This window comes from Mesocryomonas fontinalis (assembly GCF_055730125.2).
This window is the reverse complement of the sequence record NZ_JBUZWG020000001.1, coordinates 281,517-508,134: the sequence shown is the minus strand read 5'-3', so window position 1 is coordinate 508,134 and position 226,618 is coordinate 281,517. Positions and strand designations below refer to the sequence as shown.

The 226,618-nt window shown below is 66.4% G+C and carries 202 protein-coding genes, 2 tRNA genes and 1 riboswitch (2 of these 205 only partly in view); of the genes, 101 read left to right on the top strand and 103 right to left on the bottom strand.

Annotation, left to right across the window (positions count from 1 at the left end; translation table 11 throughout):
* Positions 1–1,058 carry the 3' portion of an efflux RND transporter permease subunit gene (locus ACZL02_RS02320; RefSeq protein ID WP_472939090.1) on the top strand. The gene continues 2,122 nt to the left of window position 1, outside the view, so only the last 1,058 of its 3,180 coding nucleotides appear in the window; the start codon falls outside the window, past its left edge; it ends in the stop codon at positions 1,056–1,058.
* A 66-nt stretch (positions 1,059–1,124) separates the two neighbouring features.
* On the opposite strand, the gene ACZL02_RS02315 is transcribed toward ACZL02_RS02320, so the two are convergent.
* The gene (locus tag ACZL02_RS02315) at positions 1,125–2,204 is read right to left on the bottom strand and encodes a 2'-deoxycytidine 5'-triphosphate deaminase (protein WP_472938577.1); all 1,080 of its coding nucleotides are present in this window, start codon (positions 2,202–2,204) and stop codon (positions 1,125–1,127) included.
* A 104-nt stretch (positions 2,205–2,308) separates the two neighbouring features.
* Positions 2,309–2,386: riboswitch (SAM riboswitch) on the top strand.
* 94 nt (positions 2,387–2,480) lie between these two features.
* On the opposite strand from ACZL02_RS02315, the gene ACZL02_RS02310 reads away from it, so the two are divergent.
* Positions 2,481–3,671, top strand: coding sequence for an O-succinylhomoserine sulfhydrylase (locus ACZL02_RS02310; RefSeq protein ID WP_472938576.1), 1,191 nt, complete (start codon positions 2,481–2,483; stop codon positions 3,669–3,671).
* Here ACZL02_RS02310 and ACZL02_RS02305 read toward each other — a convergent pair.
* Entirely contained in the window at positions 3,664–4,269 is a 606-nt protein-coding gene (locus ACZL02_RS02305; RefSeq protein ID WP_472938575.1) for a CDP-alcohol phosphatidyltransferase family protein, read from the bottom strand. The two genes, ACZL02_RS02310 and ACZL02_RS02305, sit on opposite strands and share 8 nt — an antisense overlap.
* A 95-nt stretch (positions 4,270–4,364) precedes the next feature.
* Here ACZL02_RS02305 and apaG point away from each other — a divergent pair, with 95 nt between their 5' ends.
* Positions 4,365–4,757 carry a Co2+/Mg2+ efflux facilitator ApaG/CorD gene (gene apaG / locus ACZL02_RS02300; RefSeq protein ID WP_472939089.1) on the top strand — a complete coding sequence of 131 codons (393 nt, stop codon included), beginning with the start codon at positions 4,365–4,367 and terminating at the stop codon, positions 4,755–4,757.
* Positions 4,758–4,804: 47 nt separating this feature from the next.
* Here apaG and ACZL02_RS02295 read toward each other — a convergent pair whose 3' ends face one another.
* Genes ACZL02_RS02295 through ACZL02_RS02285 form a run of 3 tightly spaced genes read right to left on the bottom strand, consistent with a single transcriptional unit; the run spans position 4,805 to position 7,981 of the window.
* Positions 4,805–5,833 (bottom strand): Hsp33 family molecular chaperone, encoded by a 1,029-nt coding sequence (locus tag ACZL02_RS02295; protein ID WP_472938574.1) that lies wholly within the window; start codon positions 5,831–5,833, stop codon positions 4,805–4,807.
* Complete coding sequence (gene argF / locus ACZL02_RS02290) at positions 5,826–6,749, bottom strand: ornithine carbamoyltransferase (RefSeq protein WP_472938573.1); 924 nt, start codon at positions 6,747–6,749, stop codon at positions 5,826–5,828. Before argF ends, ACZL02_RS02295 begins: the two co-directional genes overlap by 8 nt.
* A 20-nt stretch (positions 6,750–6,769) precedes the next feature.
* Entirely contained in the window at positions 6,770–7,981 is a 1,212-nt protein-coding gene (locus ACZL02_RS02285) for an aspartate aminotransferase family protein (RefSeq protein ID WP_472938572.1), read from the bottom strand.
* A 454-nt stretch (positions 7,982–8,435) separates the two neighbouring features.
* Here ACZL02_RS02285 and ACZL02_RS02280 point away from each other — a divergent pair, with 454 nt between their 5' ends.
* Positions 8,436–9,029 carry a GcrA family cell cycle regulator gene (locus tag ACZL02_RS02280; RefSeq protein ID WP_472938571.1) on the top strand — a complete coding sequence of 198 codons (594 nt, stop codon included), beginning with the start codon at positions 8,436–8,438 and terminating at the stop codon, positions 9,027–9,029.
* Between the two features lie 140 nt (positions 9,030–9,169).
* On the opposite strand, the gene ACZL02_RS02275 is transcribed toward ACZL02_RS02280, so the two are convergent.
* Complete coding sequence (locus tag ACZL02_RS02275) at positions 9,170–10,459, bottom strand: ATP-binding protein (protein WP_472938570.1); 1,290 nt, start codon at positions 10,457–10,459, stop codon at positions 9,170–9,172.
* 111 nt (positions 10,460–10,570) lie between these two features.
* A complete protein-coding gene (locus tag ACZL02_RS02270) occupies positions 10,571–11,647 on the bottom strand; it encodes a hypothetical protein (RefSeq protein ID WP_472938569.1) in 1,077 nt (358 codons plus the stop codon).
* Between the two features lie 317 nt (positions 11,648–11,964).
* On the opposite strand from ACZL02_RS02270, the gene ACZL02_RS02265 reads away from it, so the two are divergent.
* Together ACZL02_RS02265 and ACZL02_RS02260 are read left to right on the top strand one after the other, a co-directional pair.
* The gene (locus ACZL02_RS02265) at positions 11,965–13,824 is read left to right on the top strand and encodes a glycoside hydrolase family 15 protein (RefSeq protein ID WP_472938568.1); all 1,860 of its coding nucleotides are present in this window, start codon (positions 11,965–11,967) and stop codon (positions 13,822–13,824) included.
* Complete coding sequence (locus ACZL02_RS02260; RefSeq protein ID WP_472938567.1) at positions 13,811–14,617, top strand: SDR family oxidoreductase; 807 nt, start codon at positions 13,811–13,813, stop codon at positions 14,615–14,617. The genes ACZL02_RS02265 and ACZL02_RS02260 overlap by 14 nt, the downstream gene beginning before the upstream one ends.
* A gap of 64 nt (positions 14,618–14,681) precedes the next feature.
* Here the strand turns inward: ACZL02_RS02260 and ACZL02_RS02255 are convergent, their stop codons facing one another.
* Both ACZL02_RS02255 and ACZL02_RS02250 read right to left on the bottom strand, forming a co-directional pair.
* Positions 14,682–15,380, bottom strand: a complete 699-nt coding sequence (locus tag ACZL02_RS02255) for a DUF1013 domain-containing protein (protein WP_472938566.1) — start codon at positions 15,378–15,380, stop codon at positions 14,682–14,684.
* Positions 15,381–15,570: 190 nt separating this feature from the next.
* The gene (locus ACZL02_RS02250) at positions 15,571–16,584 is read right to left on the bottom strand and encodes an NAD(P)H-quinone oxidoreductase (RefSeq protein WP_472938565.1); all 1,014 of its coding nucleotides are present in this window, start codon (positions 16,582–16,584) and stop codon (positions 15,571–15,573) included.
* 371 nt (positions 16,585–16,955) lie between these two features.
* Here ACZL02_RS02250 and rcdA point away from each other — a divergent pair, with 371 nt between their 5' ends.
* Positions 16,956–17,483 (top strand): protease adaptor protein RcdA, encoded by a 528-nt coding sequence (rcdA, locus tag ACZL02_RS02245; protein WP_472938564.1) that lies wholly within the window; start codon positions 16,956–16,958, stop codon positions 17,481–17,483.
* 87 nt (positions 17,484–17,570) lie between these two features.
* Here the strand turns inward: rcdA and ACZL02_RS02240 are convergent, their stop codons facing one another.
* On the bottom strand, positions 17,571–19,523 hold the full coding sequence (locus ACZL02_RS02240) for an acetoacetate--CoA ligase (protein WP_472938563.1): 1,953 nt from the start codon (positions 19,521–19,523) through the stop codon (positions 17,571–17,573).
* Positions 19,524–19,773: 250 nt separating this feature from the next.
* Between ACZL02_RS02240 and ACZL02_RS02235 the strand changes: the two genes are divergently transcribed.
* Positions 19,774–21,639, top strand: a complete 1,866-nt coding sequence (locus ACZL02_RS02235; RefSeq protein WP_472938562.1) for an AsmA family protein — start codon at positions 19,774–19,776, stop codon at positions 21,637–21,639.
* A gap of 57 nt (positions 21,640–21,696) precedes the next feature.
* Here ACZL02_RS02235 and ACZL02_RS02230 read toward each other — a convergent pair whose 3' ends face one another.
* From ACZL02_RS02230 to ACZL02_RS02200, 7 genes are all read right to left on the bottom strand, one after another.
* Complete coding sequence (locus ACZL02_RS02230; RefSeq protein ID WP_472938561.1) at positions 21,697–22,515, bottom strand: ABC transporter permease; 819 nt, start codon at positions 22,513–22,515, stop codon at positions 21,697–21,699.
* Positions 22,512–23,429 (bottom strand): ABC transporter permease subunit, encoded by a 918-nt coding sequence (locus ACZL02_RS02225; RefSeq protein WP_472938560.1) that lies wholly within the window; start codon positions 23,427–23,429, stop codon positions 22,512–22,514. The genes ACZL02_RS02230 and ACZL02_RS02225 overlap by 4 nt, the downstream gene beginning before the upstream one ends.
* A gap of 11 nt (positions 23,430–23,440) precedes the next feature.
* A complete protein-coding gene (locus ACZL02_RS02220) occupies positions 23,441–24,592 on the bottom strand; it encodes an ABC transporter ATP-binding protein (RefSeq protein ID WP_472938559.1) in 1,152 nt (383 codons plus the stop codon).
* Positions 24,593–24,653: 61 nt separating this feature from the next.
* The gene (locus ACZL02_RS02215; RefSeq protein WP_472938558.1) at positions 24,654–25,757 is read right to left on the bottom strand and encodes a polyamine ABC transporter substrate-binding protein; all 1,104 of its coding nucleotides are present in this window, start codon (positions 25,755–25,757) and stop codon (positions 24,654–24,656) included.
* A gap of 115 nt (positions 25,758–25,872) precedes the next feature.
* Positions 25,873–26,382, bottom strand: coding sequence for a GNAT family N-acetyltransferase (locus tag ACZL02_RS02210; protein WP_472938557.1), 510 nt, complete (start codon positions 26,380–26,382; stop codon positions 25,873–25,875).
* Between the two features lie 36 nt (positions 26,383–26,418).
* On the bottom strand, positions 26,419–27,210 hold the full coding sequence (locus ACZL02_RS02205) for an aspartyl/asparaginyl beta-hydroxylase domain-containing protein (protein WP_472938556.1): 792 nt from the start codon (positions 27,208–27,210) through the stop codon (positions 26,419–26,421).
* A gap of 128 nt (positions 27,211–27,338) precedes the next feature.
* Positions 27,339–28,760, bottom strand: coding sequence for a helix-turn-helix domain-containing protein (locus ACZL02_RS02200; RefSeq protein WP_472938555.1), 1,422 nt, complete (start codon positions 28,758–28,760; stop codon positions 27,339–27,341).
* A gap of 210 nt (positions 28,761–28,970) precedes the next feature.
* Between ACZL02_RS02200 and aceA the strand changes: the two genes are divergently transcribed.
* A complete protein-coding gene (gene aceA, locus ACZL02_RS02195) occupies positions 28,971–30,275 on the top strand; it encodes an isocitrate lyase (RefSeq protein ID WP_472938554.1) in 1,305 nt (434 codons plus the stop codon).
* Positions 30,276–30,331: 56 nt separating this feature from the next.
* Positions 30,332–30,592 (top strand): SMc00767 family acetate metabolism repressor, encoded by a 261-nt coding sequence (locus ACZL02_RS02190; protein ID WP_472933795.1) that lies wholly within the window; start codon positions 30,332–30,334, stop codon positions 30,590–30,592.
* A 147-nt stretch (positions 30,593–30,739) separates the two neighbouring features.
* On the opposite strand, the gene ACZL02_RS02185 is transcribed toward ACZL02_RS02190, so the two are convergent.
* Positions 30,740–31,000 carry a BrnA antitoxin family protein gene (locus tag ACZL02_RS02185; RefSeq protein WP_472938553.1) on the bottom strand — a complete coding sequence of 87 codons (261 nt, stop codon included), beginning with the start codon at positions 30,998–31,000 and terminating at the stop codon, positions 30,740–30,742.
* A complete protein-coding gene (locus ACZL02_RS02180; RefSeq protein WP_472938552.1) occupies positions 30,960–31,232 on the bottom strand; it encodes a BrnT family toxin in 273 nt (90 codons plus the stop codon). Before ACZL02_RS02180 ends, ACZL02_RS02185 begins: the two co-directional genes overlap by 41 nt.
* Before the next feature lie 150 nt (positions 31,233–31,382).
* On the opposite strand from ACZL02_RS02180, the gene ACZL02_RS02175 reads away from it, so the two are divergent.
* From ACZL02_RS02175 to ACZL02_RS02150, 6 genes are all read left to right on the top strand, one after another.
* On the top strand, positions 31,383–32,927 hold the full coding sequence (locus tag ACZL02_RS02175; RefSeq protein WP_472938551.1) for a glutamine synthetase family protein: 1,545 nt from the start codon (positions 31,383–31,385) through the stop codon (positions 32,925–32,927).
* On the top strand, positions 32,927–34,207 hold the full coding sequence (locus ACZL02_RS02170; protein WP_472938550.1) for an NAD(P)/FAD-dependent oxidoreductase: 1,281 nt from the start codon (positions 32,927–32,929) through the stop codon (positions 34,205–34,207). Before ACZL02_RS02175 ends, ACZL02_RS02170 begins: the two co-directional genes overlap by 1 nt.
* A gap of 167 nt (positions 34,208–34,374) precedes the next feature.
* Positions 34,375–35,853: a glucose-6-phosphate dehydrogenase gene (zwf, locus tag ACZL02_RS02165; RefSeq protein WP_472938549.1), complete on the top strand. Its 1,479-nt coding sequence runs from the start codon at positions 34,375–34,377 to the stop codon at positions 35,851–35,853.
* Positions 35,854–35,968: 115 nt separating this feature from the next.
* Complete coding sequence (gene pgl / locus ACZL02_RS02160; protein WP_472938548.1) at positions 35,969–36,679, top strand: 6-phosphogluconolactonase; 711 nt, start codon at positions 35,969–35,971, stop codon at positions 36,677–36,679.
* A gap of 5 nt (positions 36,680–36,684) precedes the next feature.
* On the top strand, positions 36,685–38,505 hold the full coding sequence (edd, locus tag ACZL02_RS02155) for a phosphogluconate dehydratase (RefSeq protein ID WP_472938547.1): 1,821 nt from the start codon (positions 36,685–36,687) through the stop codon (positions 38,503–38,505).
* A 168-nt stretch (positions 38,506–38,673) separates the two neighbouring features.
* Complete coding sequence (locus ACZL02_RS02150; protein WP_472938546.1) at positions 38,674–40,593, top strand: polysaccharide biosynthesis protein; 1,920 nt, start codon at positions 38,674–38,676, stop codon at positions 40,591–40,593.
* A gap of 216 nt (positions 40,594–40,809) precedes the next feature.
* On the opposite strand, the gene rpmE is transcribed toward ACZL02_RS02150, so the two are convergent.
* Positions 40,810–41,031, bottom strand: a complete 222-nt coding sequence (rpmE, locus tag ACZL02_RS02145) for a 50S ribosomal protein L31 (RefSeq protein WP_472933803.1) — start codon at positions 41,029–41,031, stop codon at positions 40,810–40,812.
* Between the two features lie 272 nt (positions 41,032–41,303).
* On the opposite strand from rpmE, the gene ACZL02_RS02140 reads away from it, so the two are divergent.
* Positions 41,304–43,100: an ABC transporter transmembrane domain-containing protein gene (locus tag ACZL02_RS02140; RefSeq protein WP_472939088.1), complete on the top strand. Its 1,797-nt coding sequence runs from the start codon at positions 41,304–41,306 to the stop codon at positions 43,098–43,100.
* 29 nt (positions 43,101–43,129) lie between these two features.
* Here ACZL02_RS02140 and ACZL02_RS02135 read toward each other — a convergent pair whose 3' ends face one another.
* The 10 genes from ACZL02_RS02135 to ACZL02_RS02090 form a co-directional block, all read right to left on the bottom strand.
* Positions 43,130–43,438 carry a c-type cytochrome gene (locus ACZL02_RS02135; protein ID WP_472938545.1) on the bottom strand — a complete coding sequence of 103 codons (309 nt, stop codon included), beginning with the start codon at positions 43,436–43,438 and terminating at the stop codon, positions 43,130–43,132.
* 107 nt (positions 43,439–43,545) lie between these two features.
* The gene (locus tag ACZL02_RS02130; protein ID WP_472938544.1) at positions 43,546–44,817 is read right to left on the bottom strand and encodes a PQQ-dependent sugar dehydrogenase; all 1,272 of its coding nucleotides are present in this window, start codon (positions 44,815–44,817) and stop codon (positions 43,546–43,548) included.
* 163 nt (positions 44,818–44,980) lie between these two features.
* Positions 44,981–47,899 (bottom strand): hypothetical protein, encoded by a 2,919-nt coding sequence (locus ACZL02_RS02125; RefSeq protein WP_472938543.1) that lies wholly within the window; start codon positions 47,897–47,899, stop codon positions 44,981–44,983.
* Positions 47,900–48,044: 145 nt separating this feature from the next.
* Positions 48,045–49,076, bottom strand: coding sequence for a peptidoglycan -binding protein (locus ACZL02_RS02120; protein ID WP_472938542.1), 1,032 nt, complete (start codon positions 49,074–49,076; stop codon positions 48,045–48,047).
* Positions 49,077–49,078: 2 nt separating this feature from the next.
* On the bottom strand, positions 49,079–50,125 hold the full coding sequence (locus tag ACZL02_RS02115) for a flagellar motor protein MotA (RefSeq protein ID WP_472938541.1): 1,047 nt from the start codon (positions 50,123–50,125) through the stop codon (positions 49,079–49,081).
* A 149-nt stretch (positions 50,126–50,274) separates the two neighbouring features.
* Positions 50,275–50,919 carry a LysE family translocator gene (locus ACZL02_RS02110; RefSeq protein ID WP_472938540.1) on the bottom strand — a complete coding sequence of 215 codons (645 nt, stop codon included), beginning with the start codon at positions 50,917–50,919 and terminating at the stop codon, positions 50,275–50,277.
* Between the two features lie 128 nt (positions 50,920–51,047).
* Positions 51,048–51,890, bottom strand: coding sequence for an inositol monophosphatase family protein (locus ACZL02_RS02105; protein ID WP_472933811.1), 843 nt, complete (start codon positions 51,888–51,890; stop codon positions 51,048–51,050).
* 167 nt (positions 51,891–52,057) lie between these two features.
* On the bottom strand, positions 52,058–52,621 hold the full coding sequence (gene efp, locus ACZL02_RS02100) for an elongation factor P (RefSeq protein ID WP_472938539.1): 564 nt from the start codon (positions 52,619–52,621) through the stop codon (positions 52,058–52,060).
* Positions 52,622–52,764: 143 nt separating this feature from the next.
* Positions 52,765–53,796: a tetratricopeptide repeat protein gene (locus ACZL02_RS02095; RefSeq protein WP_472938538.1), complete on the bottom strand. Its 1,032-nt coding sequence runs from the start codon at positions 53,794–53,796 to the stop codon at positions 52,765–52,767.
* On the bottom strand, positions 53,793–54,461 hold the full coding sequence (locus ACZL02_RS02090) for a thiamine phosphate synthase (RefSeq protein ID WP_472938537.1): 669 nt from the start codon (positions 54,459–54,461) through the stop codon (positions 53,793–53,795). The genes ACZL02_RS02095 and ACZL02_RS02090 overlap by 4 nt, the downstream gene beginning before the upstream one ends.
* A 276-nt stretch (positions 54,462–54,737) precedes the next feature.
* On the opposite strand from ACZL02_RS02090, the gene ACZL02_RS02085 reads away from it, so the two are divergent.
* Positions 54,738–55,496: a sulfite exporter TauE/SafE family protein gene (locus tag ACZL02_RS02085; protein WP_472938536.1), complete on the top strand. Its 759-nt coding sequence runs from the start codon at positions 54,738–54,740 to the stop codon at positions 55,494–55,496.
* A gap of 236 nt (positions 55,497–55,732) precedes the next feature.
* Here ACZL02_RS02085 and ACZL02_RS02080 read toward each other — a convergent pair whose 3' ends face one another.
* On the bottom strand, positions 55,733–55,900 hold the full coding sequence (locus tag ACZL02_RS02080) for a YdcH family protein (protein ID WP_472938535.1): 168 nt from the start codon (positions 55,898–55,900) through the stop codon (positions 55,733–55,735).
* Positions 55,901–56,118: 218 nt separating this feature from the next.
* On the opposite strand from ACZL02_RS02080, the gene ACZL02_RS02075 reads away from it, so the two are divergent.
* The 5 genes from ACZL02_RS02075 (at position 56,119) to ACZL02_RS02055 (ending at position 59,020) form a co-directional block, all read left to right on the top strand.
* Positions 56,119–56,322, top strand: coding sequence for a YdcH family protein (locus ACZL02_RS02075; protein WP_472938534.1), 204 nt, complete (start codon positions 56,119–56,121; stop codon positions 56,320–56,322).
* Entirely contained in the window at positions 56,319–56,816 is a 498-nt protein-coding gene (purE, locus tag ACZL02_RS02070; RefSeq protein WP_472938533.1) for a 5-(carboxyamino)imidazole ribonucleotide mutase, read from the top strand. The genes ACZL02_RS02075 and purE overlap by 4 nt, the downstream gene beginning before the upstream one ends.
* Positions 56,813–57,898 carry a 5-(carboxyamino)imidazole ribonucleotide synthase gene (locus tag ACZL02_RS02065; protein WP_472938532.1) on the top strand — a complete coding sequence of 362 codons (1,086 nt, stop codon included), beginning with the start codon at positions 56,813–56,815 and terminating at the stop codon, positions 57,896–57,898. Before purE ends, ACZL02_RS02065 begins: the two co-directional genes overlap by 4 nt.
* 166 nt (positions 57,899–58,064) lie before the next feature.
* Positions 58,065–58,190 (top strand): type B 50S ribosomal protein L36, encoded by a 126-nt coding sequence (ykgO, locus tag ACZL02_RS02060; RefSeq protein ID WP_472933820.1) that lies wholly within the window; start codon positions 58,065–58,067, stop codon positions 58,188–58,190.
* A 104-nt stretch (positions 58,191–58,294) separates the two neighbouring features.
* Entirely contained in the window at positions 58,295–59,020 is a 726-nt protein-coding gene (locus ACZL02_RS02055; RefSeq protein WP_472938531.1) for a tetratricopeptide repeat protein, read from the top strand.
* Positions 59,021–59,080: 60 nt separating this feature from the next.
* Here ACZL02_RS02055 and pyk read toward each other — a convergent pair whose 3' ends face one another.
* The 6 genes from pyk to ACZL02_RS02025 form a co-directional block, all read right to left on the bottom strand.
* Positions 59,081–60,520, bottom strand: a complete 1,440-nt coding sequence (pyk, locus tag ACZL02_RS02050) for a pyruvate kinase (RefSeq protein WP_472933822.1) — start codon at positions 60,518–60,520, stop codon at positions 59,081–59,083.
* Complete coding sequence (locus ACZL02_RS02045; RefSeq protein WP_472938530.1) at positions 60,517–60,975, bottom strand: DUF1036 domain-containing protein; 459 nt, start codon at positions 60,973–60,975, stop codon at positions 60,517–60,519. Before ACZL02_RS02045 ends, pyk begins: the two co-directional genes overlap by 4 nt.
* A 206-nt stretch (positions 60,976–61,181) precedes the next feature.
* Positions 61,182–62,243, bottom strand: a complete 1,062-nt coding sequence (gene hemH / locus ACZL02_RS02040; RefSeq protein WP_472938529.1) for a ferrochelatase — start codon at positions 62,241–62,243, stop codon at positions 61,182–61,184.
* 292 nt (positions 62,244–62,535) lie between these two features.
* Positions 62,536–62,916, bottom strand: a complete 381-nt coding sequence (locus ACZL02_RS02035) for an Omp10 family outer membrane lipoprotein (RefSeq protein WP_472938528.1) — start codon at positions 62,914–62,916, stop codon at positions 62,536–62,538.
* Positions 62,917–63,024: 108 nt separating this feature from the next.
* Positions 63,025–63,483, bottom strand: coding sequence for a nuclear transport factor 2 family protein (locus ACZL02_RS02030; protein WP_472938527.1), 459 nt, complete (start codon positions 63,481–63,483; stop codon positions 63,025–63,027).
* Between the two features lie 140 nt (positions 63,484–63,623).
* Positions 63,624–65,069, bottom strand: coding sequence for a homospermidine synthase (locus ACZL02_RS02025; protein ID WP_472938526.1), 1,446 nt, complete (start codon positions 65,067–65,069; stop codon positions 63,624–63,626).
* Between the two features lie 83 nt (positions 65,070–65,152).
* On the opposite strand from ACZL02_RS02025, the gene ACZL02_RS02020 reads away from it, so the two are divergent.
* Positions 65,153–65,299 carry a hypothetical protein gene (locus ACZL02_RS02020; RefSeq protein WP_472938525.1) on the top strand — a complete coding sequence of 49 codons (147 nt, stop codon included), beginning with the start codon at positions 65,153–65,155 and terminating at the stop codon, positions 65,297–65,299.
* Between the two features lie 55 nt (positions 65,300–65,354).
* On the opposite strand, the gene ACZL02_RS02015 is transcribed toward ACZL02_RS02020, so the two are convergent.
* Positions 65,355–67,181 (bottom strand): M3 family oligoendopeptidase, encoded by a 1,827-nt coding sequence (locus tag ACZL02_RS02015; protein WP_472938524.1) that lies wholly within the window; start codon positions 67,179–67,181, stop codon positions 65,355–65,357.
* Between the two features lie 131 nt (positions 67,182–67,312).
* Between ACZL02_RS02015 and ACZL02_RS02010 the strand changes: the two genes are divergently transcribed.
* The 4 genes from ACZL02_RS02010 to ACZL02_RS01995 all read left to right on the top strand — a co-directional run bounded on the left by ACZL02_RS02010 (position 67,313) and on the right by ACZL02_RS01995 (position 72,538).
* Positions 67,313–68,842, top strand: coding sequence for a sigma-54-dependent transcriptional regulator (locus tag ACZL02_RS02010; protein ID WP_472938523.1), 1,530 nt, complete (start codon positions 67,313–67,315; stop codon positions 68,840–68,842).
* Between the two features lie 171 nt (positions 68,843–69,013).
* A complete protein-coding gene (locus ACZL02_RS02005) occupies positions 69,014–70,852 on the top strand; it encodes a peptidoglycan L,D-endopeptidase MepK (RefSeq protein WP_472938522.1) in 1,839 nt (612 codons plus the stop codon).
* A gap of 510 nt (positions 70,853–71,362) precedes the next feature.
* Positions 71,363–71,800: a Ros/MucR family transcriptional regulator gene (locus ACZL02_RS02000; protein ID WP_472938521.1), complete on the top strand. Its 438-nt coding sequence runs from the start codon at positions 71,363–71,365 to the stop codon at positions 71,798–71,800.
* Positions 71,801–71,830: 30 nt separating this feature from the next.
* Positions 71,831–72,538, top strand: a complete 708-nt coding sequence (locus ACZL02_RS01995; RefSeq protein WP_472938520.1) for a fumarylacetoacetate hydrolase family protein — start codon at positions 71,831–71,833, stop codon at positions 72,536–72,538.
* 34 nt (positions 72,539–72,572) lie between these two features.
* Here ACZL02_RS01995 and ACZL02_RS01990 read toward each other — a convergent pair whose 3' ends face one another.
* Genes ACZL02_RS01990 through ACZL02_RS01975 form a run of 4 tightly spaced genes read right to left on the bottom strand, consistent with a single transcriptional unit; the run spans position 72,573 to position 76,136 of the window.
* Positions 72,573–73,454, bottom strand: coding sequence for an efflux RND transporter periplasmic adaptor subunit (locus ACZL02_RS01990; RefSeq protein ID WP_472938519.1), 882 nt, complete (start codon positions 73,452–73,454; stop codon positions 72,573–72,575).
* Positions 73,451–73,657 (bottom strand): DUF1656 domain-containing protein, encoded by a 207-nt coding sequence (locus tag ACZL02_RS01985; protein ID WP_472938518.1) that lies wholly within the window; start codon positions 73,655–73,657, stop codon positions 73,451–73,453. The genes ACZL02_RS01990 and ACZL02_RS01985 overlap by 4 nt, the downstream gene beginning before the upstream one ends.
* Positions 73,658–73,665: 8 nt before the next feature.
* Positions 73,666–75,738 carry an FUSC family protein gene (locus ACZL02_RS01980; protein WP_472938517.1) on the bottom strand — a complete coding sequence of 691 codons (2,073 nt, stop codon included), beginning with the start codon at positions 75,736–75,738 and terminating at the stop codon, positions 73,666–73,668.
* Positions 75,735–76,136: a MarR family winged helix-turn-helix transcriptional regulator gene (locus tag ACZL02_RS01975; protein ID WP_472938516.1), complete on the bottom strand. Its 402-nt coding sequence runs from the start codon at positions 76,134–76,136 to the stop codon at positions 75,735–75,737. Before ACZL02_RS01975 ends, ACZL02_RS01980 begins: the two co-directional genes overlap by 4 nt.
* Positions 76,137–76,410: 274 nt before the next feature.
* On the opposite strand from ACZL02_RS01975, the gene ACZL02_RS01970 reads away from it, so the two are divergent.
* On the top strand, positions 76,411–77,541 hold the full coding sequence (locus ACZL02_RS01970) for a fumarylacetoacetate hydrolase family protein (protein ID WP_472938515.1): 1,131 nt from the start codon (positions 76,411–76,413) through the stop codon (positions 77,539–77,541).
* Between the two features lie 109 nt (positions 77,542–77,650).
* Here the strand turns inward: ACZL02_RS01970 and ACZL02_RS01965 are convergent, their stop codons facing one another.
* The 3 genes from ACZL02_RS01965 to ACZL02_RS01955 all read right to left on the bottom strand — a co-directional run bounded on the left by ACZL02_RS01965 (position 77,651) and on the right by ACZL02_RS01955 (position 79,745).
* A complete protein-coding gene (locus ACZL02_RS01965) occupies positions 77,651–78,772 on the bottom strand; it encodes a zinc-binding dehydrogenase (protein ID WP_472938514.1) in 1,122 nt (373 codons plus the stop codon).
* Positions 78,773–78,995: 223 nt separating this feature from the next.
* Positions 78,996–79,253 carry a DUF2312 domain-containing protein gene (locus ACZL02_RS01960; RefSeq protein ID WP_472933838.1) on the bottom strand — a complete coding sequence of 86 codons (258 nt, stop codon included), beginning with the start codon at positions 79,251–79,253 and terminating at the stop codon, positions 78,996–78,998.
* Positions 79,254–79,439: 186 nt separating this feature from the next.
* Entirely contained in the window at positions 79,440–79,745 is a 306-nt protein-coding gene (locus tag ACZL02_RS01955; protein WP_472933839.1) for a DUF1244 domain-containing protein, read from the bottom strand.
* 173 nt (positions 79,746–79,918) lie between these two features.
* Here ACZL02_RS01955 and ACZL02_RS01950 point away from each other — a divergent pair, with 173 nt between their 5' ends.
* The 6 genes from ACZL02_RS01950 to ACZL02_RS01925 all read left to right on the top strand — a co-directional run bounded on the left by ACZL02_RS01950 (position 79,919) and on the right by ACZL02_RS01925 (position 87,178).
* The gene (locus tag ACZL02_RS01950; RefSeq protein ID WP_472938513.1) at positions 79,919–80,830 is read left to right on the top strand and encodes a DMT family transporter; all 912 of its coding nucleotides are present in this window, start codon (positions 79,919–79,921) and stop codon (positions 80,828–80,830) included.
* An 87-nt stretch (positions 80,831–80,917) separates the two neighbouring features.
* Complete coding sequence (locus ACZL02_RS01945) at positions 80,918–81,949, top strand: SPFH domain-containing protein (protein WP_472938512.1); 1,032 nt, start codon at positions 80,918–80,920, stop codon at positions 81,947–81,949.
* On the top strand, positions 81,946–82,401 hold the full coding sequence (locus ACZL02_RS01940) for an NfeD family protein (RefSeq protein WP_472938511.1): 456 nt from the start codon (positions 81,946–81,948) through the stop codon (positions 82,399–82,401). The genes ACZL02_RS01945 and ACZL02_RS01940 overlap by 4 nt, the downstream gene beginning before the upstream one ends.
* A 118-nt stretch (positions 82,402–82,519) precedes the next feature.
* A complete protein-coding gene (locus ACZL02_RS01935) occupies positions 82,520–84,358 on the top strand; it encodes an outer membrane beta-barrel protein (RefSeq protein ID WP_472938510.1) in 1,839 nt (612 codons plus the stop codon).
* Between the two features lie 265 nt (positions 84,359–84,623).
* Positions 84,624–85,841, top strand: a complete 1,218-nt coding sequence (locus ACZL02_RS01930; protein WP_472938509.1) for a lytic murein transglycosylase — start codon at positions 84,624–84,626, stop codon at positions 85,839–85,841.
* On the top strand, positions 85,841–87,178 hold the full coding sequence (locus ACZL02_RS01925; RefSeq protein ID WP_472938508.1) for an SGNH/GDSL hydrolase family protein: 1,338 nt from the start codon (positions 85,841–85,843) through the stop codon (positions 87,176–87,178). Before ACZL02_RS01930 ends, ACZL02_RS01925 begins: the two co-directional genes overlap by 1 nt.
* Positions 87,179–87,265: 87 nt before the next feature.
* On the opposite strand, the gene ACZL02_RS01920 is transcribed toward ACZL02_RS01925, so the two are convergent.
* From ACZL02_RS01920 to gltB, 4 genes are all read right to left on the bottom strand, one after another.
* Positions 87,266–88,720 (bottom strand): glutamate synthase subunit beta, encoded by a 1,455-nt coding sequence (locus tag ACZL02_RS01920; protein WP_472938507.1) that lies wholly within the window; start codon positions 88,718–88,720, stop codon positions 87,266–87,268.
* 125 nt (positions 88,721–88,845) lie between these two features.
* A complete protein-coding gene (locus tag ACZL02_RS01915; RefSeq protein ID WP_472938506.1) occupies positions 88,846–89,250 on the bottom strand; it encodes a PIN domain-containing protein in 405 nt (134 codons plus the stop codon).
* Positions 89,247–89,501: an antitoxin gene (locus tag ACZL02_RS01910; protein ID WP_472938505.1), complete on the bottom strand. Its 255-nt coding sequence runs from the start codon at positions 89,499–89,501 to the stop codon at positions 89,247–89,249. Before ACZL02_RS01910 ends, ACZL02_RS01915 begins: the two co-directional genes overlap by 4 nt.
* A gap of 69 nt (positions 89,502–89,570) precedes the next feature.
* A complete protein-coding gene (gltB, locus tag ACZL02_RS01905; RefSeq protein WP_472938504.1) occupies positions 89,571–94,283 on the bottom strand; it encodes a glutamate synthase large subunit in 4,713 nt (1,570 codons plus the stop codon).
* A 383-nt stretch (positions 94,284–94,666) separates the two neighbouring features.
* On the opposite strand from gltB, the gene ACZL02_RS01900 reads away from it, so the two are divergent.
* A complete protein-coding gene (locus ACZL02_RS01900; RefSeq protein ID WP_472938503.1) occupies positions 94,667–95,716 on the top strand; it encodes a threonine aldolase family protein in 1,050 nt (349 codons plus the stop codon).
* A gap of 490 nt (positions 95,717–96,206) precedes the next feature.
* Here ACZL02_RS01900 and ACZL02_RS01895 read toward each other — a convergent pair whose 3' ends face one another.
* Positions 96,207–96,671, bottom strand: a complete 465-nt coding sequence (locus ACZL02_RS01895; protein ID WP_472938502.1) for an Hsp20 family protein — start codon at positions 96,669–96,671, stop codon at positions 96,207–96,209.
* A 297-nt stretch (positions 96,672–96,968) separates the two neighbouring features.
* Between ACZL02_RS01895 and ACZL02_RS01890 the strand changes: the two genes are divergently transcribed.
* On the top strand, positions 96,969–97,472 hold the full coding sequence (locus ACZL02_RS01890; RefSeq protein WP_472938501.1) for a PepSY domain-containing protein: 504 nt from the start codon (positions 96,969–96,971) through the stop codon (positions 97,470–97,472).
* Positions 97,473–97,680: 208 nt separating this feature from the next.
* Positions 97,681–98,643, top strand: coding sequence for an alpha/beta fold hydrolase (locus ACZL02_RS01885; RefSeq protein ID WP_472938500.1), 963 nt, complete (start codon positions 97,681–97,683; stop codon positions 98,641–98,643).
* A gap of 3 nt (positions 98,644–98,646) precedes the next feature.
* Here the strand turns inward: ACZL02_RS01885 and ACZL02_RS01880 are convergent, their stop codons facing one another.
* Positions 98,647–99,540: an N-formylglutamate amidohydrolase gene (locus ACZL02_RS01880; protein ID WP_472938499.1), complete on the bottom strand. Its 894-nt coding sequence runs from the start codon at positions 99,538–99,540 to the stop codon at positions 98,647–98,649.
* 166 nt (positions 99,541–99,706) lie between these two features.
* Here ACZL02_RS01880 and cpdR point away from each other — a divergent pair, with 166 nt between their 5' ends.
* Both cpdR and ACZL02_RS01870 read left to right on the top strand, forming a co-directional pair.
* Positions 99,707–100,072: a cell cycle two-component system response regulator CpdR gene (gene cpdR, locus ACZL02_RS01875; protein WP_472933853.1), complete on the top strand. Its 366-nt coding sequence runs from the start codon at positions 99,707–99,709 to the stop codon at positions 100,070–100,072.
* Positions 100,073–100,152: 80 nt separating this feature from the next.
* Positions 100,153–100,227, top strand: a tRNA-Val gene (locus ACZL02_RS01870).
* A 248-nt stretch (positions 100,228–100,475) separates the two neighbouring features.
* Here ACZL02_RS01870 and ACZL02_RS01865 read toward each other — a convergent pair.
* Entirely contained in the window at positions 100,476–100,751 is a 276-nt protein-coding gene (locus ACZL02_RS01865) for a hypothetical protein (RefSeq protein WP_472938498.1), read from the bottom strand.
* Between the two features lie 138 nt (positions 100,752–100,889).
* Entirely contained in the window at positions 100,890–101,711 is an 822-nt protein-coding gene (locus ACZL02_RS01860; RefSeq protein WP_472938497.1) for a VOC family protein, read from the bottom strand.
* 401 nt (positions 101,712–102,112) lie between these two features.
* Here ACZL02_RS01860 and ACZL02_RS01855 point away from each other — a divergent pair, with 401 nt between their 5' ends.
* Entirely contained in the window at positions 102,113–102,721 is a 609-nt protein-coding gene (locus tag ACZL02_RS01855) for a cupin domain-containing protein (RefSeq protein ID WP_472938496.1), read from the top strand.
* A 48-nt stretch (positions 102,722–102,769) separates the two neighbouring features.
* Here ACZL02_RS01855 and ACZL02_RS01850 read toward each other — a convergent pair whose 3' ends face one another.
* From ACZL02_RS01850 to cysT, 4 genes are all read right to left on the bottom strand, one after another.
* Positions 102,770–103,555, bottom strand: coding sequence for an SDR family NAD(P)-dependent oxidoreductase (locus tag ACZL02_RS01850; protein WP_472938495.1), 786 nt, complete (start codon positions 103,553–103,555; stop codon positions 102,770–102,772).
* Between the two features lie 148 nt (positions 103,556–103,703).
* Complete coding sequence (locus tag ACZL02_RS01845) at positions 103,704–104,744, bottom strand: sulfate/molybdate ABC transporter ATP-binding protein (RefSeq protein WP_472938494.1); 1,041 nt, start codon at positions 104,742–104,744, stop codon at positions 103,704–103,706.
* 139 nt (positions 104,745–104,883) lie between these two features.
* Positions 104,884–105,762: a sulfate ABC transporter permease subunit CysW gene (cysW, locus tag ACZL02_RS01840; RefSeq protein WP_472938493.1), complete on the bottom strand. Its 879-nt coding sequence runs from the start codon at positions 105,760–105,762 to the stop codon at positions 104,884–104,886.
* 4 nt (positions 105,763–105,766) lie between these two features.
* Positions 105,767–106,621 carry a sulfate ABC transporter permease subunit CysT gene (gene cysT, locus ACZL02_RS01835; RefSeq protein ID WP_472938492.1) on the bottom strand — a complete coding sequence of 285 codons (855 nt, stop codon included), beginning with the start codon at positions 106,619–106,621 and terminating at the stop codon, positions 105,767–105,769.
* Between the two features lie 349 nt (positions 106,622–106,970).
* On the opposite strand from cysT, the gene ACZL02_RS01830 reads away from it, so the two are divergent.
* The 3 genes from ACZL02_RS01830 (at position 106,971) to ACZL02_RS01820 (ending at position 110,524) form a co-directional block, all read left to right on the top strand.
* Positions 106,971–107,339 carry a DUF6481 family protein gene (locus tag ACZL02_RS01830; protein ID WP_472938491.1) on the top strand — a complete coding sequence of 123 codons (369 nt, stop codon included), beginning with the start codon at positions 106,971–106,973 and terminating at the stop codon, positions 107,337–107,339.
* A gap of 217 nt (positions 107,340–107,556) precedes the next feature.
* Positions 107,557–109,347 carry a DEAD/DEAH box helicase gene (locus tag ACZL02_RS01825; protein ID WP_472938490.1) on the top strand — a complete coding sequence of 597 codons (1,791 nt, stop codon included), beginning with the start codon at positions 107,557–107,559 and terminating at the stop codon, positions 109,345–109,347.
* 166 nt (positions 109,348–109,513) lie between these two features.
* Positions 109,514–110,524: a sensor histidine kinase gene (locus tag ACZL02_RS01820; protein WP_472938489.1), complete on the top strand. Its 1,011-nt coding sequence runs from the start codon at positions 109,514–109,516 to the stop codon at positions 110,522–110,524.
* A gap of 30 nt (positions 110,525–110,554) precedes the next feature.
* Here the strand turns inward: ACZL02_RS01820 and ACZL02_RS01815 are convergent, their stop codons facing one another.
* The 6 genes from ACZL02_RS01815 to ACZL02_RS01790 all read right to left on the bottom strand — a co-directional run bounded on the left by ACZL02_RS01815 (position 110,555) and on the right by ACZL02_RS01790 (position 118,028).
* On the bottom strand, positions 110,555–112,183 hold the full coding sequence (locus ACZL02_RS01815) for a peptide chain release factor 3 (protein WP_472938488.1): 1,629 nt from the start codon (positions 112,181–112,183) through the stop codon (positions 110,555–110,557).
* 170 nt (positions 112,184–112,353) lie between these two features.
* Positions 112,354–113,865, bottom strand: a complete 1,512-nt coding sequence (locus ACZL02_RS01810; RefSeq protein ID WP_472938487.1) for an argininosuccinate lyase — start codon at positions 113,863–113,865, stop codon at positions 112,354–112,356.
* A gap of 114 nt (positions 113,866–113,979) precedes the next feature.
* Entirely contained in the window at positions 113,980–115,056 is a 1,077-nt protein-coding gene (locus tag ACZL02_RS01805) for an ABC transporter ATP-binding protein (protein WP_472938486.1), read from the bottom strand.
* Positions 115,057–115,084: 28 nt separating this feature from the next.
* Complete coding sequence (locus tag ACZL02_RS01800) at positions 115,085–115,867, bottom strand: ABC transporter permease (RefSeq protein ID WP_472938485.1); 783 nt, start codon at positions 115,865–115,867, stop codon at positions 115,085–115,087.
* Positions 115,864–116,742, bottom strand: coding sequence for an ABC transporter permease (locus ACZL02_RS01795; protein WP_472933913.1), 879 nt, complete (start codon positions 116,740–116,742; stop codon positions 115,864–115,866). The genes ACZL02_RS01800 and ACZL02_RS01795 overlap by 4 nt, the downstream gene beginning before the upstream one ends.
* A 233-nt stretch (positions 116,743–116,975) precedes the next feature.
* The gene (locus tag ACZL02_RS01790) at positions 116,976–118,028 is read right to left on the bottom strand and encodes an ABC transporter substrate-binding protein (RefSeq protein WP_472939087.1); all 1,053 of its coding nucleotides are present in this window, start codon (positions 118,026–118,028) and stop codon (positions 116,976–116,978) included.
* A gap of 515 nt (positions 118,029–118,543) precedes the next feature.
* Here ACZL02_RS01790 and ACZL02_RS01785 point away from each other — a divergent pair.
* The 3 genes from ACZL02_RS01785 to ACZL02_RS01775 are packed head-to-tail and all read left to right on the top strand — an operon-like array spanning position 118,544 to position 121,726.
* Entirely contained in the window at positions 118,544–118,978 is a 435-nt protein-coding gene (locus tag ACZL02_RS01785) for a MarR family transcriptional regulator (RefSeq protein WP_472938484.1), read from the top strand.
* A 56-nt stretch (positions 118,979–119,034) separates the two neighbouring features.
* The gene (locus ACZL02_RS01780; RefSeq protein ID WP_472938483.1) at positions 119,035–121,380 is read left to right on the top strand and encodes a sensor histidine kinase; all 2,346 of its coding nucleotides are present in this window, start codon (positions 119,035–119,037) and stop codon (positions 121,378–121,380) included.
* A gap of 4 nt (positions 121,381–121,384) precedes the next feature.
* On the top strand, positions 121,385–121,726 hold the full coding sequence (locus ACZL02_RS01775; protein WP_472938482.1) for a response regulator: 342 nt from the start codon (positions 121,385–121,387) through the stop codon (positions 121,724–121,726).
* A 3-nt stretch (positions 121,727–121,729) separates the two neighbouring features.
* Here ACZL02_RS01775 and ACZL02_RS01770 read toward each other — a convergent pair whose 3' ends face one another.
* From ACZL02_RS01770 to ACZL02_RS01760, 3 genes are all read right to left on the bottom strand, one after another.
* A complete protein-coding gene (locus tag ACZL02_RS01770) occupies positions 121,730–122,470 on the bottom strand; it encodes an endonuclease/exonuclease/phosphatase family protein (protein ID WP_472938481.1) in 741 nt (246 codons plus the stop codon).
* 7 nt (positions 122,471–122,477) lie between these two features.
* Complete coding sequence (locus ACZL02_RS01765; protein ID WP_472938480.1) at positions 122,478–123,794, bottom strand: NAD(P)H-dependent oxidoreductase; 1,317 nt, start codon at positions 123,792–123,794, stop codon at positions 122,478–122,480.
* 96 nt (positions 123,795–123,890) lie between these two features.
* Positions 123,891–124,445: a sugar transferase gene (locus ACZL02_RS01760; RefSeq protein ID WP_472938479.1), complete on the bottom strand. Its 555-nt coding sequence runs from the start codon at positions 124,443–124,445 to the stop codon at positions 123,891–123,893.
* 151 nt (positions 124,446–124,596) lie between these two features.
* Between ACZL02_RS01760 and ACZL02_RS01755 the strand changes: the two genes are divergently transcribed.
* Both ACZL02_RS01755 and ACZL02_RS01750 read left to right on the top strand, forming a co-directional pair.
* Positions 124,597–125,520: an NAD-dependent epimerase/dehydratase family protein gene (locus ACZL02_RS01755; protein ID WP_472938478.1), complete on the top strand. Its 924-nt coding sequence runs from the start codon at positions 124,597–124,599 to the stop codon at positions 125,518–125,520.
* Positions 125,517–125,681 carry a hypothetical protein gene (locus ACZL02_RS01750; protein WP_472938477.1) on the top strand — a complete coding sequence of 55 codons (165 nt, stop codon included), beginning with the start codon at positions 125,517–125,519 and terminating at the stop codon, positions 125,679–125,681. The genes ACZL02_RS01755 and ACZL02_RS01750 overlap by 4 nt, the downstream gene beginning before the upstream one ends.
* A 35-nt stretch (positions 125,682–125,716) precedes the next feature.
* Here ACZL02_RS01750 and galE read toward each other — a convergent pair whose 3' ends face one another.
* Positions 125,717–126,706, bottom strand: a complete 990-nt coding sequence (gene galE / locus ACZL02_RS01745) for a UDP-glucose 4-epimerase GalE (protein WP_472938476.1) — start codon at positions 126,704–126,706, stop codon at positions 125,717–125,719.
* Positions 126,707–126,852: 146 nt separating this feature from the next.
* Between galE and hemA the strand changes: the two genes are divergently transcribed.
* On the top strand, positions 126,853–128,130 hold the full coding sequence (gene hemA, locus ACZL02_RS01740) for a 5-aminolevulinate synthase (protein WP_472939086.1): 1,278 nt from the start codon (positions 126,853–126,855) through the stop codon (positions 128,128–128,130).
* A 30-nt stretch (positions 128,131–128,160) separates the two neighbouring features.
* On the opposite strand, the gene ACZL02_RS01735 is transcribed toward hemA, so the two are convergent.
* The 3 genes from ACZL02_RS01735 to mscL form a co-directional block, all read right to left on the bottom strand.
* Positions 128,161–129,246 (bottom strand): AbrB family transcriptional regulator, encoded by a 1,086-nt coding sequence (locus ACZL02_RS01735; protein ID WP_472938475.1) that lies wholly within the window; start codon positions 129,244–129,246, stop codon positions 128,161–128,163.
* 6 nt (positions 129,247–129,252) lie between these two features.
* Positions 129,253–130,422, bottom strand: coding sequence for a pyridoxal phosphate-dependent aminotransferase (locus ACZL02_RS01730; RefSeq protein ID WP_472938474.1), 1,170 nt, complete (start codon positions 130,420–130,422; stop codon positions 129,253–129,255).
* A 100-nt stretch (positions 130,423–130,522) separates the two neighbouring features.
* Positions 130,523–130,993 (bottom strand): large conductance mechanosensitive channel protein MscL, encoded by a 471-nt coding sequence (gene mscL / locus ACZL02_RS01725; protein WP_472938473.1) that lies wholly within the window; start codon positions 130,991–130,993, stop codon positions 130,523–130,525.
* A 100-nt stretch (positions 130,994–131,093) separates the two neighbouring features.
* Between mscL and ACZL02_RS01720 the strand changes: the two genes are divergently transcribed.
* The gene (locus tag ACZL02_RS01720) at positions 131,094–134,579 is read left to right on the top strand and encodes a hybrid sensor histidine kinase/response regulator (protein WP_472938472.1); all 3,486 of its coding nucleotides are present in this window, start codon (positions 131,094–131,096) and stop codon (positions 134,577–134,579) included.
* A gap of 51 nt (positions 134,580–134,630) precedes the next feature.
* Here the strand turns inward: ACZL02_RS01720 and ACZL02_RS01715 are convergent, their stop codons facing one another.
* Positions 134,631–135,287 carry a response regulator transcription factor gene (locus ACZL02_RS01715; protein WP_472938471.1) on the bottom strand — a complete coding sequence of 219 codons (657 nt, stop codon included), beginning with the start codon at positions 135,285–135,287 and terminating at the stop codon, positions 134,631–134,633.
* Positions 135,288–135,444: 157 nt separating this feature from the next.
* Positions 135,445–135,909, bottom strand: coding sequence for a secondary thiamine-phosphate synthase enzyme YjbQ (locus tag ACZL02_RS01710; RefSeq protein WP_472939085.1), 465 nt, complete (start codon positions 135,907–135,909; stop codon positions 135,445–135,447).
* Between the two features lie 221 nt (positions 135,910–136,130).
* Between ACZL02_RS01710 and ACZL02_RS01705 the strand changes: the two genes are divergently transcribed.
* From ACZL02_RS01705 to ACZL02_RS01690, 4 genes are all read left to right on the top strand, one after another.
* Positions 136,131–137,144, top strand: coding sequence for an alpha/beta hydrolase (locus ACZL02_RS01705; RefSeq protein WP_472939084.1), 1,014 nt, complete (start codon positions 136,131–136,133; stop codon positions 137,142–137,144).
* 177 nt (positions 137,145–137,321) lie between these two features.
* Complete coding sequence (locus tag ACZL02_RS01700; protein ID WP_472938470.1) at positions 137,322–138,131, top strand: hypothetical protein; 810 nt, start codon at positions 137,322–137,324, stop codon at positions 138,129–138,131.
* Between the two features lie 7 nt (positions 138,132–138,138).
* Positions 138,139–138,528, top strand: a complete 390-nt coding sequence (locus ACZL02_RS01695) for a hypothetical protein (RefSeq protein ID WP_472938469.1) — start codon at positions 138,139–138,141, stop codon at positions 138,526–138,528.
* Positions 138,525–139,490 (top strand): hypothetical protein, encoded by a 966-nt coding sequence (locus tag ACZL02_RS01690; protein ID WP_472938468.1) that lies wholly within the window; start codon positions 138,525–138,527, stop codon positions 139,488–139,490. The genes ACZL02_RS01695 and ACZL02_RS01690 overlap by 4 nt, the downstream gene beginning before the upstream one ends.
* 160 nt (positions 139,491–139,650) lie before the next feature.
* Here ACZL02_RS01690 and ACZL02_RS01685 read toward each other — a convergent pair whose 3' ends face one another.
* Complete coding sequence (locus tag ACZL02_RS01685) at positions 139,651–140,163, bottom strand: hypothetical protein (RefSeq protein ID WP_472938467.1); 513 nt, start codon at positions 140,161–140,163, stop codon at positions 139,651–139,653.
* A gap of 107 nt (positions 140,164–140,270) precedes the next feature.
* Between ACZL02_RS01685 and ACZL02_RS01680 the strand changes: the two genes are divergently transcribed.
* Complete coding sequence (locus ACZL02_RS01680) at positions 140,271–140,618, top strand: DUF952 domain-containing protein (RefSeq protein WP_472938466.1); 348 nt, start codon at positions 140,271–140,273, stop codon at positions 140,616–140,618.
* Complete coding sequence (locus ACZL02_RS01675) at positions 140,615–141,715, top strand: quinone-dependent dihydroorotate dehydrogenase (protein WP_472938465.1); 1,101 nt, start codon at positions 140,615–140,617, stop codon at positions 141,713–141,715. The genes ACZL02_RS01680 and ACZL02_RS01675 overlap by 4 nt, the downstream gene beginning before the upstream one ends.
* A gap of 8 nt (positions 141,716–141,723) precedes the next feature.
* Here ACZL02_RS01675 and ACZL02_RS01670 read toward each other — a convergent pair whose 3' ends face one another.
* Positions 141,724–143,067 carry an MATE family efflux transporter gene (locus ACZL02_RS01670; protein ID WP_472938464.1) on the bottom strand — a complete coding sequence of 448 codons (1,344 nt, stop codon included), beginning with the start codon at positions 143,065–143,067 and terminating at the stop codon, positions 141,724–141,726.
* 113 nt (positions 143,068–143,180) lie between these two features.
* On the opposite strand from ACZL02_RS01670, the gene ACZL02_RS01665 reads away from it, so the two are divergent.
* Together ACZL02_RS01665 and ACZL02_RS01660 are read left to right on the top strand one after the other, a co-directional pair.
* A complete protein-coding gene (locus tag ACZL02_RS01665) occupies positions 143,181–144,080 on the top strand; it encodes a histone deacetylase family protein (RefSeq protein WP_472938463.1) in 900 nt (299 codons plus the stop codon).
* Between the two features lie 82 nt (positions 144,081–144,162).
* Positions 144,163–144,828 (top strand): hypothetical protein, encoded by a 666-nt coding sequence (locus ACZL02_RS01660; protein ID WP_472938462.1) that lies wholly within the window; start codon positions 144,163–144,165, stop codon positions 144,826–144,828.
* Between the two features lie 6 nt (positions 144,829–144,834).
* Here ACZL02_RS01660 and ACZL02_RS01655 read toward each other — a convergent pair whose 3' ends face one another.
* From ACZL02_RS01655 to ACZL02_RS01640, 4 genes are all read right to left on the bottom strand, one after another.
* Positions 144,835–145,104, bottom strand: a complete 270-nt coding sequence (locus ACZL02_RS01655; RefSeq protein ID WP_472933886.1) for a DUF6460 domain-containing protein — start codon at positions 145,102–145,104, stop codon at positions 144,835–144,837.
* A gap of 77 nt (positions 145,105–145,181) precedes the next feature.
* Positions 145,182–146,810, bottom strand: a complete 1,629-nt coding sequence (locus ACZL02_RS01650) for a cisplatin damage response ATP-dependent DNA ligase (protein WP_472938461.1) — start codon at positions 146,808–146,810, stop codon at positions 145,182–145,184.
* 30 nt (positions 146,811–146,840) lie between these two features.
* Positions 146,841–147,647 carry an exonuclease domain-containing protein gene (locus ACZL02_RS01645; RefSeq protein ID WP_472938460.1) on the bottom strand — a complete coding sequence of 269 codons (807 nt, stop codon included), beginning with the start codon at positions 147,645–147,647 and terminating at the stop codon, positions 146,841–146,843.
* 70 nt (positions 147,648–147,717) lie between these two features.
* Positions 147,718–149,175: a hypothetical protein gene (locus tag ACZL02_RS01640; protein ID WP_472938459.1), complete on the bottom strand. Its 1,458-nt coding sequence runs from the start codon at positions 149,173–149,175 to the stop codon at positions 147,718–147,720.
* A gap of 147 nt (positions 149,176–149,322) precedes the next feature.
* Here ACZL02_RS01640 and ACZL02_RS01635 point away from each other — a divergent pair, with 147 nt between their 5' ends.
* The 3 genes from ACZL02_RS01635 to ACZL02_RS01625 all read left to right on the top strand — a co-directional run bounded on the left by ACZL02_RS01635 (position 149,323) and on the right by ACZL02_RS01625 (position 151,962).
* Positions 149,323–150,282, top strand: a complete 960-nt coding sequence (locus ACZL02_RS01635; RefSeq protein ID WP_472938458.1) for an NAD(P)H-dependent flavin oxidoreductase — start codon at positions 149,323–149,325, stop codon at positions 150,280–150,282.
* Between the two features lie 227 nt (positions 150,283–150,509).
* Positions 150,510–150,585 (top strand) — tRNA-Thr (locus tag ACZL02_RS01630).
* 324 nt (positions 150,586–150,909) lie between these two features.
* Positions 150,910–151,962, top strand: coding sequence for a methyltransferase domain-containing protein (locus ACZL02_RS01625; protein ID WP_472938457.1), 1,053 nt, complete (start codon positions 150,910–150,912; stop codon positions 151,960–151,962).
* A gap of 215 nt (positions 151,963–152,177) precedes the next feature.
* Here ACZL02_RS01625 and ACZL02_RS01620 read toward each other — a convergent pair whose 3' ends face one another.
* Positions 152,178–152,870 (bottom strand): MarR family winged helix-turn-helix transcriptional regulator, encoded by a 693-nt coding sequence (locus ACZL02_RS01620; RefSeq protein WP_472938456.1) that lies wholly within the window; start codon positions 152,868–152,870, stop codon positions 152,178–152,180.
* 1,115 nt (positions 152,871–153,985) lie between these two features.
* Between ACZL02_RS01620 and ACZL02_RS01615 the strand changes: the two genes are divergently transcribed.
* Positions 153,986–155,707 carry a right-handed parallel beta-helix repeat-containing protein gene (locus ACZL02_RS01615; protein WP_472938455.1) on the top strand — a complete coding sequence of 574 codons (1,722 nt, stop codon included), beginning with the start codon at positions 153,986–153,988 and terminating at the stop codon, positions 155,705–155,707.
* Positions 155,708–155,813: 106 nt separating this feature from the next.
* Here the strand turns inward: ACZL02_RS01615 and ACZL02_RS01610 are convergent, their stop codons facing one another.
* The 4 genes from ACZL02_RS01610 to ACZL02_RS01595 form a co-directional block, all read right to left on the bottom strand.
* Complete coding sequence (locus ACZL02_RS01610; RefSeq protein WP_472938454.1) at positions 155,814–157,271, bottom strand: phosphomannomutase; 1,458 nt, start codon at positions 157,269–157,271, stop codon at positions 155,814–155,816.
* Between the two features lie 596 nt (positions 157,272–157,867).
* Positions 157,868–158,665, bottom strand: coding sequence for a helix-turn-helix domain-containing protein (locus tag ACZL02_RS01605; protein WP_472938453.1), 798 nt, complete (start codon positions 158,663–158,665; stop codon positions 157,868–157,870).
* Positions 158,666–159,054: 389 nt separating this feature from the next.
* Positions 159,055–159,777, bottom strand: coding sequence for a WecB/TagA/CpsF family glycosyltransferase (locus ACZL02_RS01600; RefSeq protein WP_496258390.1), 723 nt, complete (start codon positions 159,775–159,777; stop codon positions 159,055–159,057).
* Positions 159,778–159,898: 121 nt separating this feature from the next.
* Positions 159,899–160,873, bottom strand: a complete 975-nt coding sequence (locus ACZL02_RS01595) for a UDP-glucuronic acid decarboxylase family protein (protein WP_472938451.1) — start codon at positions 160,871–160,873, stop codon at positions 159,899–159,901.
* 364 nt (positions 160,874–161,237) lie between these two features.
* On the opposite strand from ACZL02_RS01595, the gene ACZL02_RS01590 reads away from it, so the two are divergent.
* The 3 genes from ACZL02_RS01590 to ACZL02_RS01580 all read left to right on the top strand — a co-directional run bounded on the left by ACZL02_RS01590 (position 161,238) and on the right by ACZL02_RS01580 (position 164,594).
* Complete coding sequence (locus ACZL02_RS01590) at positions 161,238–162,254, top strand: NAD-dependent epimerase/dehydratase family protein (protein ID WP_472938450.1); 1,017 nt, start codon at positions 161,238–161,240, stop codon at positions 162,252–162,254.
* 118 nt (positions 162,255–162,372) lie between these two features.
* Positions 162,373–163,140: a sugar transferase gene (locus ACZL02_RS01585; protein WP_472938449.1), complete on the top strand. Its 768-nt coding sequence runs from the start codon at positions 162,373–162,375 to the stop codon at positions 163,138–163,140.
* A 68-nt stretch (positions 163,141–163,208) separates the two neighbouring features.
* Positions 163,209–164,594 (top strand): UDP-glucose dehydrogenase family protein, encoded by a 1,386-nt coding sequence (locus tag ACZL02_RS01580; protein WP_472938448.1) that lies wholly within the window; start codon positions 163,209–163,211, stop codon positions 164,592–164,594.
* 165 nt (positions 164,595–164,759) lie between these two features.
* On the opposite strand, the gene ACZL02_RS01575 is transcribed toward ACZL02_RS01580, so the two are convergent.
* Together ACZL02_RS01575 and ACZL02_RS01570 are read right to left on the bottom strand one after the other, a co-directional pair.
* Positions 164,760–166,055 (bottom strand): GNAT family N-acetyltransferase, encoded by a 1,296-nt coding sequence (locus ACZL02_RS01575; RefSeq protein WP_472938447.1) that lies wholly within the window; start codon positions 166,053–166,055, stop codon positions 164,760–164,762.
* Positions 166,052–167,581, bottom strand: coding sequence for a GNAT family N-acetyltransferase (locus ACZL02_RS01570; protein ID WP_472938446.1), 1,530 nt, complete (start codon positions 167,579–167,581; stop codon positions 166,052–166,054). Before ACZL02_RS01570 ends, ACZL02_RS01575 begins: the two co-directional genes overlap by 4 nt.
* 87 nt (positions 167,582–167,668) lie before the next feature.
* On the opposite strand from ACZL02_RS01570, the gene ACZL02_RS01565 reads away from it, so the two are divergent.
* The 4 genes from ACZL02_RS01565 (at position 167,669) to ACZL02_RS01550 (ending at position 173,947) form a co-directional block, all read left to right on the top strand.
* Complete coding sequence (locus tag ACZL02_RS01565) at positions 167,669–169,162, top strand: polysaccharide biosynthesis/export family protein (protein WP_472938445.1); 1,494 nt, start codon at positions 167,669–167,671, stop codon at positions 169,160–169,162.
* 46 nt (positions 169,163–169,208) lie between these two features.
* Positions 169,209–170,645, top strand: coding sequence for a mannose-1-phosphate guanylyltransferase/mannose-6-phosphate isomerase (locus tag ACZL02_RS01560; RefSeq protein ID WP_472938444.1), 1,437 nt, complete (start codon positions 169,209–169,211; stop codon positions 170,643–170,645).
* Between the two features lie 200 nt (positions 170,646–170,845).
* Positions 170,846–172,540, top strand: a complete 1,695-nt coding sequence (locus tag ACZL02_RS01555; RefSeq protein ID WP_472938443.1) for a type I secretion system permease/ATPase — start codon at positions 170,846–170,848, stop codon at positions 172,538–172,540.
* A gap of 90 nt (positions 172,541–172,630) precedes the next feature.
* Positions 172,631–173,947, top strand: coding sequence for an HlyD family type I secretion periplasmic adaptor subunit (locus tag ACZL02_RS01550; protein ID WP_472938442.1), 1,317 nt, complete (start codon positions 172,631–172,633; stop codon positions 173,945–173,947).
* A 67-nt stretch (positions 173,948–174,014) separates the two neighbouring features.
* Here ACZL02_RS01550 and ACZL02_RS01545 read toward each other — a convergent pair whose 3' ends face one another.
* A complete protein-coding gene (locus ACZL02_RS01545; protein WP_472938441.1) occupies positions 174,015–175,241 on the bottom strand; it encodes a GNAT family N-acetyltransferase in 1,227 nt (408 codons plus the stop codon).
* A gap of 882 nt (positions 175,242–176,123) precedes the next feature.
* On the opposite strand from ACZL02_RS01545, the gene ACZL02_RS01540 reads away from it, so the two are divergent.
* The 5 genes from ACZL02_RS01540 to ACZL02_RS01520 are packed head-to-tail and all read left to right on the top strand — an operon-like array spanning position 176,124 to position 182,844.
* A complete protein-coding gene (locus ACZL02_RS01540) occupies positions 176,124–178,370 on the top strand; it encodes a GumC family protein (protein WP_472938440.1) in 2,247 nt (748 codons plus the stop codon).
* A gap of 60 nt (positions 178,371–178,430) precedes the next feature.
* On the top strand, positions 178,431–179,387 hold the full coding sequence (locus ACZL02_RS01535; protein WP_472938439.1) for an NAD-dependent epimerase/dehydratase family protein: 957 nt from the start codon (positions 178,431–178,433) through the stop codon (positions 179,385–179,387).
* Positions 179,384–180,661 (top strand): glycosyltransferase family 4 protein, encoded by a 1,278-nt coding sequence (locus ACZL02_RS01530; protein ID WP_472938438.1) that lies wholly within the window; start codon positions 179,384–179,386, stop codon positions 180,659–180,661. The genes ACZL02_RS01535 and ACZL02_RS01530 overlap by 4 nt, the downstream gene beginning before the upstream one ends.
* On the top strand, positions 180,658–181,986 hold the full coding sequence (locus ACZL02_RS01525; protein WP_472938437.1) for an oligosaccharide flippase family protein: 1,329 nt from the start codon (positions 180,658–180,660) through the stop codon (positions 181,984–181,986). The genes ACZL02_RS01530 and ACZL02_RS01525 overlap by 4 nt, the downstream gene beginning before the upstream one ends.
* 39 nt (positions 181,987–182,025) lie before the next feature.
* Positions 182,026–182,844: a glycosyltransferase family 2 protein gene (locus ACZL02_RS01520; protein ID WP_472938436.1), complete on the top strand. Its 819-nt coding sequence runs from the start codon at positions 182,026–182,028 to the stop codon at positions 182,842–182,844.
* 110 nt (positions 182,845–182,954) lie between these two features.
* Here the strand turns inward: ACZL02_RS01520 and ACZL02_RS01515 are convergent, their stop codons facing one another.
* Positions 182,955–184,334, bottom strand: a complete 1,380-nt coding sequence (locus ACZL02_RS01515; protein ID WP_472938435.1) for a glycosyltransferase family 4 protein — start codon at positions 184,332–184,334, stop codon at positions 182,955–182,957.
* 375 nt (positions 184,335–184,709) lie between these two features.
* Here ACZL02_RS01515 and ACZL02_RS01510 point away from each other — a divergent pair, with 375 nt between their 5' ends.
* A complete protein-coding gene (locus ACZL02_RS01510; RefSeq protein ID WP_472938434.1) occupies positions 184,710–186,137 on the top strand; it encodes a right-handed parallel beta-helix repeat-containing protein in 1,428 nt (475 codons plus the stop codon).
* A gap of 30 nt (positions 186,138–186,167) precedes the next feature.
* Here the strand turns inward: ACZL02_RS01510 and ACZL02_RS01505 are convergent, their stop codons facing one another.
* Positions 186,168–187,547 carry an O-antigen ligase family protein gene (locus ACZL02_RS01505; protein ID WP_472938433.1) on the bottom strand — a complete coding sequence of 460 codons (1,380 nt, stop codon included), beginning with the start codon at positions 187,545–187,547 and terminating at the stop codon, positions 186,168–186,170.
* Positions 187,548–187,991: 444 nt separating this feature from the next.
* Here ACZL02_RS01505 and ACZL02_RS01500 point away from each other — a divergent pair, with 444 nt between their 5' ends.
* Positions 187,992–189,047 (top strand): acyltransferase family protein, encoded by a 1,056-nt coding sequence (locus ACZL02_RS01500; protein WP_472938432.1) that lies wholly within the window; start codon positions 187,992–187,994, stop codon positions 189,045–189,047.
* A gap of 121 nt (positions 189,048–189,168) precedes the next feature.
* On the opposite strand, the gene ACZL02_RS01495 is transcribed toward ACZL02_RS01500, so the two are convergent.
* Positions 189,169–189,384, bottom strand: coding sequence for a hypothetical protein (locus ACZL02_RS01495; RefSeq protein WP_472938431.1), 216 nt, complete (start codon positions 189,382–189,384; stop codon positions 189,169–189,171).
* A gap of 298 nt (positions 189,385–189,682) precedes the next feature.
* On the opposite strand from ACZL02_RS01495, the gene ACZL02_RS01490 reads away from it, so the two are divergent.
* From ACZL02_RS01490 to ACZL02_RS01470, 5 genes are all read left to right on the top strand, one after another.
* Positions 189,683–190,183 (top strand): hypothetical protein, encoded by a 501-nt coding sequence (locus ACZL02_RS01490; protein WP_472938430.1) that lies wholly within the window; start codon positions 189,683–189,685, stop codon positions 190,181–190,183.
* 162 nt (positions 190,184–190,345) lie between these two features.
* Positions 190,346–191,065, top strand: coding sequence for a class I SAM-dependent methyltransferase (locus ACZL02_RS01485; protein ID WP_472938429.1), 720 nt, complete (start codon positions 190,346–190,348; stop codon positions 191,063–191,065).
* 102 nt (positions 191,066–191,167) lie between these two features.
* The gene (locus ACZL02_RS01480) at positions 191,168–193,867 is read left to right on the top strand and encodes a rhamnosyltransferase WsaF family glycosyltransferase (protein ID WP_472938428.1); all 2,700 of its coding nucleotides are present in this window, start codon (positions 191,168–191,170) and stop codon (positions 193,865–193,867) included.
* Positions 193,857–195,032: a glycosyltransferase gene (locus ACZL02_RS01475; RefSeq protein ID WP_472938427.1), complete on the top strand. Its 1,176-nt coding sequence runs from the start codon at positions 193,857–193,859 to the stop codon at positions 195,030–195,032. Before ACZL02_RS01480 ends, ACZL02_RS01475 begins: the two co-directional genes overlap by 11 nt.
* A 569-nt stretch (positions 195,033–195,601) precedes the next feature.
* On the top strand, positions 195,602–196,672 hold the full coding sequence (locus ACZL02_RS01470) for a glycosyltransferase family 2 protein (protein ID WP_472938426.1): 1,071 nt from the start codon (positions 195,602–195,604) through the stop codon (positions 196,670–196,672).
* Between the two features lie 124 nt (positions 196,673–196,796).
* Here the strand turns inward: ACZL02_RS01470 and ACZL02_RS01465 are convergent, their stop codons facing one another.
* On the bottom strand, positions 196,797–197,558 hold the full coding sequence (locus tag ACZL02_RS01465; RefSeq protein WP_472938425.1) for an ABC transporter ATP-binding protein: 762 nt from the start codon (positions 197,556–197,558) through the stop codon (positions 196,797–196,799).
* Between the two features lie 2 nt (positions 197,559–197,560).
* Positions 197,561–198,412, bottom strand: coding sequence for an ABC transporter permease (locus ACZL02_RS01460; RefSeq protein ID WP_472938424.1), 852 nt, complete (start codon positions 198,410–198,412; stop codon positions 197,561–197,563).
* A gap of 360 nt (positions 198,413–198,772) precedes the next feature.
* Here ACZL02_RS01460 and ACZL02_RS01455 point away from each other — a divergent pair, with 360 nt between their 5' ends.
* Entirely contained in the window at positions 198,773–199,924 is a 1,152-nt protein-coding gene (locus ACZL02_RS01455; protein WP_472938423.1) for a methyltransferase domain-containing protein, read from the top strand.
* An 18-nt stretch (positions 199,925–199,942) separates the two neighbouring features.
* Here the strand turns inward: ACZL02_RS01455 and ACZL02_RS01450 are convergent, their stop codons facing one another.
* Positions 199,943–200,680: a GntR family transcriptional regulator gene (locus ACZL02_RS01450; protein ID WP_472938422.1), complete on the bottom strand. Its 738-nt coding sequence runs from the start codon at positions 200,678–200,680 to the stop codon at positions 199,943–199,945.
* 221 nt (positions 200,681–200,901) lie between these two features.
* Between ACZL02_RS01450 and ACZL02_RS01445 the strand changes: the two genes are divergently transcribed.
* Together ACZL02_RS01445 and ACZL02_RS01440 are read left to right on the top strand one after the other, a co-directional pair.
* Positions 200,902–202,149 carry an enolase C-terminal domain-like protein gene (locus ACZL02_RS01445; protein ID WP_472938421.1) on the top strand — a complete coding sequence of 416 codons (1,248 nt, stop codon included), beginning with the start codon at positions 200,902–200,904 and terminating at the stop codon, positions 202,147–202,149.
* A gap of 187 nt (positions 202,150–202,336) precedes the next feature.
* A complete protein-coding gene (locus tag ACZL02_RS01440; RefSeq protein WP_472938420.1) occupies positions 202,337–202,561 on the top strand; it encodes a hypothetical protein in 225 nt (74 codons plus the stop codon).
* A 111-nt stretch (positions 202,562–202,672) separates the two neighbouring features.
* Here the strand turns inward: ACZL02_RS01440 and ACZL02_RS01435 are convergent, their stop codons facing one another.
* Positions 202,673–202,960 (bottom strand): hypothetical protein, encoded by a 288-nt coding sequence (locus ACZL02_RS01435; protein ID WP_472938419.1) that lies wholly within the window; start codon positions 202,958–202,960, stop codon positions 202,673–202,675.
* Between the two features lie 459 nt (positions 202,961–203,419).
* On the opposite strand from ACZL02_RS01435, the gene ACZL02_RS01430 reads away from it, so the two are divergent.
* A complete protein-coding gene (locus ACZL02_RS01430) occupies positions 203,420–204,613 on the top strand; it encodes a DUF2778 domain-containing protein (RefSeq protein ID WP_472938418.1) in 1,194 nt (397 codons plus the stop codon).
* A gap of 34 nt (positions 204,614–204,647) precedes the next feature.
* Here ACZL02_RS01430 and ACZL02_RS01425 read toward each other — a convergent pair whose 3' ends face one another.
* Complete coding sequence (locus ACZL02_RS01425; protein ID WP_472938417.1) at positions 204,648–205,988, bottom strand: Nramp family divalent metal transporter; 1,341 nt, start codon at positions 205,986–205,988, stop codon at positions 204,648–204,650.
* Positions 205,989–206,193: 205 nt separating this feature from the next.
* On the opposite strand from ACZL02_RS01425, the gene mntR reads away from it, so the two are divergent.
* Entirely contained in the window at positions 206,194–206,631 is a 438-nt protein-coding gene (gene mntR, locus ACZL02_RS01420) for a manganese-binding transcriptional regulator MntR (protein WP_472938416.1), read from the top strand.
* A gap of 95 nt (positions 206,632–206,726) precedes the next feature.
* Here the strand turns inward: mntR and ACZL02_RS01415 are convergent, their stop codons facing one another.
* Positions 206,727–207,449: a TetR/AcrR family transcriptional regulator gene (locus ACZL02_RS01415; RefSeq protein ID WP_472938415.1), complete on the bottom strand. Its 723-nt coding sequence runs from the start codon at positions 207,447–207,449 to the stop codon at positions 206,727–206,729.
* A 126-nt stretch (positions 207,450–207,575) separates the two neighbouring features.
* Between ACZL02_RS01415 and ACZL02_RS01410 the strand changes: the two genes are divergently transcribed.
* Together ACZL02_RS01410 and ACZL02_RS01405 are read left to right on the top strand one after the other, a co-directional pair.
* Positions 207,576–208,394 (top strand): SDR family oxidoreductase, encoded by an 819-nt coding sequence (locus tag ACZL02_RS01410; RefSeq protein WP_472938414.1) that lies wholly within the window; start codon positions 207,576–207,578, stop codon positions 208,392–208,394.
* Between the two features lie 2 nt (positions 208,395–208,396).
* On the top strand, positions 208,397–208,912 hold the full coding sequence (locus tag ACZL02_RS01405) for a MaoC family dehydratase (RefSeq protein WP_472938413.1): 516 nt from the start codon (positions 208,397–208,399) through the stop codon (positions 208,910–208,912).
* A gap of 30 nt (positions 208,913–208,942) precedes the next feature.
* Here the strand turns inward: ACZL02_RS01405 and ACZL02_RS01400 are convergent, their stop codons facing one another.
* Positions 208,943–209,779: a transglutaminase-like domain-containing protein gene (locus ACZL02_RS01400; protein WP_472938412.1), complete on the bottom strand. Its 837-nt coding sequence runs from the start codon at positions 209,777–209,779 to the stop codon at positions 208,943–208,945.
* 171 nt (positions 209,780–209,950) lie between these two features.
* Between ACZL02_RS01400 and gph the strand changes: the two genes are divergently transcribed.
* The 7 genes from gph (at position 209,951) to ACZL02_RS01365 (ending at position 214,247) form a co-directional block, all read left to right on the top strand.
* The gene (gph, locus tag ACZL02_RS01395) at positions 209,951–210,658 is read left to right on the top strand and encodes a phosphoglycolate phosphatase (protein WP_472938411.1); all 708 of its coding nucleotides are present in this window, start codon (positions 209,951–209,953) and stop codon (positions 210,656–210,658) included.
* Positions 210,655–211,359 (top strand): HAD-IA family hydrolase, encoded by a 705-nt coding sequence (locus ACZL02_RS01390; RefSeq protein WP_472938410.1) that lies wholly within the window; start codon positions 210,655–210,657, stop codon positions 211,357–211,359. The genes gph and ACZL02_RS01390 overlap by 4 nt, the downstream gene beginning before the upstream one ends.
* A gap of 119 nt (positions 211,360–211,478) precedes the next feature.
* Entirely contained in the window at positions 211,479–211,721 is a 243-nt protein-coding gene (locus ACZL02_RS01385) for a DUF2188 domain-containing protein (RefSeq protein WP_472938409.1), read from the top strand.
* A 277-nt stretch (positions 211,722–211,998) separates the two neighbouring features.
* Positions 211,999–212,721, top strand: a complete 723-nt coding sequence (locus ACZL02_RS01380) for a helix-turn-helix transcriptional regulator (protein WP_472938408.1) — start codon at positions 211,999–212,001, stop codon at positions 212,719–212,721.
* Between the two features lie 295 nt (positions 212,722–213,016).
* The gene (locus ACZL02_RS01375; RefSeq protein ID WP_472938407.1) at positions 213,017–213,718 is read left to right on the top strand and encodes an acyl-homoserine-lactone synthase; all 702 of its coding nucleotides are present in this window, start codon (positions 213,017–213,019) and stop codon (positions 213,716–213,718) included.
* On the top strand, positions 213,715–213,903 hold the full coding sequence (locus tag ACZL02_RS01370) for a hypothetical protein (protein ID WP_472938406.1): 189 nt from the start codon (positions 213,715–213,717) through the stop codon (positions 213,901–213,903). The genes ACZL02_RS01375 and ACZL02_RS01370 overlap by 4 nt, the downstream gene beginning before the upstream one ends.
* 92 nt (positions 213,904–213,995) lie before the next feature.
* Entirely contained in the window at positions 213,996–214,247 is a 252-nt protein-coding gene (locus tag ACZL02_RS01365; protein WP_472938405.1) for a helix-turn-helix domain-containing protein, read from the top strand.
* Positions 214,248–214,449: 202 nt separating this feature from the next.
* Here the strand turns inward: ACZL02_RS01365 and ACZL02_RS01360 are convergent, their stop codons facing one another.
* The 6 genes from ACZL02_RS01360 to ACZL02_RS01335 all read right to left on the bottom strand — a co-directional run bounded on the left by ACZL02_RS01360 (position 214,450) and on the right by ACZL02_RS01335 (position 221,431).
* Positions 214,450–214,695: a formate dehydrogenase subunit delta gene (locus tag ACZL02_RS01360; RefSeq protein WP_472938404.1), complete on the bottom strand. Its 246-nt coding sequence runs from the start codon at positions 214,693–214,695 to the stop codon at positions 214,450–214,452.
* Positions 214,685–215,530, bottom strand: a complete 846-nt coding sequence (fdhD, locus tag ACZL02_RS01355) for a formate dehydrogenase accessory sulfurtransferase FdhD (protein ID WP_472938403.1) — start codon at positions 215,528–215,530, stop codon at positions 214,685–214,687. Before fdhD ends, ACZL02_RS01360 begins: the two co-directional genes overlap by 11 nt.
* Position 215,531: 1 nt before the next feature.
* Positions 215,532–218,378, bottom strand: coding sequence for a formate dehydrogenase subunit alpha (fdhF, locus tag ACZL02_RS01350; RefSeq protein WP_472938402.1), 2,847 nt, complete (start codon positions 218,376–218,378; stop codon positions 215,532–215,534).
* A 49-nt stretch (positions 218,379–218,427) separates the two neighbouring features.
* Entirely contained in the window at positions 218,428–219,981 is a 1,554-nt protein-coding gene (locus ACZL02_RS01345; protein ID WP_472938401.1) for a formate dehydrogenase beta subunit, read from the bottom strand.
* The gene (locus tag ACZL02_RS01340) at positions 219,978–220,451 is read right to left on the bottom strand and encodes a formate dehydrogenase subunit gamma (RefSeq protein ID WP_472938400.1); all 474 of its coding nucleotides are present in this window, start codon (positions 220,449–220,451) and stop codon (positions 219,978–219,980) included. The genes ACZL02_RS01345 and ACZL02_RS01340 overlap by 4 nt, the downstream gene beginning before the upstream one ends.
* A 98-nt stretch (positions 220,452–220,549) precedes the next feature.
* Entirely contained in the window at positions 220,550–221,431 is an 882-nt protein-coding gene (locus ACZL02_RS01335; protein WP_472938399.1) for a LysR family transcriptional regulator, read from the bottom strand.
* A gap of 191 nt (positions 221,432–221,622) precedes the next feature.
* Between ACZL02_RS01335 and ACZL02_RS01330 the strand changes: the two genes are divergently transcribed.
* The 5 genes from ACZL02_RS01330 to ACZL02_RS01310 all read left to right on the top strand — a co-directional run bounded on the left by ACZL02_RS01330 (position 221,623) and on the right by ACZL02_RS01310 (position 225,580).
* The gene (locus tag ACZL02_RS01330; RefSeq protein ID WP_472938398.1) at positions 221,623–222,258 is read left to right on the top strand and encodes a TerC family protein; all 636 of its coding nucleotides are present in this window, start codon (positions 221,623–221,625) and stop codon (positions 222,256–222,258) included.
* A gap of 67 nt (positions 222,259–222,325) precedes the next feature.
* The gene (gene queF / locus ACZL02_RS01325) at positions 222,326–222,775 is read left to right on the top strand and encodes a preQ(1) synthase (RefSeq protein ID WP_472938396.1); all 450 of its coding nucleotides are present in this window, start codon (positions 222,326–222,328) and stop codon (positions 222,773–222,775) included.
* Between the two features lie 93 nt (positions 222,776–222,868).
* Positions 222,869–223,996: a 3,4-dihydroxy-2-butanone-4-phosphate synthase gene (ribB, locus tag ACZL02_RS01320; RefSeq protein WP_472938395.1), complete on the top strand. Its 1,128-nt coding sequence runs from the start codon at positions 222,869–222,871 to the stop codon at positions 223,994–223,996.
* An 88-nt stretch (positions 223,997–224,084) separates the two neighbouring features.
* The gene (locus ACZL02_RS01315) at positions 224,085–225,143 is read left to right on the top strand and encodes an NAD(P)-dependent alcohol dehydrogenase (protein WP_472938394.1); all 1,059 of its coding nucleotides are present in this window, start codon (positions 224,085–224,087) and stop codon (positions 225,141–225,143) included.
* Between the two features lie 5 nt (positions 225,144–225,148).
* Positions 225,149–225,580 (top strand): GNAT family N-acetyltransferase, encoded by a 432-nt coding sequence (locus ACZL02_RS01310; RefSeq protein ID WP_472938393.1) that lies wholly within the window; start codon positions 225,149–225,151, stop codon positions 225,578–225,580.
* A 96-nt stretch (positions 225,581–225,676) separates the two neighbouring features.
* Here the strand turns inward: ACZL02_RS01310 and secD are convergent, their stop codons facing one another.
* A protein-coding gene (gene secD, locus ACZL02_RS01305) for a protein translocase subunit SecD (RefSeq protein ID WP_472938392.1) crosses the window boundary here: on the bottom strand, positions 225,677–226,618 show its final stretch. The gene runs 1,593 nt beyond the window's last position; the window shows 942 of its 2,535 coding nt (coding positions 1,594–2,535); its start codon lies off the right edge, out of view; the stop codon is at positions 225,677–225,679.

Sequence of the window (226,618 nt, the reverse complement as noted above, 5' to 3'; positions counted from 1 at the left end):
TTCTGGCTGCCGCGGCCGGCGACACGTCGCTGGCGCGGGTTCGTCCGAGCGGGCTCGAGGATGTGCCGACCGTGCAGATCAAGATCGACGACGAGAAGGTCGGCGCGCTCGGCATCAGCCAGGCGGACGTCGACCAGACGCTCAGCACGGCCTGGGGCGGCTCCTACGTCAACGACTTCGTCGACCGCGGCCGCGTCAAGCGGGTCTACGTCCAGGGCGATGCCAGCTCGCGGGGAGCGGTCGAGAGCCTCGATGGCTGGTATGTGCGGACCGCGAGCGGCCTGATGGCGCCGTTCTCGTCCTTCGCCTCGGTCAGCTGGGCGCAGGCGCCGACGACCCTGACACGCTTCAGCGGCTTGCCGTCCTATGAGATCCAGGGCCAGCCGGGTCCCGGCTTCAGCTCGGGGCAGGCCATGGAGAAGATGGCGCAACTGGCGGCGGACCTGCCGGGCGTCTCCGTCGCCTGGAGCGGCCTTTCCTACCAGGAGCGGCTGTCGGCGGGACAGGCGCCGCTGCTCTACGGCCTATCGCTGCTGGTGATCTTCCTCTGCCTTGCCGCGCTGTACGAAAGCTGGTCGATCCCGTTCTCGGTGATGCTGGTCATCCCGCTTGGCCTGATCGGCGCGGTGGCCGCCGTCACTTTGCGGGGACTGGAGAACGACGTCTACTTCCAGATCGGCCTTCTGACGACGATGGGCCTTTCGGCGAAGAACGCGATCCTGATCGTCGAATTCGCCGAACTGGCCGAACGGCAGGGCAAGAAGCCCTTCGATGCCGCGGTCGAGGCGGCACGGCTGCGGCTGCGGCCGATCCTGATGACCAGCCTTGCCTTCATCTTCGGCGTTTTGCCGCTCGCCATCTCGTCGGGCGCCGGCGCGCAGAGCCGGATCGCCATCGGGACCGCCGTTATCGGCGGCATGCTGACGGCGACGGTGCTGGCGATCTTCTTCGTGCCGCTGTTCTTCGTGCTGGTGCGCTGGCTGTTCCGCTGGAAGCACGATGGCTCGCTGGAGACGGTCGATCCGGCAGCGGGCGCAGCGCCCTCGCCGGCTGAGTAAGCAGCAAGACGCAGCGTCTTGACCTGACCGCTCTACCCGGCGCCATCTTCGGCGCCGAGACCATCGTCAGGCGAAGTGCTTGGAAAGCTTCAGGCCCTGCGCCTGGTAGTTGGAGGCGAGGTCCCGGCCGTAAAGCCGCTCGGGCAACGCCGCCATATGCTCGTAGACCAGCCGGCCGACGACCTGGCCATGTTCCAGGATGAACGGCACCTCGTGACTGCGTACTTCGAGCACCGCGCGGCTGCCCGTGCCGCCCGCCCCCGAATGGCCGAAACCGGGGTCGAAGAAGCCGGCGTAGTGGACGCGGAACTCGCCGACCAGCGGATCGTACGGCGTCATCTCGGCGGCGTAGGCCGGCGGCACATGCACCGCCTCGCTGGAGGCGAGGATGTAGAACTCGTCGGGGTCGAGCACGAGTTCGCCGGCATCCGAGCGGTGGATCGGCTCCCAGAACTCGCGCAGCGGATAGCCGCGGCGGTCGACGTCGATGACGCCGGTATGGCGCTTGCCGCGGTAGCCGACGAGACCCTCGGCATCGCCGACGAGGTCGATCGACAGCGCAATGCCGCCGTTCGAGATGTTCGGCTCCTGCGAGGTCACCAGCCGCTCGGCGGCGTGGAGATCGGCGAGTTCGGCTTCGCCGAGCGCCAGTCCGCCGGCGCGGAAGCGGATCTGGCTGAGGCGCGAGCCCGGCCGCACGACGATCGGAAACGTGCGCGGCGAGATCTCGACGAACAGCGGGCCTTCATATCCCTCCGTCACCTTGTCGAACTCCTGCGCGCCATCGGTGATGACGCGGGTGAAGATGTCGAGCCGGCCGGTGGAGGATTTGGGATTGGCCGCCGCGGTCATACCGGCCGGCAGCTTCAGGCTCTCCATCAGCGGCACGAGGTAGACGCAGCCGGTCTCCAGCACGGCGCCGGGCGTCAGGTCGATCTCGTGCAGCGAGAAGCGCTCGAGCTTCTCCGAAACCGTCCTGCCGCGGCCGGGCAGGAAGCTGGCGCGCGCGCGGTAGGCCTTGGTGCCGAGGCGCAGGTCGAGGCTGGCTGGCTGGATCTGGTCGGCGTCGCGCGGACGCGCCGTCTGGATCGCCCCGCTGTCGAAGAGCGCCGCGATCGCCCGATCCGGCAAAATTCCGCCTGTCATACCACTATCCCGTTCCGCCGCAGACGCGCGGCACCCGGCCGCAGGCCGCTGAAATGGCCATAGCAGAGAATTGACCTCTTTCCACCCGGGGCCTATTCTTCGCCTTGATAATTCGTGGTGATTTGGCCGGCCGGCTTGCAGCCACGTTAAACAACTCGCTAAAGGGCCGATCAGGACGGCGACGCTCCAGGACCGGCTTTGCGGCGACGCAGATGCCGGTTTTTCTTTGGCGACCGCTTCCCTGTGGCGCCCGACGCGCATGAACGGAGAACAGACATGTCCGACAAGACCCCGCGCAAGCTTCGGCCGGCAACGCAGATGGTGCATGGCGGAACCGTCCGCTCCGGTTTTGGCGAGACTTCCGAGGCGCTGTTCCTGACGCAGGGCTTCGTCTACCCCAGCGCCGAGGCCGCAGAGGCCCGCTTCAAGGGCGACGAGCCCGGCTTCATCTATTCGCGCTACGGCAACCCGACCACCCGCATGTTCGAGGAGCGGATGATGGCGCTGGAAGGCGCCGAGGATGCCCGCGCGACCGCTTCCGGCATGGCCGCCGTCGCCGCCGCGCTGCAGTGCCAGGTGCAGGCCGGCGACCACATCGTCTCCTCGCGCGCGCTGTTCGGCTCCTGTCGCTACGTCGTCGAGACCGTCCTTGGCCGTGCCGGCGTTGCCTCGACCTTCGTCGACGGCCGCGACCTCGACGCCTGGCGCGACGCGGTTCGGCCGGAGACCAAGGTGTTCTTCATGGAGACGCCGACCAATCCGACATTGGAGATCGTCGACATCGCCGCCGTCGCCGAAATCGCGCATGCCGCCGGGGCCGTCGTCGTGGTCGACAACGTGTTCGCGACCCCGATGCAGCAGAAGCCACTGGAGCTCGGCGCCGACGTCGTCATCTACTCCGCCACCAAGCACATCGACGGCCAGGGCCGCTGTCTCGGCGGCGTGATCCTGTCGAACCAGGAGTGGATCGACAAGAACCTGCAGGACTACTTCCGCCATACCGGCCCGTCGCTGTCGCCGTTCAATGCTTGGACGCTTCTGAAGGGACTGGAGACGCTGCCGCTGCGCGTTCGCCAGCAGACGCAGAGCGCCGGCGCGGTCGCCGAGCAGTTCGCCGCCTCCGGCCTGGTTTCGAAGGTGCTCTATCCCGGCCGCGCCGACCATCCGGACGCGGCGGTGATCGCCAAGCAGATGACGGGCGGCTCGACGCTCGTGGCGTTCGAGCTCGCGGGCGGCAAGGAGGCGGCGTTCCGCTTCTCCAACGCGCTCGAGATCATCAAGATCTCGAACAACCTGGGCGACGCCAAGAGCCTCATCACCCATCCGGCGACGACGACGCACAAGAACCTCTCGCCTGAAAACCGCGCCGAGCTCGGCATTTCCGACGGGCTGCTACGCCTGTCGCTCGGGCTCGAGGACATCGACGATCTCCAGGAAGACATCGCCGGCGCGCTCGCCGCTATCTGAACTGGCGCGTCGCCAGGAGGATGCGGCTGATGCAGGTGACACCACAGAGCGCGGCAAAGCCATAGGCGAGCCACGGGAAGGCCGACGGGAAGAGGCAAGCGAGCGCGAACACCAGAAGCGTCTCGCTGGCCTCCGCCAACCCAGTCGTGAAGTAGAGCGACTTCTGCCCCCTCGCCTCGGTCGACAGCCCCCGCTTGGCCGCGATGATGGCAAAGCCGAGGAAGCTCGCGCCATTGGCATAGAAGCTCATCAGCAGCACCGCCGCCGGCAGACCGTTGGCGGCGGGGTCGGCGAAGGCGAAGCCGAGCGGGATCGCGCCGTAGAAGATGTAGTCGAAGACGATGTCGAGATAGCCGCCGAGGTCGGTCGGTCGGCGCAGCCGCGCCAGCGTTCCGTCGAGGCCATCGCAGAGGCGAGAGACGAGGATCAGCGCGAGGCCGGTCGCGAAAGATCCGAGGCCGATCGCAAGCGCGGCCCCGAGGCCAAGCGCGAGGCCCGCCGCCGTGACGCCATCGGCGCCGACCCCGGTGCGCTGCAGAGCGCCCGCCAGCCGCTGGAGAGCCGGATCGATCAGGCGTTTCAGCATTCCGTCGAACATCGTCTCTCTCCCGCACGACATGCGCCGAGCGCATTGACCTCATGGCGTGCCGACGCGATAACCAAGCTCAAGAACCCGCAAGCGCGATGGCCGACATGTACAAGGCGACAACCCGCCATATCACCGTGACGGTGACGCCGAACTACCTCGAAAGCCAGTCGGAGCCTGAATCCGGCCGCTGGGTGTTCGCCTATACCGTCGAGATCGAGAACGGGGGCCGGGATACCGTGCAGCTGCGCTCCCGCTTCTGGCAGATCACCGATGGGCGCGGGCACGTCGAGGAGGTTCGCGGCCCCGGTGTCGTCGGCGAGGAGCCGATCCTGACGCCCGGCGACAGCTTCACCTACACCTCGGGCTGCCCGCTGCCGACGCCCTCGGGCATCATGCGCGGGCACTACTCGATGGAAGTGCCGGACGGGCGAACCTTCGAGGTCACTATTCCGGCGTTTTCGCTGGATGCGCCGCAGGGCAAGCGGGTTCTCAACTAGAGGGACGCCCGGCGTAAGGGGCGCCGGGCAATGCCCGCCCTATGGCCTCAGCCCTTGTCGAACTCGTCCGGCGTGAACGTGTAATGCTCGCCGCAAAACTCGCAGGTCACGGCGATCTGGCCGTCCTCGATGCTCTCCTCGATCTCCACCGCGGAAAAGTTGGACAGCACTTCCTTGATCCGCTCGCGCGAGCAGGAACAGTCGTCGAGCACCTTCGTCGGCGGGTAGACCCGCACGCCCCGCTCATGGAACAGGCGGAACAGCAGTCGCTCGACGCCGACGGCAGGGTCGGTCAGTTCCGAGGCATGCACCGTCTCGACCAGCGCCTTGACCTCGGTCCAGGCGTCGTCCGGCTCGAACGCCGCGACGTCGGCGCCGTCCGGCGCGTCGCCGCCCGGCAGGTCCGGCAGGCGCATTCGCTCAGGCGCGCTCGGCAGGAACTGCGCCAGCAAGCCGCCGGCCCGCCAGGACTCCTGGAAGCCACCGCCCTCGATCCGCCGGGCAATGCGGGCCACGGCGAGGCGAACGGTGGTCGGGATCTGTTCGGACTGGCGGAAATAGCCTTCGGCGACCTCTTCCAGCGAGGCGCCGTCGAGGGCGACGATGCCCTGGTAACGCTGGCTGTGGCCGCCCTGGTCGACCGTCAGCGCCATCGTGCCGGCGCCGAGAAGGGTTTCCGGATCGGTCTTGCCCTCGGCCTCCGCCGCCGTCACCCGCTCAGCATCGAAGCGGGCATAGGCGCGCACGCTGGACGGCGTGGTAAAATCGACGACGAGCAGATCGACCGGCCCGTCGGTCTGGGTCTGGGCGATGAACTTGCCGTCGAACTTCAGCGACGTGCCGAGCAGCACGGTTAGGACGATCATCTCCGCGAGCAGGCGGGCCACCGGCTCGGGATAGTCGTGGCGCGCCAGGATCTCGTCCAGCATGGCGCCGAGCTGCACGGCGCGGCCGCGCGCATCCAGCGCCTCGACGGCGAAAGGGACCACCGCATCGTCGCCCGCAAAGCCGAACTCACCGAGGTGCTGGCCGAGGTCCGACGGACCCGGACCGGAAGACGTACCGGTTTCAGACATGTGCGCTCACTTCACCAAAACACCAGGCCAGGATGGATTTCTGCGCGTGCAGGCGGTTCTCGGCCTCGTCGAACACGACCGATTGCGGTCCGTCGATGACGCCGTCGGTCACCTCCTCGCCGCGGTGCGCCGGCAGGCAGTGCATGAACAACGCATCGCCCTTCGCCTGCGCCATCAGCTGCTCGTTCACCTGATAAGGGGCAAACACGTTATGGCCGCGGGCAAAATCCTCGCGTCCCATCGACACCCAGGTATCGGTCACCACGCAGTCGGCCCCGGTCACGGCCTCGACCGGATCGGTGGTCAGGAGGATCGAGCTGCCTTGCCCGCGCGCCCAGGCGATGCGCCCGGCGTCCGGCTCGGAACCCTCGGGGGTCGCGATCCGGAGATTGAAGTCGAAGCGGCTGGAAGCCTCGATCAGCGAGTTCAAGACATTGTTGCCGTCGCCGGTCCAGGCGAAGGTTCGTCCGGCGACCGGCCCGCGCTTCTCCTCGTAGGTCAGGAGATCGGCCATGATCTGACAGGGATGGGTGTCGTCGGTCAGGCCGTTGATCACCGGCACCGTGGCGCTTTCGGCCATCTCGATCAGCCGGTCGTGCGAGGTGGTGCGGATCATGATGGCGTCGACATAGCGCGACAGCACGCGCGCCGTGTCGGCGATGGTCTCGGAGCGCCCGAGCTGCATTTCGGTGCCCGACAGGAACAGCGTCTCGCCGCCGAGCTGGCGCATCGCGACATCGAACGAGACGCGCGTGCGGGTCGAGGGCTTGTCGAAGATCATGGCGAGGACCTTGCCCTCGAGCGGACGCGGCCCGGCACGGCCGAGCCCCTTGCGGGCCACGGCGTCGCCGATGATGTCGCGAAGATCGGCCTTGGCCACCGAGGACAGATCGAGAAAGTGCTTGGGGGATGCCATGCTGCGGTCCTGCTGCGCGCTCATGCCGGAAGCTTTGCGGAGGTCAGGGACAGGCCGGCAACCGCCGCCTCGATGCGCGTCACCGCCTCGCGCACTTCCTCGGCCGAAATGATCAGCGGCGGCAGGAGACGCACGACGTTGTCGCCGGCCGGCACGGTCAGCACGCCATGCGCGCGCAGCTCGGCGATCAGCTGGGTGTTGGCGATCTTCGTCTTGATGCCGAGCAACAGGCCCTCGCCACGGATTTCCTCGATCACGTCGGGATAGCGGTCCTGGAGCGAGGCCAGCGACTGCTTGAAGCGCAGCGACATGTCGGCGACATGCTCGAAGAAGCCGTCGGCGAGCACAACGTCGAGCACCGCATTGCCGATCGCCATGGCCAGCGGATTGCCGCCATAGGTGCTGCCATGCGTGCCGGCGGTCATGCCGCGCGCGGCCTCTTCGGTGGCGAGGCAGACGCCCAGCGGAAAACCGCCGCCAATGCCCTTGGCCACCGCCATGATGTCCGGCAGCGCGCCCGACGCCTCATGGGCGAAGAAGCGGCCGGTCCTGCCGACGCCGCACTGCACCTCGTCGAAGATCAGCAGCAGGCCCTCGGCATCGCAGAGCGCGCGCAGCATGCGCAATTCTTCGGCCGGCACCGTGCGGATGCCGCCTTCGCCCTGGATGGGCTCGATCAGGATCGCCGCGGTTTCCGGCGTGATCGCCGCCCGGAGCGCAACCTCGTCGCCGAAAGGCACCTGGTCGAAACCCTCTACCTTCGGCCCGAAGCCCTCGAGATACTTCGCCTGCCCGCCCGCGGCGATGGTCGCCAGCGTCCGGCCATGGAAGGCCCCGGTGAAGGTGATGATCCGGAAGCGCTCGGGGTTGCCGTTGACATAGTGATAGCGGCGGGCGGTCTTGATCGCGCACTCCAGCGCCTCGGCACCGGAATTGGTGAAGAAGGCACGGTCGGCGAAGGTCGCGGCTTCCAGCCGCTCGGCGAGGCGGCGCTGGCCGGGGATCTCGTAGAGGTTGGAGACGTGCCACAGCTTCTCAGCCTGGTGCTTCATCGTCGCCACGAGGTGCGGATGCGCATGCCCGAGCGAATTCACCGCAACGCCGGCCGCGAGATCGAGATAGCGCTCGCCCGTCTCCGTCAACAGCCAGACGCCCTCGCCTCGCTCGAAACGCAGATCGGCTCGTGCATAGGTCGAGTAGAGCGGCGAAACGGCGGCGGATGCAGTCGACATGGCAATATACTCGTTCTTCGCCCGGAGACGGGCGATACAAGATGATGAATGTGACCCGGACCTGGCCCGGAAATGCGGAAAGCCTGCCACCGGGACAGGCTTGGGTCGACGTCTAGTGTGCGTTGCGTGAGCTCAAAGCTATACCATGCGGGACGCGGCGGCTGTCAATGCGAGGCTCACGACAGCGCCGTCCGATCGATTACCGGACAATTCGGTGGGAAATTCGACGCTGTTGCGCCGCGGTATCTGTTGAAAAGCGACAAATCGATTCTGCGGGGTTGCGCCGACTCTTGTCACGGAGTCGAGCGGTGAGTTAAATTTCCCTGAGACACACTAGATTTCGTGCGGCGGACCTAGTTTCACAATAGATGTTGTGAGCCATCCCGGTACTCCTGTGCCGGGAACCCATGAGGGATTCCGCCTGCCGTACTGTTTCGGAAATAGGAGCCTGGGCATGGGTTGGACAGAAGAACGCGTGAATCTGCTGATCAAGCTCTGGAGCGAAGGTCTGAGTGCCAGCCAGATCGCCGGACAGTTGGGCGGCGTCACGCGCAATGCGGTCATCGGCAAGGTTCACCGGCTGAAGCTCGAAGGCCGGACCAAGACCCAGGCGGTCGTCGCCGAGGTCGCGGTCGCCGTCAAGCCGAAGCCGACCATCGCCGAGCAGACCCTGGTGGAGACCGAGGTCGACATCGAGGTTCCCGCTGTCCGCTACGCCGCCGTCGCCCAGTCGGCAGGCCGCAGCATGCTGCGCTCGGTCGGGGGCAACGGTTCGGGCCTGCACGGCGCCACGGCGCTGCGGATGGATCCGGAGATCGAGGTCGTGATCGACGAGCCACCGGAGCGGGTTTCCGGCGAGGTGGTGCCGATCTCGCGCAACCTGACGCTGATCCAGCTCAGCGATCGGACCTGCAAGTGGCCGCTGGGCGATCCCCTGTCGGCAGAGTTCCGCTTCTGCGGCAATGGCTCGAACGATGCGTCGCCCTACTGCCAGTACCATGCGCGGATCGCCTTCCAGCCGGTCTCCGAGCGCCGCCGCGCCCGCTGACCTCCTCGACGACCGGCGCTGCCTCGAGCAGCGCCCACCGACCTACCGGGCGCGCCTCTTCCAAGGAGAGGCGCGCCTTTCTGTATGGCGACACGGACATTCGCGGCAGGCGTCGCCGCTGTCGCGCGACCGGAGAGCCGTCAACGTTTCTCGGGTTCTGGAAACCGCGCCGTGAAGGTCGATCCCTTGCCTACCACCGAGGTCACCAGCAGCCGCGCGCGGTGGCGGACGAGGATGTTGCGCACGATCGACAGGCCGAGACCGGTTCCGCGCTTCGACCGGGACGTGCCGGCATCGACGCGGTAGAAGCGCTCGGTCAGCCGCGGCACATGCTCGGCCGGGATACCCCTGCCGAAATCCTCGACCCCGGCATCGATGAAGGTCGCGTCGCGCGCCTTGGTCCGCTGCAGCGAGATGACCACCCGGTCACCTTGGTCGCCATACTTGCAGGCGTTCTCGACAAGGTTCGAGAAGACCTGCAGCAGTTCGTCGCGCTCCCCCGCGACGACGAACGGGCCGGTGCCGAAGGACGTCTCGATCGCAAGACCCGCCTCGGACGCCAGCGGCGCCAGGGCCTCGCGCACTTCGGCTAGCAGTTCGGCAAGGTCGATCGGATCGGTCACGGCGACGTGGCGCTTCATCTCGATCCGCGAAAGCGACAGCAGATCGTCGATCAGCCGCGACATGCGCGCCGCCTGGTCCCGCATGATGTCGAGGAAACGCTCCCGGGCGCCGGCGTCGTCCTTGGCCGGGCCCTGCAGCGTCTCGACGAAGCCGATCAGCGAGGCCAGCGGCGTTCGCAGTTCGTGGCTGGCATTGGCGACGAAGTCCGTCCGCATGCGCTCGATCCGTCGCTCGCCGGTGCGGTCGCGAAACAGCAGCAGGAAGAAGGCGGGGCGCTCGCTCTGGGGCGCGAGGATCGGCAGGATGTCGACCGACCAGAAACGGTCGGAGGCCCGGCCCTCGATGAAATCGGCATTGCCGGCGTGCTGCCCGGTGATCGAGGCGTCGATTTCGGCCAGCAGTTCGGGCGAGCGAAAGCGCAGCGAGATGGCGTCGCCCAGCGGCATGTTGCCGAAGGCATGCTCGGACATGCCGTTTCGGTAGCGCAGCAGCAGGTTGCGGTCGATCAGCAGCGCCGGTTCCGGCATCGCCTCGACCACCGCCTTGGTTCCGGCATCGGGCCAGAGCGGCGACTGATGCCGGCGCAGATCGTCGCGGATGCGCGACCGCCGCTCGCCGCGCTGCGGCAGCAGGCAGAGCAGCACCATGATCGCGGCGGCGGTGAGCATGCCTTCCCAGGCCAGCGGATAGACCGCCGCGAGCGCGCCGAAAACCACAACCGTCGCGACCACGATCCGCACGAACGACACCCGGCGGCGGGGCTGCAGGGGCGCTGGATCGGTCGATGGCTTGGTGGTCTGGCTCATCGATCCAAATTCGGCACGGTTTCAAAAAGCGTCCGCCGCCCGTCGCCAAGGCGCCCGGCTGCAGGCCGCTGATAACGCGGCAGCTTAGCCCTTGCGTACGGCAGGCATGTGTCAGGCCTTGCCGAGATCACGCAGCCGGACGGCATAGAGGTCGAGATTGCTCTTTGGTCCGCCGAAGCTTGGATCGATGGCGATGGATCCGGAGGCTGCTGGATTGTCGGGGACGGTCATGTCGAAGACGAAGGGCTGGCTGTCCTGCGCGGTGGTGAAACGCTGGCGGTCGCAGACCGTATCGCCGCCGAATAGGCATCGGACGGAAAACTCCCGGCTCGCTCCATCCGCCGAACCAGCGGTGATCTCGACCCGAACCTTCCGGCCCTTGATGGTGTTGACGACGCCGGGCCCGATGACGACGCCGACTTCGCCGCCCTCCCCTGCCGCTGCCAGACGCACTGCAGGACGATCGCCGCTGCCGGTCACGGCGGCGACGTCGCCACCGGTCGGCGTCGAGATCAGCTCCAGCTGGGTCCCGTCGAAGAGGTTGATCCAGCTCGCCGTGTCGACCGTGGAACTGTCGGCCGCGCCGGTCTGCGCCGCATCCGCGTCCGAACCGCCGAGAATGGTATTCTTGAAGAAATACACCCCTGCAAACAACACGGCGAGAAGAACCGCGAGCGCCAGGAACAGCGGTTTGAGGGAACGCTGCGACCGGCGACCGGCCGTCGATCGCCGCGCCTCGCCAGGAGACCAGGTCTCCGCAGCATGCGTCGGAACGTCGCGACCAGGGACGGGGGCGGGCCTGCCGGCCAAGGTCGATGCCGCGTCGTCTTCTGGTGTAGCAGCAGCGGACCTGTCGGCGTCATCGTCGGGCACACGGTTGTGCTCGGACGACACTTCTTCCGGGTCATGCAGATGCGGCGGGAAGTTGGGATCGGCCGCGTGCTCGGCGTCCGGGTCCGGGGCGTCCTCGCCGGTCCCGGCCTCGGCGATAAAGTAGTCTTCCTCGATGCGGTTGATCGTCTCGGCGAGACGGACGCGCTGCGCATGCGCGGCGTCCGCATCGTCGGAACTCGCCAGCATGCGCTCGAGCGCGCGCTCCGAGGCGGTGTAGATCGTATCGCGAAATGCCGGATTGCTGGAATCACCGGCTTCGAGCGCGCGCCGCAGGCTTTTTTCCATCGCGCTCATGCTGTTCTCCAAGTCGGTGTGCTCTCCAAGTCGGTCTCACCGTCGAATCTACACCAGGTTACGGGTGACAGTAACTGATCGGGAAGAGAACCCCCAAGCTATTGTTGGCGGTCGTCCAGCCGCGGGATGCTGCGTTGCGTTGGAACGATTAGCGCAGCTGATCCATTGGGTTGCGGCACGAAAAACGCCGCCTCGTCGATAAGGCGCACCGCCGAACACGCTCGCTCTCGAACGTGCCGCCTCGACAGGCTGCCCTGTCACCCCGACGTATCGCCCCTCGCCCAGATCATGCGGATCGAGTTCCGCCCGGAGCAGCCTTGGCCCTTCCCCAACACGACACCATGCCGCATGCGATTTCCGAACATGGCGTCATCGGCGACATGCGCACCCTCGCTCTGGTGGCGACCGACGGCACCATCGACTTCTTCTGCCACAGCGACTTTGGATCCCCTTCGCTTTTCGCCGGCCTGCTCGATGCCGAGAAAGGTGGCTACTTCCGCTTCGAGGCGGTCGATGGCGAGATGAAGCACCGGCAGATCTACCTGCCGGACACCAACATCCTGATGACCCGTTTTCTCGGACATGCCGGGATCGGCGAAGTGTCCGACTTCATGCCGGTCGATGGGTCGGGCCGCATCGTCCGCCGGGCGAAGGCGGTGATGGGCGACGTGCGCTTCCGCCTGTCGGTTGCGCCGCGCCCCGACTACGCCCGTCAGACACCGGTTATCGCGGCCATCGACGGCGGCTTCAGCGTCAGCTGGAATGACGGGGCGGAGGTCGTCTATTTCTACGCCACAATGCCGATCGAGATCGATGGCGACCGGGCCGGCGGTGAGATCCTCCTGCGCGAGGGGGAGACCTGCCACGTCGTCTTCTGCCCCGGCCGCAAGGACCAGCCGAGTGTCGACGACGCGTATGTCCGGTCGGCCTTCGTCGCCACACGGTCTTTCTGGCACGGATGGGTTCGCTCCGGCACCTATCCCGTCTTCGCGCGAGAACTCGTGGTGCGTTCGGCCTTGACGCTGAAGCTGCTGACCTCGGCACAACACGGCTCCATCGCGGCGGCCGGGACTTTCGGCTTGCCCGAGGTCCTCGGCGGCGAGCGGAACTGGGACTACCGCTATTGCTGGGTGCGCGACTCCGCCTTCACGCTCTACGCTTTCTCCCGGCTCGGCTATTTCGAGGAGGCCGAATCCTTCATCCGCTTCATGATGGACCGAATCGCCGAGGACGGCGAACCGCATCTCGGCATCATGTATCGGATGGATGGCAGCGACGAGATCACCGAGTCCAACCTCGATCACCTCTCCGGCTACGAGGATTCTCGCCCCGTGCGGATCGGCAACGGCGCCGCCGAGCAGGTGCAGATGGACATCTACGGCGAGTTCATGGATGCGCTGTACATCGCGACCAAGGCGCGCGGAAAGCCCTCCTACGGCATCTGGAAGAAGATCGCCCGGCTCACCGACTGGCTGGCAAACAACTGGCGAAAGCCCGATCACGGCATCTGGGAGAGCCGCGGCGAGCCCAAGGAATTCCTCTCCGGCCGGCTGATGAGCTGGGTCGCCTTCGACCGCGCCTTGCGGATCGCCGACCGCCATTCGCTGCCGGCCGACGTCGAGCGGTGGCGGTATGAACGCGGCGTGATCCAGGCGTCGATCCTCGAGGAGTTCTGGAACCCGGAGATCGGCGCCTTCACCCAGTTCAAGGGCGGCAAGACCCTCGATGCCGTCGTGCTGCTCATGCCGCTCGTCAAGTTCATCAATCCACGCGACCCGCTCTGGGTCTCTACGCTGGAGGCGGTTCGCAAGCATCTGGTGCACGATTGTCTCGTCAAACGCTACATCAGCGAGGGCGAGGGCGAAGACGGGCTCGAGGGCAGCGAGGGCGCCTTCACCATCTGCTCGTTCTGGTATGTCGAGGCGCTGGCCCGAAGCGGCTATGCCGCCGAGGCGCGCTTCCTGTTCGACAAGCTGCACAGCTATGCGAACCACCTCGGGCTCTACGCGGAGGAGCTTTCCGCGCAAGGCGATCACCTCGGCAATTTCCCGCAAGGCCTGACGCATCTGTCGCTGATCTCAGCGGCGATCTGGCTCGACCGTTCGCTGAACGGCGACAAGAGCGACCCATCCAATGCCCAGTTCCAGATCGTGGAGGATCCCGATGGCATCTTTTGAACTCAACAGCCTCGTCGGACAGGCTGCTATCGTCACTGGCGCCTCTTCCGGCATCGGCCAGGCGACCGCGATCGAACTGGCGCGCGCGGGCGCCAATGTCGCCGTCAACTTTCGCAGCTCCCCGGAAGGGGCAGCCGAGACGGTCGCCGAGATCGAGAAGCTCGGTCAGAAGGCCTTCGCCATCCAGGCGGACGTGTCCGAAGAGGCGGCCGTCGCCGCCCTGTTCGACGAGGCCGAGGCAAAGCTCGGACCGATCGACATCGTGGTCTCGAACTCCGGACTGCAGAAGGATGCGGCGATCGGCGAGATGAGCCTTGAGGCGTGGAACGCCGTCATCGCGGTCAACCTCACCGGCGGCTTCCTGATCGGCCGCGAGGCGGTCAGGCGGTTCCGCCTAAAGGGACGGCGCGACATCAGCCGGGCGCTGGGCAAGCTGGTGTTCGACTCCTCGGTACACCAGCAGATCCCCTGGGCCTTCCATGCCAATTATGCGGCATCGAAGGGAGGGCTGGACCTATTGATGCGATCGATCGCGCAGGAGGTGGCGTCCGAGGGCATCCGCGTGAACGCCGTAGGACCGGGCGCCATCGCGACGCCGATCAATGCCAGCGAGCGGCGGGACGGCGAAGCGGAGATGCTGAAGCTCATCCCCTACGGCCGTATCGGAGAGCCCGCCGACATCGGTCGCGCCGTCGCCTTCCTGGTCTCGGATGCGGCCGACTACATCACCGGGCAGACGCTGTTCGTCGACGGCGGGATGACGCTCTACCCCGGCTTCAAGGGCAACGGGTAGGCCAGGCTCCAGAAGGCACAGAGCACGCTGGAGGACCTGCCGAGACAGGCCCTCCGGACAGAGGTCAGCGCTGGTCGTCGTCCTCGTCGACTTCGGCCTGGGTCCGCTTCATCGAGGTCAGCTTGGCGAACACGGCGGCAGCGTCCAGCTCGCCGTCGTCGGCCTTCTCGCGGCCGCGATAGTTCTGGGTCTGGGCAGCCGACAGCAGGCGCTCTTCCTCGGCGACTTCCTCAAGCCGCGGCATGCCGCGGGTCGCCTTCTCGATCTCGAGGTCGAGATCGATCTGCGAGCAGAGGCCGAGCGTCACCGGATCCATTGGCGTCAGGTTGGCCGAGTTCCAGTGCGAGCGGTCGCGGATCTGCTCGATGGTGTTCTTGGTGGTTCCGACGAGGCGCGACACGGCCGGATCCTTCAGCTCTGGATGATTGCGCACCAGCCAGAGAATGGCGTTCGGGCGATCGTGGCGCTTCGACACCGGGGTATAGCGCGGGCCCTTGCGCTTGGCTTCCGGCACGCGAACCTTCGGCAGCGACAGCTTCAGCCGGTATTTCTCGTCCGACTCGCCCTTGGTGATCTCCTCGCGGGTCAGCTGGCCCGTCATGATCGGATCCATGCCCTTGATGCCCTGCGCCGACTCGCCGTCGGCGATCGCCTTGATCTCGAGCGGATGCATCGTGCAGAAATCGCCAACCTGCTCGAACGAGAGGGAGGTGTTGTCGACGAGCCAGACAGCCGTCGCCTTCGGCATCAGGAGTTGGGCCATGCATACAGTCCTTCTGGTCGCCAGTCCTGCTTGCGCTGGAAAGGCAGTGGATCGCACCACAATTTCTGGAATTTAGGTATCTTATACGGATCGTCGCCGGCTCCTGCAAGGAAATCAGGCGGGTGCCGATGAAATGCCCGTGCATTTCCGGCCGCCCCGCCCAGCCCGTAGGCGCCGCGTCGCGATCCCCCTACCCCGCGGCGGTGTTGTGGCGCGTGGTGAGCACGATCTTGCCGATATGGTCATCGTCCATGTGGCGGTGCGCATCGGCCGCCCGCTCCAGCGGATAGACCGTATCGATCAGCGGCGCGACGCTGCCGTCCTCGAACAGCGGGAACACGAATTCCTCGATCTCGCGGGCGATCGTCGCCTTGAAGCCGACGGGACGCGATCGGAGCGTGGAGCCGGTCAGCGTCAGCCGCTTCAACATGATCGGCGACAGGTCGATCGACACCGTCTGCCCCCGGAGATAGGCGATCTGGACGATGCGACCGTCTTCGGCGGCCACTTGCAGATTGCGCGGCGTATAGTCGCCGCCCACCATGTCGAGGATCAGATCGACGCCGTGCCCTTCCGTCGCCTGCCGGATCACCTCGACAAAATCGGCGTCGCGGTAGTTGATCGCATGCTGCGCGCCGAGGGTCGTCGCGGCCTCGCACTTGTCGGCACTGCCGACGGTGACGAACACCTCGGCGCCGAAGCTGCGGGCGAGCTGGATCGCGGTCGTGCCGATGCCGGACGTGCCGCCATGGACGAGGAAGCGCTCTCCCTCGACCAGCCGGCCGCGCTGAAAGACGTTGTGCCAGACGGTGAAGAACGTCTCCGGCACCGCCGCCGCGGCGACGAAGCCCATGCCGGCGGGGATCGGCAAGGCATTGCTCTCGGCAACCGTTGCATATTCGGCGCAACCACCGCCCGGCAGCAGCGCCATGACGCGGTCGCCGACGGCAAAGCGTGACGCCCCCTCGCCAACGGCAGCGACGAGGCCGGCAACTTCGAGGCCGGGCCAATCCGGGGCGCCCTTCGGCGGATGGTAGGCGCCGAGGCGCTGCAGGACGTCGGGCCGGTTGACGCCGGCAGCATGCACCTCAATCAGGATTTCGCCAGCGGAGGGGACCGGGAGCGGGCGTTCCTCGGGCTTCAAGACTTCCGGTCCGCCGAAGCCGTCGAGGGCGGCAACTGTCATTTTCTCGGGCAAGTTCATGGGATATTCCTCTGGAGCTTTTGCCGAGAGGTAGCGCGAGCGCCATCGATGTCCCGCCCGATCAACGGATCATCAAGGTTTATGGACTTTAATTTCCGTATCCCTTTCCTCGGGAAGACATGATGGCCTGCCATCCCCTCTGATGCCTCCCTGTTTGCCAATTCCAAGAGCCGTCAGCACGGCTCTTTTTTTTGTGTTGCGCGCCATGGTCTGCTTGGAGCAAAATTGCTTAAGGCGCATTAACCACTTTGCGGAACGCGCCTTGCCATTCACGCCCATCCCGAGCAATTTCCAAAAACGGTTTCACCGGCTTACATTGCCGAGTCTTCCGTGAGCATCGCATTCCTGGAACACGAAGCCGGTAAATTCTGATGACGAGCAACAGCCTAGACCACCGCGACGAGGACCGGACCATCCGCCTGGCGGAGCATCTGGCCTTCTCCCGGTCGTTCCAGCCGCTGTTCAACGAGGGCATGGCGCTGGTCGATGCGACGGCGGTCTATCTCGACGGACAGGGCCGGGTCGACGCCAAGGCGCTTTCGCGCTCGGTCGCGACGCTGTACGCCGCGGAATCGATGCGACTGACCACCCGCCTGATGCAGGTCGCCTCCTGGCTGCTACTGCAGCGCGCGGCGAACCAGGGCGACATGTCGCGCGCCCAGGTCGAGACCGAAAAGATGAAGGTTCGGCTCGAGGGCGTCGGCACCGGCCGCGACTCGCCGCTGTTCGCCGAGCTACCGGAGGCCTTTTGCTCCCTCGTCGACCGCGCCCTGAAGCTGGAGCGGCGGATCGCGATGCTCGACCGCGAGATCTACGGCAATCTGGGTGACCAGTTCGAGGGGAGCTCCAACCCGGTTGGCGAGCAGCTCAGCCTGCTCCGGACGGCGTTTCTTTCCTAAGCCTTCCCCGACCCAGCCTCCCGCGAATGGCGGCTCCTCCGGAAAAGCGGCGCGGGTCTCGCCCGCCAGCCTCGCTATAGGCTCCTCCTAGACCAGCAGCTCGGGCCGCTCCGCAAACAGGGCCAGCGCCTCCGGATTGGCCAGTGCTTCCTGGTTCCTGACCGCGCGGCCGTGAACGACCTCGCGCACCGCCAGTTCGACGATCTTGCCGGACTTGGTGCGCGGGATGTCGGCGACCTCGAGGATCCGTGCCGGCACATGACGGGGCGAAGCTCCCTCGCGCACAGCGCTGCGGATCTTTCGCTCCAGTGCCTCGTCCAGCACTGCCCCTGGCCGCAGGCGCACGAACAGAACCACCCGAACATCGCCGTCAAAGTCCTGGCCGATGCAGATGGCTTCGGCGACCTCCTCCAGGTGTTCGACGATGTTGTAGATCTCAGCCGTCCCAATCCGGACGCCTTGCGGGTTCAGCGTCGCATCCGAGCGCCCGTGGATGACGATACCGCCGCTCGCCGTCCATTCGGCAAAATCACCGTGGCACCAGACGCCCGGGAAGCGCTCGAAATAAGCCGCGCGATATCGCTCGCCGGACGGATCGTTCCAGAAGCCGACGGGCATGGCCGGGAAGGCTCTCGTGCAGACGAGGTCGCCCTTCTCTCCCCGCAACGGCAGACCCTCATCGCTCCACACGTCGACGGCCATGCCGAGGCCGGCGCCCTGGATCTCCCCCTCGCGCACCGGCAGCCACGGCACCCCAAGCACGAAACACGACACGATGTCGGTCCCGCCGGAGATCGAGGCGAGTTGCACGTCCGACTTGATGCCGGCGTAGACGAACTCGAAGCTTTCGGGGGAAAGCGGTGAACCGGTCGAGGCGATGACCTCGACGCTCGAAAGGTCGTGGGTCTCGATCGGCCGAAGCCCTTCCTTGCGCACCGCGTCGATGAACTTTGCCGACGTCCCGAAGAAGCTCGCCCGCTCGGCGGCCGCAAAGTCGAACAGCGCGTTGCCGTTGGGATGGAAGGGCGAGCCGTCGTAGAGCAGCAGCGTCGCGCCGACGGCGAGCGACGAGACCAGCCAGTTCCACATCATCCACCCGCAGGTGGTGAAGTAGAAGATCCGGTCGCCCAGCTTGGCGCCCGCATGCAGCACATGTTCCTTGAGGTGCTGGATCAGCGTACCGCCGGCCGAGTGGACGATGCATTTCGGCACGCCCGTCGTTCCCGACGAGAACAGGATGTAGAGCGGATGGGCGAAGGGCAGCCGCTCATAGACGAGCGGCGCCGACGCGAAGGCCTGCGTGAAGGCGGCCAAGGTTACCGCGTCCGGCATGGCGGCGGCGACGGTATCGGCCTCGCCGATGTACGGCACGAGGATGGTCTTGCGCGGACGCAGGGCGGCGGCGATCGCTGCAACCTTCTCGCCGGTTCGGATCGTCTTGCCGGCGTAGAAATAGCCGTCGCAGGCGATGAACAGCACCGGCTCGATCTGGCCGAAACGGTCGAGCACGCCGCGCTCGCCGAAATCCGGGGAGCAGGACGACCAGACCGCGCCGAGCGAAGCCGTGGCCAGCATCAGCGCCACTGTCTCAGCCATGTTCGGCATCATCGCCGCCACCCGGTCACCGACCGCGACGCCCTCGGCGCGCATAGCCTGCGCCAGACGCGAGACGAGCGCGCGGAGCTCGGCATGCGACAGCCGTGTCTCGACCTTGTCCTCGCCCCGGAACACGATCGCCTCGCCATCGGCGGCGGCGCCAAGAAGGTTCTCGGCGAAGTTGAGCCGCGCCTCGGGGAAAAACCGCGTCGAAAGCATGTCGGGGCCTTCGGCGAAAGCCGTGCCGCCGCGGTCCCCGATCACGCCGCAGAAGTCCCAGACGCCGGACCAGAATGCCTCGGGCTCGTCGATCGACCAGGCATGCAGCGCAGGATAACCGGCATAGGCACCGCCGATGTGCGGCGCGGCCTTGTCGGCGAAGCGGGTCAGCGGCTGGGCTGCCTGTCGATCGGCAGACGGCGCCCACAGAATTCTACCGGTCATGTCGCTGCCTCCCGTCATCCCACCCATCGCTCGTGCCATGACGCAGGGCGGCACGCAAATCCGGTCTCGCGGACCGCCGCAGCGCTCGCCTGGCCATGACTTTGCCACCAGCATGGACTCCCGTTAGAACTCCGGCTGGATCAAGCCTTGGCTCTGCCAGGATTTGCGATTCGCGGCGGGTAGGCGACGGTCCCGCCCGGACAATTTCAGCGTCCATGCCCCTGGGCCATCGACGTGACCACGAGGAACCATGACAGGACGCGCCGCCCCATCCCGCCGCTCCGAACGACGCACCTTGCGCCGCTGGTCGGGCGTGGTCGTTTCGGTCGCCGTTCTGGCGGCGGCGGTGCTGGCCGGGCTCCTCGCCTATTCGACGCTCGCGCTGAAACCCGCGACGGCGCGCAGCGAAATCGAGGCGCAGCTGTCACGGCTGACCGGCCTTCCCGTGTTCGTCGCCGGATCGGCCAGCTTCACCCTCCTGCCGCGCACGCAGATCGTCCTCGACAGGATCAAGGTCGGACCGCGCACCGGTGACGCAGATGCGGTGATGGAGATCGACGGCATCGTCGCCGATCTCGATCTCTGGGAAGCGCTCCGGGGGCGTACCCGCATCGAGCGCCTGACGCTGGTTCGGCCGGAACTGCTGTCGACCGCCGGCTTCATCGGGCAGAGCGAGACGACGATCGCGGCAGAGCCCTCCAGCAGAAAGGACCCCGCCGATCCGGCCCTGCAGCCGCTGTCGCGGTATATCGGCGCGTTCCTCTCGCGCTTCGGCGAACTGCGCACCCTCGAGATCCGTGACGGCGTCTTCCGGATGGCGCCGGGCCCGGGTTCGCTCGGCATCAGCAATGCCAACATCGTCGTCGCCTGGCCGTCGAAGGCCTCTTCCGCCCGGATGTCCGGCTCCTATGTCTGGAACGGGCAGCCTACCGAGATCGGGCTGAAGATCGCATCTCCCGTCGACTTCCTCGCCGGCGCCGCCAGCACTCTCGATTTCACCCTCGCTTCGCCGCCCTTGACCGCCAGCTTCGATGGCGAGGCCTCAATTGCAGGGGCCGGCAGCTTCAGTGGCAAGCTGGCTCTGTCGACACCCTCGCTGACGCGGTCGATCCGCTGGCTCGGCGATGCCGGCACCCTCCAGCCGGACATTGGCCCGCTGTCGCTGGTCGCGACCCTCCAAGGCAGCGACGAGCGGTTGAGCCTGCGCGATGCCAAGGTGTCGGTCGGCGGGTTCGACGGTCTCGGCGCCCTCGAGATGACGCTGCTGGAAGGCAAGCGCCCGTTCATCGGCGGAACGCTGGCTTTCGACCGGCTCGACCTCACCGGGTTCACCGAGGCCGTCGCCCCGCTGCCGCAGACGCCGCTCGACATGCAGCGACGGATCCCCGTCGACTTCGTCGAGGGACTGGATCTCGACCTCAGGGTCTCGGCCAGCGACGGCGCCATCGGCGACCTCAGCTTCTCCGACCTGGCTGCAACGGTAAAGTTCAAGGACGGCGTGGCGACGCTCGACGTCGGCGACATCGCGATCCTCGGCGGCCAGGCGCAGGCGCGGATGACGGTCGACAGCACGTTGCGCCCCGCGGTGGCCACAGGGGTGGCGGGCTTCAGCGGCGTCGACACTGCCCGGCTGTCCGATGCCCTCGGCATCAAGGGGCTACTGGTGACCGGTGCGTCGGATGTTCAAGCCGATTACAGCCTGCCGCTCGGCAGCTGGGCGGACCTTGTCCGGCGCAGCCGGATGACGCTGTCGATCGCCACCCGCAACGGCAGCATCGGCGGCTTCGACCCGCAGATGCTGACCGGCAAGGCGGTCAGTCCGCTGACCCTTGCCTTGGCCGATGGCGCGCTGCCCTTCCAGAGCCTGCGGGCCCGTCTCCAGTCGAACGGACCGCTGGTCGATCTCAGCGAGATCAACCTGACCGGCAGCTTTGGGCTCCTGTCAGCGTCGGGATCGCTGTCAGCCGCGACGGGCCGTATCGACCTGTCGGGCAGCGTAGACCCGGCGGCGATCTCGGGGACGGCGGCGCCAGCGCTGGCGCCGCCGCGTTTCCGCGCGGAAGGGATCTGGCCGAGCCCCGTGGTCTCCGACAGCTTCCCGAGCCGCCCGATCTGAAACTGGCCAACCTGAGCCGGCCGCCCCGAGTCAGAGCCCACCGTTGCAGCGGCGCGATCAGCCGCCGGCCGCTAGACGCTCGTCCCGTTCGCGCCGGACGAGATCGCGCTTGGTGAGGATGCCGGAGATGATGACGCCGACCGAGACCAGCCCGATCAGGATGGTACAGATGGCGTTGATTTCCGGGGTCACGCCGAGACGGACCTGGCTGTAGATCCGCATCGGCAGCGTGGTCGCGCCCGGACCGGTGGCAAAGCTCGAGATCACGAGGTCGTCGAGCGACAGGGTGAAGGCAAGCATCCAGCCGGCGGCGACCGCCGTCCAGATCACCGGCAAGGTGATGACGAAGAAGGTCTTGCCCGGCGGGCAGCCGAGATCCTGCGCGGCTTCTTCGAGGCTCCGGTCGATGGCGACGAGCCGGGACTGCACGACGACGGCGACGAAGCACATGGTGAAGGTCACGTGGGCGATGGTCAGCGTCCAGAAACCACGGTCGAAGCCGATGGCGACGAAGAGCAGCAGCAGCGACAGCCCTGTGATCACCTCGGGCATCACCAGCGGCGCATAGACGAGACCGGAGAACAGCAGCCGTCCCCGGAAACGGGCAAAGCGCACCAGCGCCATGGCCGCGAGCGTCCCGAGAATGGTCGCGACCGTCGCCGACAGCAGCGCGACGCGGATGGTTACCCAGGCGGCGTCGAGCATCTGGCGGTTCTGGAACAGCGTGCCGTACCAGTGGGTCGAGAAGCCGCCCCAGACCGTCACCAGCCGCGAGGCGTTGAAGGAGTAGAGGACGAGCAGCGCGATCGGCACGTAGAGGAAGGCGAAGCCGACGACGAGGCAGAAGATATTGAACGCGGACCAGTTGTTCTTCACGACGCGGTCCTCGCCTGCATGCGCTGGAAGATCATGATCGGAATCACCAGCAGGAGAAGGAGGATCACCGCGACCGCGGAGGAGACCGGCCAGTCGCGGTTGTTGAAGAACTCGTCCCACAACGTCTTGCCGATCATCAGCGTCGACGAACCGCCGAGCAGATCGGGAATGACGAACTCGCCGACGGCGGGGATGAAGACGAGGAAGACGCCTGCCAGAACGCCCGGCAGCGACAGCGGGAAGGTGATCGCCCAGAACGCCTTCACCGGCGGGCAGCCGAGATCGTTGGCGGCCTCGATCAGCCGCCCGTCCATGCGCTCGAGGGCTGCGTAGATCGGCAGCACCATGAACGGCAGGTAGGAGTAGACGATGCCGATATGGATCGCGAGTTCGGTGTTCATGATCTGCAGCGGCGCCGAGATCACCCCGGTCCACAGCAGAAACTGGTTCAGCAGGCCCTCGTTCTTGAGGATACCGATCCAGGCGTAGACGCGGATCAGAAAGCTCGTCCAGAACGGCAGGATGGTCAGCATCACGAGGATCGGCCGGATGCCGTTCGGCGCCTTGGCCATGCCGTAGGCGAAGGGGTAGCCGATCAGCAGCGCCAGCGCCGTCGAGATGGCGGCGATGCGAAGGCTCGACAGGTAGGAGTTGAGGTAAAGCGGATCGTCCCAGATCCAGCCATAGCTGCCGAAGTCCAACTGCCGGACGGCATCCATGAAGCTCGAAAACGAGTCCAGGACGAAGACCGGCAGGTACGGCGGCTGGGCGATCGCGGTCTCGGACAGCGAGATCTTCACGACGATCAGGAACGGCAGCAGGAAGAAGACCGCGAGCCAGAGATAGGGCACGCCGATCACCACCGAGCGGTAGAGCCGGCTGACGTGCTGCGAGGGGGTGTAATCGGCGGCCATGGCGTTCGCCCCTACTGCGTCAGGACGATGCCGGCATCGGCGGCGAAGGTCACCCAGACCTCGTCGTCCCACGCCAGCGGCTGTTCGATGCCGCGGGCGGCGTTAATCGTGGTGGCGCGGACGATCTCGCCGGTCGGCAGCTTGACGTTGAACAGCGTCACGTCGCCGAGATAGGCGATGTCCCACACTTCGCCCTTCAGCGCGTTGACCGAGGGGTCGGCCGGGGCCTGGCGCCCGATCTTCACCTTCTCCGGGCGGATCGCGAAGAACGCGGTGTCGCCGGGCTTGAGGTCGACCGCGGTCTCGGTCTCGACGATGGTGCCGGCGGCGGCAAGCCGCAGCCTTCCATCGCGACGGCTCTCGATGCGGCCTTCGAGGAGATTAACATTGCCGATGAAGTCGGCGACGTATCGATTGCTCGGTGCCTCGTAGATGATCGCCGGCGTCGCGACCTGGGCGATCTTGCCCTCGCGCATCAGCGCGATGCGATCGGCCATCACCATCGCCTCCTCCTGGTCGTGCGTGACGACGATGAAGGTGAGGCCGAGTTCCTGCTGCAGGTCCATCAGCTCGAACTGGGTCTCCTCGCGCAGCTTCTTGTCGAGCGCGCCGAGCGGCTCGTCGAGCAGCAGCACCTTCGGGCGCTTGGCCAGCGAACGGGCGAGCGCGACGCGCTGCTGCTGGCCACCGGACAGCTGCTGCGGCTTGCGCTTGGCGAAGGGCTCGAGCTTGACGAGCTTCAGCATCTCGGCGACCCGCGCGTCGATCTCGGACATCGCCATGCCGTCCTGCTTCAGGCCGAAGGCGATGTTCTTCTCGACCGTCATGTGCGGGAAGAGCGCGTAAGACTGGAACATCATGTTCACCGGCCGCTTGTGCGGCGGCACGCCGACGAGGCTCTCGCCTTCCAGCCGGATATCACCCGAGGTCGGCGCCTCGAAGCCCGCCAGCATCCGCAGCAGCGTCGACTTGCCGCAGCCCGAGGGACCCAGCAGCGCAAAGAATTCGCGGCGATGGATGCCGATGGTGAGGTCGTCGACCGCGGTGAAGGTGCCGAAGCGCTTCGTCACCCCCTCCACCTCGATCAGCGGCTTCTGCGAGGGGTCGTTCCACGGCTCGAAGCTGCGGCGGATGTTTCCGAGGGACTTCGTCGTCACTGCCATGCTGAGGTGCCCGCGCCAGACTGGAAAGGGCCCGGCCGCCGATGGCGACCGGGCGGGACTGCTACTGACCGGTCTTCACCGTGGTGAAGGCGCGGGTGATTAGACGCTGGATCTTGGCGTCATAGGGCTTTTTGGTGAACAGCTTGGCGAGCGTCGCCTCGTCCGGGTAGACCGCCTTGTCGGCGAGGATCGCCGGCTCGATCAGCTTCTGCGACGCCAGGTTGCCGTTGGCATAGACGACGAAGTTGGTGGCCTTCGCGATAACCTCGGGCTTCATCATGAAGTTGATGAAGGCATGGGCGTTGTCGAGGTCCGGCGCATCCGACGGGATCGCCAGCTGGTCGAAGAACAGGAGGGCGCCCTCCTTCGGGATGGAATAGCCGATCTCGACGCCCTGCCCCGCTTCCTTGGCGCGATCGCGCGCCTGGAAGACATCGCCGGAGAAGCCGACGGCGACGCAGATGTCGCCATTGGCGAGGCCGTTGACGTATTCGGACGAATGGAACTTGCGCACGTAGGGACGAACGGAAAGGAGCAGGTCCTTCGCCTTGTCGATGTCTGCCTGCTCGTGCGTATCGGGGCTGAGGCCGAGATAGTTAAGCGCCGCCGTCATCATTTCGGCGCCCGAATCCAGCATGTCGATGCCGCACTTCGACAGGACTTCCGCATTCTTCGGATCGAACACCAGAGACCACGAATCCACTGGCGCGTTCGGCAGTAGCTCCTCGACCTTCTTCTTGTTGTAGCCGATGCCGGTAGTGCCCCACATGTAGTTCACGGAATAGGCATTATCGGGATCATAAGTCGCGGTCTGCTTGGTGATCACGTCCCACATGTTGGTGAGGTTCGGCAGCTTCGACTTGTCGAGCTTCTGGAACACGCCCGCCTGGATCTGCCGGCCGAGATATTCCGCCGAGGGAACGACGACGTCGTAGCCGGTGCCGCCCGCGAGCAGCTTGGTCTCGAGGATCTCGTTGGAGTCGAAGACGTCGTAGACGACCTGGATGCCGGTCTCGGCCGTGAAATCCTTGAGGATCGAATCGTCGATGTAGTCGGACCAGTTGTAGACCCGGACGACCTTTTCCTGCGCGGCGGCAGAGAAAGCCGAGACGAGCACGAGCGCAAGGGCGCCGACCGTGGCAAGACGCTGTTTCATAAGGGACAACCTCGCTGGGAGCATAGATGTTTTAAGGTGGGACGAGAAGGCGGACGGACGTCTCGGCGCTGGCCGGAATGGCGACAAGCCTCACTATTCAGCATCGACTGCCACGTGCCTAGTGCTATTGCAGAACAACGGCATGACACGCGCCGATATCCCCGGCCGGCATGCGGCGGCGCAGCATGTAGCGCGCGTCGGCGCCGTAGGGCGCGAGCTTTCCCTTCGGCAGCGCGGCGGTTTCGTCGGTAAAGCCGAAGCCGGCCCAGAACGGCATCGTCCCGTAGACCGACACCAAAGCCGTCACCGGATAGGGCACGTCGGCCAGCAGGGCCTCGACGCCGAGCCGGGCATGTCCCTGCCCGCGCAGTTCGGGCGCTACCACGACGTCATGGATGTAATAGCTGTCGGCGTCCGGCCCGATCGTCCCAAGGAGATGATCCAGCGGCGGGGGCTCGAAGAGCCTCGCCGGATGCGACACGGCATAGCCTGAGACGACCCCCGCCCCGACCAGCACGCGGCTGCCGGCGGGGTAGGCTGCCAGACGGTCCGCATAGACCTCGATCCGCTCGGGGAGCCCGGGATGCACCCGGTCGGCCAGCGCCTTGACGCTGGCCAGGTGTGCGGGGAGCATCCTCTCCCACGAGAAGGCTGTCATCTGCGCCCCCCGTCAGCGGTGCTTCTGACCTTCGCCGTAGAACAGCTTTTCCCAGGCCTTCTGAGCCTTGTAGCCCTCGCGGATGAAGGGCGTGAACACGGCAAGGTTCAGGACCGCCTTGTTGGTGAGGTTGGCGGGGAATGTCAGCGGCTTCTCGAAATCGACGAAGAGCACGACCCGGACCGAGTCGGAGTGGTTCCAGGCCTCGTGCTCGTAGGCGTCGTCGAAGATCAGCGCCTCGCCTTCCTTCCAGTGGCAGACCTCCTTGTCGATGCGGATGCCGATCTTGTCCGGCTGGTCCGGCACGACGAGGCCGAGGTGGAAGCGCAGCACGCCGTTATACGGCCCGCGGTGCGGCGGCAGGTGCTTGCCGGGCTCGAAGATCGAGAACATCGCCGACTTCATGCCGGGGATCTTCTGAAGGATGCGCCAGGTTTCCGGGCACTGGGCGATCGCCTCGGGCGACTTGATGCCGTAGCCGCAGAGGAAGAAGGTCTTCCAGTTCTGGTCGGACGAGATCGACCGGACCTCCGAGGAGATCTCGTGGAACGCCGGGAGGTCTCCCTTGCGCACCAGGATCCTGTCGAGCTCGGCCCTTATCAGATGCCACTCCGCCTCGACCTCGCGCGCCCACGGAAAATCGTCCGTCGGATAGACCGCGGGGTTGCCGACGGCCGAATGCTTGAGATTGAGCTTCTCGGCACCGTCGACCAGCTTCTGGACGGCCTTTGCGACAAATCCGTTGCCGGACATCGTGTCCTCGATGCCCTCGGTCTTCGCCTTCTGCTGCACGCGTTGATCCATGCTGTCTACCTTCTGCGCTGTGTGAGATCCGCGCGGTTTTGGCGGACCTTGCGCGTGTCGTCTGCAGCATCACGAAATAATGCTGAAATGGCGGCGCGCCCCTGTCGATGGCGGTACATAGCAGGCCGCTACTGAAAATCGAATGCGCTGAGGCCCGTCACCATCTCATCGAGCCCGAGTGGACGTGTCAGCGGCGGTTCGGCGCGGGAGAGACAGGCCTGCCGCTCGCACAGCCGGCAGGTCGGCCCGATCTTCACCGGCGACCGCTCCCCGCCGAGCGACCGGCCGTAGATCGTGTCCTTGGCATGGGCGATATCGCAGCCGAGAAGGATCGCCGTGCGGCGGGGCCGCTCGAGAAAACCGGCGACCAGCCCCTCGACCGTGCGCGAGATGGTGAGGAAGCTGGCCCCGTCCGGCATCTCGACGGTTTCGACCAGGATCTGCCCCGGCTGGGAGAAGGCGGCATGCAGGCCAAGCTTCGGGCAGCCGCCGCCGAAGCGTTGCACCGGAAAGCCCCGTGCCCCGGCCCGGCGGAAGCGGTTGCCGGCATGGTCGACCTCCAGCATGAAGAACGGGATGCCGGGCGCGCTCTGGCGCTGCAACGTGGTCAGCCGGCTCGCCACCTGATCGAACGACGCCTGGAAGCGGCCGCGCAGAACGTCGATGTCGTAGCCCGAGCGCTCCGCCTCCGCCTGGAAAGCGGCATACGGCATCATCAGCGCCAGGGCGGCATAGCGGACGAGTTCGTAGCGCCCGAGCCGCATCGCCTCGGCGCTGGAGAACCCGAAACTCGCATTCTCTGCCGCGATAACCGGACCCAGCGCGAGCAGCACCGCCTCCATCGCCACTTCCCGCAGCCGGTCGGCGGAGACGAGACGCTCCGACAGGAAGAGCCGGCGCGAGTGGCGGTCGAAGCGGCGGCGCCAGTTGGGCATGGTCTGCACCGGCAGGATGCGCACCGAGATGTCATGCTCGGCGCGCAGCCAGGCCTTCAGCGCCGCCATCAGGTCGTCGCCGGGGGCAAGCTGGCGGTGAAACGCCTCGGCGGCGGTCTCGAGGGCGGCCATGTGGTTCGGCCGGGTCTCGAACACATCCTGCACCTCGTCGATCGGCAGCCGCGCGCCGGAAAGGCCCGGCTGCAAACCGTCGCGGGCGAGGAGATCGGAGAGATCGGTCAGGCGGCCGAGTTGCTCCTTGTAGGCGCGGTAGAGCTTGGCGATGCCGGCGGCGGCATTCGGCGCCGCCTCGGCGATCTCGACGAGCTCCTGCGGTCCCGGCAGTTCGCCGGCCAGCAGCGGGTCGGCGAAGACCTCGCGCAGGTCCGCCATCAGCCCGGCCCGCTCGCCCCCCTGGAGATCGCTGAGATCGACCGCGAACACCTCGGAGAGTTTCAGCAGCAGTTGCACGGTGAGCGGCCGCTGATCGCGCTCGATCAGGTTGAGATAGGACGGAGAGATGCCGAGCCGCTCGGCCATCGCCGTCTGCGTCAGCGAGAGGCCGTTGCGCATCCGCCGGATCCGCGGCCCGGCGAAGATCTTGTTCTCGGCCATGATGCCTCCGCTGTGACAGGCTTGTCGGACCAAAGCGGCCACCATCCGTTGACAGCATTTACAACGTGACAGACGGCGATTGTCAAAGCGAGTACAGGCTGACACGTTTCCAGCCCCATGCCAGCATGTGTTTTCTAGGTCGGCCGAACGCGATCTGTTACACCCTTTCTGTCCGACACCGTCGGATCACGTTGATTGTGAGGATTGGCCATGACCGAATTTGACAGCCTTGTCCCCAGCGCCCCTGAAGGACGTTTCGACCATGTCACCCGCCCCTATTCGGCGGATGTGGTGAAGCGGCTGCGCGGCTCCGTCCAGATCCGCCATACGCTGGCCGAGAACGGCGCCAACCGCCTCTGGCAGCTGCTGCACTCGGAGGATTACGTCAATTCGCTGGGCGCGATGACCGGCAACCAGGCGATGCAGCAGGTCCGCGCGGGTCTGAAGGCGATCTACCTCTCGGGCTGGCAGGTTGCCGCCGACGCCAATACCGCCGGCGCGATGTATCCGGACCAGTCGCTCTATCCCGCCAATGCCGCTCCCGAACTCTGCCGCCGCATCAACCGCACCCTGCAGCGGGCCGACCAGATCGAACAGGCGGAGGGCCATCACTCGGTCGACACCTGGTTCGCGCCGATCGTCGCCGACGCCGAGGCCGGCTTCGGTGGCCCGCTCAACGCCTTCGAGATCATGAAGGCCTTCATCGAGGCGGGTGCGGCCGGCGTGCACTACGAGGACCAGCTGGCCTCGGAGAAGAAATGCGGCCATCTCGGCGGTAAGGTGCTGATCCCGACCCAGGCCCATATCCGCAACCTCACCGCGGCGCGGCTTGCCGCCGACGTGATGGGCGTGCCCTCGCTGGTCATCGCCCGCACCGACGCGGAAGCGGCGAAGCTCCTGACCTCCGACATCGACGAGCGCGACCAGCCGTTCGTCGACCACGCGGCGGGGCGCACGGCGGAGGGCTTCTTCCACATCCGCAACGGTCTCGAGCCCTGCATCGCCCGGGCCATCGCCTACGCGCCCTATGCCGATCTCATCTGGTGCGAGACGTCGAAGCCAGACCTCGATCAGGCCCGGCGCTTTGCCGAAGCGGTCAAGCGCGAGCACCCGGAGCAGATGCTCGCCTACAACTGCTCGCCGTCGTTCAACTGGAAGAAGCACCTCGACGACGCGACGATCGCCAAGTTCCAGCGAGAGCTCGGCGCGATGGGGTACAAGTTCCAGTTCATCACGCTCGCCGGTTTCCACCAGCTGAACTTCGGCATGTTCGCGCTCGCCCGCGGCTACAGGGACCGTCAGATGTCGGCCTATTCCGAACTGCAGCAGGCGGAGTTCGCCGCGGAGGCCGACGGCTACACCGCCACCAAGCACCAGCGGGAGGTCGGCACCGGCTATTTCGATGCCGTGTCGATGGCGATCTCCGGCGGCACCTCCTCGACGACCGCGATGTCCGGCTCCACCGAGCATGCGCAGTTCCGCGAGGAGACGCCACACCTTGCCGCCGCCGAATAGGCCACGGCCCGACCACACCTTTCAGAACAGCCGCATCCACCTTTGGGAGAAAGAGCATGAGCAGCGTCATCCAGGCCGATATCCGCCCCCGCACCCGCGTCAAGGAGCGCGCCGAGGAGCAGTCCTCGTCGATGGACGAGGCCCAGCAGAGCGCCATCCGCATGCTGGCCAACGACCTTCACCGCCTCAACCAGTCCGTGATGAAGGCGGTGGAAGCCGGCGTCTCGGTCGAACTCGTCCGCTCCGCCCGCCACCATTCCGGCAACGGCAAGTGGGGCGACCTTCTGATCCCGGTGATCGTCAAGACGGCGGATTGATTGCGTCCCGCCGGGCGGACTAAGTTCGTCCGCTGGGCGGACTGATTTTCTCCGCAGGCGGCACCGGCGCCGGCGGTGGCAGCGACCTTCGACGTGGCAGGAAGAACGGATGTGAAGGCCTCGCCGGCGTTCGCATCCGTTCCTGGGCTATTTTGCCACGATCGCCCGCTTCAGCGTCTCGTCGATGCGCGTCTGCCAGCCGGGCCCGCCCGCCTTGAAGTGCTCGATCACCTCGGAACTCAGCCGCAGCGTCACTTGCCGCTTGGGCTGCGCCTGAGGCGGGAGCCCGCGCCGGATCAGCACCTCGCCGTGATAGAGATCGGCCCGGTCGAACATCTCATCGGTCCACTCCGGCGCGTCGTCCGGATCAATCCATTCGCTGCCGGGCTCTGTTGGCTTCGCGTTCATGGCAATACCTCATGGAAATGATGTGACGCGCATCGTCGCGAGGGGTCCAGACCACCATGACGACGCGGCCGCCGAACGAGCCATAGGTCTGGAACCGCGTCTCACCATAGTCCTTGCGCGTGTCTTCGAGTGTCAGAACACGTCCTTCGAACACATGTCCGGCGTCCGCAAAATCGAGCCCGCGCTCGCGAAGAGCGCTTTCCCGCTTTGCAGGGTCGAAGGTTACTCTCATTCCGTCATGCTAGCGATGCTGCCAGAGAGCGGCAACGCTATTGCGGCGGCATAAGAGACTTGGATTGATGCCCGACCAACAGCCACGCCTTCCCCGCCCCGCCCCGAGCGTCTATGCTGTCCGGCATTCGAGCAGCCGCAGAAAGATCGCATGGCAGACCGCCCCAGGCCGACGCGCCCTGAACTGAGCACACGACCGAAGATCAAGCGCGACAAGCTGAAGCGCCGGTCGAGCGACACCGGCAGCGCGCAGCCATCCGTGCCGGCCGCCCCACGTCGCGACCTCGGTCGCTTCAAGCTGGCCGAGGGCGAGCGTCCCGCCTTTCTCGACTCCAAACGCGGCGTCGGCTCGAAGGAAGAGGCCGTCGAGTGGCTGAAGGTGCGCGGCATCGACGACATCGAGTGCATCACGCCGGATCTCGCCGGCGTCGCCCGCGGCAAGATGATGCCGGCCAAGAAGTTCACCGGCGATACCTCGCTGGCGCTGCCCTCGGCGCTGTTCATGCACACCATTTCCGGCGAGTACCCCGAGGAGACCGGCGAGTTCCGCTACTCGCCGAACGACGGCGACCTGAAGCTGGTGCCGGACCTCTCAACGCTGTCGCTGGTGCCGTGGGAGAGCGATCCGACGGCGCAGGTGATCTGCGATCTCGTCGACACCGCCGGCGCCGCAGTCGGCTACACTCCGCGTAACGTCTTGAAACGCGTGCTGGCGCTCTATGAGAACCGCGGCTGGCAACCGATCGTGGCGCCGGAGATCGAGTTCTATCTTGTCTCGAAGAACGTCGACCCTGATTACCCACTGACTCCGCCGATCGGCCGGTCCGGCCGGCAGATCCAGAGCGGGCAGGCCTATTCCATCGGCGGCGTCAACGAGTTCGACGAGCTGATCGACGACATCTACCATTTCTCCGAGGCGCAAGGCCTCGAGATCGACACGCTGATCCACGAGGACGGCGCCGCTCAGCTCGAGATCAACCTCCGCCACGGCGCGCCGATCGAGCTCGCCGACCAGGTCTTCATGTTCAAGCGCACCATCCGCGAGGCGGCGCTGAAACACGACATCTACGCGACCTTCATGGCCAAGCCGATCCAGGGGCAGCCTGGCTCGGCGATGCACATCCACCAGTCGGTGATCGACCAGCGCACCGGTCGCAACATCTTCAGCCAGGAGGACGGCACGCCCTCACAGCTGTTCTACAACTTCATCGGCGGCATGCAGCGCTACGTGCCGGCGGCGCTGATCATGATGGCGCCCTACGTCAACTCGTACCGCCGCCTGACCTACGGCATGTCGGCCCCGACCAACAATGCCTGGGGCTACGACAACCGCACCACCGCCTTCCGGGTACCGACGTCCGATGCCGTGGCCCGGCGCGTCGAGAACCGCCTGCCCTCGTCCGACGCCAATCCCTATCTCGCGCTCGCCGCGTCTCTCGCCTGCGGCTATCTCGGCATGGCCGGCGAGTTGCAGCCGGGCCAGCCGACCGACCGGACCGCGAACGAGGATGGGGAAATCTCCCTGCCGCGCGGCCTGCTCGAGGCCGTCGCGGTTTTCGAGGGCGAAGCGGCCTTCCACGAGGTGTTCTCGCGCGAGTTCGTCGGCACCTATGCCGGCATCAAGCGCGGTGAGTTCGAGACGTTCATGCAGGTCATCAGCCCGTGGGAGCGCGAGTTCCTTCTTTTGAGCGTCTGATGGCGGCGTATCAGTCGCCGATCTCGCCCGGCCGTTCCTGGTACGAGGACTCGGTAGAGCGCCCTCGCTATCCCCGGCTCGAGGAAAACCTCACCGTCGACGTGCTCATCGTCGGCGGCGGCTTCACCGGCCTGTCCGCGGCAACGCATCTGGCCGCCCGCGGCGTGCGTGTCGCCGTGCTGGAGGCACATCGCTTCGGTGATGGCGCGTCCGGCCGCAATGGCGGGCAGATGAACACCGGCCAGCGGCTATGGACCTCGGAACTCGAGCCGCAATACGGCTTCGAGCGCACCAAGGCGCTGTTCGACCTCGCGGAAGAGGCGAAGGCCCATCTTCTGGGTTTCGCCGAAACCCATGCGATCGATATCGACTACGCCCGCGGGCAGATGTCGGTCGCCCACCGGCAGCGTTTCGTCAAAGACTATGCCGCCTATGCCGACGATCTGGCGACGCGCTACGGCTATGAGCACATCAGCGTCATGGATCGCACCGAGACGGCGGAGCGACTGGGGTCGTCGGCCTATTTCGGCGGGATCCGCGATACCGGTACCGGCCACATCCATCCGCTGAAGCTGCTGGTCGGAACCGCGCGCGCTGCCGCCAGGGCCGGCGCCCTGCTGTTCGAGGAAACCCCGGTGGTCTCGCTGACCGGCGTCGGCGGGGTCCTTGCCACCACGGCGCGCGGCACGATCCGGGCGGAGCGGGCCCTCGTCGCCACCAATGCCCATGGCGGCAAACTGAACGGCGAAATGGCCCGGCACATCATGCCGATCCGCTCCTTCATCGGCGCCACCGCCCCGCTCGCAGACCCCGATCGCGTTCTGCCGGGCAACGAGGCGGTGGACGATTCGCGGTTCGTCGTCCGCTATTTCCGCAAGTCGCGCGACGGACGCCTGCTGTTCGGAGGCCGCGAGGCCTATACCTCGGCCGCGAGCGACATCTCGGTGCACATCCGCAGGCAGATCGCCGAGATCTATCCGCACCTGAAGGATGTGGAGATCACCCACAGCTGGGGTGGCTCGGTCGGCATCACTCTGCCGCGCATGCCGTTCGTGCGCACCGTCGAACCCGGCATCACAGCGATCGGCGGGTTTTCCGGTCATGGCGTAATGCTGTCGAACTTCACCGGCCGGCTCTATGCCGAGCGCGTCGCCGGCAACGAGGATCGGCTGGCGGCGCTGGAGGCGCTCGATATCCCGGCCTTCCCCGGCGGGACGGCGCTGCGCCAGCCGCTGCTGTTTCTCGCCATGACCTGGTTCTCGCTGCGTGATCGCTTCTGATCCGGGCGTCATGACGAGAACACGTTATGCGCTTACCTCCGCGGAAAGCTTGCAGACAGGTGCCCCTGGCATGATGCATGGGCGGCACTGGAAAGTTTCAATCGATTAGACTACCTCGTTCCCACGGGGGTTCAATGCGGCGCAACATGCGCCCAGGAAAGGCGTCGATGACCAGCCAGATCATTCCGGTCGATGCGTTCGACTACATCGTTTTCGGTGGCAACGGCGATCTCGCCGAGCGCAAGCTGCTGCCGGCGCTGTATCACCGCGACCATGACGGTCAGCTTCCCCCGCAGGCCCGCATCATCGGCGCCTCGCGGACCTATATCTCCGACGATGACTACCGGGCCTTCGCCCGCGCAGCCATCGCGGCCCACGTCAAGCCGGCAGACCAGAACCCGGAGGCGATCGAGCGCTTCGTCTCGCGCCTGCATTACCGCGAGGTCGATGCGCGCTCGGACAAGGGGTGGGAAGAGCTGAAGGCGTTGCTCGACGAAGCCGAGCCCGGCCGGATCCGCGCCTTCTACCTCGCCGTCGGTCCTGCGCTGTTCGGCGAGTTCGCCAGCCGCATTGCGGAGAAGGGCCTGTCCAGCGCCAACACCCGCCTCGTCGTCGAGAAGCCGGTCGGCCGCGACCTCGATTCGGCGCGCGCCCTCAACGACACCATCGGCCAGCACTTCAGCGAGGAGCAGGTCTTCCGCATCGATCACTATCTCGGCAAGGAGACGGTGCAGAACCTGATGGCGCTGCGCTTCGCCAACATGCTCTACGAGCCGGTGTGGAAGTCTGGCTACATCGACCACGTGCAGATCACGGTCGCCGAGGAAGTCGGCCTCGAGGGCCGCACAAGCTACTACGACAAGGCCGGCGCGCTGCGCGACATGGTGCAGAACCATATCCTGCAGCTGCTCTGCCTCGTCGCGCTCGAGCCGCCGTCCGCGATGAACGCCGACGCGCTGCGCGACGAGAAGCTGAAGGTGCTGCGGGCCCTTCGCCCGATCACCGCCGCCAATGTGGAGCAGCGGACGGTGCGCGGCCAGTACAAGGCCGGCGCCTCCGGTGGTGCCGCCGTGAAGGGCTATATCGAGGATCTGGCAAACGGCGAGAGCGACACCGAGACCTTCGTCGCGCTGAAGGTTGAGATCGGCAACTGGCGCTGGGCCGGCGTGCCGTTCTACCTCCGCACCGGCAAGCGGCTGTCGAACCGGATGTCGGAGATCGTCGTCACCTTCCGCCCGATCCCGCATTCGATCTTCGACTCCAGCGCCGGCAACGTGGTGCAGAACCAACTCGTCATGCGGCTGCAGCCCGACGAGGGCGTCAAGCAGTGGCTGATGATCAAGGATCCGGGTCCCGGGGGCATGCGCCTGCGCCACGTTCCGCTGGACATGAGCTTTGCCGAGTCGTTCCATACGCGAAATCCGGATGCGTACGAGCGCCTGCTGATGGACGTGATCCGCGGCAACCAGACGCTGTTCATGCGGCGCGACGAGGTCGAGGCAGCCTGGGAATGGGTCGATCCGATCCTGAAGGCCTGGGAAGAGAAGTCGGTGAAGCCGCAAGGCTACACCGCCGGAACCTGGGGCCCGTCCTCCTCGATCGCGCTGATCGAGCGGGATGGCCGGACCTGGCACGAGCCGGACTGACGGGCGCTCCGGTCCGCCACCGGCATGGCACGACGCCGGGCGTCTCGCGCAGCCGCGACGGCGGTAAGTGCCTGAACTCGTCGATACCGTCAGGGCCCATCTGAAAGGACGCGAAGTGCTTCACAGATATCCTTCCCGCCAGATGCTGGCGGAAGCGCTGGCGACGGGCGTCGCCGCCGTGCTCGCCGGGGGTATCGCGACCCGCGGCTCGGCAAGCCTTGCCGTTTCCGGCGGATCGACGCCGCTGCTGTTCCTCGAAACCCTCGCCGCGACCGAACTCGACTGGAGAGCGGTGACGGTGACGCTGGTCGACGAACGCTGGGTACCCGACTCCCATTCGCGTTCGAACACCGCCTTCCTGAAGCGGCATTTCCTGAAAGGCCCGGCGGCCGCAGCGCATTTCGAGCCGCTCTACGAGGAAGCCGAAACCCCGGAGGATGTGCTGCCCGAGCTGCAGTCGCGGATTGGCGGCCTCGCGCGGCCGCTCGACGCGGTGGTGCTCGGCATGGGCGCGGACGGCCACACCGCGTCGTTCTTTCCGAACGGCGACAACCTCGTTGCCGCGCTCGATCCGCACAATCCGCGGGCGGTCTCGGTGATCCGGGCCGAGGGCGCCGGCGAGCCGCGCGTCACCTTGACCTTGCCGCGGCTGGTCGAGGCCCGCTTCCTCGCCTTGCACATCGAGGGCACGGAAAAGGCCCGCGTCCTGTCCAGCGCGCAGCAGGCCGGCTCCGAACTGGACCTTCCCATTCGCGCGGTCCTGCGCGCACCGCGCGAACATCCGCTCCAAATCTTCTGGGCCCCCCTTCCCCAAGACGAGGCTTGAGCGCCATGACCGTGGACCGCCGCATCGACGAGATCACCGACCGCATCCGCGAGCGATCGCACCGCAGCCGCGACCTCTACCTCAGCCGCATCACGGCGAAGGGCGCCGAGGGGCCGAAGCGCTCGACGCTCTCCTGCGGCAACCTTGCGCATGGCTTCGCCGCCTGCGGCCCGACCGACAAGCAGCGCCTGTCGGACAGCCAGACGCCCAATCTCGGCATCATCACCGCCTATAACGACATGCTGTCGGCGCATCAGCCGTTCGAGCACTATCCCGAGATGATCCGCCAGACGGCGCGCGAGGTCGGCGCGACGGCGCAGGTCGCCGGCGGGGTGCCCGCGATGTGCGACGGCGTAACCCAGGGCAAGGCCGGCATGGAGCTCAGCCTGTTCTCGCGCGACGTCATCGCGATGTCCGCGGCCGTCGGCCTCAGCCACGACATGTTCGATTCCGTCGTCTATCTCGGCGTCTGCGACAAGATCGTGCCGGGCCTCACCATCGCCGCCCTGACTTTCGGCCATTTGCCCGCGATCTTCGTCCCCGCCGGCCCGATGACCACCGGCTTGCCGAACGACGAGAAGAGCCGCATCCGGCAGCTCTACGCCGAGGGCAAGGTCGGGCGCGACGCCCTCTTGGAGGCGGAGTCGAAGTCCTATCACGGGCCGGGCACCTGCACCTTCTACGGCACGGCCAACTCCAACCAGATGCTGATGGAGATCATGGGCCTGCACATGCCCGGCGCATCCTTCATCAACCCCGGTACGCCGCTGCGGGATGCTCTGACCCGCGAGGCGACGCGCCGCGCGCTGGCGATCACCGCCCTCGGCAACGAGTACACGCCGGCCGGCCTCGTCGTCGACGAGCGGGCCGTGGTCAACGGCGTCGTCGGCCTCCATGCCACCGGCGGATCGACCAACCACACGCTGCACCTCGTGGCGATGGCCGCCGCCGCCGGCATCAAGCTGACCTGGCAGGACATCTCCGACCTTTCCGACGTGACTCCGCTCCTGGCGCGGGTCTATCCGAACGGCCTTGCCGACGTGAACCACTTCCAGGCCGCCGGCGGCATGGGCTTCCTGATCCGCGAACTGCTGGACCACGGACTGCTGCACGACGATGTCCGCACGTCGTTCGGCACGGGCCTCAGGGCCTATACGGTCGAGGCGAGGCTTGGTGCCGACGGCGCCGTCTCACGTCATCCCGCTCCGGCCGAGAGCGGCGACCCGAAGGTGCTGACGACCGGTGACAAGCCGTTCTCCGGCAATGGCGGGCTGAAGATGCTGCAGGGGAACATGGGCCAGGCGGTCATCAAGGTTTCCGCGGTGAAGCCAGAGCGCCGAACGGTCGAGGCGCCAGCGAAAATCTTCCACGATCAGCACGAACTCCTCGCCGCCTTCAACGCCGGCACGCTGACCGGCGATTTCATCGCGGTGATGCGCTTCCAGGGGCCGCAGTCCAACGGCATGCCAGAACTGCACAACCTGACGCCCTTGCTCGGCGTCTTGCTCGACCGCGGGCAGAAAGTCGCGCTGGTGACCGACGGCCGCATGTCGGGCGCATCGGGCAAGGTGCCAGCGGCGATCCACGTGACGCCCGAGGCGAAGGCCGGCGGCATGATCGGCAAGATCTGCGAAGGCGACCTCATTCGCCTCGACGCCGAGGCGGGGACGCTCGAAATCCTGGTTCCGGCGGCGGAACTGGCGTCGCGCCAAACGGCCGAGGCAGACCTTTCGGGCAATGATTTCGGCATGGGGCGCGAACTGTTCGCACCGTTCCGGAGCGCGGTGGGTGCGGCCAACGAAGGGGCGAGCGTGTTCGCCGCGTGACACTCCGGCCACGAGTTTTCGTGGCCGACGCCGTATCCTTTACGCATTCGCAACATCGATGATAGCTTGGTCCGATCGATGCTGCGGAAAATGAGCGCAGGCAAGCGAGAGGCCTCGTCTATGTTCGCTACGCTAATGGCGAGGTTTTCAAAGCTCCCGCGCGGGTCCTTGCGCTCCCTCGGCGTGGTGCACGACGTCGTCGCCGCGGGCTTCTCGATCACGCTGTCGCTGGGGCTTGCCTGGGGCCTGACCCCGCTGTTCACGATGTGGCAGCTCTGGGCGATGATCGCCGCCTTCACCTGCCTCAGCGCCGCGATGTTCCCGCTGTTCTCGCTGAACCGCGGGGCCTGGCGCTATGCCTCGCTGCTCGACGTCCTGTCGATCGTCAAGGTCGTCAGCATCGTCTGCGTGGTGTTCCTGCTCGGCAACTTCCTGTTGTTCCGCGGCGAATATCTGCCGCGCTCGACCATGGTCATCACCTGGTTCGTCATGGTCGTCGCCCTCGGCGGACCGCGCCTTGCCTATCGCCTCTACCGCGAGCGCGGCTCCTCGCTACGCGTCGACCCAACCAAGCTCCCGGCCACCGTCGACAACCTCCTGCTGTTCGGCTTCAACGATCAGGCGGACCTTTTCATCCGCAACGAGCGCCGCAGCCATCTGCAGTCCCGCATCGTCGGGATCGTCGACGAGCGTCCGAAGAATCAGCGCCGCCGCCTGCACGGCACGAGCGTCCTCGGCTCGCTGCGCGACTTGCCGGCGATCATCCAGCGGGCGGCCCTTGCCGCGCGGCCGATCACCCAGATCATCGTAACCGCCACCGACGCCTCGGCGAACGAACTCGCCGCCGTCGTTGAGCGGGCGGCCCCGTTCAAGATCGCGGTGAAGCGCCTTCCGGACATTTCGCGCACCGGCAAGATCGACGACAGCATCCCGATCGAGCCGCTGCCGATCCTGCTCGAGGATCTGCTCGGCCGGATGGAGGTCAAGCTCGACATCCGCGAGGTCGCCAAGCTGATTAACGACCGCTGCGTCGTCGTCACCGGCGCCGGCGGCTCGATCGGCTCGGAACTGGTACGCCAGATCGCGCAGTTCCAGCCGAGCCGGCTCGTCCTCCTCGACAACAACGAGTTCAACCTCTACTCGATCGACCGCCAGATCGCGCAGGAATACCCCTCCGTGCGCACTTTCGCGCGGATCGCCGACGTCCGGCAGAGCGACCGGATCGGCGCCTTGTTCAGCCAGTTCGAGCCGGAGATCATCTTCCACGCCGCCGCGCTGAAGCATGTTCCGATCGTCGAGGAAAACCCGATAGAGGGCATCGAGACCAACCTCATCGGCACCCGCAACGTCGCCAATGCCGCGCTCGCCTGCGGCGCCAGCGCCATGGTGATGGTGTCGACCGACAAGGCCGTCAGCCCGACCAGCATCATGGGCGCGACCAAGCGGGCGGCGGAGGCTTATTGCCAGGCGCTCGATCTCGCCCAGACCGGCACGCGCTTCATGACCGTCCGCTTCGGCAACGTGCTCGGCTCGACCGGCTCGGTCATCCCGCTGTTCAAGGCGCAGTTGCAGCGCGGCGGGCCGCTGACGGTGACCCACCCCAACATCACCCGCTATTTCATGACCATCCCCGAGGCGTCGCGGCTGATTCTGCACGCCGCCGGCCACGGCATGTCGGCCCATACCGCGCAGGGCCAGATCTTCGTCCTCGACATGGGCGAGCCGATTCGCATCACCGAGCTTGCCGAGCGCCTCATCCAGCTCGCGGGCCTCAGGCCGCATGTCGACATCAAGATCGACTACATCGGCCTCAGGAAGGGCGAGAAGCTCTACGAGGAGCTGTTCAGCGACGGCGAGAAGATCGAGAAGACCGGCCGCCCGGGCCTCCTGGTGGCGCACACGCGCGTCAGCGATCCCGCGATGCTGAAGCGCAATCTCGATGCGATCCAGCAGGCGGTGGCGCAGGGACAGCCGCAGCGCGCCATCGAACTCCTGTGCCACATCGTGCCGGAATACGTGAAGCCGCAGCGCGACCTGCTTGTCGAGCAGCATGCGGCCATGAAGAGCCTGACGACGGTCGATCCGTAGGTGGCCGGTCGCCGAGAGGCGATGACCCTCCGGGACAAGACGCTCGAGTCACGGCTGGGGCGCCTAACCATGCCCCTTCGATAGGCCGCCCTCCCCGCCTTTGCTGCAGCTCAGCAACTCCGCCATGCGTCGTGGAGCGCGACGATCGCGAATCCCACGCGCACAAAAAAAGCCTGGCTTTCGCCAGGCTTTTCCGTCGTCTGATATTTTTGAAGCTTAGAGGCCGAGGCCTTCGAACCGCTTCTTGAACCGGGAAACGCGGCCGCCGCGGTCCATCAGCTGCTGGTTGCCGCCGGTCCAGGCCGGGTGGCTGGTCGGGTCGATGTCGAGGTTCATCTTGTCGCCCTCTTTGCCCCAGGTCGACCGGGTCTGGTATTCCGTACCATTGGTCATCACGATCGTGATGGCGTGGTAGTTCGGATGAATCTTCTCTCTCATCGGTTTTCCCTGTTGCGCTTCCGCCCTCGGCATCCGGTTTTCGGCCTTCGGAGGAATTCCCGGAGGCTCGAATGTGCGGGGCAAAATGGCGCGGTCGCTTTCAAATTAGAGGGTGAGCCTATACATCAGCCGCCAACGTGGCACAAGGGCTGCGGCATCGCAGCGCAACTGGTCCGCAGCTTGATTCTGCCACGGGCCCGATGGCCGCTCATGAGGCTGGGGCATAGGCAACTCCCCGGGACGAGTAAAGCCAGGAGGCGCATTTGACTGACGTGACGCAGGCAGCGGCCGAAAAGAAGCGACGGGCGAGCCTTCGCCCGCTCGGCCGCCTTGCCCCCTATCTGAAGCGCCAGAAGGCCCGCGCCGCCGGCGCCATCGTCTTCCTGGCTCTGGCGGCCGTCACCACGCTGTCGCTGCCGGTCGCCGTCCGCCGGGTGATCGACAAGGGGTTCTCGACCGCCGACACGGCCTTCATAGACACCTATTTCATGATGCTGCTGGTTCTCGCCGGCGTCCTCGCCGTCGCCAGCGCCGGCCGCTACTATTTCGTCATCACGCTCGGCGAGCAGGTGGTGACGGATCTGCGCAAGGATGTCTTCGCCCACGTCATGCGCCTCTCGCCAGCCTTCTACGACCGCACGCAGTCCGGCGAGATCGTCTCCCGCCTGACGGCGGACACGACGCAGATCAAGTCCGCCGTCGGCGCCACGGCCTCCGTCGCGCTGCGCAACCTCATCCTGTTCTTCGGCGCGGTGACCATGATGGCGGTGACCAGCCCGAGCCTCTCCTCGATCGTCATCGGCGCCATCCCGATCATCGTCATTCCGCTCGTCGCCTTCGGCCGCTCCGTCCGCCGGCGATCGCGCCTCGCGCAGGATACGCTGGCCGAGGCGAGTGCCTATGCCAGCGAGGCGATCGGCGCCGTGCGCACGGTCCAGGCCTTCACCAGCGAGACCGCGACGGCTGGCCGCTTCGCCCGGGCCGTCGATGGCGCGTTCGAGGCCGCCCGGGCGTCCGTGGTCGCGCGCGCACTGCTCACCGCCTTCGCCATCTTCCTGATCTTCGCGTCCATCGTCGCGGTGCTCTGGGTCGGCTCGCAGCGGGTGATCGACGGCACGATCTCCGGCGGCACGCTCGGCCAGTTCCTGCTCTACTCGGTGTTCGCCGCCGGCGCCCTCGGCTCGCTGTCGGAGGTCTGGGGCGAGCTGGCGCAGGCTGCAGGCGCGGCCGAGCGCCTCAGCGAGCTTCTGGCGGAAGAGCCGGCCGTCGTCGTCTCCGCAACGCCGCTGGCGCTCCCCCTGCCCGCCATCGGCAGCGTGCGGTTCGAGGGCGTCTCCTTCGCCTATCCGACGCAGAGCCACCGGACGACAATGCACGACCTCTCCTTCGATGTGCGACCCGGCGAGACAGTGGCGATCGTCGGCCCCTCGGGCGCCGGCAAGTCGACGATCTTCTCGCTGCTCGAGCGCTACTACGATCCGGCTTTCGGCCGCATCCTCGTCGACGGGGTCGACATCCGGCAGGCGGACCTCACCGAACTGCGCCGGCGCATCGCCCTCGTCCCGCAGGATGTCACCGTCTTTGCCGCGACGGTCGCCGATAACATCGCCTTCGGCACCCCGTCGGCCGCCCGGCCCGACGTCGTCGCCGCCGCCCGCGATGCCCTGGCGGAGGAGTTCATCGGCCAGATGTCGGAAGGCTACGATACGGTGATCGGCGAGCGCGGCATCACGCTGTCCGGCGGCCAGCGCCAGCGCATCGCCATCGCCCGGGCGATTCTACGGGACGCGCCGATCCTCCTCCTCGACGAGGCGACCTCGGCGCTCGACGCGGAGAGCGAGGTTCTGGTGCAGACGGCGCTGGAGCGGCTGATGGAGGGCCGCACGACGCTGGTCATCGCGCACCGGCTGGCGACCGTCCTCAAGGCCGACCGCATTCTCGTGCTCGATGGCGGCCGCATCGTCGAAGAGGGCACGCATGCCAGCCTGATCGCCCGCAACGGCCTCTACGCCCGCCTGGCGCGGCTACAGTTCGAGACCGGCGCCTTGCTCGGCGCTGCGGCGGAGTAAAAGCGTCGAAGCCGTGACCGGCATGCCGGTCACGGCGGCAAGGTGGCGGTCACCTTGATCGAGGAGAACCAGGCCGCGAGATTGGCGATGTCGGCATCGCTGAGGCCGGAGGCGATGATCGACATCTGCGGGTGCTGGCGGGCGCCGGAGCGATACGCCTTCAACTGCTCGGCAATGTAGACGGCGCTGTTGCCCGCAAGATTGGGCGCATCGGGCGCGGTCGCCAGCCCGTTCTTGCCATGGCAGGTCGCGCAGATGCCAGCGGCTTCCCGGCCTGCTGCCCGGTCGGCGGCCGCAGCAGCCCCGCCGCCGACAAGAATTGCCAGGCAGAGCGACACCGTCCCTATCGATGTCCATATCGATGGCCCTATCGATGAATGCTTCATGCAGGATATCCCGTCCGATGGGCGTGCCGGCTGGCCGGGGCCAGCCGGCAGCAGCCCTGCTACTTCTTGTACGAGATGCGATAGACCGCACCGGCGAGATCGTCCGAGACGAGCAGCGAGCCGTCCTTCATCATCTCGACGTCGACAGGACGGCCGGTATACGTCCCGTCCGCGGCAAGCCATCCATCGGCGAACACCTCGGTCTCACCCGCGGTCCCGTCGGCGTTAACAGGCGTGAACATCACCCGGGCGCCGACCGGCTCGGTACGATTCCAGGAACCGTGCTGCGCCGAGAAGATGCCGCCACGGTACTTCTCGGGAAAACTCTTCCCGGCGTAGAAGTCCATTCCAAGGTCGGCTGCATGCGCCTGCATGTCCCGCTGCGGCATGACCGCGTCCGCCGGTGGTTCGGAATCCTTGTATTCGACGGTGCGGGTCGACCCGCCGCCATACCAGGGAAAGCCGAAATTCTCGCCGGCCTTGGTGGCGCGGTTCAACTCGCCGGTCGGGATGTCGTCGCCCATGCCGTCGACCTGGTTGTCGGTGAACCAGAGGTCGCCATTCGCCGGATTGAACTGCATGCCGACGGAGTTGCGGACGCCGGTGGCGAAGACCTCGCGGTTCTTGCCGTCGCGGTCCATCCGGATGATGCCGCCGATGCCCTTCTCGCGGTAGAGATCCAGCTTGTCCGCCGGGGGGACATTGTGGGGCTGGCCGAGCGCGACGTAGAGCTTGTTGTCGGGGCCGATCCGGCAGACCCGCGCGGTGTGGTTGAACGACACCTCGCTCTCCGGAATGAGTTGGCCGGCCGGCACGACCTCGCCAATTGCGACATCCGGGCTCTCGTAGAAGAACTCGGCGGCCGGGAAGACCATCACCCGGTTCTGCTCGGCGATGAACAGAAAGCCGTCCTTGGAGAAGCAGACGCCGTTCGGAATGGCGAAATCGATCGACGGCGCAAAGCGCTTCACCTCGTCGGCGACGCGGTTCTTGTCTCGATCGGTCAGCACCCAGACGTCCTGCTTGCGGGTGCCGACGAAAGTCGCCACGCCCTGCGGACCGATGGCGATATGCCGGGCATCGGGCACCACCGCATAGAGCGCGATCTCGAAACCGGCCGGAAGCTTGATGGCCTTCAGGTTCTCGCGGATCTGGTCGGCATACTCGCCGGTCTGGGCGATTGTCTGGAATGCCATCGACGTGCCCGTCGACTGCATTCCCTGCAGCTTCTGCAGATTGTCCTCGGCCGAAGCCGGCGCGATCGCCAGCATCATGGCCAACACCGAAACGGACAGTGTCCCCCTCCGTGTCAGTCGGTCCTTTCTCGACATCTCCGTTTCCTCCCCCCGCGCCGTTTCGGCGTCGTTCCCGTCAGCTCTTCGTCTGACGCAGGGGAAGGCTGTCACTGCGCCCCAAGACTGTCAATCAGCCGCAAGGAGACGCTCGAAAGCGCGGGGAAAAGCGTTCAAATGGTCGAGCGAGATACCGCCGAGTTCAACGGGCCACCCAGCGGCTCTGGAGATGATGACCCGTTTTCCAGGCCTCCGTCGGGGAAGCCGAATTGTCGCATTCGTTCTCGATGGGGTCGCGGTAGGTCTGGAATTCATCGTCTGAAATCCAGCCGAGCATAAAGCAATGCTCATGGTATTCGCCCCGTTCTGGGCTGACGACCTGGACCTTTACCTGGAGGACAAGAGCCTTGAGTTGGCGCTGTTTCCAATCGACGGTACCGTAGTCGACGATGCTGGTATTGATCGCGATGGGTTTCCAGGCATCACCGGCAAGCGCACCCTCCCAGGCCGTGAAAACCGGAAAGTGGGTCTGCACCTCTTCGGCAAGCTTCTTTTCACGTCCCTCCAGGACGACCGAGGGCTCGCCCAGAACCCCTGCCTTCAACCCCGCCGTCAGGGCATTCTGAACCGCGGAGGCCTCGGCCGCGTACTGCCGTCGGAGCCCGCTTTCGATGACCTGGCGTTGCGCCGCCGTATCGGCCGCCTTTTTCTCCGCGCGCTCCCGCTCTGCAGCCGCAGCCAATCGGCGGGCTTGGGCGTCCGCGGTCTCGCTGTCGCGCTTCTCCTTCAAGGCAGCCGTCGCTGCCTCTATTTCCTTCGTCTCGAACCAGAGGGGTGCAAAGGACGCCCTTCGCCCGTCTCGCTCAAGCGCTGCACTGATCAGCTTCAGCGAAGGCTGAGCGGCATAGACCAGCGTGCAGCGTTCTTTACGAACGGACTGGAAGGCGTCATCCAGGCTAACGAACGACACAGCCGGACTGCGCCCGAATTCACTTTGGGCGAAAGCCGACAGCCGCTTCAGCATCTCGCCATGGGCCTCGTCCTCGGAGCTCAGGACGACACAGATGGGACCGGCGCCGTTGACAGGGATCAGGGCGCCGAAGCCATTTCGCGCATCCTGCGCGACATCTCCGGCGATCCTTGCCGCAAGACCGGCTTCGGCGGTTTGCGCGGTCCTTAACTGATCATAGGTAAGCTCTTCGAAGACCCTGAGCTCGCCCTTTTCAACGGCATCGAGAAGGCCAATGGCCGTTGCGGGCGCAGCTTCGAGAAAATGCTTGCGTTGGAGAAGGACAAGGTCCGATCGTCCGAGATCGTCGACGGCGCAATTGCCGGGGTCCATCCGCACATCGAGGACGCCGAAACGCGCCAAGTTGAGCTCGAGAGCACGGCCAAGCGCCGGGCTCCGGTCAATGCCCAGCATGCAAACGGATGCCTTGCCGGTTGTAAACGAATAGCTGCCGAGCAGGGTCCGCGTGATGGAAGGAGCGCGCGTCCCGGAATTGTAGGCGATCACCACGTCATCGGGATTTCCCTGCAGCAGGAAAGCATTGGCCGGGGTGACGCTCGCGAGCGTAGCAGCGCCTGACTGGACGGCCACGGTGGAGCTTTCGGGAACTGCCTGTTCAAGTCCCGACGCAATGCCCTGACGCTCGATGAGTGCCACAACACGGTGCTTGGCCTCTTCCAGCTCTTCCGGATCGTCCTTTTTCAAGGCCGCCGTCAGGAGCGTGAGTTCTGCGACGATCTCGCTCGTCTTCGAAGATGTCAGATTGACGGCGACCCATCCCGTCAGATCGGCAGTGATTTTGCTCAAATCCCGTTTTAGATCCGCGACGTGCCGCTGCCGATCGTCGGCCCGCTCTTTGGTGCGCGCCTCCTTGAAAGCGCCAAAACCGGGTATGCCGGCCAGCGCCCCATCGAGACGGTGGGCCGACGAGCGGATCGTGTCGGCCGAACCGCTGACGACCAACCCGTTGAGCGTCGCAGCCTCCGCAGCGATCGCCAGGATGCCATCGGCATTCCGGTTAAGCCGCAGAAATGCATCCGCATCGGCAAGGAGGACAGCGGCTTCTTTCCGGGCGACCTTCAGATCCTCGGCCTGCGCCTTGTCGAACGCGCTCTTGTTGGAAAATCCAGCGCGCTTTGCCGCCCTGTAGGCATCGGCATCCTGAAAGCCGGATGCTTCGTAGTCAGCCATCTCACGGCTTGTCGCGAACCCCTTCTCCTGCCCTCGGCGGTAGGATGCTGCGTTCTCGAAGCCTCCGGCCTTGGCGCGCGTGAACTCGTCGCCGTCCTGATAGCCGCCGTTCCTGGCCGCCTGCCAATCCCCATTGGTTCGAAAGCCCAATGACCGCGCCTGGTTGAAGACTGACGCCGAGGCGAAGCCGCCTGCGGTGGCCTCGGTGTAGGCTGTGGCATTTTCGAAGCCGAGGCTCTGCGCGTATCGGCGTTCACTGTCGTTGGGAAAACCGTCCGCGGCGGCCTGCGCCAGTGACGACAGGGCGTAGCGATCCAGCACCTCGGCGACGACGCCGTATTTCGCGCGATAAGCATCGAAGGCATCGACAGTCGAAATTCCGACGAGACCATCGACTGGTCCGCGATACAGATTGAGCGCGGCCATTGCCTTCTGCAGCGTGCCAACCGAACGACGCAGGACCTGTTGCGTCATGATGTTGGTGCTGGCGTTGGCCTCGAAGGCCGACCAAACGACAGTATCCAGATTGGCGCCGTCCGAGAGGAAGGAGTCGGCTGGGATAAACCGCAGCTCCTTCAACGTCGCGATGTTGATCTTCGACCGGTCGCGGTTCAGCGTGCCCGCCACGACGGCATATCGACCGTTGCGGCTTTGGACGACAAGACGGGGACCGAGCGTATCGGCATATCCCTGCGCCAGATCGATCGCTTCAGAGGCACTGTCGCGGCTTGCGATCACCAGCCACAGTGTCTCGGCCCGTTGCGCCCTAACCTGCCGTGCGCGGGGACGCTCGGCATCGGACGACTTGGCCATTTCCTGAAAGACGCCGAGCGCGAAGTCGCCAATGGACATCGCGTGTGTCGGGACAGAGGTCATCAGCACGGCCAGCATGCAGCCGGTCGAGAGCGAAACGCGGGCCATGATGAACACCTGCCAGATATGCCGAATAATCACGACATCGGATACTACGCGGGCGGGTATATCAATCCGCCCACAACCGAAAAACGCATCGACTGAGCGAAAAGCCGGGATAACCGAACGCCAAGTCCGATTATGGTTTCCGGCGCTACCGCTCCGTCAGCTTCAGCTCGATGCGGCGGTTGCGGTTGCGGGCTTCGGGGGTGTTGGCGGGGTCGAGCGGCTGGAACTCGCCAAAGCCGGCGGCGGCGAGGCGGTCGGCGGGGGCGCCTTGGCTGATCAGGTATTTGACGACGGCGGCAGCGCGCGAGGTCGAGAGCTGCCAGTTGTCGGCGAAGCGGCCATTGCCGGACAGCGGGATGTTGTCGGTGTGGCCGTCGACCCGGATGATCCAATTAATGTCGGACGGGATCTCGCGCGACAGCTCGGTGACGGCCGCGGCCAGCTTCTGCATCTCCGCCTCGCCCGCCTGCTGCAGCACGTCGGAGCCCGAGGGGAACAACACCTCGGACTGGAAGACGAAGCGGTCGCCGACGATGCGGATGTTCTCGCGGTCCGACAGGATCTCGCGCAGGCGCCCGAAGAAGTCGGACCGGTAGCGCGACAGTTCCTGGACGCGCTGAGCGAGCGCGACGTTCAGCCGGCTGCCGAGATCGGCGATCCGGGTCTGGCTCTCCTTGTCGCGGCTTTCGGAGGCGTTCAGCGCGGTTTCGAGCGCGCCGATCTGCTGGCGGAGCGCCGCCAGCTGCTGGTTGAGAAGCTCGACCTGCGACTGGGCGCGCTGGGAGATCTGCTGCTGCTCGCCGAGCGAGGTCTCGAGGCCCTCGACGCGGGCATTGGCCGTCGCCGCTGCGCCGCCGCCAGAGGCCAGCGCCTGCTGCAGCCGCGAACGGTCGCTCTCCGCAGACTGCAGCGAGGCCTGAAGGCTGGCGATCTGGTCCTGGAAATCCTGGCCGGTGGTACGCTCGAGCGAAAGCAGCTGGGTCAGCTCGTTGATCTGCGAGTTCAGGCGGTCGAGCACGGTGTCGCGGCCTGAGATCTCGCGGCTGAGCAGAAACTGCGCCAGCACGAAGACAGAGAGCAGGAACATGATGGCGAGAAGCAGCGTCGACAGCGCGTCGACGAAGCCCGGCCAGTAGTCGACGGTGCGCTGGGTCTTGCGGTGGCGGGACAGCGCCATGGCTAGCGCCCGTCCCGGCCGGTTCCGATCGACTTCGACAGGCGGTCGAGCACGCCGCGCAGTTCGCGCTGCTCGCCCGCCTGGGTCTCGACGAAGTCACGCAGCATCTGCTGCTCCGAGCGCATGTGCTGAACGAGGCCCTGGATGCTCTCGGCAAGGCTCGCCATCGCCGCCGAGGTGCGGGGGCTCGCCGACTGGTCCTGCACCAGCCGGCTCAGCTTGTCCGAGAGCACGCGCAGCTCGTCGCTGCCGGCCGCGGGAATGGCGAGCGGCCCTGGCGGCGGGATCAGGATGTCGGAGCCGACATCTGTGATCGACGACAGCCAGTTCTCGAACTCGGTGTAGAAGCGGTTCTGTGCCCGGCCGATCTGCAGGTCGAGGAAGCCGAGTACCAGCGAGCCGGACAGGCCGAACAGCGAGGAGGAGAACGCCGTGCCCATGCCCTGCAGCGGCGCCGCAAGCCCCGCCTTCAGCGCGTCAAGCACGCTCGCCGTGTCGCCACCCGACGGGTCGAGCGTCTGGATGGTGTTGCCGATCGAGCCGATGGTCCCGAGCAGGCCCCAGAACGTGCCGAGGAGGCCGAGGAAAACCAGCAGGCCGATAAGGTAGCGCGCGGTGTCGCGGGTCTCGTCGAGCCGGGTCGCGACCGAGTCCAGCACGGCCCGCATCGATTGGGTGGAGAGGGCCAGCTGGCGGCGACGGCCGATCAGCGCCCGCATTGGCGCGAGGAGGACGGGATCGCGCATATCCTCGAAGTCGGCGGAGCCGTCGCGGTAGGCGTTCACCCACTTCACCTCACGCGCCAGGCGGATCACCTGCATCAGCGCGAGCAGGATACCGATGCCGAGAACGCCGGCGATCAGCCCGTTGAGGCCGGGGTTGGTGACGAAAGCCGCCTGTACCTGGCGCGACAGGATGGCGGCGACGAAGCCGACCAAGGCCAGGAAGACCAGCATCGACCACAGGAAGACCATCGGGCTGGCAAGCCTGTCCGTGCCGTAACCATCGGGCCGCGTGGAATTTTCCTGCGGCGAACTGAAGACCTGCATGATGCTCCGACACTCCAGAGAGGCGCCCGGCGCCTTTGCGGGCACGCTAGCTTACAATGCCGCCGGTGCAAACGACGGAGTTGCTGCGCCCGCGCGCATTGCGGACGTGGACCCCCTTCCGCCGGGGCGCCACCGCCCGCGCCTGGCCGTCAAACGGCGCGCAGCGTCGCCAGTTTTGCGCCGAAACCGAGGAAGACGACCCCTGTCACGCCCTTCAGCCAGCGCTGGAACGTCTGATGGCGCACAGCACCGGCAAGGCGGGAGAAAAGAAAGATCATTGCGGTGAACCAGATGAAGTTCAGCAAGGCGTGGAGTGTGACCAGCACGAAGGCCGACCCCCATGCCGTCTCGCCGTTCGCCCCGTGCTGCATGAACTGCGGGAAGACGGCAAGGTAGAACATCGACACCTTGGGATTGAGCATGTTGGTGAGGAAACCCTCGGCCACCGCCCGCGGCAGGCGGCGCGCCTTGACCGATGGCGCCACCGAGACGGCGACGGCCCCGCCGCGCCAGGCCTCGATCAACGCCCGGATGCCGATCCACGAGAGATAGGCGGCACCCAGCATCTTGACCACGAAGAAGGCCTCGGCCGACTGGGCGATGATCAGCGAGATGCCGAAGACCGCCAGCGCGCCGTGAACATAGAAGGCGAGCGCGAACCCGGCGATGTTGGCAAATCCCGCCCGGCGACCCGCTGCCGGCACGGTCTTGGCGATCAGCACGCTGTTGGGGCCGGGCGAAATGATCATCAGCGCGGCGATCGAGGCGAAGGACAAAAGTTCGGCGAAGGACATCGAGCAATCTCCCGGCGGTTGACCGTTCCGACGCTTAGCCTTTCCGCCGGCGCGAACAAGGCGAATGCCGCCCGAACCGGCGGATTTCGCCGGCGTGGGCGCCGTTGTTCGTTGCCTGTAGCCGCGTATCAGGCTTCGGGGGTCGGCTCGGGCTTTGGCTTGCGGGTGCTGCCATAGGCGGTGTCGGCGAGCTTCAACTGGCCGACGAGCGCCCGGTGAATGGTCTCGTTGCCAGCCGCGATGTCGCCGAGCACGTGGTTGAACTTCGCGCCATCGAGACCGCTGATGAAACCACCGGCCTCGCGGACGAGGATCGAGCCGGCCGCGCAGTCCCACGGCGCGAGACTGCGCTCCCAGAACCCGTCGAAGCGCCCGGCGGCGACATAGGCGAGGTCGAGCGAGGCGGCGCCCATGCGGCGGATGCCCGAGGTCTCGGCCATGATGTGGCGGATTTCGTAGAGGAAGCGCGCATGGTCGCCCTTGCCGAGGAAGGGCGCACCGGTGCCGATCACCGCCTCGTTCAGCTTGTTGCGCGCGGCGACGCGGATGCGGCGGTCGTTGAGGAAGGCGCCGCCGCCCTTCTCGGCAGAATACAGCTCGTCGGTCGCGGGGTTAAAGACGACGCCGGCGACGATCTCGCCGTCGCGCTCGAGCGCGATCGAGACGGCCCACATCGGGATGCCGTGCAGGAAGTTGGTGGTGCCGTCGAGCGGATCGACGATCCAGCGGTGTTGCGGGTCCTTGCCCTCTATCGCGCCGCGCTCCTCCATCAGGAAGCCCCAGTCCGGCCGAACGCGGGCGAGTTCCTGGAAGACGATCTCCTCCGCCTTGCGGTCGGCATTGCTGACGTAGTCCGCCGGGCCCTTCATCGAGACCTGCAGGTTCTGCACCTCGCCGAAGTCGCGCGTCAGCGAGCGGCCAGCCTTGAGCGCGGTCTGCGTCATCACGTTGAGGAGCGGCGAACGGGCCATGGATGTACCTTCAAACAGTTATGGGCGGCCTGCCGTCTGCAAACCACCCGATCATTTCGGTATCAGGACGGGGCAAGAGCCCCGCAGCTTCGGCCATAGGGGCGAGGTGTAAACCCCGGCCCCTCCGACAGAGACGGCCAGGCGAAAGCCCGGCCGCGAGCCGCGCATCAGTCGGCGCGGCGCACGTAAGTGATCTCGTTGGTGTCGACGACGATGCGCTCGCCGGCATCGATGAACGGCGGCACCATCACCCGGATGCCGTTCTCCATGATCGCCGGCTTGTAGGACGAGGACGCCGTCTGGCCCTTGACCACGGGGTCGGCCTCGGTGATCAGCAGCGTCACCTGGTCCGGGAGCGCGATACCGATCGGGCGCTCCTCGTGCACCTTCACCGTGACCTTCATGCCATCCTGCAGGAAGGCGGCGCGGTCGCCGACGAAATCCTTCTGCAGCTCGAGCTGCTCGTAGCTCTCGATGTCCATGAACACCAGGGAGTCGCCCTCGGCATAGAGGAAGGTAAAATCCTTCATCTCGAGGCGGATGCGCTCCACCGTCTCGGCGGCGCGGAAGCGCTCGTTCAACTTGGTGCCGTCGATGAGGTTCTTCAGCTCGACCTGGTTGAAGGCGCCGCCCTTGCCGGGCTTCACATGCGCGGTGCGAACGGCAGCCCAGAGGCCGCCGGCATGCTCGACCACGTCGCCGGGACGGATTTCGTTGCCGTTGATCTTCATCGTCAAAACTCGATTGGGGGCCGCAAGCAGGGCTAGGCCGGCTCAAGACCATAAAAACGGGAGGCGTTCAAGCCCGGCCGGCCCTCGGACGAATCACCGGTTCGGCGGTTTCGACCGGCTTTGCCGGCGGCCCGCCGGTCGTATCAGCTCGCGCGAAACTTGTTGGCGGCCTCGAGGGCCGCCCGCTGCGAGGCCTCGTCCAACTTGCGGAAGAACTCGTCGAGAACGGCATCGGTGTTATCCGCCCGCTTGGCGAGAACGGACCATTTCGCCGCCTCCGCCTTGTCGGCGACGACGCCGATGCCGTCCTTGTAGAGATGGGCGATGCGGTTCATGGCGATCGGATTGCCGTGGCCGGCGGCGCGCCGCAGCCACCGTGCCCCGTCACCGGCACTGCTCGGCCCACCCTTGCCGTTGATCAGCCAGATGCCGAGCTCGATCTGTGCGGTATCATGGCCGTTCGTCGCGGCCGCCAGCAGCCAGCGGCGGGCCGTCGGCAGATCGGGCGCCGCGATGCCGCGCCCATAGGTGTAGAGCTGGGACATGGCATATTGCGAGTCGGCAACGCCCGCCTTGGCCGACATCTCGAAATACGGGCGCGCCTCGGCAAAGCCGCCGGTCGGCGAGGCCTGGATCAGCATCTGCCCGAAATTATACGCCGCCAGCGGAATGCCGGCATCGGCCGCGAGCTTCATCAGGTCACGCGCCTTGGCGAGATCCTGCGGCACGCTTCTTCCATCGAGCAGCAGCAAGGCGTAGCGGAACTGGCCCTCGGCACTGCCGGCCTTGGCAGCCGCCTCGTACCAGCGGGCGGCCTCCTTCTCGTCGCGCTTGACGCCGAGGCCGCGGGAATAGATCTCGCCGAGCAAGGTCTGGGCCGCGGGGTCGCCAAGGTTGGCGAGCGGCTCGGCCAGAGCGAGAGCCGTGAGGTAGAGGCCGCGCTGATAGGCGCCATAGGCGCGAATGCTGCCCTCGGAGGGCCGCGAGGTCGACGGCGGCAATGCCGCATCGGCGGCTGCGGCAGCTGTCGTCGGGGCCGGCAGCGTGCTGCCTTCCGGCGACGGCGTCGGCAACGGCACGGCCTTGCCCGGCGCCGGCTGCGCGATGGCGCCACCGACATCGGCCAGCATGGCCAGGGACAGGACCGCCAGAGCGATGCCGGAAAGCCGCTTCATACCGCGAGAGTCTCCAGGATATCGGCGCTGACCGCGTCGATGATGGCATTGGCGCGCTCGACCATCGCCGCCGCGCCGCCGGGCTCCTTGAACACCGCCACCGACAGGGCGATGAACTCGGCGCCCGTCTCGATGGCGGCCGGAAGCGTCTCGACGTCGCGTCCGCCCATGACGATGCACGGCACCTCGACGATCTCGGCCCACCACTGCGCCATGTCGAGATCTTCCGGATCGGGCGCATCCTCCGTGTCGCCCCCGAAGCGGCCGTAGAAGAGATAGTCCGGCAATTTCTCGCCGGCCTCCAGCGCGTCGTGCCGGTCCTCGAAGCCGGAGGCGCCGACGATCATCCGCGGCGCGAAGCGCTCGACGGTTTCCGCGAGCTCGTCGACGTCTCCACCCGAGACGTGCAGGCCATCCGCCTTGACGCGGCCGGCACAGCGGGTGTCGTCGGCGATGATCGCGGCGGCGCCGAAATCCTGGATCAGCGCGACCAGCCCTTCGGCGAAACGCTGGAAGCTGTCGGCGTCGCGCCCGGCGGCATCGACGATCACGGAGGCGACGTCCCCCGCGCCGAGGGCAGCCCGCATCGCGGCCACGCCCGCCTCGCCATCGGGCAGCAAGGTGGTGATGAGGACGAGGCGGGGACGGATGAAATCTTGACGCATGCTGAGGGCGACCGGTCGTCTTTTGAGGTGTCGGAAGATGAGAGGATGAAGCTTTGCCCTTCCGGGAAGCCCGCCCTTGTCCGACGCCTTATAGGCGATGCGCATGCTCGCGCAAAGCGTGGCAAGAATGAAGCGGTGGGCGCGCGCGCCGATCAAGATTTTCTACTCTGCGACACGGTCGCGTATCTTCGGCCAAGTCATCAGGACGTTGCAGGTCCCCTCGCTTGGCGCTACTCGCAACCTGTCGGAGCGCTCGCCGCCCGCAGGATGCCGCCAATGATCACCGATCCGATCTTCTACCTCTACGCCGTTCCGGCGGTGATCCTCGTCGGCCTCGCCAAGGGGGGCTTCGGCGGATCCATCACCATGATCGGGGTGCCGCTGATGGCGCTGGCGATCTCACCCGTCGCGGCCGCCGGCATCATGCTGCCGATCCTCATCGCAATGGACGTCGTCGGTTTGCTGGCCTGGCGCGGCACGTTCGACCGCAGAGTGCTGCGCCTGATCCTGCCGGCCTCGGTGCTCGGGGTAGGTCTCGGCTACGCGACGGCGACGCTGATCCCGCCCGACGGGATCCGGCTGCTGATCGGCGGGCTCTGCCTCGCCTTCGCCGCCCAATGGTTCCTGAAATCGCGCCATACGGTCCCGTCGAAGAAACCCGGCCGGTTCAGCGGCATGTTCTGGGGCACGATCGCGGGCTTTACGAGCTTCACCACGCATGCGGGCGGTCCACCCTTCCAGGTCTACGTGATGCCGCTGAAGCTCGCACCGGCGGTCTTTGCCGGCACCACCGTGATCTTCTTCGCCGTCACCAATTTCCTGAAGCTCGTGCCGTATTTCCTGCTCGGCCAGTTCTCCAGCGAGAACCTCGCCACCTCCGCCGTGCTCCTGCCGCTCGCGCCGCTGTCGACCTTGGCAGGCGTCTGGCTGGTGAAGCGAACCGACCGCGAGCGATTCTATCTCATCACCTACGCTCTGCTGATCCCGGTCGGGATCCAGCTGGTCTACGCCGGACTGCGTGGTCTGCTGGGGTAAGGTTCGGTGGTACCGGACCGCCTGGAGCGCAGGGCGATCAGGAGGAAATCGGGACGGCGCTGTCAAGCCGATAGGTTTGCCCGAGAGACAGGCGGCAATGTCCGAAAGGCCGGCTGATCGTCAGCGGCGGGTTCTTGCCAGAGAACCGTGCGACAGGCAGTGCCGGCATGATGCGGGCGGCTCTGCAGATAACCCGGCCGCGGCATCGACCGCGCCCGGGCTGGAAGACGAGAAAATCAGTTCGCTCGAAGGCGCTCCATCTCGTCCTTCAGCAAGAGCTTTCGCCGCTTCAGTTCACGGATCTCAGCGTCGGTCATCGCGGGCTTGGCGCGCGCCGCCTCGATCTCGGTTTCCAGTGCAGAGTGTCGCTGTACCAACGTCGCAAGATGCACGTCCAAGGACATAGTCGCTCCTTCAGATCCGTTACGTTTCGAAGACGCTCCGTTCTCGGCGGTGGCGCCTCGACCAGAGAATCCTGTCACAAAACTTATGCACTGTCGAACCAGTCTCAAGCTCCCTGTTCCCCAAATCGCCGTAGGCTGTTAATCGATCGTCGGGGCCGAGCGTCAGGTTTAAGCCGGATTTTCAGCATCAAGGCATTCGCGTACCGAGGGGACTTGAGATGGGCGATCAGGAACAGGCGACGCTGCGCCTGCAGGCAGCGCGCCTGCGGCAGGAGCACACCGACTTCGATGCGGCGATCAACGCGATGGAGGTCACCGGCTGCGACCGGCTGCAGATCCAGCGGATGAAAAAGAAAAAACTGTCGGTGAAGGATCGGCTGCAGGACGTCGAGGACCAGATCATTCCGGATATCTCGGCATGACGACCGATCGATACGACGTCGCGATCATCATGGGCAGCCAGTCCGACTGGCCGACGATGAAGCACGCGGCCGACGCCCTGACGACGCTCGGCGTCTCGTTCGAGGCGCGGATCGTCTCCGCCCACCGGACGCCCGAGCGGCTGTTCGATTTCGCCCGCGGCGCTAAGGCTGCAGGCTTCAGGATCATCATCGCCGGAGCCGGCGGCGCGGCGCACCTGCCGGGCATGGCGGCCGCCCTGACGCCGCTGCCGGTGTTCGGCGTGCCAGTCGAGAGCAAGGCGCTGTCGGGCCAGGACAGCCTCTTGTCGATCGTGCAGATGCCCGCGGGCATTCCCGTGGGAACGCTCGCCATCGGCCGGGCCGGCGCCGTCAATGCCGCCCTCCTCGCGGCCAGCGTACTCGCCCTCCACGACGACGCGCTGGCCGATCGGCTCGACGCCTATCGCGCCGCGCAGACCGACGCCGTGGCCCTCCACCCGGTCGACGCGACATGAGCCCGCTTCCCATCGAGGCCACGATCGGCATCGTCGGCGGCGGACAGCTCGGCCGCATGCTGGCGCTCGCCGCCGCCCGGCTCGGGTTCCGCACCATCATTCTCGACCCGGATGCCCGCTGCTGCGCCGCGCAGGTCGCGAGCGACGTGGTTGTCGGCCAGTACGACGACCCGGCCGCGCTGGCCCTCCTCGCCCAGCACTGTGCCGTCGTCACCTATGAATTCGAGAACGTGCCGGTCGGACCGATCCGCGACCTCTCGCGCCACGTCCCGGTCTACCCGCCGGCCGATGCGCTGGAGGTGGCGCAGGACCGTGTCGTCGAGAAGGCGTTCCTCAACGGCATCGGCGTGCGGACGGCGGAGTGGCGCGCGGTCGACACTGCCCAGGAACTCGACCATGCGCTCGCCGAGCTCGGCGGGGACTGCATCCTGAAGACGCGGCGCCTCGGCTATGACGGCAAGGGGCAGGCGGTCCTGCGCCAGCGCTCGCCGCACGGCGATGCCTTCGAAAGCCTCGGCGGCACGCCGTCGATCCTCGAGCGCAAGGTGCCTTTCAGCTACGAGCTGTCGATCATTGCCGCGCGCGGGCAGGACGGGCACGTCGCGGCCTACGACCCTGCCGAAAACGTTCACTCCAACGGGATCCTGCGCCATTCGACCGTCCCCGGCCGAGTGACACCGGCGGCTGCCCTCGAGGCCAAGGCGATCGCCGCCAACATTCTCGAAAGGCTCTCCTATGTCGGCGTCATCGGCGTCGAGTTCTTTGCGACGCCGGACGGGCTCCTGGTGAACGAGATCGCCCCGCGGGTGCATAATTCCGGACACTGGACGGAGGCGGCTTGCCTCGTCTCGCAGTTCGAGCAGCACATTCGCGCCGTCGCCGGCCTGCCTCTCGGTGTCCCGGTCCGGCACTTCGATTGCGTGATGGACAATCTGATCGGCGCCGACCAGGCCGACTCGCTCTCGACGCTCGGGGAAGCGAACCTTCTTCTGCATCTCTACGGCAAGGGCGAGGCACGGTCGGGACGCAAGATGGGCCATCTCACGCGGGTTTTCCCGCTCGGAAGCGGTTCCAGCCAGTAGAAAAGGCCGCTTGCCTCGCCGGATCCATCCCGGTGTCGTTGACATTTCCCTGTCACGCGGCTACTTCCCACCCCAACCGAAACGCGCCCAAACGGCGCGTTTTTCATTGAGTGGCGAAACGGTAGGACCCGGTCGCTTCCGTCACATCGACCGATGGTTTAAGACAATGAAGATCAAGAATTCGCTGAAGTCGCTGAAGAGCCGCCACCGCGCCAACCGTCTGGTTCGCCGCAAGGGCCGCATCTACATTATCAACAAGGTTGCGCCGCGCTACAAGGCCCGCCAGGGCTGAGGTGCCGGCCGCAGGCTTTGGCCTGCCGCCTTGGTGAGGGGCTACCGCCCTTTCTCACGTATTGTTCGGATTGACAGCGCGCTGCGGGAGCCTAAGCTTTTCGCATGCGCGCTTTCTTCGTTCGAAATACCCTCGCCTCCGTCCTCTTGCTGACGGCATCGATCGCGGGATCGGCGACATCCGCCTTTGCTGCAACGGATCCGATCATCACCGGCGATCCGCCGGCGGCGGCGAGGCCGCCTGTTCCGCCGTCGGCGGCCCCGCGGCCCTACGCCAGACCCACACCCCTGGCCGAGCCCTCCTCGCCTCTCCAGCCGCCGTCTGCGGCAAGGCCGCAGCCAACGACGAAGGCGGAGCGTCTCGACGCCCTGTTTGCCGAACTCCGGCGAACGGCCACACCGGAGGCAGCCGCTCTCGTCGCCTCGAAGATCGACGCCGAATGGAGTGCCAGCGGCAGTGCGACGGTTGACCTGATGCTGCTCTGGGCGGCCAAGGCGGCGGCGCAGAAGAACAGCGGGGCGGCGCTCGATCTCCTGGAGCAGGCGATCATCCTTGACCCCGGCTATGCCGAGGCCTGGAACCGCAGGGCAACGCTCAACTACCAGATCTCCGACTACGGCAAGTCGATCGCCGATATCCAGAAAACGCTGATTCTCGAGCCGCGGCATTACGGGGCGCTGATGGGTCTCGGGATGATCCTCGAGGAGACCGGCCGCAAGCCGCAGGCGCTCGAAGCCTACGGCAAGGTGCTGGAGATCTACCCCGCCAACAAGAGCGCGCAGGATGCCGTCGGGCGCTTGTCCGAAGAACTGACCGGTCAGGGCATATGACGAGGCCGGCGGAGGGTCTCCCCTCGCCGGCCTCTTTGCTGTGAGTGATGTGGCTGGGTCTCAGACGGCCGAGAGCCCGTCGGACCCGATGTGCGCAATGCGCAGCATGTTGGTTGAGCCGGGGATGCGCAACGGCACGCCGGCGGTGATGATCACCCGCTCGCCTGCGCGGGCATACTTCTCCTCGACGGCGATGCGGCAGGCCGTGTCGATCATCGCGTCGAGGTCGTAGGCGTCCTCAGTGACGACGTTGTGCAGGCCCCAGCAGATCGACAGGCGCCGCGCGGTGGACAGCACCGGCGAGAGCGCCAGGATCGGCGTCATCGGCCGCTCGCGGGCGGTTCTGAGGCCGGTCGTGCCGGTCGCCGTGTAGGTGACGATCACGGCGACGTTGAGGGTTTCCGCCATCTGGCGAGCGGCGAGCGAAACCGCATCGGCCCCGGTCGCCTCGGGCTCCGAACGCTGGGCGAGGATGATGCTCGGGTAGATCGCATCCTGCTCGATCTGCTCGGCGATGCGGTTCATCGTCGCCACCGCTTCGACGGGGAAGTTGCCGGCTGCCGATTCGGCCGACAGCATGATCGCGTCCGCGCCCTCATAGACCGCGACCGACACGTCGGAGACTTCGGCGCGGGTCGGGACCGGCGCGGTGATCATCGACTCCAGCATCTGCGTCGCGACCACCACCGGCTTGCCGGCCTTGCGGCAGGCGCGGGTGATGCGCTTCTGGATCGAGGGGACCATTTCCAGCGGCAGCTCGACGCCGAGATCGCCGCGCGCGACCATGATGGCGTCGGACAGCTCGATGATTTCATCGAGACGCTCGACCGCCTGAGGCTTCTCGATCTTCGACATTAACGCCACGCGGCCGCGCGAGATCTTCCGGGCTTCGGCGAGATCTTCCGGACGCTGGATGAACGACAGCGCCACCCAGTCGACATCGTTGACCGCCAGCACCGCGTCAAGGTCCTTGCGGTCCTTGTCGGTCAGCGCACCGGTGGCGAGCGTCGTGTCGGGCAGGCTGACGCCCTTGCGGTTAGAGATCTTGTCGCCGGCGACGACGCGGCACTTGATGTGGCGGCTGTCGGTCTCGGTGGCGACCAGTTGCAGACGCCCGTCGTCGATCAGCAGGCGATGGCCGACCTGGACCGCCTCGAGGATTTCGGGATGCGGCAGGAAGACCCGCGTCTCGTCGCCCTCGGCCGGGTTGTCGTCCAGCGTGAAGTCCTGGCCGAGCGCCAGCGTGACGGTCGTGTCCTTGAACTTGCCGACGCGCAGCTTCGGTCCCTGCAGATCGGCGAGGATGCCGATCGGCCGGCCGACGTTGAGTTCCACGGAGCGGATGCGGCGCACCAGCTCGCGCATCGTGTCGTGGTCGGTGTGGCTCATGTTGATGCGGAAGACGTCGGCGCCTGCCTCATGCAGCTTCTGGATCATCGCCTCGTCGGACGAAGCAGGACCCAGTGTCGCGAGAATCTTGACCCGGCGATTTCTTCTCATTGCGTGCCCCCGCGTGGCGGTTCGGTCAACTGGACCATCCAGCTGCCCTGCTCGCCGGTGTCATACTCTCGGAAGCCCATCTTTTGATAGCCGCGCGCCAAACAATCCTTCACATCGGTGATCTTGAACTCGTTCTCGGCGATACAAAGATTGACGTTCCCGGCCCAGCGCCCCTTCCCGTCCGCATCCTCGGCGTAGAGGTAGTAGTAGCGCGAGGCGAGCGTACCCTCGATGATCACCTTGCAGCTCGTCGCGGGAATGCGCCACCAGCCCTCGGTCGTCCAGCCCACTTCGGCACGGTAGCCGATGGCAACGCCGACGAGCTGCTGGGTGCCGTTGCAGACGCGGAAATCGGCCTTTGCGGGCGTCGACACGAGGGGTGCAGAGAGGATGAAGGCCGAAAGTGCCAGCAGACCGGCCCCGGCCGGGTGACGCCAGAATTTTCGCGAGATCATGGGCAATCCTTGAATGACGAAGGCGGGCCTCGAAGGACGAAGGCAAGTGATCGCGGCGTCGCCGACCGTGGAAGTCTCGATCGGCCGCCCGGGCCTGTCAACGCCGCCAGCTGGGGCGGACGGCAGGCTGATCCGGGCGACCATCCCGGTTCGATGGCGTCAGAACTATGGCGTTATGACGGAGCGAGGCTGACCGCGGGATGGTGTCAGCCGACCCAGCCTTGCAGCTCGCGGCGAACCATGGCTTCGATGACGTCCATTCCCTCCTCGCTGTCATTGAGGCACGGGATGTGGCTGAACTTCTCGCCGCCGTTGTGCAGGAAGATCTCGCCGGCCTCCTCCGCGATTTCTTCCAGCGTCTCCAGGCAGTCGGAAACGAAGCCCGGATTGAGGATCGCAACCCGCTTGATGCCTTCCTTGGCCAAGGCCTCGACCGTCTTGTCGGTATAGGGCTGCAGCCACTCCTCCGGTCCGAAGCGCGACTGGAACGTCGTCATCAGCCGTCCGGGCGCCCAGCCGAGGCGCTGCTCCAGGAGGCGCGAGGTCTTCTGGCAGTGGCAGTGATACGGGTCGCCCTTGCGGAAATAGCTCTGCGGGATGCCGTGGTAGGTCGTGATCACCCGCTCCGGCTCCCAGTCGAGCGACGCCAGGTGCTTCTCGATCGAGCGGGCGAGCGCGTCGATGTAGACGGGCTCGTCGTGATAGGCCGGTACGGTGCGGACTGCCGGCATCCAGCGCTTCGTCATCATGTGCGCGAAGAACTTGTCGTTCACCGTCGCCGTCGTCGAGGACGAGTACTGCGGATAGAGCGGGTAGACGAGGATCCGGTTGCAGCCGGCCTCGAGCAGCGCATCGGCGCGCTCGGCGATCGACGGACGGCCATAGCGCATCGCCCAGTCGACGACGACCTCGGTATCCCCCGCCATCCGCACCGCCAGCTTCTCGCCTTGCGCCCGCGTGAAGGTGCGCAGCGGGGACTCATCCAGCTCGTCGTTCCAGATCGAGGCATAGGCCTTGCCGGAGCGCGTCGGGCGGGTGGTCAGGACGATGCCGTAGAGGATCGGATACCATACCCAGCGCGACGTCTCGATCACCCGCTTGTCGGAAAGGAATTCCTTGAGGTAACGCCGCATCGGACGGTAGGTCGTGCCGTCGGGCGTGCCGAGATTGACGATGAGCACGCCAACCTTCTTGGTTTTCACCACCGGGTGGCCGGGCGGCAGCGGTCCCGTCGCGTGCGCGGCAGCGAGGGGGGTCTGAGCGTTCATCTGGTAAGTCCCCGATCGTTCAAGCTGAAAGGCCCCGGCGACCGGAGCGGCGCCGGAACATGGCGCCGGCTCAAAACGGATATAGGTGGGAAAACGCCAAGCCAAAGCGCGGCGCATGTTCGCAGGACAATTGCGACGGTCCGGAGTGTCCCGCCGCCCTTGTCATCGGTCCGAGCTCGTCATCGGTCCGATGTCGTCAGCTGTCCGATTTCCGAGAGCATCCGGCGATGCCAGGATGTTCTCACTCAATACAGACAGAGCGTCGTCGTGCGCCTCATGGGCACAGGTCGCGTCAGCTGCGGCGCGTGAACTCGAAACGATTGCCGTTCGAGGAGGCGCAGGCCAGTCGGTTCACCTCGACCTGGTTGCAGTTGGCCGCAACGCGCGTGCCGCGAAGCTTGGACGTATAGTCGATCGTCACCTGGCCCGGACCAAGCAGCGTGTAGCTCCCCTCGGCCAGAACCGCACCGGTACCGGCTTCCGTCGACGTGAAGCGTCCGCCTCGGAAGTTGGCGGTATAGGCGACAGGACCGCCCACAGATGCCCAGCTGCCGTCAACGCCCTGCGGCCGGGTTTCGGTCGGCAGGCTGGTCACGCGGTTGTCTGCCGTCTGGCACGCCACCAGCAGGAGGGCAGCCGTCGCGAGGGCGAGGGAAGAAACGATGGCACGCATGCTCTGGCTCCGAGAAAAGCAGTTGTCGGCTGACCCGTACTAGACATCAGCAGACCTGTCATCGGTCAGCGCCGGGAATGCGTCGCGAAAAGCGACGCCTGTGGCCGATCAGGCCGCGGTTTCCCGGTCCTGCGCCGGAATCACCGAATGGATCGAGCCGATCGTCTCGATCGACCGGATACGAACGTCGCTGGTGAAGGTAAACCAGTACATCGTGGTGCCGGTGACGAGCGAGCCATTGCGTTCGTCCCGCCGGGTCCAGTCACAACGGCAGGCCGCTTCGTCGTCTTCGACGATCGTGCCGCGCTCTTCGTAGGAAATATAGGTCGCGCGCCGCATCAGTTCGCTGAGGAAAGACTTCGCCTCATCTTCGCCGCTCAGGCGAAACTCGCCTTCCAGCCGATCGAACCACGGCGCATCGATAATGCCGGCATTGCTGCGGTTGGAGAAGACGGCACCGGGCGCGAAATGCCGCGCGATACTGCCCATCGTTCCCGACATGACTGAATCTATGACGTCACGCAGAACGTTTCGCCTCAGCTCTGCCCTGTCATGGATTTCCAGCATCCATGTTTCCTCCCGGCTTACAACAAGCCGAGAGAGAATAATAACGCAGAAGTCTTTGTTGGCCAGTGACTGCTTGAGAAAGCCAAGCCAACAAACGGCTTTTGCACAAGGAAATCGCCGGGTGGGCCCAATCGACAGCCCTAGCGGACGAGAATGTTCCTGAACTGCCAAGGGTCTTCGGCATCGAGATCTTCCTCGAACAGGATGGATCGATCCTTGAGCGGGGTCCAGTCGGTATAGTAGCCCTTCACCGGGCCGAGATAAGGCTTCTGCACCTCAAGGCAGCGGCGGAAGTCCATCTCGTCGGACTCGACGATGCCGGCTTTCGGGTTCTCCAGTGCCCAGACCATGCCGGCGAGCACCGACGATGTCACCTGCATGCCGGTGGCGTTCTGATTGGGCGCCAGGCTGCGCGCCGTCTCGAGCGACAGCTGCGAGCCGTACCAGTAGGCATTCTTCTCGTGCCCGTAGAGCAGGACACCCAGCTCATCCCCGCCGTCTGCCAGCTCCTTCTCCGACAGAACGTGGCGCACCGGCTGGATGCGGCCACCGGCGCCGAACAACTCATGCAGCGACAGCACGGCGTCGTTGGAGGGGTGATAGGCGTAGTGGCAAGTCGGCCGATACTTGACCTCGTCGTTCTTGCCGCGGACCGTGAAGTAATCCGAGATCGAGATCGCCTCGTTGTGGGTGACGAGGAACCCGTATTGCGGCCCCGGCGTCGGGCACCAGCTGCGCACGCGCGTGTTGCCACCCGGCTGCTCGAGGAAGATGCCGGACTGGTGACCCTTCTTGTGGGTCTTGGCATTCTTGGGCATCCACTTTTCGTGCGTGCCCCAGCCGAGCTCCGCCGGCTGCATGCCTTCGGAAATCAGCCCGTCGACCGACCAGGTGTTCCAGAACACGTTCAGCGGCTTCGGCTTCTTGGCGCGCTGGGTATCGCGCTCGGCGATGTGGATCCCCTTGACGCCGACCTTCTTCATCAGCTTGGCCCAGCCCTCGCGGTCGCCGGTCGCTGGCTCCGCGAAATCCTTGCCGATCTCGCCGGCAAGATCGACCAGCGCCTGCTTGACGAACCAGGAGACCATGCCGGGATTGGCGCCGCAGCAGGAGACGGCAGTGGTCCCGCCGGGGTTCCGGCGCTTCTCCTTGCGCATCGTTTCGCGCAGCGCATAGTTCGTGCGGTCGGCGTTCGAGATCGTGTCGTCGAAGTAGAAGCCGAGCCAGGGCTCGACCACGGTGTCGATGTAGAGGACGCCGAGTTCGCGGCAGAGCCGCATGATGTCGACCGAGCCGGTATCGATCGACAGGTTGACGCAGAAGCCCTGCCCTTCGCCTTCGGTCAGCAGCGGCGTCAGGATCTCTTCGTAGTTCTTGCGGGTCAGGGCCTGGTGCAGGAAGGTCGCGCCGCTGGCGGTCGCCAGTTTGCGGTCGGCATCGTTCGGGTCGATCACGGTGACGCGCGAACGATCGTAGTCGAAATGGCGTTCGATCAGCGGCAGCGTTCCCCGGCCGATCGAGCCGAAGCCGATCATCACCACCGGGCCGCTGATCTTTCCGTAGATCGGATGCTTTTCAATCGCCATGGTGGCAATTCCTTCCAGGTCGGACGCAACGATCAAGGTCGCCGCGACTATGTTCCCCTGCGGCTAAAGCAAATCGGCGTTAAATGAAACTCAACGGCGGCGGCGTTCCCAATTTCGGCGCGGTCAGAATCACCAAGGTGCCGAAACTATTTCGCCGCGAGCCTTTGATCGGATTGGCGTTCTTCGTTCGCCGCGGGTTTGGCGGCAACGTTGATAAAACTTTCCTGTAAACAGGCTTGCCGCGGCGGCAGTGTTCAGCGAAACGGCGCCGCCGCTCGGAGGACGTCAGACCTCCATGGCCTCGAGTTCGTCGATGAAGCCGGAAATCACCGCCAGTCCCCGCGACCAGAAGGACGGGTCGGAGGCATCGAGGCCGAAGGGCGCGAGCAGTTCGGAATGGTGCTTGGTGCCGCCGGCCTTCAGCATGGCGAAGTACTTGTCCTGAAAACCTTCTTCCGAATTCTGGTAGACGGCGTAGAGCGAGTTCACCAGGCAGTCGCCGAAGGCATAGGCATAGACGTAGAACGGCGAGTGGATGAAGTGGGGAACGTAGGTCCAGAAAGTTTCATAGCCCTCGCCGAGATGGATCGAGGGACCAAGGCTTTCCTTCTGCATCTCGACCCAGATCTCGCCAATCCGGTCCGCCGTCAACTCACCGTTCCGCCGCTCCTGATGCAGCGCCCGCTCGAACTGGTAGAAGGCGATCTGCCGGACCACCGTGTTGATCATGTCCTCGACCTTCTGGGCGAGCAAGGTCTTACGCTCCAGCGGCGTCTTCGCCTGGTCGAGCAGCGAGCGGAAGGTCAGCATCTCGCCGAAGACCGAGGCCGTCTCGGCCAGCGTCAGCGGCGTCGGCGCCATCAGCGCGCCCTGCGGACCGGCCAGCACCTGGTGCACACCATGGCCGAGCTCGTGCGCGAGCGTCATCACGTCGCGCGGCTTGCCCATGTAGTTGAGGAGGACATAGGGATGCGCCGACGGAACGGTCGGGTGCGCGAACGCGCCGGGCGACTTGCCCGGGCGGACGGCGGCATCGATCCAGTTGCGCTGGAAGAAGCGCTCGGCGATCGCCGCCATCTCCGGTGAAAACCCGGAATAGGCCGACAGCACCGTCGACTGCGCCTCGCCCCAGGAAATCTCGCGCCGCGCGGTATCGGGCAGCGGCGCGTTGCGGTCCCAGAACTCCAGCTTCTCCAGCCCCAGCCACTTCGCCTTCATCGCGTAATAGCGGTGGGAGATCGCGGGATAGCTCGCGACCACGGCCCGCGCTAGCGCATCGACCACCTCCGGCTCGACCCGGTTGGCGAGATGCCGGCTGTCGGCGACGTCCTTGAAGCCGCGCCAGCGGTCGGAGATTTCCTTGTCCTTGGCGAGCGTGTTGGTGATCAGCGTGAAAGTGCGCAGGTTCTCGCCGAAGGTATGGGCGAGCGCGGCGGCGGCGGCCTGACGGCGCTCGCGTCGCTCGTCCTGCAGAAGGTTGAGGGTTTCCTCCAGCGCCATGTCGTCCCCATCGACGTCAAAACGCAGGGCGGTCATGGTCTCGTCGAACAACCGGTTCCAGGCGCCATGCCCGGTGACCGACTTGTCATGGAAGAGCTCCTCGACCCGGTCTTCCAGCTGGTAGGGCTTGTCTTTGCGAAGGTCGACGATCCACGGCCGATAGTGTGCGAGCTTCGGGTTCTCGGCCATCGCCGCGTCGAGAACGGCATCCTCGATCCGGTTCATCTCCAGCGGAAAGAACAGAAGGCGCGAGGAGATGTCGGTCACCCGCGACTGGATGTCGCCGTAGAACTTGGCGCGCGCCGGATCCGAGGTATCGCCGGAATAGACGAGGCCTGCATAGGAGATCAGACGGCCAAGGATTTCCTCCAGCGCCTCGAACTCCTTCAGCGCCTCGGCGATGCCGCCACCGCCCGGCAGCGCGGCCTCGCGGCCGAGGGCCGTGCGCCAGCGCGCCTGGAAGGCCAGAGCGAGGGCCGCACCCATGTCGAGATCGCCGGCGATACCCGGGGCGTCCATCGCGGGGTAGAGGTCGTCGAGGTTCCACTCGGGCAGCCCTGTCCCGGCTGTCGCACCGGTTGCGGAAGTGGCCAGAAGAATACGGTCGATCATCAATATCTCGGTCGTTGCCAGGGCGGGAATGGGAGGGTTAGCACTGCGTTAAGCCTGATCGTCAAGCGGATCACAGGAACCTGCGTGTCAAAATGGGGCAATCCTGCCATCCGGCGAGGGTGGAGTACTGCATGACACGCCAGGTTCTGATCATCGACGACGATCCTGTCCAGCGCCGATTGGTGGAGGCGCTGGTGACGCGCATGGGGCATCTGCCGATCCTGCGCGACAGCGTCTCCGGCGGGATCGATGCCTTGCGACAGGAGGGCGCCGACGCCATCGCCGCGCTTGTGCTCGACCTCATGCTCTCGGGCGAGAGCGGCCTCGACGTCCTCGCCGACATGCAGCGGCAAGGCCGGGACATTCCGGTGATCGTCCTCACCAGCCGCAGCGGCATCGACACCGTGGTCGAGGCGATGCGCGCCGGCGCCTTCGATTTCGTCGTCAAGCCGGTCTCTCCGGAAAAGCTGCAGCAGACGATCGACAAGGCGATCCGGGTCCACGATGCGCGCCGGCGGGGCGGGCCGGGAGCAAGACCGAAAGGCGCACGGGCGCCCTCGCCGTCCACCGGCCGCGCCATGCGCGACCTCCTGGCCCTGGCAGAGCGGGCGGCAGGCTCGACCATTCCCTTGCTGATCGAGGGGGAAACCGGCACTGGCAAGGAATGGCTGGCGGAGACCATCCGCGCGGCCGGGCCGCGGGCGGAGGCGCCGTTCGTGATCGTCAACTGCGGCGCGATGCCGGCAGGCCTTGCCGAGAGCATCCTGTTCGGCCACGAGCGGGGCGCCTTCACCGATGCCGGAGAGCGGCGGCCGGGCAAGTTCGTCGATGCCGACGGCGGCACGCTCTTTCTGGACGAGATCGGCGAGCTGCCGCTGGAAATCCAGGTCAAGCTGCTGCGCGTCCTGCAGAGCGGCGAGGTCGACCCGGTGGGCGGGCGCCGTCCGGTCCGGCCGGATGTTAGGATCATCGCCGCCACCCACCGCCATCTGCCGACCGAGGTCGCCGCGGGACGCTTCCGGGAGGATCTCTACTACCGCCTGAACGTGCTTTCAGTCTGCCTGCCGCCGCTGCGCGAGCGCCGCGACGAGATCGCCGCGCTGGCGAAGCACTTCCTTGCCCGATTTGCCGAGACCGAGCCCGGCTCGCCGGCGCGCGCCTTGTCGGCGGAGGCGGTGGCTCTGCTTGAGCGGCACGACTGGCCCGGCAACATCCGGCAGCTGGAGAACGCCCTTCACCGCGCCGTAGTGCTGGCCGATGGACCGACGCTCGGCATTGCCGACTTCCCGCAGATCGGGGCCTTGCAGCCACGCCGGAGCGAGGCTGTCCCGGTGCAGGAACTGGACGACGTGGCCCGTGCCGCTGGAGATGTCGAGCCCGTCCCGATGGTCATGCAGCAGTCGTTCGAGCGGGAGGGCGAGGCTGTGCCAGACGGCTTCGGCGAGGACGGCGAACTCGTGACCCTCGAGGCGCTCGAGGCCGCGCACATCCGCCGCGCCGTCGCGCATTACGGCGGTCATATGAGTGAGATTGCGCGCCGCCTTGGCATAGGTCGCTCGACGCTGTATCGGAAGATGCGGCTTTATGGCATCTTTGAGGCAGACGCAGGGTTCGGCAAGGATAAGCATCAGCAAACCTTGCGTGACACGGGTGACGCTTAGCTGCGTTCACATCCTGTTAACCCTTTTCTTTTCAAATTGGGTCGGAGTAGGCTATGCGTCATCTTAGCGCCGCACTCTCGGCCGATTGGAAGACCGTTAACTATCCTGCTATACGACGGCGGTCTGGGGACGCATAGACCGTGTTCGTCAACCTGAGGGGACTGGTACCGAATGTTCGGACTGACCGACCTTGTCGGCCGCGCTGGAACGCGCGCCGCTTCGATGGCCGCACTCTGCGTGCTGGCCCTCTCCGTCGGGTCGGTTGCTGCGAAGGCTGAAACGCGCACCCTCAAGTTCTACAATCTGCATACCAAGGAAAAGGTCGCGATCGACTACAAGCGGAACGGTCGGTACATCCCGTCCGGTTTGAAGGAGATCAACTGGTTCCTGCGCGACTGGCGCAAGAAGCAGGAGACCACGATGGATCCGCGCCTGATGGATCTGATCTGGGAGGCGTATCGCCAGTCCGGCTCGCGCTCCTACATCAACGTCATCTGCGGCTTCCGTTCGCCAGCGACCAACAACATGCTGCGCTCGCGCTCCTCTGGTGTCGCCAAGGAAAGCCAGCACACGGCGGGCCGCGCCCTTGATTTCTTCATTCCCGACGTCCCGCTGAAGAAGATGCGCGAGATCGGCCTGAAGATGCAGGTCGGCGGCGTCGGCTACTATCCGCGCTCGGGCTCGCCCTTCGTGCATTTCGACGTCGGCAATGCGCGCCACTGGCCGCGGATGAGCCGAAAGGAACTCGTCGCCGTGTTCCCGAACGGCAATACCATTCACGTCCCGTCGGACGGCAAGCCGCTGCCGGGCTACGAGCAGGCGCTCGCCTCCTACAAGTCGCGCAAGACCGCGAGCAGCATTCAGGTTGCCAATGCGGGCGGCGTGTTCAGCCGCGCTCCGAGCAGCAGTGGCGGTGGCGGCAAGACGCTCTTCGCTGCCATCTTCGGCGGTGGCGGGGCTGACGAGGAAGACGACAACGCCGAGTCCGAGGTCGCCGAGGCCGCGCCGTCGAAGCCTGAGCCAGCGGCAAGGCTCGCCCCTGCCGCGATGCCCGTTCCGCCGAAGCCGGCGCCGAGCGTCGCCGTGGCGGCGATGGTGCCGTCGGCCAAGCCGAACATGCTGGCATCGGGCGTTCCGCTGCCGATCCGCGATACCTACGACACGTCGGCACCGACCCCGCCAGCGGCGATCGCCAGCCGACTGCCGTTCGCGACAGCCGAGGCCGCCGCTGAGACGGAGGTCGCTGGCCTCGCCCCGGCGCGCGTTCCCGTGCCGCACGCGGCCCCGCTCCGGCCGACGGCGACGCCGGCGAAGGAGGACGACGTCTCGAGCCTCGTCGCGGCGCTCGAAGCCTCGCCGCCGGTCGACGAGGCCGTGGCCGGCGCCCCGGCGCAGATGGCTTATGCCGTGCCGACGCCGCGTGAACGTCCGCCGTTCGAAGCCATCCTGAAGGGCGGCGCCTCGGCAGTGCCTGTGGAAACGGCTGCCATTCCGGTGCCGTCGCCGATGGTCGCCAGCACCGATCCGATCAAGCGCATCCTCGACGCGGCGCCCGCCATGCGGGCTGATCTCGGCGTCAAGCCGGCGCAGGCTGTTGCGGCTCTCTCGGAGCCCACCAAGAAGGCTGTCGACAACCAGCTCGTGGCAGCGTTGGAAAGCCGCAAGGTCGCGGCTGCAACGGCAGCGCCGGTCCGCACGACCGCGAAAGTCGACGTGCCTGCCGGCAAGACCGGGCGCTTCGCCCGGGTCAAGTCCCCGGCCCCGGCAGCGCAATCCGTCAAGCACGCACAGAAGGCGATCACCTCGCGGATCGAGATGGCGTCGCTGGTGACCGGCCCCGAGGCGCGGGCTAAGTCCGAGGCCCTCCGCAAGCCGAAGGCTGACGGCCTGGTGCGCGAGGTTCCTTCCTCGGTCTTTACCGCTGGCTTCACGGCCAACCCGCTGACCAACGCCTCCAACCGCTTTGCGGGTTCGGCGGTCAACTTCCTTCCCGTCGCCAAGTTCGAATAGTCACCGCGTCTGTTGGCGGGCCCCCCGCCCGCCAACAGCGGCAGGTGCTGCCGCAGCCGGCCTTGGTGATCGTGCAGGAGCGCCGGCGTCGCCAGGCTGATTCGCGGCGCTCGCCAGCACAGCAGACAACCCTGCCCAGCGTACCAGCTCAGCACTTCCGGAAGCGAATATCGAATATTGACGCGGATGCGTTCAGCCCTGCAAGCGGGTGTCGTTCGCCCCCAGCCGACAAGATTTCCAGTGATCGATGCGACCGCAGGCCCAGTCCCGCCGTCGTTGCGACGCTTTTTATTCTAAACCTGTTCTAGCGGCTTAAGGTCGGACGGGCTTGCGATGCCTGAGTTGTGCCTTGACATTAAGTAACGCAGTATCAATACAAGCAGATAAGCGCCGCCTTCGCCATGCGGTCGCATGCCAGTTTACAGAGCGCGTCGCATCTCCGGGAAATCGGTCATAGCAGACATTTGGCGATACGGCCCGAACCGGGCCATCCACGTGATTGGGTGAGACATGGACCAGATCGAGACAGCCGATAATACCGAAATGCTGATGGAGCTCACTGCCGAGGTGGTGGCCGCCTATGTCAGCAATAATTCGCTACCGATGTCCGACCTACCGGCGCTGATTTCGGATGTGTTCGGTGCGCTGGGTCGCACCCATTCGGCCCCTGCGACGCCGACTGCGGAGAAGCCGAAGCCTGCCGTTCCGGTGAAGAAGTCGGTCACCGACGACTACATCGTCTGCCTGGAGGACGGCAAGAAGTTCAAGTCGCTGAAGCGCCACCTGATGACCCACTACAATCTGTCGCCGGAGGACTACCGCGAGAAGTGGGATCTGCCCGCGGACTACCCGATGGTCGCTCCGAACTACGCGGCGGCACGCTCGCGCCTCGCCAAGCAGATGGGCCTCGGCCACAAGCGCCGGCGCACCAGCCGATCCGGCGCCTGACCGATCGGAAACACTGACGGGAGAACCCGAATGGCCGATGGCGGTTTAGACGAACTCTACGTGTTCGAGCCGAAGACCGTACCGTCTCTTCCGGTCTTCGGCAGCCAGAAGCTGTTTCCCGTTCACCGCATCTACTGCGTCGGGCGAAACTTTGCCGATCATGCGGTCGAGATGGGACATGATCCCGATCGCGAACCGCCTTTCTTCTTCCAGAAGAACCCGGACACGCTGATCCTGTCCGGCCGGGACTTTCCCTACCCCAGCGCGACCGCCGACGTGCATCACGAGATCGAACTGGTGGTCGGGCTGCGGACCGGCGGCAGCGACATCGCGATCGATCGCGCCATGGAGCACGTCTTCGGCTATGCTGTCGGCCTCGACATGACGCGGCGTGATCTGCAGGGGGAGGCGAAGAAGCTCGGCCGCCCCTGGGAAACCGGCAAGGCATTCGAAGGATCGGCGCCGTGTACCCCGCTGATGCCGATCGCCGACGCACCCCACATCGGCAAGGGCGCGATCTGGCTGACGGTGAACGGAAAAATGCGCCAGCGCGGCAATCTCGACCAGATGATCTGGAAGGTGCCGGAGATCATCGCCACGCTGTCGACGCTCTTCACGCTGCAGCCGGGCGACCTCATCTTCGCCGGCACCCCGGCAGGCGTCGGTCCTGTCGAGCGCGGCGATGTTCTCGTCGGCGGGATCGAAGGCATCGGCGAACTGCGAACGCGCGTCGCGTGATCGACGACGCCCGCTGAGACCCAGCAGCGATTGGTCAGTCGGCGGCCGCCGTGCGTCGCACCGTTACCGTAGCCGAGAGACCCGCAACCAGCGGCGCGCCGTCGGGCATCTTGTCGAGCGCGATGCGGACGGGAATGCGCTGCGCCAGCCGCACCCAGCTGAAAGCCGGCGTGACATTGGCCAGAAGCTCCGACCCGGCACTGCGCTCACGATCCTCGATGCCGCCGGCAATGCTCTCGACCCGGCCCGTCAGATTGCCCGGATGGCCCATCACCTGGATATCCACCGGATCGCCGATCGCGATGCGCGGCAGCTTGGTCTCCTCGAAATATCCCTCGACGCGGAGCGAATCGCTGTCCACCAGCGCGATGACGGCCTTGCCCGCGGTCGCGTAGTCGCCGGCGTTCAGCGACAGATTGGTGATGACGCCGTTGACCGGCGCCCTGATCTCGGAGCGTTCGAGGTTGAGCTTGGCAAGGTCGCGGTTGGTCACCGCCTGTTCGTAGGAGGCCTCCGCCACGGCCTGGGAAGCCCCGGCCTGCTCGACATTCTGCTGCGAGGCAACGTTGCGGCTGAGCTGCTGATAGCGCTCATATTCGCGCCGCGCCTGCTCGAGCGATGCCGCCTGCCCCTTCGCGGCGGCTTCCGCTAACTGCAGCGCCAAGGCAAAGCGCTCGCGGTCGATGCGCAGGAGCACGTCGCCCTTCTTGACCACCTGGTTGTCGGCCACCAGCACCTCGTTGACGATGCCGGAGACGTCCGGGGTGATGCCGATGACGTCGGCGCGGACGTGACCGTCTCGGGTCCAAGGCTCGTTCATGTAATAATCCCACGTCTGCCAGCCGACCACCACTGCAACGACAGTGATGACGAGGGTGAACAGAACGCGGCCAATCATCCGGGAGAGCGTTTTCACAGGTAAAGTTCCGATAATTGCGCCATGCCACCAAGGACAAGGACGTACAGAGCGAGATCGAAGAGCCCAGGGTGCCAAACCAGGCGATAGACGCCGAGCCGTGCCAGCACGCGCCGCAGCACGAGATTGAGAACATAGGCGATGAGCGCCAGGACGAGGATCCGGGGGACGTAGACACCGAACAGGTTGAAGTCGCCGAACATGGTCTTCCCTACTCCGCCGCGATGACGAGGGGCGGAGCATCGTGACGCGGCATGGTCAGCACGGGCGCCTGCCGGTCGGCGAAGAGGCCGCGCCGGAGCCCGACTACGGCCTGCAGCGCCGTCCGCCGCGTCGGTCCGTCGGTGATGTCGACCAGCGCCACCAGCGCGGCATCGATCTCCGCCAGCAGCTTTTCCCCGGCCTCATCACGGCGGGCGTTGTCCAGCCGGTCGGCGAAAGCCGCTGCAACGCCGTCGAGCACGGTGCGCACATGGGCCCGCAGCGGGAGTGGCAGGTTCGGCTCGATCCGTTTGAGGTCGAGCATGTTCATGCCGATCCGCAGTTCCGCCAGCATGTCGGTTGCCGCGACATCCTCCGCGACGCCCTGGGCTAGACGGGGCACCAGCTGGCCAAGACGATCGAACATGCGCCCCGCGAACTGCGCGGGATCGGCATTGCGCCGGCCACCGGCGGTCGCAGCGATTTCCGCCCATCCTGCCCGCACCAGCCGCCGTGCCGCGAGTGCCGCGCCGAAAGGCCGGGTCGCCATCGACCAGACCAACCCGAACAGGCCGCCGGCGACGGAGGCGAGGTTGCCGTTGACGAAAGTCCCGAAGTCGGCGGCATAGATCTCCTGCAGCCCGACGAGCGAGGCGATATTGACCGCCAGCAGCATGCCGATCAGCATGAACTGCGGCCGGCCGATGACCGTCCCGGCCAGCAGGAAAGGTGGCGCGAAGACGAGCACCAGCATGCCGAAATCCTGGACGTTCGGCAGGATGCCGAAGAGGTAGACGCCGGAGATCACCGCGGCCACCGACATCCAGATGACGAAGCTCTTGATCATCGGCGCCGGGTTGTCGATGGCTGCAAAGAACGAGCAGCCGACCGCCGACATGATCACGAAGCCGGCGCCCTCGTGCCAGCCCGTCGCGATCCAGATGAGACCGGCGAGAAAGGTGACGGCGACGACCGAAAAGGCAGAGAAGGCCATCAGGCCGTAGTCGAAGTGCGGCACCGAACTGATGACGCGGTGATGGCGCATCGACGCGCGCTGCCAGCGACCGGCCTTGCGGCCGAGCAGGATTTCACCTTGCAGCACCCGGCAGTCCTGCCAGAGGTCCAGCAATTCGCGAAGCCGTTCGAGGGCGCTGGAGACGAGCAGTCCCTGCCATTGCGCCGCCGGCTGACCCTGCGGCTCCAGTGCCGCGAGGCGTTCCTGCAAGACCGTCAAACCTGCGGTGCCGCTTTCGGCAGGGGCGGCGATCCAGTCGGCAATGTCCCGGGTAAGGTCGGCAAGCTCCGCCGGGGCACCGGAACCCTCGCCGACCGCATCCAGGCGATCGCTGAGGGAGGACAACAGCGGCAGCAGCATGGCCATTCGGCCGCGCAGGGCGCGTGCCCGCTGAACGGTGCTGCCGATCGCGTCGTCGTAGGCCAGCTGACTGATCAGCATGTCGAAGCTGCGGATATCGACAGCCAGGCGCTGGCGCTCGCGGGCGCTATCGACGCTGTCTTCACGCTTCAGGATCGCCGATACCCATTCGCCGGCATCCTGCAGCCATTTCTGTGTCCGCCCGCCGAGCACCGGGCCGATGGGCGCCGGCAGGATCAACGAGTTGACGAGGGTGGCGCAGACGATGCCGATGCCGATCTCGAGGGTTCGCGAACTCGCGATGTCGAAGATCTGCGTTGGATCCGACACTGCCGGCAAGGCGATCAGCGGCAGGCTGTAGCCCGCCAGCATGAAGACGTAGCTGCGCGGCGTGCGGTCGAGAAACGAGATGAACAGGAAGCCGCCGGTCCACAGCGCGACGACGAGGCTGAACAGCTCCGGCGCATTAACGAACAGCGGCAGCAGGAACACCGAGCCCGCCGCACCGATCATGGTGCCGAGGACGCGGTAGACCGCCTTCGATCGCGTGGCGCCCGACAGGGGATTGGCGACGACGTAAACGGCAGCCATCGCCCAGTACGGACGCGACAGGCCGGCCGACAGCGCGATGTAGAGCGCCATCATGGAAGCGAGGAAAGACTTGGCCGAGAACAGCCATTCCCGCCAGTTGGGGAGACCAGTGATCACGGTGTCTGATCCTCACTTTGGCCATTGCGCCCCGAAGAGGATGCGGCACCACGCTCCAACGCCTGAAAAACCCTGATCGTTGCCGCAAGGTCCGCCGCATCGATATCGCCGAGGACATCGCGCCGCAGGGCGACGAGATCATCCTCAATCAGCCCCGTCGTCCGGCGACCGAGCTTGGTCAGCCACAACGTCTTCGCGCGCCGGTCGACGGGATCGTCGCGCCGCTCCACCAGGCCGCAACCACAGAGCTGGTCGAGCAGCCGGACGAGCGACGGCCCCTCGATCCCGACCTCCTCCGCCACGGTCACCTGGCGCGTGCCGTCCCCGAGCCGGGCAATCACCACCAGCGGATGGGCGCAGGCCTCCGACAGGCCGTGCCGGAGCATCAGCTCGCGCACCAGTCGCCGCCATTGCCGGCCCACGCGGAGAAGCGTGCGCGTCATATCGAAGCGGAGTCGGTCTATGGGCTGCATGGCTCGATAGATAGGACTCTCATTATAAGTATGCAATGTTAATTGAGCACATCCAGTCGGAGATTCTCGTAGGCGGGACGGGTCCGGCCGGTGCATCGGCGCCGGCCCCAACTGCCGGATCTTCGGCTTGGGCTGCCGGCTCGACGGCGCTAGGGTCCAGCCGGAAGCGATGATGCGAATCGCTGTGGGAGGAAACAGCATGGAATTCTACGAAACGGGCACGTTCGTCGGTCGTGTCTGGCGGCCGGAGCTGGAAGGCCCGTCGGTCGTCGTCATCCGGAACGGCGATGTCGTCGATATCACCTCGCCCGAAATACCGACGGTCCGCGATCTCATCGAAATGAAAGACCCGGCCGGCACCCTGGCGGCGGCGACGGGCGAAACGCTCGGCAGCGTCGCTGACTTTCTGACGGGGCGCGGCCCGAACGGCGCATATCTCCTCGCGCCGATCGACCTGCAGGCGGTGAAGGCCTGCGGCGTGACCTTCGCACGCTCGATGCTCGAGCGCGTCATCGAGGAGAAGGCCGCCGGCAATCCGGATCTGGCGCAGGGCATCCGCGACCGCGTCACCGCCCTTATCGGCGACAGCCTGCGCAACGTTCGCGCCGGCTCGGCGGAAGCCGAACGCGTCAAGGCGGCGCTGATCGAGGAAGGCGTCTGGTCGCAGTATCTGGAAGTCGGCATCGGCCCGGATGCGGAGGTCTTCTCGAAGTCGCAGGTGCTCTCGTCGGTCGGCCACGGCGCCGATGTCGGACTGCACCCAATCTCGAAGTGGAACAATCCGGAGCCGGAAATCGTGCTGGTCGTCGACAGCCGGGGCGAGGTCCGCGGCGCGACGCTCGGCAACGACGTGAACCTGCGCGATGTCGAAGGGCGCTCCGCGCTACTGCTCGGCAAGGCGAAGGACAACAACGCGTCCTGCTCGCTCGGTCCCTTCGTGCGTCTCTTCGACGCGAGCTACGGGATCGATGACGTGCGCCAGGCCGAGCTCGACCTGAAGGTCGAGGGCGAGGACGGTTACGTGTTGAACGGCCGCAGCTCGATGAAGGAGATCAGCCGCGATCCGCTGGATCTCGTTTCCCAGACCATCGGCCGCCACCACCAGTATCCCGACGGCTTCGTGCTATTCCTCGGCACCCTGTTTGCGCCGAGCGAGGACCGCGACCATCCCGGCCAGGGCTTCACTCACAAGATCGGCGACGTCGTCACCATCTCGAACGACAAGCTCGGAGCCTTGCGAAACCGCGTTCTGCTGTCGACGGAATGTGCGCCCTGGACCTTCGGTCCTTCGGCCCTCATGCGCAACTTGGCGGCCCGCAAGCTGCTCTGAGGCCCGGCGTCGGTTTCATCCGCCGCCGCACGGCGTCGCGGAGACCGCGGCGCCATGCATCTCCCCCGCCCGTCACCAGCGCTAGCGGCAACGGGCGGCAGCTAAGCGTTCAGCCGCGGGACGGATCGATGAGGAACTTCTCGCCCGTCGCCTTGCGCTGGTAAGCCTCGACGACGTCCGGATGGATCGTCTCCTCGAGGCTGATGACGCGCGTGTACCGGCTGGCAAACGTCGTCGTCAGCTCGTCGACCACACGCTGGCGCAAGCGGGCGCCAACCTCCGGACCGGCCTGCTGCAGGAACGGGAACAGCAGCCAGCCGGCGACGCTCCAGCGGAAGCCGAAGCTCAGCCGGTTCAGCACCAGGGGCGCGGGATCGAGCGCGCCGTAGACGTAGAGCTGCTTGAATGTTTCCGAGCCGTAGCGGTTGTAGGACGGCATGGCCGCCGCCGCCGCCTGCTCCATCGCCGTCAGGATGTCGCTCCCGAGCGTGCCGCCGCCGATCGGGTCGAAGGCGATCGTCGCGCCGGTCTCGGCGATGGCATCGGCGAGCTGGGCCTTGAAATCGCCGGCCGTGCTGTCGAGGACATGCGTCGCGCCGATCCCGCGCAGGATGTCCGCCTGCGCCTTCGAGCGGACGATGTTGACCAGCGGAATGCCATCCGCGAGGCTGATCTTCTGCAGCATCTGTCCGAGATTGGACGCGGCGGCCGCATGGACGATCGCCTTGTGGCCTTCGCGGCGGGCCGTCTCGACGAAACCGAGCGCCGTCAGCGGATTGACGAACATCGATGCGCCATCGGCGGCCGTGGCGCCGGCCGGCAAGGGAACGACGTCCTTGGCGGCGAGCTTGCGGTAGTCGGCGTACATGCCGCCGCCGATCGCGCCGACGAGCTTGCCCTCCAGCGCCTTCGCGTTCTTTCCGGCAGCCACCACAGTGCCGGCCGCCTCGTTGCCGATGGCCATCGACTGGCCGATGCGGCCGGCGACGCTTCCCATCCGCTCCTTAGGCACCGCAAACGTCAGCGTGGATCCACCCTTGTCCGCCTTCATCGACGCGATGTCGGCGGGGCCGAGGAGCAAGCCAAGGTCGCTCGGATTGATCGGCGCTGCCTCGATGCGGACGATGACCTCGTCATCGCCGGGATCGTTGATCGACACCTCTTCCAGGCCAAGGGTCAGGACACCGTCCTCGGTGATGGTCGAGCGCAATTCTCTGGCGGTCAGGGGCATGGCGGTTCTCCGAAAGTTTGGGACGGCACGGATCATGATCCGTCGCCTGTCGCAAACTAACTGGCGTTTCCACCGCCATTTAACAGGCCCCGACCCCTCGCCGCCCGGTCGGAACACTTTGGCCCGATCCGCTGGGTGCCGGCCTTTGAGCGTGCTCCGAGGCGTGCCTTGCGCGCTGCGCCTTCCCGTTTTCGCCGCCGCGCGAAGCGGCGACGGCGGTGCCTCAGAGCATCCCGAGGGCCTGCAGGTAGAGCTCCAGAATGGCGTCCATCTCGGCACGCTCATTGGCGTCCTGCTTGCGGATCGAGACGATCTTGCGGATCACCTTGGTGTCGTAGCCGCGGCCCTTGGCCTCGCCGTAGACTTCTTTGATGTCGTCGGCGATCGTCTTCTTCTCTTCTTCGAGACGCTCGATGCGCTCGATGAAGGCCCGCAGTTCGTCGGCGGCAACGGTGGAATCGGCGGGGGTGTTCTCGTCCATCGGAATCTCTCGGTCGCTGGCAGGCCGAAGCCGCCTCTAGAATAGGGGGTCGACCCTTCGCGCCGGACGGCCGCCGGCCCCGAAAGGCCGTGGCTCGTCGAGGACCTGGATTCGACTGCGTCCGGCGCACCTAGCAGATAAAGCCGAAAGTTTGAAGGAAGATGGTCGCGCTGTCCGCCGGCGCGATCAGGAGTGCGGCGCCTTTGCCGCGAAGGCGGCAGCGGCCTCGGGCGCGGCTTCGCGCTGATACTGGTCGCGCCAGGTGTCGTAGGGCATTCCATAGACGATCTCGCGTGCCTGTTCCTTGCCGATGTCGACGCCCGCCTCCCCCGCGGCCTCGCGGTACCAGTTCGACAGGCAGTTGCGGCAGAACCCGGCGAGATTCATCAGATCGATGTTCTGAACGTCCGTCCGCTCGCGCAGATGATCGCGCAGCCGGCGGAAGGCGGCCGCCTCGAGCTCGGTCTGCAGGCGCTGGTCGATCTCGGTCATCGCTGTCGTCCTCGTCGGTTCGCCCACGGCGGGCATGGCTGTCATATCGGATGCAACGGCGCCAGCGGCAAGCCGGCAGCGCAGCCGGGAGCAAGCGGGACGGAAACCCTTGACTTGGCATCGTCCGGCTTGCCTATCAGGGGCTGAACAGTTCGTACCGCTTGGTGATACCGATGTCCTCTTCCGTCTCCGCCAAGCCCGCCCTTCTCGGCATTTCGATCGGCATGGCGCTGCTCGCGCTCTTCGTCGGCGCCCTGGCCATGGGCATATCCCCCGTCTTCGTGCGCAATGCCGAAGTCGGGCCCTTCGCCAGCGCCTTCTGGCGCGTCGCGCTGTCCTTGCCCGTGCTCTTCCTCTGGGCGCGGATCGAGCGGGCGAACACAGCTTCCAAGCCTCAGGCCGGTGGCGGCCGGGCGCTGCTCCTGGCCGGCCTGTTCTTCTCCGGCGACCTCATCTTCTGGCATTTGGCGATCAGCCACACCTCGATCGCCAACGCGACCTTCTTCGCTTGCCTCGCCCCCTTTTGGGTCGCCGTGCTCTCGCGCTTCACCATCGGCGAGGCGGTGTCGCGCCAGACCTTCATCGGCCTCGCCGTCTGTCTGCCCGGCGCGGCGCTGCTGATCTTCCACTCCGCCAGCGATGGGTCGAGCAACTGGGTCGGCGATCTCTACGGCATCGCCACCTCCTTCTTCTTCGGCCTCTACTTCCTGGTGATGCGCACGGCCCGCAAGCACTTCGCCGCCGGCGCGGCGACGCTCCGCTCGACCCTCGTCACCACGCTGGCCCTGCTCGCTGCGGCCGTCGTTTCGGGCGAAGGCTTCCTGCCGGAGACCGGGACCGGGGTGGCGAACCTCCTGGCGCTCGGCATGATCAGCCACGCCGGCGGACAGGGCCTGCTGGCGCTGGCGCTCGGCGTGCTGTCGGCGTCCTTCTCCTCGCTGGTGATCTTCGTCGAGGCGGCGGCAGCGGCCCTGTTCGCCTGGATCTTCGCCGGCGAAAGCCTCGGCCTCCTGCAGATCGCCGGCGGGCTCCTGATCCTCTTCGGGCTGTTCGTCGCCCGCCCCCGCCCCGCGCCGACGCTCTGAAGAGCGGGTGCAAGGCGTTTCAGCTTGCACGGATGGCTTGCGAAGGGCACTCAGGAGAGATCGGACATCGGCAAAAGGGCGTGACGCATGGAAACCGGGTTCCCGATCAGCGGCTTCGGCATCCTCATCCTCGCCGTGCTGTTCTTCGCGGTCATCGTCCTCTTCGCCGCGGTCAAGACCGTCCCGCAGGGCTACGCCTATACGGTCGAGAGTTTCGGCCGCTATACCCGCACGCTGACCCCCGGCCTCAACATCCTGCTGCCCTTCGTCGAGCGCATCGGCCGCCGGCTCAACATGATGGAGCAGGTGCTCGACATCCCGACGCAGGAAGTGATCACCCGCGACAACGCCTCGGTCGCGGCCGACGGCGTCGCCTTCTACCAGGTACTGGATGCGGCGGCCGCCGCCTATGAGGTGAGCGGTCTGGAAAACGCCATCCTGAACCTCGTGATGACCAACCTCCGCTCGGTCATGGGCTCGATGGACCTCGACGATCTCCTGTCGAACCGCGATGCGATCTCCGAGCGGATCCTCCGGGTCGCCGACCAGGCCGCGAACTCCTGGGGCATCAAGATCACCCGGATCGAGATCAAGGACATCAACCCGCCGCGGGACCTCGTCGACTCCATGGCCCGGCAGATGAAGGCCGAGCGCGAGAAGCGTGCCGAGGTGCTGGAGGCCGAGGGCGCGCGGAACGCCAAGATCCTGCGGGCCGAGGGCGACAAGCAGGCGCAGATCCTGCAGGCCGAGGGCTTGCGCGAAGCAGCCTTCCGCGAGGCCGAGGCGCGCGAGCGGCTGGCCGAAGCGGAAGCCACCGCCACCCGCGTGGTCTCCGAGGCGATCGCCGCGGGCAACGTGCAGGCGCTGAACTACTTCGTCGCGCAGAAATACACCGAGGCGCTGGCAAAGCTCGCCTCGGCGCCCAATCAGCGCGTCATCCTGATGCCGCTCGAGGCGGCATCGCTGATCGGCTCGATCGGCGGCATCGCCGAGCTCGCCCGCGCATCCTTTCCCGACGCCGCGCCACCCTCGCCCACCCCTTCCGCGGCAAGAGGCCGGGTGCCGAGCACGCCCACCGTCGGCGCCGTGCCGCCCCGCAGCGGCGTCGAGGGTCCATGACGCCGCTCGCCGAAATCGTTCCCTATGCCTGGTGGATCGCCGGCCTCGTGCTGCTCGTGCTCGAAGTCGTGCTGCCCGGCGTCTACCTCCTGTTCCTCGGCATCGCCGCGCTGATCGTCGGCACGGCTGTGCTGCTTCTCGGCGACACCGGCGGCTTCAGCTGGGAATGGCAGGTGCTGGCCTTCGTCATCCTGTCGACGCTCGCGGTGCTTCTCGGACGGCGAAGGGTCGGGCCGAAGACGGTCAGCGGACCGAGACCGATGCTGAACGACCGTGCCGCCCGCCTTGTCGGCAGCGTCGTCGTCCTGTCCGAGCCGATCATCGGCGGCAGCGGCAAGGTGGCGATCGAGGACGGCTGGTGGCGGGTGAGCGGCCCGGACCTCCCGCTCGGCGCCCGTGTCCGGGTCACCGGCGTTGCAGGATCCGTGCTGACGGTCGTCCCAGCGACCTGACGGGCCGAGCCTTTCGCGCAGCCAGCCAAGGTTTGGCACGGCTTGGCAAGGTTGCGTTAACCATCCGCGTTTACCTTTCGGCAATGAGTTTGCGAATCAGCAACCGGCCGGTGGGATCTTGAACGAGCCACGCAACACGTCAGCGGAGACGCCGAGATGCACCCTCCGGGGGGCCGGCTTCGTCGTGCTCGCGCTCGGCTGCAGCTGGGCCGGGCTTGCCGCCGCGCAGACGCCGGCAGCCGCCCCGTCCGGGATCGACGGCCTGCGGCCGAGCGCCGGCACCAGCGTGTCCCCCATCGCAACACCCTCCGGGCTGACAGGCCCCCGCTCCCCCACCGATCCCGGCACCAGCGCGGCCGATCCGTCGACGACGCTGCGTGACGGCGGCGGCGATGGCGCCTACCTCCCGTTCAGCCGCGGCGCCGAGGATTCCAGCGACCTGCCGGACACCACCGTTCCCCCGGTCGACGCGACCGACGATGCGGCTCCCCCGCCGAAGCCTAGGTTCGACCTCTTCGAGGGTCCCGACGGCAAGCCGACGGCCCCGGCCAACCTCGCCAGCGCGCCGGCGCCGGCGGCGGCCGGCCAGAACCTGCCACAAAACGGTGCGGCGCGTCGCAACGCGGCTGCAACGCGTCAAGGCAACGCCCCGCAACGCGACCGCAACGGCCGGCCGATCGACCCGCTGATGGCGGCGCGCAATGGCGGCTTGCCGCCCCGCGACCTGTCGCCGCCGGCCAGCCGTGTCGATCGCCCGCGCGGCGAAAGCATCCTCGGCCGTCAAAATCTCGCCATCACGCCGCTGCGCGGGACGATCCCGATCGCCGAGAACGACCCGTTCGCCCCGGTTGGCATCCGCGCCGGGTCGTTCGTGCTCTACTCCACCCTCAACCAGAGCCTCGGTGCGTCCACCAACCTGTCGGACAGTGCGGGCGGCGAAGGGGGCGTCTTCAGCGAGACCGATGTGGCGGCCCGGCTTCTGTCGGACTGGTCGGAGCACCAGTTCGAGCTGAACGCGCTCGGCGCCTACCGGCGAAACTTTGCCGGCGAGCTCGAGTCGGAGCCGCGCATCGCCGTGGATGGCCGGCTGCGGCTGGACATCGACCGGATGACGACGGCAACCCTCAGGGGTGCCTATGAATATCGCCAGGAAAGCCCGATCGACTTCAATGCCGGCGAGTCCGCGGCGGACCGGCCGGACCTTTCGACTTATTCCGCCGGTGCGGAGCTGGAACGGCAGTTCGGCCGCCTGACCGCCGGCATCGACACGTCGGTCAGCCGGCAGACGCGCTCGACCCCCGATTTCGCCGGGACAACCCGCATTCTCGACGAGAGCTACACGACCTATACTGCGGCCTTGCGGGGCGGCTACGAAATTTCGCCGGCCCTGAAGCCCTTCGTCGAAGGGAGCCTAGGACGGCGCAACTTCGACGACGAGGTCGACCTGGCCGGCGTCGAGCGCGACTCGCTGATCCAGTCGTTGCGCACCGGCGTCGCCTTCGACCTCGGCGAGAAATTTCTTGGCGAGATCGCGGCCGGCTATGCCTGGAACGTCCCGGATGCCGCGTCGCTCGAGACCACGGGCTCGCCCACCATCGACGGCCGGTTGGCCTGGTCGCCGCAGCGCGGCACGGATCTCGTCCTGACCGGTCAGACCCGCTTCGACCCGGATACAGACGATACCGGCACCTCGACCATCTACGAGGGGGCGCTGGCGCTGCGCCATCGGCTGACCCACCGCACCGACCTGACGGCGACGCTCTCGGCCGCCTACCGCGACAGCGAACGCGCCACCGACCAGCAGACCAGCTATTCCGCCGAAGCGGGTTTTCTCTACTGGCTGAACCGCTCGCTGGCCTTCACCGGACTGGTGCGGCACGAGAACCTGACCGGCAAGACCTCGGAGGACGACTACACCTCCGACTCCATCAAGATCGGCCTGCGCCTTCAGCGCTGACGTTCCCCCGGCAACCGCTACCGCCGCGCTTTCGCCGCGAACCCACGTCAACGTGATCTTCGACACGGCGGATGTGGGCTGGAAGCCGTCGTGGTAAAGTACCTCTTAACGACCTCGGCCGTATGATGGACGAAGGGTGCGGGAACCGGCTCCATTTCGATGGGGCATTGGTTTCGCGCTGTCGCGGCATTCGTCGAGCGTGGTGAGCAGGCCTGGTCTGCTAGCCGCCCGGGAATGCTGAATCTTTCGATCTAGGAGCTTGCCCATGTCCGGAGACTCTCGTTTTTCCCGCCTCGCCGCTGCCGCGCTGGCAGGACTGATCCTTTTGGGAGCGGCGCCGTCGGCTTCCGCCGATGCCGGTTTTAAGCGCTGGATCGCCGACTTCGAGGGCACCGCTATGAAGGTCGGCATTAGCCGTCAGGTCTACCGCGCCGCGTTCGCCGGCGTCGAGGATCCCGATCCCGAGGTGATCGAGAAGGCGAAGTTCCAGCCCGAGTTCCGCGACACCGTCTGGGACTATCTCGACAACCGCGTCAACGAGGAGAGCATCGCCGAAGGCCAGGCCCAGCTGCAGCGCCTGAAGCCTTGGCTCGACCGGATCGAGAAGCGCTTCGGCGTCGACCGCGACATCCTGCTGGCGATCTGGTCGATGGAGACCAATTACGGCAAGATCCTTTCGCGAACCGACGTGGTCAAGCCGCTGCCGCGCTCGCTGGCGACGCTCGCCTATCTCGACACCAAGCGCGCCAAGTTTGCCCGCACGCAGCTGATCGCCGCGCTGAAGATCGTCCAGAAGGGCGACGTCTCGGCGAGCGGCCTCACCGGCTCCTGGGCCGGCGCGATGGGGCATACCCAGTTCATTCCGACCAGCTATCTGGCCTATGGGGCCGACATGGACGGCAACGGCCATGCGGACATCTGGACCAACGTTCCCGACGCTCTGGCGACGGCCGCCAACCTCCTGCGCAAGAACGGCTGGCAGAGCGGCAAGACCTGGGGCTACGAGGTGATCGCGGCGCCGAAGCTCGCGGGCGTCAAGGGCTCGAAGAGCATGGCCGAGTGGGCAAAGCTCGGCGTCCGCCGCGCCAACGGTAAGGGTTTCCCTTCTTCCGCAGAGAAGGCCAACCTCCTGATGCCGGCGGGCGCGAACGGCCCGGCCTTCCTGATGACCAAGAATTTCTTCGTCATCAAGGCCTATAACAACGCCGACAAGTACGCCCTCGCCGTCGGCCATCTCGGCGACCGGATCGGCGGCTACGGCCCGCTGGTGCACGACTGGCCGCGGGGCTACGTGCCGTTGTCGATGGTCGAGCGCGCCGAGGTGCAGGAGCACCTCAGCAAGCACGGGCTCTATGACGGCAAGATCGACGGCAAGATCGGCTCGGGCTCCAAGGGGGCGATCATGTCCTACCAGCGCAGCGTCGGCGTCGATGCCGACGGCAACGCCTCGAAGGCGCTGCTCGACATCATGCGGAAGAACTGATGGCGATCGGGATGGCGACACGGCGACCGCTGCGGCTCGCCATCCTGATCGGCCTCACGCTGACGTTCTCGCTCACCAGCCTCGCGCCGTCGCTGCTGCGCGCGGCCGAGGCGCAGGAGCGACGCGGGCTGCTCGACATGCTGTTCGGCGAGCCCCGCCAGCAGCGCTACTACCGCGAGTATCCCGATCCGCCGCGCCGGGTGATCCGCACCCAGCCGCGCCGGAAAGAGGTGAAGCCGGTGCGCAGGCCAAAGCAGGCGACGCGGGCGCGCGCCGTCCCCTCCCCGGCGGCGGCTCCGCCGCAGATCGTGGAGAAGCGCGATACGGCGAAGACGGTGCTGGTCATCGGCGACTTCATGGCCGGCTCCCTTGCAGGCGGACTGGAGACGAGCCTTTCCGACAACCGTGACCTCAAGGTCGTCAACGCCGCCGACGGCTCTTCCGGCCTTGTCCGCAATGACCACTACGACTGGCTGGCCAAGATCGGCCCCCTGATCGACCAGGAAAAGCCCGCCATCGTCGTCGCCATGCTCGGCTCGAACGAGCGCCAGGCGATGGCGTTCGCCGGCACCAGCCTGTCGCCCCGCACGCCCGGCTGGATCGCCGAGTACGAGCGGCGGGCGGGCGCCCTGGCAGACGCCATCGCCGCCAAGAAGGTGCCGCTGATCTGGGTCGGCATGCCGGCCTTCGAGACCGAGGCGATGAGCGCCGACATGGCCTATCTCAACGAGATCTACCGCAAGGCCGCCAGCACGGCAGGCGGCGAATATGTCGATGTCTGGGACGGTTTCGTCGATGCAAGCGGCGCCTTCGCCTTTTCCGGGCCGGACATATCGGGCCAGCCCGCGCGGCTGCGCAATGCCGATGGCATCACCATGACGCCCGCCGGCGCCGAGAAGCTCGCCTTCTTCGCCGAGAAGCCGATATTCCGCCAGCTCGGGACCTCGGTCGACGGTGTCGCCCTGGCAGCGCCCGACGAGACGCTGCCGAAAATGCCGAAGGTCAATGCCGCAAACGCGACCTCGACCCCGCTGGTCGCGCTCAGCGATCCCTCTCTCGATGGCGGCGATGCGCTGCTGGGCGGACCGTTGCGGCACGAGGATGCCGCGCAGCCGTCGCCGCGCGACCGTCTCGTGCTGTCGGGAATTCCGACCAGCGCGGAGCCAGGGCGCGCCGACGCCTTCAACCGTGGCAACCCGCCTGTCGCCGCGCCGGCCCCGGCACCGGCATCGGCAGCGGGCGACCAGTTCCGCGGCTCCGTTGCCGACCAGAAAGGCCCGGAGGCGTCCCCTCCCTCCCCGCCAACCGCGGGTGAGAGTGGCACACTGAACCGCTGAGGCGTCCCAGAGCGCTCCCTTGCCAGGACGGCGGCCGCCTGCCGGGACCTGGCATTCGCGCCGCCGCCCCGGCCTTCGCTGTCTTTCTTAGCGCGGGAGCGTGGTGACGCCCATCAGGTCGAGGTCGATCGCCCGCGCCGCCTGACGTCCTTCGCGGATGGCCCAGACCACCAGCGACTGGCCGCGGCGAATGTCGCCGGCGAGGTAGAGCTTGCCGACGGAGCTGCGATAGTCCTGGTCGTTGGCGACGAGCGCGACGTTGCCGCGGCCATCGGCCTTCTGCGCCAGGCTGCTGCCAAGCTCGGTCACCGGACCGGCCGCGAACGGGCCGGCAAAGCCGATGGCGATGAAGGCGAGATCGGCCTTGATGATGAACTCGGTGCCGGGGATCGGCTTGCGCCGGGCGTCGACCTCGGCGCACTTCACGCCCGTCAGGTGTCCGTCCTCGCCGGTGAACTCCAGCGTCGCCACCTGGAACTCGCGCACCGCGCCCTCGGCCTGGCTGGACGACGTCCGCATCTTCGTCGCCCAGTAAGGCCAGACCTCCAGCTTGTTCTCGGTCTTCGGCGGCTGCGGCCGGATGTCGAGCTGCGTCACCTTGACCGCGCCTTGGCGGAAGGCGGTACCGACGCAGTCAGACGCGGTATCGCCGCCACCGACGACGACGACATGCTTGCCGCCGGCCCAGATCTCGCCCGAACGCCAGCCGACGTTCTCGATCTTCTCGCCGCCGACGCGCCGGTTCTGCTGCACGAGGTACGGCATGGCATCATAGACGCCGGAGAGCTCGCCATGCGGGATGCCGGCATCGCGCGGCCGCTCCGAGCCGCCGCAATAGAGCACCGCGTCGTAATCGGCGAGGAGATCGGCCATCGGCTTGTCCGAGCCGACATTGACGCCACAGATGAAGGTAACGCCCTCGCCCTTCATCTGCTCGACGCGCTTGTCGATCCAGTGCTTCTCCATCTTGAAGTCGGGGATGCCGTAGCGCAGCAGGCCGCCCGGACGCGACTCCCGCTCGTAGACGTCGACTGCGTGGCCGGCCCGGCCGAGCTGCTGGGCGGCTGCCATGCCGGCGGGGCCCGAGCCGATGATCGCGACCTTCTTGCCAGTCTGAACCTTGGCCGGCTGCGGCTTGATCAGGCCGAGCTTGAACGCCTTGTCGGCGATCGCCTGCTCGACGGTCTTGATGGCGACCGGCGTATCCTCGAGGTTCAGCGTGCATGCCTCCTCGCAAGGCGCAGGGCAGATGCGGCCGGTGAACTCGGGAAAATTATTGGTCGAATGGAGGTTGCGGATCGCGCCTTCCCAGTCGTTGGAATAGACGAGGTCGTTCCAGTCGGGGATCTGGTTGTGGATCGGGCAGCCGGTCGGGCCATGGCAATACGGAATGCCGCAATCCATGCAGCGCGCCGCCTGCTTGCCGACCTCGGCATCCGACATCGGCAGCGTGAATTCGCGGAAATGGCGAATACGGTCCGAGGCCGGCTGGTATTTTGGAGTCTGCCGGTCGATCTCGAGGAAGCCCGTCACCTTGCCCATGTCTTGTCCCACTCTCAGTTCGTCTACCCGCGGGACTGTCCGGCAGGCGCGCATGACGTCAGACCGCATTTCGCCCTGCCGCGGCGCGGCACAGAATACGGCATATTGGTTTCGTTAGAACAGCTCTAGTGGCGCAGCCAGTTTTCGATCGGCAAGTTCGGCACACGAGCGAATTCACGGATGTTGTCGGTGACCAGGGTGGCCTCCAACGCCAAGGCATGTGCCGCTATCAACAAGTCGTTCGGACCAATCATCTGGCCCTCGGATTTCAGGACCGAACGCAGTCTGCCGTAGTAGAGGTCGGCAGGTTGATCGAAGCCGACGATGGCAATCCTGGCGCGCAGCTGCTCCAACCTTCTCGCCAATCTCGGATCCCCCTTTTGCTCCTCGCCAAATGCCAGCTCGGCACTGACGATGATGCTGATAAAGCAGTTTCTGTGTCCGACCAAAGCAACCTGTTCGGCCACCGCACCACCGGGTCGCTTGATCAGATCGGAAACCGCGTTCGTATCCAGCAGGTAGCGGGTCACAATTTGATATCTTTGAGCAGAAGGAGATCGTCGTCGGTGATCTCCGGCAGCCCATCCTCGTCATCCATCGGCTCCAGCGTCGCCAGCCACTGCGAAAGATCGAGCGGCGCCGTCGGCTGTATGGTGATGACGCCGTCTGCCCCCTGGCGGATCAATACCTCGTCGCCTTCCAGCAGGAACTCGGCGGGAATGCGGACGGCACGGCCGTGGCTATCGGTGAAGACCTTGGCCGTCCCTTGCTTGCCTTGCATCGACCCCTCCTCCGCTTCCCAGCCTGGGTAGTCAAAGGCGACATGCCATCGCCTCTGACGTCAGGACCGCTACTCCGCCGCGATGCCCATGCGCATGCGCTCCATTTCCTGGAGCGCGCGGCGGTACTCGACCGGCATGACCTTGACGAATTTCGGCCGGTAGGCCTCCCAGTCGTCGAGCATCACCTTGGCAAGGCCCGAACCGGTGTAGTGGTGGTGGTTCAGGATCAGCTGGTAGAGCCGCTCGTCGTCATGCCCGGTCATGTCTGAGGAGACATTGACGCGGCCCATGTGCTGCAGGTCGCCGCCATGGTGGTGCAGCTTCTCCAGGAGGTCGTCCTCCTCCGGCACCGGCTCGAGTTCGACCATGGCCATGTTGCAGCGTTCGGCGAAGTTGTTGTCGGCGTCGAAGACGTAGGCGATGCCGCCGGACATGCCGGCCGCGAAGTTGCGCCCGGTATGGCCGAGGATGACGACGACGCCTCCGGTCATGTACTCGCAGCCATGGTCGCCGACACCCTCGACCACCGCGATGGCGCCGGAGTTGCGCACGGCGAACCGCTCGCCGGCGACGCCGCGGAAGTAGCACTCGCCGGAGATGGCGCCGTAGAGCACGGTGTTGCCGACGATGATCGACTGCTCCGGCACGATCCGCGTGTTTTCGCGCGGCCGGACGACGATGCGGCCGCCCGAGAGACCCTTGCCGATATAGTCGTTGCCGTCGCCGACGAGATCGAAGGTGATCCCGCGGGCGAGGAAGGCGCCAAAACTCTGGCCGGCGGTGCCGATGAGCTTCACCGAGATCGTGTCGTCGGCGAGGCCCTTCAGGCCGTAGCGCTTGGCGACCTCGCCCGACAGCATGGCGCCCGCGGAGCGGTCGACATTGGTGATGGCGGTCTCGATTACCACCTTCTGGCGCGTCTCCAGCGCCGGCATCGCCTCGGCGATGAGCTTGCGGTCGAGCACGTCGTCGATCGGGTGCTTCTGGCGCTCGGTCCAGCGCAGCTCTTCGCGCTCGCCGTCAGGCTTGTAGAAGATGTTGGCGAAGTCCAGACCCTTGGCCTTCCAGTGGTCGATCAGGCCGCGCTTATCGAGGCGATCGGACTGGCCGATCAGCTCGGACAGGTGCCGCACGCCCATCGCCGCCATCAGCATGCGCACCTCTTCCGCGACGTAGAAGAAGAAGTTGATGACGTGCTCCGGCTGGCCCTTGAAGCGCTGGCGCAGGACCGGGTCCTGCGTCGCGACGCCGACGGGGCAGGTGTTGAGGTGGCACTTGCGCATCATGATGCAGCCGGCCGCGATCAGCGGCGCGGTCGAGAAGCCGAACTCGTCGGCGCCGAGCAGCGCGCCGATGATGACGTCGCGGCCGGTCTTCAGGCCGCCGTCGACCTGCAGGCAGACGCGCGAACGCAGGCCGTTCATCACCAGCGTCTGCTGCGTCTCGGCAAGGCCCATCTCCCAGGGGGAGCCGGCATGCTTGATCGAGGTCAACGGCGAGGCGCCGGTGCCGCCGTCATAGCCGGCGACGATGATGTGGTCGGCGCGCGCCTTGGCGACGCCCGCCGCGACCGTGCCGACGCCGACTTCCGACACCAGCTTGACCGAGATGTCGGCTTCCGGATTGACGTTCTTCAGATCGTAGATCAGCTGGGCCAGATCCTCGATCGAATAGATGTCGTGGTGCGGCGGCGGCGAGATCAGGCCGACGCCGGGCGTCGAGAAGCGCGTCTTGGCGATGGTCGCGTCGACCTTATGGCCGGGCAGCTGCCCGCCCTCGCCGGGCTTGGCGCCCTGGCTGACCTTGATCTGCAGCATGTCGGCATTGACGAGATACTCGGTCGTCACGCCGAAGCGGCCGGAAGCGACCTGCTTGATCGCCGAGCGCTCGGGGTTCTGCGAGCCGTCGGGCATCTTCTGGAACCGGTCCGGCTCCTCGCCGCCCTCGCCGGTGTTCGACTTGCCGCCGATCCGGTTCATCGCCACCGCCAGCGTCGCATGTGCCTCACGCGAGATCGAGCCGAAGCTCATTGCGCCGGTGCAGAAGCGGCGGACGATGTCGGCCGCCGGCTCGACTTCGTCCAGCGGCACGGTGCGGGCGCCGACCTCATCGGCCATGCGGATGCGGAAAAGGCCGCGGATGGCGGCAGCGTCCACCGCACTCTCGTCGACGAGCTTGGAATATTCCTGGAACTTCTCCCAGGAATTGCCGCGCACCGCATGCTGCAGCGTCGCCACCGCATCCGGCGACCACATGTGCGCCTCGCCGCGCATGCGGTAGACGTATTCGCCGCCGACCTCGAGCGAGCGCGCCAGCACCGGATCATCGGAGAAGGCGAGGAGATGCCGCTCGGCCGTCTCGCGCGCCACCTCGTCGAGGCCCACGCCCTCGATCGTCGTCGCCGTGCCGGTGAAGTAGCGGGCGACGAAGTCCGACTTCAGGCCGACCGCGTCGAAGATCTGCGCGCCGCAATAGGACTGGTAGGTCGAGATGCCCATCTTGGACATGACCTTGAGCAAGCCCTTGCCGACCGACTTGATGTAGCGCGTGACCAGCTCTTCCTCGTCGACCTCCGGCGGGAACTCCTTCTTGCGGTGCATGTCGAGCAAGGTGTCGAAAGCGAGATAGGGGTTGATCGCCTCGGCGCCGAAGCCCGCGAGACAGGCGAAGTGGTGCACCTCGCGCGGCTCGCCGGATTCCACGACCAGACCGGCGGCGGTGCGCAAGCCCTTGCGGATGAGGTGGTGGTGCACGGCGGCGCAAGCGAGCAGCGCCGGAATCGGAATGCGGTCGGGGCCGACCTGCCGGTCCGATAGGACGATGATGTTGTAGCCGCCGACGACCGCGGCCTCAGCCCGCTCGCACAGCCGGTCGAGCGCGCCGGCCATGCCGCCGGCGCCCTGCTCGGAGGGATAGGTCGTGTCGATGGTCTTGGTATCGAAGCGGTCTTCCGTGTGACCAATCGTGCGGATCTTCTCGAGATCGCCATTGGTCAGGATCGGCTGGCGCACCTCCAGCCGCTTGCGACGGGAGTTACCCTCGAGGTCGAAGATGTTCGGCCGCGGCCCGATGAAGGAGACGAGGCTCATCACCAGCTCCTCGCGGATCGGGTCGATCGCCGGGTTGGTCACCTGCGCGAAGTTCTGCTTGAAATAGGTGTAGAGCAGCTTCGAGCGCGACGACATCGCCGAGATCGGCGTGTCCGTCCCCATCGAGCCGATCGCCTCCTGCCCGGTGGTCGCCATCGGCGCCATCAAGGTGCGGGTGTCCTCGATCGAGTAGCCAAAGCTCTGCTGGCGGTCGAGAAGCGACACGTCGGCGCGCGAGGCACGCGGCGCCACGGGCTTCAGGTCCTCGAGGATCAGCTGGGTGTTCTTCAGCCACTCCTTGTAGGGATGCTGGGTCGCGATCTCGCGCTTCACTTCCTCGTCGGAAATGATCCGCCCCTTCTCGAGGTCGATGAGAAGCATGCGTCCTGGCTGCAGCCGCCACTTCTTGACGATGCGCTCCTCCGGCACTTCGAGCGTTCCCGCCTCTGACGCCATGATGATCAGGTCGTCGTCCGTGACGATATAGCGCGCCGGACGCAGGCCGTTGCGATCGAGCGTCGCGCCGATCTGGCGGCCATCGGTGAAGGCGACGGCGGCCGGCCCGTCCCAGGGCTCCATCAGCGCGGCGTGATATTCGTAGAACGCCTTCTGCTCGCGCGACATCTGCTTGTTGCCCGACCACGCCTCGGGGATCAGCATCATCATCGCATGGGCGAGCGTGTAGCCGCCCTGCGTCAGCAGCTCGAGCGCGTTGTCGAAGCAGGCGGTGTCGGACTGCCCCTCGTAGGAGATCGGCCACAGCTTGCCGATGTCGTTGCCGAACAGCTCGGAATCGACCGAGGCCTGGCGTGCGGCCATCCAGTTGACGTTGCCGCGGAGCGTGTTGATCTCGCCGTTGTGCGCGACCATCCGATAGGGATGCGCCAGCCGCCAGGACGGGAAGGTGTTGGTCGAAAAGCGCTGGTGCACGAGCGCCATGGCGCTCTCGAACCGCGGGTCGGTCAGGTCGCGATAGTACTGGCCAAGCTGGTTGGCGAGGAACATGCCCTTATAGATCACCGTCCGGGCCGACAACGAGACGACGTAGAAGCCGAAATCCTCGCCCTTCACCTCGGCGAAAGCGCGGTTCGAGATCACCTTGCGGATGATGTAGAGCTTGCGCTCGAAGTCGTCGTCGCTGGCGATGGCGGCGGCGCGCCCGATGAAGATCTGCCGCTGCACCGGCTCGGTGGCGGCGATGTCAGCGGCCTTCGACAGCGAGCCGTTGTCGACCGGCACGTCGCGCCAGCCGAGCACCGCCTGGCCTTCTTCGGCGACGATCGCCTCGAACATCGCCTCGACCTGCGCGCGCTTGTCGGCATCGCGCGGCATGAAGACGTGGCCGACGCCGTAGCGGCCGGGTGCGGGCAGCTCGACGCCTTGCTCGGTCATCTCGGCGGTGAAGAAGGCGTGCGGGATCTGCACCAGCATGCCGGCGCCATCGCCCATCAGCGGATCGGCGCCCACCGCCCCGCGGTGCGTCAGGTTGACGAGGATCTGCAGGCCCTTCTCGACGATCGAGTGGGACTTCTCGTTCTTCATGTGCGCGATGAAGCCGACGCCGCAGCCATCGTGCTCGTTGCGCGGATCGTAGAGACCGATCTTGGCCGGGAGAGTGCGCGGCTTCACGATGCCATCGACGGTCTTCGCGGTCCGCGGGCGGGGCGCGGCGGTGGAGGGCCTGTGGGTCATCGCGGTGTCTCCCGTTGCAAGGATCCGTCGCGCGGGCGCGAGACGGTCCAGGTCGTTTCTCTCGGCGCCAGAAAGGGCGCCGTCGTCGTCTCAGGTTCAGGCTATCAGACAGTTGCCACCCACGAATTTTTCGCATGGTGGAGCACGGAGCGATAGGGCCGCATCGTTGCAGAGCCAAGTCTATCAGTCGTGCACATCCCTCCGCTCGCAGCGAGTCGGATATGGCAGCAATACTGTCCTATCGTCGGCAACATGCCAGAAGGTTAAACATCCTGCAAGACCGCGCCTATGCGGCACTGCAGCACAAGGCCGGCGACCCCTGGCGAGCAGGCCGCGACTCGGCACCCTTGTCCTCGCTGCGCCGCCGCGTTACGCCTCCGGACATGATCTTTGCATCCGACAACTGGTCCGGGCCGCATCCCGCCATCAACGCAGCGCTCGCCGAGAACGGCACCGGCATGGCCGCCGCCTACGGGGCAAGCGACCTCGACAAGGCCGTCGAGCGGCGTTTCAACGAAATCTTCGAGCGCGAGGTGGCGGTGTTCTTCGTCGGCACCGGCACGGCGGCGAACTCGCTTTCGTTCGCCGCGGTCAACCGACCCGGCGGCGTGGTGCTCTGCCACCGCGAGGCGCACGTCATCGAGGACGAGTGCGGCGCGCCGGAGTTCTTCACCCATGGCGCCCGGATGGCACCGGTCGACGGCAACGGCGGCCTGATCGACACGGTGAATCTTCGCCGCGAGCTCAAGCGCTTCAACCCGGCCTTCGTACATGCCGGCCAGCCGATGGCCGTCACCGTCAGCCAGCCCGGCGAGGCCGGCACGATCTACCCCGCCGACCGGCTCGACGAGATCGCCGCCATCGCACACGAGCACAATCTGTCGCTGCACATGGACGGCGCGCGCTTTGCCAATGCGCTGGTCGCCAACAACATGTCGCCGGCCGAGATGACCTGGAAGCGCGGCGTCGACATCCTCTCCTTCGGCGCCACCAAGAACGGCTGCTGGTGCGCCGAGGCCGTGATCTTCTTCGATCCGGAGAAGGCCAAGCAGTTCCCCTACATCCGCAAGCGCGGCGCCCAGCTGTTCTCCAAGACCCGCTTCATGGCCGCCCAGTTCATGGCCTATTTCGAGGACGGGCTCTGGCTGAAGCTCGCCGCCCACTCTAACGCCATGGCCGACCAGCTGCGCGCCGGCCTCGACGCCAGCCCGCACGCGCGCCAGGCCTGGTCGACCCGCACCAACGAGGTCTTCGCGATCATCGAAAAGGCGACAGCTGCCCGGCTGCGCGAGAAGGGCGCCGTGTTCTACGACTGGAACCCGCCGCACTCCTCGCATGATCTGATCGGCGAGAACGAGATGCTGGCGCGGCTGGTCACCTCCTGGTCGACCGAGCCGGACGACGTGGCGCGCTTCGTCGATCTTCTGGCCTGACGGTCGGGCCAAAGCGCGGGAAACCGCGGTTGATAGGCTCGGCATTCGGGGCCGGGTATTCGGCGTTTGGAACGCAGCGCTCGGTGTTCCGTGCACCGTGCTCGGCACGTTAAGCGGTACTCGTTACTCGGTGAAAAAGGGGCGCAAACCCTTCAGTTTCGTCATCCTCCGCCGCAGGCGGGGGACCCGTGCCTCCGCGCCAACGCGCCAGTCCGGCTCAGGATAGCACTGGGGGAATGTCCACCGAACCGTGCACGCTCCGGCGACTTGGCATGGGTCCCCGGGGCAAGGCCCCGAGGATGACGAGCTTGCGGATTGCCGAGCTTGGAGAAATCGCTCGGGCGAACCTCCAGACGTCGTGCAACCCTGCAGACGAGAAACGCGTCGAAGCCATGGGGACCGGGCTTTAGCCGAAATGCCAGACCCTCCCCGCACGAAAACGGCGCCCCGCGAGGCGCCGTTCCGATCAAGCCTTGAGAGCGAACTTGCCTCAGGCGGCATTCGCCTCGAGCTGCGCCGCATTGCCGTTGTCGGCGGCGACGATCTCGATTTTGCGCGGCTTCATCGCCTCCGGGATGACCCGGACGAGGTCGATGTGCAGCAGGCCGTTCTTCAGGCTGGCTCCCTTTACCTCGACATGGTCGGCGAGCTGGAAGCGGCGCTCGAAGGAACGTCCCGCGATGCCGCGGTAGAGCACTTCGCCGGCGCCGTCCTCCTTGTCACCGCCGCGATCGCCGGTGACCGTCAGCACGGTTTCGCGCGATTCGATCTGAAGGTCGCCTTCCCCGAAACCGGCAACCGCCATGCTGATGCGGTAGGCGTTCTCGCCGGTGCGTTCGATGTTGTAGGGCGGGTAAGTCTGACCCTCCGGCTGCGACAGACCGTCGAGCTTGGCGAAGAGCCGGTCGAAGCCGACGGTGGAACGATAGAGCGGAGCGAAATCAATGGCACGCATGGTAGTTCTCCATAGGAAGCAACTGGTTGCGGTATGGCCGCAGGTCCCCTTGAATGGCGGACCCTTTTGACCAACGGTCCCTTGAGGCGACCGTGAGTTTGATTTGGTGACCTCGATTTCGCCGTTCAAGCGCCTCTCCGGACGACAGCGGTAAAAATTCGCCGGCCGACTTCGCTCTCCGGTCGCTGCCCTTGCTTGAACCGGGGATGAACGCCGTCTTCCGGTTTCGTTCAGGCGCTGGCGCCGATAGTCTCGGTATGGCCTGCAGCATGCGGGTCGCCACCGGAGAGAGCCTCCATGAAATTCGCCCTCGCAGGACTGTCCACCCTCCTCCTCCTGACCGGCCTCGGCTCCGCCGCGAGCGCCGGGCCGCGCGACCACGCCCGCGGCGACTACGTCCTCGTCCAGGACGCCTATGACGGTCCGGATGGCGGCTATGACCGTGGCGGCGATCGGGGTGACCGGCGCGACTGGCGCGGGCGAGGCCAGGGCCGCTGGCACGGCGGCCCGCGCGACGATCGCCGCGACCCCGACGTGATCCCGGAGCAGCGGGTGGTCCGCAAGCTGGTGCGGCAGGGTTTTGTGTCGATCGACGACATCCGACTGCGCCGCGACCGCTACATCGTCGAGGCCGTCCGGCCGAACGGCGCCCTCGTCCGCCTGTCGGTCGATGCCTATGACGGCGAGATCCTGTCGCGCGAGCGTATCGGCTGGACCCGTGACGGCGGCGGTCGCGGTGGCCCTGGATGGCGCGGCCCCGATGACCTCGGCGGTGGACGTTTCGGCCTCTACGGCCGATAGGCAGAGCCTTTCCCAAACGGTCGGTCTGTTCCGTCCCTTCCAGGCCGACCGCTCGGTCGGGGGTCCCATCGCAGGGATCCCCGATCCCTTTCCTTCTCTGCCAGCCGTTCCCCGCCAGCCGTTCTCTGCCAGCGGTGACATTGTTGACCTCCCGGCAACGGCTGGGGTGCTAGACTGGTGCGTGGCGATCCTCGCCGGACGGAAGCCCATGAACCCTACCGACGGCCCGACCGGCCTTTTCGAACTCGACGGCAATCCGCTGCCCGAAGGGATCGCCTGCGGCTTCCTGTCGACCCCGGACCGGGTGCGGCTGCGCTTTGCCGTGGCGCCGAGCCGGCTGGGCAGCACGCGGGGAACGGTGGTCCTGCTGCAGGGCCGCAACGAGGCCATCGAGAAATATTTCGAGACGATCGCCGATCTGACCGCCCTCGGCTACGCGGTCGCCACTTTCGACTGGCGTGGCCAGGGCGGCTCGCAGCGGCTGCGCGGCGCGGCCAGAACCGGGCACGTGCCGAGTTTCGATGCCTATGCCCTGGATCTCGAAACGATCTTCCGCTCGCTGATCCTGCCCGACTGCACCGGCCCCTATGCCATCCTGGCGCACTCCATGGGCGGCGCCGTGGCGCTGCTGGCAGCGCCTCGGATCGGCGCCGATGTCGCCCGGATCGTTGCCGCCGCCCCTTTGATCGGCATGCCCGGCGGCACTCGCGCCAATGGCCTGTTCTTCGGCATGAACACCATGCGCTTCCTCGGCCTTGGCCGCATCCCGGTGCGCGGCGTCGGGCGCAGCGCGGGCTGGACCACCGAGCGCAACCCGTTGACCAGCGATGCCCGAAGATTCGAGCGCAACCGCGCCTTGATGAAGGCCGCCCCGCATCTCTTCGTCGGCGGACCGACCGCCGCCTGGGTGGCCGGGGCCGTCGGTGCGGCACGGCGTCTGGATGATTCCGACGTGATCGCCGCCCTGCGTGTACCGACGCTGATCGTCACCGCCGGCCATGATAGCGTCGTCTCCAGCCCGGCAGCCGAACGCCTCGCCTGGCGCATGCGCTCGGGCCATGCACTGTCGGTTCCCGGCGCCCGGCACGAGCTGATGCAGGAGGCGGACATCTACCGTGCGCCGTTCATCGCCGCGTTCGACAGTTTCGCCGGGGCCGCGCTGCCGCTCTGATACCTATTCGGCAGCCGCGGCGTAGCTGAGGTCGGCGTCGAGATCGGCTGCGAATCGGGTGACGAACGAGACGAGGTCGGCCCGCAGCGCCTCGAACCCGGCGCTGGGCACGAACCGCGCCTCGTCGGCATAGAGTCCCCGGTTGATCTCTATCTGCAGCGCATGGACCCCGTCATTCGGCCGGCCGTAGCGTTCGGTGATGAACCCGCCCGCATACGGCTTGTTGCGCATCACGTCATAGCCGAGCGACGAAAGTCCGCTCTGGGCCAGGGTGACGATGCGGCTGGACGCGCTGGTGCCGAAACGGTCGCCGATCACCATGTCCGGCCGCCGCCCGCCGGGCAGCGCCCTGACGGTGGACGGCATCGAGTGGCAGTCGATGAGGATGGCGATGCCGAAACGTTCGCGCGTGCGCTGTAGCAGGGCCGTCAGCCGCTCGTGGAAGGGCTTGTAGATGGTCTCGATCCGCTCCATCCCCTCGCTCACCGCCAGCCGGTCGCGGTAGATGTCCTCCCGCTCGGCGACGATGCGGGGGATGGTCCCGAGCCCGCCGGCCACCCGGACGGAAACGGTATTGGCGAACTCCGGCAAAGCTTCGTCGAACATCTTGGGATCGAGCTCGTAAGGCTCGCGGTTGACGTCGAGATAGGCCCGTGGAAACCGCGCGAGTTGCAGCGGGGCGCCGAGCGACGGGACGAAATCGTACAGCTGGTCGACGAAGAGGTCCTCCGACCGGCGAATCGCCGAATCGGAAAGGCGCGATGCCGCGAGGAATGCGGAAGGGTAGACCCGGCCGCTGTGCGGCGAACAGAACACCATCGGCAGGCTCTGCAACGGCGGCTCGAGGACTTCGAAGGCCGGGCAAGGTCCTGCTGCGGTCTCTAGAAGCGGGATCATCTCGGCTACGTTCATCCGTTCGGGTTGCGACATCCAAGGGAGATATGGCCGCGGTCACGCGATCGACCATTCCATTTAGGGATTCTTTAGGCAATCTGTTAAAAGGCTACTGCTATCAACGAAGCTTGCGCGGGCTTTTCACCGCGGCGGACCTGGAAAACGCTCAATGGTCAAGATTCTGCTCGCCGAAGACGACAACGACATGCGTCGCTTCCTCGCCAAGGCCTTGGAAAAGGCCGGCTATGAGGTGACCTCCTACGACAATGGCGGCAGCGCCTACGAACGGCTGCGCGAGGAGCCCTTCTCGCTGCTGCTGACCGACATCGTGATGCCGGAGATGGACGGCATCGAGCTCGCCCGCCGGGCGACCGAGCTCGATCCGGACCTGAAGGTGATGTTCATCACCGGCTTTGCCGCGGTCGCGCTGAACCCTGATTCCAAGGCGCCGAAGGATGCAAAGATCCTCTCGAAGCCTTTCCATCTGCGCGAACTCGTCGACGAAGTCGCCAAGATGCTCGAGGACGCCGCATAATCTTTTCCACAGGCGTAGATCCGGGTGCCGAACGCTCTTGACGCTCGGTCGGCCCTGTGGTCTATGCCCCTTCGTCGGATGGGCGTGTAGCTCAGTGGGAGAGCACTTCGTTGACATCGAAGGGGTCACAGGTTCAATCCCTGTCACGCCCACCATCCGGCTCTTCTCTTTCTTTAAGTTACCCAAGTCTGCCACCGAACGGACCGAGGTCCTGGCGGGCACAAGTCGGCAGCGCAATTCGCGTGCCTCAGAGCGCAATGCAATCTGATTGACTTGTCGCCGCAACAGCGTGTGCAAGCCACCCTCCCCGCCCCTAGCAGCGGCTTCTGATTCACCCGAACGCTGATACGAAAAAGGCCCGCTTCGCAGCGGGCCCTTTCGCGTGACGTCAGTTGGCTGGAAATTACCGGTTCTTCAACACGATGACCGCGCCGTTGTTGCGGCGGTCGTGGCGACGGTCCATCCGGCGATCGTGACGACGGTCACGGCGCGCCTCGGCGCGGCGGGCTTCAGCGCGGCGAGCGGCGCGGTGGTCGCGGACGTCGTTGCGGGCATGGTGCGGACGCTGCGACTGCTCGATCACGATGACCTTGTCGCGGGCGACAGCGCCCGGTGCCGTGGAAACGAGGGCGGAAGCCGAAATGGCGACGGCGATGGCGATGGATTTGAGATTGAACATGTTCGGCTCCTGTTAGGCCAAGGAAACCGGCTCGACGATCTTCCGTTCCGGGAAATCGTAAGTAGATCAAAATAAGCAGGGGCCAACTGGGCGTTGTCCAGCACGGAGGCGGCAAAGTTTTCCGGGCGACCGAAAGTCTCAGCCGGTAATCGTGATCGCCGTCCCCCAGGGATCGAGCAAGGTGAGGTCTTTCGCGCCGCCGGTGGGGCCTGCTGCGGCGAGCCTCGTAAGTTGCTCGGGCACCGCACGGATCTCGACGTCGCTGAGACCGGTCGACGGCGTCCGCTGCCCGGCACCACGGCTGTTCCAGATGTTCGCGCCGATGTGGTGGTGATAGCCGCCGGAGGAATAGAACGTCGCGCCGGGATAGCGGCAGGTGATGTCGAGGCCGAGCGTACCGGCGTAAAACGCCTCGGCCGCTTCAAGTGCCCCGACCTGGAGGTGCACATGCCCGACGGTCGCGCCCTCGGGAAAGCCCTGCCAGCTCTCCGTCCCGCCGCTGGCCATCAGACCTTCGACGTCCAGGCCCGCGGTCGCCATCTCGACCATGCCGTCCTTCCAGCGCCATTCGGCTGCGGGTCGGTCCGCGTAGATCTCGATACCGTTGCCCTCGGGATCGTTCAGATAGATCGCCTCGCTGACCAGATGATCCGAAGCCCCCGACATCGGCGCCCGGCGTGCAGCGGCGTGCCGCACCCAGCGGCCGAGATCGCGGCGGTCCGGCAGCAGGAAGGCGGTATGGAACAGCCCGGCCTCGCTGGCCAGGCGGCGACGGGCAGACCTGTCGCGCCGCAGTTCCAGCAGCACCGCGTCGCCGGTACCGAGCCGCACACTCTCGCCGTCGGACGACAAGAGGTGCAGGCCCATGACGTCCTGGTAGAAGCCGGCGACCGCATCGAGATCGTGCACCGTCAGCGCAACACGGCCGATGCGCAGGGGAGTTGCTGTATTGTCGACCATGCCGGACCTCCTGAGGAAACCGAGGCATAGCCGAGATGAGCGGGCCCGCATGGTCCCGTAATGGCGAACGCAGCGTTTCCGATCGAGCGAGCAAGGCTCCCGGCGTGTCCGCTGAGGCTGGCATCCAAAGTCTATTCGCTGCAGCTGGCGGGGTGCGCTCGTCCAGAACGGCGAATGGCGCTCCTCCTGCCGGCCGAACGGACCGACGCCCCGGCTTGAGCGTTCCATCAAGAATGTTGCAGGACAATCAACCTGCTTGCAAATCCCCGCACCTTTCGTCAGCCTCACGATCCAGCAGAGGATGGCTGACGACGTCGACCGGCGGGAGGCTAAGAAGCCAGCCCGCTGCAGACCAGCCCGCATCGCCTCGCCTGCAGGCATGGACGGAAAGAAGCGCCGAGATGAACGAGTTGGCCAAACGCAGCGCCGTTCCCGCCGACGACAGCGCTGCTGCGGCACGACTGGGCATCCGGATGAAACTCGCGCGTCAGATACGCGGCATGACGCTGAAGGCGGTGGCCGAAGCGGCCGGCTGCTCGGAGAGCCTCCTGTCGAAGATCGAGAACGGCAAGGCCTCGCCGTCGCTGCCCATGCTGCACAAGGTCGTGCAGGTGCTGGAAACCAACATCGGCTGGATGTTCGAGGAGGTCGATGGCGAGGAGGGCATCGTCTTCCGCGCCGGCACGCGTCCGTTGATCGGCCTCGACCCCTTGCGCCGTGGCGAGGGCATCTCGCTGGAACGGGTGATCCCCTATTCGTCCGGCCATATGCTCCAGTGCAACATCCATCACATCGATGCCGGTGGCGCGAGCGCCGGCCCGATCCAGCATGCCGGCGAGGAGGTCGGCTACATCATCGCAGGCGCCGTCGAACTCGTCGTCGACGATAAGATGTACCGGCTCGATCCCGGCGACACCTTCGTCTTCCGCTCGGAATTGCCGCACCACTACCGCAATGCCGGTGCCGAAAGAGCCTCGATCTTCTGGGTCAACACGCCCCCGACGTTCTGACCGGTCACCTCCTGCAGCGTGCGGGCTACGCCGCCTTCCAGCGACGGGCTACGCCACGCCGAGCGCCGCCCCGAGGCCACCGTCCACGGCATAGTCGCCGCCGGTGCAGAAGCCCGATCGGTCGGAGGCAAGGAAGGCGATGAGTTCGGCGACCTCCGCGACCTCGCCGATGCGGCCGAGCGGGTGGGCGGCGCCAAAGCGCGCAAACACGGCCTCGATGTCAGCGTCCGGACCGTCGAGGGTGCGGGCGGCAAGTTCGAGGATCGGTGTCCGAACGGATCCCGGCGAGACCGAATTGACGCGGATGCCGTCGCTCGCGAAGTCGACGGCGAGCGTCCGGGTCAGCGTATGGATCGCACCCTTCGAGGTCGCATAGGCCGACACACGCTTCTGGTTGGCATGGCCCTGGACGCTGGAGACGTTGACGATCGACCCGCCGCCGCGTCGCCGCATCGCCGGCACCGCGTGGTGGGCGAGGAGGAAGATCCCGCCGACGTTTACCGCGAGGCAGCGCATGAAGCCGGCATAGCCGGTCTCCGTCGCATCGCCATAGGGGTGGATGGCCGCGGAGTTGACGAGGATGTCGAGCCCGCCGAAATCGTCGACGACCGAGCGAACGGCGGAGGCGACGGCAGCCTCGTCGGTGACGTCGGCCTCGACGACGGTCACCGTCAGATCTTCCGCGGCCGCCTCCTGCCGCATCAGCGCGTTGGCCTCGGCGTCGAGGCCGAGCGCCAGCACGGTGGCCCCGCCGCGGGCCAGCCGGAACGCCGCGCCCTTGCCGATGCCGGACGTGCCGGTGGTGATGGCAATTTTGCCGCCGAAATCCTGCATGTCGTTCTCCCTGAGCGCCGTCTGGCAGATGATCGTATCCGCGCTCGAGGAAACGGCGCGATGGCGAGACGCCGAGCGCCCGGACGATTCGCCCTCGGCGCATCTCGGCCTGCGGCTTGACGGCGATCCTCGCGCTTGTCGTTCCGGCTCAGTCGGCTGCGAACAGCTTCCACTTGCGCGGCTTGACCAGCAGCGTCGGCGGGATCGGCCGCGTGTCGTCGGCGGAAATTTCGAGCTCCAGCCGGTCCTTGCGCGGCCCGACCTCCAACTCGACCAGCCGGGCCCCGGAGGTGCGGCGGACGAGCATGACCTTGCCGGGAATGGCGCCCTCGGGATGATCGACGACGTCGAGGTCGTGTGGGCGCAGATACAGCTCGGCGCGGCCGTCTGGCAGCCGGCCGGCGGGGATGCCGAGCGGGCGACCGTCGAGGTGAACCTTGCCGCCCTCGAGCGTCACCGGCAGCGCACTGGAATCGCCGATGAAGGAGAAGACGAAGGGCGAGGCCGGCTCGTCGTAGATCTGGTCGGCATTGCCGATCTGCTCGATCTTGCCCTGGCTCATCACCACCACACGGTCGGCCAGTTCCAGCGCCTCTTCCTGGTCGTGCGTGACGAAGACCGTGGTGTGTCCGGTCTTGTCGTGCAGTTCGCGCAGCCAGCGGCGGAGGTCCTTGCGCACCTTGGCGTCGAGCGCCCCGAAAGGCTCGTCGAGCAGCAGTACCTTCGGCTCGATGGCGAGCGCTCGGGCGAGCGCCACGCGCTGGCGCTGGCCGCCGGACAGCTGGCTGGGGAAGCGGTTCTCGAGCCCGGACAGCTGCACGAGGTCGAGCAGCTCGGACGCCCGGCGACGGATTTCCTTGGCCGGCGGCCGCGTAGCACGTGGCCGCACGGTCAGGCCGAAGCCGATATTGTCGGCAACGCTCATGTGTTTGAACAGCGCATAGTGCTGGAAGACGAAGCCGACATTGCGCTCCTGCACGCTCTTCGACGACGCGTCGTCGGTGCCGAAGAAGATCGATCCCTCGGTCGGAAACTCCAGCCCTGCGATCAGCCGGAGCAGCGTCGTCTTGCCGGAGCCGGACGGCCCGAGCAGCGCCAGCAGTTCGCCGGACGCGATGTCGAGCGAGACGTCGTGCAGAGCGGGGTAGCGGTCGAATTCCTTGCGGACGTTGCGGACGCTGATTTCCATGGGTCGTTCCTAAGGTCCGTCAGGGAAAGAGAAGACAGAGAGGCGTGGGCCTGGTTCGCGCCGGACGCCCGGTCCGCTTTTCACTGGCAGGCAAAACAATGGATCGGCGGCAAGCCGGCTTCAAGAGACACCGCGCCGCCTAGTGCCGGCCGGAGGTCGCGGCGATGCCGTCGGCATAGCGCCATTCGAGGAAGGTCCGGATGCCGAGCGTCAGCAGAGCGAGGACGGCCAGCAGCGACGCAACCGCGAAGGCGGCCGCGAAAGGGAACTCGTTCGACAGGATTTCCACCTGCAGCGGCATGGTGTTGGTAAAGCCGCGGATCTTGCCGGAGACCACCGAGACCGCACCGAACTCGCCCATCGCGCGGGCATTGCAGAGGAGGACGCCGTAGAGCAGCGCCCAGCGCACGTTGGGCAAGGTCACCAGCCAAAAGGTCTTCCAGCCGGAGGCACCGAGCGAGACTGCCGCTTCCTCGTCGCCGCTGCCTTGCTCCTGCATCAGCGGGATCAGTTCGCGGGCGATGAACGGGAAGGTAACGAAGATCGTCGCCAGCACGATGCCGGGCACGGCGAAGATGATGGTGATGCCGTGCGACGTCAGCCAAGGGCCGAAATAGCCGCCGGCGCCGAACAGGAGCACATAGACGAGGCCCGCGATGACCGGCGACACCGAGAACGGCAGGTCGATCAAGGTGATCAGGAGGCTGCGGCCCTTGAACTCGAACTTCGCGACGACCCAGGCGGCGGCAATGCCGAAGACGAGGTTGCACGGCACCGATATCGCCGCGATCAGCAGCGTCAGCTTGATCGCCGCCACCGTGTCGGGCTCGGAAATCGACTCCCAGTAGACACCGACGCCATCCTTGAACGCCTCGTAGAAGACCGTGACGAGCGGCAGGAACAGGAACAGGCCGAGGAAGACGAGGCTGATGGCGATCAGCGTCCACTTCACCGCCGGCGTCTCACTGGTCACTGGCCGCCGCGTCTTGCGGCGCGCCTGCGGCACTGCGGGGCTCATGCGGTCATCCGCCATATCCGAACCTCCTGCGGCTCCAGGCCTGGATGAGATTGATCGTCAGGAGGATGACGAAAGAGATGATCAGCATCAGTGCGGCCAGCGTGGTCGCTCCGGCATAGTTGAACTCTTCCAGCCGGAAGACGATGAGCAGCGGGACGATCTCGGAATAATACGGCTGGTTGCCGGCGATGAAGATCACCGAGCCGTACTCGCCGACGGCGCGCGCCAGCGAGAGCGCAAAACCGGTGAGAATGGCGGGGAACAGCGAGGGAAGGATGACCCGCCAGATCGTCTGGCGGCGATTGGCGCCGAGCGTTGCCGCCGCCTCCTCGTAGCCGCGGTCGAGCTCCTCGATCACCGGCTGCACCGTGCGGACCATGAAAGGCAGGCTGACGAAGGTCAGCGCCACGATCACGCCGAGCGGCGTATAGGCCACCTTGATGCCGAACGGCACCAGGAACTGGCCGATCCAGCCGTTCTGGCTGTAGAGGGCGGCAAGCGTCAGGCCGGCGACCGCGGTCGGCAGAGCGAACGGCAGATCGATCATCGCGTCGACGAATCGCCGACCGGGAAACTGGTATCGCACCAGGACCCAAGCCAGCAGCGGTCCGAAAATGGCGTTCAGGATGGCGGCAGCCAGCGAGGCGCCGAAGGTCAGCTTCAGCGCCGCGATCGTCCGCGGATCCATGACGATCGCGACGAAGCCCTCCCAGCCGACACCGGCGGCGCGCAAGAAGAGGGCTGCCAGCGGGATCAGCACGATGATGGAAAGATAGACGAGCGTGAACCCGAAGGTCAGGCCGAAACCCGGAATGACGCTCGGCTTGCGGAAACCGGAAGACACCGAAGAATTCGCCATGCGCCGTCAGTACGTTCGCGCGGGACGCTGCGGGATCTGCGCGGCGAGGCGGCGGTGATCAAGGCACCCCATGGCGGTTTCCTCTCGCAGATCGTGGCAGCCCTGTGGCCGGCGCGGGATGGTTCAATATCTAGCCGTCCGATATATTGTCAATCGAAGGGCATCCGGTCGCGGCGGCGTTTCGGCCGGGTTGAAGGACGGTGCGACGCGGCCTGTAGCGGTCGCAAGCTTGACCTTTGCGCGCCATCGGCCTATCGGAAGCACATGTCGGCAGCTGGTCTTGAGCCCTGCTGAACACAGGACGGCCTGGATCGTCCCTCCCCTTTTCTTCAGTCGGTATATTTTTGCATTGAGCACGCCCAAGGAAAACGATTTCGCCGAACGTCGCAGCGCAGCGCTGGACGCCAAGAAGGCGCTCCTCGAAAAGTTCAAGGCCAAGCCTGACGAGAACGATCCGGCTGTGCAGGCGAAGATCGCCGAGCGCAAGGCCCGGGCCGAGGCCAAGGAAGCACGCGCCGAAGCCAAGCGCGCCGAACAGGCGTTGAAGGCAGAGCAGGAGGCCGAGCGCCTGGCCGCCCTCGAGGCCGAGAAGGCTGCCGAGGAAGCCGCCAAGCGCGCCATCGCCGACGAGCGCGTCAACCGCGTCGTCGCCGACGAGGCCGAGCGCAAGGCAGCCCGCGACGCGCGCTACGCCGCCCGCAAGCAGCGCAAGAAGTAATCCGCCGCCGGCCCCGCGCCGGCAGCGTCACGTCTGTTGACGATCAGAGGCCGACCCGCGGGCATAACGCTCAGCAGGCCGGCCTATTTGGCTTTGCGGTATCTGCCGCGCTCAGTGCTTTGTCGGTCCCCGGATCGGTCAGGCGCTTCCCGGATCATGGCCATGCCGGTCCCCCGTCGGACCGCCGAGCGATCCGCCCCTCCGAAGGATACCGCCCGTGCCGTTCCGCCCGACCAGCCTGCCCCTCGAACGCGCTCTCAAGGACCGCGACTACAACGACCCGACACCGGTGCAGGACGCCGTACTGGAGGAGAAGGCCGAGGGCCGCGACCTCATCGTCTCCGCCCAGACCGGCTCCGGCAAGACCGTCGCCTACGGCCTCGCGATGGCGAAGACGCTGCTGGGCGAGGCCGAGCGCTTCGACGTCGCCGGCGAGCCGCTGGCGCTGATCGTCGCGCCGACCCGCGAGCTGGCGCTGCAGGTGCACCGGGAGCTCGAATGGCTCTACGAGCACACGGGCGCCAAGATCGTCACCTGCGTCGGCGGCATGGATCCCCGCGCCGAGCAGAAGAAGCTGCAGGCCGGCGCTCACATCGTCGTCGGCACCCCCGGCCGCCTGCGCGACCATCTGGAGCGTCGCCGCCTGCTGATCGGCGGGCTCAAGGCCGTCGTGCTCGACGAGGCCGACGAAATGCTCGACCTCGGTTTTCGCGAGGATCTGGAGTTCATCCTCGAGGCGACGCCGCCGGAGCGCCGGACGCTGCTGTTCTCGGCGACGCTGCCGAAGGCGATCACCGCGCTCGCCAAGCGCTACCAGCGCGATGCGCTGCGCATCGAGGCGACCCGCAGCGCCACCGGCCATGTCGACATCGAATACCGCGCCGTGCGCATCGCGCCGAACGAGGTAGAGCACGCCGTCGTCAATCTCCTGCGCTTCGTCGAGCCGACCAGCGCCATCGTCTTCTGCAACACCCGCGAGGCCGTGCGGCATCTCCATTCCGGCCTGCTGGAGCGCGGCTTCTCCGTCGTCTCGCTGTCCGGCGAGCTTGGCCAGAACGAGCGCAACGCCGCCATGCAGGCGCTGCGGGACGGCCGGGCTCGGGTGTGCGTCGCCACCGATGTCGCCGCCCGCGGCATCGATCTGCCGAACCTTGGCCTCGTCATCCACGCCGAGCTGCCGAACGACGCCGAGACCTTGCAGCACCGCAGCGGCCGCACCGGCCGCGCCGGGCGCAAGGGCATCTCCGTCGTGCTCGTGCCGATCTCGCGCCGCCGCAAGGCCGAGCGCTTGCTGCTGGAAGCCGGGGTGCACCCGACCTGGGGCGGCGCGCCGACCGTCGACGAGATCAAGAAGCTCGACGAGGAGCGGCTGCTTTCCGATCCGATCCTGCAGCCGAACGCCGAGGACGACGACGGCGTCGCCGCGGCCCTCCTCGGCCGCTATTCGCCGGAGGAGCTCGCCGCCGCGCTCGCCCGCATCTACCGCTCGCGGCTGCCGGCCCCGGAGGATGTGTTCGATCCAGGCTTCGGGCGCGATCCGAAGCCCGGCAAGACCTACGACAATGCGGGCCAGGACCGCGGCACCCGCAAGGAGCGGGACGCGGCGCGCAGCCCGTCCGGCCCGAGCGTTTGGTTCCACATGGACATCGGCCGCCGCAACAACGCCGATCCGAAATGGCTGCTGCCCCTGATCTGCCGCCGCGGTAACGTCACGCGCTCCGACATCGGCGCGATCCGCATCTTCGACCGCGAGACCAAGTTCGAGATCAGCGAGGCGATGGCGCAGAAGTTCGCCGACAGCGCCAAGGGCATCGACGCCGACGACATCACCATCTCGCTGTCGACCGAAGCCGGCGGCGGCGATACCCCGCCGCGCGACTACGACAAGCCGAAGACCAAGCGGCCGTTCGTCAAGGCTGGTGCCGCGGGTGCAAGTGCGGGAGCAGCGCGGCCCGGCGGCGACAAGGCCTATGCCAAGCCGCGTCGCCCGAAGAAGCCCAGCGCCTAAGACTGTTTGGTTTGGGCCTCCGCCGCCCCGGCACAGACCGCTGGGGCGCCATTGCCCCGGCAGCTCTTAATATTGCCGATTTTCTGCGGTTTTGCGGTGCAGCAAGGACGGGAGCGGCGACCGAGCCAACCGCGGTCCGGCGGCAAGGGACGAGCCTGGAGAATTCATGACCACGACCGCCGAAGCCCTGAAACCGCTTCTCTGGGAAGCGAAAAACTTGGTTCGGGCCGTCGAGGCCGCCGGCGTCACGCTGTGGTCGTGGAATGTTGACACCGACGCGCTGGCGATGGACGACGCCGCCTATGATCTCTGGGGCATCCCCAAGGGCATCGACGTCAATTTCGAGGACCTCTCCGCCCACATCCACCCCGCCGACCGCGACCGCGTCCGCGCGGCTTTCAACGCAACGCGGGCGATCGTCGGCCCCTACGAGATCGACTTCCGCATCATGATCGGCGAAGAGCTGAAGTGGATCTCGGCGCGCGGCCAGGGCGACGATGCCGGAATGGTCAAACGGATCATGTTCGGCATCTTCATCGACGTCACCGGCCGCAAGCAGGCCGAGGAAGGCCGCGAACTGCTGGCCGGCGAGATGAGCCACCGCGTCAAGAACCTCCTGGCGATCGCTTCCGGGCTCACGGCCATCACGTCGCGCTCGACGACGACCACCGAGGACATGGCGCGCGAACTGACGCAGCGCTTAACCGCCCTCGGACGCGCGCACGATCTCGTCCGCCCCGTCCCCGGACAGACGGAGGCAGCCTCGGCGCTGCTCGGCGATCTCCTCACCGTCCTGCTGGCGCCCTACGATGATCTCGGCGCGTTCAGCGGCCGTATCAGGGTATCCGTTCCGCGGATGAGCGTCGGCGATGCGGCGACGACGATCCTGGCGCTGATCGTGCATGAACTGGCCACCAACTCGCTGAAATACGGCGCGCTGTCGGTGGACTCAGGCACCCTCGACGTCTCCTGTTCCGCGCAGGACGAGGCCGTCACGGTGATCTGGCGCGAAAGCGGCGGTCCGAGGGTCGTCGCCCCCAAAGGACCCGGCGGCTACGGCAGCAAGCTGGTCGAGCGAAGCGTCACGGGACACCTCCGCGGCTCCATCAACTACCACTGGGCCGAAAGTGGCCTGGTGGTGACGTTGCACTTCGCGCCCGAGCGCCTCGCCGCCTGAGGCAGGCCTGTCACGTCACGACCCAGCGCTTCAGCCCCGTTCCTTGGTCGTCGAGAAGATCACCTTCGGATAGTTCTTCTGGGCGTAGGACAGTTCCCAGGAATTGCGCGCCAGGAAGACCGGGCGGTCGCCACGGTCCTTCGCCAGATCGCCTTGGTTGGCTTTGATGAAGCGGTCGAGCTCGGCTGGATCGTCGGAATCCACCCAGCGGGCGGTATCGAAGGCGGCGGGCTCGAGCGCGACCTCGACGCCGTATTCCGACTGCAGCCGCGACGCCAGCACTTCCAGCTGCAGCGCGCCGACGACGCCGACCAGCCAGGCGCTGCCGATCACCGGGCGGAACACCTGGGTGACGCCTTCTTCGGCGAGGTCGTTCAGGGCCTTCGCCAGCTGCTTGGTCTTCATCGTGTCCGGCAGGCGCACACGGCGGATCAGTTCCGGCGCGAAGCTCGGAATGCCCGTCACATTGTACTCCGAGCCCTCCGTCAGCGTATCGCCGACCGACAGTGTGCCGTGGTTGGGGATGCCGACGATGTCGCCGGCCACCGCCTCGTCGGCGATCGCGCGGTCGCGGGCGAAGAAGAACATCGGGCTCGTCGCCTTCAGCTCCTTCTGGGTCCGCACGTTCCGGAGCTTCATGCCGCGCTTGAACACGCCGGAGGTGAGGCGGACGAAGGCGATGCGGTCGCGGTGGTTGGGGTCCATATTGGCCTGGACCTTCAGGACGAAGCCCGAGACCTCGGCCATTTCCGGCGAGATCGGTGCGGGCAGCGCCGGCTGCGGCAGCGGCGACGGCGCAAAGCGGCAGACGGCTTCGAGCAGGTCGCGCACGCCGACCTCGCGCATCGCCGAGCCGAAGATCACCGGCGTCATGTGGCCTTCGCGGTAGCTTTCGAGGTCGAAGGCCGGCAGCGACATGCGGGCGATCTCAAGGCCCTCGATCGACGGCCCGAAGATGTGGTCGGCGAGGAGTTCGGGATCCGAGGTAAAGTCCTCGAGGCTCTCATGCTGCGAGCGCGCCTTGTTGGCGCGGGTCAGCGTGACCGGGCCCTCCCCGTTCAGCGTAACCATGCCGCGGAAATCGGTGCCCATGCCCATCGGCCAGGTGATCGGCGCGACGTCGAGAGCGAGCGAGGACATGATCTCGTCGAGGATTTCGAGCGGATCGCGTCCCTCGCGGTCGATCTTGTTGACGAAGGTGATGATCGGGATGTCGCGCAGGCGGCAGACCTCGAACAGCTTGCGCGTCTGCGCCTCGATGCCCTTGGCCGCGTCGATCACCATGATCGCCGAGTCCACGGCCGTCAGCGTGCGATACGTGTCCTCGGAAAAGTCGGCGTGGCCCGGCGTATCGAGAAGGTTGAGCACGAGCCCGTCATACTCGAACGTCATCACCGAGGAGGTGATCGAGATGCCGCGCTTCTGCTCGATCTCCATCCAGTCCGAACGGGTGCGCCGGCGCTCGCCGCGCTCCTTGACCTGGCCGGCGAGCCGGATGGCGCCGCTCTCGAACAGCAGCTTCTCGGTCAGCGTCGTCTTGCCGGCATCGGGATGCGAGATGATCGCGAAGGTGCGGCGGCGCTTATGGCCGCCGTGCAGGTCGAACAGGCCGTCGTCGATCCGGCCGATTTCGCCGACCGGGGCGCTGGTGTCACTCATCGTCATCGTCTCTTCGAAAGCGTTTGCAGCGGCTTGTCGTGCCGTGAAGCATTGCGCCACTGCAGCGAGGCGAAAGCCTTTCAGGCTATCGTCCTCAGGGGCGCTTCCTTATCGAGAACATGGGGGAGAAGCGCAACTCCCCTCCCGGATCTAGCGCCTCCCTTCTCTCTTCAGCCACCGCCGGCGAGCAGTTTGTCGAAGTCGGCGTCGAGCCGCCCGAGCGCGGTATCGATATGCTCGCGCCGTGCCGCGATCCACGCGTCCTGCTCGCCGAGAGCCTTGTCGGCGGCGTCCAGCATGCGCGTCATCTCAGCCGGCTGCGGACCACCGACGGTCGCCCGGTTGCGGATGATGGCGATGGGATCCAGCGTCTCGCGGAACTCGGCCTCGCTCATCGGCAGATCGTCGGCGGGCAAGCCCATCTCGCCGGCCGAGACGGCATAGATCTTCTGCGCCTCGGCATAGGGGAAGTCGCTCGGCTTGATGTTGTTGGCCTTGGCGTAGTCGACGACCTCGGACGCGAAATGGTGGCCGGCCCGGAATGGCAGCTTGTACTTGCGCATCAGGACGTCCGCGATCTCCTGCGACGCGGTCCAGTCGCTGTTCAGCTCTTCCAGCGCGCGGTCGGGATTGATGACGAGGGCACCCAGCACCTCGTTCCACTCCGCCAGCACGGTCACTGCGCTTTCGATCATCTCGCCGTTCTGCCGGACGTCCTTGGCGTCGCCCATGCCGGGGGTGATGTTGTGCGCTTGAATGACCGGGCCCATAGCCAACGTCACGGCGGTCGAGGCGGACTGGCGGGTGTCGTTCAGGAGGCCTGGATTGCGCTTCTGCGGCATGGCGCTCGACACATAGGTGTTGCCGCCACCCTCCTGCAGCAGAATCCACGGCCGCGGCTGGGCATACTGCGTCATCACGTCCTCGATGAAGGCGCCGGCATGCAAGGCGATGCTGGTGACGATCGACGCCACCTCCACCGGCTGTTCGGTCGAGGAGATCTGGCCGGCGTCGTAGGCATTGTCGACGATGCCGGCAAAGCCGAGATAGTCGGCCATGCGGGCGCGGTTCAGCGGCCAGCTGGTGCCGTTCAGCACCGTCGTCCCCATCGGCGATCGGTCGATCCGCGCATAGGCCTCGCGGATGCGGTCGGCGTCGCGCTGCAGGCCGGCGGCATGGCCGAGGAGGTAATGGCCGTAGCTGTTGGGCTGGGCGGCAACGCCGTTGGTGTAGTTCGGGACGATCGTGCCGGCATTCCGCCGGGCCAGCGCAACCAGCGTTTTCGAGGTGGTGCTCAGCTGGTCGGCAAGCGCCAGCAGGCGGTCGCGCAGCATCGCCGAGCGGTAGGTGGCGTGCATGTCCTGGCTGGAGCGTCCGGCATGCAGGAGCGTCACCTCGACGCCCGCCGCCTCGATCAACAGCGGCTCGAAGCTGATCACGGTGCCCGGACGCTTTGCCCCCTTGCTGTCGCCATCCGCCAGGACCTTGGCGATGCCTCTCGCGATACCCGGCGCCTTCGCCTTGTCGAGAAGGCCCTCCTCGGTGTTGATGACCGCCGTCGCCTTGTTCATCTCGCCGAGCCAGAAGAACGGGTCGCGCGCCGCCGCTCCCTCGGCCAAGGCGGACGTCGAAGACGCCAGCAAGGCCAGGAGGAAGGCGGCGGCTTTCGTTGGCGTCGGCATGGCTGGATCTCCCGTTTCCCTGTCGGCAAGGTCATTGCCGAGCGCAAAACGCTATTGATCCCTTATGAATTGCGCAAGCCTCGCCTGCTGGTGGCAAGGCTATGGCCGTCTCCCCTACTCGGCGGCCTCGGCATGCCGGATCGGCTGGTCGAGCAACTGCCCATCGCCCGGCGCGAAGTGGACGCTGACGGTTTCGCCGCGCGCCGGCGGCGGGGCGGCGGGGCTGTTGAAGGCATCGAGCAGCAGCGAGTTATGGCCGAGGCGAACCCGCATCCGCACAACCGAGCCGAGGAAGTGGACGTCCTCGATCTGGCCATTGAGGCTGTTGGTCCGGTCGAGGCCCGGCTGCAGCGACAGCGCCTCGGGGCGCAGCGCAAGGGTCAGCGGCGTGCCCTGCGGATTGGCGTTGGCGGGGACGATGATCTCCTGGCCCTCGATGCTCATCCGGCTTTCACCGGAGGCGACCCCCTCCAGCACGCTAAGCGTGCCGATGAACGAGGCGACGAACCGCGTCTTCGGCCGGTTGTATATCTCGAACGGGGTGCCGACATGCTCGGCCCGGCCCTCGTTCATCACCACGATGCGGTCGGAGATCGAGAGCGCCTCCTCCTGGTCATGGGTGACGAAGATCGCGGTGATGCCGAGCTGGCGCTGCAGGTTGCGGATGTCCTCGCGCAGCGAGACGCGGATCTTGGCGTCGAGCGCCGACAGCGGCTCGTCGAGCAGCAGCACCTGCGGCTTGACCGCGAGCGCCCGGGCCAGCGCCACGCGCTGCTGCTGGCCACCGGAGAGCTGGTAGGGATAGCGGTCGCCGAGGTGCCCCAGCTTGATGAGATCGAGCATTTCCGCGACGCGGGCGGCGATTTCGGCCTTGGGCCGGCCGGCGACCTTGAGGCCGAAGGCGACATTGTCGGTGACGGTCATGTTGGGGAACAGGGCATAGGCCTGGAACACCATGCCGATCTTGCGGCCGTTCGGCGGAAGGTGGGTCACGTCCTTGCCGTCAATGATGATCTGGCCCTCGGTCGGCGTCTCGAAGCCGGCGACCATGCGCAGCATGGTGGTCTTGCCGCAGCCCGAAGGGCCGAGGAAGGAGACGAACTCGCCCTTCTCGATCGACAGGTCGACGCCGTGCACCACGGTGTTCGGCCCGTAGGATTTCTTCAGGCCCTTGAGTTCGAGAAAGCTCATCGGATTGTTCCTGAAACGAGAAGAAGGATCACCGCTTGTGCTCTTTCGGACCGCCGGCGAAGACCTGCAGCAGCCCCATGCAGGCCCAGGTGATCGCGAAGGCCACCACGGCCAGCGCTGCCGGCTCGTAGGCGCGGTTGGCGCCGACGTTCTGAATATAGGGACCAAAAGCCGGACGGTTGAGGAGGCTCGCAAAGACGAATTCGCCGATGACGATGGCGAAGGTCAGGAAGGCACCCGACAGGACCGCTGCCCTGACGTTCGGCACGATGACGCTGAGGAGGATCGTCCGGCGGGAGGCGCCGAGGCTTTCGGCCGCTTCCGTCAGCGTGCGCACGTCGATCGAGGCGAGGCCGGTGTCGACCGCCCGGTACATGTAGGGCAGCGCCAAGGTAGCGTAGCCGCAGATCAGCAGGAAGTTGGTGCCCATGTCGTTCGAGGTCAGCGGCAGGAAGGACGAGGAGTTATACATCCGGAGATAGCCGAAGACGATCACGATCGCCGGAATGACCAGCGGCAGGAGCGTGATGAACTCGATCAGGGGCCGCAGCTGCGGCAGCCGCAGGCGGACCCAGTAGGCGGTCGGCACTACCAGCACGGCGCCGACGACGATGGTGGCGAGCGCGGCGACGGTGGAAAACAGGAAGGTCTGCTGGAAACGCGCATCGCCGAAGACGACGCGGTAGGCCTGGAAGGAGTAGACCCCACGCAGCATGCGCAGCGAGAACTCGAAGGTGGCGATCAGCGGCAGCAGGAAATACAGCGCGGCGAGCACGACGACGAGCCAGGGACCGAACTTGAAGGACTTCACCGCTGCCACCTCTCGGCCCGGCTGCGCAGCCAGATGTAGAGGCCGTTGGAACAGCCGGTGATGACGATCATGCCGAAGGCCAGCGCGTAGCCGAGGTTGGCGTTGTGCAGCACGTCGCCGCGGATCTGGGCGTAGAGGAGGATCGGCACGATGTTGAGCGAGGAGCCGGTCAGCGCATACGCGGTGGCGATGGCGCCGAAGGCATTGGCGAAGAGCAGGAGGAAGCAGCCGAGCAGGCTCGGCGCCAGCACCGGCAGCACGACCATCCGCCAGTATTGCCAGCGCGTCGCGCCGAGCACCGTCGAGGCCTCCGACCATTCCCGCTTCAGCCCGTCGATCGCCGGCGCGATGATCAGCACCATCAGCGGGATCTGGAAGTAGAGGTAGGTCAGCGTCAGGCCCCAGAAGCTCAACAGGTTGAAGCCCGACCGGTAGATGTTGATGCCGAACCCCTCCGACAGGATCGTCGTCAGCAGGCCGAGGCGGCCGAGCGTGGCGATGAAGGCGAAGGCCAGCGGCACGCCGGCGAAGTTCGAGGCGACGCCGGAAAAGGTCATCAGCGTCGGCCGGATCGAACCCGGCAAGCCCCCCTTGACCACGGCATAGGCCAGCATGAAGCCGAACAGCGCGCCGAGCGCGGCCGAGGCGAGCGAGATCTGGATGCTGATCTTGTAGGCCGAGAGGATCGACGGCTCGAACAGGCTGGCGACGTTGACGAGCGTGAAGTTGCCTTGCGCGTCCTGGAAGGCGCCGACGATCAGGTAGAGGGTCGGCAGGATCAGGAACAGGCCGGCAAAGGCGATGAAGGGAACGATGCCGAGCCAGGCCATCGACATGCCCCGGCGCTTTGCAGCCGGGCCGGCCGAGCCGAGCATCACACCCACCTCCCCGGCAGCGGCCGCCGGCATCATGTCGATTTCCGTCGAATGGGCGCTCAAGGACATCTGCCGATCGGATGGGGTGGTGGCGTCGGAGATGACGCTGAACAGGCCGCTACCGAGGGGCAGCGTAGGAGAAGGCGTATCTGCCTGGCAAGCGGTCGCCCGCGCTTGTCCCAGGCATTCCCGCCGCCGGGAGACCGGCGGCGGGAAAAGGCTTTGAAGCTGGATTACTGGACGTTGGCGCCGACGGCCTTGTCCCACTCGGCGGTGATCTTCGCCTTCGACGCGTTCTGCTGGTCGAGGGTCGGGAACACGGCGGTCTCGTAGGCGGCTGCCGGCGGCAGCTTGGCGAGGAGGTCGGCCGGGATCTTGCCGGCCTTCGACATCGCGTTGAAGCGGATCGGGTGGCAGTAGCCCTTCAGCCAGTTCAGCTGGCCTTCGTCGGAATAGAGGTATTCCATCCAGAGCTTGGCGGCGTTCGGGTGCGGGGCGAAGGCGCTGATCGCCTGGACGTAGACGCCGGCGATGACGCCGGTCTTCGGCACCACGACGTCGACGTCGGGGTTTCCGGCCAGCGTGTCGCGGTCGGCGAGCGCGTTGTAGTCCCAGCGGATGATGATCGGGGTGGCGCCCTGCGCGAGCGAGGCCGACTTGCCGATGACCGGGACGAAGTTGCCGGCCTTGTTGAGCTTGCCGAAGAAGTCGAGGCCCGCTTCCGCAGCCTTGCTGGCATCGCCGCCGGCAGCCGAGAGGCCCGCCGCGTAGACGCCCTGGATGGCCTGGTTGGCGGTGCGCGGATCACCGGCGAGCGAGACGGAGTTCGCAAATTCCGGCTTCAGGAGGTCGGCCCAGTCGGTCGGGCTGTCCTTGATGATATCCTTGTTCACCTCGAAGGCGAGCACGCCGTAGTAGTCGCCATACCAATGGCCGTCGGCATCCTTGGCATCGGCCGGGATTTCGTCCCAGGTCGCGACCTTGTAGGGCTGGATCAGGCCGTCGGCCTTGGCGGTCGGGCCGAAGGACAGGCCGACGTCGATGACATCGGGCGCCTGCGGGCCGGTATTGCCCTTGTTGGCCTTGATCGCCTCGATCTCGTCGCCCGAGCCGGCATCGGGGTTCAGCTCGTTGACGGTCAGGCCGTACTTGGCCTTGAAGCCCTCGATCATGGCGCCATAGCCGCACCAGTCGTGCGGCAGCGCGATGGTGGTCAGCTGGCCTTCGGCCTTCGCAGCCTTGATCAGCTCGTCCATCGACGCCGCATGCACCAGCGATGGCGACATCGCGATCAAGGCAACGGCGGATACCGCCCGCATCAGGTGAGTTTTCATGGTCAACCCCTCAAGACCCGCCCGGCCCGAAGAGCCACCGCGGAATTTACGGCACGATGCCGGATCGGCAATTCGCATAGCAGTGGCGGATGACAGCGGCATGTCGGCCGGCATCGCCTGCTAGGCAACGGTTACAAGCATGCCAACGCTGCGTCCCGCAAGCGGTGGACAGCGTCGGCTCCGGCGCAAATTCCTCCTCGTAAGCATGGATTTGTCAAGCAATGTTATTTGCTCAGGGCACAGATGGTAACTGACCGAGACGATTTCCTGTTCATGATAATGAAAGACTTCAGAGGCCAGTAGAGCCTTGGGGTAGCGAAGTGCTACTGAAGCGGAATACGTTGTCTTCAGGCATGCCGTTACATCAAGACATTGACACGATCAGGAAACCCGCCAAGCTGCCGTGCGATTTCGGCAGAATCAATGAGGCCGTCTGCTTGGAGCAGATGCGCTTTCGTGGAGGTCTTTTGACTACTCAGGCTATTTCTGCCGCCGCGCTTGCGAGCCTTCTCGAGCAAGTCGCCCGTCGCATCCACAGCCAAGGCTACGCGGCGGATCTCTTCCCGGCGCAGTGGGCCGCCATACGATATCTCGAGGGCGCTCCCCCGCAGCGCCGCACGGCCATCGATCTTGCGAGGTTCCAGGGCCTCGCCTCGGGTGCCGTGGCCAGAACCGTCCGCACGCTGATCACCAAGGGCCTTCTGGTCAAGGCCGGCACGATCGGCCGCGGCCGCGCCGAGCAGCTCGATCTCACCGAACTCGGTCGCCGCGTCCTTGCCGATGACCCGCTGCAGTCGGTGGCGGCGGCGCTGGAAGTGCTGAGCACCACGGACCGCGAGTGCCTCGCCAACGGCCTGGAGATCGCCATCCGGTCGACCATGCCGGATCTCGACGAATCCTGACGTAAAGGATGGCGATGCGCTGCCGGCGCATCGGCGGGATAAGACATGAAAAACGGATGGGTAACGGCTTGACGGGGCTTCTGACCACGGTGCGCTACTGGCTGCTGCTTCTGCCGATGCTGCTAATTCTGTCGGGCTGCCAGTCCAGTCCGGATCGCCTGTCGCTCTTCGTCGGCCCTTCGGCTTCGAGCTTCGTCGATGAGACTGGCTTGCTCACCATCGACGACGTGCTGGCGCAGAAGAGCGCACTCTTCCGCCACAAGGCGGGGACGACGCCCAACGAAGGCATCGCTGGACCGGAGCGCTCCCGCTTCTGGCTGAGCTTCGACGTGCCCTATGTCAGCAAGCTGCTGGCATCCGGCTGGAAGCCCCCACTGGCGATCTCGATCCGCGAACCGCGGCTGCAGCATGTCGAGCTCTACGTGAAATCGCCGCGCGGCCTCAGCACCCAGAGCTGGAAGAGCGAGGACCGGACGACCGGCCGCAGCGAAGCGTTCCGCTACCCCGTCTTCATGCTGGATCCGGCGGAGTTGCAGGGCGCCGAGATCTATATCCAGATTTCGACGGTGTCCTCGATGCAGGGGCTTGTCTGGCTGTCCGACTTCCGGACGCTGTTCGCCATGTACGACACCGAGACCTCGATCCTCTCGGTGATGATCGGCATCATGAGCGCGATCCTCATCTACATCCTCGCGCTGGGCCTGTTTCTGCGCAGCCGGACCAATCTCTGGCTCGCCGCGTGCATCGCCAGCGGCCTTCTCTACATCGTCTCGGCCAACTCCTTCCTAGAGACGCTGTTCGCCAGCGGCGGCGGCGTCTCGCGTGTGCTGGCGCTAACCTCTGCGCTGCTGATCTACTTCAGCTTCACCGGCTTCCAGACGAGCTTTCTGCGCCTGCAGAAGCTGCAGCCCTGGCTCTACCCTTTCGTGCGGGCATGGATGGTCCTTCTGGCCTTCAGTGCCGCCCTGGCGGTCGTCGACGACCTCGCCGGCATCGGCATCCTGCGCCAGGTCTCGCCCTATCTCGGCCTTGCCACCATCTGCCTCGCTCTGGTCTCGGCGCTCTCCGGCGTCCGGGGCAATGCATGGCGCTCGGCGATCTTCGTCCTCGCCTGGCTGCCGTCCTTGGTGGCCGGCAGCGTGCGCCTGTTCCTCGACGTGGCGCCGGGCATCGGCACCGGCCCCGCGGTCGACACGAGCCTACTGTTCGGAATCGCGGCGTCGCTGGTGCTGTTCACGATCATCGCCTCGGTCGACATCCAGAAGCGCGAGGCGAGGCTGCGCGCCGAGATCCTGCACAACGCCGAACGCTTCCGGGCCTTCGCCGAGGTCGGCACCGACATCTTCTGGGAGATCAACGGCGACGGTAATCTCGTCTTCTTCACCGGCCAGCAGCTCGAGCAGGTGCGCTTCGGCCTCGGCGAACGATTCCTGGAGCGTCTGGCGGAGGCGACATCGCCAGATTTCGTCCGCCCGCTGCGCGAGGCGGTGGCCGGCCGGCATCCCTTCGACGACCGCCGGCTGCGGATGGCCGACGGCGAGCGCGACGTCTGGATCAGCATCAGCGGCAGGCCGATCACCGCCTCGGCGCACCGCCATCGCGGGCACAGCGCGGTCTATCGTGGCCTGATCCGCGACGTGACCGAGGAGGTCGAGCGCGAGAGCCGCCGGCTGGTGGAGCAGCAGATGTTCGCGCTCGGGCAGCTCGCCGGCAGCGTGGCGCACGAGATCAACAACCTCATCCACCCCATCATCAACCTCACCAAGCGTCTGCGCCTGCGGACCGGTCCGACCGCCGATCCCGAGAGCACGCGGATGATGGACCTCATCGACATCTCCAGCCGGCAAGCCGCGACGGTGGTCTCGGAGCTCCTGCAATCGACCCGCGGCGAACGCTGGAAGGACATCGACCGGCCAATCAGCACCGCGGTGGAGCACGGCGTCGATGCGGTCCGCCCTGCCCTTCCCGCCAGCATGCGCGTCGACACGGTGATCGAGGAATGCACCACGGTGTCGGTGAAGGTCGGCGACATCCTGCAGATCGTCGGCAACCTCGTGTCGAATGCGGTGCATGCCATGAACGGCGCCGGCACCATCACCGTCTCGCTGTCGAAGCTCGACGACGGCGCACGGCTCAGCATCGCCGACAACGGCGCCGGCATGGAGGAAAACGTTCGGCGTCGTGCCATGCAGCCTTTCTTCTCGACGAAGGTTGACGGCCGCGGCACCGGTGTCGGTCTCTACGTCGTGCAGCGGATCGTGCGCGGCTACGGCGGCTGGATCACCCTCGACTCTTCTCCTGGCCACGGAACGACCGTGACCATCTTCTTCCCCATCCGAAAGGACGACCATGGAAACGCTGGAAACCCAGACACCCCGCCTGAAGGCGCTCGTGGTGGATGATGTGATGACGGTACGCGAATCGCTGGCGATCGCCCTCGAATCGGCCGGCTATGCCGTCACCGGCGCGGGCAACGGCGTCGAGGCGCTGGCCGCGCTCGATAAGGATGATTTCGACGTCCTCGTCACCGACATGTGGATGCCCGAAATGGACGGCCTTCGGCTGCTGAAGGAAATCCGCGGCCGCAAGCCGAACATGCGGATCTTCGGCGTCACCGGCGGCGGACCACGGCTGACCATCGAAGCGATGAGCTCGCTCGCCGAAGTCTGGGGCGCCGAAAAGGTCTTTCTCAAGCCGTTCGACGACGACGAGCTGATCGCCGCGCTGATGGAACCGAAGGGCGCCTGACGCTCAACCGGCCGGCGGCAGGACGAGATCGATGACGAGGGGCAGGTGATCGGATGCACCGGCAGCCTCGGCCGCCGTCGACATCGCGGAAAGAACTACGCCTTCCGATGCATAGAGCCGGTCCATCCGCACGAAGGGACGGCGCGACGGCCATGTCACGGGGTTTGCGAACACCGGCAGCACCGCCGACAGCGCCTTGTGCACGGCACCGGCAGTGCGCCACTCGTTGAAGTCCCCGAGGGCAATGGTCGGCGGCACCTCGGCCGTTCCCCCCTCCGGGTACACTAGCCGCGCCACCCAGCTGGCCTGACGCCGCCGATCGCCGGGCCAGAGGCCGAAGTGCGTCGAGAGCACCCGCAAGGGGCCGGTGGGCGCGGCGATGACGGCGTCGATCACGCCGCGAGGCTCGATCCGGCCACCCGGAAGCCGGTGCGCCGCCTCCACAGCGATCGGCCAGCGGCTCCAGAGGAGATGCCCGTAGTCGCGCCCGGGCCGCTGCACCATCCGGGCCTCGACACGGAAGCCACCGAGCGCGGCCGCGAAAAACTCGAAGGCGCCAGCCATCCGGCCGAAATGTGTGCGGCCGTCGACTTCCTGCAAGGCGAGGATATCGGGATCGATCGCCCGGAGGTGCGCGAGGATCCGCTCCGGATCGCAGCGCCCGTCACCGCCGACGCTGCCGTGGATGTTCCAGCTGACGATGCGCAAGGCGTCGGAAGAGGGACGGACCGGGATGGCCGCCATCCCGGTCTCAGCCGGCGAAGCGGGCGTCGGCGGCGTCGAGCTCGCGGCGGATACGGGTGACGAGGAGGCTCCCGTCGGCGGTGCAGTTCTCGTGGGTCAGGAGTTCGCCGAGCCGGATCGGCTTCGACACCACCGCCTTTTCGGCAAGGCCCAGCGGCAAGGCCTTCGCGACGCGCGCCTCCCGCCATTCCATGGCGAAACCGCGATACTCGCTCTCGCCGATCCGGCCGAGAATTTCGCCCGGCTTCAGGTCGCGCTTGGCGACGGCGCCGCATTCGGCCACCGGCCGGTCCAGCGCCACCATATCCGGTCGCTTGTACATCACCGCGCGGATCGCCGAGAGCGGCGTCTCGAGGCTCGTGAGGTGGAACGGCCGGACCAGCGCGAAGCACGGACCGGGACCGACCTTGAGGTCCGCCATGCGCTCGATCGCCCGGCCGTGCCGAGGCTTGGCGATGCAGAAGACGCCGGGCGCGACGCCCTTGCCGATGGTGTAGTCGACCCGGCCGGCTGCCGAGAGGATGCCGCCGTCGGCCTCGGTGCACAGCACCTGGGCAAGGTTCTCGATCGTCGCCTCGGGACCGTGCATGCCGGCGACATCCGGGACAAGACCCGTGCAATTGGCGATGGCGGTCATCTCGACCATGGTCTTCGAGCCGTCGATGAACTCGACCAGCATGCGCGCATTCATGTCGCGCTCGCGGGCCTCCTTTTCGTATTCGGCCGGCACGGCATCGAAACGCAGCGGATTGTTCTTGCCCTTGCCGGCGGCGACGACGTCCATGCCGAGGGTCTGCGCGAAGGCGATCAGTTCCAGCGTCGCGGCGGGCTCGTCGCCGGCCGAGCCGGTGTAGACGACGCCGGCACGCTTGGCCTCGGCCGCCAGATGCCGGCCGACGGTGATGTCGGCCTCGACGTTCAGCATGACGATGTGCTTGCCGTTGCGGATCGCCTCCAGCGCCAGGAAGGTTCCGACGTCGGGGCTGCCGGTGGCGTCGACGATCACGTCGATACGGCCGGCCGCGCAGAGCGCCGCGAGATCGTCGGTGACGGCGATGCCGCCGGCCTCGATCGTGCGGTCGATCTCGGATGCGGTGACGACGACGCGCCCATGCCCGGCATCGTGTCCGGCGAGCGCGATCGCCTCCATCGGCCGGGTCGGGCGGCTGGCGGCGATGGCGCCGATCCGTACGCCGTTCATCAGCGCGACCTGCACGACGATGTCGGTGCCCATCTGCCCCGCGCCGGCGAGCCCGATGGTGATCGGGCCGTGGCGGTCGGCATGGGCGTCGAGTTCGGCGGCAAAGCCAATGCGATCGATCATCGGGAACTTTCAGGCAAGGCGGGAACAGGCAGGACGGTGGCGGAGAGCTCAGCCCTATCTACCACTCCCACCGGGCTTTGGAAGTCGTGGACCGCCTCAGAGCTTGACGCGGTCGCCTTGCCCGCCCCCGGTCACGGTGCGCAGGATCAGGCCGAGATCGCCGAAAAAGCTGCGGGTCTCCAGATAAGCCTGGTCGATGGCGGCGAGCTTTTCAGGCTCCGACATGTCGATGCCCTGCACCTGCGCGAGCCCGGTGATGCCCGGCCGCAGGGCGTAGACGCCGCGCTGGTCGCGGGCCGTGATGAGCGCGGTCTGGATCGGCAGGCAAGGACGCGGGCCGACGAAGCTCATCTCGCCCTTTAGGACGTTCCAGAGCTGCGGCAGTTCGTCCAGCTTGAACCGGCGGAGGTTGCGGCCGAGCGGCGTCACCGCCGAGGCCGGCGTCTCGTGCGAGGCAGCCGAGACGGTTTCGACCCGCATGGTCCGCAGCTTGTAGCAGGTGAACACCGCGCGGTTCCGGCCGACGCGGGCTTGCGCGAAAATGCCGGGTCCGGGCGAATCGCGCTTCACCAGGAGAGCCAGCAGCAGGATCGCCCAGCCGATCACGACAAGGCCGACGAGGCTGACGGTGACGTCGAACAGGCGCTTCATCTGGCTCGGCCCCTCGGCATGATCTGGGAACGGCGGTGCGATGGCGGCCGGCCCTTGTCTTCCCGCGCCAAAGCGCCTTGAAGGGGCGGTATCGCCCGGCGCATCCGATGCGTCAATCGGCTTGGCCTCGCGTCTCGGAGAACCTATCGCCTTGCGCATTCTCGTCACCGGCGCCAGCGGCTTCATCGGCCGGCATCTCGTCCCGCGTCTCCGGGCGGACGGGCACGACGTCCTCATCCTCCGGCGCGGCGAAGGTTCGGCGCCCGCCGACCTCGCCACCATCGGCAGATGGCAAGGCTGGCCGCCGGGGGTGGAAGCGGTCGTCCATCTCGCCGCGCTCAATCCCAGCCGGCACGACGGCGCCTCCCGCGATCCGGCCTGGCTGACGAGGGTCAACGTCGACGGGACGCGGGCGCTCGCCGAGCGTGCGGCGGCCGAGGGGGTCCAACGGTTTGTCTTCGCCTCGACGGCACTGGTGCAGACGCCTATCGCGGGCCGGCCGATCACCGAGAGCACCTTGCCCTCCCCGCAGAACCCCTATGCGGAATCGAAGCTCGCCGCCGAGACGGCGCTCTGGGAAGTTGCCGCCCGAACGGGGCTGGAGGTCTGCGTGCTCAGGCCGCCCTCGGTCTACGGCAAGGGTGGGCGCGGCAGCATCGCGGCGCTGATCCAGTTGGCACGGACCCGCCTGCCCTTTCCGCTCGGCGATCCGGCACGGCGCAGCATCCTGTCGGTCAGCAATGCGGCCGACGCTCTCGCCGTCTGCCTGACGCACCCGGCGGCGGCGGGCGAGACGTTCCTCGTCGCGGATGCCGAGCCGATGTCGCTGGGCGAGATGATCGCGGCCCTGCGGCGCGGCCTCGGGCGGGAGCCGCGGGTGCTGCCGTTTCCGCGAAAAGTCCTGGCGACGCTCGCCGCCCGGCTCAGCCGACAGGAAACGTTCGAGCGTCTGTTCGGCAGCTTCGTGCTCGACACCGGCAAGATCGAGCGCCAACTCGGCTGGCACCCGCCGGAGACGAGCGAGGACGCGCTGGGACGGGCGATCCGCGGCGACGACGAAGCGGGAACGCCATGACCGAGAAGAAGCCATCCGAGATCGCTGCCGAGCAACGGCTTGCCCGCCAGGAAGAGGCGCTGAAGGAAAACCTGAAGCGACGGAAGGAACAGGCGCGGGCACGGCGCCAGCGGCCCTCGGCGATGGGCGGGGACAATGATGAGACCGTGCCGGAGGAGTGAGCCCCTCCGGCACGGGCGATATCGCGTGGGACTCGCTATTCGGCGTTGCGGCGCATCAGGTGCTGTTCCCATGCGATGGCATGGCCGACGATCTCCTCGAGATCGTCATGAGCCGGCACCCAGCCGAGTTCCGTCCTGGCGCGGTCGGCGTTGGCGACGATGCTGGCGGGATCGCCGGCGCGCCGGCCGCCCTGGCGAATGGTGAAGTCGGCGCCGTGCACCGCGCGGACGACGTCGAGCACCTGCCGGACGGAGTAGCCGAGGCCGTAGCCGACATTGGCGACGATGTTCTCACCGCCGGCGCGCAGCCGGTCGAGCGCCGCCAGATGGGCCGCGATCAGGTCGGTGACGTGGATGTAGTCGCGCACGGCGGTGCCGTCCGGTGTCGGGTAGTCGTCGCCAAAGATGTCGATCGCCGGACGCTTGCCGAGCGCCGTCTCGACCGCGACCTTGATGAGGTGCGTCGCGCCTTTCGTCGACTGGCCCGACCGGCCGGCCGGATCGCTGCCGGCGACGTTGAAGTAGCGCAGCGCGGTGTAGCGGATCGGATGCGCCGCGGCGGCGTCCTCCAGCATCATCTCGCTCATCAGCTTGGACCGGCCATAGGGCGATTGCGGCTTCAGGAGGTTGTCCTCCGAGACCGGGCCGAGGCCGGCCATGCCGTAGACCGCCGCGGTCGAGGAGAAGATGAAGTGCGGCACACCGCCCGCCACCGCCGCGGCGATGAGATCACGCGTCTTGACGGTATTGTTGAGGTAGTAGCCGAGCGGGTCCGACACCGAGTCCGGCACCACGACGGAGCCGGCGAAGTGGACGATCGCGTCGATGCCGTGCTCGGCGATCAACCGGCCGACCAGCGCCTGATCCGCAATATCTCCCTGCACCAGCGTCGCCCCGGGCGAGACCAGCCAGTCGAAGCCGGTGACGAGGTTGTCGAGGACGATGACGCTCTCGCCGCGGTCGAGCAGGCCGAGAACCATGTGGCTGCCGATATAGCCGGCGCCGCCGGTGACGAGGACGCTCACCGTGCGCCGGCCGCGGTCATGATCGGGAGGTTGGTCATGGGTCTCTACTCCAAGTGTCTGATGGGGTGGACAATCTGGCGCTCGCAGTAACGTGGACTTCGCGCGCCGGCCCTTTTAGAACGTTTCTCGAAAGGAAATTCTCAATGATCGACTATCAGGGCCATTTTGAATCCGCGATCGAAGCGTTGCATGCCGAGCGACGCTACCGGGTGTTTGCTGATCTCGAAAGGATCGTCGGGCGTTTTCCAACCGCAGTCTGGCGCAACGATGGCGTCGCGCGCGAAATTACCATCTGGTGCTCGAACGACTATCTCGGCATGGGCCACCATCCCGCGGTCGTCGGCGCGATGCAGACGGCCGTGTCGGGCATGGGCACCGGCGCCGGCGGCACCCGCAACATCTCCGGCAACAGCCATCCGCTGACGCTCCTCGAGCGCGAGCTGGCCGACCTGCACGGCAAGGAGGCGGCGCTGGTCTTCACCTCCGGCTTCGTGTCGAACGAGGCGTCGATCTCGACCATCGCGAAACTTCTGCCGGACTGCCTGATTCTATCCGACGAGCTCAACCACGCCTCGATGATCGAGGGCGTGCGCAAGGCCGGCACCCGCAAGCAGGTGTTCCGCCACAACGATGTCGCGCACCTGGAGGAGCTCTTGAAGGCGGCCGATCCCGAGCGGCCGAAGCTGATCGTGTTCGAGAGCGTCTACTCGATGGACGGCGACATCGCGCCGATCGAGGCGATCGTCGCACTCGCCGAGCGCTACAACGCGATGACTTATATCGACGAGGTGCATGCGGTCGGCATGTACGGCGCACGCGGCGGGGGCATTTCCGAGCGGGACGGCGTGGCCCACCGAATCCACGTGATCGAGGGCACGCTCGCCAAGGCGTTCGGCGTGCTCGGCGGCTACATCACCGGCAGCGCGGCAGTGATCGACGCGGTGCGCTCCTATGCGCCAGGCTTCATCTTCACCACCGCGCTTCCCCCGGCGCTGGCCGCGGCCGCCACCGCCTCGATCCGCCACCTCAAGGCCTCGCAGGCCGAGCGCGACAGTCAGCAGCGGCAAGCCGCACGGGCGAAGACCGTCCTCGCAGCCGCAGACCTTCCGGTGATGCCGTCGGCGACGCACATCGTGCCAATCCACGTCGGGGATCCCGATCTCTGCAAGAAGGCGAGCGACCATCTGCTGGAGAGGCACGGCATCTACATCCAGCCGATCAACTACCCGACCGTGCCGCGCGGCACCGAGCGGCTGCGCATCACCCCGACGCCACTGCACGGCGACGACCTGATCGACACGCTGCGCGATGCGCTGGTCGAGACCTGGCAGGCCGTCGGCATCCCGTTCGCCGCCGACCGTCGGGTGGACGTTGCGGCAGAGCGCGTGGTGATGCCGCTGGTGATGTCGAAGGCCGGCGGCTGACGGCAGCCGGCGCCGGTCAACTGTCGTCGCTCAGCCGCGCCGCTCGCCGCCCCCAGAACCCTCGTCGGCGCTGGCGGGCGGCGTGACCGGGACGGCCATGCGCCGCGCCAGCACTGGCACCAGCAGCGCGATGCAGACGAAGCGCACCACGTGGTGCGCCGCCACATAGGCCGGGTCGAGGTTGAACTGGTAGGCGAGCACGGTCAGCGCCTCCAGCGCGCCGGGCGCATAGGCCAGCGCGACCTTGCCGAAGCCGATGCCGAGCGTCTGGAAGGCGATGAGGGCAGCGCAGGCGGAGAGCCCCAGCCCGATGGCGAAGGCGCCGAGCGAGGCCGGCAACAGCTCCAGCATGGCGCGGCGGTTTTCCGGCTTCAGCCGGCTGCCGATCAGCACGCCCAGGAACACCAGCGCCACGATCGCGATCGGCTGTGGCACCGCCACCGGTGCGAGGCCGCTGACATGCAGCGCGGCACTGGCAGCAAGGGCGCCGAGCAGGATCCCGCCCGGCACGCGCGAGAGATGGCCAAACCAGGCCGCCACGAGACTGACGCCTAAGAGAATGGCGTATTCGCTGAGCGGCCCGTCGGTGCCGCGGCTGGCGGCGAGAATACCCTCCCCGCCCTCCAGCCAAGCCAGTGTCGGCGTCAGCGCGCCGAGCAGCAGCAGCAGGCGAACGCTTTGCACGACGGTGATCCGCGTCATGTCGGCCCGCGTCTCGGACGCGGCGGCAAGGACGAAGGACATCGCCCCCGGCAGCGCCGAGAACAGCGCCGTCGACTTGTCCCAGCCAAAGCTCCTGCGCAGGAAGAAGTAGGTCGCCGTCGTCACCGCGACGACGCCGAGCATCTGGATGGCGAAGGACAGCGGCCACAGCGCCAGCTGGTCGACCACCGCGGGCGTCACGCCCGCGCCGGCCTGGATGCCGAGCACGATGAAGGTGGCGTTGCGGACGCCGTCGGGCAGGCGCGTGTCGATGCCGCAGAGGCTGGCGATCGAGACGAACAGCGCCGAGCCCAGCAGCCAGGCGACCGGCAGGTCGAGCAGCGCGGCGACTGTGCCCCCGGCGGCGGCGAGCACCAGCGTCAGGGCGAATGCGGCGAGGCGGGGCATGCGCATGACGGATCAGGCCTGTCGCCGGATCCACCCCTGGAGGCGGTCGGCGGCCATTTCCACCTCGTCTAGACGGCGGTGGAAGCAGGCGCGCAGGAAGGTGCCGGCGGACGAGCCGAAGGCGGTGCCGGGGGCGAGGCCGACGCGCACGTCGTCGAGGATGTCGAAGGCCGCCTGGCGGGTGTCCGAGATGCCGTCGATCGAGAAGAAGGAATAGAACGCGCCTTCCGGGGCGACGATGGCGACGCGATTGGTCGACAGCAACGCCCCGGTGAGGATGTCGCGTGCCTTGTGCGCCCGCTCGACCTGCTCGACGATGAAGGATTCGCCGTGGTCGAGCGCGGCGATCGCACCGCGCTGCATGAAGGCGGCGACGCCCGAGGTCGAATACTGGATGAGGTTTTCCAGGACCGTGCCGAACACCGCCGGGCACTCGATCCAGCCGACCCGCCAGCCGGTCATCGCCCAGTTCTTGGAGAACGAGTTGACGAAGAAGATCGGCTCGTCCGGCTGCATGATGTCGTGAAAGGACGGCGCCCGCCCGCCAGCATAGTGGAAGCGGTTGTAGATCTCGTCGGCGATCAGCGTGATGCCGGACTCGCGGACGATGGCGAGGATGTCGACCAGCATCTGGCGGTCGGCGGTCCAGCCGCTGGGGTTGGACGGGGTGTTGACGAAGAGGCCGCGGGTCTTCGGGCCGATGGCGGCCCTGAGCTTGGCGAGGTCGAGCTGCCAGCCGCTCTCGGTCCAGTCGAGCGGCACCTCGCGCGCCAGTCCGCCCGCGACGCCGACGGCGGCGGCAAAGTTCGGCCAGGCCGGGCCGATGAAGACGATCTCGTCGCCCTCGCCGGCCAAAGCCTGGATCACCAGTTGGATCGACTGCATGCCCGAGCCGGTGACGAAGAAACGGTCGGCCGAGACCGGCTGCCCGAAAGTGCGCTCGGTGTAGCGGGCAAGTGCCTCGCGCAGTTCCGGCAGGCCGCGCTGCCAGGTGTAGAAGGTCTCGCCGGCGGCAAGGCTCGCCGCCGAGGCATCCCGGATGAACTGCGGCGTCGCAAGATCCCCCTCGCCGGCCCAGAGCGGGATGACGCCGTCGAGCGTCCGGCCATAGTTCATCACGGCGACGATGCCGCTTTCCGGGGCGGCCGCGGCGGCGGGGCGCAGTCGATCGAGAGGGCTCATGAGATGCCTTGCAGGATGGGGGCACGGCCGGCCTCGGCGCGCCATGTGCCGCCATCGCGCTTTCGCCCGCGCACGTCAACCCTCGGGGCGGTGACCGACCTCAGCTCGGGTCGGTGAAGCTGCCGAAGCGGGCCGGCTGACGCGCGGCGTCCGCCCGGCTGTTGGCAAGGAGATCGCGGATTTCCTGCAGCAGCTTCTGTTCGGCCGGCACCTCGGCGATGACCGCGGGCTTCGCTTCTTCCTTGCGCTTCAGCCGGTTCATCCCCTTGACGACCATGAAGAGCACGAAGGCGACGATGAGGAAATTGATCAGAAGCGTCAGGAAGGCGCCGTAGGCGACGACGGTGCCTTGCTCGCGGGCGACCTCGAGGCTGCCGGACGTGACGTTGCCGGAAAGCGCGAAGAACTTGTTGGTGAAATCGACGCCGCCGGTGACGACGCCGACGAACGGCATGATGATGTCCTTCACCATCGACTGGACGAGGCCGGAGAAGGCGGCACCGATGATGATGCCGATGGCCAGGTCCACCATGTTGCCTTTCAGGGCGAATTCCTTGAACTCTTTGATCATCGCTCGTTCCCTCGCGCGGACGGGTCCCGCCCATTTCATTCTATGACCCTTCCGGTCATGACGCAGCGAGAGCCAAGACAGCAAACGGAAGGATGTCAACGTGCACAGCTGGATCATCGTCGTTTCGGCGATCTTCTACCTCTTCCTGCTGTTCGCCGTGGCGCATCTTGGCGACCGGCGCTCGGCGGAGGGGCGCGCGCGGACCAGCCGTCCGGGCGTCTATGCCCTCAGCCTTGCCGTCTACTGCACCTCCTGGACGTTTCTCGGCTCGGTCGGGGTCGCGGCCCGGGACGGCTTCGACTTTCTCGCCATCTACATCGGCCCGATTCTCGTCTTCCTGCTGGCGCCGCGGCTGATGCAACGCGTGGTGCAACTCGCGAAGGCCGAGAAGATCACCACGATCGCCGACTTCATCGGAGCGCGCTACGGCAAGAACCCGGCGGTCGCCGCCATCGCCACGGGGATCGCGCTGGTCGCGGCGGTGCCCTACATCGCCCTGCAGCTGAAGGCGATCTCGACCGGCGTCGCGACGCTGATCGTCTACTACCAGCCGCAGGCGAGCCTGCCGCCGTTCTTCGGCGACAGCGCGCTGTTCATCGCGCTGCTGCTCGGCCTCTTCGCCATCCTGTTCGGCACACGCCAGGCCGATGCGACCGAGCACCAGGACGGACTGGTGCTGGCGATCGCGATGGAATCGATCGTCAAGCTCGCCGCCTTCGTCGCGGTCGGCCTCTGGGTCTGCCTCCAGCTGTTCGACGCACCGGCGCTGTGGCAGGCCGCTCGCGCCGAGCCGGCGATCCGGGCCGCCTTCTCGAAAGGCCTCGACGGGCATTTCCTGGCCTCGCTGATCCTCAGCGGCTTTGCCATCCTGATGCTGCCGCGGCAGTTCCACGTCACCGTCGTCGAGAACCGCTCGCCCGAGGAGATCCGGCGCGCCCGCTGGCTGTTCCCGCTCTACCTCGTGGCCATCAACCTCTTCGTCGCGCCGATCGCCATCGCCGGCATGCTGAAGCTCGGCGGCACCGTCGACAGCGACCTTTATGTCCTCGCCTTGCCGCTGTCGGAGGGCAATTCACTGTTGGCGCTCATCGCCTTCCTCGGTGCGCTGTCGGCCTCCACCGCCATGGTGATCGTCGCCTCGGTCGCGCTGTCGATCATGATCTCCAACGACCTCGTCCTGCCGGTCCTCCTGAAACGGCGAGACACCATCGTCACCGGCGAGCGCGACGCGACGCGGCTGATCCTCGCCGTCCGGCGCACGGCGATCATCCTCATCGTGCTGCTCGGCTATCTCTATTACCGCTTTGCCGGCAGCAGCACGGGGCTGGCCTCGATCGGCCTCCTCTCCTTCGCCGCGGTCGCGCAGTTCGCGCCGGCCTTCCTGATCGGGCTCGGGTGGAAGGGCGCCAACGCCCGCGGCGCGAAGGCGGGGATGATCTCCGGCATCGCGCTCTGGTTCTACACCTTGCTGCTGCCGGCCGTCCTCCCCGGCTCGGCCCTGGTCATCGACGGACCGCTCGGTATCGAGATGCTGCGGCCGCAGGGACTGCTCGGCCTGTCGCTCGATCCGCTGCTGCACGGTGCGTTTCTGAGCCTTGGCTGCAATGCGCTGCTGCTGGTGCTGGGATCGCTGACCCGCCAGCCGAGCCCGCGCGAGCGCATCCAGGCCTCGATCTTCGTGCGCCAGGACGGCGGTGCCTCGACCGGGTTCCGGCGGGCCCGCGCCGGCGTCACGGTCGGCGAGCTGAAGGCGACGATCGCCCGCTATCTCGGCAGCGACCGCACCGAGCGATCGTTCGACAGCTTCGGCGTCGCCGAAAGGCGCCAGCTCGCCGATACCGACGAGGCGGACAGCCGGGTCGTCGGCTTTTCCGAACAGCTCCTGGGGTCGGCGATCGGCTCGGCGTCGTCGCGGCTGGTGCTGTCGCTCCTGCTGCAGCGGCACAAGGGCTCCAGCCGATCGGCCATCCGCCTGCTCGACGATGCCTCGGAAGCCCTGCAGTACAACCGCGACATCCTGAGGTTGGCGCTCGACCAGGTCGACGAGGGCCTTGCGGTTTTCGACGCCGACTTCTGCCTGACCTTCTGGAACCGGCAACTGCGCGACCTGCTCGACCTTCCGCCGCAGCTGGGCCAGGTCGGCACGCCGCTGACGGCATTGCTGGAGCAGCTGCGGCGCGAAGGGCAGATCGACACCAGCGAATACGCCAGGAGCTTCGAAGTCCTGACCAATGCCCCGGCGCTTCGTCAGGTGTCGCTGCGGCGCTCGAACCGGGTCGTCGAGATCCGCACCCATCCGATGCCGGAGGGCGGTCTCGTGCTGACCGTCGCCGACATGACCGAGCGCGAGCGCCACGCGGCGACGCTGCACGAGATGAACGAGACGCTGGAGGAACGGGTGCGCCAGCGCACGGCCGAACTCCTCAAGGTCAACGCGGCGCTCGCCGAATCGCGGCAGGTCGCCGATGCCGCCAACATCGGCAAGACGCGTTTCCTCGCCGCCGCCGGCCACGACATCCTGCAGCCGCTGAACGCCGCCAAGCTCTATGCCTCGGCGCTGCAGGAGCGCTATTCCCGCCTGCCCGGCAAGGCGCTCGCCGCCAATATCAGCTCCTCGCTGGAATCGGTCGAGGCGATCCTCGGCGCGGTGCTCGACATTTCGCGGCTGGATGCCGGTGCCATGGCGCCTTCGCTCGAGGATTTCCCGCTGGAACCCCTCTTGCGGCAGATCAAGACGGACCTTGCGCCGCTGGCCGAGGAAAAGGGCGTGCGTCTGCGGTTCGTCGAGACCTCGGTGACCGTCCGCTCCGACCGCAACCTGCTGCGCCGGCTGCTGCAGAACCTCGTCTCCAACGCGGTGAAATATACTCGTACCGGCAAGGTCGTGGTCGGCGTGCGCCGGCGCCCGGGGCAGCGGATCGAGATCGCGGTCATCGACAGTGGCATCGGCATTCCCCGGCACCAGCTGCAGAACATCTTCCAGGAATTCATCCGCCTCGACGAGGGCACCCGCACGGCGCAGGGGCTGGGCCTCGGCCTGTCGATCGTCGACCGCATCGCCAAGGTGCTCGACCATCCCGTTAGCGTCACCTCCGAGCACGGGCGCGGCACGCGCTTCCATGTCGGCCTTCCCCGCCGCCCGGCGATGGCGCCGGCGCTGGCAGCGCCGACCGCGGTACGGGTGCACCGGGCGCTGCGGCTCGACGGCATGCTGGTGCTGGTCCTCGACAACGATGCCTCGATCCGCGACGGCATGGCTGCGCTGCTGTCCGGCTGGCAGTGCGAGACGCTGCTTGCCGGATCGCTGGCCGAGGCTATCCGGGTGTGCGGAGCGGCCGAAAGGTTGCCGGACATCGCGCTGATCGACTTCCACCTCGACCAGGGCACCGGGCTCGACGCGCTGTCGCGGCTGCGCTGGCAGATCGACCGGCAGCTGCCGGCGATCATGATCACCGCCGACCGCTCCCCGGAAGTGCGCGAGCACGCCGCGGCGATCGGCGTCGACGTCCTCACCAAGCCGCTGAAGCCGGCCTCGCTGCGCGCCGCGATGGCGCAGCACCGCGGCCGGCGCGAGGCGGCGGAATAACGCGGGAGACGGAAAGCCTCCGTGCCTCGCCGTCTCGCTCGTTCGCGCTGGCTACCGGCTGACGTTGTCCTCGCGGCCGGGATCGAGCTGGCCGAGCCGGATCACCGCCTGGGTTCGGCTGTCGACGCCGAGCTTCTGCAGCACGGCCGAGACATGCGCCTTGATCGTCGCCTCGGAGATGCCGAGCTCATAGGCGATCTGCTTGTTGAGGAGCCCGCGCCCGAGCATGGTGAGGACGCGGGTTTGCTGCGGCGTCAGGCTGCGCATCTGCTCGATCAGCGCGGCGACCTCCGGATCGCCCTCGGCGCCGAGCTGGACGTTTGCCGGCAGGTAGACGTCGCCGGCCAGCAAGGAAGCGATAGCGGCGCGGATCTCCTCGAAGCTCGCCGATTTCGGAATATAGCCGGACGCGCCGAGATCGAGCGCCCGGCGGATCAGCGGCGCATCCTCGCTGCCGGAGACGATGGCGATCGGCACGCCGGGGTGCTCCGCCCGCATCAAGGCGAGACCGGCAAACCCGCTGGCGCCGGGCATGTTGAGGTCGAGCAGGAAGAGATCGGCCTCCGGATGCGCCGCGATCGCCGCCGCCGCCTGGTCGAAATCGGCAGCTTCGACGATCAGATGCTTGCCCGGCAGCGACGCCAGGATCTCCTTCAGGGCGCCGCGGAACAGCGGATGATCGTCGGCGACGATGAAGGTACGGTTCACGGGGCGCCTTGCAACGGTTTCACGGGCCGGTCTTTCTCGGTCAGCGCAGCGGAAACGCCGGCCACGCTTGCAACGAACCGCATCGCGGCGGAAGGTTCAAGGGGCAGGCGCTGCCGGGCAAGGCTTACTGCTGCCGCCGGCGCATCTTTCCGACCGGTCAGGCCCGGCCGCCGAGGCTGCTGCGGCCGGGCTGGCCGGCGCGGGTTCCGGCAAAGTGCAGCACCACCTCGCGGGTATGGGCTCGCACCCGGTGTTCGACGACGTAGAGGCCCTGCCAGGTGCCGAGCATCAACCGGCCGCGCAGCACGGGGATGGCGAGGCTCGTCGCCGTCAGCACGGTCTTGATGTGCGCCGGCATGTCGTCCGGCCCCTCGATCGAATGCCGGTAGATCGGACCGGCCGGGGCCAGCCTGTCCAACGCATCGAGAAGATCGGCCTGCACGTCCGGATCGGCGTTCTCCTGGATCGTCAGCGACGCCGAGGTGTGGCGGATGAAAACGGTCAGAAGCCCGTCGCCCGCCTCCAGCGTCGACAGCCGCTCCTGAACGGCCTGCGACAAATCGAGCATCGAGCGCCCCTTGGTGCGGACGGCAAGCGTCTCGATGAACTGCATCGGCTCCATCAATGCCGGTCTTCCCTTCTCACGCCATTACACGACCGGCCAGTGCCGGCAGGAGTGACGGCGCTTTGCCTTCGCCCATCGTCCCTCCATAATCCCAGACCATGATCGTCGTCGCGATGGAACCACCGGACCTCTCGCAGCGCAAAAAAGTCCGGACACACGGCTCATGAAAGTCCGGCTGTCCGGCAGAAAAAGGAAGCGTGATGACCGTCAAGCGCCTGATCATCGACCCCGCCGATTTCGACCTCAGCCGTGCCGAGCCGGAGCTGATGGCGATGAACGCCGACATCATCGCCTTGCAGCGATCCCGCCCGAGCCCGTGGAGCGCGCCGATCACGGCGGTGCGCCAGGCGCGGGCCGAGGGACGTGGCGTGTTTCCAGCCGCCCCGGCCGATCCCGACGCGACGACGACCGAGGTCCGGGGACGCGGCGGTCAACCGATTTCCGTGCGGATCCTGCGCCCCGCCGGACAGGCGGCGCGGGGGACGTTCCTGCACTTTCACGGCGGCGGATGGGTCTGGGGCAAGGCCGCCGAAAACGACCCGTTCCTGCGCCGGATCGCCGATCAGACGGGGATGGCCGTCGCCTCCGTCGACTACCGCCTCGCACCGGAGTTTCCGTTTCCGCACGGGCCCGATGATTGCGAGGACGCTGCGCTCGCGCTGGTTGCGGGAGACATCGCCGATGCGCACGGCCCGTTGCCGACCGGATACCTAGCCATCGGCGGCGAGTCGGCCGGCGCGCATCTCGCGGTCCTGACGCTGATCCGGCTGCGGGACGGGCATGGCAAGGCGCCGTTCGGCGCCGCCAACCTCAATGCCGGCTGCTACGACCTGGCGCTGAGCCCCAGCGTCCGGCGCTTCGGCAGCGAGCGGCTGGTGCTGAACACCGAGGACGTCGCCGCCTTCGCCGAGCGTTTCCTGCCCGCCGGCAGCGACCCGCGCTCGCCCGACATCTCGCCGCTCTACGCCGACCTCACCGGCCTGCCGCCTGCCCTCTTCACCGTTGGAACCTGCGACCTCCTCGTCGACGACAGCCTGTTCATGGCGACGCGCTGGCTGGCGGCCGGCAACGATGCGGAACTCTCGCTGGTCACCGGCGGCTGCCACGTCTTCCAGAACCTGCCCTCGTCGACCGGCGTCCGCTCGATAGCCGAAATGGCAAGCTTCCTCCGCCGTCACCAGGCGGCCATCGACGACACACACGGCCACGAACGGCTGGTCGAGCAGATCTGAACTCCGTCAGAAGGCTTCAGCAGCCTTCCTTGGTGTCAGGACCGGTTGCAGCCTAAATACAATTAAGGGCTTTTAAGCGCTGAACTATATTCAGCAAACTTGCCGCGCCTCCGATCTCAACTATGAGTTGTATTGCTACCCGCATTTCCCGCGGCGGCTTGAGATTGGAGGTCGCCCATGGCTGTCGTCGAACGAAACCTGTCGCTTTTCCCGCTTTGCCGAGCGTTACGAACGCCGCCGCCTTTGAAGAGAGGGTGCTGCGTGCGGTTGCCGCCCGAGATCGTCAAGGATCCTGATCCGGCCACCTATGACGCCGAAGAGGTCTTCGCGGGCGGCGTGCCCCCCACCTTCAACAGCCCCGACATCAACACCATTCACCTCTGGCCCGCCAAGCCGTTGGACACCCTGACGGCGGTCGTCCGAAACCTCTCGCCGGAAGCCGCCGCGCATCGCACCCGCGTCGATCTCAGCTGGAGCCCCTTCGGCATCGGGCTGGAAAGAATGCTTCTCGGTTCCGCATTCCTCGATCTGGCGCGGGCGGGAATGCCGGGAAGCGAGCAGACGCTGTCCTGGCCCTCGCCGCCGCCGCTTGTTGCAGCCGGTCGATATGGCGTCTTCGTCGAGCTTCAGCATCCGTTCGACCGCGACAGCAGCAACAACCGCGGGCAGCAGACCGTCGACGCGATGCAAACCAGCGACGGCCGGTCGAGAACCTTCATCATTCCCGTTCGCAATCCATTCGCCACCGTTCGATCGATCTCGGTTTCAGTGTCGCCCTCGCCTTTCGCTGCCTGGGCAACCTTGGCGCCGGCGGCCTTCACCCTGGCGGGCGGGGCGCAGCAGAACGTCGCCATAAAGATCGACGTGCCGTCAGGATTGCCGGTCTCGCCACCGGGAACGCTGATCAGCGCGACGATCGACGTCGCCGCCCAGTCCTCCGGCACGCTGCTCGGCGGCGTGTCATTCATCATCCTGCTGGACAGTTGAGGGGCACATGAAAAACGACATCTGCTTCCGTTTCGGTATCGTCGCCGGCGCCTCGACCGGCCTTCTGATCAACCTTCTCGCATCGCCAGCCTGCTGCGGGACGGAAATGCTGTCAGCCGGACAGACGGTGGCCTACGGCATTCTGGTGTCCGTGCTGATGACCGCCATCGCCGTGGCGTTCGCTTGCCTGGTCTCGCCCCGCCCCAAGGCGCTGCTCTGGATCATCGGCATGCTGATCGCGGTGGTCGACGGTGCGTTGCTCGGGCCGGTGGCCTACGCGCTGCCACACCCCGCGCTCGCCCTTCTCGTCTGCGCCTTGCTGGGCGCGTTGCTGGCCAACCTCCTCTGCGCGCTGACCTGCCGCGAGGGTCTGAGCTTTGGAAGGACACGGCCATGACTGCTCCCGTCTGTGGTGCACAGAAACCCACCCCCGTCCCGGGCCCGTTCGACTGGTTCCTGTTTACCGCGGTGGGTACCGCCGCGGCGGCAACCGCTGCCGTCTATGCCGGCGGAGTGCCGGTGGTGAGCGGGATTATCCAGGCCATCCTCGGCTACGCGGTCGCCGCCACGACGACCGGTCCTGCGGTCCTCACCTCGGCCTTTGCAGGCGTCGCGGCGATTATCGTGCTCGTCCTGTATTTCGCCTTGCAGCCGGATGGCTGCATCCGCTCGACGCCGGAGGGACAGGCCGTCTGTTTTTCCGGGATCGTCGAGGAGACTTCCGACACGGGTTCGGCGGCGATCGCGGTTCTCGCGCCGTTCGCGATCCCACCGTCCGGGATCTTCAATGTCGTCGTCAAGAGCATGTACTGGAACCTGACGAGCCAGGACGCCTTCTGGGTCTACTGCTCGCAGCTGGGCTCGGCGATGCTGCCTTGCATCATCAAGAGCAAGAGCGCCTGCGGCGGCAAGATCGGCAGCCTTGCGGGTGCGGCAGTCGGCGCGGTCGGGGGTCTGATCCTCGGCTACATCGCCGCCGCCGCACTGGGCGGCGCCATCGGTTGCGCGGCGAGCGGCCCGTTTTATCTCCTGTGCCTTCTCGTCGTGCTCATCGTTGCCGCGATCGTGGCAGCCGCCGTCGCCTATGTCGGCGTCCTCATCGGCGGCTGGATCGGCCAGGGGATCGGTTCGGTCGGGGCGGATCCGGTGGGTGACGAATGGGAGGGACTTGACCGGGGCGCCATCGTGACGGTCCGGGGCAACTGGGTCACGAACCCGGACATCGGCAACAACGAAATCTTCTACGTCATCGAGCTGCACCGCAACGGCATGGCCGATCTCAAGGCCAGCTTCACGACGGAAGACGCCGATGCGACCGCTGGAGACGACTGTGCGGTGGCACCGAGCCCGCCGAAATGACCGGGCGTCTCCCTGCAGTCTGAGCGGGGCATCTCGCCAGGCTTACGGGCCTGAGAGGCTCAAGCTCCGAGCGTCGTGCTTTTCCAAGGGAAGCACGGCGCTCGCTGGTCAACGCTGGACTGTCCCGGCTGGCAGGCGGACGGACCTAGCGGGGCCTGCCTCAGGTCCGGTTCGGGGTGTTCTCCGGGACGGGCTTCTCGTCGTCCAACTCCCTCGCGATGTCGCGGAAGGTGCGGAGGATGTGCTTCATCTGGCCGAGCGCCTTGTCGAGGTCGGCATCTTCCGGCAGCACGGACTGCGGCGGCTTGCGCGGGCCGGCGAGCGGGGCGGCGGCGTCGCCATCGGCCGGCCGGCCATCCTTCAAACTCGCCACCTCGTCGGACAGCTCGCGGATGCGATCCTCCAGCCGCTGGCGTTCGTCCTCGGATGGCTCGCAGGCGATCTGGCCGTTGTCGACCTGGCAGAGGCTGATCTCGCCGGTCTGGGTGTCCAGCCGCGCAACGCCGCCATCGACGGGCTGCATCGAATAGCGGGATGCGGCGGAAGGCGGCATGAGGCTCTGGGAGGACGGGCTCTGTGGCACCAGACTTTGCGCCATGGCAGCGCCGCCGGCGAAGATGATCGCGGCACCACCGGCCAGAGCGAGGATCAGGATGGCGATCGCGGTCTTCATCGGCAACTCCCTGGGGCCAGGAACTCCTGGGCGCCCGGAGCTATCACACGCAAATTGGGCGAGATTGCCGCGATTGACCTTTATCACCATGTCTGGCAACCGAGGCTATGAGCGATCCCATCTACAAGATTGCGCCGAGGGCGCTGTGGCAGGCCGCTGAACAGGCAGGGCGTTTCGACGGCGCGCCGGTCGACCTCGCCGACGGCTATATCCATTTCTCGACCGCGCTGCAGGTCCGCGAGACCGCGCACAAGCATTTCACCGGCCAGCGCGAGCTGCTGCTGATCGGGATCGACCCCGACAGGCTCGGCGACGCGCTGAAGTGGGAGCCCTCGCGCGGCGGTCAATTGTTCCCGCACCTCTACGGTAAGCTGAGCTTGAACGCCGTGCTGTTCGTCGAGGAACTTCCGGTCGACGCCGCGGGCTACCACGTTTTTCCTGCGAGCATCCGGTGAGCCTCTACGACGTCGCCCGTCCCCTCCTCTTCAAGCTCGACGCCGAAAAAGCGCACGGCCTGTCGATCGCGGCGCTGAAGCGGGGCGTCATCCCGCGCATCGACATCCCCATCGACAGCCGGTTGCGCACGGCGGTCGCAGGGTTGTCCTTTCCGAACCCGCTCGGCCTTGCTGCCGGCTACGACAAGAATGCCGAGGTGCCCGACGCCGTGCTGCGGCTGGGTTTCGGCTTCACCGAGGTCGGCACGATCACCCCGCTGCCGCAGGCCGGAAACCCGCAGCCCCGGGTCTTCCGCCTGCCGGCGGCCGGCGCGGTGATCAACCGGCTCGGCTTTAACAACGAGGGCGCTGCGGAAGCCTACGAGCGGCTGCACCAGCGGCGGCGCAAGTCCGGCATCGTCGGCATCAATGTCGGCGCCAACAAGGATGCGGCGGACCGCATCCACGATTATGTCGAGGGGATCAGCCGCTTCGAGCCGCTGGCGAGCTACCTCACCGTCAATATCTCGTCGCCCAACACGCCGGGCCTTCGCAAGCTGCAAGGCGGCGACGACCTCGAGCGCCTGCTGGAGGCGGTGGTCGCCGCCCGCAACGGCGCGGCGGCGATCGACGGGCGGCCGCGCACGCCGATCTTCCTGAAAGTCGCGCCTGACCTCGACCGCGAGGAGATCGCCGCCATTGCGCGGTCGGTCGCAGCGCACGGCATAGAGGGGCTGATCGTCTCGAACACCACGCTGTCGCGCGACGGCCTGTCGACCACGCTGCTGAACCGGAACGAGGCCGGTGGCCTTTCCGGTCGCCCGCTGTTCCGGCGTGCCACCTATGTGCTGGCGGCGTTTCGCCGGGCGCTGGGGCCGGACATCGCGTTGATCGGAGCCGGTGGCGTCGACAGCGCCAAGACGGCGATCGCCAAGGTCGAAGCGGGCGCCGACCTCGTCCAGCTCTACACCGGCCTCGTCTATGGCGGGCCGCGCCTGCCGACCAAGATCCTCGCCGGCATGAGCCATTTCATGGACCTCAACGGCATCGGCCGGCTTGCCGAAATCCGCGACCGCTCTGTCGACCGCGTGCTCTCCGCCGGCCCCGACGCGAACTGAGCGTCGCCTCATGCGGGGGCGAACGTCCGGCGGCGGCGGCCGGGCAAGGCGGCCAGCAAGGTCAGCCCGCGCAGCGACAGAAACACCTCGAAGGCGAGCCAGAGCCCGTGATTGCCGAAGGACGGCACGAGGGCGAAGGCGAGGACGGCGAACAGCGCCGTCGACAGCAGCATCATGTCGCGCATCGTCCGCGACCAGGTGGCGCCGATGTAGATGCCGTCCATGACGAAGGCGAGCGCCCCGGCGAAGGAGGCGATCGACGCCCAGAAGAGATAGGGCCGAGCCGCCGCCCGCACCGCCGCGTCGGTGGTGAGAAGATCGACGATCGAGCCGCCGGCGACGAGGAACATCAGCGTCAAAAGACCCGACAGCGCGAGGCCCCAGGCGATCGACAGGCGTACCGCGCGATCGAAGGCCGGCCGCCAGAACGCCCCGACCGAACGGCCGACCAGCTGCTCGGAAGCCGTCGCGATGCCGTCGAGGAAATAGCCGCCGATCATGAACATGTTGAGGAGGACGCCATTGGCGGCGAGCGTCAGCGCGCCGAGGCCGGCTCCGAGACGGGTGAACAGCATGTAGCCGCCGAGCAGGCAGAACGAGCGGATCATGATGTCGCGGTTGAGGGCGATCATCTTGAGGAAACCGGCCTTTTCGAACACCCGCCGGCGCGTCGGCCGCTCGGCACGATCGAACCCGCGGATGACGAGGACGAGGCCGACCACGGCCCCGATCGCCTCGCCCGACACCGTCCCCAGCGCAACGCCGGCGACGCCGCCTTCCCAGACGAGCCCGAACAGGATAGCGAGACAGATGTTCGCGCCGTTGATGACGACCTGCAGCCCGAGCCCGAGCGCGCCCTTGCCCCGCCCAAGGACGTAGCCGAGGAGCGCGTAGTTCGTCAGCGCGAAGGGCGCGGAGAACATGCGCCAGAACAGATAGGTGCGCGTCGCCTCGGAGACCGCGGCATCGGGGGAGATGAGGAAGAGACCGGCCACCGAAATGGCCGGCTCCAAGAGGACGAGCCCACAGCCGATGACCAGCGCCAGCACCAGCGCGCGCCAGAACACCGCCTGCATCTCCGTCCCGTCGCCCTCGCCGAGCGCCTGCGCGGTGAGGCCCGTCGTGCCCGAGCGCACGAAGTTGAAGGTGGCGAAGGCGAAGTCGAAGATCAGCGCGCCGACGACGAGCCCTGCCAGCGCGGCGGCATCCCCCATCCGGCCGACCACCGCGATATCGGTGAGCCCCAGCAGCGGAGTGGTCAGAAAAGCCAGCGTCATCGGCACGGCGATCCGCAGGACCTCGCGGTTGGTCACATCGAACGGTCGGGCAGTACGGGGAGATGCAGGGATCATGACACGGGTCCATCGGAGCTCGGAGGACGGCGTGGCAGCTTCGACGCGAGGCGGCAAGGGGCGTCGTCAGTCGGCCTGCTGACGGTACCGAACCGCGCCCTATGTCAGCGGAGATGAGCTTGCCGATCGTCCACCATCCCGCCTTCGACGCCCTGTTCGACGCCCGGCATCGCTTTCCGATGGGCAAGTTCTCGCGGCTCGCCGAGATCCTCGTCGAGGACGGACTGGTGCCGGACGGGTTTCACGTTCCCGTGCCGGCGACCCCAGAGGAGTTATGCCGGGCGCATTCGGCCGGATATGTCGATGCGGTGCTGTCGCAGACGGTCTCCCCCGCCATGGAAAAGGCGATCGGCTTTCCCGTCGACGAACGCGTCTCGCTGCGCTCGCGCTGCGCCACCGGTGGCACGATCCTCACCGCCCGGCTGGCACTGGAGCGGGGCCTTGCCTGCAACAGCGCCGGCGGCAGCCATCATGCGTCGGCGAATGCGGGTGCCGGATTCTCCGTCTTCAACGACGTCGCCGTCGCCGCCCGGGCCATGCTGGCCGAGCATCTTGCCGGCCGGGTGCTGGTCTTCGACTGCGACGTCCACCAGGGCGACGGCACCGCCCGGATCTTCGCCGGCGATCCGCATGTCTTCACCCTCTCGATCCACGGCGCGCACAACTATCCCGAGGTGAAGCCGCCATCGGATCTCGACATTCCCCTTCCCGACAAAACCGGCGACGACGCCTATCTCGCCGTCCTGCCCTACGCGCTCGAGACGGGCTTTGCGCAGGCGCGGCCGGACATCGTCTTCTACAATGCCGGCGTCGATCCGCATGCGGACGACCGGCTTGGCCGCCTGTCGCTGTCCGACGAGGGCCTCGCCGAGCGCGACCGCCGCGTCATCGGCTTCTTCCGCCAGCGCGGCATCCCGGTGGCCGGCGTCATCGGCGGCGGCTACTCCCGAGACATCGACAGTCTGGCGCACCGCCACACGATCCTGCACCGGGTGGCGTCGGAGTTTTGCTGATCGCCCCCACAGTCCAGCAAGGGTAATTGCAACCTATACGATAACATGCAACCTTAGGTTAAAGCCAACCGGAGGACGCGTCATGACGCAAAGATTATCGGCACCAAAGCCGCCAACTGAAACAGGCTGGACCCTCTCGCGGCTCGCTCTGGTCGTGGTTCTCCTAGCCTTTCTCATCGGCATCTGGTTCAGCGGCTGGCCACTCCCGGAGACGCCGCACCTGTCCGATACGGCTTTCACGGACGTCCTCTCTGCGCTCGGCACCCTGGCGATCCTCGCCCTCTTCGTGGAGCGGACCGTCGAAGTCTATGCCGTCAGTGTCCGCGAACCGGGGAAGGTCATATTGGAAGCTGCCCTCGCAAAAGAGCAGGCCGGTACCGACACTGCGCTCATATTGGCAGCCCAAGCCAGGCTGGCGCAGTATCAGGCGGGCACGCAAAAGCGGGCGACGCTCTGTGCGCTGGGCCTTGGGCTTTTGCTGGGACTTTTCGGCGTGAGCATTCTCGGCCCGATGTTCGACGTGGCTGACCACCTCGGCAAATCATACCAATATCTTCGCCTGCTCGATGTGATCATCGTCGGCGGCCTCCTCGCCGGCGGAGCTGATCCCATTCATCAGATGATCAAAGTGCTTCAGGATGCCGCCGAGTTAAATCGCGCCAATACCGCCCTTACCGCGGCCGAAACGAAGGCGGCCGCAGCGCAGACTAGGGCAGCAAATGCCGCGCTTCAGCCCCCCAGGAATTAAAGCCGGTCACCGCCGCCCGATCTTCAACAGCCGCGATATGATGAACAGCGGGACCACGATGACGGCGCCAAGGATGAAGTAGTCGACGGCGCGGTCGAGCGAGCCGAACAGCGAGTACCAGATCCAGCGGAAGAAGTCGGTGATCCAGTAAAGGATCTCGCGCGGGCTCCAGTCCAGCCACGACAGCACCAGCCCGACGGCGATGGACAGGAGGACCAGCTTGACGATCACCGAGAGCGGCGAGCCGCCGAGAAAACTGGATACGCGGTCGGCCATGGCGGGTTCCTGAAGCTTCGTTGGCCATGAGGTAGTCGGACAAGCCGGCGAGGACAAGGCGGCAGCGCGGCAAGCCGTCAGTCGCCCAGCATCGCCTGCAACGTTTCCAGACGGTCGGCCTCGAAAGCCGGCTTGTCCCAGCGCAGGCGCGAGATCCGGGGGAAGCGCATGGCGACGCCGGACTTGTGGCGGCTGGAGCGGGCGAGCCCCTCGAAGGCTACCTCCAGCACCAGCCCGTGATCGGGCTCGGCGCGCACCGAACGGACGGGGCCGTAGCGGCCGATCGTGTTGTCGCGAATATACTTGTCCAGCTGCTTCAGCTCCTCGTCGGTGAAGCCGAAATAAGCCTTGCCGACCGGTACGAGCTCCGGTTGGTCCTCGGGTCCCGCCCAGACGCCGAAGGTGTAGTCGGAATAGTAGCTGGAGCGCTTCCCATGGCCGCGCTGGGCATACATCAGCACGGCATCGACGAGATGCGGGTCCTGCTTCCATTTGAACCACGGCCCTTTCGGCCGGCCCGGCACATAGGCGGAGTCCCAGCGCTTCAGCATCAGACCCTCTATCACCGGATGCGGCGGCGCGATGCGCTTGGCGGCCAGATCCTCCAGCGTCTCGAAAGGGACGAAGGGCGAGAGGTCGAAGCGGCTGGGATCGAGCGCCGGCAGAAAGCGCTCCAGCCGCCGCCGGCGCTCGGCGAAGGGCAGCGGCCGGAGGTTCTCTTCGCCGTCCTGCAGCAGGTCGTAGGCGCGCAGGAAGACCGGGTGCTGCTTCATCACGGCGGCGCCGACGCTCTTTCGGTTCAGCCGTTGCTGAAGGTCGGAGAAGGTGCCGACGACGATCTCGTCGCCGTCCGTCGGGCGCGCCACCAGCAGCTCGCCGTCGAGCGCACCGTCGAACTCCATCCGCTCGATCAGATCGGGAAAGGAGCCGGAAATGTCGTCGCCGGTGCGTGAATAGAGCCGGCAGACGCCGCCCTCGCGTGTCGCCTGAACCCGGATGCCGTCCCACTTCCATTCTGCGGCATAGTCGGCCGGCGTGATGCGGGCGTGGTCGCCGGCCTCCAGCGGCTGCGACAGCATCACCGGCCGAAACGGCGAGAGGGCTGCCGAGACCGGCTTTTCCGCGACGCCCTCGAGCCAAGCGAACAACGAGAGATAGGGCGGCGCCAGTCCGTGCCAGAGCTCCTCGATCTCGGCGATGTCCTTATCCCCGAAATCGGCCAGCGCCTGCTTGGCGAGGCGCGATGAGACGCCGATGCGCATCGAACCGGTCACCAGCTTCAGGAGGGCATAGCGTCCCGACGAATCCAGCCGGTCGAGCCAGTCCTCGATGAGCTTCGGCCCCTCGGCGCGCGAGGCAGCATTGAGGGTCTCGACGATGTCGCTCAGCGTCGGCAAGTCGTTGCGCAGGATGGTCTCGGCCTCGCCGTCGTGCGGGCCCGGCCAGACGAGAGCGATGGTCTCGGCGAGATCACCGACATAGTCGTAGGAATAGCCGAACAGCACCTCGTCCATGCGGCTGGTCGCGAGGACCCGCAGCATGGCCGGCTTCACCGCCGAGATGTCGAGCTCGCCGGTGATCGCGGCGAGGCCATAGCCGCGGTCGGTATCCGGCACCTCGCGGAAAAAGTCGACTAGCAGCCGCAACTTGCCGTTGCGCGACGGGGTGAGGACAAGACGGTCGAGGAGTTCGGCGAAGCGTTTCATGCGGACCTGACGGAGGGACTCTCGGTGTAGCTAGTGCGCCAGCTCCGTCCGATCAGTCCGCACCCCGCGCATGACACGGTTTGCCAGCTGGTGTTTTGCCGAAAACACCGCATCGGCGTCCATTCCGGGCTCGCGCACCAGCCATTCGAGATAGTCGAGCGGCACCTCGCCGAAACGCGCGCCCTTGTGCTTGCCAAAGCGCAGCTTCGACAGGAGCGCCGGCTGGTGCGAGACCCGCTCGGCCCGCTCCAGGAAATCGGCGACGTCGAGGCAGCGCGGCATCAGCGCCTCGGCGATCCGCCGCAGAAGGACGGCGGTGCAGAGTGCATCGTAGAGCGCCCGGTGCGGGTGCAGCCCTTCCAGCTGTGGCCGGATCTCGCTGAGATCCAGCGCCAGGTATTTCACCAGCGACTGCAGACCATGCGCCGGCAGATCGGGAAACGCCCGCAGCGCCAGCTTGTGCGTGCACAGCCAGCGGCTGGTGATCTTCAGCCGCGGCCGGTCGAACTCAGCCCGCTGCGCCGCATAGGAGGGCGCCCCCTGGAACGGCAGGATGGCCTCGGCGAAAGACGGCGCGCCCTCCAGCATCTCGTCGGAGATCTGGTGCACGCGCCGCGCATGCGGATTGATGACGATGCCCGCCGGATCGACCAGGCTCTGCAGCGGGTTGAAGATCTGGCCGGTGGCAAGGTCGAGATCCGCCGATCCGATCTCGATCACCGCGTCCTCCGGCAGGCTGTGGCCGGCGGTCTCGGTATCGATCACCCGCACCACGGTCTGGACGGGTTCGGCAAACAGCGATGGCGTCGTCGGCGCGGCGGGAAAAAGGTTCTGCATCACCTGGGAATGTCGTCGCTGGCGAAGAGATTCGCAAGCGTTCAGCGAGAGTTGCGTGCCTGAAACGGCATCACTCTTTCGGGTCGATCGCCAGCACCCAGAAAAAGTTGTCCTCGCCCTCGAAACGGCGGAGCTCCGAAGAGGTCAGCAGCAACCGCCCTTCGCTGGCGGTGGCGAGGCCGACGCTGTTGCCGAGATCCTTGTTGCTGTCGCTGACTGGCTTTGCCGGATCGTATCGGTTGTCGGCCTGACCGGTCCGGTAGGTACGCCCGACAAAGGCCGATACGCCCGATGTCAGCGGCTTCAGTTCGGCCCGCAGGCGCTCGCCGCTGATCTTCTCGACCACGAGCGCACCGCCCTCGCCCGCCGAGACCGCGCATCGGTGCCGACCGACGGAACGTGCCGCCTGGTTGGAATAGCCGAAGTAATAGAGGACGCAGGAGCGCTCGCCCTCGAGTGCCGCCGTCGGGGCGGTGATCGAAGGGGACGGCCGCCCGGTCAGGTTCGCCGCGATCTCGCCGGCGGCGGCACGCGCGGCGCCGGGGCCGGTGGCGAGATCGGCCGAGGCGTTGCGGGCGATGGTCCGGTCGATCTCGAACGGCAGGTCCGTCAGCGATTTCTGGTCGGTGGCGGACAGCGCGGCGAGCGTCGCCGCACAGTCGGTGGCACAACCGGCGAAGGGGGGCGATGCGGCTTGCGCGGCCGGCGGCGATGCGGGCGTCGCGGCCACGTCGGCGGATGCAGCATCCGGCGCCGCTGCAGCGCCGGGTTCCGCACCTTCGTCGACGCCCGGCAGAAGCTCCTCGCGGGTCTCCCCCTCGGCCTCCGGCGCCGGTCCCGGCACGTTGGGCAGGATCGGCACCGGCGGCGTCACCACGCGCTGGGTCTGCGGCGAGGCGGCGGGGTCGGCGGCAGCACCCGGGCCCGCATCGGCTTCTTCTGGATCGTTGGGGAAGGAGGCGAAGCGTTCGGCGAGCGCGGCCTCGGCCTTGGCGTCGGCCGCTGGCGCTGGAACCGTCGCCGGCACAGGCGCTGTCGGCGAAGCCCCCGGTGCGGGCGTCGCCACGGCTTCCGGCGCGGCGGCGGTGGCGGAAGCAGCCTCGCCCGCCGTTGCCACCGGCTCCGGCGACGTGGCAGAGGCGACAGCCGGCGCATCGGAGGCAGCCGGATCGGCAAGCGTCGCCGCCTCGCCTGCCCCGGCGGCGACGCGCTCACCCGCCTTCTGCAAGGCCATGGCGCCGCCGATCTCGCTCTGGTGCGTGGTCTTGTCGTAGACGCAGACGAGCGAGCTCTGGAGGCCGTCGTCCAGCGCCTTGCCGCTGAGCACGGCGAGGCCGTAGCTGGCGGATCCGAAAGGGTCGACGGTGACGATCGGCGCCTCGATCAGCGTCGCCGCCGCTGCCCGGCAGGAGGCCTCGACATCCCGGCGGAAGGCGGCCCACGCATCGGGACTGGCGGCCGCGGCGACGATCGGCGAAAGAGTTGCGACCAGCAGGGTGAGGGCGAGCGGGATTTTTCGGGACGGCATCGGCAACTCTTTGGCAGGAGAACGGGACCGTTCGCCCATCCTGCCGTTCTCGCTGTAGAAATGGGAGTCATTGAGGCACTGTTTGCAGCATTGGAGCGATCTGCTACTTCTCCGTTTACGTTTACGTCAAACAGCGGAGCCGCATCGATGAGCCTTCCCCCGATTCTCAAAGGTCGGCTGCGGCTTCCGGTCATCGCGGCGCCGCTGTTCATCATCTCGCATCCCGAACTCGTCATCGCCCAGTGCCAGGCCGGCATCGTCGGCTCCTTTCCGGCGCTCAACGCCCGTCCGGCAGCGCAGCTCGACGAGTGGCTGGCCGAGATCACCGAGACGCTGGCCGCCTACGATACAGCCCATCCCGATGCCCCCTCGGCGCCCTTTGCCGTCAACCAGATCGTCCACCGCTCGAACGACCGGATCGAGGCGGACCTCGCGATGTGCGTGAAATACCAGGTGCCGATCGTCATCACCTCGCTCGGCGCCGTGCCGGAGGTGAACGCGGCGGTGCACGGCTATGGTGGCATCACCTTGCACGACGTCATCAACAACCGCTTTGCCCACAGCGCCATCCGCAAGGGGGCGGATGGGCTCGTCGCCGTGGCGACAGGGGCCGGCGGCCATGCCGGCACGCAGTCGCCCTTCGCGCTGATCCAGGAGATCCGCGAATGGTTCGACGGGCCGCTGTTCCTCTCCGGCGCCATCGCCACCGGCGGCGCGGTGCTGGCGGCCGAAGCGATGGGAGCGGACGGCGGCTATATCGGCTCGGCCTTCATTGCCACGCAAGAAGCCCGGGCGAGCGACGCCTACAAGCAAGGCATCGTCGACGGGAGCGCGGCCGACATCGTCTATTCCAACCTCTTCACCGGCATACACGGCAACTACCTCAAGGCGTCGATCATCGCCGCCGGCCTCGACCCGAAGCGCCTGCCGGAAAGCGATCCCTCGCAGATGGACTTCGCGGCCGCCGTCGGCGGCGCCAAGGCGTGGAAGGACATCTGGGGATCCGGCCAGGGCATCGGCGCGGTCAAGGAGGTGGTGCCGACAGCCGCGCTGGTCGCCCGCCTCGCCGCCGAATACCAAGCCGCCCGCACCCGCCTCGCGCTGTAGAAAGCCCCAGCCTCCGGCCACGCAGCGCGCCGTTTCGGGATTTCTGCGGGTGATGCACCACGCAGCGTGTCGGTCTCGAAAAGCCCGCGGCACTGGCGCTGGCAAAACTGGTCCGTAACTTTCCGCCGGACGCGCCTCACCGGCCGATGTCGATTTGCGGCTTGAACTCGTCCCGATTTGTCGGTATCAGATCGCCGTCCGCGGAAAGCCATTTCCGGTCCGGGCATGCCGCTTTAGCTCAGTTGGTAGAGCACGTCATTCGTAATGACGGGGTCAGGTGTTCGAGTCACCTAAGCGGCACCATTCCCTTCTGCTAGCTCATATTTGCATGGCCTTTTCGAAAGAGCCGCGACGGGTTCGTTGCCGACGCCGATTTTCGGGCGTCCGCGAGCCAAGCCCCGGAACAGGGTCCGCGCCGAGGGATGGCGGCTGACGCAGCGTAGCCCGTGGAGCATAAAGACATCGCGGGATATTCCGAGACACAGGCTCCGGATAAATTTTAGCCCAGCTGTAATTGCCATCAATGACTCGAGTAGCCACCGCTTGGCTTCGACTTTCAGCGAGACTTGACGGCACGGGGCAGTTAGAGCAGTGCTGCTACACCAAGTAACCTGGAGTTGAAGATTCATGGATCGCCGTGATGCTATGCTCGAGATGTTCGACGCGACAGGTTTTGGCTTGGAAATTGGCCCGAGTTACAACCCGCTTTTGCCAAAAGTTTCGGGCCACAACGTCGAAGTTCTCGATCATGCGGATCAAGCTACGCTGTTTGCAAAGTACAAGGATGACAAGGCCGTCGACGCATCGCTCATCGAGGTCGTTGATCATGTCTCAGATGGCCGATCCATGATCGAGGTCATTGGCGATGAAGAAAGATACGACTTCATCGTCGCCAGCCATGTGATCGAACATACCCCTAACCCTCTCGGGTTCTTAAAGGAATGTGAGCAGCTGCTGCGACCGGGCGGCGTGATCTTTCTGGCAGTCCCTGACAAGCGTTTCTGCTTCGATCATTTTCGGCCTGTCTCGACGACGGGAATGGTGCTGCAGGCACAGTGGGAACGGCGAACGCGTCACGCCCGATCGGCGTTGTTTGATCAGAATGCCCACTATTGCGAAGTCGGCGGCCGGGCCGGCTGGTCGTCGACCGAGACGAGGCCGCCGATCCTGCGCTTCAATCTGACGGAGGCGCTGACAGGCGCGCAGGAGCGGGCGCACGATCCGTACATCGACTGCCACGGATGGCAATTTACGCCATCGAGTTTTCGTCTCCTCGTGTCGGACCTGGTAGACCTCGGCGAACTTCAGGTGAAAGAACAATCCTTTAGAACGACGGCGGACTTCGAGTTCTTCGTCACGCTTTCGCGAGACGGCGCCGGACCCGGCGTCTCGCGGCAGGCGCTACTGGAAGCCGCCTTGCTGGAGGGGGCGCCGACAGTGTCACTGACGGTTTCGTCTGAGGCCTATGCCGCAGAGGTCGCCGCGCTGGCGTTGGCGATGATCGAGCTTGAAAGCCTTACGGAACTGCGTGACGCATACGCGGAGAAGACCCAGGAGCTCCTCGCTTCCCAGAGCGAACTCGAGGCCGCAAAGCGGGAAATTCACGCCTTGCAGACTTCGACGTCCTGGCAGATCACGGCGCCATTGCGCGCCATCAAGCGGCAGGCTCTCGGGCATTGACGTAGATACCGACCTTCGCATCAACGGCGTAAACCACGGCAGACTCTATCAGGAGATCAACGAAGCCAGGACACCAACGAAGCCGCGACACCAACGCAGCCGCGACACCATCGGGCCGGCATGAACGATCGTCGGAAACGTTGCGGACGCGGGCTTGAAGACTGAGCAGGCCAGTACCCTGACGGGCACGCCTCATCGCGGTCCAAGGGCGAGCGTCACCGCAGCCTGGAGAGACGCTTCTTCAACAATCCTTCCAGTCCTTGTAGGGTGGCGGCCAAATGATCCAGGTCGCTGAGGGACATCTTGTCGGTCAGCTCTGCCTCGAGTTCCTCGCGCAACAAGATCAGCCGAGTACGCTCGGTCGCCCCGAGCGGTGTGATCGTCACCAGCGTCATGCGGGTGTCGACCCGGCTGGGCTCGCGGTGCGCCAGACCACGCTGCACCATGAGTTCCAAGGTCTTCGACACCGTCGAGGGCCGCACTCCCAGTCGTTCGGCCAGCGTGGTCACCTGTTGTGGCGTGTCCTCGTCCAGCAGCAGCAGCAATTCATCCTGGCCGTTGGCAAGGCCGATTTCCCCGAGTTTGATACCCATCAAGGCGCGGGTGACCTTCGAGATGGAGATCAGCGACTGCAGGAGGAAGGCCGGGGGAGAAGATCGGCTCGGCCGCGCTTCGAAACGGCGGGCGCCGCTTTCCACGACCAGACCATTTTCCAAGGGCTCAGAAGCTGCCGAGCTCAGCTTCCTGACACCGTGAAGGCTTGCCACTCCGTTGAACACCTGATGCATCTCAATCCCATCATTTATGTAGCTTGCTATCTTCTCCACATTACGCTTGCTGCATTTGACCTTATCACCAAACTCTCTTCTACACTGCTCCAAATACAAAGCAGTGTTGACGGAATTCATCCTCCTTTGATTGCTTTTATTGCTGTTGCAATCGCAGCTTGCAGAGATGATCTATTCTTTATTTCCAGTTCATACTTTGCACACTCCGGCTCCGATGTCTCCCTCACATCAAATTGATGGAAATCCTGCCTCGAAAGCTCAGGTTTCTTTGATTCCGCGCCACTGGGCAGAGTGTTTCAGGCATTTCTGCGCCGCGGGCGGCTTGGCCAGACTTGCAGCTTTCGTCGACTACACTGCTGAGACTGTACATTGCGATGGATGTCGTACGGACACGTTCCGCCTGGACAAGGGAAAAGAGGGGGGTCACCGAAATCCGCCATTCCAAAGCGATTTTGCCACCGCCTCCCCTCGCACCAGCCATCAAGGGCTGAAGCGGGCGGGCCTCGGAGCTCGAGCGCGCGCAACGCCTTGAGCATTCGACGTCGCGGCGAAAGACAGTCTCTTTCGGAGACAGCGCGTAGCCCGACCCGTTCATCCCCGACGACACCGCCCACGCCCTTTCAAGTCAGCTCAACGCGCGCCCATCCAAGAAACAAATCAGAAATACTTTGAACCAACAACTTAATAATGTCGGACGCCTTTTTACTCAACCTTTCGGGGTAATAAGTATGATTTTTATACCCGGGGCCTTAATAGAATGGCCTGCAAGCTGACGTCGGCAGGCCGCTTGCAAGCAGGCGCTGCGGGAAACCTCAAAAGTGGTCGAAATTCGTTAAGCATTTCATTTCTGCAACCGCCGCCTGAACCCCAACGGAAAGATGGCGCGAAGTGGTGCAAGCTTTGCAAGAGGTCTACCCTGAATTCCAAAGCACCTTCCTACAACTTTGCCGCGATTACCGCATGGCGACACATTCCTGACTATTTCTGAAACCACTTTCGGGTGGTGTTCAACCTTTCAAGTGATCTAAATGTCAGCGACCAATACACTTCGAAGCGGACCGACGTCAGTTGAAATTCCGAGTGACGCGATCCACATTGCAGTCGGCGACAACTATCAGAGTATAGTTGAAAATTCGGCTCCAAATGCCGTTTTCGTCTTTGATGAAGGGGTTCACCACCTCACGCAGCCACTGGATCCGAAGGATGGCCAGACGTTTATTGGCCAGCAAGGCGCGGTGCTCGATGGTGGAGCGGTCCTGAACAGCTTCACCCAGCAAGGCTCGCTCTATGTTGCTTCCGGGCAGACCCAGGAGGGCCTGCGCATCGCCACAGACGAGGCTGTCGCCGAACGCGGCGGCTTCCCCGAAACCGTCTTCGTCGACGGCCATCCCCTGAAGCCCGTCGCCAGTCTCGGCGCGGTCAAGCCGGGCAGCTTCTATTTCGACTACGCCGCGGACAAGATCTACCTTGCCGACAATCCTTCCGGCCATACCGTCGAGGCCGGCATTGCGAGCGCGGCTTTCGAGTCGGATGCCAGCGGCGTGACGATCTCCAACCTCGTCATCCAGCACTTCAATGCACCGACCCAGCATGGCGCCATCCAGGGCGGCGAGAACTGGACCGTCGAGAACAACGAGGTGCGGCTGAACTACGGTGTCGGCATCACCGTTCAGGACGGCGGCAAAATCATCGGCAACAATGTGCACGACAATGGCCAGATGGGGATCGGCGGCAACGGCGCCAACATCCTCGTCGAGGGCAACAACATCGGCGCGAATGGCGGTTGGTCCGGCATCGACCCGTTCTGGGAAGGCGGCGGCAGCAAGTTTGCGCAGACCACCAACCTCATCGTCCGCGATAATTACAGCCACGACAATCACGGCTTCGGCCTGTGGACCGACGTCGACAACATCAACACGCTCTACGAGGGCAATCTGGTCGTCAACAATGACGGCGGCGGCATCAACCACGAGATCTCCTACGACGCGGTGATCCGCAACAATACCTTTGCCGGCAACGGCGCGGCCGCCCAGGGCGACTGGCTGTGGGGAGCGGCGATCCAGCTGCAGAACGCGCAGAATGTCGACGTCTACGGCAACAAGATCGACATGTCGGACGGGCTCAACGGCATCAGCCTGATCCAGCAGGATCGCGGCAGCGGCGCCTATGGCGCCTACACCACCACCGGCAACACCGTGCACGACAACGTCCTCGTCTCGACCGGCGGCGACGGCCGATCCGGCGCTGTTGCCGACTTCAACGAAGCAGGCCTCTTGAACGGCGGCAATGTCTTCAGCAACAATCAGTATTTCATGGACGGCGGAAACCACTGGTGGTGGGGCGATCTGCCGAGCGGCGATACCTGGGCCGCCTATCAGTCCGATACCGACCAGGACAACGGCTCGACCCTCAGCTCGGCGACGCCGCCCGATACGTCGGCCTGGCTCGTCGGCGACGGTTCGGCGGCGGTGGGTTCCGGTACAGCGACGCCGGCTCCCGCTCCAGCTCCAGTGGTCACGGCGGCTCCCGTGGCACCGGTTGTCGGCACCGCGACGCAGTCCGCCGCCATCGACAGCGCGGACGGGTCGGACATCGTCGGCAGCGCTGCCGCGGATGTTCTCACCGGCCATGCCGGCGCCCTGGAGATCTATGCCATGGGCGGCAATGACACGATCCACGCCAGCGCCGGCAACGAGCTGTTGTTCGGTGGCGCCGGGGCCGACACCTTCGTCTTCAAGGACGACGGCAGCACCGATTCGGTCGAGGACATGAGCCTTGGCGGCCAACAGCATGACCAGATCGTCCTGCCGTCGGATTTCTTCAAATCGTTCCAGGATGTGCTGGATGCCGCCAGCGTATCCGGCCATGACGTGATGATCGAGTTCGGCAGCAGCCATCTGCTGATCAATGAGGCGAACATCGCCGACCTGCACGCGAACGACTTCGCCTTCGCGTAAGACCCGGCGGCCGGCATGCGGAAAATCCGCGGGCCGGCCGCCGCTTTATCATTTTTGAAGCCAGGCATCTTTCTCGAATGGGGCGAGCCCCCCATCGCAGGATGCTCTAAGCTGTCTGCAGCTGCGACAGACCGCTGATGTGATCCCGCGCCTGGGCAAGGCTCCAGCGCAGCAGCTGTTCGGCGTCGGCCTGCGAGCCGGCCTCGACGTAGCACCGAAGCTCCGGCGCGTTGCCGGAAGGTCGGAAATGCACCGAGCAGCCGCTGGCGAAAATGGCCTTGAAGCCATCGATCACGCTGATGCTGGCCAGCGTGCCGATCGGGGCAAAGAATTCGCCGAGGAAGAAAGCGTCCGTCACCAGCTTCTGCATGAACATGAAGCTTTGGCTCGCGGGAACGTTCTGCAGCCGGTGCGCTGCGGCATATCCGGCGTGCAGCTGCCCAATCAGCGCGCTCAGCGGCATTTCGAGAGCGCGCGCTTCGGCAAGGCTGGCCAGAATGGGCAGCAAGGCATCGCGCGTCGGCAGCGCCCTCAAGGTGCGGCCATGCCAGTGAATGTCCTTCAGGTGCAGGAAGCCACCATTCGCCTCGAAGCCGCCGATGCCCTCGTCGCCGCGGGCCGCAGCTTCGACCATCCCCTGGATTACGAAGGGCGAGCCGACCTTGGTGCGGATCACCGACTGACCGATGCCCGATGTCTCGACGGCCGTGCTCGAGGTAACGGGGGTGACGAGGGTGCGAAGGTTGAGATACCGGGCGGTGATCAGGCCAAGCAGGTCGCCGCGGATCACCACCCCGCTTTCGTCGGCGACCAGCGGCCGATCGGCGTCGCCGTCGGTGGAGACGATCGCATCATAGCGGTTGCGGCGCCCCCAGGCCGCGAGCTGGGCGAGGTCCTCCGGCCGATGTGCCTCGGTATCGACGGGCACGAACACGTCGGAGCGGCCGAGTTCCTCCACCCCAGCGCCGAGCGCAACCAGAACGTCGAGCAGAATGTCGCGGCCGACGGAACTGTGGGTGAACACTCCGACCTGCAGGCCCGAAAGGCAGTTGCCGGGAAAGAAATCGAGGTAGCGCTTGCGGTAGCGCGCGATGCACTCGGTGTTGCGCTCCAGTGGCCCGACGCTGCGCAGCAAGCGGATCGATCCGCCCCCGCGGGTGATCGCTTCGAACTGGGCGTGGATGCCCTCTTCGTCCGCCTTGGTGATCTCGCCATCCCGGCGATAGAATTTCAGGCCGTTCCGATCGTCGGGAATATGGCTTCCGGTCACCATCACCGCCGGACAGCCATTCTCGAGCGCCGCCATGGCCAGAGCCGGGGTCGGCAGCGCGCCGCAGTCGACCGCCTCGTATCCGGCGTGCAGCGCCGACGCCAGGCAGTTGCCGACGATGTCCGGACTGCTGGCCCGCAGGTCTCGCCCGAACAGCACCACACGCTTCGCGTCCGGCCTCTCGTTTCGGTCGAGATGCCGGAGAAAGGCCAGAACGTAGGCGTAGCTCGGCCATCCCGCCAAGTCGGACACAAGCCCGCGCAACCCACTGGTTCCGAATTTCAAGCTGCTCATCGCGTTGGCCTCAGATGGACTCATCGCGCGAGCATGGTCTTCGACGATCCATGCGCGATGGCCAACGTTATGCTCGGCCGCCAGCACATGCCGGCCCGAACCAGCGCACGATCCGTATTTCGATCCAGGAGGTCAATGTATAAACGGTCTTAACACCAACGTTCATCGTAACGTAACAAAGTGTTAAGCGGCTTTTCGGCCATCTATAGTTGAACGACTTCTCGATGATTGCCGATCGTCAACCTCCGCTTGAGCACATCCGGCGACCTCTCCCACGGAGCGTCCAGCAAAGATGCGATGGGGAGAACAGAGGCGTTGGCGAGCGCGATCTTTTAGGCGGCCTCGTCAAAGACGCCCCCCGAACGTTGCCTGCGACGTCGGCGGGGGATCGAGAGTTCGCGCCCGCAAAAGGGCCGTGACTTTCGTCGCACTAGAACAGGCGGCGTTTGCGGCGGGGCGGCAGTGAGAGCGGGGAGCCCAGCCCGTTCGCGTCCTGGGCCATTTTCACCAGGGGAACGACACGCCCTACCTAACGAGAACGAACCGATCGAAGGACGAAAGCGTCCCGTTGCTGTTCAGTCGGGCCGCGCGACCTCCTAGACGGTTCCCAGCCGCACGTCGCCGGCGCGGCTATGGGCCAGCGCCAGGGCGACAGGGGGATCGATGGCCTCTTCGGCTCCGCTATCGCCGTCATCAGCCTCGACGATGGCGGCTGGCGGCGGCACGGCCGCCGAATTGCCGCGATCGAGACTCAAGGCGACCGACGCATCGATCAGCGCCGCGGAACGGTGCATCTTGTTGATCGCCCACACCGCGGCCTGCGTACGGTTGGCGACGCTGATCTTGCGCAGGATCGCCTTGAGATGCACCTTCACGGTCGCTTCGGTGATGTTGCAACGGCGGGCGATCAGCTTGTTGGAGTGACCGTTGACGAGACAATCGAGAATTTCGAGCTCGCGATCGGACAGTCCCTCCCGCCGCGAGGAGATCATGCCGAGCGCCACCTGGACGGGCGCTGCCACAGGACCTGCGGGCGCGAGCGTCCATCGGTCTGCAGGCTTTTCTCCCGGCGCAGAATCCCCTTCCCTCGGCGATACCGGGCCTGCCGCCTCGATCTCGACCCGCCGCAACGGCTCCTCGGCGCCGGAATCGGCGTTGACGATGAAGACGCTCTGGCTCTTCAAGACAAGCTCCAGGCTGAGGCACAGCACCTCGGTCGAGATCGACTTCAGCAGCACGCCGTCAATGCCGTAATGCGCCGCCTGCCAGCGCTGCTCCTCCGAACAGGAGTTGATGAGCAGGACGACATGGCTGCCGGGATACGCCTGCTTGAGGTGGGCGATCTCCAGCAGATCGAACTCTGCAGCAGAATTTGCGCCGAGAAGGAAAGTCATCCCCTTCGTTGATCTTGTCTGCAGCTGCTGCATTTCCTCCATGTCCGTGCAGACAGCTTGAATCCTGAACTGGGATTCTTTCAAGAGTGACACCAGTCCCTCTCGGAACAATCGGCTCTTGTCACAGATAATAATTGCTGCACGCCCACGCATTTCATACCCCTATTCAGTTTTAAGGCTATTTTCTATACATTACATGCCAAGCTCTACTATCAGCCTATTATTTTGATTTTATCTATCTGGGTTTTTGTGATTTTTTTTATGTCCCAAACAGCCATCGCACGTAAAATAGATGGATTACTTATGGTGCTCATTGAATGCTACTGCATTCCATAATTCATTTCGATGGCAAACAAACAAGCCAAATATTTGTAGTTCTGACTTAGTAATCAGCGCTTATCGAATAGAATCCTGAACATGAACGTCGGGATGATCACCAGGTATCGCCGATAGAGACGCCGCGGCTCGCTGAGCAGGCGGAACAGCCATTCCAGTCCCGATCTCTGCATCCAGCTCGGTGCCTGACGCTTGCGACCGGACAGGAAATCGAAGGCGGCGCCGACACCGATCATCACCGGCACCTCCAGGCGGCTGCGATGGCTGCTCATCCAGCGCTCCTGCTTGGGCGTGCTGAGGCCGACCCAGAGAATGTCCGGCCGCGCCTGGTTGATCCGCTCCACCGTCGCCGCATCCTCCTCCGCGGTCATCGGCCGGAACGGCGGCGTCAGCGTGCCCACCACCTGCAGACCCGGAATCAGCGCCTGCAACCGCTGCTTCAACCCGTCGGCAACCCCTTCGGCGCCGCCATAGTAGAAATGCCGATGTCCGGTAGTGGCGGCGCGCGCGCTGAGCTTCAGCATCAGCTCGGGGCCGTAGACCCTCTGCACCGCGGGAAGGCCGCGCGAATGCGCGACCCAGACGAGCGGCATGCCGTCCGGCGTCACCATGCCCGCCTCCTCGTGGATGCGGCGCAACGCTTCGTCGCGTCCGCACTCGATGACGCCGTGCACGCCGGTGATGCAGACATAGGTTGGATCGCGCGCCTCGATCCAGGCTTCGATCGCCTCGACGGCCTTGCACGGATCGATCGCGCTGATCGGCACGCCCAGCACCCTGAAACTCGGTGGCTTCGACAGGGGGCCCAGCGGGCGAGCGGCGCGCACGCGTTCTTGGATGGTCATGGCCTTTGAAACCCCCGCCGAGGAATTTCGCCAGATGCCTGCGGCGTTCCCATCACTCTGCCGCCTCGGCAACGGCGCCGGCAACGGCAAGGTCCGAACGGAGGATCCCGGCAAAGTACTGGACCGTACGGCACAGGCCCTCCGCCAGCGGCACCATCGGCTCCCAGTCGAGATGCTGGCGGGCCAGCGATATATCGGGGCAGCGATGCGTCGGATCATCGACCGGCAGCGGCAGGAAGGAGATGGTGGAGGCATGGCCGACGAGCGAGCGGACCTGTTCCGCGACGTCGAGGACCCGGCTTTCGTGCTCGTTGCCGAGATTGACCGGACCTGGCAAGCCTGGCCGGCTCATCAGGCGGTACAGTCCCAGCACGAGATCGTCGACATAGCACAGCGACCGCGTCTGGCTTCCGTCCCCGTAGATGGTCATCGGCTCGCCGCTCAGCGCCTGAACAATGAGGTTCGACACCACGCGCCCGTCGGCCGGGGCCATGCGCGGGCCGTAGGTGTTGAAGATCCGGGCAACCCGCACATCGACGCCATATTGGTGCGAGTAGTCGTAGAACAGGGCCTCGGCGCTCCGCTTGCCTTCATCGTAGCATGCCCGCGGCCCCCAGCAGTTGACGTTGCCGCGGTAGCTCTCGGGCTGCGGCGAGATTTCCGGCTCGCCATAGATCTCGCTGGTCGATGCCATCAGGACCCGCGCCCCGGTTCGCCGCGCCATTTCAAGGACGTTGATGGCACCGAGAACCGAGGTCTCCATCGTGAAGACCGGGTCCGCCTGGTATTTCGGGGGCGAGGCCGGACAGGCCAGATGGTAGATCTGCGTTGCCTCAAGCCGAATGGCCGAGCGAACGTCGCCAACGATCAGGTGAAACCGTGGATGGGGCTCCAGATGGGCGATGTTCTCGCGGCTCGACGTCGAAAAATTGTCGAGGCACAGCACTTCGTGGCCGTATCTCAACAAGAATTCACAGAGATTGGCGCCGACAAAGCCGGATCCTCCAGTAACGAGTATCTTGTTCATCGCGTGGTCCCCAGGTGAATCTTCATTCCCCCCCGGCGACCAAGGACGATCTTGACCAATCGTGCGCCGGCGGGAACTGCCATCAGATGATCATCAGGCCGGAAGCAGCGTCAATGCGAATGCTGCAGCGCAATGTGAGCAATCCGATTGGCTAATGATTGTCGCCGGACGATGGCGACAACTATCTGCATTGCAAAGAGCGCTGTTTCTGTACGCAGCTGTAAATAGTCCGGCCGATCTCCTGACATTATCATTCAGGTAAACGGGCCTATTCGCCGGTAAAGAGAGCTATCACCTTTGGGGATCTTACATTCCACCTGACGGAGACGCAGCGTTGGCGGGTCGTTAACGAAGGAAGAGCGCCATGCTGGAACGCAATCGAGAGAAGAAGATCCTGGTCACCGGAGCCGGTGGCTTCATCGCCCATCACCTGACCTCCCGGTTGAAGGAGATGGGCCACTGGGTCCGCGCCGCCGACATCAAGATGCCGGAATATGGCGCCAGCCGCGCCGACGAATTCATGAAGGTCGACCTCCGGGAACGCGACAGCTGCGCAGCGGCCTCGGCGGGAATGGATGAGGTCTACCATCTCGCAGCCGACATGGGCGGCATCGGCTACATCAGCCAGTCGCATGCCGAGATCACCCTTAACAACACCCGCATGGACATCGGCATGATCGAGGCCGCCCACAAGGCCGGGGTGAAGCGCTTCCTCTACTCTTCTTCGGCTTGCGTCTATCCTTCGCACCTGCAGCACAATCCCGACGTCGTGCCGCTGCGCGAGGAAGACGCCTTTCCGGCGGCGCCCGAGGAAGGCTACGGCCTGGAAAAGCTCTATACCGAGAAGCTCTGCGAATATTATACGCAGGACTATGGTTTCGAGACCCGCGTGGTGCGCTTCCATAACGTCTACGGTCCGCTCGGCACCTATGACGGCGGCCGCGAGAAGGCGCCGGCGGCGATCGCCCGCAAGGTGGCGAAGGCCCGCAACGGAGAAGAGATCGAAGTCTGGGGCGACGGCCAGCAGACCCGCTCCTTCATGTACATCGACGATTGCGTCGAGGGCCTGGTGCGGCTGATGCGCTCCGACTATTCGCAGCCGCTGAACCTCGGCACGGATGAGCTCGTCACCATCAACGATCTCGTCGACATCGTCTCCGCCGCGGCCGGCAAGCAGCTTATCAAACGCCACAATCTGTCGCAGCCCCAAGGCGTTCGCGGGCGCAACAGCGACAATACGCGGCTGCGCAGCGTTCTCGGCTGGGAGCCGACCATCGGCCTCCATGCCGGCATCGTCCCGACCTACCGCTGGATCGAGAAGCAATTGCAGCACGCCGGGGGACACCATGCCCCGCTGTCGGCCGTCGCCGCGCCGCGCTAATCCGTCGGCCCGGCGGCATCGCCAAGCTGCTTCGGCGAGCATGCCCGGCCCTTCCCCGCCCCGAACCCGTCCATGACGACGTCGTGCCAGCCGGCACGACGCAAGGTGGAGTTACGTCATGTCGCTTGCCGATCCCGAAGTCGACATCAGCACCGAACGGCCCGGTCTCCGGCTGGCGGTTCCGCCGAACAGCATTGGCCTGGAACCGGCAGCCGCCGCCATGGTGCTGGCCGAGGCAAAGGGGGCGGCGCGGCGCGGCGCCCACGCGCTCGGCCCGATCGCGAAATCGGTGTTCGATTTCCTCGTCGCCGGCGCGTTGCTCGCCGCCGCGCTGCCGTTCATCCTCATCCTTGCCGCCGCGATCTGGAGCGTCGACCGCCACTCTCCCTTCTACGCGCAGACGCGCGTCGGACGGCACGGCGTCCCCTTCCGGGTCTGGAAACTGCGCAGCATGTTCATCGACGCCGACAGCCGTCTGTCGCGCCATCTCCACGAAGACCCCGCGGCCGCTGCCGAATGGCAGCGTTGCTTCAAACTGAAGGACGATCCGCGCATCCTGCCGTGGATCGGGAACTTCATCCGCCGCAGCAGCCTTGATGAGTTGCCGCAGCTATGGAACATCCTGTGCGGCGAAATGAGCCTCGTCGGCCCTCGCCCCTTCCCGTCCTACCATCTCGACAGTTTCAGCGCGGAATTCCGCCAGCTGCGCTGCAGCGTGCTGCCAGGCCTCACCGGGCTCTGGCAGATCCAGTCCCGCAGCGATGGCGACCTCTCCGACCAGGAGAACTGGGACCAGACCTACATACGCGACCGCTGCCTGAGCCTCGATCTCGTCATCCTGCTCCGCACTTTGCCCGCGGTGCTGTCCGCCCGCGGCGCCTGCTGACGCGCGGTGCACGCTGACGCGGCGACGACGGGCGATCGCCAACCGTTTCTTCTTCCTCCGGAGGCCCCATGCTGAAAATTTGCGTCGTCGGAACGGGCTATGTCGGCCTCGTCACCGGAGCTTGCCTCGCCGAACTCGGGCACAGCGTGCTGTGCGTCGACACCAACGCCTCGAAGATCGCGCGGCTTCGGGCGGGCGACATTCCGATCTACGAGCCCGGGCTCGACCAGCTCGTCGCCCGCAACATGGCCGAGGGACGGCTGAGCTTCAGCGTCGACTTCGCCGAGGCGATGGCCAGCGAGACGCTGGCGTTGTTCTTCGCCATCGGCACCCCGACCGCCGCCGACGGGCCGAGTGCCGAGATCGGCCCGCTGGTCGCCGCCGTCCAGAACGCCGCGCGCTGCCGGGCGGCGAGCGGCGCGGACGGCTTCGTGGCGATGGTGATCAAGTCGACCGTGCCGGTCGGCACCTGCGCCGGCCTCGAAACGCTGGTCGCCGCCCATCTGCCGCGTGAGCGCTTCGCGATCGTCTCCAACCCGGAGTTTCTGCGCGAAGGCTGCGCCATGATGGATTTCCTGGTGCCGGACAGGATCGTCATCGGCTCGGGCTCGCAGGAGGGGTTGGCACTGATGCGCCGAGTCTACGCGCCGCTGACCTTGCGCGGCCACCGCCTGCTGGCGTTCGACGCGATCGAGACGTCGGAGATGATCAAATATGCGTCGAACATCTTTCTCGCCACGAAGATCGGCCTCATCAACGAATTCGCGCTGCTGTGCGAGAAGGTCGGGGCCGACGTGGAGGATCTTGCCATCGGCGTCGGGCTCGACCGGCGGATCGGTACCGCCGGCCTCAAGGCCGGGCCGGGCTTCGGCGGTTCATGCTTCCCCAAGGATCTGCGCGCCCTGGTGCGCACGGCGAGCGACGCCGGCAACGCCATGCCGATCGCCGAGGCGGTGATCCTCTCGAACGAGCGGCAGAAACTGGCCATGGTCCACCGCATCATCGAGCGGCTGGACGGCGATGTCCGCAATCTGCGGATCGCGGTGCTCGGTCTCAGTTTCAAGGCCGGCACGGACGACGTGCGCGAGGCGCCGGCGATCACCGTGATCGACGGGCTGCTCGAAGCCGGTGCCCAGGTCGTCGCCCATGATCCGGCGGCGATGGGCAATTTCGCCCACCTGCTGCCCGATGTCGACATGGCCGGCACGGCCGAGGAGGCGCTGCTCGATGCCGACGCCGTCGTGCTCCTCACCGAATGGGCCGACTACTCGCAACTGCCATGGGCCGAACTTTGCCAGACGATGGCGCGGCCCCTCGTCATCGATTTGCGCAACCATCTCGACGGCGCGCTGATGACAGCGCTCGGCTACGAGTATGTCGGGCTCGGCCGCACTCCGCTTCCGCCCGAGACCGTGCTGGTCGACAGCCTGCGCCAGCCGATCGCCGCCGAATAGCCAAGCGAGAGAGCATCCGCCCACCGCATCTGGCGCGACCGAACGGGCCGTCAGATGCGGTGGGTTTGCGGCCATCGCGGCACCGTCTCAGCTGACGCGCTTCATCCTGTTGGATCTCGGACATCTTGCTTTGATCGGGTGAGTTCACCCAATCGCAGGATTGCTCTAGCCTTTCGGCTTTTCCCTCACCGACACCAGTCGATGACGGGCTGCCCGGAGGGCATCCCGCGCCATGTCCTTGGCGCGGCGAAGGGCACGCTCGCGGGCGGCGAGGCACCAGACCACCACCGCCGAATGCGGGCGAACACCGATCAGGATATCGACCAGCTCGTGCCGCTCGGCCCAGCGCTCGGCCTGGAAGCCGGTATCGCGGTGGTTGCAGGAATCGGTGCGCTTGACGCCGGGATCACGCAGCAGGTCGAGGGTCACGTCCTCCAGCAACTGGATCCCCGGCGAGTAGCGCCGATAGGTCTCGTCGAAGGCGATCCGCCAAGTGAAGGCCTCCCGGCCGGCGTAGAGCAGGATGCTCATCACCACCGGATGGCCGTCGAGGCGCAGCGCGTGGATCTTCACCCGATCGCGCAGGGCAAGACCCAGGATCAGTCTTCGAACCGTCGCGGCCGTTTCCGCTCGCGACGCCAGCGCACTGCCGCGCGAGCCCTTCCAGCCGGAAGCCTCGATCACCAAGAACTCCTCCAGCTGCCGCTCGATTGCAGCGACGCCGACGCCCACCGTCAATTCAAGGCGGCCGATCTCCCCCAGCTTGCGCCGTTGGCGGGCGAGCTTCTTGATATGCGCCCGCGACCGGCTTGTTGCCCAGAAGCCTTCGGGGTCGGACTTCGGCAGGAGATGCGCCCGCTGCCGCCTCTCGACGATGGCCAAGGGCATCTTGTGCCGCTCCAGCGCCGCGGTGAGCGCGGGAACCAGCCCGGCGCTGAAATCGCCGATCTCGGCAAAGCCCGGAAGCGTTTTGTTGTCGCGCAGCTCGGCGACGAGCAAGGAGAACACCGGCTCGGCGAGGGCCGCGTCGACGACCGGCGTCCCGAGATAGGCCACCGGCGTCGCCGGGCTGACGAAGCCGCGGAATGGCCAGGTTAGCCGGCTCGCGCGCAACGCCCCGAGCCAGGCGCCGACCAGGAAGGGCTCCGGCTCTGATGCCGTCGCGGCGTGCCATACGAGAAGCACGCGCAAGGAAAGCGACGAGGCGGCCTCGACGCCCAGCGCCACCGCCGGGTCCATGAAGACGTTGGCGACCGCGGCGCGCCGGCAGAGGCACTGCCATTCGCCGGCATGAGCCGCAAACTGCGTGGCATCGACGACGGATACCGAGAGCGCGTGACGATCGACGGCCGCAGCCGTCGCCGTACCAAGGTCCAAGGCATGCGGCGCGGCTTGCGGCGCGGCTTGCGGATCACCAGACAGGCTGTCGATCCGGTCGCCCTCCCAGTGGCCGGCACTCATCGGGCCTGACCGCCTTCACCACCGCGAGCGACACTCGGTTTGCCGCCGCCGCGCCAGTCTCGCAGTCTTTGGCGGGCCGCCTCCAGACCTTGTCCTAGTGGTGGAAGGCCACGCCAGGCGGCCTTCGTCGACCTTGCCCGGTGCTTAGCCTGAAAGGCGATAGACGTGCCGGCGCTGAGAAGACAGAAGCCGGCGGAAACCCCGGCGCGCACATCGAGAACGGCGTCGGCGACGTCCAGCCGCCCGCTCCAGAATTCCGCCATGTAGCCATCGTCGCGATGATTGCAAGAATCGGCCGTCTCGATATGGCTGTCGTCGACAAGCAGCGCCGTCACCTCCTCAAGCAGCAGGAGGCCGGGTCCGAAATTCCTGAACGCCTCGTCATAAGCGGTTTTCCAGGTGAACGCGGTCTGGCCGGAGATCAGCGTCACCTGCATGGAGACCGGCCGCCCGCCGCTGCGGAGCACGGCGATATCGGCAAGGCCTCGGGCGGACAATGCGGTCAGCGCGTCCCGGAAAAACCCGCTGAGGGCGCGATGCCGAAGGATCGCTCTCCCGCGACTGGCGCTCTGCCCTTTCCAGCCGGAGGCCTCGAGCGCCAGGAACTCCTCGAGCACCGCCCCGAAAGAAACGGGATGCACCGCGTGCGTACAGCAGACCTCGCCTTGCTCCGCCAGCCGCCGGCGTTTCTGCCGCAGCGCCTTGCTGCGGCTGCGCGACAGGGGCGCCGGCCGCGCCCGCGCGTCGAGCCGGGGGCGTCGGCGCGGATCGATCAGGAGCACGCGGATCCGCCGCGACCGAAACACCTGCCGCATCACCTCGCCAAGCGGACCGGACAGATGCAGCGCGTGGATCTGCAGCAGTTTCGGCAGCTGCGGCGCGTCGGCGATGGCGGCGATCAACCGATCGACGACGGCCAGCGAACGGAGAGCGTCGACCACCGGCGTTCCCAGCGCTGCATGACCATGGACCGGCGTCTTCAGGATGGTGATCGGCAGCAGCCAGGATGCGCGACAGGCGGTGAAGGCCCAGGCTCCCAGCAACCGCATCGGCATAGTGCCGGATGGGGCTCCCCAGGCCAGGAGCACGTGGACCGGGTCCCGCTGCCAGGCGGCCGCTGCCGCAACCAGCGCCGGCTCCATGAAGGCATTGGCGGCGAGCGCCCGGCCGGCGAGATCGCGCCATTGCGCTTCCACGGCAAGGAACCGTTCGGGCGTCGCGACCTCGACGGTGATCGCACGTTCGGCCGCGTCCGCAGCGGCGAGAATGGGCCGGCCGCTCCCGAATGCCCGCGCCAATTCGATGAGGTTCGTGCTGGGCTCGGCTGACATCGTTCGGCACCTTGTTGCTTGCGGCAACTCTAAAGTGCAACGCCGCTGAAGAGACGGGACAATCGGGATTAACCCTCTTCCCGCTTCAACACCCAGAAAGCTGCGCAGCGGTCTTCGATAGTCGTCGGCGACAAAGCACCCGTCCGATGGAGAGGTTGCGCGGGCGGGAGGAAGTAATCCTTGCGGATGGCGCATGTAGCCACAATCGTTCCCCTTCCTCTCGGCGAAACTGCTTACGCTCGGCACTGATCAATCAACCGATCAGTCAGATGCGGGGCGCAGATGGACAAGCTGATACTCGAACGGTGGCGGCTGAAGAGTGGTCGTGGCGGATGGCGGGCACCCGGTCTTTGGCTGCTGACCACTGCCATGGCGCTCGGGCCGATCCACGGCCACGCCGCACAGGCCGCGGGTGAGCAGAAGGCCAATACGCAAGCGGGCATTGCTCAAGCGGCCAGTCCTCAAGTGGGCAGTGCTCAATCGGCCAACGCGCCATCGGCAGGAGCCGAGCCATACCTGCTGGCGCCCGGCGACCGGGTCTCGATCACCGTCTTCGACCAGACCGAGATTTCCGGCACCTACCTGGTCGAGCCGATGGGCACCATCACCTTGCCGCTGGTCGGGCCGATCGACGTCACCCAGTTCACGCCGGAAGGTCTGCAGGTCGATCTCGTCCAGCGCTTCGGCAGCGGATATCTGCAAAATCCGGTGATCAGCGTCCGCCTCACGGAACTGCGGCCGCTGACCATCGTCGGCAGCGTGCGGGCGCCGGGCCGTTACGCCTACATCGACGGCATGACCATCGAGACGGCGCTGGCGCTGGCCGGCGGCATGGCGAGGCTGACCAACGAGACGGTCGCCCAGCGCTCCGATTTCCTCCAGACCGACGAGCGGCTGAAGAGCCTCAAGATCGCCTATCTCGGCCAGCTTGCCCGCAAGGCCCGTCTCGACGCGCAGCTCGGCGGCTCGAAGACGATCGGGGCGCCCGGTGTCGGCATGGTCGATTCCGACATGATGCAGCGGCTGATCGAGGGCGAGCGGGAAATCCTCACCTTCCAGTCGACCTCGCAGGACCGTCAGCTTGGCCTGCTGCAGGAGCAGAGCCGGCAGGTCGAAGGCGACGTTGCCGCCTTCCAGGAACAGAGCGCGCTGCAGCAGGAGCAGATCGACTACCTCGACGACCAAATCAAGGATTTCAAAGGCCTGCTGGTCAACGGGCTGACCAAGAAGTCGTCGGTCATCGACCTCCAGCGCGAGAAGTCGAAGAGCCGTTCGGACCTGTCGCGGATCATGAGCGACCTCGCCCGCTCGAAGTCTTCGCTGGCGGAAATCAACCTCAAGCTCGCGGAACTCGACACGTCCTATCGCAGCCGGCTGATGACCGACCTTCAGGAAACCAAGCTGAAGCTGGCGGAGGTGGAAGGCGGGATTCCCCTTGTCACCGAGGCGCGGCAGATCAAGCTCGACCAGATGCCGATCGACGCGCAATCGGCTTCCGGCGCGCTGACCTTGCGGATTTCCCGCTACCGCCACGGGCGCATGGACGTCTTAGATGCGACGATGACGACGGCGCTCTGGCCGGGCGACATTCTCCAGGCGGGATCGGGAAGCGCCGGCGCTGGCGGGGTCGGCGCGCCGGCCACCGCGGGCCTTGGTTCGCTGCAGATCGCGCCGCCGCAAGACCCTGCATCCGATGCCTCTTCGTTCGTCCCCGCGACCCCGGACATTCCCGCCGTTCCCGACACGCAGCGGCACGAGCGCATCAGCCGGAAATAGTCCGGCCGATAGCCCCTCTTCCTTTCTCTCACCAGGAGCGAACAGCATGACTGCGGACATCCGACCCCTCATCCTCTGCGGAGGCTCCGGAACCCGGCTCTGGCCGGTCTCCCGCGACTCGATGCCGAAGCAGTTCATCCCGCTGACCGGCGAGCTGTCGTCCTTTCAGCAGACCTTGCTGCGGGTTTCCGACGATGCGGTGTTCGGCTTTCCGGTCATCGTCACGGCCGAGAGCCATCGTTTCGAGGTCGAGCGCCAGCTGCGCACCATCGACATGGACGCGACCTTGATCCTGGAACCGGATGCCCGCGATTCAGGCCCGGCCATCCTCGCCGGCCTCCTGGTGGTCGCCGCGCAGAGCCCCGGCTGCTGCGTTGCCGTTCTGGCGTCGGACCACGTCATCGAGGAGAGCAAGGCCTTCGTCGCCAGCATGCTCGCGGGACGCGCCGCGGCATTGGACGGGCGCATCGTCACTTTCGGCATCGCCCCGACCCATCCGGCCACCGGCTACGGCTACATCGAGCCGGGTCCTGCGATCCAGCCCGGCCTGTCGCCGGTGCAACGCTTCATCGAGAAGCCGGACGCTGCCACCGCCGCGGCCTACATCGAGAGCGGCTACCTTTGGAACTCCGGCAATTTCCTGACCCTTCCGGAAACGCTGATCAGCGAATATGCACGCCTGCAGCCGCAGGACTTCGCCGCCGTGGAGCATGCCGTCGCCGACCGGACGAACCGCTCCGGCGCCCTGGCGCTAGACCGCAGCGCCTACCAGCAGGCGCGCAAAATCTCGATCGACTACGCCGTCATGGAGCAGACGGACCGCGCCAGCGTGATGCGCTCGGCCTGGGGGTGGTCGGATGTCGGCACCTGGGACGCGCTCTGGGAAATCTCCCCGCAGGACGCGAACGGCAACGCGTTGCGCGGCGACATCCAGGTGCTCGACAGCGAAGGTTGCTACATCCGCTCCAGCGGGCAGATGACCTCGGTGGTCGGAACCAAGGATCTCGTCGTCATCGTCGAGCCGGACTCCGTCCTGGTGGTCGACCGCAAGCGGGCCGGCGACGTCAAGCTGCTGGTGGAGGACATGAAGCGCCGGTCGGTGCCGCAGGCATCGTCGCATCAGCGGGCGCACCGCCCCTGGGGCTGGTACGAGGTGCGCGATCTCGGCAGCAATTTCCAGGTGAAGCGGATCGCCGTCTATCCCGGTGGCCGGCTCTCGCTGCAGAAACACCAGTTCCGCGCCGAGCACTGGGTGGTGGTGACCGGCACCGCGCGCGTCACCGTCGATGCGGCGATCTACATCCTGCAGCCGAACGAGCACGCCGAAATTCCGCTGGGCGCGGTGCACCGGCTCGAGAATGCCGGCAGCTCGCTCCTCGAAATCGTCGAGGTCCAGCACGGCAGCTATCTCGGCGAGGACGACATCATCCGGATCGAGGACATCTACGACCGGATCGTACCCTTGCAGGAAGCCGCGGAATAGTCCGCCTCCACCGGGCATGACCGGCATGGGCGCATCCCGGCCGCAAGCCTTCGGGCTTCGCGGCAGGGAGCCCATGCCGGTCATGCCTTCCAGCATTTCATGCTCGAACCGCAGGTGGGACGATGCCGCGCGAACCGCGCCAGCCGAAGCAAAGCCCACATCTCCCGCCGGAACCGCGACATGCGGCGCCGTCTCTGGCGATGCCCGAGAGCCGCATCAAGCGGCGTGTGCAGAGGGGACTCGCCGGGCTTTTCGGCTTCACCCTCGTGGTCGACGTGCTGATGCTGGTCCAGCCGCTCTACATGCTGCAGGTCTACGACCGGGTGCTGCCCTCCCGCTCGGTCGAGACGCTCGTCTACATCTCGCTGCTAGCGGCGAGCGCGCTGATCCTCCTCGGCGTCGTCGACACCATTCGCAGCATTCTGGCGAGCCGTCTTGCCGCCGCCCTCGCGGTGGAGGCGGGCGCCGATACGCTCATCGCCTCGCTGGACGGGCCGCGCGCGCGGCTGGGCGACGTGCAGCCGCTGCGCGATCTCGGCACGGTCCGCAGCTTCATTTCCGGCAAGGGCATCCTCGCCTATCTCGACCTGCCCTTTGCGCCGCTGTTCATCCTCCTCCTCTATCTCGTCCATCCGCATCTCTTCGTTTTAACTGCCCTCGGCGCGGTGGTGCTGGCGCTGATCGCCTGGGCCAACCAGGCTGCCACGCAGGACGCCTCCTCCCGTGCCAGCGACGCCTCGGTCAGCGCGATGCTGTCGGCTCAGGCTTTTGCCCGCAGCGCCGAGACGATCAAGGCGATGGGCATGACCAGCGACGTCGTCGGTGCCTGGGGCCGCAGCGAGGCGGCCTCGCTTCAGGCGCAAGACCGCGTGAGCCGGATCAACGGCGCGTTTGCGGGCGGCTCGCGCGTCGTGCGTCTCGGCCTGCAGATCGCCATCCTCGGCTATGGCGGCTATCTCGTTCTCAATGGCGAGATGACGGCCGGCATGATCTTTGCCTCGTCGCTGATCTCGGCGAGGGGCCTGCAGCCGATCGACCAGGTGATCGCCGGCTGGCGCGGGTTCATCGACACCCGCAAAGCCTGGAGCCGGTTGAAGATCGCACTGGCGCGGAGCCCGGCGGACGCAGCGCTGATCGATCTCCCCGCTCCTGCCGGCCGCATCCGCATCGAGCAAGCCGTCGTCTTCCCGCCGCGGGGGACGGCGACGGCCGCGCCAGCGCCGATCCTCAACCGGATCTCGGCAGACATCCCGGCCGGAGAGTGCGTCGCGATCATCGGGCCATCCGGCTCGGGCAAGTCGACGTTGATGCGGGCGATCGTCGGCACCGTCGAGCTCGCCAGCGGCGCGATCCGCATCGACGGCGCCGACATCCGCACCTGGGACCGCGAGCGCCTCGGCCGCCACATCGGCTATCTCGCACAGGAGGCGGACCTTCTGCCGGGCACGGTGGCGGACAATATCGCCCGATTTTCCCCGGGCCGGACCGACGAGGCGGTGATCGCCGCAGCCCTCAACGCGCATGTGCACACCCTCATCCTCGGCCTGCCCAAAGGCTACGACACCGTGATCGGGCCGGCGGGGCACCAGTTGTCGGGCGGCCAGCGACAGCGTGTCGGCCTTGCCCGTGCCTTCTACGGCTCACCCCGTATCCTCGTGCTCGACGAGCCGAACGCCAACCTCGATTCCGACGGCGAGCGCGCGCTGGAACAGGCGGTGCGGGAAGCGCGGGAAGCCGCCACCACGGTTCTCGTCGTCACCCAGCGCCGGCCGATCGCCGAGCAGGCCGACAAGATCATGGTGATGCGGGCCGGCTCGCTGGTCGATTACGGTCCGCGCGCCGAGGTGATCGCGCGGCAGCAATCCCTGGCCGGGGGACAAGCAGGCCCGGCGTGAGGATGTCGTGCTGCTTCGACGGCCATCAGGGATCGCGCGCGGCAGCGGCGTCTCAGCTGCAACCGCTTCAGGATCGGAGGAGGTGAGACCATGGTCGATCGCAACAGCTGGGCTGCGGGCGTCAGCGTCGGCACGCACCGCCTGACCTTGGCAGGCCTTGCCTCCGTCGGGGCCTTCGGGCTGGTCTTCGGGTCGTGGGCGGCCTCGGCACCACTCGAAGGCGCGGCGGTGGCGTCCGGCTTCGTCGCCGCGGCCGGCCAGAACCAGCGGATCCAGCACCTCGAAGGCGGCATCGTCGAGAAGATCCACGTTCAGGAGGGCCAGGCGGTCAAGGCCGGCGACATCCTGTTCGAGCTGGACCCGACGGCCGCAGAGGCGCAGCGCAACCAGCTGGAGCAGCAAGGAGTGTCGCTCGCCGCCCGCGCCATCCGCCTCGTCGCCGAGCGCGACGGCGGCGAGCGCCTCGTCTTTCCCGACGATCTGAAGGCCTCGGCACGGGCGCAGGGCGTCGACGGCATTCTCGACGAGCAGCAGAAGGAATTTGCGGTCCGGCTGGATCGCCACCGCCAGGAGGGGGTGATCCTGCGCCAGCGGGTGAATGCGCTAAACGAGCAGATCTCCGGCCTGTTGTCGCAGCAGGGGGCCGTCGAACAGCAGCTGACCGTCGTCGCCGCGGAGACCGCGCGCAAGCGGGCACTGCTCGACAAAGGGCTGACGGACCGCTCGGAGTACACCTCCCTGCTGCGCAGCGAGGCGGAACTCGTCGGCCAGCTGGGGCAAGTAAAATCGAGCGTCCTGGCCGCCAAGATCGAGATCGTCGAGGCCGAGGAACAGTTTCAGCGGCTGACGACGCAGCGTGTCGAGACCGCGGCGACCCAGCTGAACGATGTGCGCACGCAAATTTCCAGTGCTTGGGAGCAATTGCGCGCCGCCAGCGCCGTTCTCGCCCGCCTGCAGATCCGCTCCCCCTCGAACGGCATCGTCGTCAGCACGCCGTTCAACACGCCCGGCAGCGTGGTGCGCGCCGGCGACACGATGCTGGAACTGCTGCCGACGAACGACGACCTGGTGATCGAGGCGCGGCTGTCGCCGACGGACATCGACGCGATTTCGATCGGACAGGAGGCGAGCCTGCGCTTCAGCGCCCTCAACGCCCGCACGACGCCAACCGTGCCCGCCACGGTCACCTATATCTCGGCCGACCGGCTGATCGACGAAGCCAGCCGCCAGCCCTACTATATCGCCCGCCTGAAGATTTCCGGCGATCTGCCCACCGAGATCCGCAAGGCCCAGATCTATCCCGGCATGCCGGTCGAGGCCTTCATCAAGACCGGGGAGCGCACCTTTCTCCAGTATCTCGGCAAGCCGATCCTCGACAGCTTCAACCGCGCCTTCCGGGAGGAATAGCCGGAAGAATTGGGAGGCGCAGCGCAGCACTCGGTAAGGCCGCAGGCTGCCGCTTGAACCGAAGACCTTAGTAGAACCGGTGGGCAAGACCGATGACGCGTTTGCGAACCGGCATCGGCAAGGTCCCGAAAGCGCGCTTCAGCCAGGGCTTGCCGGCGCGCAGATAAGAGGCGGCCAGCCGGCCCTTCAGATTGAGCGGAATGGCGTAGTCGGCCACCTTGACCACGGCGTCGGTCCACTCCGTCTTGTGCGGATGCGTCGGGGCCAGAAAATCGAAGACTTCGATCCCCAGCCGGGTTTCGGCAAACAGTTTCCAGAGCAGCAGCCGTCCTGGCGCATGGGAAGCGTAGCGGCGGTCATAGCTCTGGATCAGCGAGTAGTAGCGCCCGCGCTCGATCAACCCGATCTCGACCGCCGCGGTCTCGCCACCGACCGACAGGCGGGTGACCATGAACAGACCACGGCGGGCGATCTCGGAAATGGCAGCGCCGTTGGCGGGGTGGTCGTAGCCGGCGCTGACGCCACCCCGCTCCTCCAGCCAGGCGCGCTTCAGCTCGAGCGCCTCGGCAACCGCCGCGACGTGCCGACAGCGGGGGACGGACTGGAACTCCACCTTCCCGTGCCGTTCGAGGTTGCGCCAGTGCCGCTTCAGCGCGTTGACGCTGCGACCGCTGCGCGTCTTCGGCCGCGCCTCGCACTCGCCTTCCAGCTCGCCGCGGAGGCGGAGAAACGGCGCCTCGTCCTGCGAGAGCTGGTGCTGACCGAGTTGAGGCCGGCCGAAACTGTCGAGCCCCCCGCCCTCCCGGACATTGTGCAGATGGATGAGGTCGACACCGGGCTCGGCCCTGACCTGCCGCATGGCGAGATCCACCCATTCCGCCGATCGGGGCGATCTTTCGACCAGCAGATCACAATACTGCGTCGCGGGTTCGGCGAGGGCATGCAGGATGCCCACCGGCCCGAGGGAGCGCACCGCCAGCGGCCACAGCAGCACCAGCCGCCCCTCCTCGAAGACCGTGATGATCCGGACATCCACCGGACGGCCGAGCTTGGCGCAGGCGCCGACCCACGCCTCGCACCAGCCGTGGCTCTGGTAGAGCGTCGCCCCCGGCACGCGCCCGTGCAGCTCCTGCCAAGGGTACCTGAGGCTTGCCAGCGCACGCGCGGTCGAGACCCGCAAAGACCCGGCGCTGATGCCTGGCGCGGCGGGCGGGATCAGCCAAAGGCTCGGCCGAGCCGGTTTCGGCAATCCCTGGTTGACGGAAAGATCCGTCTCGGTTCGCACGATCTGCATCAAAGCTTCTTTTCCAGGAGGGGCTGTTGGAATGCGGCAAGCTTGCGCCGGCGGGATGCCCCGCACGGACCGGGCAGGACGTCGCAGGGCGGAAGGCCGGTCTGGGGCTTGCCGGAGAGGGCTTGGCCGGAGGAGCCCGGCGCGGGGATCGTATGGTGAGAGCTGGCCCCGAAACGCCGTGACTGCAGAGGCCAGCATAGCCGGACCAGATGTTTCATCGTGCGCGCACGGAACGCGTCAGTCCAATACGCCCTCCTTTCCAAGAAGACGGATGGCCTTCCCGGCAAGACGGACGGGGTCGTTTCACCACCGCTTCCGGCAGGGCATGCTGATCGGCGCCATGTCCACGGCACTATAGGGTTCATCCGATACTGCCCCTCCAGAAGACACTTCTCGAACCTGCCCGGCCTGATGATTCTGATACTTGTTCTGTAACAGCAGAATGGTTCGGCTGAGCCTGATCGGCCGAAGAGTGGCTCGGGATCGACGGTATCGCGTGCTACCCAAAGTTCTAAATCTTAAAACGCGCTACTCCGCTTGGCCAGGCGCCGGTCATGGCGGCGGCGCTCGGTCGCGCCCTTGTCCCTCAGGCTTTTGTGGCGGCAGCGGCTCGGCAACAGCAAACCGGCCGGGATCGGGGCGCCGCGCGATGGCACGAGGCGCGTCATCGGCAACGCACCTTGCCGATGACTTCCCGTTACTTCCGGCAACGGCGGTTTGCCGGGGACCATATGGGTTACTCACCAAATCATACTTCAATTCCGGTGGGACGGCCTCTCTACTCTAGGCAGCAAAGACCTCGTTTGCGCCGGCCCCCATCGCCGGCGCCGGATTTCACCGTTCCCCCACGCCCTGTGCCCTCCGACCTAGACGGATATTCGCATGAACTCTGTCCCTCCCCGCGAATTCGCCCGACTGACGCAGCCGCCGGAGGATTTCAGACCGCCCTACGACGCCACCCTGTTCAATATGCTGCGGACGCTGTGGCGCCGGAAGCTGCTGATCGGCACGGTGATGGCGACCGGCGTTGCCGGAGCCCTCGGCGCAGCCTCGCTGATGCCGAAGAGCTACGTCGGGGAGGCGCTGGTCCAGCTGTCGTTCGAGGGAGAAGGCGTCGCGGCAAGCGGGGCCACCGGCGGCAGCAGCGCCGCGGTCGACCCAGCAGCCATCGTCGAGGGCGAGGCGGAGATCATCCGCTCCCGTGCGATCGCCCGGCGGGTGGCCAGCAGCCTCTGGGCAGCCGACGATCCGACCCAGGATCCGACCGGTCCGCGCCTGTCGACAACCCAGCGCGTGGAGGACACCGCCTCGTCGAGCGGCAAGGCGCAGTCCTACATGAGCGAGCTGGCGGCGGACCTCCGCGCGCGGTTCGCAACGCCGCCCGTTCCGGCGCTCGACCGCGAGGTTCTCGAGCTTCAGAGCCGTCTCGGTGTCCGGAACGATGCAAAGTCCTACCTGATCCGGATCGCCTATACCGCCGCCGACCCGGCGCAAGCGGCGAAGGTCGCCAACGCCTTTGCCGAAACCTACCTGCAGAGCCGGGTCGAGGTCAGCGTCGGCTCCGCCCGGCGTACCAGCGAGTGGCTGGCGTCGCAGGTCGCGGCCGCCAAAGAGACCCAGGCCGAGGCCGAGCAGAAGGTCAGCGCCCTCCGCCTGACCAGCACTGGCCGCGGCGCCGCCGACATCGGCAACAGCCAGACGATGGACAAGCAGCTCGCCGACCTCGTCGGCCAGTTGTCGGGCGTGCGGCTGGACCGGTTGAACCTTGAAGCCCGCCTCTCGCGGCTGCGCGGCGCGGTGACCGCAGGCCTGACACCGTCCGCGCTTGATCTCGCGGGATCGACCGATGCGCCCCGACTGATCGAGGCGGAGGTGACCAGCCGCCAGGAGGCCGCGCGCCTTGGCTCGACGCTCGGCGAGAAGAACCCCCTCGTCGCCCGCGCCAACAATGCCCAGCGGGAGGCCCGCGAACAGCTGGCCAGCGCCGTCACCTCCGCCATCGGGATCACCGAGGCCGAGGTCGCGAGCGCCAGGACATCCGAGGCAAGCCTTGCCCGGCAGCTCGAGGAAACCAAGCGTGCGGCGCTCGAGAGCCAGGCGGCGAGACAGCGGCTGAGCCAGCTCGAGGCCGAAGCCGAGACCGCGCACGGCGGGCTGGTGCGCCTGCAGGAAAGCTACCGCCAGGCCTTGGCCCTCGCCGACCTGAAGCCGATCGGGGCCAAGCTGGTGAGCCCGGCCGAGTCTCTCAACGTGCCGGCGTCGCCGAAAATGTCGCTGATTGCCCTCCTTTCCGGCATCATCAGCCTTGGCGCCGGCATCGGCCTCGTGCTGCTCCTCGAACTGCGCGACACCGGCTTTCGCAGCGCGCCGCAGCTGGCGGCCAATCTCGGCGCCCGCTGCATCGCCACCGTCCCGGCGATCAACTTCCGCATCGGCGCCGCCTCACGCCACTTCCGCGAGGAAGCGCTGAAATCGCTGGCGATCCAGGCCGGCCTGACCCGGCACCGCGGCAACAACACCATCCTCGTCGTTACCTCGTCGGTCCCCGCCGAGGGCAAGACCGATCTCGTACGCGACCTCGCCCAGACGCTTGCAACCCTCGACCAGCGCGTCCTGACCATCGAGAACGTCGTCCGCCGGCAGCCAGTCTACACCTGGGACAGCCAGGACATGGCGGAAGCGGAAACGAGCCACCAGACCGCGCTGACGATGCAGATGCACAGTGCCGGCAGCAAGATCGCCAGCTACTACCGCACGTCCACCGACCTGCGCAGCGTCTTCGAGAGCCATGACCGTCTGCAGGGCTGGCTGGAGACGAACGGCGCGCACTTCGACGTGGTGATCGTCGAGGCCCCGCCGATCCTCACCAATGCCGACGCGCTGATCCTGACCCGGCTGGCCGACCTCGTCATGCTGGTCGTCAAGTGGAACGCCACGCCAAAGGCTGCGGTCGCCAATGCCTACGCGCAGCTCAACGGATCGAAGGCCGAGATCGGCGTCGTCCTGAACCAGGTCGATCTGATCCGCCACAAGGCGCTCGGCCTCAAGGACAACCTCTACTTCCACCGTCGCTACCTCGAGAAGCGCGAAACGCTGCAGAGGTCCGCGGTGCATCCGGAAACGGCCTGACAAGCCGGTCATCCCTGCCCTGCACCGCCCGCCCCCATGCTCAATCAACAGGAGAACAACGTGAAGCGGATTATCGTGACGGGTGGCAATGGCTATGTCGGGCGCGAACTCGTGCGCCTCTTGTACGACGAGCACGAGGTCCACGTGCTCGACAAGGTCGCCCCGGATGCCTTGCGCTTCCGGGCCGACGAACGCGAGCGGTTCCACTTCACCCAGGTCGACCTGACCGACGAAGCGGCGGTCGGGAACGCGATGGCGGCGATCGCCCCGGACGTGGTCGTCCATCTCGCAGCGGTCCACTACATCCCGCAATGCGAAGACGAGCCGCTGATGGCGCTGGGCGCCAATGTTCTCGGCACCGTCGCCGTACTGAAGCACCTGCCCGAGCGTTGCCGCATCGTCTTCGCCAGCAGCGGCGCGGTGTACAAGCCGGCCGGTGACCCGCATGGGGAAACCAGCCTTCAGCAGCCCTCCGACATCTACGGGCTGTCGAAGCTGCACGGCGAGCACTACGTCGCGAACTTCGCCGCGAAGCGCTCGCTAAACGCGGCCGTCGTCCGTCTCTTCAACGTCGTCGGACCCGGCGAGACCAATCCGCATCTCCTGCCCGAACTCGTGGCGCAGCTGAAGGCCGGGCGGCAGACCATCCGGCTCGGCAATCTCTGGCCCAAGCGCGACTACATCCACGTCAAGGATGCCGCGCTCGGCTTTCGGGCGATCGCGCTGAAAGGCAGCACCGCCTTCGGGGAGGTAACCACCGTCAACCTCGGCACCTCCAACGCCTATTCCGTCATCGAGGTGCTGGAGAAGCTGCGCAGGGTGTCGCAGACCGATTTCGCCATCGAGGAAGATCCCGACCGCACCCGGAAGGTCGACCGTCCGTTCCTGGCCGCCGACACCTCGCGCATCCGGGCCCTGTTCGACTGGAGCCCGCGCTTCACGATCGACGACGCGATGGCCGATCTCTGGCGCGAACCGGAACTCTCGGCGTCGCTGACGGCGAGGTACAACGTATGAAGGTCCTCGCGGCTGTCGTCGTCCCCTCCCACCTCAGCGTCAGCGGCGCGGCGCGGGCGGCCGAGAGCCTCAGCGCGGCGCTTGCGGGGCACTGCGACATCGCGCTGGCGACGATGATCGCCGGCGGCGACCGGCCGGTCTGCGGCGACGGGCCGCTCGTCCGCGTTCCCACCCGGACCTGGCTGCCGCCAGGCCTTGGCCTGTCGCGCATGCCCAACCGCTTCCGCACGCTGTTCTATCGGTCGGACATCGGCCGGCACATCCGCGCGCAGTCCTACGACCTGGTGCACCTGCACAACCCGATGCCGGCGCTGGAGATGCGCCGCATCGCCCGCACCTGCCGCGCCCGCGGCATTCCCTACGTCGTCTCGACGCACGGCTTCAACGAGGTGACCAACGGGCTGCGCATCTACGGCTTCAACCGCTGGCAGAAGATCGTCTGGCAGAAGCTGGTGGTCGACCCGGTTCGCGATGTCGTCGCCCATGCCGCCGAGGTCTTCGCCCTGTCGCCGGATGACCTCGACCTCCTGCGGCAGCTGGGGCAGCGCACCGACAACGTGACCATCGTCAGCAACGGAGTCCCGATGCCGGCGTCCGGAGACGCCGAGGCCGACGATCGCCTGCTGCAGCGCTTCGGCCTTCGCCCGCGGGGTGCGGGAGCGCCGCCGACCTTGCTCTTTCTCGCCAACCACACGCCGAACAAGGGACTGCCGGTACTGCTCGAGGTGTGTCGCCGGCTCAAGCAGCCGTTCCAGCTGATTCTCGGCGGCGAGCAACGGGACGGGGTGGCCTATGCCGAGCACATCGCGGCCTGCCGCTCCGGCCAGGCGATCGCCGTCACCGGCCGCCTGTCGGACGCGGAGGCGGCGGCCTGTTTCCGCCGCGCCGACATCTTCGTCTTCCCGACGCTCGCCGACACGTTTCCGCTGGTGGTCCTCGAAGCGATGGCAGCTGGCCTGCCGGTCGTCGCCTCGCGCGTCGGCGGCATTCCCCACCAGATCGGTCGCGAGCACGGCCTGCTCGTCGAGCCCGGAGATCCGGCCGCCCTCGCCGCGGCACTGGAAGTGCTCCTCGCAGACCCGGCGCTGGCCGAGCGCCTCGGCGCTGCGGGCCGGGCGCGGGCACAGGCTGAGTTCACCTGGGAGCGGGCGGCCGAGATCGCCTTCCGCGGCTACGAAGCCGTGCTGGCGAGAACCCCGGCCGTCCGCGGCAGCCCCGCGCGTCCGGCGCCGGCGCCCCCCGTTCTGTCCGGCGTCACCGCGAGGCCGCAATGACGCAACTGGCCGAGGACGGGGGCATCCTTCCCGCCCCACCCCTGCGGCGGTGGCGCCAGGCGGCCGCGCGGCTGCCGGCAGCAAGCTTTCCGCTGCTGGACCAGGGCATCATCAGCCTCGGCACCTTCCTGTTCAACATCGTCCTCGCCCGCAGCATTGCGCTGTCGGAGTATGGTCACTACGCGATGGCGCTGGGCATCCTCTTGCTGATGCAGGCCGCCTCCAGCTCGCTGATCTTCTATCCGCTGTCGATCTACGCCGCCGTTGCCGACGACCAGCGGCGACGGGATCTGATCCTGTCGAGCCTGCTCCTGACGGCGCTGGTGTGCGTGCCGATGACGCTGCTCCTCGGCACGTTGCTCTGGTGGCTGATCGATACGTCGCTGCTGTTGCCGGCCTTCGCGGTGCTGGCCGCGGGACAGCTGCAGGAGGCGGTGCGGCGCGGGCTGCTCTCGGGGCTTCGCCACGGCACCGCGATCATCGGGGACAGCGTCCGCTATCTCGGCCAGGTCGCGCTGCTGGCCGCGACCGCGCACTGGCTCCCGCTGCACCTGCCGGCCGCCCTCTACGTGATGGCGGTAACAAGCCTCCTCGGCGCCGGCATCCAGCTCGCGCAGAGCCAGATCGGCGGTGCCCGGCTGCTTCCTCTCCTGCCGTTGGCCCGTGACTTCTGGCGGCTCGGCCAGTGGTCGCTGACCAGCAACGTGCTCGGCATCGCCCGCACGCAGTGCCTGCCCTGGCTGCTTGGGGCGCTGTCCGGCCCTGCTGCCGCCGGTGCCTTCCAGATCGCGATGAACATCTTCAACCTTACCACCCCGATCGTCATCGGCATCTGCAACATCGTGCCCCAGGTGGCGGCGCGCGCCTTGCCGCAAGGCTATCGCGCCGCTTGGCAGGCTTCCTGGCCGCTGATCGCGACCGGGGCGCCGATCATCCTCCTCGGCAGCACGGCCATGCTGATCGCCCCGCACGCCTTCGTCGCGCTCTTCTACGGCGACGCCATGCGCAGCGACGCGATCGCGGCCGGCATCCGCGTGCTCGCGGGCGGCGCCGTCTTCGCCTACGCCTCGTCGGCGGCCTGCGCGTTCCTGCACGGGGTGAATGGCGGCCGGGACGGCCTGCTCGCCGACCTCGCCTCGACCTTGGTGATGCTGGTGCTCGTCGTGCCGCTGACCGTTGCCTACGGCCTTGCCGGCGGATGCCTGGCACTGGCCACAGCGCTTGCCGCCCGCACCGTTTTCCTCGTCGCCAGCATCGTGCGGCGGCTGGCCAAGACGGCAGCGGACGATGGTCCCTCAGAGGCCAGGACGGCCACGTCCCGGTAGCCCCGTTTCCCCCGCCAATCCCACAACAGGAGCATCACCATGATCATCACCGTCGTGACCCCGACCCTCAACGGCGCCGCGTACCTCCGGGAATGCATTGCCTCGGTGAAGCGCAACCACCATCCGAGCTATGCGGTCGACCATGTAATCGTCGACGCCGGCAGCACCGACGGCACCGTCGAGATCGCCCGCGAAAACGGCCTGCGCATCATCCAGGGCAAGGACCAGGGCATCTTCGATGCCATCAACAAGGGCTCCTTCAACTCCGACGGCGACCTCCTCGGCTTCCTCGGCGCCGACGACATCATGCTGGACGGCGCCCTCACCGAGATCGCCAGCCTCTACCGGGCGAGCCGGCCGGGCTGGATCGTCGGCGGCATCCGCTGGATCGGCGAGCGGGGCGAGGACCTCGGCTCGCTGGCGGCGCCGCCGCACTGGATGACGCCGCGCATCCATGCCTGCCTCGGCTGGAACCCGATCATGCACATGTCCACCTACTTTTCGCGCGAGCTGTTCATGGCGCTCGGCGGCTTCAACATCGCCTACAAGGACGCCGGCGACTACGAACTGTTCGCGCGCGCGCTCTCGCGGCAACCCTACGGGCGGATCGACAAGCCGCTGACCTGCTTCCGGCGTACCCGCGTCAACAACAGCGTCGTCAACGCCGAGCGCGCCGGTGCCGAGGCACGCGCGGTGTTGAAGACCTTCGGACCCGAAAGTGCCCTCGAGCGGGCGCTCTGGCGGCAGGTGCTGAAGGCCTGGTTCAACCTGCGCAATCCACGCTGGCTGGCGGTGAAGGCCTCCACCGCCGTGCGCCTGCGCCTGCGCCTCGACCCTGCATTGCCGAACTATTTCTGACGCTGGAAGGCGCGCTAGCGCCGAGGCGCTGGCACCAACATGCTGCTACAGAAAGGCCGCCGAACCCTGGCGAGTTCGGCGGCCTTTGTGCGGGGATGTCTATCCAAGGCTCAGGCAGGAGAAACCGCCCTTTCCGGCAGCGCTGCCGCAAGGTGGCACCCCTCGCCCGCGCGGCGCGCGACGACTTCTGCATAGCGCCGGGCGAAACGCTCCACCATCAGGTCCCAGGACAGCGCCTCCGCCCGCGCGATGGCGCCGGCCGACAGGCGCTCGACGAGACCATCCTCGTCGATGAGCTGCTCGATGGCGCGGCGGAAACCCTCGATGCTCGTGCTGGGATCGATGAGGGGAATTTTGATGCCGCACCGGTCGGTCACCGCGACGCCCATGCCGCAGCTGTCGTGGCAGAGCACCGGAATGCCCTTGGCAAGCGCTTCGAGCACCACGGCGGGCGTTCCCTCCAGAAGGCTCGTGTGCACCAGCGCATCCGCCTGGCTCAGCTCTGCCATCGCCTGGTCGTGCGGAACGAAGCCGGTCCAGCGGATTTGCTCGGCGACGCCGAGCCGGGTCGCGAGGCGCTGCCATTGCCGCGTCGCCGGCCCCTCCCCGAGCACCACCACCTCGCAGTCCCGCTCGATCCCACTCAGCGCATGAAGGAGGATCGGCAGCGCCTTGCGGCCGATGTGCAGCCCGTTCCAGACCAGCCGCAGCGGCCGTTTCCGGTCGTAGTGGCGAATGCCGTCGGTGACCGGCTTGGCGCCGCTTTCGATGACGCTCTCGGCCTCGCGGTGCCAGTGCCGGCGAACCATCTCGGCATTCATCCCGCCGATCGCCCAGATGTGGCTGGCCCGGTGCGCAGCAGCGCGCGACCGGAAGGGAACCCGTTTCTGCACCGCGTTGGTGACGTTCCTGAGGGCATAGAACGAGATCTCGCCGAGCCCCATCATCCGGAAGAAGGACCAGGCGAGATTGGCGGCGCCGTCGATCGGACCCCAGACGAAAGGGATCGGCAGGGACCAGAGGTCGCCCGGCTCCCGGTAGCCGGTGATGTTGAGCTGGTGGACGATGTCGAAGGGCTCGGCCGCATGCAGCGCCTCTGCAGCCGTCAGGACCGCGCGGTGCCAGGCGCGGTAGCCGAGGTAATAGACCGTTCGCCGGCGCATCAGCGTCTCGCGCTGCAGCAGGCGCGACAGGAAGGGCGGCTCGACGAAGTGGAAGACCAGGCCGGGGATCGGCTGCTTCATGAGCGCTGCCGCCATCTCCTCGCGGAAGTTGCGCTCGCCCGGCATTCCCGGCGAGCAGATCACCGTCACATCATGCCAGCGGGCCAGCCGCGACACGACATTCCAGCCGAGGCCGGGCTCCGAGCCGCCTATCGGCGACACCGCAAAAGCGCAGACCAGCACCCGCAGTCTCGGCTTGGCCGCGCTCTGGGCCGCGCTCTTGGCCGCGCCCTGGGCCGCCAGCGCGTGGCCGATCTCAACGTTCACGCCGAGGCTCCGACAGGGTGGGTTTGCGATGACTTTGCATGATCGCGATGCCTCCGGACCGAGCCTCTGGCTCCTGATTTAGATCGCCTTATCCGTTGCGGGATTCCGGCCGCGGCGCGAGTGCTCATTCGGGGGGCGGCATCGGTTTTAAGGGGTAGCTTCGCCGGTGAAACCTAATGTCGGACGGGATCCCTCGGTCGAACCCGCCGCCTCGCCGGACCGGCACGGCACCGGCCGAACCTTGCGGCTTACGTCGCTCGCGTGCCTGACGGGCCCGATCGCCCCGGTCTAGGCTTGAGGCCGGCCGCTGCCTCGGCATGGCCCTTGGGGCCCCCGTCTCGGCGGCTGCCATTCCGTGCGATCAGGGAGGCGACGATGCCCATTGCCGTGGACGAAAGTTTCGGTCCGGTCGACATCCAGATGCCGAAAGCCGCCATCGTGCTGTCGCTCGGGGATGACTGCCCCGCGATCGTCGCGGCCGCCCCCGCCGGCACGGCCTTCGTCTTCGCCGATGCCGGGGAGTACCGCCTGACGCGGCCCATCGAGCCGAAGGACGGCCAGTCCTTTACCGGCGCCAGGGGGGCGGTCATCGACGGTTCCCGGGCGCTCCGCGACTTCACCCGCTCAGAGGACGGCCTGTTCAGCGTCGCGCATCAGGACCAGCAAGGTCAGCGGCTCGCCACCGAGGAGGCCGCCCCCGGCGCCGTCCGGGCCGGCTTTCCCGAGACGCTCTTCATCGACGGCAAGCCGTTGCGGCCGGTCGGCGCGCGCGATGCGGTGAAGCCTGGCACTTTCTATTTCGACTATGATGCCGACGTCATCGTCATCGCCGACGACCCTTCCGGCCGCAAGGTCGAGGCGGGGGTCAGCCCGGCCGCCTTCGCCTCGCGCGCCGTTGGCGTCACGATTTCCAACCTGACCGTCGAGCAGTTCAACGCCCCCGCCCAGCACGGCGCGATCCAGGGCGGCGAGAACTGGACGGTCGAGAACAACGAGGTACGGCTGAACTACGGCGTCGGCATCATCGTCAAGGACGGCGGGCGGATCACCGGCAACGACGTCCACGACAACGGCCAGATGGGCATTGGCGGCAATGGCCGCGACATCCTCGTCGAGCGCAACGCCCTTCACGCCAACGGCTTCTGGTCGGGCATCGACGTCTACTGGGAGGGCGGCGGCAGCAAGTTCGCGGTGACCGAGAACCTCGTCATCCGCGACAACTACTCCCACGGCAATCATGGGTTCGGCCTCTGGACCGACATCGACAACATCGGCACGCTCTATGAGGGCAACCGGCTCGTTGGCAATGACGGCGGCGGCATCAACCACGAGATTTCCTATGACGCGGTCATCCGCGACAACGTCTTCATCGGCAATGGCGCGGCGGCGCGGGGAAACTGGATATGGGGCGCCGCGATCCAGATCCAGAATTCCCAGAACGTCGAGGTCACCGGCAACCGCATCGACATGACCGGCGGCCTCAACGGTATCTCGCTGATCCAGCAGGACCGCGGCATCGGCGCCTTCGGGCCCTACCTCACCATCAGCAACCTCGTGCGGGACAATGTCCTCGTCTCCCGCAGCGGCGAGGGTCGGACGGGCGGCGCCGCAGATCACGACGAGCCGGGCCTTCTGCGCGGCGGCAACAGCTTTACCGCCAACCGCTATTTCATGGCCGATGGGAACCACTGGTGGTGGGGCGATTTCCCGAGCGGCGATGGCTGGGAGGCCTACCGGCGCGACACCGGACAGGATGCCAGCTCCCGGCTCAGCGGCGATCTCTTGGACACCAGCACCTGGTGACCAACGCCCGCGCACCGGGTCGCCGGGTGGTCACTCGCCGAACCGGCCGAGAGTGTCCGTATGGTGACGCCACCAGTCGTTCTCGCGGGCTTGCGCCAGCCGGCGGTAGGTCATGCAGAGCCCGACGCCGCTGCCGAACAGGACCCAGAAGATCACCCCCATCATCGGCCCCTCGAGCGCGACATCGAAGCTCGCATTGACGAGCCCGGCCACGAGATAGCAGAGGACGAAGATCAGGAGGTTCGACCAGTCGCGGTCGCCATTCAGCCGGGCGCGGTAGATGGTGGCCAGCATCATCGACAACCAGCTGAGATTGACCGTCACCCACAGCGCGAGGCCCGGCACACCGCTCCGGGCGAGGATGGTCATGTGGGCGCTGTGCGGGCTGCGAAGCGGCGGCCCGTCGACATCGCCGACGACGAAGCCGTCGGAAATCGCGAGGTTGACCCCGAAACCCTTGCCGCTCCAGAAATAGTCGCCGTGGACGGTGTAGTCGGTGATCGCCTGCCACCAGCGCATCCGCCAGACCTTGGTGCCGTCGAGATCGCTGTTCGAGGAGGAGGAGAAGATGCTGGTGACGTTGTCCATCAGCTGGCCGACGCGCATGGTGCGGTAGTCCGGCGGCAGCTGCACCTCGAAATTGGCGAGGTAGAGCACGGCGATGATCGGTATGGCCGCTGAGATCGTCATGACGGCTGGCTTGAACCGTCCGGACAAGGCCGTGGCGAGGATCAAGGGCACGCCGATGGCAAGCATGCCGCCGCGGCTCTGGGCCGAGACGACGAGGATGCCGGACACCAGAAGCACGACCCACCAGGTCGGGAATCGCTTCAAACCCACCAGCGCGAAAACCGCCGCGCCGGCAACGTGCACGGCCACCTCGCCAGCGCGCAGCAGCATCATCGGCGCGCCGGAGAGCGGCCAGGCCGGGATGATGTGGCCGAGCTGCTTCGGCACGATGTAGAGGACGAAGGCGATGGCCCCGTAGACCGTGAAGAACCGGCCGGCATGGTGCACTGCCCGGTCGATCCGCGCCGGGTTCTCGAGGATCAGATTGGCGACGACGAAGGCGAAGAGGCCGTAGACGACGATCACGCTGTCGCGCGGGGCGTCGATGCCGTAGGTGCCGACGAAGGGAACCGTCCGCAACAGGCTCCAGCCGATCATCACCAGCAGGATCTGCAGCGGTAAGGCGGACAGGACGGCGGCGGAGGGCGTCGGCCAAAACAGCGTGACCAGCCCGAACAGCAACAGCACTTCAGCGGGGAAGAGCGGCGGGATGCCGGCATAGGCAAAACCCTTGCCGGTGAAGGCATAGGCGGCGATGGCCAGCAGCAAGGCGCCGAAGTAGCGATCGTGCAGACCCGTCGATGCCGGCTGACGGAATGCGGCGGTCGTGGCGACGCTCATGCCATGCCTTTCCGCCCCTTACCGGGGCCTTGCTCCGCCAGTTCCGCGGGTTCCGGCGCCCCGCCTTCGCAGCGCTGCGCAGGTCGGCCCTCCCTTCCAGATCTGACACCGTTCACGCTCCGGATTCACCGCGGGGAGGAGAAGTACGCCTTCCGGCGCGACGGCGGCGCCGGCGATCAAGCGGCCGGAAGGCGCAGGTTCCTCGCCCGGGTCCCGGCGCGAAGGGTGCTTTGCGGGGAGTAGTCCGCCTGCGTCCCCCATGCCCGGGACGGCAGCTGTTAGGCTAACCGAGGCCCGCGACCCTTTTCAGAGCGCCGGCCGGGATCGCGTTTGTCGGAAAGGCTGGTCGATGGCGTTTGTTGAATTCACCTGCCGAGCGCCGTCCAACCCGCCAAGGATTGCGGCGACACCATTCTGCCCCGTCCCCGCCGGTGGCGCCTCCTGATGCGGGCGGACCGGAACGAGGCCATTCAATGGCTGAGGGCGATCGCCGCGACCGAGGTCATGGTCTGGCACTCGGACCTCGTCGCCAAGGGCTTTTCGGCGTTCTCCATCCAGACTTCCGCCTACCGGCCGCTTGGCGGCATCGGCGTCGAGGTGTTCTTCGTCGTCTCAGGCTTCCTGATGAGCTTCATCAGCCAGTCCATCCCCGGCGCGAAGCCGTTCCTGCTCGGCCGCATCCGGCGGATCTTCCCGCTCTACTGGGCCTTCACCCTCCTGGTGATCGGGGTTTACCTGATCAATCCGGACTGGCATCTCGGCGGGTTCAACCTTTCCGCCACAAGCATCGCCGGATCGCTTCTGCTTTGGCCCCAGCAAGGCTATCCGATCCTGACGGTCGGATGGACGCTCGAATACGAGATCGTCTTCTACCTGATCGTCGTCGCCTTCATCGCCACGGCGATGTCGCAGGCGCCCCGCGCGCGGGCACACTTCGGCGTCTTCCTGGCGCTGCTCGGGCTTCTCGGCGTGTGCCTGCCGGATGCGCTGCGGACCAGTCCGGTCCTCACCCACATCCTGACCCCCTATATGTTCGCCTTCGGCTTCGGCTGGCTGCTGCACAGCGCCCCGAATGCCGGGCTGAAAACCGGCGGCCCGGCATTTCTCGTCTTCGCCGTCCTGGCGGCGACCGGGCTCGCCGTCGCCGAAAACCATGACGCGGTGGTGCTGCCGCGCAGCTTGGCCGCGGGCGGTTTCGTCGCCGTGATGCTGGCCCTTCGCCCCCTCCTTGCCCGAACCGGCACCGTCAACCGGATCGTCGCCGGCATCGGCGAGGCCTCCTACAGCATCTACCTCTGCCACTGGTTCGTGCTTTCGGCGCTGGGAAAGGTTTTCGGCCGCTTCGACCTCCCAGAGGACGCCGACGTCGCGGTCCGGATCGCAGGCTGCCTGGTCGCGCTGGCCGTCGGCTGGGTCTTCTTCATCAAGCTGGAGCGACCGCTGGATCGCCGGCTGCGCGGACAGCGCAAGGCGGCGGCCGGCATGGTGCCCGCCACCTGAGAAGCCGGAGGCCGGGACCGTCCTTCGCGGGCCGTTCCCACATTGAGAGTTGCAAGAATTCCGGCCACCGTCGCGGGAGCGCAAAAAGCGGACAGATCATCGCCACGCACGATGCGCCGTCTCAAACGATGACGGCTTTGGGAGAACGACGCCGGCGCCTCGGCTTCATGGCGAGGATCATCAAAGCCGCGACGCCCTCGGCCGTCAGCACCCATTGTCCCTTCCCGTCGACCCCCAGACGATACTCCGTCCAGCCGTGGCGCACGCAGGACAATGCCGTGTGCGCGCTCGGCACGAAGATCCGATCGAACCCAGGCTGGTCGCGCAGCCCTGTCATCCAATAACGCTGTCCGGGAGTGAGCCTTGGCATGTCCCGAGTATGGCGGGTCGCGCTGGCTTTCAACGAGACGGGATAGGGCTTACCTCCTTCGCTCCCACCGCAGGCTCGCCGAGCACGCAGCTGGTCATCGCTTCGGGGGCCGGGTGCGTCGGCGGAGCCGAGGCTAGATGGGCGCTGTGGTCGCACCTCGCCGAGGCGACGCGGTGAACCTACGACCGTCGGCATCGCTGCCAAACTTGACGGCACCCACCGAAGCGCGCCACCGTGATGCGCAACCGGAAATCTGGAGACATCCTTGAGCCCTGCCGATCGACAGAATGCGCACGACACCATGATCGAGAATGGGCGCCCGCTTTGGGCATCCCTGGTGACGAAGGCCTCTGAGGCGCTGCGATCGATCGAAATCATCGATCCCGCGCGCGCGGATGAGGAGGTCGCCAGACTGAACCGCTTTGCCGAAAATGTCATGCCGCATCAGAGCCCGCAGGCCCGAAGCATTCTGACCGGCGGCACAGCCCTCGCCAGCAATCACCAGCCCTTGCTCGACGCACTTCGGTTGGAAGCCAAGACGGCGAACAATGCCGGAGCGGCCTATGCCGGACGAATCTTGAATGGCTTGGCCGCGCAGATCGATGCCGCCTATGCATCGGGCACGCTCGGTGTTGTCCTGTCCATGCGCAACCGCATCGCTGCGGCCCGGCCCCTGCAGACGAATGCCGAAGTCAGCCGGTGGTTCAACATGGCCCTGGTACCCGGCGGAGCGATCGTGTCGAACACCGGTCATATCGTTGCCTGATCGCCGGAGCGGCTCCATCGGCCACATCATGCCATCGCGCGCACTGTCGACATCGCCCGTCCGATGCCGACCGATGACGACGGCCGCACAACGCGGAGAGCAAAATTTTGGGAACGCGCTGAAGACGACCGAGCGCTCGCAAGGGCAGAGGAAGTTTCGGTCATGACGCTCAATCCCTACGACGCCGATCTGTCGAAGGTGATGGGCGAGGCCGATGGGCACCGGCAGATCATCGGTGGGCTCTGGGAGGAAATGGGTGAGCAGCAGCGCGCCTACCTGGTGAACCAGGGACTTCGCTCCAGCGACTTCCTCCTGGATATCGGCTGTGGCAGCCTGCGCGCCGGGGTGAAGCTCGTGCCTTTCCTCGACCCCGGCCACTATTACGGCATCGACCTGATGCCGGTCCTGCTCGACGAGGGCTATGCCAAGGAAATCGTCCCGCTCGGTCTGCAGGCACGGTTGCCGCGGGAAAACCTTGCAGTGGCCGACGCGTTCCAGATCCCCTTCGGGGAGACGATTTTCGACCACGCCCTGGCGCAGTCGCTGTTCAGCCATCTGCCGATCAACCATCTGCGGCTCTGCCTTGCCAACCTGCGCCCGCGCATGCGCGACGGTGGCGTCTTCCACGCGACATTCTTCACCGTCCCGGACGGGCACGCGCTGAACAAACCCTGCACGCAGGTCCCTTCGGGTGCGGAAACCATCCGCTGGGACAGCGAATTGACCAAGGCGGAGGTGACGACTTTCGGTCACAAGGATCCCTTCCACTATTACCGCCGTGACCTCGACTTTGCCGCGACTGGCCTTGGCTGGACGATCGAGGGTGTCTTCGACTGGCAGCATCCGCGCGGCCAGAAGATCGCGCGCTTCCGCGCCACGTAAAAACCCGCATGGTGCGAGCCCCTCATGCGGGGCACGCGTCGTCTATCGGATGACAGTTCCGGCAGGGCTTGCTATGGCGTCCCCGTCACAGGGGAAGCGATGATGATGGTGGATAAGGTCGGTCAGTCAGTCGGCATTCTGGTGCTCGGCATGCACCGCAGTGGAACATCGGCGCTGACCGGGGTCATCGACGAACTGGGCCTTCCCGCCGCAGGCGAATTGCTGGCCGCCGAGAGCTACAACGAGAAGGGCCTGTTCGAGAACAAGTCCGTCAACGCCTTCCACAATCGCCTGCTGGACTATCTCGGTTCGCGGTGGGACGACCCGATGCCGCTCTCCAACGGTTTCGTGGACACGGTCGCGGGACAGCGTTTCGTCGCCGAGCTCGCCGCGATCGTCCGCACCGAGCTTCTGGAAACCACGGCCATCTTCTCGGTCAAGGACCCGCGCATGTGCCGCTTCGTCCCGCTGTGGAAGGCGGCACTGGAGGCGACGGGAACCGAACCGCGCGCGATCATCGCCTTGCGCCATCCGTTGGAGGTGGCAGGTTCGCTGTCGCGGCGCGACGGCTTTCCGCGTGCCAAGAGCCTGCTTCTCTGGCTGGCGCACATGCTGAATGCCGAGCGGGAAACCCGGGCGCTCTCCCGAAGCTTCGTGTCCTACGACGCACTGCTCGAAGACTGGCGCGGCACGGCGGACCGTCTGGCGCTGGAACTCGGCATCGGCTTCCCGAAAGAACGCAGCCGCATCGAGGCGGTGGTCGACGGCTTTCTCACCGCGGACCTTCGCCATCACGCCGTTGCTGCCCAGATCGGCCGCTCGACCCGCTTCGACGCCCTGGTCGCCGATGCCTGGGATGCCTTCCAGGCGCTCGCCGTCAACCGCGACGATGGCGAGGCCATGGCCGAGCTCGACCGCATTGCCGCGACGCTTGCAGAAGCCTCGGAGGTGCTCGCCCCCTATGTCGCCTGGGAGTTCAAGGCGCTGCTCGACAGCCGCGAGCGGACCGCCCTCTTGGAAGAGATCGAGCGCGTCGTCCGGGCGCAGAATGCCGACTATTTCGCCGAGATCAGCAAGCTGACCAGCGCCGTCGATGCGGAGAAGCAGAGCGCGGCGACTGCGCTGGAGACGGAGCGCACGGCCGCGGAAAGTCAGCGCGCCGAGGACAAAGCCAAGGCGGCGCAGGCCGCCGAGAAGGCGGAGGCGACGCACCGCCAGCTGATGGCGAGCGAGCAGCGCAGCTACCGCCAGGCCATGGACAAGGTCGAGCGCGAGTTGCAGGCGCTCCGTCCGACGGCTCAGCAGGCTGCCGACCGCGCCGCCTTGTTCGAGCGCCGCACCGCCGAACTCGAGGCAGACGCGCACCGGCTGCGGCAGGAGGCGCATGCGCATGCGGTCGCCCTCAACGCCCTCGAAGGATCCACGGCCTGGCGCCTGACCGGCCCGTTCCGCCGTGCCGCCAGCGCCTTGCCTCTGTCGATGCGCTGGCAGATCCGGCGGCTCGCCAAGGCAGGCTGGTGGATGGCGACGCCTTGGCGCATGCCAGCACGTCTGCGTTTCCTGCGGGAGCGCGAACAGCGCCCGGCCGGCTTTGATGTCGCATCAGCTGTTGGAAGCACAGCGCCCCCGCCGTCGTCGTCCACCCCGTCAGGTCCGCGGCGGGCCACCAACTCGCTGCCCGCGCTCGGCCTCTTCGAGGTGCCCACGCTGCAGCCGCGCGTCTCCATGGTCACCGACAGCATCAACGAGGGCAGCCTGTTCGGCGGCGTTGCGACCGCGCTGATCTTCACGGCCCTCTTCGCCGAGCGCACCGGACGTCGCCTGCGCATTGTCACGCGCACCCAGGCTCCGGCAGCCGAGAACGTCGCTGCGGTGTTCCGGGCGCACGGCATCGCATGGACTGACAACATCGAGTTCGTCTTCGCCGACATCTCCGACGAGGACAGCCGGATCGAGACGAACGCGGACGAGATCTTCGTCACGACCTCCTGGTGGACGACCCGTGCGACGCGCCAGTCGGTCGCCGACGCGCAGATCCTCTACATCCTCCAGGAGGATGAACGCATGTTCTATCCGTTCGGCGACGACTACCTCGCCTGCGCCGAAACGCTGAGCGACCAGTCAATCGCCAAGGTGATCAATTCCGGGCTGCTGCACCGCCATCTCGTAGCGGACGGCGTGATCGACGAGGCGACGCCCTTCTTCGAGCCGTCCTTCCCGTCGCGGATCTATTTTCCCTCGCCCGACGCGGACGCCGACGGCAAGCGCAACTTCTTCTTCTATGCCCGCCCCTATAATGCGCGGAACCTCTACGATCGGGGCGTTGCCGTCATCGAGACGGCGATCGAGCGCGGCATTCTCGACCCGGCACTCTGGAACATCCATTTCGTCGGCAAGGACCTCCAGCCGATGCAGCTCGCCGGCGGCATCGAGCCGATCCTTCTGCAGAACATGGCGTGGGAAGACTACGCCGCCTTCGTCCGCTCGGTCGATCTCGCGCTGACGCTGATGTTCACGCCGCATCCGAGCTACCCGCCGCTCGACGTCGCCGCCTGCGGCGGCGTCGCGGTGACCAACCGTTTCGGCGTCAAGACCGACCTCTCCGGCTACAGCCGCTCCATCGTCTGCGTCGACAGCGAACTGGAAGCCTTGGTCGAGGGACTGCGCCAAGGCGTCGCGCAGGCGCTCGACGACGACGGACGCAGAGCGGCGCTCTCCGACAGCGGCATCGGCCGCGACTGGGCCGCCTCCTTCGCACCGGTCTTCGACCGCCTTGCCGAGAGCGCCGCCCATGTTCGTTGATCTGCCGGCGCCGATCGAGCATCAGGACCCGTGGTTCTTATCGGGCGAGACGCGGCTGCTCTCGCTGCTGCGCACCGATCTGCGCATCGCCTATCTCTACGAGCGGCCGGACAACAGCACGTTTCGGTACCGCATCCACAACATGATAGAAGTGATCGAGGCGACGTGGCCTGAGGCTTCGGCTGCAGCCTTCTTCGTTGATGACGACAAGGCTCTGCTCGACAAGGTGGCCGACAGTGCGGACATCGTCGTGATCTGCCGGGCCCGCTATTGCCAGGGCGTCAACCGCTTCGTCGTGCGCGCCAAGCGCCGCGGCATTCCCGTGGTGTTCGACGTCGACGACCTCGTCTTCGACACCGGCTATGCGCATCTCGTAATGGACTCGCTCGCCCAGAAAGGCGCGACGGAGCAGGAATGGGACTTCTGGTTCGCCTATATCGGGCGCATCGGGGCAACCTTGCGCATGTGCGACCGCGCGATCACGACCAATCCCTTTCTGGCCGCCCGCATCACCGACTTCGCGGGCGTCGAGACCGCGATCGTCCCGAACTTCATCAACCAGGCGCAGCTCGATTATTCGCGCGCCATCTGGACCGCGAAGCAGGCCTCGGGCTTCGCCCGCGACGAGCACCTGCACATCGGCTATTTCAGCGGGTCACCGACGCATATCAAGGACTTCGCCCTCGTCGAGAGCGCGCTGGTAAAGCTTCTCAAGCGGTTTCCGCAGGTTCGCATCCGCATGGTCGGCTACCTCGAACCGGCAGGACCGCTGCTCGATCATCTCGGCCGCATCGACCGCGAGCCGTTTCATGACTACGTCAACCTGCAGCGGCTGATCGGCTCGACCGAGATCAACATCGCCCCGTTGCAGGACAACCGGTTCACCAACTGCAAGTCCGAACTGAAGTACTTCGAGGCGGCGATCACCGGAACCGCGACCATCGCGACGCCGACTTCCACCTTCGCCAGCGCGATCCGGCATGGCGACAATGCCCGCCTTGCGGCAGCCCACCAGTGGGAAGAGATGATCACGGCGACGATCGAAGATCTTGAGACCCACCCGCACCTCTACCGGGAAATGGCCGAGCGCGCGGTCGCCGATGCGGATCTCCGCTACGGCTGGCACCATCAAGGCGAGGCCATCCGCAACGCTCTGGCGATCTAGAAAGAGCGCCATCTCAGATTCCCCCTGTTGCTCTTCCCAAGCACCAAGGGGTGCCGTGAGGGCACTTGAACGGCGTCAGCAGCCTTTCCAGGACGCGCCCCATGAGACAACGCTCTGCGGGCGGCACTGCGGCGCGTTGCCCACGGGGTTCTGCACGTCCTCCCCCGCGGCGGAGACAGACACTCGCCTGGCGGTGCGCGCGCCATTCTCGGACACCGACTTGCTGCCTTTCAATGACGGAGAATAACCGCTTTTAGGGCCATGCGTCCCGGACGCCTGTCTACCGTCAACGCATTGTATCTGCGCCGGATTCCCTCCTCTCTTCCGCTGCGTAACGGAGGATGAGACGAGATTTCGCGTGGGTGAATAAACGCGTTGACAGCCACGTAGTTTACTCGGAAGGCGGACTGGCACATTATGGCTTTCTTAGTGATATAAGATGCTTTTGTAATTCGATCCGGCCTGCGGATTTTGATGTCCGACGAAGAAATCTGGGCCCAACCAACATTGTCGTTCGCACTCCGCCCGAGGGCCGAGGTGCGGACTTTGGACAAGCGGAAGCCTGAGAAATGCAGAGCGCCTATCAAGCCGACAAACGGCAGGAACGTCTGGATAAAATTCGCGTCGCCGTCGTCATTCCCTATTACAACGGCTCGGGCTTCATCGAGCGCTCGGTGCGGAGTGTCCTCGAGCAGACGGTCCCGCCGGCGGAATTCATCGTCGTCGATGATGGCTCGAGCCCGGCGGAGGCCGAGCGTCTGGACGAGATCGCCGCCGAAATGGGGTTTCGGGTTCTACACAAGCAGAATGGCGGACAAGGCTCGGCCCGCAATGCCGGCGTCGCCGCCAGCAGCGCCGACTACATCTGCTTCCTCGACCAGGACGACTTCTATCTACGGAACCACATCGAGAGCCTGGTGGACGCCATGCCGGAGAACGAGCCGCATTTCGGCTGGGTCTACGGCGAACTGTTCGAGGCCGAGGGAAATGGCGAGATCGTCCGCACCAGCATCGTCGCCCGCAATTCGAAGAACCCGAAGGTCAACATTTTCGAACTGTTGTCGCGGGACATGTTCGTCCTTCCCTCCGCCTCCCTGATATCGCGCAAGGCCTTCGAGGCTGTCGGCGGATTCGACGAGCAGTTCATGGGCTATGAGGACGACGACCTCTTCCTGCGCATTTTCCGGGCGGGTTTCACCAACCACTTCACGCCCAAGCCGGTCACCGTCTGGTGCATCCACACGGAAAGCACGTCCTACGGCATCCGCATGGCGCGCTCGCGCCTGCGCTATTTCGAAAAGCTCGTTGCCGCCTTCCCGGACGATGGTGTCAAGGAACGCTTCTACATGCGCGATGCGCTGATCCCGCGGTTCAACCATCAGTTCATCAGCGAGGCGATTGCCGCGGTCGGTGCGAGCAGCGGCAAATTCGCTGTCTACCGGGACGAATACATCTCGATCGCCCAGAAATACACCGACATCGTCTGCGCGACGCCGAGCGTTTCGCGGGCGTTCAAGGCACGTGCGAGAATGCGCATGCGCCTGATCGCCAGCCCGCGCTGGCAGCGTCTCTACGAGCTTCATCCGCTGATGAGCAGGGCTCGACACGTCGGCCGTCAGCTCGCTCGGTCTTTCCGGTAGCGAAGCCGGTCCGGCAACGCGGGCCGTTGCGGCGACGTGCCGCGACGGCTCTTGTCTGCCGGCGGGGCGCGATGTGTGAAACGCCGGCGTCACAGTCTCGGCCGGGAGGAGCCCCGGCTACCGATCAGCCTTGCGCGACGGATGCCTCGTAAGCCCCGATCACGTCTTCGATCGGGCCATGCATCCGCACGCGGCCATGCTCCATCCAGAGGCCGGTGCTGCACCATTGCCGCAAGAGACCATTGGAGTGCGAGGCCATGACGAGCAGTCCGGCCTCGCCGATGAACGTCTTCAGACGCTCCTTCGCGTGCGCGTGAAAAGCCGCGTCGCCGGCGCCGATGCCCTCGTCGATCAGGAGGATTTCCGGCGTGATGGAGGTCGACACCGCGAAGGCGAGGCGCGTCGACATGCCGGTCGAATAGGTGCGCAGCGGCATGTCCAGGAATTCGCCGAGCCCCGAGGCTTCGCCGATATCGCTCGACAACCGGTCGATATCGCGCCGGGAATAGCCGAGCAGCATGCCCCGCAGGACGATGTTGTCCCAGCCGGTCGCGTCGGGGTCGAAGCCAAAACCGATATCGAACATCGAGGCGACGGAACCGTTGATCTTCAGGCGTCCGCTGGTCGGCTCATAGATGCCCGCCAGAACCCGCAGCAGCGTCGACTTACCGGCGCCGTTATGGCCGAGAAGGCCGAGGCGCTCGCCGTGCTCCAGATTGAGGCTCAGCGCGTCGATGGCCCGCACGATCGCCCGTCCGGTCGCACCGGCGCGCGGACGGATCTGCCCGCCGGTCGCCGCCGAGATGATGTTGTTCTTCAGCGACCGGTCGCTGATGTTGAAGATCGGAATGTCGACCGAGACGGCGTCGAGCTGGATGGAAGCCATGATCAAGCCCAATAGGCGATGCGCGCGCGGTAGCGGGCGAAAAACAGGAAGGCGACGGTGCCCATGCCGAGCGTGATCCCGAGGCAGGTCAGCCAGTTGCCGAGCGTGCCCGTTCCACCGAGCAGCGGATCACGCGCGATCTCGATGAAGTGGTAGAACGGATTGGCCCCGACGAAGACGGCCCGCTCGGGGATCTGGGTGGCACTCCACAGGATCGGTGTCATGAAGAACGTCACCTGAATGATGCTCGCGATGATCATCGGGATATCGCGGAACCGCGCGCAGAGCGGCCCGAGGATCATGGCGACGAAGACGCAGTTGAGGAGGATCAGCAGCAGAGCGGGGAACAGCAGCAGCGTCGTCAGTGTCGGCCAGATTCCAAAGAACAGCGCCACGAGGATGTAGATGATGAAATTGTGCCCGAAGGTGACGAACTGCATCCAGACGAACTGGAAGATGTAGACACTGTACGGCAGCTTGATCTGCCGGATCGACGGTGCCGCACTGGAGAAGACGTTGCAGGCCGCCGTGATGGAGTTGCCGATCAGCCCCCACATGATGAAGCCGATCGCGAGGAACGGCAGATAGGTGCTGATGTCCATCTTGAAGATGGTGGAGTAGAGGACGCCGAGCGCAGCGACCATGATGCCCATGGAAAGCGTCAGCCAGAGCGGACCCAGCACCGAGCGGCTGTAGTGCTTCTTGGTGTCGCGCCAGCCGAGGAACAGCCAGAGCTCGTAGAGCCCCAGACCATCGCGGATATCCTCATAGGCCGCGACGAGGCGGTCGGATCGCGAAACGCCGCTGGCGGCCGGCGAGGAAGCGTCTGCAACCATGTTCGGGGATGTCATCATGATGTGACGGGTATCCAGTTCATATCGGGCTGCTGGATACTCCGACGCTTGGGCGGTAGCAAGGCGACGCTTGCGGTCCTGCCGCGACGGTCGAACCGACGCTTTAGAGCTTCCCTTGCGGAAGAAGGCCGGTTGCGCCCCCGTGGGTGATCAGCGATCCCGCTGCGGCCACGGGGCGGCGCCGGATCGCTCTCTCGCATCGTGCGCGTGTGACACCTGCAGGGTGCATTATGCGACTCATCCGACGCGCGCGGTTGTCGGGGACTTCGGCCGGCAAGGCTGGCATTGCGCGGCAGACTGGTGAAAGGATGCCAAGGCCTCTGGAGGTTGCCTCTTCTTCGCATTCGACAGGACGGTGATATGGACAGACGGACGACACTGCTCTCAATGTTCGATGTCTCGGGTTTCGGCCTCGAGATTGGACCGAGTTACAATCCCCTGATGCGCAAGGCGGATGGGTTCAACATCGAGACGCTGGACTATGCCGACCAGGCGACGCTCGTCGCCAAATACGCCACGACCCGGAATGTCGACGTGTCCCGGATCGAGGTCGTCGACCACGTCTCCGATGGGCGACCGATGGCCGAGATTATCGGCAAGCGCCATTGCTACGATTTCATCATCGCCAGCCACGTCATCGAGCATACGCCCGATCTCGTCGGTTTCCTGGCGAACTGCGAGGAGTTGCTGACGGAGAACGGCCGGCTGATCCTTGCCGTCCCGGACAAGCGCTCCTGTTTCGACGTTTTCCAGAACCTGACGAGCACCGGCGACGTTCTCGAAGCCCACCGCCAAAGACGCACCCGCCCCGGCACCGGATCGCTGTTCGATGCCGCCGCCTATGGCGCCACGCGGGACGGACAGATCGGCTGGCAAAAGGCACAGTGCGACAAGCGCGAAATCTACCAGCCGCTCAGCGCTGCCTACAACCTCGTCAAGAAGGGCGAAACCGACCAGACGTATATCGACGTGCACGTCTGGCGCTTCGTGCCGGCTTCCTTCGAGCTCATCCTCAACGATCTCTCCGAAGGCGGGCATACCGGCCTGCGGATTTGCGAGATGCACTGCGACGATGAAATGCTGGTGTCCCTCGACCGGACAAGCACGCCCGGCAGACGCTCGCGCCTGGAACTGATGGAAGCCATCCTCGACGAGCAGGCGATCTCAAGCCTGCAGCATGCCGCTCTTCTCGTGGAGCTCGAAAGCGCAAAGGCAGAACTCGAGAGCACGAAGGCTGCGCTCGAGAGCGCGAAGGCAGAGCTGGCGCGCGTCGGAGGCGATCTGACGAGCACGCGGGACGAAACGGCGCGCCGCGACGCAGAACTTGCGGAGATGCGGTCGCAGCTCGCGGCGGCGACCAGCGAACTTCAAGGCTCGTTTGCGGCCCGCGACGACCTGGCGCGACAGCTCGATGCGCGGGACCGCGACATCGCGGCGCTTCACCGCTCCCGCTCCTGGCGCGTGACGCAGCCCCTCCGGTCCGTGTCCACCTTCCTCATACGCGATCGCTGAGGCCTCGCCCTCGCATCATCAGCGGAAGAGGTCTGGCCGGGTCTCGTTCAGGCGGCGAACCGTCTGGAGGACCTCCTGGAGATGCGCGGTCATGCCGGCGGCGGCGGTGTCGCCAGCACCCTCTTCCACCGCATCCAGAATGGCGGTGTGCTGCTGGTGGAGGTGCTGCAGGTGCCCGTCATCCGGAAGGCTGAGGTAGCGCACCCGGTCCATCTGCAGTTTCACCGCCTGCACCACGCGCCAGCTGCGGGGAAGACCGGCCTCTTCGCAAAAGCTCCGGTGGAAGTCCTCGTCGAGCGCGAGAAACCGCTCGCGGTCGCCCCGCGCCACCGCCCCGGCCTGTTCGGCAAGGTTTCGCCGGCCGGCGTCGAGGAAGGCCGCGGAAGCCCGTCCGGCCAGGCGGCGGATGACGCAGACCTCGAGCGCCTCGCGGATGAACTGCGCTTCCTCGACATCGCCCAGCCGGATCGGCGCGACGAAGCTGCCGCGCTGCGGAAGGATGTCGATCAGCCCCTCGTCGGCCAGCCGGATCAATGCCTCGCGGATCGGCGTCCGGCTGACGCTGAGTTGCTCGGCGAGATCCTTCTCGCTCAAGGCTTCCGAAGGGAGGATCGCCAGCGTGGTGATCGACCGTCGCAGCCGCTCGTAGATCTGCGGCGCGATCGGAAGCCTTGGATTTACGGGTTCGCTCGCCCAGTTCGGCAAGACCGGACCCTCTGACGTTTCCGGAGGCTGCTGGCCCGTGCTCGTCCTCATCGACAGTCCCTCGGCTTGTCCGGCATGGCGCAGGAACCCCAAAATTGGCGGGCGAAAGGGGAAAGCGTCTTTCGCGGAGAAGCCGGCGACAACCTGTCGAGCCGATTGCTGCGGCGGTCAATGCGGGCCGTCGACACCGGCAGGATGGTCCGCAACGGCTACGCAATCCCCTACTACCATGCTACCATGGCAGCCGGAGACAGCAAGCCAGGGAGCGTGGCGTGAAAATTACCGACATCAGGGCGACGACGATCACGGTCCCGCTCGAGGCGGCGCTGCGGCACAGTAACGGCACCCATTGGGGGCGGTTCGTGCGGACCATCGTCGAGGTCGACACCGATGAGGGAATCACCGGTCTCGGCGAAATGGGCGGCGGCGGCGAAAGCGCGGCGCTGGCCTTTGCCGGGCTGAAATCCTACCTCGTCGGCCACGATCCGTTCGACCTCAACCGCATGCGCTATGCCATCTGCAATCCGACGGCTTCGCTCTACAACAACCGGACGCAGCTGCATGCCGCGCTGGAGTTTGCTTGCCTCGACATCATGGGCAAGAAGCTCGGCGTGCCCGTCTATCAGCTGCTCGGGGGCCGGGTTCGTGAGACCGTCGGCTTCGCCAGCTACCTGTTCTTCCGCTATCCCGACCGGCGCACCGGCGAGGGCGAGGTTCGGACGGTCGAGCAGCTGCTGGCGCACGCCCACCAGCTGAAGGCGGAGCATGGCTTCACCGCCCACAAGCTGAAGGCCGGCGTGTTTCATCCGGACTATGAGCTGGAATGCTACCGGGCCCTCGCCGCGGAATTTCCCGAGGACACGCTGCGCTACGATCCGAACGCGGCGTTGTCCGTCGAGCAGGCACTGCGCTTCGGCCAGGCCATCGAGGGCCTGCGCAACGATTATTTCGAGGATCCGACCTGGGGCTTCGCCGGCATGCGCCGGCTGCGCGAGAAGCTGTCGATCCCGCTGGCCACGAACACCATCGTCGTCGACTTCGAGCAACTGGCGACCAACGTCCGCGATCCCGCCGTCGACGTCATCCTCCTCGACACCACCTTCTGGGGCGGCATCCGCGCCTGCATTCGGGCCGGCCAGATCTGCGACACTTTCGGCCTCGGCATCGCCGTCCACTCGTCCGGCGAGCTCGGCATCCAGCTGGCCTCCATGCTGCATCTCGGCGCCGTCCTGCCGAACCTCGTCTTCACCGCCGATGCGCACTATCACCACCTGAAGGACGACGTCATCGTCGGCGGCAAGATGGTCTACAGGGACGGCGCCATCGCGGTGCCGGAAGGCCCGGGGCTCGGCGTGACGCTCGACCGCGAGAAGCTCGGCACCTATGCCGAGCTCTACCGCTCGCTCGGCGGCTATCCCTACGACCGCGATCCCGGCCGGCCCGGCTGGTATCCGCTGCTGCCCAATTCCGATTTCGCCGACCACCGTGTCGCGATGAGCCCCGACCTCGGTCTTGGCTGACGCAAAAGCCGGTGCGGGCCGCGGTCGCCAGCGGGCAGACTGCGGCGGGAAACCTGACGGAGGGGCCGAGGGAACAGCCGTCGGCGCTCGGGGGTTAGCTTCGGAGACGTCGGCCAAACGGCTTGCGACGGACTGGGACATCGGGGCTCAAAATCGCCCTAGCCCGCCCCATCACGAAGGACATTCCATGGCCACCCCCCGCATCTTTTCCAGAAACTCGTCCACCGAGAACGACAGGGTACCGGCGGAAGGCGGCATGCCCCGCACCTCCGACACGCTGGTCGGCAGCAAGGGCTCACCCGACCCGGATTATCATCCCGAGGCGCTTGCCAACGCGGTCGCCGACAGCGAGGCCGGCGCGATCCCCGACAATGACGAAGGCGGCATCACCCCGCTGAAGCCGCGGGACTAGTCCGGAAGGACCAGCTGGGTCATCAGCCGTTCGCGCGTGGCCTGCCGAAGCTGCTTCAGGTCATCGCGGACGGAGCCTCTGCTGGATAAGACCGGTCGTACGTGAATCGCACTAGTTGGTGGCAGACCGCTCATCGGCGCGGTAGGCCGCCCGGGCGTCGGCTATCGGTGCTGCCGGATCCTCGGCTGCGTGCACGCTGAGAAGGGCGGCCGCGACTGGATCGGTCAAGGTCTCGGCGGATGAGAGCACTCGACGCTGCTGGGCCGTGTCGGGAGCGACCGGTTCCCGTGGCAGAACCAGCTCTTCCGGCGCAATCACCAGATCCTGGTTGGTGTCGAGCATCGACACGGGTCTTCTAGTGGCCGTGGCTGGGGTGATAAAGGATTCGATGCTGCTCATGTGCTCCACCGCATAGTTCCCGCATTGACCCTGCCAGAAATGGCTTGCACCGGACTGAACTGAGGGAAGCTCATGCCGCTCCCTCCTACAGCTATGCACTGGCCTCTTCGCCCACCGACATCGCACGCAGCGCGGCCAGCTACAGCAGCGGACGCCACTGACGGGCAAGCCCCCCGCGTCGCCGCCCCCTGCCGCAGCGCGCCTTTTGGCGTCGATTGCCGGCCGCATTTTCGACCGGCGTCCGCCTTTCTTCGATCCCATCATCGGCGTATCGGACGACCGCTGCCAATAAGGCGTGCTGGCGGCCCGAACCACCAACGGTCTGAAATCGCGCGGCGAAAGGACTTTGGTAACCATAAGCAGCCATGCTGAGGGTGCGATGACTGAAGTCAGCTCCGGCGTTCCCCAGCGGGTTCTCGCACATCATCCCGCTCTCGCGAGCAGAAGCCGGCGCCCCAGATGACACGACACGCAGCCCAACCCGTCCGCAAGCCCCACGCCCGGCAGTCCCTTCTGCGCTCCTGCGTGCTGATCGGCACGTTCGGCGGTGGCAGCGCGGTCATTGCGGCCCTTCTCGCCAACCCTGCCCCGCACCGATCGCCCGCCGTGCCGACAGCCGCATGGGTCGCACCGTCGTCCGTCGCCGTGGCGGCCAAGGAGGCGCGCGTCCATACCCCGAAGGTCGCCGTCGTCACGCCGCACCCGGCCGCCCGACCGCATCATCAGGAGGCGGCCGCCAGGACCGCGCGTTTGATGACCCTGACGGCGGCGATCCCACGCCCGGCAGCGCCGACATCGCCGCTGCCGCTGTCGCACCTCGCCGCCCTCGACGCCGCGGCGGCAGCCTCCTTCGTCGCACCCGTCGCCGTTCCTCTGCCGGCCCCGATCCGGGTGGCAGCCCTTGCAGTCGAGTCCCCCGTCGTCCTCGCCAGTCTCTCGGCCGCCGTGAAGGCGCCCTTGCGCCCGGAAGTCATCGAGGATCATGTCGAGACGCAGCTGCAGGAGCCGAAGCCGGAATCGGCGGTCGCCGCTTTGACGCAGGCGATCGACGATGCCGCGATCCCGCTGCCGGCGGCACGCCCCGAGCGGATCCTGCCCATCCCGCCCCGTCGCCGCGGACTGCCGAGCCCGAACGTGCTGGCTTACGCCCGGCCCGATGCCGGCGTCGAGGCCGTGCCGGAGGTCGAGGAGACGGCGCCGATGCAGGGCCTCGGCCGCGGCGTTGCGATCTACGACATCTCGGCAGCGACGGTGTACCTGCCGAATGGCGAGAAGCTCGAGGCGCATTCCGGCCTTGGCAGAATGCGCGACGATCCGAGCCAGGTGCACCAGAAGAACCGCGGACCGACCCCGCCCCACACCTATGATCTGAAGATGCGCGAGAGCCTGTTTCACGGCGTCGAGGCGATCCGACTGAACCCGATCGGCGGCCAGGGCAGGATCCACAACCGCGACGGCCTGCTCGCGCATACCTACATGCTCGGAAAAGGCGGCGATTCCAACGGCTGCGTCTCCTTCAAGGACTACAAGCGCTTCCTTTCGGCCTTCAAGCGCGGCGACGTAAAGCGGCTCGTGGTGGTCTCGAGCATGCGCTCCTCGCGTCTCGCCCGGCCGAAATCGCTGATCGCCAGCCTGTTCTCCAAGAAGAGCTGACAGTCGCGCCCGGCACCCCCGGGCGCGCCGGTCGCTACAGCACGAAGTCGACCAGCAGCTTGATGTTCAGCAGCGCGATCACGATCGCGATGGCGAAGGCCGAGATCACCAGCCAGAGCGGCGCCACCAGCGCGCCCATCTTGGCGCGGTTGGAGGTGAACATCACCAGCGGGAAGACGGCGAAGGAGAGCTGCAGGCTCAGCACCACCTGCGTCAGCACCAGCAGCTTCCCGGTGCCGGAATCGCCGTACCAGATGGTGACGCCGGCCGCCGGCACGATGGCGATGCCGCGGGTGATCAGCCGGCGCAGCCAGGGCGCCAGCTTGATGCGCAGAAAACCTTCCATGACGATCTGCCCGGCGATCGTCGCCGTCACCGTCGAGTTGATGCCGCAGCAGAGCAGCGCGACGCCGAACAGCGTCGGCGCGATGGCAAGGCCGAGCAGCGGCGCGAGCAGGCTGTGCGCCTCCCCGATCTCGGCGATCTCGGTGCGGCCGCTGGCGTAGAAGGTCGCCGCCGCCAGGATCAGGATCGCCGCGTTGATCAGCAGCGCGAACATCAGCGCGACGGTGCTGTCGATCGTCGCGTATTTCAACGCCTGGCGCTTTTCCGGGATCGTCGTGCCGATCTCGCGCGTCTGCACGATGCCCGAATGCAGATAGAGATTGTGCGGCATCACCGTCGCGCCGAGAATGCCGAGCGCGAGATAGAGCATTTCCGGATTGGTGACGATCTCGGTCGTCGGCGCGAAGCCGCGGATGACGTCGCCCCAGTTCGGATCGGCCATCGCGATCTGCACGGCGAAGCAGACGGCGATGACGCCGAGCAGCGTGATGATCAGAGCCTCGACCCAGCGGAAGCCGACCTTCTGCAGATAGAGGATCAGGAACACGTCGACCGCGGTGATGAGGACGCCGATCTCCAGCGGAATGCCGAAGATGAGGTTCAGGCCGATCGCCGTGCCGATGACCTCGGCGATGTCGGTAGCGATGATCGCCACCTCGGCCATGGCCCAGAGCATGTAGGTGACGGGTTTGGGATAGGCGTCGCGGCAGGCCTGCGCGAGGTCTCGGCCCGAGGCGATGGCGAGGCGGGCGCAGAGCGACTGCAGGACGATCGCCATGATGTTGGAGACGAGCGCCACGACCAGCAGCGTGTAGCCGAAGCGCGAGCCGCCGGCGATCGACGTCGCCCAGTTGCCGGGATCCATGTAGCCGACCGCGACGAGATAGCCGGGGCCGAGGAAGCTTGCCGCCTTGCGCCAGTTCGGCGCCCGCGGGTCGATCTTCACGCTGCGGTGGACGTCCGACAGCGATCCGTCGCCGCGATCGTGGCGCCAGCCCTTCGGGTTGGCAACCTCGGCATTCGACGTCATGGCGATCATCCTTCCAGCATGGCCCGCAGCAGCGCTTGCCCCCCTTCGCCCGCCCGGAACCATGACGACGACGCCACGGCCGGGGGGAAAGGGGGCTCATTGGCGACAATCTATGCACCGGCATTAAAGTTTGTCCAGTGACAAACTTTGCGTCTCGGACAGTGTCCGCTTATGCAGGAACAGGGAACGCAGGAGAGGACCACGGATGGCGGGCGAGGACGAACCAGTGCGCACTGTCGCCGTGACACGCCTTGCCGCGCGTTTCGCCCGGGTTCGCGAGGCGCACCAGTCCGAGCTGGCCGAGGACTATGTCGAGATGATCGACGATCTTATCGTCCGGCACGGCGAAGCCCGCGCGGCGGACCTCGCGGAATGCTTCGGCGTCTCGCCCGGCACGGTCGCGCGCACGGTGCAGCGGTTGGTGCGCGACGGTCTGGCGGCGAGCGAGCCGTACCGCGCGATCTTCCTCACCGAGAAAGGCAAGGCGATCGCCGCCGAGGCCCGCACCCGCCATCATCTCGTCCATGATTTCCTGATTGCGCTCGGCGTCAGCCCGGAGGCTGCCGAGCTCGACGCCGAGGGCATCGAGCACCATGTCGGGCCGGAAACGCTCGCCGCCTTCCGCCGCCATCTCGGGCGCTAGCCCCGCCGGCTGACGGACGAGCGCTCAGCCATCACAGTTTCAACGAACACGACACCCGCTGACGCCAGGCGCCGTCGACACGGCATCTCGGCTTGTCAGAACTCCTCCTCGATCAGGCCAGCCCCCGCCCCTGCCCCGCGCAGTGCGAACAAAGCGAGCTCGCGGGCGATATCGTTCGGTGCGCCGGTGTCGTTCGCCGGCCAGAACACGGGCGCATCGATCACGGCCATCAGCGCGCCGATCGACACCGGAGCGGGGATCGGCGAGACGAGGTCACCCTCGGCGACCGCCGCCGCCAGCGTCTCGCCGAACAGCACGGCATAGCGGGCGCGCTCGGCGTCCAGTTCCGCCGTCACCGCTGAACTACCGGCCAGAGTACCGCCCCGCCCGCGATAGCCATGCAGCATCGCCTGATGCACGGCCGGGTGTTCCAGCACCATGCGGACATGCGCCTCGATCATCCGGCGCAGCCGGCTGAAAGCCCGGTCGCGTGCGCTCGCCTCGGGCGCGACCGCCGCAAGAGCCAGGGCGAACCCGCGCCGGCAGACGTCGCCGTACAGATCGTCCTTGGACCGGTAGTGGTGGTAGACGAGGCCCTTCGTCGCGCCCATCCGGCGCGCCAGGGCATCGATCGACGTCCGCTCGAAACCTTCCTCGCGGAACGCCGACGCCGCGGCCGTGAGAAGCGCGTCGCGCGAGACCGCCCCGGTATCGCTGACCGTCTCGCGCCGGCCCTCGGCAAAGCGACTGTGCCGCGCAGAGCGCATAAGCTGCCGGCTGCCGCCGGGGCCAGGGGGAGAAGCCGGTTGATCCGCCATCGCGCGTGCTCCTGATGTCAGCTTCTCCAGCTGGACATACGGAGCGGTATGCTGTCAATTTCGGAAAGGCCGCCCCAGCCTTTACGAGCTGTCGCGCGACGGCGATGAGGGGCAAGGGAGACGCGGATGCAGATCCTCCAGCGACTTTTTTCGGTCGAGGGCAAGACCGCCCTCGTCACCGGTGGCGGCACCGGCATCGGCCGGATGATCGCCGAGGGCCTTGCCGCGGCGGGCGCGCGGGTGCTGATAGCCTCGCGCAAGCGTGAGGTCTGCGAGGCCGCTGCCGCCGAGATCAACGCCGCCGGCCTTCCCGGTCACGTCGAGGCGCTAGCTGGCGACGTCGCGACCGAGGCCGGTGTCGACGCCCTCGCCGAAGCGGTCGGCGCTGCAAGCGACCGGCTCGACATCCTCGTCAACAATGCCGGCGTTTCCTGGGGCTCGCCGCTCGGCGCCTTTCCGCATGCCGCCTGGGCGAAGGTCATGGACGTCAACGTCGCCGGCCTCTTCACCCTGACGCAGCGCCTGCTGCCGCAGCTGGAGGCGTCGGCCTCCGCCGGCGATCCGGCCCGCATCGTCAACATCGGCTCCGTCATGGGCGCCGCCCCGCTCGGCGACGGCGCCTATTCCTATGCCGCCTCGAAGGCGGCCGTGCATCACCTGACGAAGATTCTTGCCAAGGAACTCGCCGGCCGCGCCATCACCGTCAACGCCATCGCCCCCGGCGTCTTCCAGAGCCGGATGACGGCCTTCGCCACCGGCACCGCCGAAAAAGCCGCGGCCGTCGGCGGCAACGTGCCGCTCGGCCGGCTCGGCACACCGGACGACATCGCAGCGCTCGTGCTGTTTCTTTGTGGGCGCTCGGGCGCGTATATGACCGGTGCGATCCTGCCGCTCGACGGCGGGCTCGGCGTCCAGACCGGGCGCGGATTGTTCGAGGAAAGCTGAACTTGTCAGAAGCAGAACGGGCCGCAGAGGCCGAGGCCATCCGCAGCAAGCTGATCCCGCTGGAGGACTACCGGGCCCTCGTCGACGGCGAGGAGTTCGTCTCGGACTGGCTGACGGTCGACCAGTCGATGATCGACACCTTCGCCGATGCGACGCTCGACCACCAGTTCATCCACGTCGACCCCGCGCGCGCGCTGGCGGAGACGCCGTTCGGCGGCACCATCGCGCACGGGTTTCTCACCCTGTCGCTGTTGTCGGTCCTCGCCTTCGGCGCGCTGCCGGGTGTGCGCAAGACGCGCATGGGCATCAATTATGGCTTCGACCGCGTCCGCTTCATGAACCCGGTCAAATCCGGCGCCAGGGTGCGGGGGAAGTTCCAGCTGGTCGGGCTGACCGAGCGCGCGGTCTCCGTGCAGTCGGCCTGGAGCGCCACCGTCGAGATCGAAGGCGCGCTGAAGCCGGCGCTTGTCGCGCACTGGATCACGCTCGCGGTGCTCGACCCGGACGCCGCCGACTGACGCCGAGGACACCCGAGGCTGATGCCCGGTTCAGACGGCGGACACGCTGATCGCATCCGTCGTCGGCACGTACCAGTCGGGCCCGTCGAGCGCCTCGATCCGCACCGACATATCGGTCGGCGAGACCATGCCGGTATAGTTGGAGAAGGCGACCTCGGCCGCGTCCCGGCCGACGCCGATGCGCACCAGGCCCTCGATCGCCGCCTGCCGGGTCGGATCGAACAGGTACCAGCGGCCGCCGAGATAGGCCTCGAACACCGCGTGGAAATCCGGTGGCTGCAGGCGCCAGGCGTAGACGCTGACGTAGCGGGCGGGAATGCCGAGCGCGCGGCAAAGCGCAACGCCGAGATGGGCGAAGTCGCGGCAGACGCCGGCGCGGTCGACCAGGCTGTCGAGCGCCGAGGTGTGCTCGTCGCTGGAGCCCGCGACATAGCCGAGATGGGCGTAGATCCAGTTGCAGATGCCGGTGACGCGGTCATGCCCGCGGTCCATCGCGCCGAACTCGACATTGGCGAAATGCGCCAGCCGGTCCGCCTCGCAATAGCGGCTGGGATAAAGGTAGGCGAGCACCGAGGGCGGCAGCTTCTCGATGTCGACCTCGCGGATCGGCGTCGCGGTGGCGCGCAGCGGGCTGAGTTCGACCAGCGCGTCGTAGCGCACCGACAGCGGGCCGGGCCCCGCCTCGAAGCGGACGCAGCGATTGCCGGTTTCAGGCATGACGTAGTGCTCGAGGACCGACGACGGCGAAACCGTCAGCTTCTCTTCGATCACCCGCTGATTCTCGGTCTCGAAAGCCTGGACGTTGAAGGTGAATAGACACCGCTCGTGCGCCTCGTAGGCGAGATAGCAGCCGACCTTGAATTTCATGGGATAGTTCCGGCGTTCGAGGGCAGTGCAGCATCGCGATGACATTGACGGCCTTAGGTGCAGCGCGCAATCGTGTAAAGATGGCCCTGGGCCGGCAAGCGATCCGCCGGCAGTTTCACCGGCCGGTGTGGCGCGCGGATGAAGGCGCGCCCATGGAAAGGATTTCGCCCCATGCCCCCTTCAACCTGGCCGAAAGCCGTGCTGTTCGACCTCGACGGAACGCTGATCGATTCCGCGCCGGATCTGCACGCCGCGCTCAATCAGACGCTGGAGAGCTATGGCGAGCCGCCCTACACGCTGGAGGCGGTGACCGGCATGATCGGTGCCGGCGTGCACAAGCTGATCGAGCGCGCCTATGCCGGGCTCGGCAAGGACCTCGACCCGGCGACGCGCGAGCGGATCGTCGAGCGCTTCCGCTCGATCTACACCCCGCGCTCGACCGAGCTGACGACGCTGAACTCCGGCGCCAGCGACACCACGCGTGATCTCTCCGCCGACGGCGTCAAGGTGGGCGTCGTCACCAACAAGCCCGGCGCCGAGACGCACGACATCCTGACCCATTTCGGCCTCGCCGACCTGATGGACGTCGTCGTCGGCGGCGATGCGGGACCGGCGACCAAGCCGGCGCCGGGCCTCATCCTGCACGCCTGCCAGCTGCTCTCGATCGAACCGTCGGAGGCCGTCTTCGTCGGCGACAGCGAGAACGACGTCATGGCCGCGAAGGCCGCTGGCATGCTGGTCGTGGCGGTGCGGGGCGGCTACACCAAGGTCGACGCCGACGGGCTCGGGGCTGACCTCGTCATCGCCCGCCTCGACGATCTGCCGGGTGCGCTGGAGACGCTGGCCGCACAGGCCGGAGCATCCGGGCCCCCGGCATGACCGCCTTCATCTTCGACGTCGACGGTACGCTGGTGGAGAGCGAGGAGCTTCACCGCGACGCCTTCAACGAAGCTTTCGGCAAGGCGAACCTCTCCTGGCACTGGGATACCTACCGCTACAAGGAGCTGCTGAAGGTCTCCGGCGGCAAGGAGCGGATGCGCGTCTTCGTCGACGAGGAGGAGATCACGCCGGAAACGCCGCTCGACGAACTGGTCGAGCACCTGCACCGCTCGAAGACCGAGGTCTATACCCAAGCGGTAAAGGACGGCGCCCTTGCCCTGAAGCCCGGCGTCGCCGCCCTGATCGCCGAGGCTCGGCGCCGCGGCGTGCGGCTGGCGATCGCCACCACCACCAGCCGCGACAACGTCGATGCGCTGCTGCAAGCGGTGTTTCCGGGCGAGAACGGCATCTTCGAGGTGATCGCCTGCGGCGACATGGTGCCGGCCAAGAAGCCGGCGCCCGACATCTACGAACTGGCGTTGCGCGAGCTGGGCCTGCCGGCCTCCGCCTGCCTCGCCTTCGAGGATTCCAGCAACGGCCTGCGTGCCGCTAAGGCGGCGGGCTTGCGCTGCATCGTCACGCCAGCGATCTACACGCGCGACGAGGATTTCACCGATGCCGATCTGGTACTGGACGACCTGACCGACCCGGCGCCGGTATTTGCGCTTCTCGGAAAGGACGCCGGCCCCGGAACAGACTAGACTGGGGTCCGGAGACAGACATTCCCGCGGCGGGAACGTGCTGCGGACCCGCACGTTTTCCAGGCAGGAGAAGCAGCGGCGGTCAGCCGATCCGCTGCATTGAAAAGAGGAAGCAGACCATGAGCGAACTGGACTACAAGATCGTGCAGCACGACGGTGGCTGGGCCTACAAGGTCGACGACGTATTCTCCGAAACCTTCCCGACGCACGACCACGCCCTTGAGGCGGCGAAGGACGCGGCTGCCCGCCAGGGCCTCTTCGGCGAGACCGACGGCATCGTCTACCAGGACAAGGCCGGCAAGTGGCATGAAGAGGTCGCCGACGGCACCGACCGTCCGCAGACCCACGTCACCGACAACTGAGAGTGGCGAGTGCCGTGGGCGGGCTTCCTGCCCGCGGCACGACAGCCACTTGTTTCGCCAATCGAAAACGCTTCGCACCGTAACCAACGCGCTCAAACGCGCCCGGCGCCCCCTGCAGCCGCAATTTTGCCGTGAATTCGTCAAATGCGGCTGGCTCGTAATTATTTTGCGTGCCACATACCAACCTACTTTCAAAAGAGTCTGTTTTGACCCTACGTCATGAGGGATGGTTCCGCCTGCCGGCGCCATCACGGTATGTACTGGAGCCCCTTTCGCAATGTGCGTCGAGCTGGCAGCGTTCGAATTCATCGATAAGACCCGGGAACTGACGGACCCGAAGGAGATTCTGGCCAATCTTCAAGCCGAGAGCGCTGCGCTCGGCTTCGAGCATTTCCTTATCACCGGCTTGCCCATGAAAATGGAGGATCTCGCGCCGCTGGTCATGATCAATGCTTGGCCGGAAGAGTGGTACGACCGCTATACCGAGTCCAACTACTTCGCCATCGACGGCGTTGCGCAATGGTCGCTGAAGACCACGCGCCCGTATCTTTGGCGAGACGTTCCGGCACCGCTGGCGCAGTCCAAAGGCGCCCTTCAGGTCAACGGCGAGGCGCGTGAGAACGGCTTTGTCGATGGCTACGTGGTGCCGATGTACTCCGCCCGGCACTGGCAGACGGCGGTCGCCTTCGCATCGTCGGAAACCTCGAGCGCCTCGCCGCGCGATCTCTCCGCGCTGCAGCTCATGGGCATCTTCGCGGCAGATGCGGTTCGCCAATTGCTGGATCCGCCCCGTGACGCCAAGCCGGTCCTGTCGAAGCGCGAACGCGAGTGCCTCACTTGGGCTGCCGCCGGCAAGTCGAGCTGGGACATCTCGGTTATTCTCGGCCTCGGCCATCACACCGTCCGCGGCTACTTCAGCAGCATTCGCGCCAAGCTCGATGTCGCAACGCTCGCGCATGCCGTTTCCGAGGGAATCCGCCGCGGCGAAATCCGACCCTGACACCGGGGCACGATCGCCCCGCGCCAAGCATTCATCGGTTCCAAATCCTGATTGCCCGTCCGAGCTGAGGACCGCAGGCGGACAGCTTCGAAAGGGACTTACATCACCCCTCCCGCCAGAGAAGGCTGAGTAGTTAGATAGCCAACTTACAGATGTAAGGCGCTGTGTTCACTGCCGAAAACGGCGAGTGGCGATGCCCGCCGAGACCGCTCTGCCGCGGCGTCAATCCCCTCCGTTGCGCGGATGGGACCGATGTCAGGCACTCACTAAGCTCCTCCCAACTTGGGAGGTGTCAATGCTGCAAGTGCATGTTGTGACTGCCGCCAACCGGACCGCTTACGAGGATGCGATGGAGGTTTTCTTCCAGTGGCGTCACCGCATCTATGTCGAGGAGAAACACTGGATGCCGCCGAAGCCGACTGGTCTCGAGACCGACCAGTTCGATACTGACGACGCGACCTATCTGCTCGCCTTCCGCGATACGGAATTTGTTGCGGGCAGCCGGTTGCGTCCGTTCTCGACACCGACCCTTCTCGGGGAGGTGTTTCCCCATCTCGTCGCCAAACCGATGCCGTGTGGTCCGACGGAGGCCGAATGGACCCGCATGTTCGTCGTCCCGGCCTCGCGCGACCGCAGTTACCGGGGCGTCGCCGGTGCGATGTGCTGCGCCGTCATGGAGTACTGCCTCGATGCAGGCGTCTCGCGGCTCGGCGGCATCCAGGAAACCTACTGGCTGCCGCGCTGGACCGATTTCGGCTGGCAGGTCTCGCCGCTAGGGCTGCCGCAGGACGTCAACGGCCAGTCCTGCATCGCGGCGATGTTCGATGTGACGCCGCACGCCCTCTCAACGGCCCGTCGCACTGCAGGTGTCGAGGGCGACCAGATCCTTCAACTCGGCCCCCATCGCGACTTTGTGACCGATCGCACGCAGTCCCGCATTTCGCTCCAACCGCCCGTCAGATCGACGATCGACGGGCTCCCGAAAGTCTTGTCATGAACCGCTCGAAGAACCATTGCCAGATCGCCGACAACGACGACGATCGCTACGCTGCCGACGTTGCGGCGCTCGTGCATTTCTCCGCATACATCGCGCGAGAAGCCCGGCGTCTGGGCCTACCTGCGGCTGCAGAAAAAGCCCAGGTCATGCAGACTGAGTTGTTATCCGCCATGCCACACAACTAATTCGAAAGCGTGTCCGCAAATTGGCGTTGAGTCTGGGACGAAAGCGGTTTACCTGAGGGTGAAGTCCTCGGAGGTAAGGCCCTTTGCGCGTAGTGCCTGATGTCATCGATGTTCATGTGGGACGCCGCGTCAGATACATGCGGATCCTGTGCAACCAGACGCAGGAGGAGCTGGGCGAGCGCATTGGCGTGAGCTACCAGCAGATCCAGAAATATGAGACCGGCGCCAACCGCATCAGCGCCAGCCGGCTCTACTGGATCGCGGTCCAGTTCTCGGTTGCGCCCGGATGGTTCTTCGAAGGCCTGGAGCAGGTCGATCCCTGCCCCGACCGCTCAGCGGATTGAAACGGTCTCGCGGTTTCTGAGCCCACCCGCCCCTCTGCCCATCTTGCCGAAGCGACGGAGTAACGATCGGTCGGCTGACCGATCTCAGCGACAAAGCCGGCTCGGCCTCCACCAGCGCACTGAGGGACTGGCGTCCCCACTGTTGGCTTAGGTACGGAGGCTGGCGCCTCCGCCCGTCGTCCTGCTCAAGAGCCCTCGGGCCTTATGCCTCCGGCAGGATCTCGATCGGCGGTGGGCGGCGGATATGGGAAACGGCGTCCAGCACCAGCGGGTGAACGCCCTCGGTCTCTCCGCCTTCAAGCCGCTCTAGCAGCTTGCGCCGCATGCGCGGCTCCCAGAACTTGTTGATGTGATCGGCGACATCCGCGGTCTGGCGGGCGCCGCGCGGATTGGTCTCGCAGAAGGCGGCGATCTGGTTCGCCATGTGGATGAGTTTGTCACGCTGCATGGCTGGCTCTCGGGGCTGCGGCGCTGGCGCCGGAAACACGGATGGGATGGGTGAAGATCTCGAACTCGTCGCCGCGGGCGACCGCAACGAGCGTCACGCCGGCGGCTTGCGCTTCGCGGATCGCCAGCGCGGTGGGCACCGAGACCGCGGCGATCAGCCCGACGCCCATGATCGCAGCCTTCTGGATCAGTTCGACCGAGACGCGGCTGGTGATGGTGAGGAAGCCCTCGGCGGGGTTTACGCCGGCCAGCGCCAGTGCGCCGGCAACCTTGTCCAGCGCATTGTGGCGCCCGACGTCCTCTCGCGTCACCGTCTGGCCGGAGGCGTCATGGAACGCTGCGGCATGGACGGCCCGGGTCTCGCGCCCGAGCGTCTGCAGCCGTGCCATCGCTTCCATCCCGGCGACAATGGCGGCCGGCTGAAAGGCCATATCGGCGGTCACCACCGGCAAAGCGGGTGCAGCGAGTTCCAGCGATTCGACGCCGCAGAGGCCGCAGCCGACAGGCCCCGTCATCTGCCGACGCCGGGCGGTGTAGGTCGCGCCGCGCGCGTCCGACAGGCGGATCTGGCAATCGAGGCCGAGTTCGGTCTCGACGACCTCGATGTGCTCGATCTCGGCGCGGGAAGTCACGATCCGCTCGTTTAGCGCGAGGCCGAGGCCGAGTTCCTCAACGTGATCCGGCGTCGCCATCATCACCGCATGGGTCGATCCGTCGATCGAGATGGCGACCGCAACCTCGGCCGGCACAGCCCGCTCGCAAGAGACGAACGCGCCGCCCCGGTACGAGATGGTGGCCACCCGCGGCGCGGACGCCGCGGGGATTGTCGGAGCCATCTTATTCCGCCGCGTCGAGCACGGCGATGCGGCGGCTTTCCTCGGTCAGCTCGCGGTATTCCTCCTGCCACTCGGTCGGACCGTTGGACGGCGAGATCTGCACCGCGGTCACCTTGTATTCCGGGCAATTGGTCGCCCAGTCCGAGAAGTCGGTGGTGATGACGTTCACCTGCGTCATCGGGTGGTGGAAGGTCGTATAGACAACGCCGACGGCAACGCGGTCCGTGACCTTGGCCCGCAGCGACGTCGAACCGGCACGGCTGTCGAGCTTCACCCAGTCGCCATCGCGCACGCCGCGCATCTCGGCATCGTGCGGGTGGATCTCCAGGAGATCCTGATCGTGCCAGACGACGTTGTCGGTGCGCCGCGTCTGGGCGCCCACGTTGTACTGCGACAAGATGCGTCCTGTCGTCAGCAGCAGCGGGAAACGCGGCCCGGTGCGCTCGTCGGTCGCGACATATTCGGTGATGACGAACTTGCCCTTGCCGCGCATGAACTCGCCGATGTGCATCGTCGGCGTGCCCTCGGGATGGTCCTCATTGCAGGGCCACTGCACCGAGCCCTTCTCCTCCAGCAGCGCGTAGCTGACGTTCTTGAAGGTCGGGGTCACCGAGGCGATCTCGTCCATGATCTGGCTCGGATGGGTGTAGTTCATCTCCATGCCGATCGCCTGCGCGAGCAGCTGCGTCACCTCCCAGTCGGCATAGCCGGCCTTGGGCGACATTACCTTGCGCACGCGGTTGATGCGGCGCTCGGCATTGGTGAAGGTGCCGTCCTTTTCGAGGAAGGACGAACCGGGCAGGAAGACGTTGGCGTAGTTCGCCGTCTCGTTCAGGAAGAGGTCCTGGACGATCAGGAGCTCCAGCGCGTCGAGACCGGCCGAGACGTGCTTGGTGTCGGGATCGGACTGCAGGATGTCCTCGCCCTGGACGTAGAGGCCCTTGAACGTGCCGTCGACGGCGGCGTCGAACATGTTGGGGATGCGCAGGCCGGGCTCGTGGTCGATCTTCACCTTCCACAGGCTCTCGAAGGTCTCGCGCACCTCGTCGCTGGAGACGTGGCGGTAGCCGGTGAACTCGTGCGGGAACGAGCCCATGTCGCAGGCGCCCTGCACGTTGTTCTGGCCGCGCAGCGGGTTCACGCCGACGCCACGCCGGCCGATGTTGCCGGTGGCCATGGCAAGGTTGGCGATCGACATGACCGTCGTCGAGCCCTGGCTGTGCTCGGTGACGCCGAGGCCGTAGTAGATCGCGCCATTGCCGCCGGTGGCGTAGAGCCGCGCCGCCTGGCGCACCAGCTCGGCGTCGACGCCGGTGACGCCGGCGACGGCTTCCGGCGAGTGCCGGTCCTCGGCGACGAAGGACGCCCACTCCTGGAACTCGTCCCAGTCGCAACGCTCGCGGATGAACGCCTCGGCCATCAGGCCTTCCGTGACGATGACATGGGCGATCGCCGTCATCATCGCGACGTTGGTGCCGGGCTTCAGCGGCAGATGATACTCGGCCTCGATGTGCGGGGTGCGCACGAGGTCGATGCGGCGCGGGTCGATGACGATGAGCTTGGCGCCCTCGCGCAGGCGCTTCTTCATCCGCGACGCGAAGACCGGATGACCGTCGGTCGGGTTGGCGCCGATCACCAGGATGACGTCGCTGTCCTCGACGCTGTCGAAGTCCTGCGTGCCGGCAGAGGTGCCGAACGTGGTCGACAGGCCGTAGCCGGTCGGCGAATGGCAAACGCGGGCGCAGGTGTCGATGTTGTTGTTGCCGAAGCCTGCCCGGACCAGTTTCTGGACGAGGTAGACTTCCTCATTGGTGCAGCGCGACGACGAAATGGCGCCGACGGAGCCGCGGCCGTAGCGGCGCTGGATGTCCTTGATCTTGGTCGCGGCAAACGTCAGTGCCTCGTCCCACGAGACTTCCTGCCACTCGTCCTTGTAGGTCGGGCGGATCATCGGCTTCAGGATGCGGTCCTTGTGCGTGGCGTAGCCGACGGCGAAGCGACCCTTGACGCAGCTATGGCCCCGGTTGGCCTTGCCGTCCTTGGAGGGAACCATGCGGACCAGTTCCTCGCCGCGCATCTCCGCCTTGAACGAGCAGCCGACGCCGCAATAGGCGCAGGTCGTCACGACCGAGTGCTCGGGCAGGCCGATCTGGATCACCGACTTCTCTTCGAGCGTCGCCGTCGGGCAAGCCTGTACGCAGGCGCCGCAGGAGACGCATTCGGAGGAGAAGAAATTGTCCGACATCAGGCCGGCGGAGACCTGGCTGCCGAAGCCCCTGCCCTCGATCGTCAGCGCGAAAGTGCCTTGCACCTCCTCGCAGGCGCGAACGCAGCGCGAGCAGACGATGCATTTCGCGGGATCGAACTGGAAGTAGGGGTTGGACTGGTCCTTCTCCTTCTTCAGATGGTTCTCGCCCTCATAGCCATAGCGCACGTCGCGCAGGCCGACGGCGCCGGCCATGTCCTGCAGCTCGCAGTCGCCATTGGCTGCGCAGGTCAGGCAGTCCAGCGGGTGGTCGGAGATGTAGAGCTCCATCACGCCCTTGCGGATGCGCTTCAGGCGCTCGGTCTGGGTGGAGACCTTCATGCCCTCCATCACCGGCGTCGTGCAGGAGGCCGGCGTGCCGTTGCGGCCCTGGATCTCGACGACGCAAACGCGGCAGGAGCCGAACGAGTCCAGCATGTCGGTGGCGCAGAGTTTCGGCACCTGGATGCCGGCATCCATCGCCGCCCGCATGATCGACGTGCCTTCCAACACCTTGATCTCGAAGCCGTCGATGGTGACGGAGACCTCCTTCTCCGCCTTGGATTTCGGGGTACCGTAGTCGATTTCGTGGACGAGGCTCATGGCCGGGCTCCTGTCGATCCGGAAAACGCGATGGTCGGGCGAAGGGCGGTCATTCCGCCGCCTCGCGCATCGGGGTCCCGTGGAAATCTTCGGGGAAATGGGTGATGGCGCTCATCACCGGATAGGGCGTAAAGCCGCCGAGCGCGCAGAGCGAACCGAACTTCATGGTATTGCAGAGGTCTTCGACCAGCGTCAGGTTGTCCGCCGGGTTCTGGCCTTCGATGATCTTGTCCATGGTCTCGCGGCCGCGAACCGCGCCGATCCGGCAAGGCGTGCATTTGCCGCAGGATTCGACGGCGCAGAACTCGAAGGCGAACCGCGCCTGCTTCAGCATGTCGACGCTGTCGTCGAAGACGACGATGCCGGCATGGCCGATCAGCCCATCGCGCGCGGCGAACGCCTCGTAGTCGAACGGCGTGTCGAACAGCTCGCGCGGGAAATAGGCGCCGAGCGGCCCGCCCACCTGCACGGCCCGCACCGGACGGCCCGAGGCGGTGCCGCCGGCGATGCCGTCGACGATCTCGCCGAGCGTCAGGCCGAAGGCCGTCTCGTAGACGCCGCCGTATTTCGCATTGCCGCCGATCTGGATCGGGATCGTGCCGCGCGAACGGCCGATGCCGAAATTCTTGTACTGCTCGGCACCCTCGGCCATGATCACCGGGACCGAGGTGATCGAGATGATGTTGTTGATCACCGTCGGCTTGCCGAACAGGCCCTTGTGCGCCGGCAGCGGCGGCTTGGCGCGGACCTGGCCGCGCTTGCCCTCGAGGCTCTCCAGCAGCGCCGTCTCCTCGCCGCAGACATAGGCGCCGGCGCCGACGCGCATCTCAATGTCGAAGGCGTGGCCCGAACCCATCACCGACGCGCCGATGATGCCGGCCTCATAAGCCTTGGCGATAGCAGCCTCGACGACGCGAATGGCGATTGGATATTCAGAGCGGGTGTAGATGTAGCCCTTGGTCGCCTTGGTCGCGAGACCGGCGATCGCCATCCCCTCGATCAGGCAGAACGGGTCGCCTTCCATGATCATCCGGTCGGCGAAGGTGCCGCTGTCGCCTTCGTCGGCATTGACGACGATGTACTTCCGCTCGTCCTCGGCCTCCAGCACCGTCTTCCACTTGATGCCGGTCGGAAAGCCTGCGCCGCCGCGGCCGCGCAGGCCGGAATCGGTCACTTCCTGGACGATCGCCTGGGGCGTCATCGCCAGTGCGCGGGTGAGGCCGTCGAACCCGCCATGGGCGCGGTAATCGTCGAGCGACAGCGGATCGGTGATGCCGCAGCGCTTGAAGGTCAGGCGGATCTGCTTGGCGAGGAAGGGGATCTTGTCGGTCGGGCCGAGCCGCTTGGCGTGCGCACCGCCGGTGAGGAAGCCTGCGGACAGGAGTTCGGCGATCTCGCCCGGCTCGATCGGGCCATAGGCGATGCGACCCTCATCGGTCTCGACCTCCAGCATCGGCTCCAGCCAGGCCATGCCGCGCGAGCCATTGCGGGTGATCGCGACGTCGTGACCGCCGCGCGAGGCGGCCAGCGCCAGTTCCTCGGCGATCTCGTCGGCACCGCAGGCGACGGCGAAGGAGTCCAGCGGAACGAAAACCCGGGTCATAGGCGTACCTCGTCGACGATGGCGTCGACCTTCTTCTGCGACAGGCGGCCGATCAGCCGACCGTCGAGCATGGCAGACGGGGCGGTGGCGCAGAGACCGAGGCAGTAGACCGCCTCGAGCGTCACCTGGCGGTCACCGGTGGTCTCGCCGAACTTGATGCCGAGCGCCGCCTCGATCGACGCGGCGAGAGCATCGCTGCCCTTCGACTGGCAGGCCTCGGCGCGGCAGACCTTCAGCACGTGCCGGCCGTGCGGTTCCTGGCGGTAGTCATGGTAGAAGGAGAGGACGCCGTAGACCTCGGCGCGCGAGAGGTTCAGGCCCGCGGAAATCAGCCGGACCATTGCCTCGTCGACATGGCCGTAGCGTTCCTGAAGGGCGTGGAGTATCGGCAGCAGCGGCCCCTCCAGGCTTTTCAGCTCGTTGATGATCTCGCTGCAGTCCTCGGCGCTGAACGCCGCATGATAGGTCACCGGTCGTCGCCTCCCTTAGAACGGTTTCAAACAGGAAAAGCTTTTCTTACTGCAAAATCAATGGTGGAACGCCGTTCCTCGATAGGATTTCTCTATCGTCAGATGGATACTCCGCCAGCCTCGTCCCAGAAGGCCGCCAGCAGTGGTGGACGGGGATCGCGGCGGGCGGCAACGAGGCCGATGGAGTAGCTGACATCGGGCGTTCCGATCGGGATCGCCCGCACCGGTTCGGCAAGGCCGAGGATCTCGGCCGAGCGGAACGGCATGATCGTTGCGAACTTGCCGGTGCGCACATGCGCAATCAGCGCGATCATCGAATTGGATTCGAGGACGGTGGCGAAGGGAACGCCGGCATCGCCGAGCAGCCGGTTGAGGATCTTGCGGTTCTGCATCGTGTTCGACAGGAGGCACAGGGGTATCGACGCGGCTTCCGCCCAGGTGACGCTGGCCTGGTCGGCGAACGCATTGCCCGTTGTCGTCACCAGGCAGTAGCGCTCGGCATAGAGCGGCTGGCAGTCGATGCGATCGAGCCTGTCGTCCTCGAGATAGGTGATGCCGAGGTCGATCTCGAAATTCTCGATGCCGGTGATGATCTCGCTCGAGGTGCGCGAGACGATCTCGAAGGTGACGCCCGGATGCTTCTCGAAGAACGGCGTCGTCAGCCGCGAGACCACCGCCAGTGCCGTCGGAATGACGGCGATCCGGAGATGGCCGGAGATGCCGGAGCGCATGGCCCGCAGTTCCTCCTGCATGGTCCTGACGTCCTCGACGATCCGCCGCGCCCAGACCAGCACCCGCTCGCCCTCGTCGGTGATGCCCTGGAAGCGCGAACCGCGGTTGGCGAGCGTCACGCCGAGCTGCTCCTCCAGCTGCTTGATGCCGGCCGACAGCGTCGGCTGCGTCACCCCGAGCCGCTCGGCGGCGCGGCCGAAATGGCGCTCGGCGGCCAGGGCGATGAAGTATTCGAGTTTGTCGATCATGCCGCACCCTAGCATTCGGAGGCAGCCGCGGTCATGGCACTGCAAACGTCAGCCAAGGCTTCCCCATGGCATTTCAGGACGTTAGAAAGGCGTGCGGGCGCAGAAGCTTGTTGGCCGCCCGCGCATCGCGCAGGGTGTCCCGCTCCGGCTCCTACTGTTTGACGACCACCCCTTCTCCATAGCGAGACCACATGACCGAATCATTCTGGGCAGCCGAGTTCGCGGCGCTTCTCCAGGTGCTGCTGATCGACGTGGCACTGGCCGGCGACAACGCTATCGTCGTCGGCATGGCGGCAGCCGGCGTCGATCCGTCGATCCGCTCCCGCGTCATCTTCTGGGGCATTGCCGGCGCCGTGGTGCTGCGCATCGCGCTGGCGCTCGTTGCGGTGCAACTGCTCGCCATCGTCGGGCTGACGCTCGCGGGCGGCCTGCTGCTGCTCTACGTCTGCTACAAGATGTTCCGCGAGATCCGCGAAGGCAACCAGGACCCCGACGCCCTGACCGTCGATGCCAGCAAGCCCCGCAAGACGTTCAAGCAGGCACTGTTCCAGATCATCCTCGCCGACCTCTCGATGTCGCTCGACAACGTCCTCGCCGTCGCCGGGGCGGCGCGCGACCATGCCGAGGTGCTGATCGTCGGCCTGCTGATCTCCGTCATCCTGATGGGCGCGGCCGCCACGCTGATCGCCCGGCTGCTGCACCGCTACCGCATCATCGCCTGGCTCGGCCTCGCGGTGATCGTCTTCGTCGCCCTGCAGATGATCTGGAACGGCTATCACGAGGTGGCCGAGGCCGGTATCCTGCCGGCTCTCCCCCTGCCGAACTGACGGGGGCAGCCCCTGACATTGCCCTGACGGGCCCCGCCGCACTGAACTGTCACGTGAAAGTCCCGACATGACCCTCTCCCAGCTCGGCGCGGATGCCCGTCCCGCCGCCTCTCCCGACGAAGCCATTCTCGAGACCGTGCCCTACGAGCGGATCGACGGGCCGCCGACCATCGTGCGCTTCACCTGCCCGGAGTTCACCTCGCTGTGCCCGGTCACCGGCCAGCCGGATTTCGCCCACCTCGTCATCGACTATGCGCCGGACGAAAGGCTCGTCGAATCAAAGTCGCTGAAGCTCTTCCTGACCAGCTTCCGCAACCATGGCGCCTTCCACGAATCCTGCACGGTCGAGGTAGCACGGCGCATCGTCGAAGTGACGCAGCCGCTCTGGCTGCGGATCGGTGGCTACTGGTATCCGCGCGGCGGCATCCCGATCGACGTGTTCTGGCAGACCGGCGCCCCGCCGGAGGGCGTGTTCCTGCCGGACCAGGGCGTGCCGACCTACCGCGGCCGCGGATAAACCGCGCGTCAGCCGCACAGCGGACGTTGATCGGAGCGCCGGCAAAGCTTACGAGCTAGGCCAAAGGCGGGCATGGCAGCAGGAGTGAAGGCAATGGAACTCGACAGCATCGAAGACGCGATCGCCGCGATCGCCGCCGGCGAACTGGTCGTGGTGGTCGACGATACCGACCGCGAGAACGAGGGCGACCTGATCATGGCCGCCGCCAAGGCGACGCCCGAGAAGATGGCCTTCATGGTGCGCCATACCAGCGGCATCATCTGCGTGCCGATGACCTCGGCGCGGGCGGATGCGCTCAACCTGCCGCCGATGGTCGCCAACAACCTCGACCCGATGCGCACCGCCTTCACCGTTTCGGTCGACTACAAGATCGGCATGACCACCGGCATCTCGGCGGAAGAGCGCACCAACACCGTGCGGGCGCTGGCCAACAGCAATTGCAGCGGCGGCGACTTCCTGCGCCCCGGGCATATCTTCCCGCTGATCGCCCGCGCCGGCGGCGTCCTCACCCGCTCCGGCCATACCGAGGCCGGCTGCGATCTCGCCGAGCTCGCCGGGCTCGACCCGGTGGGCGTGCTGGCCGAGGTGGTCAACGACGACGGCACCGTGAAGCGGCTCGGCGAGCTCATCCCCTTCGCCCGCGAGCACGGCCTCAAGATCATCTCGATCGAGGACCTCATCTCCTACCGGATCCGGCGCGAATCCTTCGTCACCTGCGTCGGCGAGGAGACGATGACGATCGGCGGCATGGAAGGAAAGGTGCGGATCTACGAGACGCCGTTCGACGCCATGCAGCATGTCGTCGCCGTCTTCGGCGATGTCCGCGGCCACGAGAAGGTGCCGACGCGGATCCACCGCGAGCAGCCGATCCTCGACCTGTTCGGTCGGGGCGATACCACGCGCAACTGGGTCGAAGTCGCCGTCGAGACCATCAGATCCCATGGCAAGGGCGTCCTGATGCTGCTGCGCCAGCCCAATGTCGACGACTTCGAGGCCTCCACCATCGGGGCTGCCGACGATGTCGAGGCGCCCACCGACGGCGAGCGGCACGCCAGCGCCCGGACACGCCTGCAGCGCTGGCGTGAGGTCGGGATGGGTGCGCAGATCCTGCGCGATCTCGACGTCCGCTCGATCTCGGTGCTGGCGACGCAGGAGCGCTCCTATGTCGGCCTCACCGGCTTCGGCATCGAGGTCGCCGGCACCATCCTCGTCGAGGACTGATCCGGCGAGCAGCATTTCGGCTGGGAGGAGACCGGCCGCGTCATCGACCCGCGCTGCGATGCGCGGGACACAGCAAAGGAACGGCCTCATGACCGCAGATACCCGCGCCCTCGTCCTCGAAGAGCAGCACAAGCTCTCGCTGCGCGACTTCCCCATCGACCAGCCGCTCGGCCCGGAAGACGTGCGGATCGCCATCCACACCGTCGGCATCTGCGGCTCGGACGTCCACTACTACACCCATGGCGCCATCGGCTCCTTCGTGGTGCGTGAGCCGATGATCCTCGGCCATGAGGCGTCCGGGGTGGTCAGCGAGGTCGGCGCCGCGGTGACCAGCCTGAAGGTCGGCGACCGCGTCTGCATGGAGCCGGGCATTCCGAACCCGACGTCGAAAGCGACGCGTCTCGGCCTCTACAACCTCGACCCGGCGGTGGAGTTCTGGGCGACGCCGCCGGTGCACGGCGTGCTACGCTCGAGCGTCGTCCATCCCGAGGCCTTCACCTTCAAGCTGCCGGACAGCGTCTCCTTCGCAGCGGCGGCGATGGTCGAGCCGCTTGCCGTCGGCGTCCACGCCGTCACCAAGGCGCGCGCCGCGCCCGGCCATATCGCCGTCGTCATCGGCGCCGGCCCGATCGGCCTCGTCACCGTGCTGGCCGCACTCGCCGGCGGCGCGGCCCACGTCATCGTCTCCGACGTCGACGACACCAAGCTCGAGATCGCCCGCGGCCTTGGCGCCGTCTCCACCGTCAACGTTACGCGCGAAAACCTCGCCGAAGCGGTCAAGGCCGCGACGGAAGGCTGGGGGGCGGATGCGATCTACGAGTGCTCCGGCAACGAGCGCGCCATCGCCGGCATCTTCGAGGCGCTCTGCCCTGGCGGCGTCGTGGTCTTCGTCGGCATTCCGCTGAAGCCGGCAGCCTACGACGTGGCGGCGGCCATGCTGAAGGAAGCGCGGGTCGAGCACGTCTTCCGCTACGCCCACGTCTTCCCGCGCTGCGTCGCCATGCTCGCCTCCGGCACCATCGACGTCGCCCCGCTGATCACCCGCACCTTCGCCTTCGAGGACAGCGTCGAAGCCTTCGAGCTGGCCGCCAGCGCGCCGGCAGGCGAGGTGAAGATGCAGATCACCATGGGCCTGCCCGGGAAGTAGCCGGGATGGCCGGCGTCGTCGTCCTCCCCGTCCCGGTGTTCAGCAGCCTCTGCAATCTCGGCTTCGCCCTCCGCCGGGCGGTGTTCGTCGGCGAGCAGGAGATCCCCGAGGAAGAGGAGTTCGACACCCACGACCTGACGGCCGCCCACTGGGTCGCCGTCAGGGCCGGCGAGGTCGTCGGCACGCTGCGGGTCATCGCGGCGCCGGAGCACACGAAACTCGGGCGGATCGTCGTCCATTCGGGCTGGCGTGGCCGCGGCGTCGCCCGGCTGTTGATCTCGGCCGCCATGAGCGAGCGCCGCGCCGCCGGCATCACCCGCTTCCACCTCGATGCCCAGGCCGACAAGATCGCCCTCTACGAGAAATTCGGCTTCACCGCCTACGGCGCCGAGTTCCTCGACGGCGGCCTGCCGCACCGGGCGATGAAGACCTACTGAGATCGCCGACGCGCCTTACCGGCTCGTCCTGAAATGAAAAAGGCCCGCCTGGTTCACACCAGGCGGGCCTTTTTCATGTCCGTGGTTGCCAGGCGCTTAAGCGCTGGCGGCCGGCGTTCCGGCCGTCGTCACCGGATGCGCCTTGCGGTGCTTGGTGCGCCAGTCGCCGAGGAAGAGCAGGATCGGCGCGGCGATGAACACCGAGGAAAGCGCGGCGACCGCGATGCCGAACACCATCGGCACGGCAAAGCTCTCGACCGCACTGCCGCCCCAGATCGCCAGCGGCAGCATGGCGAGGAAGGCGGTGATGGAGGTGTAGATCGAACGCGCCAGCGTCTCATTGATCGACTTGTCGATCATGTCGCGCATCGGCATCGCCTTGTAGAGCCGCATGTTCTCGCGCATGCGGTCGTAGACGACCACCTTGTCGTTGACGGAGTAGCCGATCAGCGTCAGCAGCGCGGCGATGGCGGTGAGGTTGAAGTCGATGCCGGTCAGCGCGAAGAAGCCGATGGTCTTCGTCACGTCAAGGATCAGCGTCGCGATGGCGCCGACCGCGAACGGCCACTCGAACCGATACCAGATGTAGAACATCATCGCGAGACTGGCGAGGATGCTGGAGATCCAGCCGGCCCGCGCCAGTTCGCCCGAGACCTTCGGGCCCACCACTTCGGTGCGCTCGATCGTCGCCGTGCTGTCGATCTTCACCACCTCGGTGCGGATCTTGGCGACCGCCTCGTTCTGCGCCTCTTCCTCGCCGGGCTGGCGCTCGGCGCGCAGCAGCACGGTGTTGGCCTCGCCGAACTGCTGCAGGCCGATCTCGCCGAGACCGAGGCCTTCGAGCCCCGAGCGCAGCTTGGCCATGTCCGTCGGCCCTTGCGTGCGGACCTCCATCTGGATGCCGCCCTTGAAGTCGACGCCGTAGTTGAGGCCTGGCGTGAAGAACAGGATGATCGAGGCGATCGACAGCAGCACCGAGACGCCGATGCCGATGAAGCGGCCGCGCATGAAGCGGATCTTGGTGCCTTCCGGGATCAG

Bases quoted from the DNA above. Each gene is read 5' to 3' on its own strand.
- ACZL02_RS02315 (WP_472938577.1), bottom strand. From the start codon at position 2,204: ATGACAGGCGGAATTTTGCCGGATCGGGCGATCGCGGCGCTCTTCGAC.
- ACZL02_RS02310 (WP_472938576.1), top strand. From the start codon at position 2,481: ATGTCCGACAAGACCCCGCGCAAGCTTCGGCCGGCAACGCAGATGGTG.
- ACZL02_RS02305 (WP_472938575.1), bottom strand. From the start codon at position 4,269: ATGTTCGACGGAATGCTGAAACGCCTGATCGATCCGGCTCTCCAGCGG.
- apaG (WP_472939089.1), top strand. From the start codon at position 4,365: ATGTACAAGGCGACAACCCGCCATATCACCGTGACGGTGACGCCGAAC.
- ACZL02_RS02295 (WP_472938574.1), bottom strand. From the start codon at position 5,833: ATGTCTGAAACCGGTACGTCTTCCGGTCCGGGTCCGTCGGACCTCGGC.
- argF (WP_472938573.1), bottom strand. From the start codon at position 6,749: ATGGCATCCCCCAAGCACTTTCTCGATCTGTCCTCGGTGGCCAAGGCC.
- ACZL02_RS02285 (WP_472938572.1), bottom strand. From the start codon at position 7,981: ATGTCGACTGCATCCGCCGCCGTTTCGCCGCTCTACTCGACCTATGCA.
- ACZL02_RS02280 (WP_472938571.1), top strand. From the start codon at position 8,436: ATGGGTTGGACAGAAGAACGCGTGAATCTGCTGATCAAGCTCTGGAGC.
- ACZL02_RS02275 (WP_472938570.1), bottom strand. From the start codon at position 10,459: ATGAGCCAGACCACCAAGCCATCGACCGATCCAGCGCCCCTGCAGCCC.
- ACZL02_RS02270 (WP_472938569.1), bottom strand. From the start codon at position 11,647: ATGAGCGCGATGGAAAAAAGCCTGCGGCGCGCGCTCGAAGCCGGTGAT.
- ACZL02_RS02260 (WP_472938567.1), top strand. From the start codon at position 13,811: ATGGCATCTTTTGAACTCAACAGCCTCGTCGGACAGGCTGCTATCGTC.
- ACZL02_RS02255 (WP_472938566.1), bottom strand. From the start codon at position 15,380: ATGGCCCAACTCCTGATGCCGAAGGCGACGGCTGTCTGGCTCGTCGAC.
- ACZL02_RS02250 (WP_472938565.1), bottom strand. From the start codon at position 16,584: ATGAACTTGCCCGAGAAAATGACAGTTGCCGCCCTCGACGGCTTCGGC.
- rcdA (WP_472938564.1), top strand. From the start codon at position 16,956: ATGACGAGCAACAGCCTAGACCACCGCGACGAGGACCGGACCATCCGC.
- ACZL02_RS02240 (WP_472938563.1), bottom strand. From the start codon at position 19,523: ATGACCGGTAGAATTCTGTGGGCGCCGTCTGCCGATCGACAGGCAGCC.
- ACZL02_RS02235 (WP_472938562.1), top strand. From the start codon at position 19,774: ATGACAGGACGCGCCGCCCCATCCCGCCGCTCCGAACGACGCACCTTG.
- ACZL02_RS02225 (WP_472938560.1), bottom strand. From the start codon at position 23,429: ATGGCCGCCGATTACACCCCCTCGCAGCACGTCAGCCGGCTCTACCGC.
- ACZL02_RS02220 (WP_472938559.1), bottom strand. From the start codon at position 24,592: ATGGCAGTGACGACGAAGTCCCTCGGAAACATCCGCCGCAGCTTCGAG.
- ACZL02_RS02210 (WP_472938557.1), bottom strand. From the start codon at position 26,382: ATGCTCCCCGCACACCTGGCCAGCGTCAAGGCGCTGGCCGACCGGGTG.
- ACZL02_RS02205 (WP_472938556.1), bottom strand. From the start codon at position 27,210: ATGGATCAACGCGTGCAGCAGAAGGCGAAGACCGAGGGCATCGAGGAC.
- ACZL02_RS02200 (WP_472938555.1), bottom strand. From the start codon at position 28,760: ATGGCCGAGAACAAGATCTTCGCCGGGCCGCGGATCCGGCGGATGCGC.
- aceA (WP_472938554.1), top strand. From the start codon at position 28,971: ATGACCGAATTTGACAGCCTTGTCCCCAGCGCCCCTGAAGGACGTTTC.
- ACZL02_RS02190 (WP_472933795.1), top strand. From the start codon at position 30,332: ATGAGCAGCGTCATCCAGGCCGATATCCGCCCCCGCACCCGCGTCAAG.
- ACZL02_RS02185 (WP_472938553.1), bottom strand. From the start codon at position 31,000: ATGAACGCGAAGCCAACAGAGCCCGGCAGCGAATGGATTGATCCGGAC.
- ACZL02_RS02180 (WP_472938552.1), bottom strand. From the start codon at position 31,232: ATGAGAGTAACCTTCGACCCTGCAAAGCGGGAAAGCGCTCTTCGCGAG.
- ACZL02_RS02175 (WP_472938551.1), top strand. From the start codon at position 31,383: ATGGCAGACCGCCCCAGGCCGACGCGCCCTGAACTGAGCACACGACCG.
- ACZL02_RS02170 (WP_472938550.1), top strand. From the start codon at position 32,927: ATGGCGGCGTATCAGTCGCCGATCTCGCCCGGCCGTTCCTGGTACGAG.
- zwf (WP_472938549.1), top strand. From the start codon at position 34,375: ATGACCAGCCAGATCATTCCGGTCGATGCGTTCGACTACATCGTTTTC.
- edd (WP_472938547.1), top strand. From the start codon at position 36,685: ATGACCGTGGACCGCCGCATCGACGAGATCACCGACCGCATCCGCGAG.
- rpmE (WP_472933803.1), bottom strand. From the start codon at position 41,031: ATGAGAGAGAAGATTCATCCGAACTACCACGCCATCACGATCGTGATG.
- ACZL02_RS02130 (WP_472938544.1), bottom strand. From the start codon at position 44,817: ATGTCGAGAAAGGACCGACTGACACGGAGGGGGACACTGTCCGTTTCG.
- ACZL02_RS02125 (WP_472938543.1), bottom strand. From the start codon at position 47,899: ATGGCCCGCGTTTCGCTCTCGACCGGCTGCATGCTGGCCGTGCTGATG.
- ACZL02_RS02120 (WP_472938542.1), bottom strand. From the start codon at position 49,076: ATGGCGCTGTCCCGCCACCGCAAGACCCAGCGCACCGTCGACTACTGG.
- ACZL02_RS02115 (WP_472938541.1), bottom strand. From the start codon at position 50,125: ATGCAGGTCTTCAGTTCGCCGCAGGAAAATTCCACGCGGCCCGATGGT.
- ACZL02_RS02110 (WP_472938540.1), bottom strand. From the start codon at position 50,919: ATGTCCTTCGCCGAACTTTTGTCCTTCGCCTCGATCGCCGCGCTGATG.
- ACZL02_RS02105 (WP_472933811.1), bottom strand. From the start codon at position 51,890: ATGGCCCGTTCGCCGCTCCTCAACGTGATGACGCAGACCGCGCTCAAG.
- efp (WP_472938539.1), bottom strand. From the start codon at position 52,621: ATGAAGATCAACGGCAACGAAATCCGTCCCGGCGACGTGGTCGAGCAT.
- ACZL02_RS02095 (WP_472938538.1), bottom strand. From the start codon at position 53,796: ATGAAGCGGCTTTCCGGCATCGCTCTGGCGGTCCTGTCCCTGGCCATG.
- ACZL02_RS02090 (WP_472938537.1), bottom strand. From the start codon at position 54,461: ATGCGTCAAGATTTCATCCGTCCCCGCCTCGTCCTCATCACCACCTTG.
- ACZL02_RS02085 (WP_472938536.1), top strand. From the start codon at position 54,738: ATGATCACCGATCCGATCTTCTACCTCTACGCCGTTCCGGCGGTGATC.
- ACZL02_RS02080 (WP_472938535.1), bottom strand. From the start codon at position 55,900: ATGTCCTTGGACGTGCATCTTGCGACGTTGGTACAGCGACACTCTGCA.
- ACZL02_RS02075 (WP_472938534.1), top strand. From the start codon at position 56,119: ATGGGCGATCAGGAACAGGCGACGCTGCGCCTGCAGGCAGCGCGCCTG.
- purE (WP_472938533.1), top strand. From the start codon at position 56,319: ATGACGACCGATCGATACGACGTCGCGATCATCATGGGCAGCCAGTCC.
- ACZL02_RS02065 (WP_472938532.1), top strand. From the start codon at position 56,813: ATGAGCCCGCTTCCCATCGAGGCCACGATCGGCATCGTCGGCGGCGGA.
- ykgO (WP_472933820.1), top strand. From the start codon at position 58,065: ATGAAGATCAAGAATTCGCTGAAGTCGCTGAAGAGCCGCCACCGCGCC.
- ACZL02_RS02055 (WP_472938531.1), top strand. From the start codon at position 58,295: ATGCGCGCTTTCTTCGTTCGAAATACCCTCGCCTCCGTCCTCTTGCTG.
- pyk (WP_472933822.1), bottom strand. From the start codon at position 60,520: ATGAGAAGAAATCGCCGGGTCAAGATTCTCGCGACACTGGGTCCTGCT.
- ACZL02_RS02045 (WP_472938530.1), bottom strand. From the start codon at position 60,975: ATGATCTCGCGAAAATTCTGGCGTCACCCGGCCGGGGCCGGTCTGCTG.
- hemH (WP_472938529.1), bottom strand. From the start codon at position 62,243: ATGAACGCTCAGACCCCCCTCGCTGCCGCGCACGCGACGGGACCGCTG.
- ACZL02_RS02035 (WP_472938528.1), bottom strand. From the start codon at position 62,916: ATGCGTGCCATCGTTTCTTCCCTCGCCCTCGCGACGGCTGCCCTCCTG.
- ACZL02_RS02030 (WP_472938527.1), bottom strand. From the start codon at position 63,483: ATGCTGGAAATCCATGACAGGGCAGAGCTGAGGCGAAACGTTCTGCGT.
- ACZL02_RS02025 (WP_472938526.1), bottom strand. From the start codon at position 65,069: ATGGCGATTGAAAAGCATCCGATCTACGGAAAGATCAGCGGCCCGGTG.
- ACZL02_RS02020 (WP_472938525.1), top strand. From the start codon at position 65,153: ATGAAACTCAACGGCGGCGGCGTTCCCAATTTCGGCGCGGTCAGAATC.
- ACZL02_RS02015 (WP_472938524.1), bottom strand. From the start codon at position 67,181: ATGATCGACCGTATTCTTCTGGCCACTTCCGCAACCGGTGCGACAGCC.
- ACZL02_RS02010 (WP_472938523.1), top strand. From the start codon at position 67,313: ATGACACGCCAGGTTCTGATCATCGACGACGATCCTGTCCAGCGCCGA.
- ACZL02_RS02005 (WP_472938522.1), top strand. From the start codon at position 69,014: ATGTTCGGACTGACCGACCTTGTCGGCCGCGCTGGAACGCGCGCCGCT.
- ACZL02_RS02000 (WP_472938521.1), top strand. From the start codon at position 71,363: ATGGACCAGATCGAGACAGCCGATAATACCGAAATGCTGATGGAGCTC.
- ACZL02_RS01995 (WP_472938520.1), top strand. From the start codon at position 71,831: ATGGCCGATGGCGGTTTAGACGAACTCTACGTGTTCGAGCCGAAGACC.
- ACZL02_RS01985 (WP_472938518.1), bottom strand. From the start codon at position 73,657: ATGTTCGGCGACTTCAACCTGTTCGGTGTCTACGTCCCCCGGATCCTC.
- ACZL02_RS01970 (WP_472938515.1), top strand. From the start codon at position 76,411: ATGGAATTCTACGAAACGGGCACGTTCGTCGGTCGTGTCTGGCGGCCG.
- ACZL02_RS01965 (WP_472938514.1), bottom strand. From the start codon at position 78,772: ATGCCCCTGACCGCCAGAGAATTGCGCTCGACCATCACCGAGGACGGT.
- ACZL02_RS01960 (WP_472933838.1), bottom strand. From the start codon at position 79,253: ATGGACGAGAACACCCCCGCCGATTCCACCGTTGCCGCCGACGAACTG.
- ACZL02_RS01955 (WP_472933839.1), bottom strand. From the start codon at position 79,745: ATGACCGAGATCGACCAGCGCCTGCAGACCGAGCTCGAGGCGGCCGCC.
- ACZL02_RS01950 (WP_472938513.1), top strand. From the start codon at position 79,919: ATGTCCTCTTCCGTCTCCGCCAAGCCCGCCCTTCTCGGCATTTCGATC.
- ACZL02_RS01945 (WP_472938512.1), top strand. From the start codon at position 80,918: ATGGAAACCGGGTTCCCGATCAGCGGCTTCGGCATCCTCATCCTCGCC.
- ACZL02_RS01940 (WP_472938511.1), top strand. From the start codon at position 81,946: ATGACGCCGCTCGCCGAAATCGTTCCCTATGCCTGGTGGATCGCCGGC.
- ACZL02_RS01930 (WP_472938509.1), top strand. From the start codon at position 84,624: ATGTCCGGAGACTCTCGTTTTTCCCGCCTCGCCGCTGCCGCGCTGGCA.
- ACZL02_RS01925 (WP_472938508.1), top strand. From the start codon at position 85,841: ATGGCGATCGGGATGGCGACACGGCGACCGCTGCGGCTCGCCATCCTG.
- ACZL02_RS01920 (WP_472938507.1), bottom strand. From the start codon at position 88,720: ATGGGCAAGGTGACGGGCTTCCTCGAGATCGACCGGCAGACTCCAAAA.
- ACZL02_RS01910 (WP_472938505.1), bottom strand. From the start codon at position 89,501: ATGCAAGGCAAGCAAGGGACGGCCAAGGTCTTCACCGATAGCCACGGC.
- gltB (WP_472938504.1), bottom strand. From the start codon at position 94,283: ATGACCCACAGGCCCTCCACCGCCGCGCCCCGCCCGCGGACCGCGAAG.
- ACZL02_RS01900 (WP_472938503.1), top strand. From the start codon at position 94,667: ATGATCTTTGCATCCGACAACTGGTCCGGGCCGCATCCCGCCATCAAC.
- ACZL02_RS01895 (WP_472938502.1), bottom strand. From the start codon at position 96,671: ATGCGTGCCATTGATTTCGCTCCGCTCTATCGTTCCACCGTCGGCTTC.
- ACZL02_RS01890 (WP_472938501.1), top strand. From the start codon at position 96,969: ATGAAATTCGCCCTCGCAGGACTGTCCACCCTCCTCCTCCTGACCGGC.
- ACZL02_RS01885 (WP_472938500.1), top strand. From the start codon at position 97,681: ATGAACCCTACCGACGGCCCGACCGGCCTTTTCGAACTCGACGGCAAT.
- ACZL02_RS01880 (WP_472938499.1), bottom strand. From the start codon at position 99,540: ATGATCCCGCTTCTAGAGACCGCAGCAGGACCTTGCCCGGCCTTCGAA.
- cpdR (WP_472933853.1), top strand. From the start codon at position 99,707: ATGGTCAAGATTCTGCTCGCCGAAGACGACAACGACATGCGTCGCTTC.
- ACZL02_RS01865 (WP_472938498.1), bottom strand. From the start codon at position 100,751: ATGTTCAATCTCAAATCCATCGCCATCGCCGTCGCCATTTCGGCTTCC.
- ACZL02_RS01860 (WP_472938497.1), bottom strand. From the start codon at position 101,711: ATGGTCGACAATACAGCAACTCCCCTGCGCATCGGCCGTGTTGCGCTG.
- ACZL02_RS01855 (WP_472938496.1), top strand. From the start codon at position 102,113: ATGAACGAGTTGGCCAAACGCAGCGCCGTTCCCGCCGACGACAGCGCT.
- ACZL02_RS01850 (WP_472938495.1), bottom strand. From the start codon at position 103,555: ATGCAGGATTTCGGCGGCAAAATTGCCATCACCACCGGCACGTCCGGC.
- ACZL02_RS01845 (WP_472938494.1), bottom strand. From the start codon at position 104,744: ATGGAAATCAGCGTCCGCAACGTCCGCAAGGAATTCGACCGCTACCCC.
- cysW (WP_472938493.1), bottom strand. From the start codon at position 105,762: ATGAGCCCCGCAGTGCCGCAGGCGCGCCGCAAGACGCGGCGGCCAGTG.
- cysT (WP_472938492.1), bottom strand. From the start codon at position 106,621: ATGGCGAATTCTTCGGTGTCTTCCGGTTTCCGCAAGCCGAGCGTCATT.
- ACZL02_RS01820 (WP_472938489.1), top strand. From the start codon at position 109,514: ATGACCACGACCGCCGAAGCCCTGAAACCGCTTCTCTGGGAAGCGAAA.
- ACZL02_RS01815 (WP_472938488.1), bottom strand. From the start codon at position 112,183: ATGAGTGACACCAGCGCCCCGGTCGGCGAAATCGGCCGGATCGACGAC.
- ACZL02_RS01810 (WP_472938487.1), bottom strand. From the start codon at position 113,865: ATGCCGACGCCAACGAAAGCCGCCGCCTTCCTCCTGGCCTTGCTGGCG.
- ACZL02_RS01805 (WP_472938486.1), bottom strand. From the start codon at position 115,056: ATGAGCTTTCTCGAACTCAAGGGCCTGAAGAAATCCTACGGGCCGAAC.
- ACZL02_RS01795 (WP_472933913.1), bottom strand. From the start codon at position 116,742: ATGCTCGGCTCGGCCGGCCCGGCTGCAAAGCGCCGGGGCATGTCGATG.
- ACZL02_RS01790 (WP_472939087.1), bottom strand. From the start codon at position 118,028: ATGTCGCCATCGCTGGTGCATGCGGCGTCGATGGACGAGCTGATCAAG.
- ACZL02_RS01780 (WP_472938483.1), top strand. From the start codon at position 119,035: ATGGGTAACGGCTTGACGGGGCTTCTGACCACGGTGCGCTACTGGCTG.
- ACZL02_RS01775 (WP_472938482.1), top strand. From the start codon at position 121,385: ATGACGGTACGCGAATCGCTGGCGATCGCCCTCGAATCGGCCGGCTAT.
- ACZL02_RS01770 (WP_472938481.1), bottom strand. From the start codon at position 122,470: ATGGCGGCCATCCCGGTCCGTCCCTCTTCCGACGCCTTGCGCATCGTC.
- ACZL02_RS01765 (WP_472938480.1), bottom strand. From the start codon at position 123,794: ATGATCGATCGCATTGGCTTTGCCGCCGAACTCGACGCCCATGCCGAC.
- ACZL02_RS01760 (WP_472938479.1), bottom strand. From the start codon at position 124,445: ATGAAGCGCCTGTTCGACGTCACCGTCAGCCTCGTCGGCCTTGTCGTG.
- ACZL02_RS01750 (WP_472938477.1), top strand. From the start codon at position 125,517: ATGACCGAGAAGAAGCCATCCGAGATCGCTGCCGAGCAACGGCTTGCC.
- ACZL02_RS01735 (WP_472938475.1), bottom strand. From the start codon at position 129,246: ATGCGCATGCCCCGCCTCGCCGCATTCGCCCTGACGCTGGTGCTCGCC.
- ACZL02_RS01730 (WP_472938474.1), bottom strand. From the start codon at position 130,422: ATGAGCCCTCTCGATCGACTGCGCCCCGCCGCCGCGGCCGCCCCGGAA.
- mscL (WP_472938473.1), bottom strand. From the start codon at position 130,993: ATGATCAAAGAGTTCAAGGAATTCGCCCTGAAAGGCAACATGGTGGAC.
- ACZL02_RS01710 (WP_472939085.1), bottom strand. From the start codon at position 135,909: ATGGAGCCGATGCAGTTCATCGAGACGCTTGCCGTCCGCACCAAGGGG.
- ACZL02_RS01700 (WP_472938470.1), top strand. From the start codon at position 137,322: ATGGCTGTCGTCGAACGAAACCTGTCGCTTTTCCCGCTTTGCCGAGCG.
- ACZL02_RS01695 (WP_472938469.1), top strand. From the start codon at position 138,139: ATGAAAAACGACATCTGCTTCCGTTTCGGTATCGTCGCCGGCGCCTCG.
- ACZL02_RS01690 (WP_472938468.1), top strand. From the start codon at position 138,525: ATGACTGCTCCCGTCTGTGGTGCACAGAAACCCACCCCCGTCCCGGGC.
- ACZL02_RS01685 (WP_472938467.1), bottom strand. From the start codon at position 140,163: ATGAAGACCGCGATCGCCATCCTGATCCTCGCTCTGGCCGGTGGTGCC.
- ACZL02_RS01680 (WP_472938466.1), top strand. From the start codon at position 140,271: ATGAGCGATCCCATCTACAAGATTGCGCCGAGGGCGCTGTGGCAGGCC.
- ACZL02_RS01670 (WP_472938464.1), bottom strand. From the start codon at position 143,067: ATGATCCCTGCATCTCCCCGTACTGCCCGACCGTTCGATGTGACCAAC.
- ACZL02_RS01665 (WP_472938463.1), top strand. From the start codon at position 143,181: ATGAGCTTGCCGATCGTCCACCATCCCGCCTTCGACGCCCTGTTCGAC.
- ACZL02_RS01660 (WP_472938462.1), top strand. From the start codon at position 144,163: ATGACGCAAAGATTATCGGCACCAAAGCCGCCAACTGAAACAGGCTGG.
- ACZL02_RS01655 (WP_472933886.1), bottom strand. From the start codon at position 145,104: ATGGCCGACCGCGTATCCAGTTTTCTCGGCGGCTCGCCGCTCTCGGTG.
- ACZL02_RS01650 (WP_472938461.1), bottom strand. From the start codon at position 146,810: ATGAAACGCTTCGCCGAACTCCTCGACCGTCTTGTCCTCACCCCGTCG.
- ACZL02_RS01645 (WP_472938460.1), bottom strand. From the start codon at position 147,647: ATGCAGAACCTTTTTCCCGCCGCGCCGACGACGCCATCGCTGTTTGCC.
- ACZL02_RS01640 (WP_472938459.1), bottom strand. From the start codon at position 149,175: ATGCCGTCCCGAAAAATCCCGCTCGCCCTCACCCTGCTGGTCGCAACT.
- ACZL02_RS01635 (WP_472938458.1), top strand. From the start codon at position 149,323: ATGAGCCTTCCCCCGATTCTCAAAGGTCGGCTGCGGCTTCCGGTCATC.
- ACZL02_RS01625 (WP_472938457.1), top strand. From the start codon at position 150,910: ATGGATCGCCGTGATGCTATGCTCGAGATGTTCGACGCGACAGGTTTT.
- ACZL02_RS01620 (WP_472938456.1), bottom strand. From the start codon at position 152,870: ATGAATTCCGTCAACACTGCTTTGTATTTGGAGCAGTGTAGAAGAGAG.
- ACZL02_RS01610 (WP_472938454.1), bottom strand. From the start codon at position 157,271: ATGAGCAGCTTGAAATTCGGAACCAGTGGGTTGCGCGGGCTTGTGTCC.
- ACZL02_RS01605 (WP_472938453.1), bottom strand. From the start codon at position 158,665: ATGACTTTCCTTCTCGGCGCAAATTCTGCTGCAGAGTTCGATCTGCTG.
- ACZL02_RS01595 (WP_472938451.1), bottom strand. From the start codon at position 160,873: ATGAACAAGATACTCGTTACTGGAGGATCCGGCTTTGTCGGCGCCAAT.
- ACZL02_RS01590 (WP_472938450.1), top strand. From the start codon at position 161,238: ATGCTGGAACGCAATCGAGAGAAGAAGATCCTGGTCACCGGAGCCGGT.
- ACZL02_RS01585 (WP_472938449.1), top strand. From the start codon at position 162,373: ATGTCGCTTGCCGATCCCGAAGTCGACATCAGCACCGAACGGCCCGGT.
- ACZL02_RS01580 (WP_472938448.1), top strand. From the start codon at position 163,209: ATGCTGAAAATTTGCGTCGTCGGAACGGGCTATGTCGGCCTCGTCACC.
- ACZL02_RS01575 (WP_472938447.1), bottom strand. From the start codon at position 166,055: ATGAGTGCCGGCCACTGGGAGGGCGACCGGATCGACAGCCTGTCTGGT.
- ACZL02_RS01570 (WP_472938446.1), bottom strand. From the start codon at position 167,581: ATGCGCCATCCGCAAGGATTACTTCCTCCCGCCCGCGCAACCTCTCCA.
- ACZL02_RS01565 (WP_472938445.1), top strand. From the start codon at position 167,669: ATGGACAAGCTGATACTCGAACGGTGGCGGCTGAAGAGTGGTCGTGGC.
- ACZL02_RS01560 (WP_472938444.1), top strand. From the start codon at position 169,209: ATGACTGCGGACATCCGACCCCTCATCCTCTGCGGAGGCTCCGGAACC.
- ACZL02_RS01555 (WP_472938443.1), top strand. From the start codon at position 170,846: ATGCCCGAGAGCCGCATCAAGCGGCGTGTGCAGAGGGGACTCGCCGGG.
- ACZL02_RS01550 (WP_472938442.1), top strand. From the start codon at position 172,631: ATGGTCGATCGCAACAGCTGGGCTGCGGGCGTCAGCGTCGGCACGCAC.
- ACZL02_RS01545 (WP_472938441.1), bottom strand. From the start codon at position 175,241: ATGCAGATCGTGCGAACCGAGACGGATCTTTCCGTCAACCAGGGATTG.
- ACZL02_RS01540 (WP_472938440.1), top strand. From the start codon at position 176,124: ATGAACTCTGTCCCTCCCCGCGAATTCGCCCGACTGACGCAGCCGCCG.
- ACZL02_RS01530 (WP_472938438.1), top strand. From the start codon at position 179,384: ATGAAGGTCCTCGCGGCTGTCGTCGTCCCCTCCCACCTCAGCGTCAGC.
- ACZL02_RS01525 (WP_472938437.1), top strand. From the start codon at position 180,658: ATGACGCAACTGGCCGAGGACGGGGGCATCCTTCCCGCCCCACCCCTG.
- ACZL02_RS01520 (WP_472938436.1), top strand. From the start codon at position 182,026: ATGATCATCACCGTCGTGACCCCGACCCTCAACGGCGCCGCGTACCTC.
- ACZL02_RS01510 (WP_472938434.1), top strand. From the start codon at position 184,710: ATGCCCATTGCCGTGGACGAAAGTTTCGGTCCGGTCGACATCCAGATG.
- ACZL02_RS01505 (WP_472938433.1), bottom strand. From the start codon at position 187,547: ATGAGCGTCGCCACGACCGCCGCATTCCGTCAGCCGGCATCGACGGGT.
- ACZL02_RS01500 (WP_472938432.1), top strand. From the start codon at position 187,992: ATGCGGGCGGACCGGAACGAGGCCATTCAATGGCTGAGGGCGATCGCC.
- ACZL02_RS01495 (WP_472938431.1), bottom strand. From the start codon at position 189,384: ATGACAGGGCTGCGCGACCAGCCTGGGTTCGATCGGATCTTCGTGCCG.
- ACZL02_RS01485 (WP_472938429.1), top strand. From the start codon at position 190,346: ATGACGCTCAATCCCTACGACGCCGATCTGTCGAAGGTGATGGGCGAG.
- ACZL02_RS01480 (WP_472938428.1), top strand. From the start codon at position 191,168: ATGATGGTGGATAAGGTCGGTCAGTCAGTCGGCATTCTGGTGCTCGGC.
- ACZL02_RS01475 (WP_472938427.1), top strand. From the start codon at position 193,857: ATGTTCGTTGATCTGCCGGCGCCGATCGAGCATCAGGACCCGTGGTTC.
- ACZL02_RS01470 (WP_472938426.1), top strand. From the start codon at position 195,602: ATGCAGAGCGCCTATCAAGCCGACAAACGGCAGGAACGTCTGGATAAA.
- ACZL02_RS01465 (WP_472938425.1), bottom strand. From the start codon at position 197,558: ATGGCTTCCATCCAGCTCGACGCCGTCTCGGTCGACATTCCGATCTTC.
- ACZL02_RS01460 (WP_472938424.1), bottom strand. From the start codon at position 198,412: ATGATGACATCCCCGAACATGGTTGCAGACGCTTCCTCGCCGGCCGCC.
- ACZL02_RS01455 (WP_472938423.1), top strand. From the start codon at position 198,773: ATGGACAGACGGACGACACTGCTCTCAATGTTCGATGTCTCGGGTTTC.
- ACZL02_RS01450 (WP_472938422.1), bottom strand. From the start codon at position 200,680: ATGAGGACGAGCACGGGCCAGCAGCCTCCGGAAACGTCAGAGGGTCCG.
- ACZL02_RS01440 (WP_472938420.1), top strand. From the start codon at position 202,337: ATGGCCACCCCCCGCATCTTTTCCAGAAACTCGTCCACCGAGAACGAC.
- ACZL02_RS01435 (WP_472938419.1), bottom strand. From the start codon at position 202,960: ATGAGCAGCATCGAATCCTTTATCACCCCAGCCACGGCCACTAGAAGA.
- ACZL02_RS01430 (WP_472938418.1), top strand. From the start codon at position 203,420: ATGACACGACACGCAGCCCAACCCGTCCGCAAGCCCCACGCCCGGCAG.
- ACZL02_RS01425 (WP_472938417.1), bottom strand. From the start codon at position 205,988: ATGACGTCGAATGCCGAGGTTGCCAACCCGAAGGGCTGGCGCCACGAT.
- mntR (WP_472938416.1), top strand. From the start codon at position 206,194: ATGGCGGGCGAGGACGAACCAGTGCGCACTGTCGCCGTGACACGCCTT.
- ACZL02_RS01415 (WP_472938415.1), bottom strand. From the start codon at position 207,449: ATGGCGGATCAACCGGCTTCTCCCCCTGGCCCCGGCGGCAGCCGGCAG.
- ACZL02_RS01410 (WP_472938414.1), top strand. From the start codon at position 207,576: ATGCAGATCCTCCAGCGACTTTTTTCGGTCGAGGGCAAGACCGCCCTC.
- ACZL02_RS01400 (WP_472938412.1), bottom strand. From the start codon at position 209,779: ATGAAATTCAAGGTCGGCTGCTATCTCGCCTACGAGGCGCACGAGCGG.
- gph (WP_472938411.1), top strand. From the start codon at position 209,951: ATGCCCCCTTCAACCTGGCCGAAAGCCGTGCTGTTCGACCTCGACGGA.
- ACZL02_RS01390 (WP_472938410.1), top strand. From the start codon at position 210,655: ATGACCGCCTTCATCTTCGACGTCGACGGTACGCTGGTGGAGAGCGAG.
- ACZL02_RS01385 (WP_472938409.1), top strand. From the start codon at position 211,479: ATGAGCGAACTGGACTACAAGATCGTGCAGCACGACGGTGGCTGGGCC.
- ACZL02_RS01380 (WP_472938408.1), top strand. From the start codon at position 211,999: ATGTGCGTCGAGCTGGCAGCGTTCGAATTCATCGATAAGACCCGGGAA.
- ACZL02_RS01375 (WP_472938407.1), top strand. From the start codon at position 213,017: ATGCTGCAAGTGCATGTTGTGACTGCCGCCAACCGGACCGCTTACGAG.
- ACZL02_RS01370 (WP_472938406.1), top strand. From the start codon at position 213,715: ATGAACCGCTCGAAGAACCATTGCCAGATCGCCGACAACGACGACGAT.
- ACZL02_RS01360 (WP_472938404.1), bottom strand. From the start codon at position 214,695: ATGCAGCGTGACAAACTCATCCACATGGCGAACCAGATCGCCGCCTTC.
- fdhD (WP_472938403.1), bottom strand. From the start codon at position 215,530: ATGGCTCCGACAATCCCCGCGGCGTCCGCGCCGCGGGTGGCCACCATC.
- fdhF (WP_472938402.1), bottom strand. From the start codon at position 218,378: ATGAGCCTCGTCCACGAAATCGACTACGGTACCCCGAAATCCAAGGCG.
- ACZL02_RS01345 (WP_472938401.1), bottom strand. From the start codon at position 219,981: ATGACCCGGGTTTTCGTTCCGCTGGACTCCTTCGCCGTCGCCTGCGGT.
- ACZL02_RS01335 (WP_472938399.1), bottom strand. From the start codon at position 221,431: ATGATCGACAAACTCGAATACTTCATCGCCCTGGCCGCCGAGCGCCAT.
- ACZL02_RS01330 (WP_472938398.1), top strand. From the start codon at position 221,623: ATGACCGAATCATTCTGGGCAGCCGAGTTCGCGGCGCTTCTCCAGGTG.
- queF (WP_472938396.1), top strand. From the start codon at position 222,326: ATGACCCTCTCCCAGCTCGGCGCGGATGCCCGTCCCGCCGCCTCTCCC.
- ribB (WP_472938395.1), top strand. From the start codon at position 222,869: ATGGAACTCGACAGCATCGAAGACGCGATCGCCGCGATCGCCGCCGGC.
- ACZL02_RS01315 (WP_472938394.1), top strand. From the start codon at position 224,085: ATGACCGCAGATACCCGCGCCCTCGTCCTCGAAGAGCAGCACAAGCTC.
- ACZL02_RS01310 (WP_472938393.1), top strand. From the start codon at position 225,149: ATGGCCGGCGTCGTCGTCCTCCCCGTCCCGGTGTTCAGCAGCCTCTGC.